This is a genomic window from Streptomyces sp. NRRL F-5122 (assembly GCF_001507435.1).
Taxonomy (GTDB): domain Bacteria; phylum Actinomycetota; class Actinomycetes; order Streptomycetales; family Streptomycetaceae; genus Streptomyces; species Streptomyces lannensis.
Genome location: NZ_LMWH01000015.1, coordinates 1 through 205,734 on the forward strand (window position 1 = coordinate 1; position 205,734 = coordinate 205,734).

Consider the following 205,734-nt stretch of genomic DNA (forward strand, 5'->3'; position numbering starts at 1 on the left):
TGACCAAGCTGATCGAGCGCAACACCACGATCCCGACCAAGCGGTCCGAGATCTTCACCACGGCCGAGGACAACCAGCCGTCCGTGCAGATCCAGGTCTTCCAGGGCGAGCGCGAGATCGCTGCGTACAACAAGAAGCTCGGCATGTTCGAGCTGACCGGTCTGCCGCCGGCGCCGCGGGGCGTCCCGCAGATCGAGGTGTCCTTCGACATCGACGCCAACGGCATCATGCACGTCACGGCGAAGGACCTCGGCACCGGCAAGGAGCAGAAGATGACCGTCACCGGCGGTTCGGCCCTGCCGAGGAACGACATCGACCGCATGGTCCGCGAGGCCGAGCAGCACGCCGAGGAGGACCGCAAGCGGCGGGAGGCCGCCGAGACCCGCAACCAGGCCGAGCAACTCGTCTACCAGACGGAGAAGCTCATCGCCGAGAACGGGGACAGGATCCCCGCCGACGCGAGGAGCGAGACGGAGGGCGCCATCGGCGAACTCAAGGAGGCGCTCAAGAGCGAGGACACCGCGGAGATCCGGCGGACCATGGACAAGGCCGCCGCCGCGGCGCAGAAGATCGGCAGTGCCCTGTACGAGCAGGCGCGCCCCGAGGGCGGCACCGGGCCGGAGCAAGGCAAGGCGAGCGGCGGCGCCCGGGCCGAGGACGACGTCGTGGACGCCGAGATCGTGGACGACGACAACACCTCGCAGGCGGGCTGACCATGGACCAGAGCCCGCCGCAGAGCCCGGAGTTGCTCCGTCTGGTGGACGAGCGCACCGCCGATCTGCAGCGGGTGAAGGCCGAGTACGACAACTACCGCAAGCAGGTGCGCCGCGACCGTCTGGCGGTGCGCGAGATCGCCACGGAGAACGTGCTGAGAGCGCTGCTGCCCGTTCTTGACGCGGTCGAAGGGGCCCGTCGTCAGGAGGCCGTGACGCCGGGTCTCAAAGCCGTCGCCGACGTCCTGGAGACGCAACTGGCGTCCCTGGGGCTGAAGGTGTTCGGTGAGGCGAACGAACCGTTCGACCCTACGCGCCACGAGGCGGTGACGCATGTGGTCGCGCCGGACGCCGAGCGGCTGACCTGTACCGAGATCCTGAGCCGCGGGTACCGGGTCGGTGACCGGCTACTGCGTGCCGCGCGCGTCACGGTCACCGGCCCGCCCGCCTGCGGCAGGGGCGGGGGAGTGGAACGGACCGTCGGAGGCGGCGGCACCGGCGAGCACCGGGACCCGTAGGGGTGATCCGGCGTATGTGCTGCCGGACCCCCCCGGTCATTCCTCCTCGGTCGGCGCGTCGGCCGGTCCGTCCCGGAACTCCGTGTCGGGGCCCTGGGCCCGCACCCGCTGCACATGCTCCAGCGACTCGCGCAACTCCGAGAGCCAGTCGTCGGTGTGCCGCTGCACCAGGCGTACACACCAGGCGAGCGCGTCACTGCGGCTGCGTGCGACCCCGCCGGCGATGAGCGTGTCGAGCACCTGACGCTCGGGCTGGCGCAGCCGGGTCATCACGGGGGCCGCGATATGCGTGAACAGCGCACGCTCACCGCCGCACTGCACACCCCAGGAGACCTTCTTGCGGAACCGGTGCTCCGCCTCGCGCGCCACCGCGATCCGGTCCTCGCGCGTGCGTTCACGGAACTCCTGGACACGGGCCCCGATCGCCGCCTCCCTCTCGGCGGGCGAGGCGCCCTCGGCGAGCCGGGGCTCGGGGATACGGCCGACCACGGTGATCTCCTCGCGGTCGACGACGACCTCCACCAGGTTCTCGAAGAGGTCGTCGGGCAGGCGGCCGGCGAACCAGCCGCGCAGCTGCTCTTGCTGTTCGCTCGTAATCATGTAATGACGATTACTCCGCTTCGATGTGAAGGCAAGGGCGCGGAGGGTGTGTTTGCCAGGAGCTGAAGACAGCGCTTGCATTCACGGCCAAGCGGAATGTTTCAGGCCGATTGCCGAGCCGCGGGATTCCGGCCAGAAGGCTGCTTTGCGACCCCGACGTCCATGCGGCGCCCGGCCTCACACGTTCGAATTCTGTGACTTCACGCCACTGATTCAATACTCAAAGTTACCGAAACGAGGGGGGTCGATGTGAGTTTCCCGCTCGGACTCGGCAGACTCCGGCTCGCCGAACCGGCACCTCGAACGGTCCGGGATCTGCACAGGCACCACCGACCCGGACCGCGACCCCGTTACGAGCGGAAGGATGCACACAATGCCGAACACCGCGCGCTGGGCAGCGGCCCTCACCCTCACGGCCACCGCCGTCTGCGGCCCCCTCACCGGGTCCGCCCTCGCCGCCCCGAACGCCGCCCCCGCCTCTCTCTACGCCCCCTCGGCGCTCGTCCTGACCATGGGCCACGGCGAGAGCGCAGCTCTCGTCACGCCCCAGCGTGCGGTCACCCTGACCTGCGCTCCGGTCGCCTCAGGCAGTCATCCGGACGCCGTCGACGCCTGCGCCGAACTACGCGCGGCCGGCGGCGACTTCGATGCGCTGGCGATCAGAGACGGCGTCTTCTGCACCAAGCAGTACGACCCCGTGGTCGTCACCGTCCAGGGCGTCTGGCAGGGCAAACGCGTCGACTACGAACGGACTTTCGCCAACGAGTGCGTGAAGAACACCTACGGGACAACCGTCTTCACGTTCTGAGAGACGCGGATCGCGTGGTGCCCGCATATGTCGATCCAGGGCTTGTGACTGGGGAGTGCAAGCCCTGAGCGGTGCTCCACGCGATCTCGCAGCGGAGCCGGCCGGACGGAGTGGGGCCGTCCGGCCGGCCCCCGCAATCACTCGCCGCTGATGGACCAGCGCCCCACCTCGCGGTAGCCGGAGTCGTGGACGACCGACCCGTCGCCGGGCTCGAGCCCGAAGTGCCCTAGGTTCCCGCCCCAGTAGCGCAGGATTCGCCCCAGTCCCGAGGCGGCGTTCCCGTCCCAGCCCGTGTCTCCCATGCCGACCTCGAGAACTGACTTCACGTAACGCGTCCGCCCTTCCAGTGGTCGTCCGTAGGACATCGGCTCCATCGTTTCGTCGACGCCTCCGTCGAGGTCCGGCACATTCCGCCAGTGGCCACAGGCGGGTGAGCAGGCCCGCTGCGCGAAGCAGATGATGCATGCGGGGTGTCTCCGACACGAGACGATGGCGCCCGCCACGCTCCCCGGCCCTGGTCTCCTCCCGACACAGCACACGAAGGCCGGAGCAGCCGAAGGAGTCGACCGGCCGCAGAGCCACCAGGGCATCGGGCGTGGAACGGTCGGTGGCCGCCCCCAGGTCCGCCGAAGGCCCGGCCGCGGCGGACACCCGGCACCCCCGGACGGTCGGACGGCAGCCCGTACGATGGGTCCACGACGAGGCGACGGCGCCGACGACACAGGGACCGTACGACAAGGGATGCGATGGAGATCCGCCGAGCGCCCGCCAGGGCCGGGCTGCCGGACGTGACTCCGGTCCGTGAGCCGGCCTTCCGGATCCTACCGGACCCCGGCTCCCGGCAGACGCCCGTGATCCCTGCACGCCCGACCGGCATCGCCACGGTTCGGACCACGGCGCATGCCAGACACCCCCGCGCCGTACGCGAACCGGCGGCCCAGTCGGCTCTCCTGCCGATCCGCGCCTCAAGAGCGCTGGCCGATTCCCCCTATCCGGCAGGGCTGGTACGGCCGCCCGTGACCGCCGCGAGTCGGCGCGCGCCCACAGCCGTCGTCCCATGCCGTGTCGGACCGCACATCCGCGCCCGGAACGACTGACCCCGCACCCCAACCGCGCTCGCCCGGATGCGGACAGCTCCCCGATCGCCGCCCCGCACAAGAAAGCAGGCCATGTCCTCCACCACGCCCACGTGTCTTCCGACCTCACCCGAACTGCCGGGCGAGCCCGTGGACATCCGACTCGTCGTCACCGACATGGACGGCACGCTCCTCGACGACGCCGGGCGGATACCCGAGGACCTCTGGCCGCTCCTCGCCGAACTGCGCCGTCGCGGCGTGCTGTTCAGCCCGGCCAGCGGACGCCAGTACGCGACCCTGGCACGGCAGTTCGCCGACGCGGGGGACGGCATGGTCTTCGTCGCCGAGAACGGCACCTACGTCGTACGCGACGGTGTGGAACTCGGCTCCGATCCGCTGGACGCAGCGGTGGCCGCCCGCGTGATCGGGACGACACGGCGGCTCGCCGCCGAGGGAGTGGACGTGGGCGCGGTCCTGTGCGGGAAGGAGTCCGCCTACGTCGAGCGCGCGGACGAGGCCTTTGTGGCCGAGGCGAAGCGGTACTACGCCCTGCTGCGCATCGTCGACGACCTCACCGCCGTCGAGGACGAGTTCCTCAAGGTGGCGCTCTACGACTTCGGGCCCGTGGAGCGGACCACCGCCCCCGCCCTCGCGCCGTTCGCGAAGAGCCATCAGGTCGTCGTCTCGGGCGAGCACTGGGTGGACATCATGAACGCCACCGCCAACAAGGGCGCCGCTCTGCGCAGGCTCCAGCGCGAGTTGGGCATCACGCCCGCGCAGACGCTGGTGTTCGGCGACTATCTCAACGACCTCGAGATGCTCGATGCGGCCGAATGGTCCTTCGCCATGGCCAACGCGCACCCGGACGTGCTGCGGCGCGCCCGCTATGTGGCACCGCCGAACACGGAGTACGGCGTACTGAGCACGATCACCCGGCTGATGGGGCTGCCCACGCGCTGAGAACGGCCCTGCCCCCGGCTCACACCGCCGCCGGGCGGCGGCGGATGCGGGCAGCCAGGACCGCGACGTCGTCCTCCGCATGGCGGGCGTCGAGCCGGGCCAGGACGTCGGCGAGCAGGTCCTCGACGCTCGCCCCGGGCCGCAGCCGCAGTCCGGCGAGCCGGGCCAGGGAGACGTCGATGTGCTCCTCCCGCCGCTCCACGAGCCCATCGGTGAACAGCAGCAGCGTCTCCTCGGGCGAGAGCGTCCGGGTGACGAGCTCGTAGCCCCCCACCCCCGTCCCGAGCGGCGGTCCGACCGGCACGTCCAGCAGTTCTCCGGTGCCCTCGGCGCCGAACAGCGCCGGTGGCAGATGCCCCGCGCTGGTCAGCGACGCCGTACCCCGCGCCGGGTCGACCTGGACGAGGACACAGGTCGCCGGACGGCGGCTTCCGTCCTCGGCGACGGCGGCGTCCAGTCGGCGCAGCACCCGATGCGGCGGCAGGTCCGTGGAGGCGATGTACCGCAGCATCGAGCGGTAGGCGTTCATGTCGACCGCCGCGTCAAGGCCGTGACCCATGACGTCGCCCAGGACCAGCAGGGTCCTGCCGAAGTGCAGCCGCACCGTCTCGAACCAGTCTCCGCCCACCAGGGTGCCGCCACCGGCCGGCAGATAGCGGGTGGCCAGGTCCAGGTTGGGATGCGGCCGCCCCGGCTCGGACAGCAGCGCCCGCTGGAGTCGGTACACCGTGCCGCGCATGTCCGTGTACCGGCGCGCGTGCCCGAGATGCACGGCCGCCAGTCGCGCCGCGAGATGGGTGACGGCGGTGTCCCGGTCCGCGAACACCGCACCCTCGCGCACCACCAGGAGCACCCCGTACAGCCGGCCGTGTCCGAGCAGCGGAACGGTCATGGCCTGGCGTTGCGCCTGCCCGGACGGGTCCGCCGAAGCGGTGATCGGATGGCCTTCCGCCAGCGCCCGCACGGGCAGCGAGCGGAGGCCGCCCTCGCCCCATGCCCCGAGGAGGTCCGCCCGGCCCGCCGTCGCCACCCGCTCCAGGTCCGGGTCGGACACCGGCGACATCGAGGGGATGTCCTTGGGCAACAGGTCCACGGCGGCCGCGTCGCACACCAGGTCGCAGATGTAGTCGACCAGTTCCTGGCAGGTGATGCGTTCGTCGAGGGTCGTACCGATCGACTCGAGCGCGTTGTCGAGGCCGTACAGCGTCGACGACACCTCGGAGCCCACGCCGTACGGCGGGTCCGCAGCGTGGCCACCGCCCACAGTGCACCTCCGCGACGACGCCTCTCGGAGTCCATCCACGCACGGGACCGCCCCGCACGCACCCGCGCCTGCGCCCTGGTCAGAGATCGTTCACCAGCACGGCCGCCCCGTCGAAGCGCCCGGCCTTCAGATCGGCGAGGGCCCGCTGCGCCTGTGACAGCGGATAGGGGTGCGTCGTGGCGCGTATGTCGTAGCGGGCCACGAGCTCCAGGAACTCCCGGCCGTCCTGACGCGTGTTGGAGGTGACACTGCGCAGTTCCTTCTCGTAGAACAACTCGCTTTCGTAGCGCAGGCCGGGCACATCGCTCAGATGGATGCCGGCGACCGCGAGGACGCCGCCCCGGTCCAGCGCCCGCAGCGCCACCGGGACGAGATCGCCGACCGGTGCGAACAGGATCGCCCCGTCGAGCGGCTCCGGCGGTGCGTCGTAGGCATCGCGCGCCGACGCGCACCCGAGGTCGAGCGCGAGACGCCTGGACGCCTCGTCCCGGGTCAGGACATGCACGGTGGCCCCCTGGGCCAGGGCGACCTGCGCGCACAGATGAGCGCTGCCCCCGAAGCCGTAGAGCCCGAGGCGCCCGCCCGACGGCAGCGACGTCCGCAGAAGTGCCCGGTATCCGATGATCCCCGCGCACAGCAGCGGGGCCAGCGCGACGTCGGGCACGTCTGCCGGGAGCCGGTAGGCGTACGCGGCCGGCACGGTCATGTACTCCGCGTAGCCGCCGTCGGAGGTCCAGCCGGTGTACTCGGAGTCGGGACACAGATTCTCGGCCCCGCGCAGGCAGTACCGGCAGGTGCCGTCCGTGCGGCGCAGCCATGCGGCCCCCACCCGCTCGCCGACGGCCCATCCGCTCACGTCCGCGCCCGTGCCGGCGACCTCGCCCACGACCTCGTGGCCGGGTGTCACCCCCGGTCGGCGCACCGGCAGATCACCCTCGGTGACATGCAGATCCGTACGGCACACACCGCAGGCCCGCATGTGCACCAGCAACTCGTCGGGCGCCGGCTCCGGGACCGGTCGCTCCGCGAACCGCAGCGGCTCCCGCTCGACGGGAGCCGGCCGGTCCACCACCCATGCGTGCATCGTCAGTGCCCCGTCCCGTGCCAAGACCGTCCCCGTTCCAGTGTGGATCAGGACCGCGGTTCGGCGCGCGGTGCGGCACGGGCCTGGCTAGCGTGAGGAACGCAGCCCGATCCGTCGTACGGGGAAGGTCGAACGCCATGGCGGTTCAACCCGAGGGAACGCCCTGCTGGGCCGACGCGATGTTCACCGATGTCGAAGCGGCCATGTCCTTCTACGGCGACGTCCTTGGATGGACGTTCGGGGAGGCGTCCTCCCGGTACGGCAACTACACGCAGGCGTACGCCGACGGCAGGGCGGTCGCCGCGGTCGTGCCGCCCATGAACGGTCAGGAGGGCCAGTCGGCCTGGTGCCTGTACCTCGCCGCGGCCGACGCCATTGCTACCGCCGGGAGGATCAAGGACCACGGCGGTGAGGTGCTGATGGAACCGGTGCAGGTCGGGGACTTCGGCACCATGGCCCTGGCCCGTGACCCGAGCGGCGCTGTCTTCGGCGTCTGGCAGGCCGGCGCCCACGAGGGTTTCGAGGCGCGGGGCGTGCCCGGCGCCTACTGCTGGGCCGAGGTGTTCACCCGGGAACCGGAACGGTCCGACGCGTTCTTCCCTGCCGTCTACCCCTACCGAGCCAAGCAGATCCAGGACGAGACGATCGACTTCCGCGTCTTCGAACTCGACGGGAACCCCGTGCTCGGCCGGATGAAGATGACGAACGACTTCCCGCCGGAGCTTCCGCCGTACGTCAATGTGTACTTCACCGTCGAGGACTGCGACGTGGCCGTCCGGCGGGCCGTCGAGCACAGAGGCATCCTGCGGTTCGGCCCGATGGACAGCCCCATCGGTCGTTTCGCCGCGTTGAGCGACCCCCAGGGCGCCAACTTCTCGGTCATCGACATCACCACCACCCAGGGGCGGATGCCGGACACAACAGATGTCTCCTGACGGCTGACACCGGGGCAGCGGTGCGCACGTCACGGCGGCACGCGCGCTCGGTCCTCGGTCCGCGGTCCCGCTCGGCCCGCCCTTTTCAGGCAGCACGGGCCTGCACCCCGGAAGCCGGAGCGGGGTCCGGAGCGTGGCATGATCGGAGGCATGCGTGAACGTGTTGTGGCCGCCTGTGACGGGGCTTCGAAGGGGAACCCCGGACCTGCCGGATGGGCCTGGGTCGTCGCCGACGAGGACGAGATCCCGACCCGCTGGGAGGCGGGCCCGCTGGGCAAGGCGACCAACAACGTCGCCGAACTCACCGCACTGGAACGTCTGTTGACCGCCGTCGCGCCGGACGTCGCGCTGGAGATCCGGATGGACTCCCAGTACGCGATGAAGGCGGTCACGACCTGGCTGCCCAACTGGAAGCGCAACGGCTGGAAGACCGCGGCGGGCAAGCCCGTCGCGAACCAGGACCTTGTCGTGCGCATCGACGAGCTGCTCGACGGCCGTGAGGTCGCGTTCCGCTACGTCCCCGCGCACCAGGTCGGCGGCGACCGCCTCAACGACTTCGCAGACCGCGCCGCCAGTCAGGCGGCCGGCGTGCAGGAACCGGCCGGCAGCGCGTACGGCTCCCCGGAGCCGCCGCCGTCGGCGCAACCGGCTGCGGCCGGCGCGTCCCGCCGCCCGGCACCCGCGAAGAAGCGCGCCACCGGGCGCACCCTCAAGGCGAAGTTTCCCGGCCGCTGCGTCTGCGGCCGCTCCTACGCCGCGGGCGAGTCGATCGCCAAGAACGCCCAGGGCTGGGGTCACCCCGAGTGCCGCACGGCCGGCGACGCCTGACGACCGGGGAAGCCTGCACCGCGGTCGCGTGACGGCACGGGCCGCCTGCCGGACGGCTTGTTGTCCGGTCCCGGTCACATAACGTGCAGGGTCGCGTCGGTTCGCCGGATGCACAGGGGCGGAGTACACCGGAAGAGGGACACCCGAGCCGCTCGCGCGGTGCGCACCGCCGTCGTGCGGCACTGGAGGTGACTTCCATGGCAGAAGGCCGTGGGGGCAGCGACGCACGTGACGCCGGGATGGCGACGCTGGACGCCTTGTTCGCCCGGTCTCCGATCGGCCTGGCCGTGCTGGACACCGATCTGCGCGTGCTGCGGATCAGCACCGCGGGCCCGACCGTGCGGGACTTGCGGGAAGAGGACCTCGTCGGGCGGCCGATTCCCGACGCGCACCACGTGGTGGAGGAGAAGACGGCCAGGGACCTCCTGCGCGGTGTACTGAAGGACGGCGTTCCGGTGCAGGGACGGGTCATGCGGGCGCGGCCGCCCGCGGACAACGGTCAGGAACGCCTGTACGAGATCTCGGCCTTCCGGCTGGAGGAGCGTTCGGGCACGGTCCTCGGCGTGGCGATGACGGTGGTGGACGTCACCGACCGGGAAAGGGCCCGGATCCGGCTCGGCATCCTGGACGCCGTGCGCGAGTGCGTGGGACGCACCCTCGACGTGGTGGCCACATGCCAGGAGCTGGCCGAGGAGCTGGTCCCCGCGTTCGCCGACGTGGCGGTCGTGGAGGTGGTGGACGCCGTGATCCGGGGCGACGACCCTCCGCTGTCCCCGCTGCCCCGAGACGTGCGGCTACGGCGTGTCGCCTTTCGCAGCAACGCGGCGGGAGCGCAGCCGCAGGCGTACCCGGTGGGGGACGTCCGGGCCATTCCCGGACCGACCCCCTACAGCCAGGCCGTGGCCGACCTGCGACCGCGTGCCGTGGCGCTGCGCCCCGACCTGCCGTGGTTTACTGCCGACCCGGCGCGCGCACGCGCCATCAGCGAGACCGGGTCGCACAGTCTGCTCGCCGTTCCGCTGGACCTGCGCGGCGCGGTGATCGGTCTGGTGTGCCTGTACCGCGCCGGCACGCCCGGTGCGTACGACGAGGACGACCTCGAACTCGCCCGTGACGTGGCCCGGCACACCGCCCTGTGCATCGACAACGCCCGGCGTTACACCCGCGACCACACGGTGGCGGCGACGGTCCTGCGGCACATCCTCCCGCTGTTCCCCGCCTCGCTCACCGCACTGGAGTCCGCAGGCATCGCCCGCCCCGGTGAGGGCGGCAGCGGGTGGTTCGACACCATCGGTCTGTCCGGCGCACGGACCGCCCTGGTCGCCGGAACGGTCGCGGGGGGAGGCATCCAGGCGGCGGCGACCGTCGGGCAGTTGCGCACCGTGGTCCATTCCTTCGCCGCGCTCGACCTCGACCCCGAGGAACTCCTCGCCCGGCTGAACGACACCGCCGCGCTCCTCGCGGCCGAGCGCGCGGCGGTGCCGCCCGGTACCCCGCTGCACCGCGAGCCGCTGACCGCGAGCTGCGTGTACGGCGTGTACGACCCGCTGACCCGGATGTGCACCGTCGCCCGGGCGGGGCACCCCGCTCCGGTCGTGGTGCATCCCGACGGCACCGTCGACCGGCCGGACACCCCGGCCGGGCCGGGGCTGGGCAGTAGGGATCGGGCGCCGTTCGCCGCCGACCACATCCGGCTTCCGCACGGCAGCGTGATCGCCTTCGCCGGCAACGCGGTGCTGGCCTCGCACCTGACCTGTGAGAGAAGCCCTCTCCGCCTGGCCGTGGCGGACGGCGACCAACCCGTGCAGCAGCTCTGCGACGACATCCTGTACGGCCTGCCGGCCGACATGGAGGCCGACGACGCCGTTCTTCTGGTGGCCCGCACGCGTCCCTTCCCCTGCGACCGCATCGCCGCACGGCGACTCGACGACGAGCCCACGGCCGCCGCGACGGCCCGGCGGTACGCGCGCGACCGGCTCGCCGACTGGCGGGTGGGTCAGGAGACCGCGCTCAACGCCGAACTCATCGTCAGCGAACTGGTCACCAACGCCCTGCGCTACGGCGGCTCGCCCCTCGAGTTGCGCCTGATCCTGGACCGGGGCCTCACCTGCGAAGTCAGTGACTGCAGCGCCACGGCACCGCATCTGCGGCACGCCCGCACCACCGACGAGGGCGGCCGCGGACTGTTCATCGTCTCGCAGCTGTCCCAGGCATGGGGGACCCGATACTCATCCGACGGCAAGACCGTGTGGACCGAGCAGGCGCTCGAACCACCGTGATGGCACACGCCCAGGCGGAACCCCGTCGCGGTCGGACGGGTCCGAGGCGTGACCCGTCGTGAAGCCGCCGGAGCCGGGCGCCGGAGTCGGTCGTTCGGGGGAAGTCACCCCGCGCGCCGGCCCGTACGCGTGTCCGGCCGCGCGGGGGCGCGTTGAAGGGATGTGACGAACCAGAACATCCGACTGCCCCGGGAGCTGCGGGAGCTGATCGAGTCCGGCCCCATGGTCCACCTGAGCACCGTCAATCCCGACGGCAGCCCTCAGGTGACCGTCATCTGGATCGGGCTGGACGGAGACGACGTCGTCAGCGGCCACATGGCGCGGCATGTGAAGCTGCGCAACATGGAGCGGGACGCCAGGGTCGTGCTGTCCTTCGACGCCCCCAGGGTCCGGGGGGCCTTGCTGAACGAGTACGCCGTGCTGCGGGCCCGGGCCACCGTGCAGCCGAGCGACGGCACCTGGGACCTGCTCAACCGCCTGGCCAAGGTCTATGTCTCACCTGAGACCGAGTTCCCGGCGCCGAAGGGCCCCGGCTACATCGTGCGCTACTCGGTCGAGCGCATTGGCGGGGTCGGCCCGTGGGCGGCACCCTCGCATTGAGGCCGACGGGCGTTTGCTACCGCCCGAGCGGCGCCGAATCGGGGCGTGACGCGCCTCGTTCCGCAGTCGGGGGGCGCGCCAGGCGGTGTGTGCCGGTCCGTCAGCGATGAGGGGCGAAAGGGGATCTCCTGCCGGCGCCACGTGACCCGCGGTGAGTGCTCGGAGTTCAGCGCACCTCCTCCGTGGCCGGTTCGGCGGCCACGGAGGAGGTGGCCACGAGGTGCGAGGCGGTCGCCCGGGCGCGCAGGGTGCGCACCAGGACGGGGACGGTGATCAGGGCCAGGGCTGCGCCGAGCCAGATCACGATGTGCAGGGCGGTGGTGATCGCGTCGGCGGCGACCGGGACGGTGGTGTGCACCCCGCCGTTGAGGCGCTCGGTCATCGCGGCGGGGTCGGAGACCTTGCCGGCGAGCCGAGCGGAGGTGACGCTGATCAGCAGGGATCCGCCGACCGCCGCGGCAGCGGTGTCGGCCGTGAGGCGGAAGGCGTTGAACATGCCCGCGGCCATGCCTGCCTTGTCCAGCTCTACGCTGGAGACGGCGGCGCCGTCCAGGACGGCCAGGGTGATGCCGTAGCCGAATCCGGCGACGAGCAGAGGTCCGGCGAGGACACCCACGCCGACGCCGGGACCGATCACGGTCAGCCAGGCCATACCGCCGGCGACCAGCACCATCGCCCCGGCGAGCCGGCTGCGCAGCGACATCCGCCGGCTCATCCGGGTGGCGAACATCGGCATGACCAGCATGGGCGCGGTGAACAGCACGAGGATGCCGCCGGAGTGCAGGGCACTGTAGCCCTCGACGGCGCTGAAGTAGGTGGGCAGCAGCACCAGGAGGGGCAGCAGGCTGAAGGCCAGGGCCATCGCGGTGACGCTGATGCCCATGAACCGGGGGTGTCGCAGCAGGTGCAGGTCGAACATGGGGGAGCGGTGGTGCTTCTCGACGAGGTAGAAGACGGCCATCAGCACGGCGAACGCGGCCAGCGAACCCAGGACCACGGGGGAGGACCAGCCGAAGGCAGGGCCTTCGACCAGGGCGAAGATGAACAGGAACAGACCCGTGCTGAAGGAGAGCGTGCCGGGCCAGTCGAGTGGCTGCGCGTTGGGGTTGCGTGACTCGCTCAGCAGCGGAGAGAAGACCGCGACCAGCAAACCGATGATCGCCGGGATGGCGAAGACGCCGCGCCAGCCCAGAGCGGTGACCATCACCCCGGAGATGAGCGGGCCGAATGCGAGACCGGCGCCGAGTGCGGTGCCGAAGACGCCGAAGGCCCGGATCCGCTCGGCCCCCTCGAAACGTGAGGCGACCAGTGTGGAGCCGGCGGTCAGCGTGGCGCTGGCACCGATGCCGCCCACAGCGCGGGCGAGGTCGAGGACGAGGATCGATCCCGCGAAGGTGCACACCGCGGCGGCCACGCCGAACAGTGTGATGCCGAGGGTGAAGACACGGCGGCGCCCGACCCGGTCCGCGATGGTGCCGAAGGCCAGCATCAGCGACGCGAACATCACGTTGTAGCCGACGACCACCCACTGCAGGGCCTGCGAGGCCGGGTGGAACTGCTCGGCCACCCCCGGCAGGGCGACACCTGCCCCGGTCAGCGCGACGGGGACGTTGAAGACGGCCAGGGAGAGGAGCACCAGCGTCAGCCAGGCAGGGCGCTGATTGGATGAAGCATGCTTTGATGGAAAGGTTCGCTCATGAATACAGGACCCTACAACAATGGTGGAGCCTGGGTATGAGGGAAAGATGTGAGGTCGGCTACCTGCATCGACCGCCAGGCAGGCCGGACGGATACCGAAACGTGCAGGTGAGACGGGAGCGGACGGCGGAGTCCGGGTGCGGCGGGGTCCCGCCCGCGAGCGCCTGCCGGGAGTGGCTATGAACCCTGAGTCCTTCCAGGTTCCTACATTCGTGAAGCGTTATGCTTCCGGTACAGGATTCAGAGAGGTAGGGCGACGGCGATGGCATCGACCAGGAAGGCTCCCGCGACGGCCGGTTCCAAGGGCGCTCGTGTCGTTCCCGAGAGCATGCTCAGCTTCCACCTCAAGCGCGCGGAGCAGGCCATCGTGGCCCGCAAGGCGGACGGGGTGCGCGAGCTGGACCTGACCGAACCGCAGTGCAAGGTCCTCGGCTTTCTCGTCGGCGGGGCCGCCAAGTCCTGTACCCAGCTCTCCCGGGAAGCCCTGGTCACCTCGCAGACCATGACGGGCATCGTGAAGAACCTCGAGGCGAAGGGGCTGGTGGAACGCCACCCCTCGCCCGACCACGGCCGCGTCATGTTGGTGTCCCTCACCCCAGACGGAGTCGAACGAGCCGCTGCCGCCAAGCGCTTCTCCGAAGGCATCGAGCACGGTCTGCGCGAGGCCATGTCCGAGACGGACTACGCGCATCTGGTCAAGCTCCTCGACCGTGTCGCGGATCTGGCCCGGGACGCGGGCGGCCCCGAGGCCGGGTGAGGCACCCGCCCGCGGCGCATACTGGAGAAGGCGGGGCGGGACAGGACGACCGGTCACGAGCGTTTGTGGGAAGCGCGGTGACAGAACCGGGGATCGACTATCGAGCTGTCTTCGAGGCGTCGCCCAGTGCGATGCTGGTACTCGATGCCGCCTCTGTGATCCTGGACGCGAACACGGCCTATCAGCAGCTGGTGGGCCGCACCCGTGACCAACTCGTGGGCCAGTACCTCTTCCAGGCCTACCCGGACAACCCGTACGACCGCCACGGCACGGGGCGCGACGACATGGAGGCGTCACTGCGCCGGGTAATGGAGACCGGCGGCCCCGACGCGGTCGGCCCCATGCGCTTCGACGTGGAGGATCCTGGCCGGCCGGGGGCTTTCGCCGAGCGCTACTGGAGCCCCATCAACGCCCCGTCCTGGACGCCGACGGACGCGTCGCCCTGATCGTGCACCGTCTCGCCGAGGTCACCGACCTCGTCGTGTCCGGTCACCCCGGCATCGACGACCGGCGCCTGCAGATGGAATCGGAGTTGTATACGCGGTCCCGCGAGCTGCAACGCGTCAACGAGTGGCTGCGCGAGGCCAACGCCCGGGAACGGCAGGTGGCTCTCGCCCTCCAGGACGCGATGCTGCCCACTCCTCAGCCGCTGGCGCATCATCGGGCGGCGGTGCGCTATCGCCCGGCGCTCAACACTCTCAACGTCTGCGGTGACTGGTACGACGTCACCCAGCTGGCCACGGGCGACTACGCCGTGGCCGTCGGGGACGTCGTCGGTCACGGCCTGGCCGCGGCCGGTGTCATGGGTCAGCTGCGCAGCGCCCTCAGTGCCGTCATCCGGGTCGCGAACGGCCCCGCCGCGGCACTCGACGTGCTCGACACCTACGCCCGCTCCGTCGACGGAGCCCGTCCAGCACCGCCGTGCAGACGGTCATCGCCGCGGACGGCCACCGCATCGCCTACAGCAGCGCCGGTCATCCGCCCCCGCTCCTGGCCGACCCGGACGGCACCGTGCGCTTCCTGGACCGGTCGACGGATCCCCCACTCGGTGCAGCTCCCCGACCCACCCCACGCCCCCAGGCCACGGCCACGTGTGCCGACGGTGCCACCCTCGTCCTGTACACCGACGGCCTGATCGAACGCCGTGGAGAGGACATCGACGAAGGCCTGCGTCGTCTGGCCGCCCGCCTCGCCGAACACCACCGACATCGGACCGAGGACCTGGCGGACGCGCTGATCGAGCTGAGCGCCGGGACCGACGACACTGCTCTGGTCGTGCTCAGGCTGTGAAGTGGGCAGCCGGCTCCGGTGCCGACCTCCGGAAGAGGTAGTGCTGTGTCGAGGAAACAGCGGTCGTCCTGAGTGTTGTTCTCTTAATTGATTTAGGTTCCTTCATAAAGTGAGGGTGCTTGAACAAAGAGAAGGGTGGCGTCGCGGGCCTGGTTCCCGGTGTCTGACGAGCGCACCCCGCACAACAGATCACGAAGGAAAGTCATCATGGAAATGTCCGGACGCACGGCGCTCGTCACCGGTGCCACCGCAGGCATCGGTCGAGCGGTCGCCGTTCTACTGGCACGCGAGGGTGCGGACGTCGTGGTGCACGGCCGCGATGCCGAGCGTGGTGCCGCCGTCGTCGGGGAGATCCAGGACGCGGGCGGCAGAGCCCGCTTCGTGCAGGCCGACCTGGCCGACCCCGATGACGCCCAGCGCCTGGCCGACGCGGTGGGTGATGTGGATGTCCTGGTCAACAACGCAGGCATCTACGAGTTCCGGCCGACCGCGGGCATGAGCGTCGACCTGTTCGACCTGCACATGGACCTCAACACCAAGGCGCCCTACCTACTGGTGCGGGCGCTGGCTCCGGCCATGGCCGAACGCGGCCGCGGCTCCATCGTGAACGTCAGTACCCTCGCCGTCGCGGTCACCACCGTGGGCGCCGGCATGTATGCGGCATCCAAAGCGGCGCTCGAGCAGCTCACCCGGGTCTGGGCGGCCGAGTACGCCGAGGGCGGTGTGCGCGTCAACGCTGTCGCACCCGGCCCCATCCGCACCCCCGGAACCGATGCCATGGATCCGGCCACCGTCAAGGCCATCGCCGACACCACGGCCATGCGCCGCATCGCCGAGCCGGAGGAGGTCGCCGAAGCCGTGGTCTTCCTCGCCTCCGACCGGGCGAGCTATGTCACCGGGGCCGTCCTGGAGGTGGCCGGTGGCCGCCCCGCCATTGGTGGCTGACCTTTCGCCGTGGCTCCGGGCCACGTTCTTCAGGCCCTGTGAGTGCCGCTCGCGCGCTGCTGCCGATCAGGCCCGACCGCACATGGACCGCCTCCTGAACGCCGTCTTCGTTCTGCGGAACGAACGAGCCGGAGCGTAGGACGCCCGTGGAGGTGTGTCAACGGCCCACGTCCGGTGCGTAGTTGTGGGGCATCCGACCCGGATGTGCCCATCGCAAGCAGCCGACGGCCGTTCTTCGAACCGAACCTTCATGTCCCCATTGACACTCTGGAAACGGCCCACATACTGTCACTCAGCAACTCGAACAACGGTCGAAATATCGAACAATCGGTAGGGGTTGATCTCCCGCGGATCCCGACCGCGCGCCCGCGCCGTCCGGCCCCGCTCGTGCCCCGTCACGCACCCGCCCCGTACGCACTTGTCGGAACGTCACGGCTTCCCCGTCCCCAGCCGGAACACCCAGGCGGGCCGCCCGAGCCTGCCGTCGCACCGTCCCGGCCGCACAGGACCCCCGTGGCCTCCGCCGTCACCGAGGAGTTCACCATGCCCGAGTTCTCACGGCGCGACGCCCTACGGCTGACCGCGCTCGCCACCGCCATCCCCGCGTTCCAGGCGATGTTCCCGACGGCGGCCGGCGCGGCGACTCCCGCGACGGCCGCCGCGGTGGGGGAGGGCTCTGCGGCGGGGGCCGTTCGGGCCTCCGCCTCGCCCGTCCCCTCGTCCTGGGTCGTCAAGCCGTTCGACAACACGCGCGTGACGTTGGCGCCGAGCCTGTTCACGGACAACCGCGACCGGATGCTGAATTTCCTGCACGCCTACTCGGCCGACCGCATGCTCGCCGTCTTCCGCACCAACGCGGGGCTCGACACCCTCGGCGCCCAGCCGCCCGGCGGCTGGGAGACGGCGGACGGCAACCTCAGAGGCCACTACGCCGGACACTTCCTCAGCGCACTGTGCCTGGCGTACGCGGGCACCGGCGAGTCGGCCTACAAGGAGAAGGCCGACTACATGGTCACCGCGCTGGGCGAGTGCCAGGACGCCCTCGGCGCGCTGGTCGGCACCGACGACCCGGCCGCGCCCAGCCACGTCGGCTATCTGGCCGCCTACCCGGAAACGCAGTACATCCGGCTTGAGCAGTACGCGACGTACCCCACGATCTGGGCGCCCTGGTACACCTGCCACATGATCATGCGCGGGCTGCTCGACGCCTATCAGCACACGGGAAATCACAAGGCGCTGGGGATCGTTCTGGGCATGGGCGACTGGGCGTACAGCCGGCTCGGACACCTGCCGCGCACCCAACTCGACCGGATGTGGAAGATCTATATCGCGGGCGAGTACAACGCGATGCCCGTGGTCATGGCCGACCTGTACGCCCTGACCAAGGACGAGAAGTACCTGGCCACCGCCAAGTGCTTCGACAACACCTACCTGTTCGACGCCGCCGTCGCGAACGAGGACACCATCGACGGCGAGCACGCCAACCAGCACATCCCTCAGTACCAGGGATACCTCGAGATCTACGAACAGACCGGGGAGCGCGAGTACTTCGACGCGGCCAAGAACTTCTGGGACATGGTGGTACCGCACCGCACCTATGTCGACGGCGGTATGGCGGGCTCAGGCGAGATATTCGGCGCACGGGACGTCATCGCCTCCACGATCCAGAAGAGCAACGCCGAGACGTGCTGCGTCTACAACATGCTCAAGCTCAGCCGCAGCCTGTTCTTCCACACCGCAGACCCGAAGTACATGCAGTACTACGAGCGGGCCCTGTACGGGCAGATCCTCTCCTCGCGGCAGAACACCTCCAGCGACACCAACCCGCTGCTGACCTATTTCGTGCCGGTCAATCCGGGTGCCCGCCGCTCGTACGGAAACCTCGGCACCTGCTGCGGCGGCACCGGGCTCGAAACCCACGCCAAGTTCCAGGACTCCGTCTACTTCAGCTCCAGGGACGGCTCCACGCTCTACGTGAACCTCTACCTTCCGTCCACCCTTCACTGGCCGGAGCGCGGGCTGACCGTCACCCAGTCCACGCAGTACCCGACCGACCCGACCGGCACCAGCAGTCTGACGGTGACCGGCAGCGGCCACCTCGACCTCCGGCTGAGGGTCCCCTACTGGGCCGAGCAGGGCTTCACCGTCCGGCTCAACGGAGTCCGCCAGCGGATCGACGCCAAGCCCGGCAGGTACGTCTCGCTGAACCGACACTGGCGGACCGGGGACCGGGTGGAGATCGCCGCGCCGTTCACGCTGCGGATCGAACGCGCTCTGGACGACCCCGCCACCCAGGCCGTCGCCTACGGCCCCGTCCCCCTGGTGATCCGGAACTCGGCCACGGCGTACCAGAACCTCACCCTGTACCGCGACTACCCGCTCAGCCGCGATCTGAGCAGCGCCATCCGACCGACCGGGGAACCGATGACGTTCACCACCAACGGCCTGACGCTGGCGCCCTTCTACATCAACACCACGGACAACTACCACGTCTACTTCAAGCGCACCGAACCCGAGATCGTCTTCGGTGCCACGACCACCGGCATCGAGAACCGGCCCGACTCCGAAGGCCTGACCTTCCTCGACGAGGTCTGGGACCGTGGACCGTTCCGCAACAGGGGCGGCCTGGTGCAGGCGGTCACCGCGGTGAGCCGGGATCGTGTGGCAGCCGGGGAACTCACGGCCGACGAGCGCCACACGCTGATCAAAGCCGCGGCCCGGGCGGACATCGCCTCCTGACCGCATCCCCGTTCCGTTCCGGCTCCGCCCGGCGCCCCGACCCGTCCAGGGGGCACGCCGGGCGGGGTCGCGCCCCAGTACGTGACAACGGGGCGCTTGGTCGGCGCCGGTCCGGTTGCGCCGCCCACCACCGCCACGGCCTCCGGCCGCTGTTCCGGACAGGTGGGTGGGCCGCCGCCGTGACTGCCGCCGCTCCACCCAGCCGGCTGGACCGGCAGCGGTGACGCCTTCGACACGCATCCCGGATGCCCCGGCGGGCCCGGCACGGTCAGCTCTGAAGGCCGCTGGACAGGAACACCGGGGTGACGGTGAGATCCAAGTCACCGTGCCCGCCCCGTGTTGGACCGACTGCTGTTCACCGAAGACGTCGACCGCCTGGGCGGTGGGATGAGGCCAGGGCCAGTCGACGGGAGCCGGGGGCTGGTCCTCGCCCGAGAACACATCACCGTCGGCCCCGAGAACGTGCAGAGGACCGCGCCCGTGGCGTATCACCTCGAAGGCGAACACGGGTCGCCCGTCGTCGGCGCCGTTGAGGCGGCGCACGGCCGTGGCGCCGCGGAGGTACCCGGCCAGCAGTGCGAAGGTGTCTGCGGCGGGCCGTCGGCCGGTCATCCGCCGGTCCTCGTAGTCCATGAGTGCCAGCTTGCCGAAGAGGAACCCCATGAGGTTGAACCGATCGCTGTAGTCCGGGATCTCCGGCGCCAGGTTCCAGCAGGCGGTCCTGGTGATCCCCGAAGCGAGGGCGAGAACATTGCGCGTGACGATCTGCCGCTGATTGATACGGTCCCGCTTCGCCGCCAGTTCCGGGGAGCAGCCCTCGAGGAACATCTGGATCTGGGGCGGAAGGTCGGGCATCCGGGCGTAGAGGGCGCGCATCGTCCTGCGGTCCGCAGGCTCGGCGGCCCCCGGGCCGGCACTGTCGTCGGCGCGCTCACCGGTGTCCGCTCCCACGGCAGCGCCGGAGCCGGCGTCGGTGAAGGCCGCCATCATGGTCTGCTCGAACACCCCTTGTGCCTCGGGGAATTCGAAGAGGGTCGGCCCGTTGTACTCGCCGGCCACGACGGGTCGTTCGTAACCGTGGCGGCGCATCATCCGCCGTACGGTCTCCACCTGCTCCGGGATCGCCCGAGGAACGCCGTAGAGGTGGACCGAGAACAGGTCGAAGGCGTCCCGTCCGTGCTCGACGAGATGGTCGAAGAACCGGCGGGCGTCGCTGTCGGGTGGACTCGAGAGGACGTCGTACCCACAGCCGCCGAGCACCACTGCGGACTCCGGGTCGCAGGAGCGGACCGCACGGTGGAAGACGGTCAGGTGCTCGACGTATTCCGGGGCGGTGCCCGCCCAGAGCAGACCGGTGTTGCTCGGCTCGTTGTTGCACTGCCAGTAGTCGACGCGGCCACGGCAGTGGCTGACCAGCGCCCTCACGAACCGTTCGTACTGCTCGAGATCCTTGGCCGGTGACGACGGCAGGAAGTCCGATTGATGCCGGGTGGCCCACGGAGAACTGGAGCAGACGGTCACCCAGGTCTCGACGGCGGGATCGAGCTGGCAGAGGATCGCGTCGACGACCGTCCAGTCGAAGCGCCCCGGTTCCGGCTCGACCTGGCTCCAGTACACATGGACGCGTGCCAGCCCGGCACCGAGTCCGCGGGTCTCGGGCACAAAACTGTCCGGCGCCCCGAACATGCCGTAGCTGATGCCACGGACGACGCCCAGCCGGATGCCGGCCGGACCGACGGCGGGTTCGTCCAAGCCCTCACTCATGCCGTTGCTCATGGTCTCCCTCATGCGCTTGATCAAGTTCTCGCTTACGTATAGCTCGTATATCTAAGGTTGAGTCTATATACTCACACTGTGAAGGAAAAACCGGACAGCACGCCACCCCCCTTGATCTGGACCCAGCCCGCGCCCCGGCGCCGGCAGAGCCCTCTCGAACGGGACGAGATCGTGCGGGCAGGCGTCGCGGTCGCCGACGAGGGCGGGGTGGACGCGCTGACCATGGCGGCCGTCGCCCGGCGGCTCGGCCCGTACACGCCCATGGCGCTCTACCGTTATGTGCTGAACAAGGACGGCCTCGTCGACCTCATGCTCGACCACGTCACCGGTGAGATCCCGCTGCCGTCGGAACCCGGCGACGACTGGCGCGCCGACCTGCGCCAAGTGGCCCTCGACAGTTGGCACATGGTCAAGCGTCACCTCTGGTACGCGCAGCTCGTCCCGACCCGCCCGCCGCTGGGCCCGCGGATGATGCGCCGCACCGAGTTCCTGCTGCAGGTCCTGATCCGGCAGGGGGCCACGGTGGGCGACGCCATGACCTACACGGCACTCCTCGACCGGCACATCTTCGGCAGCGCGCAGCAGGAGGCGGAGGAACTGGCCATGCGGCGCCGCCATGGGCTGCACACCCCGGAGCAGCTGACGCAGGCGATCACAGCGGCGCGCGAACTGGCGTCGGGGAGACGGCATCCGGCACTGACCGAGTGGATGACGTCCCCAACAGGGGTGGACATGGACGAACAGTTCGCGCTGAGTCTCGCCTTCCTGATCGACGGCATCGCGACCCGACTGCCCGGCCGAGAGCGCGGAGCCGATACGGCACGGGAGGACCGGGGCCCCTCGGGGGCGGTGCGGTAGGCGGAGTGCGGGTTCAGGTCACCGGGGCAGGGCGCGGCCGTGGCGGTGCGGCGTGTCCGAAGGGCTACGGCGTCAGGTGCCGGCCCCTTGGCGCAGCCAGCCTCGTTCGGCTGCCAGGAGCGCGATCTGGAAGCGGGTCCGGGCCCCGAGGGCACTGCCCGCCTCGCTGACGTGTTTTTGGACCGTACGGCGGCTGACGTTGAGTACGCGGGCGATGGCGTCGTCCTTCATACCCGTGGCCATGAGGCTCAGGATCTCGCGGGTCCGTTCGTCGATCTGTGCCGTCTCCCCGTCCTGCCGCGGCACGGGTGAGTCCTGCCTGCTCTCCAGCGTCGCGGGCGTCGCGTGCTCCCAGATTGTTTCGAAGAGGGCGACGAGTGCGTGGACGAGGGCGGGGGAGCGTACGACGAGTGACCCCGTCGAGGGCCGGTCGCTGTGCAGAGGCAGAAGAGCAGTGGTCGCGTCGAACAGCACCAGTTTGATGGGCACGTGTGCGCTGAGCCGGAGCCGGCCTCCGCCGACCGTGCCCCGCAGAGCAGTCTCCAACGACACGGTGTCGGTGAGACCGTCGGTCTCGTAGACCGATCGCAACCGAACACCGTCCCGAACGGCTGCCCGAGCGGCATCCGCGTGGGCCGGCCCGTCCACGGGCCCGGTCACATAGGGCGGCTTGGCCAAGTGCAGCACTTCATGGCTGCTGCTCTTGAGGAGATGCACATAGCGCGCTGCGACCTCTCCGCCGTCCTCCACGGCTTCCACGAAATGCGTCTGCGAGCCTGACGCCGAGTCGTAGATCTCGTGGAGCCGCTCCATGTAGAGCTCGGTCCGGGCCAGTTCACCGCGTTTGCGGGCGAGCAGGGGTCCCAGCGAGGAGCGTGGCGGGACGGCCTTCCAGCGCGGGGGACGGGCGTCGACACGGATCACCAGGAGAGCATCCTCAAGGGCCTCAAGTGCTCGCTCGGTCTCTTCGGGGGAGGCGTGGACCGCGTCGGCCACGGCGAGGCGGTCGGCCGACGGACGGCCCACCAAGTACTCCAGGACCCGGCCGCTGAGCGGCTCGAGGCCGGTTCCCGTCCAAGGGCTGTCCGACGTGACGTCCATGGGGCCTGGCGCTCCTGTGGTGTGCATGATTGCTGCTGATCGTATGTCCTCGACGCCGGCCGTGCTCCGGTGCCGGGCGGCGCCGTTGCCTTTGGACGCCTCCCGTTGCTTCCAAGTGGCCTTCCATGGCATCCGCTTGAGGTTCAGGATCCCTGCGCCGAGGCTCCGACTTGCGTTGTCCGGTGACCATGTCGGTCACGGGCCTGGGTGTTGTGCCGGCGCACCGGAGTGGTGCAGCACTCGGGCTGCGCGGGCCACCTTCCCAGCCGGAGCCCGCCATCGCGACGATCTGTACCTCGCTGCCGCGAGCGACGCCTATGCCCGAGTGGCCACGGCCGTGATGCCGGACGCGCGTAGCCTGCGCGCCAAATGTTCCATCTCCGGGAGCGTCCCCGTACAGTCGGCGCTCAGCACGCTGCGCAGCACAGCCTTCGTGGCCGCCAGGTCGGTGCCGAACTCGGCGCGAAGCACACGCATGATCACGACTCTGTTCGGTGACGCGCCGAGCACCTGCAACGTCGCAGGTCCGTGCTCGGCGAGCAGTTGTTCCCGCCGTTCGCCCGGGAGGTCCCCGCCGCACAGGGCGAGGGCGAATCCGCAGGACGGGCACGCCGACTCGACATCCCATAGCAATCGCCCGCCGACAAGGGCCTGGACACCGCGGCACTCCAGCTCCGCGCCGCAGGCTTGGCACATCGCGGAGTACGTCACGGATTCAAAAACGGCTTGCTCCATCCCCACCCCCGTTGGGGTGAGGGTAGACCAAGGGCGAGGCTCGGTGAGAGGCCGTTTTCCATCGTCACGGCCGTCCTGGAAGGCCGTATGGACGAAGCCCGGCGGTCGTTCAACGCCGAGGTGCTCGCGGCATTCACCGACGAGGTGCGGGGGGACGGTCTCGCCACGGTCACCGGCCCGGTAGGCGCGTTCGAGGGCTTCGGGGAGGGCGAGCCCTTCGTCCGGCGCATCGGTGATCACACGGTCGTCGACGTCCCGCTCCGGTACGAGGCCGGCGACATGAAGGCGCGCGTCGCGTTCGACGTGGACGAGAAGGTCGCCGGCCTCTTCATCCTGGCCCCCGAGACACCGTGACCGGGCCGCATCCGTATCCGTTCTGCTTCTGACTCAGCCAGACAGACCTTCCCGTGTCGGCCGACTCCTTCAGCTCGTCACCGTCCACTCCGTGGGTCGCGCTTGTGCCGCTCATCGCGCTGGTCCCGGCGGTCCTCTGCATGATCGACATCGTTCGACACCCGGACACCCGGAGCCTGACACCTCAGGCATGGCTGGCCGTCTGCGCGTTCGGGAATGTCTTCGGGCTCGTCGCCTATCCGAAGTTCGGCCGGAACGAGAACCGGTAGCCCGGGGGAGGGGCCGGGCGCGGCACCGACGTGTGGGCGCCCGCCGCCGAGGCTCCGGCGCGCCCGCGTCGAGCGCCCGCCGCGCAGGACGGTGGCCGCATCGCGCGCCCGGCCATGAGTGACCCGCGCCCCACTCAGTCCGTGTCGAAGGTGTAGTAGGCCGTGTGGTCCAACAGGTCCGCCGGACGTACGTCGTTCCACGGCTTCATGGTCTCGTGGAGGTCGATCACGTCGCGCGTGCCGCTCAGTGGCAGATAGCCGGAGGCGGGGTGGCGACGCTGCCACTGGGCCCACAGTTTGTCCACGTAGGCGTGATGCAGCCAGAAGACAGGGTCGTTGGGGGAGACACCGGTGGCCATCTGTCCGCCCACCCACACATGGACGCGGTTGTGCAGATTGACGCCGCGCCATCCCTCGAGGTGGTTGCGGAAGCCGTCCGAGGCGCTGTTCCAGGGCGGCATGTCGTAGGTGTCCATGGCGAGCACCGAGTCGACCTCGGCCCTGGACGGGAGTTCGCCGGTGGCGCCGAGGGAGCGCCGCAGATACGTGCGGGCGTCCACGCGCACCGATATGGTCCAGTTTCCCGTGGCCGCGGCGAACGGCCCGTCCGTCACCCTTGCGTCGAGGCTGCGGCCGGTACCCCCGAGGAAGTCCGGTGCCCACAGCGATGAGCGTGCTGAACGGTCGCTGGTCCAGTCCCAGTACGGCAGCGCGACCGAGGGGTCGACGGACTGCAGTGCCTGCTCGAACTCGATCAGGAATCTTCGGTGCCAGGGCAGGAACGACGGTGAGCGGTGCCCCGTCCGCTCCCCGGTGTCGGTGTCGCCCATGATGAAGGCGTTGTGGGTTCTGACGAAGGCGTCGTAGCGGCCACTGCTTTTGAGCTCGACGAACGCGGCGACCAGCCGCCGCTTCTCGTCGGGGGTGAGGTTCGCCTGGTTCTTGCGTACGGTCATGTGCGGGAGACTCCGGACTTCCTGTGTGCGGATGGTCAGTCGAAGGGGACGAGCGAGGCGCCCTGCAACTCCTCGACGGCGGCGCGGGCGGCGTCGCGCGGGCTCGGGACGGGGGCGTAGTGGCCGACGACGCTGATCCAGCTGCCGTCCGCGTTGCGCATCACATGCAGCTCGGCCCCGTCGACGAACACGGCGTATCCGGTGCCGTGGTGGTGACCACCGGTCGGACGACCCTGTATCCGTCGGCCCCTGAACACCTCGTCGAAGGCTTCGGGAAGGTCGTGTCCGTGTGCGTGCTCCTGTTCGTGAGCGGAGGTGGACGCGGCGTGCGGGGCGGCGACGGCTCGCGTGTGGAGGCCGACGGTGGCGGCGACTGCGGCACCGGCCGTGAGAGCTCGGCGGCGGGTGAGCGCTGGCATGCGAAATCCTTCCGGACAACGGGGGTTCGACATGTGTCCTGCCTATCCGTCAGCCGGGCGGCCCGGGAAGTCGCGGCAATGAGGTTGGCCGCGATCAGGACAATTACCCACATCTCCTGCAAACTTGAACCAAGTTGATCTTGTCTCGCCGGGCGCCGTCCCGGCACCGGAGGGGAAGATTCCGCCCCGCGAAGGAGGGCGGAACGAGGTTTCTTCGCGAGAAACCGGCCCCCGGTGACCTCGATCACTCCCGGAACGTGACGTGAACTGGCTTATGAGCCCGCCGGTGTTGATGGTGTGTCGCCGTCGTCGGGCGGGAGCCGGCTGGGCGGTCGGCGATTCGGTGAATGGCCATTCACCAGCTAGGGTGAATAGGAATTCACCTCATCTCCACACCGACCGCCGGAGCACCCATGGCCCCGATACCCGCCCCGTCCGATCGTTCCGCACCCCCCTTGGAACCGGTCGGGCGCACGGGACTGCGGGACCGGATGACGGTCCCCGTGCTGGCCTTCGGCGGAATCCTCATGGCCGTCATGCAGACCGTCGTGGTTCCGTTGCTGCCCGATCTGCCCCGCCTCACCGGCTCGTCCGCCGGCACCGTGTCCTGGATGGTGACCGCCACCCTGCTGTCCGGTGCGGTGCTCACCCCGGTACTCGGGCGTGCGGGAGACATGTACGGCAAGCGGCGCGTGCTGGTGATCGCACTGGCACTGATGACCGCGGGCTCCCTGATGTGCGCGCTGTCGTCCGACATCGGGGTGCTCATCACGGCCCGGGCGCTCCAGGGCGCTGCGGCAGCGGTCGTCCCGCTGTCCATCAGCATCCTGCGCGACGAACTGCCGCCCGAGCGGACCGGATCCGCGGTCGCCTTCATGAGCTCCACCGTGGGCATCGGAGCGGCACTCGGGCTGCCGCTCGCGGCGCTCGTCATCCAGTACGTCGACTGGCACGCCATGTTCTGGCTGACCAGCGCCCTCGGTGCGCTCGGTCTCTTCCTCGCCTGGTGGGCCGTGCGCGAGTCGCCCGAGCGATCCCCCGGCCGGTTCGACGTCCTCGGCGCACTCGGTCTCGCCGCGGGTCTCGCCAGTCTTCTGCTGGCCGTCTCGGAAGGCGGTCAGTGGGGCTGGAGCAGCCCCCGGATCGTGGGTCTGTTCGGCGGTTCCGTCGTGATCCTGGCGCTGTGGTGCGTGCAGCAACTGCGCGCCGAGCACCCCCTCGTCGACCTGCGGCTCGCGGCCCGCCCGCGGGTCGCCCTGCCCCACCTCACCGCGCTTCTCGTCGGTTTCGGCTTCTACGCGAACTCCCTGGTGACGGCGCAGCTCGTCCAGGCTCCGAAGGCCACCGGCTACGGGCTCGGGCTGTCGATCGTGGGCAGCGGGCTGTGTCTGTTGCCCGGCGGAGTGATCATGCTGCTGTTCTCGCCGCTCTCGGCCCGGATCTCCACGGCCCGCGGTCCCCGGGTCACCCTGGCCCTCGGCGCGGCGGTGCTCGCCCTCGGATACGCGGTACGCATCGCGGACAGCCACCACCTGTGGATGATCATCGTGGGTGCCTCGATCGTGGCGACCGGTACCACCCTCGCGTACTCCGCGCTGCCCACACTGATCCTGCGTGCCGTACCGGCCGGGCAGACGGCCTCCGCGAACGGTGTGAACGTGCTGATGCGCACCATCGGCCAGGCCACCTGCAGCGCCGCCGTCGCGGCGGTCCTCGTCCGGCACACGAGCCTCGTCGACGGAGCCTCCGTCCCCACCCTGCACGGCTATCTGCTGGCGTTCGCCATGGCGGGTACGGTCGCACTCGTCGCTTGTGCCGCGGCCCTCACCATCCCCGGGGACAATGCTCCCGACGGCGATGCCCGCCGGCTCCGGCGGCGGACGGCACCGGCCCATGAAGAGGCACTGGAAGGAGCGTGATCACGGTGACCGACGGGCGCGCCGCCGCACCCACGGACCGGGTCACCGGGCAGGCGACGGCATCCGCGCACGAGGCGACGGCGACCAGCGGCGATGTCGAGGCCGCGCCCAGAACGCCCGGACCACGCGAGGGCGGCCAGAGCAGGTCACCGGGGCGCCGCGACGCCGGGTCCACCAAGGCCGCCATCCTCCGTGCCGCCCGGCACCTCCTCGCCCGGCACGCCCATGGGGACATCACGCTGAAGGCGGTCGCGGACCGGGCGGGGGTCAGCCCTCCCCTGATCCTGAAGTACTTCGGCAACAAGGACGCGCTCTTCTCGCAGGTCATGTCGTTCGAGGCGGACGTGGCCGCGCTGCTCGACGCACCGCTCCCCGACCTCGGGCGGCACATGGTGCGCCATGTCCTGACGAGCCAGACCGAACAGGGCGCGGACCCGATCCTGCGCATCGTGTTCGCGCCCCTGCACGGGGAACAGGGCCATATCCTGCGCGCCAACTTCCGCACCCAGGTGAGCGACCGTCTGGCCGCGCGTCTGACCGGACCCGACGCGGGCCTGCGCGCCGAACTCGCTCTGGGATCGCTGCTGGGCCTGGGAGTGATGTTCGGGATCGCGCGCGGCACATATCTGCGCGCCACGGACCTCGACGACATCGTCGACCGCTGCGCACCGGCCGTCCAGGCGCACCTGACTCCCTGACCGGTCTGAGCGCAGATCCTTGACCGGGCTCACTTCACGGCTCGACCGGCTGAGCCCGGGTTCTCTGCGGGGCTCGGTTCGCGGCTCCACCGGCTGAGCCGGTCAGGCCCACACCCGGTTCGGCTCACAACATGACCGCGCTCAGTTCACACCCTGCGGCCGGAACTGGATGCTGATCCGGGGTCCGGTCGCGCGCGTGGACTTGAGGATGGCGTGCTCCCAGGTCCGCTGGCAGGAGCCGCCCATCACGATGAGGTCGCCGTGCCCGAGCGGGCGCCGGATCGTCTCCCCGCCGCCGCGTGGGCGCAGAGCCAGGTCGCGTGGCGCACCCACGGAGAGGATGGCGACCATGGTGTCCTCCCGCGCACCGCGGCCGATCCTGTCCCCGTGCCAGGCCACGCTGTCCTTGCCGTCGCGGTAGTAGCAGAGACCCGCCGTGACGAAGGGTTCCCGCAGTTCGGCGGCGTAATGGGCGGACAGTGCGGTGCGTGCCTCCTCGAGCACGGCGTGCGGGAGTGTCTCGCCGGCGCGGTAGTACGAAAGCAGACGCGGCACGTCCACCATGTGCTCGTACATCTGCCGGCGCTCCGCATGCCATGGCACCTCGGCGGCCAGCTTTTCGAACAGGGTGTCGGCCCCGCTCAGCCACCCCGGCAGCAGGTCGATCCAGGCCCCTGCACCGAGCAGGGTCCTTTGCAGCCCCTTGAGTGAGCCGAGCCGGATGTCGTCGGTCTGGTCGAAGAGCGAGCCCTGGAGGTGCATGGCCATAGACGCAGAGTACCGCTTCATTCGAAAATGTGTTCTGTTGCCGATGGGGGCCGGCCCGAGGTGGAGACCCAGCGGCTTCGGCAATCGGGATGCGCCTGTGTGCCCGGATCCGTAGGCACGCCTTTCGCAACCGGACCCCGCCCTGCGAAGCCGAAGCCCCGGCCGGTCACGGTGTCCCGGACCGATCCTCCGGTCGACGTGCCTCACGGGGACCGGGCCCACCGCTCCGCTCCCCGAAGGTCACCCTGTGAGCAGTTGTGTGCCTACGATGTTCAGCAGCGCCAGGCGGTCGGCGTCCTCGGTGCCCGGCCGGGCCGTGTAGACCATGATGCGCAGGTCGCTGCCGGCGACGCCGAGGACATCGCAGTCCAGGGCGAGGGCGCCGACGTGGGGGTGGTCGACGGTCTTGCGGGCGGCCTGGTGTTCCGCGACGGTGCCTGATTCCCACAGATCGTTGAAGTGCGTGCTGCGGCGGCGCAGTTCGGTGATCAGGGACTGCAGGTTCGGGTCGTCGGGGTAGCGGCCGGCGGTGCGGCGCAGGTCGGCGACCTGTGCCGCTTGGAGAGCGCCCCTCGATTCGGGGGTGTGGCGTACGCGGCCGTGCGGATTGAGGAAGTTGCGCCAGACCGCGTTGAGATCGTTGCCGTGCCATTCCCCCATGAGCGCCGTGTAGAGGGGGTTGGCGAGCAGCTGGGTCCAGGCCGCGTCGAAGACGGCGACCGGTGTGCCGGTCAGCCGGTCGAGCATGCGGTGGACGCCGGGGGTGATGTGCCGTGGGATCGTGCCGGGACCCGGTGGGGCGAGGCGGGCCAGCCGGAAGAGGTGGTCCCGTTCGTCCTGGGTGAGCCGCAGGGCGCGGGCGAGGGCTTCGACGATCTGGGGTGAGGGGTTGGTGGCGCGTCCCTGTTCCAGTCGGATGATGTAGTCGGCGGAGACCCCGGCCAACTGGGACAACTCCTCACGGCGCAGTCCGGCGGCACGCCTGCGTCCGCCTGTGGGCAGACCGACGGTCTCGGGCGAGACCTGATCGCGCCAGTGGTGCAGGGCCGCGCCGAGTTCTGTGGTCGCCATGCCCTTGATTGTGGCAAGAGAGGCTCTTGTCTGTCCTGGTACTGCCGTTCCCATGAAGACGGGTCTACTACCTGATCAGGCGTTTCCCGCCGATCGTGGAGGCATGGACGAAGCACAAACGCCCGTAGGGCCCGTCGTGGGGTTCATCGGGCTGGGTGACCAGGGTCTGCCCATGGCCACCGCGATCGCCCAGGCGGGATACCCCCTGCATCTCTGGGTCCGGCGTCCTGCCTCGCTGGACGGCCTCGGCAAGGTCCCCCACCAGCGGCACAACACGGTCGGTGAGCTGGCCGCGGCCTGCGACATCGTCTGCCTGTGCGTGAGCACCGACGACGACGTTCTGCACCTGGTAGGGGAGATGCTCGAAGGCCTGCGTCCCGGCTCCGTCGTCGTCAACCACGGCACCGGCCTGCCGGGCAACGCCGTGCGGCTGGCCGAGCTGTGCGCGAGGGGCGACGTGGAGGTGTTGGACGCCCCGGTCAGCGGCGGCCGCTCGGCTGCGCAGGAGCGCCGGCTGACCACGATGGTCGGCGGTCCGCGATCCGCGGCCCGGCGTTGCAGACCCGTGTTCCGGTCCTTCTCCCGCCACGTGGTGCACCTCGGTGGGACCGGCGCGGGGCAGACCGCGAAGCTCTTCAACAACGCGCTGCTCATGATGAACCAGGCCGCGATCGGGGAGCTCGTCGAACTGGCCGTGGAGCTGGAACTGGACCCCGGCCGGCTGGTGGAGGTCCTCAAGCTGGGCAGTGCCGCCAGCACAGCGCTGTCCCTGCTGAACACGATGGTGCGGCTCGACAACGTCGAACATCTCGCCCGTGTGGAAGCACTGGACATGGAGTTGTTCGACCGGGCCTTGCGCGAGGCCGGAATCGACTCGGCCGCCGTCACCGAGCGCGGCCTGGGCGGGGCACACGGGCTTGTACGGCTGCTGCACCACCTCGATGCCGGAACAACGCCCCCGCTCACCTCCCCCGGAAACCCGGGCCGGCCGACGACGTGACGTGGCTGGTCCTGCGCGAACGCCGCAGCCGGGACCACGGACGGTGCGGGCGGATCGCCCGTACGACCTCCAGCTACGGGAAGGCCCGCCTGCTCCCGGTTCGCCCCGACAGCCTGTTCGCCGTCGACCTGGCCGTCCTGCCGATACCCGGCTCGGTGCCTGATCCGCCGAAGCCGCGGCGCCGGCGATCACCACCTCGGTGACGACCGGCCCGAGGCACGCGCCCAGCGGTCCCGCGCCGAGAACCCCCGCTCCACCGGAACCTCACCCAGGCCGATCCGGTCTGCATCCGAAAGGAAAAGCATCATGAGCAAGCTCGCCCTCGTCACCGGCGCCACCTCCGGCATCGGCAAGGCATTTGCCGAACGCCTCGCCGCGGACGGCTACGACCTGATCATCGTCGGCCGCAACAGAGAGCGCCTCGAGGAGTTCGCCGCCGACCACACCGGTACCAAGGTCCGCACCGTCGTCGCCGACCTGTCCACCGACGACGGAGTCGACACCGTCGCCGAGATCTGTGCCGACGAGCCGCTGACCATGCTCGTGAACAACGCGGGCGTCGCCCACTACATGCCACTGGCCGAGCTGCCGGCCCACAAGGCCCGCGAACTCGTCCACGTCAAGGTCGTCGCGCCCACCATGCTCACCCGTGCCGCGGTCGCCGGCATGCAGGAGCGGGGCGAGGGCGCAATCGTCAACGTGGCCGGGATGATCGCTTTCAGCGGTCCCGCCGAAAAGTCCGTCATGCCCCGCCGCGCCGTTTACGCCGGTTCCCTGGCCCACCTCGTCGCCATGTCCCAGACCCTCAGCGCGGAGCTGGAGGACACCGGCGTCCAGGTTCAGGTCCTGTGCCCCGGTGTCGTCGCCACCGAATTCCACGCGCGTCAGGGACTCGACATGAGCGTCATGCCCCGTATGAGCGCCGAGGACGTCGTCACCGCAGGGCTGCGCGGCCTCGAACTCGGCGAGGTCGTCTGCGCACCCGGCGTAGAGGACACTGCTCTCCTCGACGCCGTATTCCGGGCGGACCTCGACGCCTTCGGCGGACAGAGCCCCGAACTCGCCTCCCGTTACCGGTCCAACTGAACGGTCCTGGGACGACCCGGGCCCGGCCACACGGCCGGGCACCAACAGGCGGATTCCTCAAGGGATCCGCCGGCTGGGAGCCGAGAGCCGGCAGCGGAAGGGGCCCCGCCACCGCGGCGGGGCCCAGGCGGTCAGTGCTCCTTCTGCGGGGTCACCTCGCTGGGCCGTATGACCACGTATCCCTCGCCCTCCAGCTTCAGCTGGACCGCCTCGCCCGAACCGCCGCGCAGCATCGACCCGATGGACTGCGACCGGTGCAGCGATGTGTGCAGGTGTGCCGTCCAGCCCACCACAGCGTCGGTGTCGACGAAGACGGGATACTGCGACGTGACGGGTATGACGAGCGGATTGCCCTCGCAGATCAGGCCCAGCTTGCCGGACCCGGTGAACACGCTGTTGAACAGGCCGCCGCCGGCGATACCCGCGCCCTTCACGGTCTGGATCCGGTACGACAGGGTCGCGTCGAAGCAGAGCACGTTCCGGCCGTTGACGGTGAACTCGTCGCCCTGCTCGACGTCCACGACAAAGCAGTTCTGCGCCTCGTGCGCGAACCACGCCTCGCCCTGGCCGCGCACCGCCATCAGCGGCAGCCCCTCACCGGTGACGGCCCGCTTGAGCATCCCGCCCACGCCCTGGCCCTTGCGTTCGAACTGCAGATTCCCGCGGAAGGCAACCATCGCCCCCTGCCGGGCCATCATCTCGCCGTTCACGACGTACCGGATGGACTTGGCGTTCTGCACCGACATGCCGGGCGCAGAGGCCGGCTGGACCATGTGGTCATTGGAAAAGAGGTCACCCTTCATGCGGGCATCCTGGCCCGGAGGGACTTCCTCCGCCAAGATCGCCGATGTCCTGAAACGGCAACAACCCCGACCGGTGCCGGGAGTGCGCGGCGAGAACGGTCCTTCCGCGGCCCCGGCCTGACGAGTTCCTCACAAGTGTTCGTCAGGGTCGGAGCATGATCACAGCAATACGTGTGCCGGCGGGCGTCCTCGCCGTCTCGCTCCTGGTGACCGGGTGCGCACAGGGCGGCCGGGCGACGGCGCCGCGCGCGGCGGCCGCCGAGGCGGTCCGGCAGACCTCCGTGCCGACGCCCGCCCCTCCTGCCTCCACCGCTCCCGGCGAACTGCCCGGCCTCGGACCCGGGACACTGGCCGAGGTCCCCTCCACCGCCCGGCAGGTCGTCCTGGTGACCGGAGAGGGCCGGGACTCCTCCGACTCCACCGTGGTGCTCCACGAGCGCACCGCCTCCGGCTGGCAGGCCGGCCAGGAGTGGCCCGCGCACAACGCCCTCAAGGGCTGGACCAGCCACCACACGGCGGGTGACCTGCACTCGCCGATCGGCGTCTTCTCCCTCACCGACGCCGGTGGACTGCTGCCCGATCCGGGCACCCGGCTGCCGTACGACCACTCGGGCGGCTTCGCGATCGTCGGCACCGGCTTCGAGGGCGAGTCCCTCGCCGGCTCCTTCGACTACGTGGTCGCGATCGACTACAACCGCAAGGCGGGCACTTCGCCGCGTGACTGGACCCGGCCCCTCGGAGCGGGCCGCGGCGGAGGCATCTGGTTCCACGTCGACCACGGCGGTCCCACCCACGCCTGCATCAGTCTGAAGAAGGCCGACATGAGAGCGCTGCTGCGAGCGCTGGATCCGGCCCGGCACCCGGTGGTCGTGATGGGCGACGCGGCGTCACTCGCGCGCTGAAGCCTCCGCCGGGCGGCCCTGCACAAGGAGGTGAGGAGTACGTCAGCGTGTGGGAAGCCGCTCTCGCCGGCCCCTGTGCGGAACGCGGCACCCGGGGTCTGCCGTTCGGATCGTGCCGGCGTCGGTCGAAAGGCGCGGTCGCTCCCGGCCGACCTGATGCGAACAGCGGAGCCTAGCATCGGCTGCGTGCGCGCAGATGTACGGGTCGTGGACGACGACAGGCAGCAGGCCGAGCCCATACGCCGAACGCGGCAACGGGAGCGGCACACCGCGACCGTGGTCCACGGGGGTTCGGCGGCCCGCGACGAGGCGGAGGCCGGTCCCGTCCCCCCGGTGCCACCCGCGTTTCGTGGCGGCCGTTCCCGCGGTGGGGACCTCCGGTGAGCCGGGACCTTCCGCTGCGCAAGAGCCTGCTCGTCCGGCTGATGGTGACCTCGGTGCTGATCGCCGTCTGTTCGGTGGCGGCGACGGCCTGGCTGGCCGTGCAGACGACGACCCGCGCCATTCAGGAGGAGCAGGGCCAGGTACTTGCCGACGACACGGAGATCCTGCGGGAACTGAGCGGATACGCCGCCACCCACGCGGACTGGTCGGGCGTGGGCAGCACCCTCCACACGCTGTCGGTGCGCACGGGGCGGCGCATCGCCTTGACGACGCCCGAACGCGTACCGTTCGCCGACTCCGCGTCCCGCCCCACCCCCCTGCCGCCCCGGGCCTCGGCCGTCGTGGACCCCTTGCGCACCGACACCTACTCAGAGCCCGGGGCACAGCTCAGTGGGATCGACCCCCGGGCCGTCGGACCCTACCGGCTCACGTCGCAGGAGCGGGCCCGGGTGCACGCGCTCGCCCTGGTACGGCAGAAGTGCTTCCGCCGCGCGGGGTTCGAGACCACGGTGAAGACCTTGCCGAGCGGCCGGTCCGTGCTGATGGGTGAGGAGGCGGCGTCGGGCGACGGCTACGTCGCGTCCGAGTGCACCGACGGAAAGCTCAACACGCCCATGCCCGCCGAGCACAGGGCGCTGGCCGTCCTGACCGACCTGACGCAGGCATGCCTGGCGCGCACGGAGGCGCACCCGCCGCAGGTGTTCCTCTCGGTGGGCTTCTCCGTCAAGGGCGTCGAGCCCGACTACATCCAGGGCGGAAAGACCAGGACGGGACATCCCACGGCCGCCGACGCATCGACGAACAACTGCTTCATCGACTCCCGCAGGCAGCAGCTCGACCCCTATGTCGCCCCCGTGGCCGATCTCTTCCTGGGCAACGGCACCCTGCCGCGCTTCGACATGTCCTCCGGCAACAAGGCCAAGGTCGTCGGCGTCACCGGACTCGTGCTCGTGCTGACGGTGGCCGTGACCGCCGTGGTCGCCACCCGGCTCGTACGGCCGCTGCGGGCGCTCACCCATGCCGCACAGCAGCCGCCGGAGCAGCACGTCCGTGTGCCCGTCACCACCCGGGACGAGACCGGGATCCTCGCCGAGGCGTTCAACGCGCTGACCGAACGCAGGGAGCGTCTGGAGGCGCAGCGCAAGGCGCTCGTCAACGACGTCGCCCATGAACTGCGCACTCCGCTGACCAACATCCGGGGCTGGCTGGAGGTGACACGCGACGGGGTCGTCGAGCCGGACCCCGAACTGCTGGCTCTGGTCCTTCAGCGTGTCATCGACGATCTGCAGGACCTGGCGGCCGCCGATGCCGGAACCCTGCGGCTGCACCACGAACCCGTACGCGCGGACGACTTGCTCGCACAGGTCGCCGCCGCGCACCGGGTCGCCGCCGACTCCGGAGGTGCCCACCTGGTCACCACCGTGGACGGCTGCCCGTGGCTGGACGCCGATCCGGTCCGCATGCGGCAGGCGGTCGGGAATCTGGTGTCCAACGCGATCCGCCACACCCCCGCCGACGGCACGATCACGCTCTCCGCGCGGGCCGACGGTGACCGGGTGGTCATCGAGGTGGCCGACACCGGCACCGGCATCGCGGCGCAGGATCTGCCGTACGTCTTCGACCGGTTCTGGCGCGCGGAGAAGTCCCGCAGCAGACGAACCGGCGGAAGCGGCCTCGGCCTGCCCATCGTCCGTCAACTCGCCGCCGCTCACGGCGGCAGCGTCACCGCTGAGTCCGAGAAGGGCGTCGGTTCGGTCTTCACCCTGGTCCTGCCCGGGATGGCGGCGCCGGCGGACGGCTGAAACGTCAACAGCGCGGTACCCACTTCGCGTTGCGAAAGCTGATCGTCCCCCAAGAGGGGAACGATGTCCCGGGAGTCTCTATGCGGAGGACGGGAACGCATGACGGTGCTCGGTGTCGACATCGGTACGTCCAGCAGCAAAGGCGTGCTGGTCGGTGGGGACGGTACGGTTCTGGGCACCGCCGTGCGCCCGCATGCGGTAAGTCGGCCCCGGCCCGGCCACGTCGAGATGGACGCGCGTGTCTGGTGGGACGAATTCATTGCGATCGCCCGCGAGTTGGTGACGCCGGGCACCGTCGTCGACGCGGTCGGCGTCAGTGGCATGGGTCCCTGCGTCGCCCTGGCCGACGAGACGGACACTCCGCTGCACCCGGCCGTCCTGTACGGCGTCGACACCCGTGCCACCGCCCAGATCGCCCGGCTCGACGCCGAACTGGGCCGCGATGCCGTGCTCGGGCGCTGCGGTTCCCTGCTGTCCACCCAGGCGGTCGGCCCCAAGATCGTGTGGCTGGCCGAGCACCGCCCCGACGTCACCGCCCGGGCCCGGCGGCTGTACATGCCGAGCTCCTATCTCGTGCGGCAGCTCACCGGTGTCTACGTCCTCGACCACCACTCGGCCAGCCAGTCCGTGCCGCTGTACGACTCCCTGGGCCAGGAGTGGTACCGCCCCTGGGCGCGGCGCATCGCGCCGGACATCGAACTGCCGCCCCTACGCTGGCCGGGCGAGATCGCCGGCCGTGTCACCGCCGAGGCGTCCACCGCCACCGGGCTGCCCATCGGGGTTCCGGTCGTCACCGGAACCATCGACGCCTGGTCGGAGGCGCTGAGCGTGGGCGCCCAGGGCACCGGCGACCTGATGCTCATGTACGGCAGCACCATGTTCCTGATCAACACGGTGTCGGAGCGGCTGCTGGTGCCCCAGCTGTGGAGCACCGTGGGGGCCTTGCCCGGAACGCGCAGTCTGGCGGGCGGCATGGCGACATCGGGGGTGATCACCGACTGGCTGCGGGACCTGCTCGGCGTCCCCGACCATCACGCGCTGCTCGCCGAGGCCGAGGCGTCCGGCCCGGGCGCGAAGGGCCTGCTGATGCTGCCCTACTTCGCGGGCGAGCGCACCCCGGTCGCCGACCCCGACGCCCGCGGGGTGATCGCGGGTCTCACGGTGGAGCACACCCGAGGTGATCTGTACCGCGCCGCGCTGGAGGCCAGCGCCTACGGCGTGCGGCACAACGTGGAGGCGATGCGTGCGGCGGGCGCCGACATCCGCCGGGTCGTCGCCGTCGGCGGGGGCACCCGGGGCGGTCTGTGGACCCGGATCGTCTCCGACGTCACCGGCCTGGAACAGGAGATCAGGTCCGTCACGATCGGCGCGAGCTACGGAGCCGCGTTCCTCGCCGCCGCGGCGATCGTGGACGTCGACATCGACACCTGGAATCCGGTGCACGAGCGTGTTGTACCCGATGTGCGCCGGCGGTCCCGGTACGACGACCTGTACGGCCTCTATCTGCGGCTGTACCCGGCGACCCGCGACATCGGCCATGCGCTCGCCCGTCATCAGCGCGCCCTCGCCGAGGACCCACCGCGGTGAGAGCGATGGGAGGCACGGCCCCGCCGAGGTCCGCCGAGCGCGCGACGGACCTCGGCGGCGGACCGGCTCAGCCCTTGATCTCGGTCCAGGCCTGGACCCACTTGGCATACGGCACGCACTTGATGTCCTCACGGCCGTCGAGGCACTGCTCGATCGGCGTCGTCCAGAACGCGATGTCCTTCCAGTAGCCCTCGTCGGTGGCGTGGAAGGTGTCGCAGAACGCCGGGTCGCTGGTCTCGTCGCAGGACTTGATGTTGGCAGGCGCCTCGCCGTAGTACTCGGCGACCTGGGCGTTGACCTTGGGCGAGATGATCCAGTCCATCCACTTGTAGGCGCAGTTGGGGTGCTTGGCCTTGGCGGAGATCATCCAGGTGTCGGACCAGCCGGTGGCGCCCTCCTGCGGAAGCACGGCCTTGACCTTGGCGCCCTCGCTCTCGGCGAGGTTGGCGATGACCTGCCAGGTCGTGCCGATCACGGAGTCGCCGCTCTTGAAGGAGGAGATCTCCTTGAGGTAGTCGCTCCAGTACTCGCCGACGTCGGCGTGCTGCTTCTTCAGCAGATCGACGGCCGCGTCGAACTGCTCCTGGTCGAGTGCGTACGGACTCTCGATGTCCAGGCTCGGCCGGGTCTCGCGCAGATAGAGAGCGGCGTCCGCGATGTAGATCGGCGAGTCGTAGGCGGTGACGTGCCCCTTGTACTTCGACGCGTCGTCGAAGACCGCGGACCATGACATGGGCGAGGGCGACACCTCCTTCGTGTTGTACATCAGCAGGTTCGCGCCACGGCCGTGCGGAATGCCGTACGCCTTGCCGTCGACGGAGTTCCAGCTCTGTTTCTTGAGCCCGAAGAAGACGTCCTCGTAGTTGGGCACCAGATCCGTGTTCACCGGGGCCACCTCGCCGGAGGCGATGAGCCGGAGCGATGCGTCACCGGACGCGGAGAGCGCGTCGTAGGAGCCCGACTTCATCAGCTTCACCATCTCGTCCGAGCTGGCCGCCACCTTGTTGTGGACCTGGCACCCCGTCCGCTTCTCGAAGGGGGTGACCCAGTCGGCCTTCGGGTCGGAGGAACCGTCCTCCACGTATCCCGCCCAGGAGACCAGGTTGACCTGCCCCTCCGTCGGACCGAGCTTCGACTGTGCCTCGATGTCCGGTGGGTTGAAGCCGGACGAGGAGGACGACGTGCTCGACTCGGCGAACATGCCGCAGGCGCCCACGAGGAGCAGGGAGCAGAAGGCGGCCGTCGCTTTGAAGGATCTGTACAGACGCAAGGGAATCTCCACGAAGTGGGGAAGTGGGGGGAATCGGGGGGCAGAGTCGTGACGGCCGATGCCTGGGGGGCGTCGGACGTGCAGGATGCGACCCGGGTGAGGGCGCGGCGGTGCCGTGAACGGCACCCGGTATCGGACGGCGTGGTGACCGAGGTGGTCTTCGTGCGCCGCGGATCAAAGCGGCGTACGAGGGCGTGGCTCCTGGTCGACGGGTGGATCGGGCCGATTCACCCGGGGTCCGCTCGGGGACGGGTGGCGTCTCCGGGCGGTCGGCGTGGCCCACACCATACGGAGGGTTGCATGTCGGTTCAACTTCGGTCTGTGGAAAGGGAGTTGACGGAGCGTCAAGATGCGGTGAAGCGAGCGAGGCGTATACGGTCGCGGTCATGTCCGACTCCCTGCACCAGCCCGGATCCTCGCCCTGTCTGGTTCCGTACTCCGTACCGACGGGCACGAGCACGGCCGCGAGAGACGGCGGCCGTCGCACAGGGGCAGCCACGGCGACACTCGACCCGGCCACCGAGGCCGGCGTCGCGGCCCGGGTGCGCCGGGCCCTGGAGGCCGTCTTCGACACCGTCGCCCACACCCGGGCCGACACCGCGGCACTGCTGACCCGGATCGCCGCCCAGGGCCGTGGCCCCGTGAGCGCCGATCTCGCGGCGCTGCGACCGGGCCTTCATCTCCACCTGGCCCGGCAGGAGCTGGTCTCCGGTGTCGGATTCATCGCGGCACCGGGGCTGCTCGGTGATGTGCCGGCGTGGCTGGAGTGGTGGCAGACCGGCTCCGACGGTGCCGTACGACCGCTGATGCTCGATCTGGATCCACGGCAGTCCGCGTACTCCGACTACACGCACTGGGACTGGTTCGCCCTGCCGCGGGACACCGGACGCCGTGCGGTCGCAGGGCCGTACGTCGACTATCTCTGCTCCGACGAGTACAGCCTCACCCTGTCCGCGCCCGTCCATATACAGGGCCGTTTCGCGGGGGTCGCTGCGGCGGACGTGTATCTGCGGCACTTCGAGGCCGCCGTGATTCCCCTTCTTCAGGGGTTGCCCGGCCCGGCCTACCTGGTCAACGCCCGCGGTCGCGTCGCCGCCTCGGCCGACCCGGCCCATCTGGTCGGCTCGCTCACCAAGGGACCCGACTTCGGCGCGCTGCTGGCCGAGGGACGGCCCGGCCGCCACGACGGGCTGCGCCTGGTCCCCTGCGACGACATCCCGCTCGTGCTCGTCGTGGCGGGCGACTGAGCGGCGTCCTGATCTGCCCCACCCGGGGGCGCGCCGAGATCCGGCACGCCGATCACCGGCACCCGAGCCGTGCCCCGACTACCGGCATCACAGGTGGATCGGTGATAGTGAACCCGGAATAAATAGATGTACGAGGCAGTCAGGAAGCCCGTGGACACGAGTGAGAGCACAACCGACAACAAGACGGCCCCGGACGAGGGTGCGCCGGACGGGCAGGAGAGACAGAACAAGGGCTGGCGCCGCTGGGCGATGGACACCCGGCCGCTGCGTCGCCCGGCCTTTCGCCGTCTGTGGTCCTCGACGATCGTGACGTCCGTCGGCAGCCAACTCACCGCGGTCGCCGTCCCCAAGCAGATCTACGACATCACGCACTCCTCCGCATGGGTCGGCTATGCGAGCCTCGCCGGTCTGCTGCCCCTGACGGTCTTCGCTCTCTGGGGCGGCGCGATCGCCGACCGGATGGACCGCCGCAAGCTGCTGCTGCTCACCAACCTGGGCCTGGCCGTGACGTCGGTGCTCTTCTGGGTCCAGGCCGCCGTCGGCCTTGACTCGGTGCTCACCCTGGTGGTGCTGCTCGCGCTCCAACAGGCCTTCTTCGGCCTCAACTCGCCGGCTCGCAGTGCGTCAATCGCCCGGCTGGTGCCGTCGGAGGAACTCCCGGCGGCCAACGCGCTCGGTTCCACCGTCATGCAGACCGGTCTGGTGGCGGGCCCCCTCCTCGCCGGCGCCCTCATCCCGGTGATCGGGCTGTCCGAGCTCTACCTGATCGACGCCCTGGCCCTGTGCGTGACCTTGTGGGCGGTCGCCCGGCTGCCCGCCATGCCGCCGCTGACCGCGGCGGCGAAGGCCACCACGGGATGGCAGTCGATAGCAGAGGGATTCCGCTACATCTCGGTCCACAAGGTCCTGCTGCTCTCTTTCCTCGCCGACATCATCGCCATGGTGTTCGGCATGCCCCGCGCGCTGTTCCCGCAGCTCGCCGCCCAGACCTACGCGCCCTACGGCGAAGGCCTGGCGCTCGGTCTGCTCTTCGCGGCGATCCCGATCGGCGCCGTGCTCGGTGGCCTGATGTCCGGCACGTTCTCCCGGGCCCGTCGCCACGGCCTGATGGTCATCGCCGCCGTCATCGCCTGGGGAGCGGCCGTCACCGGCCTCGGGCTCAGCACGAACCTCTGGGTGGCCGTCGCCTTTCTGGCCGCCGCCGGAGTCGCCGACATGGTTTCCATGGTTTTCCGCGGCGCCATTCTGCTGTCCGCGGCGACCGACGAGATGCGCGGCCGAATGCAGGGCGTCTTCACGGTCGTCGTCGCCGGCGGACCGCGCCTGGCGGACGTGCTGCACGGCACGGTCGGCTCGGCCGCCGGCGTCCGTGCGGCCATCGCAGGCGGCGGTCTGATGGTCATCGCGGCCACCCTTGTCCTGGCCCTGGCCACCCCGGCCCTGCGCGAGTACCGCATCTGACCGGGCCCCAGCGGCCCGGCCCGTACAGGGGCGCCCACCTGCACCGGAATTCCCCGAGAAAATCGGAATGAAGATTCCCGGAGAAATTCTCCGGGAGCCTTTCCAATTCAACGGGGGTATGGTCATGGCATGAATACGGCGAGCCTTGTAGTACTGGCTGTATCGCAGGAACAACTCAACGTGTTCTTCGCCTTTATCGGCGGCATGGTGGTCGCCGGAGCGTTGATCTGGGCCGTCCGGCTCGGAATGGACGTAAGGGACCGCGAACCGGCACCACCGAGCCCCGAGGAGCAGCCCCATCTGCCCGAGGGCGGAGCGGTCCATGAGGAACGAGAGATGCGGGAACCCAGAGAGGTGCCGCACGCGTCGCAGGAGAGCGAACGGCTCATGCCGTACCAGCTCCACCACGCGGCCAGCCAACGCTGCGAGGACCAGAAGCGTAAGCGGTGGCTGCCGGGGTCCAGCGGCGCGTTCGGCAGCGGAGGCCCCGGTCACGTCTGAACCGCGGCCGGCCGTGGAGCCACGGGCGTACGGGCCCCACGGCGGTCACGGCAGATAGGCGGCCGAGTCCTCCGGTGCGAGATCCGGGCGCAGACGCAGCCAGGACGGTTGTCTCAGCAGACCGGACCGAGTGCGGGTGCTGTAGCGGACCTCGCCGACCAGCCTCGGCAGGACCCAGCGGGCATCCGGCACCCTCGGGTCGCGGTCGAAGGGGCAGACGTGCGTTTCGACCGTGCTGAGCAGCCTGGCGAGTTCGGTTCGCTCGGCTTCGGTCCAGCCCGTCCCCACCCGGCCGACATAGTGCAGGCGTCCGGCCTCCCGCTGACCCACCAGCAATGCTCCGGGCAGCCCGGACAGGCGCCCCCGGCCGGGCAGCCAGCCGCCGACGATCACATCCACGGCCCGGACGTTGCGGATCTTGATCCAGGAGCGCGAACGCACACCGGGTTCGTACACCGAGTCCAGCCTCTTGCAGACCAGCCCTTCCAGGCCGCTCTCCCTGGTCGCCTCGAGCGCACGCGCCCCGTGCCCCACGAGTGCACCCGGCGTCGACCAGTGCCGTCCGGTCAGCCCGAGCTCCTCCAGCTGGGCCCGGCGGCGCGCATAGGGAAGCGCGGTGAGGTCACGCCGAAGGAACATCAGGTCGAACAGCACGAGATGCACGGGAGTGTGTGCCGCGCGGCGCGCCGCCAGCGCGGGGGAGTGGGCCAGTCCCATACGGGACTGCAGCCGCTGGAAGTCGCCGTGCCCCCGCTCGTCCGGCGCCACCACCTCGCCGTCCAGTACGGCGGGTGCCGCACCCAGGGCCTCGCCCAGCGGGCCGAGTTCCGGATAGGCGCCGGTGATGATCTCGCCCGACCGGGCGCGCAGCTCGAGGGTGCCGTCGCCCGGGAGGTAGACCACCGCCCGCTGGCCGTCCTGCTTCGTCTCGTAGGCCCACTGGGTGTCCTGCCGCGCGGGCGGCAGGACACCGGGGGTGGCCAGCATGGGGGCGATCAGCGGCAGTCTCACGGGTCAGTTGTGGACGCCTCGGCCCGCCCTCACGCGTGCCGGCCGGGCGATTTCCCCTGAACGGCGCCCTTGTCCGGCACCGCCCGGTCCCTCACCCCCGAGCGGCATGCGCGATCAGCTCCTGCAACCGCAGTCCGCGCCGGGCGTCCAGCTCCCCGGACACCCCGGTGCGCACGGCCGTGGCGAACTCGCGGCGCAGCACCGGCCACGCATCCTCGTAGTCGAGCCCGGTCGTGTCGTACACCAGCGGGGGCTCGGAGCCGAAGAGCTCGATGTGGGTACCGCCCTCCGGGACGTTCACCGATCCCGACAGGGAGCACTGACTGACCGCCCCGCCCTCGTGCTCGCAGGTCAATTCGACCCAGCGGCGCGGATCCCCTGCGCTCCGCACCCGTTCGATGGGGCCGATCGCCGCGTCCAGCAGGTCGAGCAGATGAGGGCCGACGTCCAGCAGCGCGCCGTGCTCCAGGCGCCACGGGGTCGCGAAGTCCCCACCCAGGAAGGCACCGCTCAGTCCGCGGGACCGGGCGCCGGCCACCTCGAGTTTCCGTGCGGCGGCCAGGAAGCGGCGCGCGGCGGGGTGGTAGCGGTTGGACAGGACGAGCTGCGAGACGACGCCCGCCTCCTCGATGGCGTCGGCGAGCCGCCGCGCCGAGGACAGATCCCCTCCGAGGGGCTTCTCCAGCAGCAGGGCCTTGCCCGCCTTCACGGCCCGCAACGCCAGCTCCGCCTGGATCGCGGGAGGAACCGAGAAGGCCACCGCCTCACAGTTCTCGAGAAGTTCGTCGAAATCGGCGGCGACGTCCGCGCCGTAGGGGGCCGCGGTCTCCCGGGCCGCCTCCTCGCGGCGTGCCCACACCGACGTCAGCCGGGTCTCGGGCCCGGCCGCCAGCACACGCGCGTGCACCGCGCGCGCCCAGGGGCCCGCCCCGACCAGCCCGACCCTCACCGGTTCCCCGGTCCATGGCAGCGAGATGTCCGTCATGGACGGAACTCCATCATGATTCGACGGCCTTGAACAGATGCGCCCCGAGCGTCCGGTGAACCTCGCGAGGCGCAAGGGAACTTGACCGAACCGAGGCGGTCCGCGGGCGCTCCGGCCTCCTAAGCTGACCCGGCAGTGATCAACCCCCAGCCTCAGGAGCAGCCGTGACGCCATCCCGTCGGCACCCCGTCACACGCACCACCCTCCTGCCCGGACCCGCCGTCGCCACCGTGGTCCCCTTCGCCCTCGCCGCCCTGCTCGCCGGGGCGGGCCCGGCGGCCGCGGGCACCGTCGGGGCGGCGGGTGCGGGCGACCCGTACTTCCCGCTGGAGGGCAACGGCGGTTATGACGTGCGCCACTACGACCTGACCCTCGGCTACGACACCGGCAACGGCCGTCTCGACGCCACGGCGGTCCTGAGCGCGCGTGCCACACAACGTCTGAGCCGCTTCGACCTCGACTTCAAGGGCCTCAAGGTCACCGGCGTGACCGTCGACCACGTCAAGGCGTCCTTCCGTCGCGACGGTCAGGAACTCGTCGTCACGCCACGGCACGCGCTCGCCCGGGGCCAGGCCTTCCGTGTCGCCGTCGCCTACCAGGGCAAGCCCGGTCCCGTCACCGACCCCGACGGCTCGCCCGACGGCTGGATCCCCACCGACGACGGCGCGTTCGTGGCGAACGAGCCGCAGGGTGCCATGACCTGGTTCCCGTCCGACAGCCACCCCACGGACAAGGCGTCGTACGACATCACCATCACGGTCCCGCAAGGGCGGACGGCCGTCTCCAACGGTGTGCTCGTCGGCCGGAGGACGGTGCACGGGCGCACCACGTTCCACTGGCGCCAGTCCGAACCGATGGCGGCATACCTGGCCACGGCCACCGTGGGCACGTTCGAGGTGGAGAGCTACACCACCCGCGACGGCATCAAGGTCTACAACGCCGTCGATCCGCGTGAGGCGTCCGCGGCGGCCCCCGTGCTCAAGGAACTCCCGTCCGTCCTCGCCTGGGAGAGCAAGCTCTTCGGTCCGTACCCCTTCCGCGCGGCCGGTTCCATCGTGGACAGGGCACCGGACGTCGGCTACGCCCTCGAGACCCAGACCCGGCCCGTCTACGACCGCGCGCCCAGCCTGGGCACGCTCGTCCACGAGAACGCCCACCAGTGGTTCGGGGACTCCGTGAGCCTCACCCGCTGGCAGGACATCTGGCTCAACGAGGGCTTCGCGACCTACGCGGAGTGGCTCTACAGCGAGCAGCACGGCGGCAGGACGGCCCAGCAGACGTTCGACGCCCTGTACGCCCGCCCGGCGAGCGACGACGTGTGGTCCTTCCCTCCCGCCGACCCCGGCAGCGGGGCGCACATCTTCGACAGCCCCGTGTACGACCGCGGTGCCATGGCCCTGCACAAGCTCCGCACGGCCGTCGGCGACGCGACGTTCTTCCGGATCCTGCGTACCTGGGCGGCGCAGAACCGGGGCGGCCATGGAACCACGGCCCAGTTCACCGGGCTCGCCGAGCGACTGTCGGGCAAGCACCTGGACGCCCTGTTCCACACCTGGCTCGACACGGCGGGCAAGCCGTCGACGCCGTGAACCGGTGCCGCACCAGAGGCACCGTTCGCCCTGCGGCACGGGGACGGTGAGTCAGGCGCCGGCCGGCCTGTCCGCCATGGGCTGCGGCGCATGAGCCGGCGCGTCACCGGTGCGCCGGACGAAGTCGATGGCCTCGGCATTCCCGTCGAGGTCATCGACGCGGCGGCGCCGTACGGGGACGTCCGGGCGGACTCGTGCTGACTTCGGCGCCCCGGTACGACGGTGGTCCGTCCGCAAGCCCTCGACGCCGATACCCCCGAAGGCCCGTGTGAGCCCTAGGGCCGCCGGAAGATCGTGATCGAGTGCCCGACGTCGTCGATCGCCCTGCTGCCGCGGATCAGCTGTTCGAGGCGGCCGTCGGCCTTTGCGATCGACGTGTCGGACACGACGAGCAGCCCGTGCACCCGGTCCGGAGACACCTTGAGCGGGTTGTGCCCGTGGATGCCGTACCAGGAGGGCACACCGCTGCCCTTGTAGACGAGCCAGACGTCACGGGTGCCCGGGTAGCGCTCGCGCAGCCGGTCGGCCAGCCGGCCGAGATCCTGTCCCCAGTCGACGTTCGAGTCGTGCAGCCGCAGGTGCGTCTTCGCGGGACCGCCGAACGCCTCGTTCGAGTACGGCAGGTAGTACGGATACGTGCGCAGCGAACTGAGTGCGACGAACACGACCAGGACGGCCGTCACGGCGTACGCCCACCGCCGCCGCAGCGCCGGCAGACAGGCGGCCGCAACGGCGAGGAACACCGGTACGAAGAGCGCGTAACGCACCCCGAGGTCGCGTGAACCCTGCATGGCCGCGGCCAGCAGCAGCGCGGGGGGAATCAGCACGAAGGGGGCGGCGGCACGCAGCCGTGGCACCGCCGCCATGGCCGCGGCGCCGGCGAGCCACAGCACCAGCATGCCGAGCGGCGTCTTCACCAGCAGGGCGGCCGGCAGGTAGTACCAGAGGGAGCCCGTGTAGAGCCGGCCGAACAGATACCCGCGCCAGGTGTCGCTCTCGAAGCCGAACTGGATGCGCATCCCGTCGCGGTAGGGGGCGGGCAAGGGCAGTCGGTCGATCAGCAGGGCGCGCAGACCGTGCACCGTCGGCACGTCCGAAGGGGGCGTCCAGCGCAATCGTGGGTCGACGACCAGATACGTGGCCCATACGACGCCCACCAGAACCACCGCCACACCGAGCGCGGCCGCAAGCGCGCGGACCGTGCGCCGCGCCCTCGGGACTGCGCCCCCCATCGCATGCCAGTACGACCACCCGGCCAGAGCCAGCAGTACGGGCACCGCGGGCAGCGTGCTCATCTTCGTGGCGCCCGCCGCGCCCGACGCCACCCCGGCGAGCGCCAGACTGGGCAGCGGTCTGTACCGGGCCCGCCACACCATCCATGCTGCCGTCACCACGAAGCCTGCCGCGGGCACGTCGAGCGTGGCCAGCGAACCGTTGGTGATGAGGTCGGGTGAGAACGTGTAGAGCGCGAGTGCCGCCAGACCGCCCATGGAACCGACGAGATCACGGGCGAAGCCGAAGACGGCCAGCCCGAAGAGCAGGGTCACCACCATCACGGGCAGCCGCGCCCAGAACATCACCTGCCACGGGTCGTTGCCCGACTCGTACAGCAGCCGACGGCCCAACTGCCCTTGATCGCCACGGAACCCCGGCTCGAGACGCGGGTGCGCGAAGACCGTGCCGCCGGCGATGATGAGCTTGCCGAGCGGTGGATGTTCGGGGTTGAACCGCAGGCTGTGCTCCCGTACGTACACGACCGCCGTGCCCACGTACACGGGCTCGTCGATCGTCGGGGTCTGCTGCACGGCGGTGCTGACCATGGCGAACGCCATCTGCGCCAGCAGTGCGAAGACCGCGAGCACGAGCAGCGGCCGCCGGTGGCGCCGCAGCCGCGTCCAGCGGCCCGGGGCGCTCCGCTCCGGGGACGACGGACCGGGGCGGGGCGTCCCGGACGGCGCCGGAGGCTCACTGCGCTCGCGCGCACGGAGCGACTGCTGCTCGTACGTCATCGTCCGCGCCCTCCGGTGTACGTGCGGACCGGGCCGCCCGCGCACCCGGCGCCCATGAATGCTGCCATGTCCTGTGCTACGTCGGCACGGTGGGAGCTTGCTCAATCACGGGTGTGCCGGATCTGCGAAGGATCGGGCGGCCCGGTCGGCCGTCATTGCTCGCAGGGCTGCTCCACGGGCCGCGCGGGCCGGCTGCGTGAGACGACGCGTACACCTCGGGCGTCCAGCAGGCGGACCTGCAGCGAACCGCAGGCACAACGGGTCCACAGCGTCCGGCCGTCGGCAGTGCCGTGCCGGGAGAGCATCTGGAACGGCGCCGCATGGTCGGGCCATCCGCAGTACGGGCAGGCCGGGGCGGGGGTGCGAGTCATCACGGACTCCCTTCTGGCGCTTGGGCGCAACCATGTCGATGCCACCAGGGTGGGCGCACACCGCCGTTCACGTCCACGTTGACTTGCTGGACACGACCGTGAAGCGTGGACTTCATGATTGACCTACGCCGACTGCATGTCCTGCGGGCCGTCGCGCACTACGGCACCGTCACCGCCGCGGCGCGTGCCCTGCACTTCACGACGTCCGCCGCATCCCAGCAGATCCGGCAGCTCTCCCGCGAGCTCGGTGTCGAGTTGCTGGAACCGCAGGGTCGGGGCGTACGGCTCACACCCGCCGCCCGTGGACTGCTGGCACACGCCGACGCCATACGGACGCGATGGGAGCAGGCCGAACACGACCTGCGCGCCGACGACGGGGAACTGGCCGGAGTGCTGCGGGTGAGCGGATTCCCGGTGGCCGTCTCGGAGCTCCTCGCCCCGATGGCGGCCCGCACGCGCGCCCACCATCCCCGCCTGTCCGTGCAGATCCGGGAAGCGGGGCTCCCGGAGGCCTTCGATCTGCTCTTCGAGGGTGAGACGGACCTCGCCGTCGTGGAGGTGACACCGCACAATCCGCCGCGCGGTGACGTCCGCTTCGAGCAGGAGCCGCTGATGGACGACCCGTTCGACCTCGTCGTGCCGGACGGTCACGAGCTGGCGGGCCGCGAGTGCGTCGATCTCGCGGAGGCGGCTCTGGAGCCCTGGATCGCCCCGGTTGCGGACAGCCCGTGCCGGCCGCATGTGGTCTCCGCGTGCGCTGCGGCCGGATTCACGCCGGACATCGTCCATCAGGCGCTCGACTGGAACGTGGCCGCCCATCTCGTCGCCCATGGACTCGGGGTCGCCCTGATACCGCGCCTGGCCCGGCTGCCGCCGCACCTCGAGCTCACCCGCGTCCGCTGTGCCGGTGACCCGCACCGCAAGTTCCTCACCTGCGTACGGGCCGGAGGAACGGTCCGACCGGCCGTCGCCGCGGCTCTCGCCCAGGTGCGTGAACTCGCGGTCGCGTCGGTCGGCGGGTCCATGGCTTCGCCCGGCTCGCAGTAGTGAGGGGAGACGCGCGGCCGTCGCACAGGGAGGAGGCGATTCCGGAACCGTGGACTCAGGGCCGCACGGGGACGCGCGCCGGGGCCACGGACGGGCACAGCGGGGCCGCGGCGCCGTACCGGGCTGTCAGGGGCGGGCGTACTCCTGTCTGACGACCGCAGCGAGTTGGGCGAGGGCATCCTGGGCAGCGGTGCGATCGGCGGCGTCGAGCACGGCGAGGGCGTCCGCGGCGGCCTCCCGGACCCGCTGTGTCACCTCGTCCAGCGCCGCCATCCGATAGGCGACCGTGCGCCGCGCGGCACGCTCCTCGGGTGTGACCCCCGTGGGCCCGCTGCGCGGGAAGACGGCGGCCTCGTACGCGGCGATGTGCAGGAGCACCCCATGGGCGATCCCGTCGGCATAGCCGCGGATCCCGGCCTCACGCCGGGCCGCCTCGAAGTGCGTCCACGCACGTCGACGCAGGAAAAGGGCGCCGAGCGCGCCCGCCGCGCCCGCACCGGCCGCGGTGAGGAGAGCCAAGCCCACACCGCCGAAGAGCGCGCCGATCAGCGCCCCGCTCGCGGTGGTCAGGCACACTAGTCCGCTGACGAGCAGCAACAGAGCACGGGCGGGCGTGATCGTGGTCATGGACGTGCAGTGTGCCAGCCGTCACTGTGGCGCGTGGCCCGGGCACCGGCTCCGGACGTGTGATGGACGTGATGTGTGACACGTGCGGGATCGTGGTGCTGCGGCCAGACGGCGGATCCATGCTGCGCACGGCTTGATCGGTGATCAAGCGCGGCATATCCGCTGGCCACGTGGTGTTCCGTGCATTTGACACTTTGTTGCGTGCGCGGATAGGAAGCTAGGCGCGGAAGTGGAGAGGTGGACTGTGCGCGAGCCCAATGTGATCGGCGACTGGCAGGAATGCGCAGACGAGCATGCCGGTCTGCGTGTCCGCGTCTCCGGTCTGGAGAGGGCCGAGCCCCCGCGCGGGCGTGACGAGGCCGCCGAAGGCCTGACCTATTTCCGCTTTCGGGTGACCGTGGAGAACCGCATGGGGGAACCTGCCGGGATCCACCTCGAGGACGGCCAACTCGACATCCGGATCGGCCCCGACGGCGAGAGCGCGTTCCTCGACTGGCGCAACTCGCAATTCATCGAGGGCTTCGATCTGTATCCGCTGCGCCGGGCGACCGCCGTCCTGTACGCAGCCGCCCCGGAACCGCTATTGAATCTCGTCGACATCCAGGTGCAGTTGAAGGCGGACGACGACTGGGCCGACCGGTATCTGTGGTCCGGAGACATGACCGCGCCGGACGGCGAGCCCGGTGTCCCCGCACGGAACGACAGCGTGTCGGAGAGCCTGGCCGGCCAGATCACCGCGTTCCTGCGTGAGCAGGCCGAACGGGGCCAGGGCTGAGTCGTCCGCCGGTGCGCGGCTAGTCGCCACGATGCCGCCAGTACCACACCGCGCCTGCGGCGAGGGCGAACAGGAGGATCAGCGGCACGATCAGGCCGGGGATGCGGGCTGGGCTCATGAAGTCGCTCGAAAGGTGGGGCGGCTGTACGGATGTGCGAAGGGTGCCATGGCGTGATGGTGCCCTGCTCGATGGCTCGAAGTCATCCGTTCGACGTCTGGATCTGTGTACGAGTGTGTTCCCGGCGTCCGGTGTCGCCGTGGATGTCCTTCACTCGCGGTAGACGGTGAGCACGGCACCGTTGATCTCGATCCGCTGCGGGGTGGGACCCTCACCGCGCCGGAGCATGGCGAGGCACTGGTCGAAGAGTGCGAGTTCATCCTCGCTGAGCACTGCGGCCGCGAGGTCGAGCAGTTCTCCGATGGAGGCGTCGGTCAGATCGGCCGGAAGCTCACCGGAGAGCAGGACCACGGACTCTCCCGTCGGTCCCTTGACGATGGCGGTGGTGGGGCCGCCGTGTACGAAGAGCAAGGTGTCCCCCAGAGGACCTGGGGTGTGCGGCTCACGCGCCCAGGCAGGAGGAGAGACTAGCGCCGGATCATGCGTGTTTGGGCGGAAGTGACTTCTTCTAGTGCAAGTGGCCCGTGGGGCGGGGGTGCGCCCTTCGTACCGCCGCCGGGGGTCAGGAGTCGCCCGAAGGGCGGTTGAGCAGAGACTCGACCAGCGCCGCGACATGGCGACGGTCATCGGACGACAGTCGCTGGACGCTCGCGATGAGGACGTCCACCTCGGGGTCGCCCGGAGCCGCGGGCGTGGGCGCCGACTCGGCCGCGGGGGCGTAGAGATGAATGCCGCAGGCCTCCGCCGCGGCCTGGCGGATGGTCTGCAGTGGGAGTCCCAGACCCTGCGCGAGCCCTTCGAGCGTGGCCGGCTGAGGCATACGGGCCATGTGATCGGCGGTCGCCAGATGGTGGACCGTGGAGCGCGGGATGCCTCCGCGGCGGGCGACGTCGCCGTATGACCAGCGCTCGCTGTCCAGCCGGTCACGGATGATCTGCTGCAGTGCGTTGGCCACCGATGGTCACTTCCTGCTCGCCGCCGGGCGGAACTTTTCCGCGTCGGATCATTCTAGGGGCGAGTTGGGTGAGTTACGGAAGGTGTTCTCCTGAACCGCTTGCGTCACCCGCTTTCCAGCCCCTAGTGTCCAATCTCGTTGGACAGCCCGTCCGACGGAGTTGGACGCGATCCGGGGGGACCTGATCGTGTCCGACGTGAACACATCTCGAACCCTGAGGGGGAATCGATCATGATGGATCCTCGTGAGCTCGACGCCGAGTCCGCGGAGCTGCTGCCGGGCCGTGAGGCCCTCGGTCGCCTGAAGTTCAGCTTCGGCAAGACCGTGAACGTCAGCAAGCACGTCGCCAATGTCTCCGCCCACAACGAGTCGGCCGCCCTGAACGACCACTCCGCGTGGTCGGTGGCGGACTCGGGCGCCGCCCAGGCCATCAACATCCACCAGTGATCCGGTGCCGCACGGTCCGTCGCCCCGGAACCGTGCGGCACCCGGTACCGCCGCGGCGAAGCATCACCACACCTCCGCCCGCCGCGGCGGTACCACCACCGGGCACCGGTATCCGACGGGATATCACCAACCTTGCCGGGCGGCGGTCCGATTCCGCCCGGCTCCCACACGCTGCCTAACGAAGGTCTTGAGGAAAGGACACGCCATGAGCATGAACGCACACGAGCTGGACGCCGAGTCCGCGGAGCTGCTGCCGGGCCGCGAGGCCCTGGGCCGGCTGAAGTTCAGCTTCGGCAAGACGGTCAACGTCAGCAAGCACGTCGCCAATGTCTCCGCCCACAACGAGTCGGCCGCGCTCAACGACCACTCCTCGTGGTCGGTCGCCCAGTCCGCGGCCTCGCAGTCGATCAACATCAGCCAGTAACCCCGTACGACGAGGGCAAGTTGGGCGGACCGCACAGGGGGCTGGTGCGGTCCGCCCTACGGGGAGGAAAGCGCATATGACGCTGCTGGGGGAGAACACCGCGGCTCTCTACGACACCGGCCCGGTGCCGGGTCCCGGGGGGATGCCGGTGACGTACGAGCAGGTCGCCACGGGCGAACTGACCGTCATCGGTATGGAGAAGCCGATCGTGCCGCGGTTGAGCGCCGGGCTTCGACTGCACGGCGAATACCAGGGGTCCGGGTTCACCGAGCCCCGGTACATCGCCCGTCGGGGGGACGGGCAGGTTGTGCAGTTGTCCCGACTGCTGCACCTGGTGGCGTCGTCGATCGACGGAAGCCGCGACATCGAGACGATCGCCCACCGGGTCAGCGCCCGGTTCGGGCGCGAGGTGAGCGCGGAGAACATCCGCTATCTGATCGAGAACAAGCTGGACCCGCTCGGCGTGACGGTCCCCGAGGGACTGCGGGACGACCAGATCTCTGCACCCAGGTCGGACCTGCTCCTCGCGCTCAAGGGCCATCGAGTCATCTTCAACGAGCGCCGGGTGGCGAAGATCGCCCGCGCGCTTGCCTGGTTGCACCGCCCTCTCGTGGTGGTGGCCGTGCTCGCCGGTGTCGCCGTCCTGGACGTGTGGCTGTTCGCGTACTTCGGCGCGATCACACCCGTGCTCGAGGTACTCGATCAACCGGTGCTGCTCCTCGTGGTGTTCGTGCTGACGGTGGCCTCGCTCGTCTTCCACGAGTTCGGCCACGCCTCCGCGTGCCGCTATGGCGGTGCCCGGCCAGGCAGCATCGGATGCGGACTGTTCCTCATCTGGCCCTCGATGTACACGGACGTCACCGACGTCTACCGCATCGGCCGGGGCGGGCGACTGCGCACCGATCTCGGCGGCATCTACTTCAATGTCGTCTTCATGCTGGCGCTGGCGGGTGCCTACGCCCTCACCGGCCAGCCGTTCTTCCTGGCCGCCGTCTATCTGAACCACTTCGAGATCCTCGAACAGCTGATGCCGGCCGTGCGCCTCGACGGCTACTACATCCTCGGCGATCTCGCCGGTGTCCCCGATCTCTACGGCAAGATCAAGCCGATTCTGCTCAGCCTGATCCCGGGAGCCAGGGGCAGCAAGGCCCGGGCCGAGGTCGCCGCGCTCAAGAAGTCGTCCCGGGTCATCGTCGCCACCTGGGTCCTGACGATGGTGCCTCTCATCATCGGCGAACTGGGATACGCGCTCTGGAACCTGCCGCGAATCACCACCACGATGATCCGCTCGCTGACCGAGCAGATCGTCGGCACGGGCGGTGCCTTCGCCGAGGGGGAGATCGCGGCGGGCCTGATGGGCGTGGTCGGCTGCATCATGCTGCTGTGCCCGATGGCGGGCGTGGTCTATCTGTCGGTGAAGCTCGGCGGACGCCTGTGGCGGGGTGCCGTGAAGTCGACGGACGGCCGGCCCCGGTTGCGCGTGGCCCTGTGCGCCCTGCTCCTGGTCGGACTCGGCGGTCTCAGCTACGCCTGGGTGTCCGGCATGACCCCGGAGCCGCTGCCGAAGAAGCCGCCGATCGCTCCGATACTGCAGCCAGGTGTGTCGCCCTCGGCGCCGCCGGCCCGGCGGGCCACGACCCCGGATCCGGACGATGCCGCACCGTCGGCGGGCGTCCCGAGTGCTTCGGCCGGCACCGCCTCCCCGGACGCCTCGGACGGTCCTTCGGCCTCGGCGAGCCCGTCGGATTCCGCGAGTGCGCAGCCCGGCGCCTCGAAGTCGCCCTCCGAGGGCACGGTCGGGCAGCCCAGCGGCAGCCCCGAGACGAGCGGGCAGCCCCCGGTCTCCGGATCGGAAGGCCCCGGATCAGGCTCGCCCTCCGCTTCTGCGTCGTCCGAGAGCCCGACCGCACCGGAGAGTTCCAGCGAGCCGCCGGTCGACTCGCCCACCCCCAGTCCTTCCTGATCACCCCGGGCCCGTCCCGGGGCTGAGCGGACCGGCCCCGGGCCCAGCACCGGGGCCGAGCCGCTTCCGCCGGTCCGAGAGCGCAGTGCGTCCCCTGTCCTGCGGAACTCCGTCCTACGGCATCACTCAAACGGGAGTCCCACGTGAACCAGCACCGCAAACCCCGTCCACCTTCCGCCCTCTCCCAACGCGCAGTGCGTGTCGGATTGTTCGCCGCCGGCGCGGCCGGTCTCGCGACGGCCGTGCCCGCACAGGCCGCGACGGCGGCCCCGCGGCACGCCGCGGTCGCCATCGACCAGACCTTCACCCGCGCCGACTTCCGGCATCACACGCAGACCAAGGACTCCTTCACCGTGCGCCAGCTCGGTACGGTCAGCGCCGCGACCGTGCACAACCAGGCCAACGCCGTCGGGGTGGGCTGCTCGGTCGACGACCGCTGCCGCTCGGTCGCGCTGTCCTTCCAGATCGTCACGATGGCGGGGGAGCGCACCCATCTGACGGCCGTGAACCGCGGTGACGCGGTCAACAAGTACTGCGACGGCTGCCAGACCCTTGCGGGCGCCTACCAGTTCGTCGTCTCGACGCCGCGCCCCTTCGCCCTGGACGGCGAGGCACGGCGGCGCCTCAACGACATCCACCGGCGGCTGGACGCACTGACCCGCTCCACGCTTCCGGCCGCCGACATCAAGACGCGGGCGGACGGGCTGGCCGCCGAGGTCGACAAGGTGCTCAGCGAAGCGGCCGCGAAGGCGCCCAAGGGCCACGAGCGACCCAAGGTCACCCTCCACCGCCACCTCGACGGCTGGCCCGCCCACTGACCGGGCCCGCCAAGGCCCGCCGTCCCGTGAAGTCCGGGGCGGCGGGCCGCCTTGTGTGCGCCGGGCGGGGTCCGCACCGCGCCGATTGGCCGGAGATCGCCGTACCGGCAGGCGCCCGGAGTACATACGATGCGATGGCCCCGGCCTTCACGGCTCCTTCACAGGTGGGGGTATGCATGCCCGCGTGCATGACATGTACATGACACTGGTATCTGATCCAACGCACTGGTCCGCGACGGCCCCGTGCTCACGCGCGGGGCCGCACCCCCCAATGCCCGGCGGTGCACACCGCCGGGTCGCCGATGCAACGGATGGGAGAACCATGGCTGGTGGAATGCTCCTGAGCGGCGCGATTGCGGCGCTCTTCGCCACCGCACTGCCCGTGTACGACCCGTCGTCCGGGATCGTCGACCCGCCCCCCGACAAGATCGTCATCAAGATCGCCACGGTGAACGGCTCCGGCTGTCCCCAGGGGACGGCCGCGGTCGCCGTCTCGCCCGACAACACCGCCTTCACGGTGACCTACAGCGACTACCTCGCCCAGGTGGGGGGTAGTGCGGACCCCACGGCGTTCCGCAAGAACTGCCAGCTCAACCTCATCGTCCATGTGCCCCAGGGCTTCACGTACGCCATCGCCAGTGCGGACTACCGCGGATTCGCCTCGCTTCAGCGCGGTGCGTCCAGCACGGAGAAGGCCTCGTACTACTTCCAGGGGTCGCCGAACACGGCGGCCATCACCCACCCGTTCCGCGGTCCGTACGACGACAACTGGCAGGCGACGGACGTCACGGACTGGGCGCAGCTGGTCTGGGCGCCCTGCGGTGTGCAGCGGAACTTCAACATCAACACCGAACTGCGCGTCAGTGCCGGCACTTCGACGCCCGGCAGCACGAGCTTCATGACGATGGACTCCACGGACGGTGACATCAGCACCGTCTACCACCTGGCCTGGAAGGAGTGCCCCGAGTCCTGACCTTCTCCGGTAGGCCGTCACCGGCTCCTTCCCGCCGGAGCCGGTGACGGTACGGCGGGAGACGGCCGGGTGCCGAGGCGACCGGGACCGGCCTCGTCCATTTTTGGACCAAGTGGGTTGTTCAAATTTGGAGAAGAGGTTAGCGTGAGGGTCATCCAAAATTGGATGACTTGATCACCGCTCTGTCCCGCCCCTCTTCCGCTGGAGAACTCTCATGACCGTCGCCGTCGAAACCGGACTGTGGCAGCTCGACCACACCGCCTCCACCGTCGCCGTGCAGCACAAGACCATGTGGGGGCTGGTCACGGTCAAGGGTTCCTTCAACGCCCTGAGCGGTCAGGGAGAGGTCAAGCCGGACGGCACCGCCCAGGGCACCATCACCCTGGACGCCGCATCGCTCGACACAAAGCACACCAAGCGCGACAAGCACCTGCGCTCGGCGGACTTCTTCGATGTCGACCACCACCCCGAGATCACCTTCGCGGTGCAGCGTGCCGAGGCGCGGTCGGACGACACGGCTCAGATCACCGGAGAGCTGACCGTGCGCGGGATCAACCGGCCGCAGTCCTTCACGGCACGCGTCACGCAGGCGGATGCGGAAGCGGTCACGCTCGAGGCGGAGTTCACCGTGGACCGTGCGGAGTTCGGCATGGACTGGAACCAGTTGGGCATGCTGCGCGGCCTGACGACGGTCGTCGCCACCCTGCGTCTCACGCGCACGGCGTGACGACGGGGACGGAGCCCCCGTCGCCGTCGTCGTGACCCCGCAGCGGGGCTCCGGCCTCCGGCTCCCGCAAGACTGCCGCCCTCTGTTGCTTGCATGACCCGGGTGGTGTCACCGGGCGGCAGGCATCGGTAAGACCATGGTCTAGGTCTACCGAGCGATCGCCCGGGCCGGCTGCGGTCCGTAGAAGACGCCGTCTCGGCGCATCGCGAAGGGGACGCCGGCCCGGGGCCCCGGAAGGCGGCGAAGCGGACGTCCCGTACCGTCGCCCGTCAGCTCGTGCGGGTGCGCAGGGCCGCCAGGGCCCGGTCGGCGTGCGCGCTCATGCGCAGTTCGCTGCGCACCACCTCCAGCACCTTGCGGTCCTGGTCGATGACGAAGGTGACGCGCTTGGTGGGGGACACGGAGAAACCGCGCCGGACTCCGAACCGCTCCCGGACTGTCCCGTCCACGTCGGACAGCAGCGGGAACCCGAGCGTGTGGCGTCCGGCGAACTCCTGCTGACGTTCCATGGAATCGCCGCTGATACCGACCGGCCTGGCGCCGACCGCTGCGAACTCGGCCGCAAGGTCCCTGAAGTGGCACGCCTCCGCCGTGCAACCGCGGCTGAGGGCGGCGGGGTAGAAGAACAGCACGACCGGTCCGTCGACGAGGAGTTCGGACAGCCGCCGCTGCGCACCCGTCTCGTCCGGCAGGTCGAAGTCCTCGATCACGGTGCCCACTTCGACGTCCGCCATGCCGACCTCCGCGTTTCCCAGGATGTCACGCGCCCACAGAGGTGCGCCGACCTGATATTACTGGATGGTACGGCGCTGTTCCGCGGGTGTGGCGGCCCCGGACTCCACCCCGGCGTCCGATCGTGCGGGACGGTCACGTCATCCACGCCGTCGGCTGTCCCATGGTGATGACGACTTTTCCGAACGGCGCGGCCGACTCGTAGTAGCGGTAGGCCGCCACGGCTTCGTCGAACGGGAACACCCGGTCGACGACCGGCCGGAGCCGATGCGCGGAGATGGCTTCGTTCATGCGCGTGAACTGGGCGCGACTGCCGACGGCCACGGCCCGGACCGTCGCGGCGATGCCGAACAGCAGACGGGGCTCGATCGGTCGCAGGTCGCCGGACACGGACCCGACGAAGGCGACATGCCCGTCCATGGCGAGCGATTTCAGCGACTGCTCCAGCGTTCCCGCGGTGTCGACCACGCGGTCGACTCCCCGCCCGCCGGTGAGTTCACGTACGGCGGTGTGCCAGTTCGGTATGTCGCGGTAGTTGACGACCTCGCCGGCTCCCAGATCGCGAAGGCGCTGCTCCTTGTCCGCGCGGCCGGTGGTGGCGATGACCTTCGCACCGAGGAGTTCGGCGAACTGCACCGTGAACAGGGAGACGCCCCCGGATCCGGTGGTCAGCACGGTCTGTCCGCGCCGGACTCCGCGGCCGTCGCCGGTCAGGGCGTTCCACGCCGTGACGGCTGCACAGGGAAGCGTTGCCGCCTCGGCGTAGGAAAGGTGGTCGGGGACGGATACCAGGGCGTCCTCGGGAAGGACGGCCAGCTCGGTCAGCATTCCGTCCAGCGAGCCACCCAACTGCGGCAGACAGTGCGGTTGCAGTGGCCCGTCCAGCCACCGCGGGAACAGCGCCGCGGCGACGCGGTCGCCCGGGCGCACCCGTTCGACACCCGGTCCCACGGCGACGACCTCGCCGGCACCGTCCGAGACCGGGACGACGTCCGGTTTGACGGGCAGTACGTACTGCCCCCGCAGCACCAGCAGTTCGCGGAAGCCGAGGGAGGCGGCTCGGACGGCTACCGCCACCTCCCCCCTCCCCGGAGAGCGCGCTGCGTGCTCACGCAGCGAAAGGCCCTCGATGCCGCCGCCGCTGCGTGCGTGGTAGCTGCGTACCGACGTAGGAAGTACGGACATCGGCGCGTTCACCCTTCGACGAACTGGTAGTCGCTGACGATGCGCCCGTCGGGGCCGAGCACGAGGATCTCCAGTCCCGCGCTCGCCGTCGCTCCACCCTCGCGGGGCACCATCTCCCAGCCGAACTTGACCATGTCCCCGAGCCGGTCGGCGTTCCCGCGCGAGCGGAAGACGAAGATGCCCGGCGCGACGAACTCCTCGTAGGCGCGGGAGACCCGGAACTCCAGTGCCCGGTGCCCGCGCGCCTGTAGAACGAGACGATCGAAGCCCAGCCCCTCGGCGGTGCGCAGGATCTCCTCGGGGGGCCGGACCGCATGGACCGCATCGGCGGACCACAGCTCGTGGACCTCGGCGCGGCGGCGTTCCGCGTCGGGCTCGTTCCATACGGCGACGTAGCGGTCGGTGAGGTGGTGGATGTCGGTGGGGGTCATGATGTTCCCTTCGGCCGTTCACGGTCGGGTGTGCGGCAACGACCGTCCTGCGTCGGCCGCCGCACGGCAATTCCCCGCAGGGAATCGCGGACCGGAGGCCGGGAGAGTTACACAGGAGGGGTGATCAGCGAATCGACACAAGGTCCGCTCGCCGGCGCGCTGCGCGAGTGGCGCACCCGGCGGCGCGTCAGCCAGCTGGAACTGGCGGTGCGCGCGGGCACCACGCAGCGGCACGTCAGTTTCATCGAGAGCGGACGGTCGGCCCCTGGCCGATCAATGATCATCCGGCTGGCGGAATCCCTGGAGGTGCCGATCCGGGAGCGCAACGAACTGCTCCTCGCGGCGGGATTCGCGCCCGCCTACCCGCAGACGCGCCTGGACGACCCACGACTCGAGCCGATTCGCACCGCCCTCGAACGCATTCTGCAAGGGCACCTTCCGTACCCGGCGGTGGTCGTCGACCGGTTCGGCGACCTGGTGTCGGCCAACGCCGCCTTCCACAAGCTCATCGCGGGTGCGGCCCCGCATCTGCTCCTCGCGCCGATGAGCGTCCCCCGGGTGCTGCTGCATCCTCAGGGCTTGGCGCCACGTATCGCGAACCTCGGCGAGTGGGCGTGGCACATCATCGAACGTCTTCAGGCGGAGAGTGCGCGGAACCCGGACGTCCGGCTGCAGGACCTGGTCTCGGAACTCCTCGACCTGGCACCACCGCGTCCGCGCGAGTCGCCGGACCACCTCGGCCTCGCCGTACCGCTGCGTCTGCGAGCCCACGATCCTGCTGACACACGGGAGTTGACGCTGGTCACCACCCTCACTCACTTCGGCACCGCCGTCGACGTCACCATCGCCGAACTCCGCCTCGAGGCATTTCTGCCCGCCGACGAAGGGACCGGCGCCATGCTGGCCGAACTCGTCGAGCCATGACCGCTCCTGTCAGGCCCCCCGCAGGCACAGTCGGCGCCAGAATCGCCAACCATGCTTGATCAACCGGTAGTTGATCACTGATCAGGTGGACTTGATTCCGCATCCTTCGTTCGGGGACTGGCATCGGGAAACGCCGGGTCTCTAGGATGGAGTGCCCGCCGAGCCGGTTCCGACGGCGCGGCCCGTCTCTGGGGGAACGATGCAGCCTGGCAGGCAATTGTCCACGTCGATCGACGCCACGGTGCCGACAGCCGCCCGAATGTACGACCACTACCTGGGCGGAAAGGACAACTACGCGGCCGACCGGGCAGCCTGCGAGGAACTTGACAAGGTCGTCCCCAGCACCCGTGCCCTCGCGCTGAACAACCGCAGGTTCCTCCAGCGCATGGTGCGCACCCTGGCGGAGGACTACGGCATCCGGCAGTTCCTGGACCACGGATCCGGGCTGCCCACGCAGGACAACGTCCACCAGGTCGCCCAGCGTGTCGACCCCACGAGCCATGTGGTGTACGTGGACAACGACCCGATGGTTCTGGTGCACGGCCGGGCGCTGCTGGAGCAGGACGACCGCACCGCCGTCATCCAGGCGGACATCCGCGACACGGAGGCGATCTTCTCCCATGAGGAGACCCGCCGCCTGATCGACTTCTCGCGTCCCGTTGCCGTGCTCTTCAACTCGGTGATGCACTGCATCCCGGACAGCGACACCGAAGGGCCGCCCGCCCTGGTCAGCCGTGTCGTCGAACAGCTCGTGCCCGGCAGCTTCATGGTGATGTGTCAGCTCGTCAGCGAGGACCCGAAGGTCCGTGAGTTCGTCACCGACTTCATGGCTCAGGCCACCCAGGGACACTGGGGGCGTGTGCGCCAGGAGAAGGACGTCGCCTCCTGGTTCGAGGGGATGGACATCCTCGAGCCGGGACTGGTTGAGGTGTCCACCTGGCGGCCGGACACGGAGGTGGCACCTCGTCAACTCACCCAGGAATGGATCGAGTTCGGCGGCGTAGGCCGGATCCGCTGACGCAGGACCCGGCGATCGGCGGCCCCGCGGTCAGCTGGGGGAGTAGCGCTCCTCGAGTGTCCTCTGTAGCAGGGCGACCGATTCGCGGGGGTTGAGGGCTTCGTCGGCGAGCCGGTCGAGTGCCATCCGGTACTCCTCCGTCTCGTCGCGGTCCTCGAGGAAGTTGGCGCTTCGGATGTGCTCGAGATAGACGATGTCGGGCAGATCGAGACCGCCGAAGCGCAGATAGGTGACCGGTATCGCGGGCGCCGAGGCGTTCGTGACGTCCAACGGCACGAACTGCAGGGTCACATGCGGATACTGGGCCATCTCGACGAGATGCTCCAGCTGTTCACGCATCACCTCGCGGCTGCCCAGCACTCGCATCAGGACCGACTCGTCGATGATCGCCCACAGTTGCGGGGTGTCCGGGCGGCCCAGCAACTGCCGCCGCCGCATCCGCAACTCCACCCGTCGTTCCACCTCCGTCGCCGAAGCCGACGGCAGTCCCCGCTCCACCACGGCCCGGGTGTAGGCCGCGGTCTGCAGCAGACCGGGAACGTACTGGATCTCGAAGGTGCGGATGCTGGCGGCCGCCTCCTGCAGTCCGACCAGGCGATCGAACCACTCGGGCATCAGCCGTTTGTCGTAGCGCTGCCACCAGCCGGGCTCACCGGCACGCTGCAACAGCTTGACGAGGACCGCGGCCTCGTGGTCGTCGGCCTTGTACAGCTGCAGCAGCGAGCGGACGTCGTCCTCCGTCGGCGGCTTGCGGCCTTTGCCTGCCTCGATGCGCGACAGCTTGGCGGGGCTGAAACCGAGCGCTCGCGCGGCCTGCTCCTGGGAGAGGCCGAGACCCTCCCGCATACCGGCCAACTGTACCCCGACCAGCATCTTCAGGAGAGTCGGAGCGGGCTCCGTCCGGTTGAGATACGGTTCCAGTCGAGAGACGCGGCGGGACTCGACGGACATCCTGACTCCCAGTCGGTCGGCAGACAACAGGCCATCAGTATCGCACTCGACCGGTCCATGTCGCATGTGCCGACAGCATTGTGCCGCCGGGAACTTCACACCAGATGGTCGAACTCGCCCTCCTTCGCGCCGGCCAGGAAGGCCGCCACCTCGGCGGGCGTGTAGACGAGCGCAGGTCCGTCCGGGTCACGGGAGTTGCGCAGCGCGACCGCCCCGTCGGCCAGAGCCGCCACCTCGACGCAGTTGCCCTCGGCATTGCTGTGCCGGCTCTTGATCCAGCGGGCGCCCAAGGCGCTCGCCCGCACTCCGTTTGGCACTGAAGGCACCACTGTCTCCTTGCTCACGTTCCGACACGGGGCGCCGGCCCACGTGGGACGGAACGCACCCCACGGGGCCCCGTGGTTCTCCTACCCATCATGCAATTTCCCATGCAATTGCACGATGGTGCTGACTGCGTGGATAATAGCGGTGCGTCAATCGCTGGACTGGCGCTGCGCGCTGACGTCGCATCAGGGAGACCACCGTGTCCTTGCCTGCACACCGGGTTCCGAGCCGCCCTGGCGGGCGAGGCTGGGCCCCGGGCGGGGAGCGCGGCCTGCCGGGTCATGACGCCGAGCGCGCCGTTGCAACGCAGAGGACGACCCCCGGGGCCTGGCCCCACACTGTCTGCGGGGAGCGGAAATGACCACACCACTCAAGGACTTGGGGCACGTGCCGTGGGAGGCCATCAAGGACTCCAGCGGGTCGGCGGAAGCCATCCCCGTCCTGCTCCACAGTCTCGCCTCGGGTGACGAACCCACTGCCCGGGCGGCCCTCGGCGACCTGAGGGAACGAATCTGCCAATACGGGTTCGTCGTCGACCAGGCGACGGCCGCCACCGTCCCGTTCCTGTGGGAGCTCGCGCGGCTTCCCCAGGTGACGTGTCGGGTTCAGATCATCCACCTGCTCAAGAACATCGCGGATGCACGGCAGTGGGAGAGCACGGCGACCGCCTATCCCAAGTTGCGCAACTACCCCCATGATTACGTGAGTTGGGAGCAGCAGGCTCGTCGCGCCGTCCATGCCGACCTGGGCGGGCTGCGCCAGCTGCTCGCCGAGCCGGACGTCGAGCTCGTCGAGGCCGCGACCGAACTCGCCTCGACACTGGCGGCCTGACGATCGAAAACCTGCGTGCCGCGGGTCGCCGGACGCCCACCGGGAGGCCGTCGCACGCGGTGGGCGCCCCGGTCTCCCGTGAGGGAACGACGAAGGTGCCCGCCTGCCCGGAATGGCCCCCGGGGACACGGGTATCCGCTGCTCCACACCCACCGTGGAAGGGAGCATCGTGACCATCGAGAGACCGTGGACGTACGAACCGGGCAGCGGCCACGTCGAGGGACAGGACCTGGCCGGCTTCACCGTCGACGCCACGGACGGAACCGTGGGGCACGTCGACCGGCAGGCCGACGGGCCGGGCATGCGGCATCTGATCGTCGACACCGGGGTGTGGGTGTTCGGCAAGAGCGTGCTCATTCCCGCGGGCGTCGTCAGCGGCATCGACACCGACGCACAGCAGATCACGCTGGCGTGCTCGAAGGACGAGGTTAAGGACGCACCTCTGTTCCGCACGGATCGCGAGACCCTCGATCCCGAATATCTGGCCAAGGTCGACGACTACTACCGTGGTCTGCCACCGCGACGTGCGGAGTGACGGCGCGGGCGCGGCGTCACCCGGCACGACATCACTGGGCACGTCGCGGTGGGTCCGCTGTGACGCACCCATGGCTCGTGCGCGGCCGGGTAGACGGTGACCGATGAACGAACGAAACCATGCCACATCCACTCTCGTTCGCCGGGCGCCCGGCAACCGGCCGCCCGGCGGACGAGGTCCGCTGCCCGAGGGCGAGCGATGACACCGGCGGAACTGCCCTCGGGCGGTGCACCTCCGGCCGCCGTCGGTGCGGCAGGGAAATCCGGCGGGGCGAAAATGGACACTCGCCCGGATGGCGCGGGCATTCAGGTCTGCGGGCGGCTGCGTACACCGATCCTGGCCGCCTCGGGCGTCACCAGCGCGGCGACGGCCCGCGACTACGTGCTGACGGTCCTGCGAGGCCGCGAGGGAGCTTCCGCGGTGCAGCCGAACGATCAGGCCGTCACCGATCTGCTACTGGTCACCTCGGAGCTGGTGTCCAATGCCATCCGGCACGGCGGTGGTCTCGTGGCCTTCGTGGCGACGCCCACGCGCGAAGGGGTCCGGCTGCATGTGCACGACCGCAGCGCCGAGATCCCCTCGACGGCTTTGGGCCCGGGCGCCCTTCCGGCAGGGGACACGGTCGGGGGATACGGATGGCCGTTGATCATCACGCTGGCACGGGACATCGCCATCGAGCGGTGTCCGGACGGGGGCAAGATCGTGAGCGTGCTGGTGCCGCTCGGATGACGGTGTGTGTCCGGGGCTCCGTGAATCATGACGCCCCGGAGCGCCGACGGGTCGCCCGACGAGCGGCCGGCCGGACACCCGGGGCGGGTCGGCCCGCCGCTACCAGGGAAGGAAGACGTGCACGTCCTTGCCGTCCGGATGGACGACGACACTCACCTGGTCGCACAGCGTGTTCACCAGATGCCAGCCGATACCGCCGGCGCGGCCGGGGCGGAAGGGCCGTGGTGAAGGAGGGATCGTGCTGGTGTCGTGCAGCGTCACATGCACTCCGTCGAATGTCGGCCGCATCCACAGTCCGAAGGGGCCCGGAGCGTACTGGACGGCGTTGGCGGCGAGCTCGTCGACCACCAGGAGTATGTCGTTCCAGTGCTCGGGGCTCGTCGGAGTCGATGCCCGCGCCAATCGGCGCAGGAACTCCTCGGCCGCCAGTCGTGCGTCCGTCACATCGTGCAGCTCGCCCTTGAAGCCGGCCTTGAGGCTCTCCACCGACTCGAACGGCCAGGTCTTGTTGTCCCAACGCGGCTCGGTTGCCATGCCGTCCTTCCCCCGGCCGGCGCACCGGCCGGTTGTCCTCGTACGTCGCGTCGACGCCCGGCCCCCCCTATCACGGTTGCCAGAATGACGATGACTACGCCTCCTGGATCACAGAAAAAAGGGCGTATATGTCCCTATGTGCCGGGGATAAGCGCGTCCTGCATCGATCCCGTGAAGGGGCCGTATCCGGTCGCGTACTCGCAGGAGTCGGGGGTAGGGGCGCCGAACGGATCGACCGTGTCGGTTCGAGGCGGAGGGCGCGGCAGGCGTGGGAAGCGCGGTGGGAGTTGACCGTGAGGTGACCGAGGCAGAGGAGGCGGGCAGCTGTCCCAAGGCGCTGGCCCGCCAGGTCGGGGACGCGGTGGAAAGCCTGGTGTCGCTTTGGATCTCCGCATCGGACGCGGTCACACCGCGTCTTTCCAGACATCAGTTGAAGGCGCTCACGGCGGTCCGGTACCGCTCGGAACTCAATCTCACGGCGCTCGCGGAGACGCTCGGCATCGCACTGCCCGCGGCCAGCAGACTGTGCGACCGGCTGGAGGTGGCGGGACTGCTGGAGCGGGTGGCCCATCCCCACAACCGGCGGGAGCTGCAGCTCAGGGTCACCACTCAGGGACGCAAGCTGCTCACCGAGGTGGCCGAGCGCAGGTCGGCGAGCCTGGCGGCGGTGTTCGCCGCCATGACACCCGCCCAGCGCGCCTCGCTGGAACAAGGACTGCAGGCCTTCCGCGAAGCCCATGAACCAGGGCCGAACCGACCGGACCGTGGGACGTAGCAGGACCTCCGGCGAGCTGGTCACAAGGCCTCGGCCGTCCCCCGCCAGTGCGTCTTCACGCCGGTGATGTCTCCTGGCCGCTGTCGACGTGGCACAGCAGCAGGCATACGTCGTCGTCACGCTCCGAGTCCCGCAGCATGGGATCGAGCACCCGGTCGGCCGCTCCTTCCAGATCGCCGTCCAGATCGGACTCCGCGAGGTCGGCCATCGCGACGGTGAGCCGCTCGATGCCCGGGTCGATGCCCTGCGTCCGCCGCTCGACCAGGCCGTCCGTGTAGAGGGCGAGGGTCGAGCCGGGAGGCACCGCGGCGGTGTGGTCCGCGATGTCCTGCCGCAGCGGAATGCCCAGCATGGCGCCCGGCTTTGCGTCGAGCGTGTGCACCCTGCCGTCGTGCGTGCGCAGCACCGGCGGTGGATGCCCCGCGGCGGCCCAGGTCAGCACAGGTTCGCCCGGTCGGAAGCGGGCGATGACCGCGGTGGCGTACAGATCCGGCTGCAGATGGTGCAGAAAGAGGTGCAGCCGGGTGAGGAGGCGGCCCGGGCTGCCTCCGTCGACGGCGTACGCGCGCAGGGCCGTACGCAGCTGGCTCATCATCACCGCCGCGCGCAGTCCGTGCCCGGTGACGTCGCCCACGACGGTGATCAGGCTTCCGTCGGGCTGGCGGAAGGCGTCGTACCAGTCACCGCCGATATTGAGACCGTGGGTCGCCGGGAGGTACCGGGCGGCGAGCCGCAGCCCGGGGCCGCTGGGCAGATCGGTGAGCAGGGCCCGTTGGAGCGTCTCGGCGATGTCGCGGTTGTGTTCGAAGCGCTGCGCGTTGTCGATCGCGATTCCCGCCCTGCGGGCGAGCTCGATCAGCATCACGGCGTCGTCCGGGTCCCACCGGTCGCCCGGAGGGGTGAGGATCAGCACGCCCAGAGTCGTCCGGCGCGCCGACAGGGGCACGCACAGGAGGGGCACGGTGGGGTGGAGGGCCGAGGGGGGCCGGTCGTCCACGCCGGGCAGCCCCCCGGGATGGGCGGCCGCGTACTGCGGTCTGCCGGTCCGCGCAGCCACCACGGCGGCTGCCGGACGGGGGGCATGCCCCCGCTCCGCCTCCTCGTCCGCCAGCAGCCACACATCGACGCCGCGCGCATAGGCAGGCGTCAGCAGCTCCGGGAGCAGGCGCACGATCTCCCCGTGGTTGAGGGACGCCGTCAGCGCCGCGCTGGCATCGGCGAGGAACGTGAGCCGGCGGCGTGCCTCCTCCGCCTCGGTGCGGGCGGCCCGCTCGGCGGCGAACAGCTCACGCTGCGCCTCGCCGACCGCGTCCAGCTCGGCGTGCAGGGCCAGGACCCCCTGGTTGGTCTGATGCAGCTCCTCACGGTGGAAGGCGACCACCGCCTCCTGCTCCGACAGGGCGTCAAGGACCCGGGCGGCGTCGTCGTCCGCGCTGAAGAGCGCCTCGGCCAGGGCCGCCGGGTCCGTGTGCGCCGGCTCGGCACCGGGACCGCCGGCATCGCCGTCAGCCGGGACGGAGGCACGCCAGGTGGGTGCCCCGGTCTCGTCCGGGCCGGGACGGAGGCTGAGCCGGAGCTGCCGCTGCTCGTCGCCGCCGGAAAGCGGTGCGGCGCGCAGGGTCAGCCGCCAGGTGCCGCCCTTGGTCAGGCACTGGCGCAGTTGCGCGGTGAGCGAGGTGACCAGACGGGAGCGGTCGACGACGGAGACGCCGTGCTCCGCCGTGAGCCTGGCGATGGCGACCCGGGCCCGGGCCGCGTCGACGACGGTGGTGATCTGCCAGGTGTGGGTCATGGTTCACGATCCGACGGTGCGGGCGACAGCACGGCCACCGTGGTGTCGTCGCGGACGGGCCGGGCGGAACTGCTGGCGTCGCGCACGATCAGGGCCGCCGTCACCGCCGGGTCCAGGGCCGAGGACGGCACGCCCGCCTTCAGGGACCAACGGCTGGGCAGACCGTCGCTGTGCAGTACGAGGAGGCAGTCGGTGGACCAGGGCAGCCGCTGGTGGGGGAGGTGCGCCGGACGGTGGGCCCCGACGATGCCGGGATGGGACAGCAGGTGCTGCCAGTTGCCGCCGGAGCGGAACCGGGCCCCCACGTTGCCTACGCCGGAGAACGCCAGACGTCCCGCGGCGAGGTCGAGTTGGGCGACGGCCACGGCGGCGCCCCGGGTGTTGCGCAGGGCGCCGTGCAGCACCCCGAGCAGTTCCGGGGGCGTCAGATCGGCGGCTTGACGCAGTTGCCGGACGGCGGCGTCGGAGGCGTCTGCCGCGGCGGGGCCGTGTCCCAGTCCGTCGGCCAGGAGCACCGTGATGCGCTCGCCCGAGCGCACGCAGGCCCAGCCGTCGCCCGAATCACCGGCCACGAAGGGGATGTTGACTCCGCCGGCCCGTACCGGGACGGCGTCGCGCCGGTACGGCTGCTCTGTACGGGAGGAACGGGCCCTGGCCGAGGCGAGTATGCGCGCGAGGGCGACGGTGCCGTGACCGGGCGTGCTGTGGACGTCGAAGACGTCCGCCAGACGCCGGCACGTGCCGAGGCCCGCGCCCAGGGATGCCGTGGTCGAGAAGCCGTCGCCGAGCGCGGCCGGGAGGTCCGGGATTCCCGGTCCGTGGTCGATGGCGACGATCTGGAGCGCCGGCTGCGGGACGGACGCGTCCGATGCCGGTTCCGCGTCCACCGTCTCGATGAGGATCTGGCCGCCGCCCGCGTGCTTGAGCAGGTTGGTGGCGAGTTCGGTGGCGACGAGCTCCGCCGCGGCCGCGCGGTCCGCCGGGAACCCGGCCTGGCCGCAGGCGTCGTTCGCAGCCACCCTGACGTCCCGGACCCGGGTCGGGTCGTGCACGGGTACGTCCCGGACGCGGGTCATCGTGCCTCCTCGCGAGGGCGCGGCGGTACACCGACCCAGCAGACCACGGTGACCGAAGTGCCATGGCCCGGACTCGTGTCGATCGAGAACTCGTGGACCAGCCGCCGTGCTCCGCCCAGCCCCAGTCCCAGTCCGCCGCCCGAGGTGTAGCCGTCGGTGAGGGCCCGCTCGACATCGGGAATGCCCGGACCCTCGTCGGTGAAGGTCAGCCGCAGACCGCGGGCGCGGCCGTGGTCGAGGAAGACGGACTCCACCTGCCCGCCGCCTCCGTGGACGAGCGTGTTGCGCGCGAGCTCGCTGGCCGCGGTGATCAGTTTGGTCTGCTCCACCAGACCGAACCCGACCTCGGCGGCCGCCTGCCGCACATGCTGCCGCACCCATGCCAGATCCGTGTCCGAGCGGATGGGCAGGCATGCGGCGACGCGGCCCGATGTCTCCGTCACGCGTTCTCCTGGCGACCTTGACCGGGGGACAGGGGAGTGGATGGCTGCGCCAGCATTCGCAGCGCCTCTTGGACGTCGAGCGCGGTTCGCAGACCGGGCAGGGTGAGTCCGAGTTCGACGAGGGTGATGGCGACCGCGGGGCGCATGCCGGCCACGACGGTCTCGGCGGCGAGCAGCTTGGCGTTCGCGGCGATCTCGGCGAAGACGCGGCCGAGGAAGGAGTCGACTATCTCGACGCCGGAGACGTCGATGACGACGGCGCCGGCCGAACTGCCCGCGACGGCCTCGCCGATGTCTTGCTGGAGCTGTTCCGCGGCCTTGTCGTGCAGTTCGCCCTGGAGGGTGACCAGCAGGACGTCACCGATCCTCAGGACGGGGACGTGGGTGCTGACGGGGCCCTCCAGACCCCAGCTCATCGTGGGCCCCCCGCACCCGTCGCGCGGTCGACGATCACGGCGCCCTCCTGGTGCAGGGCATAGGCGAGAGCATCGGCAAGGCTCGCACGGGTGATGACCGAGCCGAGGTCGATCCCCAGGTGCACGATGGTCTGCGCGATCGCCGGCCGGATGCCGGAGACGATGCACTCCGCCCCCATCAGGCGTGCCGCCGCCACCGTCTTCATCAGATGCTGAGCCACCAGGGAGTCGACGGTCGGCACGCCGGTGATGTCCAGGATCGCGAACTTTGCCTGCTGGTCGACGATGGCCTCCAGCAGGCTCTCCATGACGACCTGGCTGCGGGCGCTGTCCAGGGTGCCGATCAGCGGGACTGCGACGATGCCGCTCCACAGCTTGATGACGGGCGTGGCGACCTCGAGCAGTTGGAGTCGCTGCCGATCGATGATCTCCTCACCGGCGCTGAGGGCCGTCTCCATGACGAACAGCCGCAGCGTGCCCATCAGGACGGTGAGCGTGACCACATGCGGACCCGACGCCTCCCCGTCCGAGCCGGCCAGATCGGTGATCAGCAGATCCGTGATCGAGGGGCGCAGCGCCGCGACCTCGTCGGCGATCTGGGAGGGGGCGGCGCCCCCTCGGGCCCGTGAGGCCGCCATGCGCGTGAGCTGTTCACGCACGCCGGTGAAGCCCGGAGCCCGCAGGTCCTCGATCCGGCCGGACGCGGCGACCGAGGCGAGCGCCTCCACCAGGGATCCGGCGGCTTCCGCCGCCTCGTCGCGGGAGACCGTGAACACCGTCCGGAACAGCGCCTCGTCCGCCCAGCGCTGAACGATCTGTTCGCGACGGCGTTGCAGGAAGTCGCTGATGATCCGTGTCGACGTTCCCCGGTTCGCTGTCGACTGGTCCGTCACGTCCTTGGTCTCCTTCGTACGTCTGCTCCCCGGCTGCGAGGGAGCCTCTTCGGAGAGCGCGGTTCATTGTCGCGCGACAACTGTAATCATGCGGGATCGCACATGACACCCGTGGCTGTCCAGAAGATCGTCCAACGAAAGAGGGACCTCGCCGACTGCCATGCGGACACATGGCTTCCGGTCGGCGCGGCGCGGGCGCCGACGTCCATGAAGACCCTACGCGGCGCTCTGCCGGCCGAACCAGTCGAGACACACCACGAGTGCGTCGTCCTCCGGGTCGGGCCCACCGCGGTGGTCGGAGAGCTCTCTGAGGATGGCGCGCGGTACGGCCGCGGCGGGCAGAAGCCTCGTCGACGCGATGGCCTTGGCCAGTGCCCGCTCGCCGTACTCCTCGCCCCCGGGAGCGATGGTCCGGTAGACGCCGTCACTGACGAAGACGAGCCGGTCGCCCGGTTCGACCTGGAACTCCTGGGCGACGTAGTCGGTCTCCTCGAACATGCCGAGGGGCAGCTGGGCCTCGAAGTCGACACGTTCGACGTTCCTGCCGCGCATGCGCAGCATCTGCGGGGAACCGGCGTCGACCACCTTCACCCGCCCGGTGGACAGTTCCACGTCCAGCAGGAGCACCGACAGGTAGCAGGCGCCCCGGTAGTGGGCGTAGACGGCCTGGTCGGCGAGGGCCGCCTGGTCCTCGATGGGGATGCCGGCGCGCCGCGCGTTGCGCAGTGCGTTGATGCCCAGGTTGGTCAGCAGCGAGGCCTCTATGCCCTCACCCATGCCGTTGGTGATGTACACCATCAGACCGTCGGACCCCGCGGACCAGTCGAAGTTGTCTCCGAAGATCGCGTATGCGGGCTCCAGTTGCGCGCCGAGCGCATACTCGGGCCGGGAGCACGACCGGCCCGGGAGCAGTTGCCACTGCATCTCGGCCGCGAGCGTCAGGCGGTCGCGTCGGCTGGCCCGGAGATAGACGTCCGTGTCGCGCGCGGCGACGATCACCTCGTGCCCCAGGACCTCGGCGATGTCGATGAGCTCGGGCAGGGCCTCGGCGGCACCGTCCGACGGGAGTACGACCACCAGCACACCGAGCCGGTCTCCGCGCACGGTCACCGGCAGATGGATCCTGACCCGGTCGCCGATCTCCTCCGTGACCGGGTCCTGGGCGCCGAAGGCCCGCCCCGCCGTGCTTCCGTGCACGGGGACGGGATCCGAGGTGCAGGGCTGCGCCGCGACGGCCTGGAGTACGGAGAGTCCGTAGTCGGCCATCAGAAGTTCGACCGACTCGGCCGCGTACGCGCTGCGCAGCACTTCCCGGAGCGCGTCCACCAGACGGTGTGGCGACGCGTTCCGTAGCGCTCTCTCAGCTGCGACGAATCTGTTCACGATGTCGGATACGCCATTCTTCCTCTAGTACGACCCCGGGTCCGCGTCCCGCTGGGGGGTGCGCGCCCGGGCGCCGGTGTCCGTATCTATCGTTGTGCCTGAGCTGTGGCCTCGGCAGGCCGACACCATCCGAGAAGTCTGGGAGAGTGAGTAGGTGACTTCCTCCAGCCCACGTCCGGAGCCCAGTGAGGTGGCCCGTGTGACCTCGGAGGCGGCGGAGCTGCTGGAAGTCCTATGGGGACGCGCTTCGACGGCCCCGGTCTCCGCCTCCCAGCTGCGGGTGCTCTTCATCCTCGAGCACAACGAGGGCATCAACCTGCGTACGCTCGCCGACGCCCTCGGCTCGACCCCTCCGTCGACGAGCAGGCTGTGCGACCGGCTGCAGGCCGTCGGGTACATCGAGCGCGTGGCCAGTTCGACTAGCCGGCGCGAGCTGCGCCTGTACCTCAGCCGTCGGGGCGGATCGTTTCTCGCCGAGCTGCGGTCGCGTCGTGAGCACGCGCTGGAGTCCGTGCTGGCCCAGATGCCGGCGGCCAAGCGTACGGCGCTCCTGCAGGGCCTCGAGGCCTTCGTCGCCACCGCGGCGGCCCAGCTGCACGAGGTCGACGGAGCCGACGCCCGCACGGCGTGAGCCGGGGGAGGGCAGCTCCTCCCCGCGGGGACGCCGAGAGCGCGCCGCGGTCTGTCGGCGCAGGCAGAAGGCTCCGCCCACCACAACATCCCAGTTCCCTTCATACGTTCGATGACCCACACTTTGTTGCCTGGTGACTACAGTTGTCAAACGGCAAGTGTTGCCTCTGCGTAAGCCGCCCGCGTGCACGAGCCCACGCGGGCGGCGACGGGGCTGTGGGGATGGTGTCCTGTGTAAGAGACCCCTGGGCTACGGCCGGCTCACCGTGTCGCTCGTCCCCGCGAGGGCCTCGTCGGCGGTCCCGAAGGAGGGCACCGTGAGGCTGACGCCTGTGAGATCGAGGATGCGCCGCACCGCCGGGGCCGGGGCTATCAGTCCCACGGAGCCTTCGACCTGCCTGGTCTCCTTGTAGGCGCGGAGAATGATGTTGATGCCGGACGAGTCCATGAACGGCACCGCCGAGAGATCGAGCAGCAGATGCCGTCGACCGTGGTGCATCTGGTTGGCGAGGTGATGGTGCAACTCCGTCGCCGTGTCCACATCCAGGAAACCCTTCACGACGACCAGCGCGACATCCTCGCGGGGCATCGTCACATCGATGGACAGGGGGGTCTGCTCAGCCGACACAATGTCCTCCCATGGTTACGACGAGCGTGCGGGGCTCCGCCTACCCCGGGGCGAGCACCGGATGCAGCGCCGGCCACGCTCCGGAAGTGATCAACATCTCGCCGCCGGGGCGGTGCCCGGCGGCGATTCCGGCACCAGGTACCCCTCGGGCCGCCCACCACACCTGCCCGTTGCGGACCTGCGGCAGATGTGGCGCACGGTGCCGCGCGTACTGATCCCGGCGGATGAAAATCGGGCACGCGGCGAACGCATACTTCGTCCGTGGGCGGGCACCAGATCGCAGACCGCTCGTGGGCGCCCACCCCCCTTGGTGCCCCCGAGCCGTCCGGCCCCGCCCTTGCCATCCCCCCCGGCATGCGGCGGGGCCGGCTCTTTTCCGTCCGGCCGGACACGGGGATGTGCCCTCCGGCGGTTGCCGGAGGGCGGGCACGTTCGCTCCGGCTACCGCCGGTCGCGGGCCTGCGAGGGATCCGGCGAAGACGGCGGAAGCGCGGGGGTCTCCCCACCCGGCCCGGCCGACGTGGACTCGCCGTCCGAAGTGCCGGTGCCCGGCGCGCGGTCCTCGGCGACGGACGGACGGAGCAGTCTGGCGCCCTCGCGCACTCGGTCCAGGGGTTTTGCCAGGGAACGCAAGGAGAAACCTTCCCGCTTGCGCGGCTCCTGCCGTGGCGCCGGAAGGGAGCCGAAGGACTCCTGGTAGGCCGCCAATGCCTCATGGGCGAGGTCGGCCGCCTCCCGGTACAGATCCCGCGACTTCGTCATGGCGTCGAGGGCCTCGGCGTAGGCGGCGGCCTGTTGGCGCGCCAACGTCAGTTCCTCCTCCAGGGTCGTCAGGTGCCATTGCTCGCGCAGTCGCGTCAGCGCCTCCTGCGCCCCGTCGGGCAGCGGCGCCGGCGACTGGGCGGCACGTCGTACCGTCTCGATGAGTTCCATGGGCAGCGAGCCGTCGAGGAACACCGAACGGACGCTGAAGTTCCGGTCGTCCGCGCCGGCCGTCGCCGGACCCCGTGGGAGCACCACGGCGCCCCCGCGCGGCACCCGCACCCCCAGGTCGTAGAGCGCCCAGTTCACCACCTGGAACTGCTCGGGTGCGGCCCGGTGCTCAACGACGCGATGGCGCAAGGCCGGCGGCAGCAGGGACGCCAGCGGGTGCAGCCCCCGCTCATCCGGGGTCATCGCCTCGTGGACCACGACATGGATGCTCCACGAGCGGCGTGCGCAGTCCTTGAGCAGACGCCGAAGCGCACGGTCGTCCGCCGGGAGGCGGTTGATCCCTCGGAAGCGAAGACCCGGGACGAGGTCGTGGTCCCAGGGGGCGTCGGCGTCCTCCGGCCAGAAGACCGTGGCGGGCGAGGGCCAACCCGGGTCCCAGGGCCGGTCCGCCTCAGCCACGAGCACCCAGCTCCGCTCGTCGTCCCCGGGGTCGGGCACCGGCTCGATGTTCAGCCGGGCCCGCACCACGATGTCGTCGTCGACCAGCCAGCGGGCCTCGAAGGAACGATGGGCCGCGTCGTCGTCCGAGCCGTCGAACTCGAGATGGTCCTGGACGGCCTCGCTGCTCCGGAGCTCCCGCAGCCGACGGCGGACGGTCTCCTCGGCGCCCGGGCCGGGATACCGCCCGCGTGCCAGCCACACGGTGTCGGGGGCCGTGGCGGAGACGGTGGGGGACTTTGCCATGGATCACTCTGCGGGGGTGAGGACGGGGGACGCCTCCCAGTATGGTCCGCGCACACCGCGGGCCCGGAGGCAAGGTCGGTCATGATCGCTTGTTCCACCGTAGTGCCCGGCCATGCATTGATGTACGCCACATCGACGAGACACGCCTTCCGTCGCCAGGAATCGACCCCAACGGACAGTGTCCGGGCAGGTGGACTCCCTGACTGCCGAGGTGGCCCTCCTCAATTGCTCACTGCCCGTCTCGCGCGATTCCATTGTTCGATCAACCGATTCTGTTGCGAAGGTCTTGTACCGGTGAAGAATTCCGCCGTACGGTCCACGTCATCACGTGTCGCCGGAAGTCTGGGGTACACCATGGACCGCGCCCGACTGCGCCGGCTCCTCGCCCGCGAGAGCGCCGAAGCCCAACAACTGAACCCGCGTTCGAAGGCCGCCTACGAACGTGCCGACCATCTCTTCGGCCGGGTGCCGATGACGTGGATGAACAAGACCGCGGGAGCGTTTCCGCGCTATCTGGCCGCAGCCCGGGGTGCTCGCGTCACGGACATCGACGGTCACGAGTACATCGACTTCTGCCTCGGTGACACCGGCGCGATGGCCGGTCACTCGCCCGACGCGGTCGCCGCGTCGGTGCAGCGGCGCTTCACCGAGCTGGGTGGGGCGACCGCGATGCTGCCGACGGAGGACGCCGAGTGGGTCGGCGCGGAACTGACCCGGCGTTTCGGGTTGACGCGCTGGAGTTTCTCCCTGACGGCGACCGACGCCAACCGGTGGGCGATACGGCTCGCCCGGGCGGTCACCGGCCGCCCGAAGATCCTCGTGAACAGCTACAGCTACCACGGCAGCGTCGACGAGTCGCTGATCGTGGTGGGCCCCGACGGGCGCGGAGTTGCTCGGCCCGGCAATGTGGGCGCGCCCTGTGATGTCACCCTGACCAGCCGGGTGGCCGAGTTCAACGATCTCGCGGGGCTGGAACGGGAGCTCGCCCACGGTGATGTGGCGGCCGTCCTCATGGAACCCGCGCTCACCAACATCGGGATCGTCCTGCCGGAGCCTGGATACCTCGAAGGTGTCCGCGAGTTGACCCGGCGGTACGGCACCCTGCTGATCAACGACGAGACGCACACGTTCTCCGCCGGTCCGGGAGGCTGCACCGCGGCCTGGGGTCTGGAGCCGGACATGCTCACCATCGGCAAGGCGATCGGCGGCGGCGTTCCGGCGGGTGCGTACGGGCTGTCCGCGGAGTTGGCGGAGCAACTGCTCGGCCGCGCGGACCTGGACCTCGTCGACATGGGCGGTGTCGGGGGCACCCTGGCCGGCAACGCGCTGTCGGTCGCCGCGACCCGGGCGACCCTCGAACACGTCCTCACCGACCAGGCGTTCGCTGCTATGGGCGAGCTCTCGAGGCGGTTCGAGGCCGGTGTGCGGGCCGGGATCGAACGATGGAACCTGCCCTGGTCGGTGTCGCGGCTCGGCGCCCGCAGCGAATACCGCTTCGTGAACCCGGCCCCGCGCACCGGTACGGAGTCCGCGGCCGCCTCCGACACCGACCTGGAGGACTACCTCCATCTGTATCTGGCCAACCGGGGGCTGCTGCTCACGCCGTTCCACAACATGGCGTTGATGTGCCCGGCGACCACCGACAAGGACGTCGGCACCCACACTGAGGTGTTCGGCGCAGCCCTGTCCGAGCTGTTCGGCTGACGCGGCTCGCCCGGCGGGGCAGCCACCACAGGAAAGGAAGAGCGTGGACGAGATCGACCGGGCCATTCTTCGTGAGCTGCAGACCGACGGCCGCATCGCCTACTCCGACCTCGGTCCCCGGGTCGGCCTCTCCGCCTCCGCGGCCCGTCAGCGTCTGCAGCGGCTCCTCGACTCCAAGGCCGTCCAGGTGGTCGGGGTCACCGATCCCATGCGGATGGGCGGCCAGGCGATGGCCCTGCTCGGAGTCGGGGTCGACGCGGACCCCCGTGCCGTTGCGGAGGAGTTGGCCGCCCACCAGGAGGTCGTCTACTCGGTGCTGACGTCGGGAGGGTTCGACCTGTTCGTGGAAGTCGTCTGCGCGGGGCCCCGTGAACTGCTCGATTTCGTCAACGACGTGGTGCGGGAGACCGAAGGCGTCGCACGGATCCAGTCCTTCCCGTACTTCGGCATTCATACCCACCGGTTCCTGTGGAATGTGGGTTAGGGGGAGTTGTGCGACGTTCCCAGCTGCGAGCGGCGATAGCATGTCAAAGTGCCCGTCCGGGAACGTAGTTGCGCATGAACCGTCCGTGACGGGGCACTCGGCTCGACAATCGAGAGAGAGGGCCTGGTCGTGCTCGTTCCGGATTCGAAGGTCGTCAGAGGGCTGCTGACCCGGTACGCCTCCCTGCAGATCGCTCTCGCCGAACGGGAGACGCCCGAAAGGGTGCGGGAGCTCGAGGATGTCAGCTACACGCTGTGCATCATGATGGGGACCCGGAGTGTGTTCGACGCGATCTCGGCGGCGGACGCGCTGCTCGGCGCGGAGGCCCGGGTCGTCGGCGCCCAGGAGTCGGACGGTGAGAGCGGGCTGCCGGTGCCGGCGTGACCGGGTGACGACCGCGACCGATCCGGGATCACCGCGCCACGGCGGGGGTCGCGGGCGGTGAGTCCGGAGCGGAGGCGTCAGGGCAGCAGCTTGTCGAGCGCGGCGTGCCCTTCGGAGGCGAGTTTGCGTTCGGCCCATGCCAGAGCGCTGGGGGTGATGTCCCTGCCCGAGGCGAGGACCAGGTCGTCCGGTGAAGTCTCCGTGGGGGCAACGTGCAGCAGATAGTCCGGAGTGGCGTGATCATCGGACGGACGACGAGACGCATCAGGCTGTGACGTCGACATCTTGTCTCCTATGCGAGTCGATCCGCAGTGGTGGCACCCGCCGACCGTCGTGGGGGGACACCACCTTTCCCTCACTTTTCATCGAGATGACGCCGCGCGCATCCTGAGAGGCCAGGCCTCGCCGGACATGAAGCCGACCGTGATCGGGCCTTCACACAACGTGAGTTGACGCTCGGTGTGCGTGATGGGGCATGTCGACGGATACCTGCCCGGCCGAGACGTAGTGCACCTCCCGGACGGGGGTGGCGAGCCATGTACAAGGTGCGGAGCGACGGGCGGTACACCGCACTTCATGCGGCGTACGGTGGACGCATGGACATGGACGCACTGGACCGCGCCCTGCTGCGCGAGCTGCAGGACGACGCACGGCAGACGAACCGGGACCTCGCCGCCAAGACCGGTGTGTCACCGTCCACCTCGCTCGAGCGGGTGCGGCTGCTGCGTGAGCGGGGGGTCATCACGGGTTACCACGCGGCCGTGGAGCTGGAGGCGCTGGGCCGTCCCGTACAGGCCCTCATCGCGGTCCGGATCCGGCCGCCGGCCCGCCCGGTCATCGAGGGCTTCCGCGAGTGGGCCGCCCGACTGCCGGAAACCATCGGGCTGTTCGTCACGTCCGGTTCCCACGATTTCCTCATCCACATCGCCGTCCCGGACGTCAACGGCGTCTACGCCTTTGTCATCGACCGGCTGACCGAGCGCCGCGAGGTCGCCGACGTGCAGACCACCCTGGCGTACGAGCATGTCCGCTCGCGCCGCATCGAACCCGCCGCGGAACGGCCGCGCGACCGGCGCAAGGGCCGCTGACGCACAAAGACGCGACGACCGCACATGTGGTGCTGCGGACGCGGGATCGCCGCACGACGTACGGAGCCGCGCCGCCTCGCATCCGTCTTCCGAGCGAAGTTCGGCCAGGATGTCTCACACCCGCATAGACGCCTACGCTCTTCGTGCCAGATCGCAGAAATGCGCAGGAGAGCAGGCAATGGCCGACGAAATGACATCCACCGCCCCCATCGGCTTCGCGTCCGAGGAGATCGACCCGACCGTTTCGACCCGCGCGGCGCGCCTGAAGTGGGTCGTGGTCGTCGACCGCGACCTTCCGCCGGGACGCGCCGTGAACGCCGCCGTCTGCGCTGCGGCTGCCACGCAGTCGTCGGTGGCGGGACTGCTCGGCGAGGACGCGGCCGACGCCGAAGGCACCGTTCACCCGGGATTGCCCTGGAGCGGCTGCTCGATCCTGGCCGCGGACGCGGCAGCCCTCCGCGCCATCCGTGCCAAGGCGGCGTCCTACGCGGACACGTTCGTCGCCGACATGCCCGCCCTTGCCCAGGAGACGCTGGTCTACGCGGACTACCGCGCCGCCCTGGGCAAGACCTCGGCCGAGGACGTCGCCTACTGCGCGGTGAGCATCGTGGGTCCACGCAACCGGGTCGGCAAGCTCGTCGGGAAGCTCCCCCTTCTGCCATGAGCGTCGGGTGCACGGTGTCCGCGCCGTGAGCTCCCGAACCGGCCGCCCCTGCCTCAGGACACGGCGCCGACCACGGCCGCCAGCGCCGAGGCGAGTCGGGTGACCCCGGGCCCGGCGGCCCCGCCGGGCTCCGTCATGTAGGTGTCGCGCCGGATCTCCACCATCAGTGCGGCGACCCGTGGGTCCGCCCCGTAGTGGTGAAGGGGAACGTAGGTCCCGGAGAAGGGGCTGTCGACCTCCGTCCCGCCGAACTCCGCGAACGCCTCACGCGCCCGGTCGAGCAGCTCCCGCGGTGTGTGGAAGGCGTCGGTGCCCAGACACACCGGCGGGCGAGGGCCCTCGCCGTGCATCTCGTAGGGCAGCCGCTCGGTGGGGTAGGAGTGGACGTCGAGCACGACGGCCCGCCCGGTGGCCGCCAGCCGGCCGGCGACGGCCTCGGTCATCGACCGTGCGTACGGACGGAAGTAACGGTCGATCAGCGGTTGCGGGTCGAAGTCGGCGGGGCGCAGCGCCCGGCGGTGCGTCGTGCGGGTGTACACCGCCCCCATCCCCACGGCGAGCATCTCCTCACGCTCGTCCGGGAACCGCTCGGGGTCGACCACCAGCCGTGACAGCCGGTTGACGAATCGCCACGGAGCGACCGTCGCGGTCTGTGCGGCAAGACCGGCCACGACGTCGGTGTGAGCGTCGGTGATGTGGTCCAGCTCGCGGGAGAGTTCCGTGTCGTCGAGGAGGATGCCGGCCCGCACGTCCGCCGGTATCTCGCGGGCGGAGTGCGGCACATGAAGAATCACGGGGGACTGCTCGGCACCGGGCAGCAGGGCGAACGGCGCGGCGGCTCGGGACACGCAGGCTCCTTACGGTCGACGACCCGGTGACGGTACCTCCCGGCCCGTCCGCGGCCCGCACCGCGGCCTTCCGCGACCGTGCTCCGCGGTCACCCGGTCAGGGCCGCACGTGCCGCGGCCAGCGCCTGCTCGGCGTAGCCGCGGCCGAACAGCACCGTGTGCACCAGGAGCGGGAAGAGCTGGTGCAGCCCGATGCGATCCCGCCAGCCCTCGGCGAGCGGCGCCGTCTCCTGGTAGCCGTCCAGCACGCGGTCCAGATGCGGGCAGCCGAACAGCTGGAGCATGGCCAGATCGGTCTCCCGGTGCCCGCCGTGCGCGGCCGGGTCGATGACCCAGACATGTCCGTCGACGCCCCACAGGACGTTGCCGTTCCACAGGTCGCCGTGCAGCCGGGCGGGCGGCTCCACGGGGCCGGCCAGTTGCGGCAGCCGCTCGCAGACCTGCTCCACCACGGCGGCCTCGGCGCGGCGCAGCGTGCCCTCGTCCACCGCACTGCGCAGATAGGGGAGCACCCGGTGCTCGGCGTACCAGACCGGCCAGTCGTCGCCCGGGACGTTGCGCATCGGGGCGAGACCGATGTACGCGTCCTCGGGGCCGTCCGGCGGCGGGGCGCCGAAGGCCGGTGCACCGGCCGCGTGCAGGGCGGCCAGGTCACGGCCGAAGCGGGCCGCCGCCCCGGCGCTCGGCCGGCCGGCCGGGACGCGGTCGGTGACCAACCATCCCGCGTCGTGGCCGTGCACGGGCGGGACCCGCACCGTGCCGGCGTCCGCCAGCCAGCGCAGACCCGCCGACTCGGCCCGCATCGCGCCGGGATCCGAGCCGCGCTTGACCATCACCACATGACCGTCGAGGAGGGTCACTTCGGTGAGCGCCCCGGACAGCGGGCGCTCATCCGTCACCGGGCGTCCGGTGAGCCGGGCCGCCGCGGCCCACGGGCCTTCGGACATGGTCGGCACCTCGTCGCATCGCTCAGGACCTCCGGGAGGAGGCCGGACCACACCGTACGACGGGGGCGGTCCCGGCCGCTCGGCCGATCCACAGGAGGCCCCACCGGGTTCAGCGCCCGAGGAAAGTGCGGAACCACTCGATCGTGCGGCGCAATCCGTCCTCGGTATCCACCTCGGGCTCCCAGCCGAGTTTGCCGCGGGCCTGCGTGATGTCCGGGCACCGCGCGGCCGGGTCGCCCGTCGGCCGCGCGACGAAGCGGATCTCCGAGGTGGAGCCGGTGAGTTCGCTGACGAGACGTGCCAGGCGAAGCACGGTGACCTCGGCGGGATTGCCGATGTCGACCGGGCCCCGCATACCGTGTGCGGCCGCCGCGAGGATGCCGCGCACGGTGTCGTCGACGTAGCACAGCGACCGGGTCTGCCGACCGTCACCGGTCACCGTGAGCGGCTGGCCGCTCAGCGCCTGCCGGATGAAGGTGGGCACGGCCCGTCCGTCCTGGCCGCGCATCCGCGGACCGTAGGTGTTGAAGAGCCGCACTATGCCGGTGTCGGTGCCCTTCGCCTCCGCGTGCGCGGTGGTGAGGGCCTCTCCGAAACGCTTGGCCTCGTCGTACACGCCTCGGGGTCCGACGGGGTTCACATGGCCCCAGTACCGCTCGTCCTGGGGGTTCCCCTGCGGGTCCCCGTAGACCTCGCAGGTCGAGGCGAGGACGAAGCGGGCGCCCGAGCGATGGGCGAGGTCCAGGGCGTTGCGGGTACCGACGCTGCCGGTGTCCATCGTGTGCAGGGGGAGCCGCAGATAGTCGGCGGGGGAGGCCGGCGAGGCGAGATGCAGCAGGAGATCGGGAGGCCGACCGACGGTGAACCCCTCGGCGACGTCGGCCTGTACCAGCGTGAATCCGGGCCGGTCCAGCAGTGCGGCGACGCTCTCGCGCCGGCCGGTGCTGAAGTCGTCCACGCAGGTGACCGCGGTGCCCGCATCCAGCAGGGTGGCGCACAGGTGCGAGCCGATGAATCCGGCGCCGCCGGTGACGACGGCGTGTTCCCACTGCCGTGACAAGGCGTTGGCCATTCACATCCTCTTCCTGTGTCGGCGACTGCGTATCGAGCGCGCTCGGCACCGGACGGCTGACGACGCGAGGGCGCCGAGTACCCCGATCAGCGTCCGTCCGCCGGACGCCGGAGGCTCGGTGGTCTACGGCAGACGGGTGACTCACGGAGAGCGAGTGCCCAGGTCGGGGCCGTCCCGCCGGACGGCCGCTGCCTCGTCGGGCCACGAGGGCCGACGCCGGCCTTCCGGACACGGTCCGTCGACGGGAGGTCCCGTGACCGTGACCACGGGGGCGGGCCGTGCTTCCGGCGGTTTTCGCTGGCTTGCCTCGCGCCGGGGACACTATGGAGTGAGGCACAGCGCCCACCACGTGGCAGGAGCAGAGGCGTGGTATCGGCTGTGAGAGGAAGATCGGGCATGGGCAGGGCGGAGTTCTTGGGGGCAGACCAGGGCCCGGCTGCGGCCGGCCCGGCGGTGCCGCCCAGCGGTCTGCTCGATCTGCTGAACGTCGCGGCGGTGGTGCTGGACGCGGAGGGCCGGGTGGTCTTCTGGAGCCCGCAGGCCGAGGAACTGTTCGGGTACACGCCGGCCGAGGCACTCGGCGAGTTCGCGGCCCGGTTGATGGTGCACGAGGAGCACTGGGACGAGGTCATCCGGCTCTTCGGCGCGGTCATGGAGTCCGGCATCGGCTGGGCCGGAGCCTTCCCGATCCGGCACAAGGACGGCAGCACCCGCCTGGTGGAGTTCCGCAACATGCGGTTGCTGAACGACGTCGGCGAGTCCTATGCCCTCGGCCTTGCCACCGACCACGCCACCGTCATCCAGGTCGAGCGGGACGTCGCCCTGTCCGCGCGTCTGGTGTCGCAGTCGCCGATCGGGCTCGCGATCCTGGACCCCGACCTGCGCTACCTCAGCGTGAACCCGGCACTTGAACGCATCCACGGTCTGACGGCCGCCGAACACCTCGGGCGGCGGGTCAGGGACGTCCTCACCTTCCTCGACGGCGTCGCCATCGAGCGCGTGATGCGGCAGGTCATGGAGACCGGCGAGCCGGTCGTGGACCGCTATGTCGTCGGCCGGACCCACGCCGACCCGGATCACGATCACGCCTGGTCCGTCTCGTATCACCGGCTGGAGGACTCCGGCGGGCGCATGCTGGGCATGGCCGACTCCGTCATCGACATCACCGAGCGACATCGGGCCGCCGCCGAGGTCGCGGCGGCCCGCCAGCGCCTGGCACTGATCGCCAAGGCGTCCGCCTCGGTCGGTACCACCCTGGGCCTGGAACAGACGGCGCGCGAGCTCGCCGACGTCGTCGTACCGGACCTGGCCGACGTGGCTGCGGTGGTCGTGCTCGACCGGGTTCTGGACGGCCGGAGTGCGCCGGGCGCGGCCTCGGGCCGGTTCCGCTCACTGGCGGTCAGCGCGGCCCACCCGGCGGGGACCGAGCATGCGGCCGGCCCGCTCGAGGAAGCCGCCGCGCACGACGCCGACCGACTGATCACCCGGAGCATCCAGACCCGCAGGCCGGTGGTGGTCGCCGACACCAGCCACCGGGATCCGCCGGGCGTCGTGCATCCCGAGGAGGCCACCCCCTTCCTCGCGGCCGCCGGGGTGCACTCCTACCTCGCCGTACCGCTGGTGGCCCGCGGCGAGGTCCTCGGCGCCCTCGACCTCAAACGCACCGACGCCGGCGGGCCCTTCACCGAGGACGACGTGTTCCTCGCCGGAGAACTGGCCGCCCGCGCCGCGGTGTCCATCGACAACGCCCGCTGGTACCAGGCCCAGCGTCAGACGGCCCTCACCCTGCAGCGAAGCCTGCTCCCCGTGCTTCCGTCCTACCTGCCCGGCCTGGTGGTCGCCTGCCGCTACCAGCCCGCCGGAGCCGTCGGTGAGATCGGCGGCGACTGGTTCGACGCGATACCCCTCCAGGGGGAGAAGTCGGCCCTGGTGGTCGGCGACGTCATGGGCAGCGGGATCAAGGCCGCGGCCACCATGGGCCAGCTGCGCAGTGCCAGCCGGGCCTTCGCCGAGCTCGACCTGGCGCCCGCCGAGGTGCTCCGGCACCTCGACCATCTGACCGAGGGCGTCGAGCAGACCATCGCCACATGCATCTACTGCGTCTATGACCCCCACCGGGGAGAGTGCCAGATCTGCCTCGCCGGCCATCTGCCGCCGGCCCTTATGCGGCCCGGCCGGGCGGCGGAGCTGCTGGACCTGCCCACCGGCGCCCCGCTGGGGGTCGGCGGGGTCCCCTTCGAGACCGTCACCGTCCCCTTCCGCCCCGGCGACCAGCTCGCCCTCTACACGGACGGTCTGGTCGAGACCCGGCGCGACCCCATCGACGCCCGCCTGGACACCCTCCTCGACGCCCTTACGGCCACCCACGGCCGCAGTCCGGAGGAGGCGTGCGACTACGTCCTGGACGCGCTCCGCCCGCCGGGCGGCGAGGACGACGTCGCACTGCTGATCACCCGAGGCAGATCCTGACGGACACACCGGACCGGCCGCGCCGGTTGCTCTGTCCGCTCCGAGGCACAGCAGGTGCGGGATGTCATAGGGGAAGCTCCTTGCGGGGCACCCGCTTGCCGGGCCGTGCGTCGGCGGTCGCCGTAAGCGGATTGCCGCAGGGTCGGGAGCGCAGGGGCGTCATCGACCGCTGCTGTCCGCGGCCGCGTGCACGGTGGGCACCACCCGGCTCAACAGGAGCACCCCCCACAGGATGCAGCCGATGCCGATCGCCTCCGGGAGCACCCACCAGCCCGTCCGGATCCGCTCCCCGAAGAGGGTGATACCGAGCAGCAGGCTCACCGTGGCGTCACCGATGGTGAGCGCCGGCTGCGAAGCGGCGAGCCAGCCCGCCTGAAGGGCGTTCTCCAGCAGCAGGACGGCGCAGACGCCGGTCAGGGCGAACCCGTACGTCTGCCAGGAGGTCAGGAAGGCGCCGAGGCCCCGGTCGGAGAACGTGCCGGTGGCGGACTTCAGCAACGCCGCGGTGAGTGCGTTGCCGATGGCCGAGGCCGTGGCCAGTACGGCGGCCCGGAACAGCGGCGGGCGTCCCGGGCGGGCGAGGGCGACCGCCGCGGCCATGAGCCCCACGCAGAGCGCCACCGCCGGGATCCAGCGGACCATGGGAGCCTGGTCCTCCACACCGGAAGGGGCGGCGGCACCCAGGACGAGCGCGAGGCCGGTGACCACCCCGGTGATGGCCCACCAGACCGGGGGCGGCAGTCGGCGGCGCATGAGCGAGGCGCCGACGAGCAGGGCGAACGGCAGCTCGAGGACGAAGAGCGGCTGGACCAGGGCCATCGGGCCGTTCACCAGGGCGAGCGCCTGGAACAGTGCCGCACCGGCGACCCCGGCGACTCCGATCATCCAGGCCGGACGGTGGGCGAGGGCGATCAGGAGCCGCAGACCGCCGCCGCGGGAGACCGTGGACGCCGCCTTGCGCTGGAACGCGGTCCCCACCGCGTTGCTGGCGGCCCCCAGCACGGCGAACAACGCGGCGAGCACGATCATCTGTCCAGCATGCCCTGTGCCGGGCACCGGTGCGCCGCAGGCCGGGCCGCGCGGCGCCGGGTCGCGGGCACGCGGGCCGCGGGACGGTACGCATCCGGAGCCGCGGCAGCGCGCGCCGCACTCCCTCCCAAGGTGGGCGTCGAGTCCGGCAACGAGGCCCTGGCCCTGGCGCTCCGACGCATCGTCACGACCCCGAATTCACCGTGAGCAAAAGGGAATTCCCATAGCGGCCGACTCCTGCGGCGGCGAGGTCCGCCGTGACGACGACGATCGACCCAGGATCGCCGGGGCCGTTCCCATGGCCTCGGAACCCGCCGCCCGCGGGCTGCCCGGTGTGGGCGCGACTGCTTTGCCATACCGTTCGCACACGACACACGAGTACATCGTCGGCCGCGACGGAGCCATGTGAGGGGACTCCTAGGCACAGTCCCGTCGACCGGCGGGGAGATCTCGAAGCCCAACTCGTGGGGGTGGCGGTCATGTTCGGCGTGCGGCCCGGCTTCCTCAGGTGACCGTCCGTATCGGCGTGCGGGAGCGGGAGGGTGGCCCGGCGCCGGCTCCGCCGTCAGTCCGCAGGGGACGGTGCGGGGCCCGTCGCGCCCTGCAGTCCGCTCGGCCGCGCCGCGGCCGCCAGGCTCGGCTGGAGGCGGCGGGCGGCATCAAGATGGTCGGCGGTCCAGATGATGCGGACCGCGGTGGCGGTGGCCTGCCCGCGGTCGTCGGTGAGGTCCTGACGCAGCAAGTCGACCAGGCGCGCCTCGGCCGCCGGACTGTGCGGCAGCGGATCGGGCACGGGGGTGTGCCGCGTGAGGCCCGTGGCGAGGGCCCTGTACCAGCCGGACACACGGCCCGCGATGGCCGTCAGGACCAGGCGGGCGTCGGCCCGGTCCGTCTCGCTGTCCGGTTCGCCGTCGCGCCGCCACAGGCCCAGTACGGCGTCCGCGGCCAGCCGCAGGCCGACGATGCCGGTGACCAGGGTGGTCATCTCGGCCAGGGGCACCGGTTTGGCGCCGCGTTCGGCGAGGTAGCTGCGGAAGGCGTCGTCGAGTCTGCGGGCGGCCGCGGCCGCCTGACGGCCCTCGTCCAGGGGCGCGCCGGCCGGAACCGGACCAGGGCCGCATCGGCCGACGGCGTATTTGACCGCTCCGGCGAGATAGCGGGCACTGTCCGTGTACGCCCTGGCGAGGGCACGGTCGACCGCGGCTGCGGCACCACGCGGCCAGAAGAGCAGGCCCACCACCACGCTCACGGCGCATCCGATGGCGATGTCCTGAAGCCTTAGCAGGGCGATGTGCCAGTTGGGGTCGTGGCCGACGTTGAACAGGATGACGAGGGTGATGGTGAAGGCCGCCTGACCGGCGGCGAACGAGATGACGGAGGGCGCGATGCCCGCGACCAGGACGGCCAGGGGCAACAGGAACCACAGAGACGTGCCGTGATGGCCGAAGACGTGGAGCAGCCCGGCTCCGATCACCGAACCCGCGATCGTTCCGCCCAGGGCGCGCAGCGCCTTCTGCCCCGTGTTGAGCGCGTTGGAGCGCAGTACCGACAGGGTCCCGAGAAGCACCCAGAACGAGTGCTCGACACCCGCCAGGTCCGCGAGGGCGACCGCCGCGCCCAGGCCGAGCGCGCCCCGGAGACTGTTGTGCAGCCAGACCGAGTGCCGCTGCAGATGCGCCGCGGCCCGTTCGCTCGCCGCTGCCAGCGGTGCGCTCAGGCTGCCGGGTTCGTGCCCGAGCAGGCGCTCCGGCCAACTGCGCCGTTCGGCGGCCGCGGACAGTGCGACGTTCTCGGCGATCTGGAGCGTCGCGAACCCCAGTTCCTGGGCGCGGAACGACAGATCCAGGGTGCCGAGGAAGGCGCTGACCGCCGACTCGGTACCGGGCCGCGGTTGGTGTGTGGGCAGCCGGGTGGTCGCGCTGCGCTCCATGTCGTTCATGGCCGAGCGCAGATCCTCCAGGGCGGCGCGCAGGGCGTCCGGCGGGTCGCCCGGTGCGTCGAGCAGGTCGGCCGCCCGGTCCAGGGTCCCGGCGGCGGCCCGGCGTACCGAGTGGGCCGCGCGGTCGCAGGGCGGCGGGTCCTCACGCGGGGTCACGCTGTCGGCCACGATGCTGCACAACCAGGTGAGTTCGTCGACCAGGCGGACCAGGGCGCGCGAGCCGACGGACAGCCCGGTGGGCCGGTAGAGGGTGCCGTCGAAGGCGCGCCGCAGGTCGTCGGCCGCGGCGGCGGCCTCGTCGGCGGCGGCATGGCAGTCACCGCCGCTCGGCGCATGCGGGCCACGGGCCAGCCGGGCGGCGTCGGCGTGCAGTTGGGCCGCCACCGCGCGGCACACACGCGAGGCGGGTGCGCTGAGTGGATCGGCAGCCGGACGCGGCCACAGCAGGGAGATCGCGAACAGCGCGGCGACGGCCGCGCATCCCGCTCCGGCGAGTCGCTCGGGCAGCTGCGACAGCGACGTGGGCGTGGTGACCGGGAGGACGAAGGCCAGCAGCAGCGCTGTCGACGCGCCCGCGAGGACGGAGCTGACCACACCCGAGAAGAGGATCAAGAACGCCACCACGACTGTGGCTGTCACCGCGAGCCAGGTCTCGCGGGCCACGAGCGTGCCGACGCAGATCAGCACCCCCCAAACCACCGCGAGGCCCAGATGGGCCCGCAGCCGCTGCACCATCGGTCCCGTGAACTCCACCAGGAGCAGCATCGCGAACGAGGCGAACGCCGCGAAGGTCGCCATCGTCGGTGAGCCGAACACCTCGCCGCACAACGCGAACAGGGCGGGCATCACCAGCGCGGTCCGCGCGGCCCTTCGGGTCGCCGCCAGCTCCGGATCGTGCGCACGCAGCCATGCCGGGGCCCGTCGGATCATCCGGAGGCGGCCAGGTCTGCGCACGCGCCCTCGCCGCTCTCAGAAGCTCCTGGGCCACACCTCGGGCCCACCGCCATGCCACTCGATCACTGGGGACTCGGCGACATCGACCTCGTCCCAGCCCTCGAGCCCGGCACGCTGAAGGAGCACCGCCAGCTCGTGCAGGCTGTACGCCATCCCGAGGATCTCGCCGTCGGCCCGGATGCGCCGGCCGCCTGTCTCGGAGGGCGGGGAAACGATCACGCGACGCTCGGCCATACCCCCAGATTCACTCGTCGGAGGCGGGCCCGCATCCGCGGCCACCAGGCTGTGCCTTCGAGCCGCTCAGCGATGCCGGGGGTCCGCACACACAGTGATATCGAAATGTCGCCTGGTAATTGTGAAGGAGTGGTTGACGCGGCGCGCCTGGAATGCAAAAGTCCGGCAGCCCCACCACGCGTGACCAAGAGGTCACTCAGGCATATGCCCAGGACTCCGAAGGGCGTCGTGCCGCGTGAGTTCCACCTGCCCGAAACCTGAGGAAGAACATGCGCTACACCGCCGCCGCGTTGGCCGTCGCCGCGCTCGTGTTGACGGGTTGCTCCCAAGCGAGCTCCGGCAGTGACGGGTCCGCCGATCCGTCCTCCACCGCCGACCGAGCCGCCAGCGCGGAGCAGATAGCCGCCTGCACGAACGCCCTCGTCGCCAAGAAGAACGACACCGCTGACAGTGGCACGCCGGAGTGCAAGGCGCTCTCCCCCGAGGACTACCTGAAGGCGCTCCAGGCGGCGAAGGACAAGGCACAGGGCGCGTCGCAGGACGGTGGTGCCGACGCGTCGGCGTCCGCCCAGGGGTAACCGCCCGCGGACACCCACCCCCACCGCCGAACTCACCACGAAGCGGGGGAAGCCGGCCGAGGAAACGGCGCTGCGGGTTCGCGGCGCCGTTCAGCCGGCCGGGGCGAGCCAGCTGTGGCCGACCGGGAGGAGGGCGTCGGTCTCCGGGGGGCCCCAAGTGTTCCGGGGATAGGGGTGCACCGGCACGACGTCGCCGAGGACGGGGTCGACGAGGCGCCATGCGGCCTCCACGGTGTCCTGCCGGGCGAACAGCCAGCGGTCGCCGGACAGCGCGGCGCCGATGAGCCGGTCGTACGGCCGCATGTCCGAGCCGGGGAGCCGGCTGAACGCCAGCTCCTCCTGCTGGGCCTCAAAGCCCTCGCCCGGCTTCTTCCCGGCGAGGGAGAGGGACACCTGGGTCTCGGGCCAGACGCGGAAGCGGAGCATGTTGGTGGCGGGCGCGGGACGCAGCCCGAAGACGTCGTGCGGAGGGCGGCGGAAACGGATGCAGACGTCGGTCGCGGTCACAGGCAGGCACTTCCCCGCGCGGATGAGGATCGGGACGTCCGCCCAGCGCCAGGAGTCGGCGGCGAGCCGGACCGCGGCGAAGGTCTCGACGGTCGAGTCCGGGTCCACGCCGTCCACGTCCAGATACCCCTCGTACTGCCCGCGAATGACGCTCTCCGGGGTGAGCGGCCGCAGTGAGGAGACGACCTGGGCCTTCGCGTCCTGCCAGGACTGCAGCCCCGGCCCGGAGGGCGGGTCGGCCATGACGGTGGCCAGCACCTGCACCATGTGGTTCTGCATCACGTCCCGGATGGCGCCGGTGCGGTCGTAGAAGCGGCCCCGGTCGGAGACGTCGAAGGCCTCGGCCATGGTGATCTGGATGCTCTCCACGTGCGTACGGTTGAGCAGGGGTTCCCACACCGAGTTGGCGAAGCGCGCGAAGAGGACGTTCTCCACCGGGTCGAGGCCGAGCCAGTGGTCGACACGGTAGATCGCGTCCTCGGGGAAGTACTCCTGCAGGGTCGTGTTGAGTGTGCGCGCGCTGCCCAGGTCGTGGCCGAAGGGCTTCTCGACCATGATGCGGGCGCCCTTCGCACGTCCCGCCGTCGCGATGCCCCGGGCGATCCGGCCGAAGAGGGAGGGCGGCACCTCCAGATAGAACAGGGCGCGCTCGCCACTGCCCATGGCCTCGGACACCGCCGCGTACGTGGCGTCGTCGTCGAGGTCGCCGTCGACATAGCGAAGCAGCCCGAGCAGCTGGACGGCCGCCGGCGACCCGGGATCGATGTGGTTGAGGGCGAGTGAGGCCTCGGCGTAGGAGCGGAATTGGTCGACGCTCCAGCCGGCCTTCGCCACGCCCACCACGGGGACGTCGAGGACGCCGCGTTCGACGAGGCCCACGAGCGCCGGGAACGTCTCGAGTTTGGCCAGGTCACCTGTGGCGCCGAAGATCACCAGCGCGTCCGTCTGCCGTGCTGTCATCGCTGACCCTCCTGTGACGAAGCCATGCGGACGTACCTTCGTGGCCCCTGCGGTCGAAGCCGGATGGGGACGGAGCGGGGCCCGGCCGCGGCGGGGTGCCGGAGGCTCGGGACGACGGTCATTCAGCCGCTCCGCTTCGCGTCGAGGGCGTTGTCGAGTGTGCAGGCGGCCATGATGAGCGACAGATGGGTGAAGGCCTGTGGGAAGTTGCCCAGTTGCTCGCCGGAGGGACCGATCTCCTCGGCGAACAGGCCGACATGGTTGGCGTACGTGAGCATCTTGTCGAAGGCGTAGCGGGCCTGCCGCAGGCGCCCCGCGCGGGCGAGCGCGTCCACGTAGAGAAAGGTGCAGAGGCTGAACGTCCCATCGGAGCCGCGCAGGCCGTCGGGTGAGGCGGCCGGGTCGTAGCGGTAGACGAGGCTGTCCGAGACGAGCCTGCGGTCGATCGCGTCCAGGGTGGACAGCCATGCCGGGTCCTTCGCGGCCAGCAGGCCGACGCGGGGGACGAGCAGCAGCGAGGCGTCCAGTACGTCGCTGTCGTAGTGCTGCACCAGGGCCCGCTGGGAGCTGTTCCAGCCCCGGACCATGATCTGCTTCAGGATCGCGTCGCGGGTGTAGCGCCAGCGCTCGATGTCGGCGGGCCGGCTGAAGTGCTCGGCGAGTTTGATACCGCGGTCGAAGGCCACCCAGCTCATCACTCTGCTGAAGGTGAAGTCCTTGCGGCCGCCGCGGGTCTCCCAGATGCCCTCGTCGGGCCGGTCCCACTGGTCCGCGAGCCAGTCGAGCACATCGGCCGTTCCCTGCCAGGCGTGGTAGCCGGCCTGGACGAGGCCGAGCTCGCGCGCTTCGGACAGGGCGTAGAGGGCCTCGCCGTAGATGTCGAGCTGGAGCTGGTCCATGGCGGCGTTGCCGGCACGGACCGGATACGAGCCGCGGTAACCCTCGAGGTGACGGAGAACCTCCTCGCCCAACTGCGGATCGCCGTCCACCCGGTACATGATCTGCAGCCGTTCGCCCGGCAGGTCGATGCGCTCGCGCAGCCGGTCGCTGAGCCAGTCGGTGAAGGCCACCGCCTCCTCGGCGAAACCGAGGTCGAGGAGGGCGCGTACGGACAGGGACGCGTCGCGGACCCAGGTGAAACGGTAGTCCCAGTTGCGCTCCCCGCCCTCCTGCTCGGGCAGGCCCATGGTGGCGGCGGCGATCGGTGCACCGGTGGGGGCGTAGGTGAGCAGCTTGAGCGTGATCGCCGAGCGTCGCACCATATTGGGCCACCGGCCGGTGTAGTTCGCGGTGCTCACCCAGTCCTGCCAGAAGTTGACGGCGGACCACAGCTCGTCGGTGAGCTCCCCTTCGGTCGGTACCGGCGGTGCGTCGCCGTCCGCCGCACACACGGTCAGGACCGCTCCGGCGGCCTGCCCGGCGTCGAGCGTCACCGTGCCGCGCACGTCGTCGCCCGTGCGCTCGAGCGGGAAGGTCGCCTGCAGGTGCAGCGCGATCCCGGGGGTGCGGAACGCCGCGCCCGCCGTGTCGAGCCGCAGGTCGTGCGTGGCGCGACCGTAGTCGAAGCGCGGCCGGCAGTCGAGGGTGAAGCGGACCGTGCCCCGCACGGCGCGGATCACGCGCAGCAGAGTGTGGCGGTCGGTGGGACTGCGTGAGGGGTTCGGGGGCATCCAGTCCATCAACTCGCCGACGCCGTCGGGGGACATGAACCGGGTGACGAGAACGGCCGTGTCCGGATAGTAGAGCTGGCGGTAGGTCACGCCCTCGGTCTGCGGTGCCAGCCGGAAGTGACCGCCGCGGTCGTGATCCAGCAGCGCGGCGAAGATGCTGGGTGAGTCGAAGCGGGGAGCGGCGAACCAGTCGAGCACGCCTTTGGCGGACACCAGCGCGACCGTCTGCAGGTCGCCCACCAGTCCATGGTCGGCGATCGGCGGATAGCGGTCCATCACCACACTCCGAGCTGTCCGGTCGGCTCCCCGGAAAACTAGTCGAGGCGGGTGAGCCCGGACGCGTACGCCTCGGCTGTCGGGCGACGGATCCCCCGTACGGCCGAGGCGCGTATGGAGGCCGGGACACGGTAGGCGACACATCGACGCGCGGGGGACGGCGTTGTACGACCTCTGCGCGCGGGGCCCGCCGGCGTCACTCGATCGTAGGTCGAGGGACGGCAGCTGAACCTCGACCGCAGGGTGAGACCGGCGGGCACATGGGACCGTTTCCGGATTTCGGGCCTTCGCCTCGGCCCCCCTGCGGCCCGTTCCTCTTCAGGCGGCCGCGGACCCGCCGCGCTCCTCCGCGTCGCGGTGAATCGGTGCCGTCGAGTCCGTCAGCGGCACGCCCGTTCCTCCCCGCAGGGCCGCGACGATCTCCGCCGCGATCGACACGGCTGTCTCCTCGGGCGTACGGGCGCCCAGGTCGAGGCCGATGGGCGATCTGAGCCGGGCCAACTCCCGCTCGCCGACACCCGCTTCCCGAAGCCGCCGGTTGCGTTCCTCGTGGGTGCGGCGGGAGCCCATCGCGCCGACGAAGGCGACCGGCAGACCCAGCGCCGCCTTCAGCAACGGGATGTCGAACTTCGCGTCGTGGGTGAGTACGCACAGGACCGTGCGTGCGTCGGTCGCGGTCCGCCGCAGATAGCGATGCGGCCAGTCGACCACAATCTCGTCGGCCTCGGGAAAACGGACGCGTGTGGCGAAGACGGGGCGGGCGTCGCACACCGTCACGTGGTAGCCCAGGAACTTGCCCGCCCGCACCAGCGCCGCGGCGAAGTCGACCGCCCCGAACACGATCATGCGAGGCGCCGGGACATTGGACTCCACGAGCAGCGTGACGCCCCCGGGGCAGTGCGATCCGTCCTGCGAGACCTGGACCAGGCCGGTGCGGCCGGCGTCCAGCATGGCCCGGGCCTCGGCGGCCGCCGTGCGGTCGAGGTCCGCGTGGCCACCGAGACCCCCCTCGTACGCACCGTGGGACAGGACCAGCAGGGCCCTGCCCAGCAGTTCGGCCGGGCCTCGGACGACCCGTGCGAGAGCGGCCGGTTCGTCGCGTGCGGCCGCCGAGAGCGCCGAGCGGAACACCGCCCGGACCGGAGCCCCGGCGCCGACCGGCGTGACCACGACATCGATGACCCCGCCGCAGGTCAGACCCACCGCGAAGGCATCTTCGTCGCTGTAGCCGAATCGCTCCAGGACGGTCTCGCCGTCCCGCAGCGCCTGGACGCACAGCTCGTACACCGCGCCTTCCACGCAACCGCCGGAGACCGAGCCGATCGCCGTTCCCTCGCTGTCGACGGCGAGGGCGGCCCCGGGGCCCCGCGGTGCGCTGCCGCCCACGGACACGACGGTGGCGACGGCGAAGTCCCGGCCCTCCTCGATCCAGTCGTGCAACGCCTCGGCGATGTCAAGCACGCAGTGCTCCCGTTCCGGCCGGCAGGACGCGGTCGGGCCGGATGGGCAGACTGCGGTGCCGGACGCCGGTGGCGTGCCACACCGCGTTCGCGATCGCGGCCGCCGCGCCCACGATGCCGATCTCACCGATGCCCTTGATCCCGACCGGATCGTCCGGGTCCGGGTCGTCGATCCAGTCCGCCTCGATCCGCTGGACGTCGGCGTGCGTGGCGACGTGGTAGCCCGCGAGGTCGGCGCCGACGTGGCCGCCCGACGCCAGGTCCCTGACCGCCTCCTCGTGCAGGGCCATGGAGACGCCCCAGATCATTCCGCCGACGAACTGGCTCCGTGCCGTGAGGGGGTTGACGATGCGGCCCGCCGCGAAGACGCCGAGCATGCGGCGTACGCGCACCTCGCCGGTGGCGACGTCCACGGCGACCTCCGCGAACTGGGCTCCGAAGGAGTGCCGTTCCTTCTGGGCGAGGGCGCCGATGGCGGCGGTGGTGTCCGAGCGCACGGTGATCCCCTCCGGGGGGACCGCGGCGCCCAGGGCCAGCCTTTCCCGCAGTTCGCCGGCCGCGGCCGTGATGGCCCAGGCCCAGGAGCGGGTGCCCATCGAGCCTCCGGCGATCATCGCCGGTCCGAAGTCGCTGTCCCCGATCCGCACCCGGACGCGGTCCGTCGTCACCTCCAGTGCGTCGGCGGCCACGAGGGTGAGCGCCGTCCGTGCCCCGGTGCCGAGGTCCGCCGCGGCGATCCGCACCGTGAAGGTCCCGTCCGCCTCGGCCGTCACGACCGCCGTGGACGGTCCGGCCCCCGCCGGGAACGAGGCGGCCGCGGTGCCGGTGCCCAGCAGCCAGCGCCCCTCGCGGCGCAGACCTGGACGCGGATCCCGGTCCGCCCAGCCGAACCTGCGGGCACCCTCACGGAAGCAGGCGAGGAGATTGCGGCTGCTGAACGGCCGGCCCGACACGGGACCCCGTTCGGGCTCGTTGCGGGCCCGCAGCTCGATCGGGTCGATCCCGCACTTCTCGGCGAGTTCGTCGAGCGCCGCCTCCAGCGCGAAGGACCCCGGTGCCTCGCCCGGCGCGCGCATCCACGTCGGGGTCGGCACATCGAGCCGGACCACCCGGTTGGCCGTGTGGTGGGCGTCGGCGTCATACATCACCCGGGCGACGCCGGCGCTCGGCTCGACGAACTCGTGGACCGTGGAGGTGAGGTTCACCGAACGGTGGTCCAGGGCGCGCAGCCGCCCGTCGGCGTCCGCACCGAGCCTGATCCGCTGTGCCGTGGGGCTCCGGTAGCCCGCGAGTGCGAACATCTGGCGGCGGGTCAGTACGACGCGCACCGGGCGCTGGAGCACGGTCGCGGCCATGACGGCGGCCACCTGGTGGGCGCGGACGCCCTTGCTCCCGAAGCCGCCACCGACATGCTCGGACCGCACCCGCACCGACTCCGGGTCGAGCGAGAAGAGCTTGGCGAGTCCGTCCGCGACCCATGTGCTGCCCTGATTGGAGTCGACGACCTCGAGCCGGCCGCCGTCCCAGCGGGCCGCCGCCGCATGGGGCTCCATAGGGCTGTGGTGTTCCTCAGGGGTGGTGTACTCCTCGTCCACGACGACGGCGGACGCGGCGAGTTCGGCCTCGAGATCACCCTTCTCCGTCACTGCAGGCATATGGCCGTCCAGGGCGTAGACGTCCGGGTGGCCACCGGAGAACGCCACGTCGTGCGGCTCCGACTCGTAGTGCACGACAAGCGCCTCGGCGGCCTCCCTGGCCTGTTCGGAGGTCTCGGCGACGACCAGCGCCACGGGCCAGCCCATGTGCGGCACCCGGTCGTGCTGGAAGACGACGGAGGTCGGCTCCGGGGGGACACCGAGCAGACCGATGTGGTCGCTGTCGACGCGGGGCGCGTTCTCGTGGTGCAGGACCGCGAGAACGCCCGGCATCCCGAGCACGGGCGCGGTCTCCAGGGAGCGGATACGGCCTCGGGCGACCGAGGAGAGCACCAGCCAGCCGTGGGCGAGTTCGGCGAAGGGGATGTCACCCGCGTAGCGGGCCGCTCCGGTGACCTTGTCGCGGCCCTCCACGCGCGTGTGGGCGGTGCCGACGGCCCGTTGCGCCGTCGGGGTCCTGGTCGTGGCGGTGGTCATCGGGCCACCCCTTCGGCGAGTGCGGTCAGCTCGGACACCACGAGGTTGTGCATCAGGGTCACCTTGTATCCGTTGCGGGGCAGCGGCTTCGCCGCCGCCAGTTCGGCGTCCGCCGCCGCGGCGAAGGTCGTGGCGTCGGCGGGGGCCCCGACCAGCACCTCTTCGGCCGCCCGGGCCCGCCACGGCCGGGACGCGACCGCCCCGAAGGCCAGGCGCGCATCCCGTACGACGCCGTCCCGGACGTCGAGCGCGGCGGCGATCGAGCCGATGGCGAAGGCGTACGAGGCGCGTTCGCGTACCTTGCGGTAGCGCGAGCGGGCGGCGACAGGGGCGGCCGGCAGGGTGACGCCGGTGATCAGTGCTCCGGGCGGCAGGGCCGTCTCCAGGTGCGGAGTGTCGCCCACGGGCAGATAGAACTCCGCCAGCGGCAACTCGCCGGGCCCGTCGGCGCTTTCGTAGCTGACGGCGGCGTCGAAGGCCGTCAGTGCCACACCCATGTCCGAGGGGTGGACGGCCACACAGTGGCCGGAGGCGCCCAGGATCGCGTGGTTGTGGTGCTCACCCTCGACGGCGGGACAACCGCTGCCCGGGACACGCTTGTTGCAGGGCTTGTTCACATCGGCGAAGTAGCCGCAGCGGGTGCGCTGGAGGAGGTTGCCGCCGACTGTGGCCATGTTGCGCAGCTGCCCCGAGGCGCCGGCCAGCACCGCCTGCGTCAACGCCGGGTAGCGTCGGCGGACTTCGGGATGGGCGGCCAGGTCGCTGTTGGTGACGGTCGCACCGATGCGCAGCCCGCCGCCCTCCGTCGATTCGATGCGGTCGAGGGGGAGTTCGCGGACGTCGATGAGCAGGGCTGGCCGCTCGACCCCGGTCTTCATCAGATCGACGAGGTTGGTGCCGCCGCCGAGGAACCGTGCGTGGGGCTCGGCGTCGAGCACAGCCACCGCCGTGGCCACGTCGGACACCCTCCGGTAACCGAACTCCCTCATGCCGCCGCCCCCTTGTCCTGCTCTTCGGAAGCCGCCGCCCGGGCGACCGCCTGGACGATCGACACATAGGCGCCGCAGCGGCACAGATTGCCGCTCATCCGTTCCCGGATCTCGTCGTCGGTCAACGGTGGTGGTCCCGCTTCGGGCCGGACGTCGTCCGTGACGGCGCTCGGCCAGCCCGCCGCGTGCTCCTGGATCACCGCGACGGCCGAACAGATCTGTCCCGGTGTGCAGTAGCCGCATTGGAAGCCGTCGAGATCGAGGAACGCCTGCTGCACCGGGTGCAGCCGCTCGCCCTCGGCCACGCCTTCGATGGTGGTGATCTCCCGTCCTTCCGCCGCCACCGCGAGTTGCAGGCAGGACACGGCCCGCCGCCCGTCCAGCAGGACGGTGCAGGCACCGCACTGCCCCTGGTCGCAGCCCTTCTTGGTGCCGGTCAGATCGAGGCGCTCACGCAGGGCGTCGAGCAGCGTGGTGCGGTGGTCGACGGTCAGCGTGAACTTCTCGCCGTTGATGTTCAGGGTGATGGCGCTGGACGTCGATGGGGCCATGATCAGCCTTCTTTCGCGGATCCGGAAGAACGCCCGAGGGGAACGGTTCGGTATGCAAACGAGTCGGAGACAAAGAGATGGCGCTGTACTGAGCGGGTTGACGGCAAGCACACGCGGCATCCGCGCAGGCGACGGCGGCGGGGGCCACCGGGAAACCGCCTCGGCCGCTATGGTGGTCGTAAGCGGACAGCTGTCCGATACGGGAAACGTACCGGACAGCTGTCCGGTTAGCAAGGTGGGGTTCCGGCCACGGCCCCGCGAGGAGGACGAGTGGAGCGGAAGAAGGGCACGTCCCCTCTGCGCTCGGATGCGGAACGCAACCGGCGGCGGATCCTCGAAGTGGCGCTGGCCGAACTGACACGGTCCGCGGACGTCCCGCTGAGTGTGATCGCCAAGAAGGCGGGGGTCGGGCAGGGCACCTTTTACCGCAACTTCCCCAGTCGTGAGGCACTCGTGCTCGAGATCTACCGCTTCGAGATGCAGCAGCTCGTCGACAGCGCCGCCGAGCTGCTGGAGACCCGGGAACCGGACCGGGCCCTGCGGGAGTGGATGGACCGCTTCGCCCGGTTCGCCATGGCCAAGGCCGGTCTGGCGGATGCGATCCGGCAGGCCACCAGCGGCCCCGATCAGCCGGCGAAGCCGGGCTACGCCCCGGTGACGGATGCGGCCGAACTCCTCCTTCGTGCCAACGAGGAGGCTGGCACCATCCGCCCGGGAGCGACCTCGGACGACCTCCTGCTCGCCATCGCCGGTCTCTGGCAGATCGATCCCCGGGGGGACTGGCAGCCGCGTGTCGCCCGGCTGCTGGACTTCGTCATGGACGGCCTGCGGGTGGGGGCACCCGGACGGTGAGCTCCGTCTCCGCGTGGCGGCACGACCACCGCAGGGTCAGGCACTTGCGGGCGGGCCCCTCGCCGCTATCGCCTGTGGGCCCTGTAGTGCTTCATCAACGCGGTGATCCGTGACCGGTCCGCCCGCCCGTTGAGCTCGGTGAGGAGATCGTCGGGGCACAGCTCGTACAGGTCGCCCCACCATCGACGCCCCCTGTTGTCCCAGATCCGGTAACCACCGGGCACGCCCCTGGCGACGTAGCGTCTCCTGCTCACGGTCCCCCTCTCCCGGCACCCGTGTCCTGCCGTGGTCCGACCGGGTGATGGGCGGCGGCCCACCGGGTGAATATGGCGCTTCGGCCGGGCCCAGCGCCATACGGATTCGGCGTCCAGGGGCCCGAGGGTGTCGAGCCGCCGCCGGCATCGGCCGAGAGCGTACCGACGCCGTCCGGCGCAGTGCTGGAACGACAAGGGGGAGGGTCGTTGCTCCGCTCGACGCGGGCGTCCATGAGCGGGCCCGCACCCGGCCTCGATGCCCTCGGCCCCGCGCGGCGGGTCCCGACGCGCCGTCAGGCGCCCATGCCGTGCTCGGCGAGCGGGCCCACCGACAGGCCTGCTCCCCGGCAGGCGGCGACGATTCCGGGGAGCGCTCCGAGCGCGGCGTGCCAGCACCCGGCCGCCGAGGTGCGGTCGGAGTCGTGCAGCAGGAGCGTGCCCCCTCCACGCAGTTCGGACTCGATCGTCGTGCGTACGGACGTGGCCGTCGCGTCGGTGGTCCAGTCCCTGCCCCAGGCGGACCACAGCACCGTCGTCAGTCCGGACCTGCGGGCGGCGGCCCAACGGCCGGAGGTGAGGATCCCGTACGGCGGCCGGTACCACCGGGGGCGGCTGCCCGCGATGTCGGTCACCGCCCGCACCGTGCGGGTCAGTTCCGCGGCGTCACGTACGGGGGAGGGCAGCCAGGGCCGATCGTGGGCCCAACCGTGAACGGCGAGTTCGTGCCCCCGTCCGACGATTTCGCGGGTCAGCGCCGGGTGACGGACGACGCTCTCGCCCAGTACGAAGAACGTGGCCCGCACGCCGAGTCCGTCCAGTGCGTCGAGGAAGTGCGGAGTGGACGCCGGATCGGGGCCGTCGTCGAAGGTGAGGGCGACATGGTCGGCTCGGCCCGTGCCGGCGAGCCGGGGGAGGAGGCGGCGCCGCAGACCTGGCAGCCAGGTGACGGCCGGGCCGATGTGCGCGGCCGTCATCGCGGCGAGCGGCACCAGAGCGATCGCGGCTCTCCCCGGGGTGACGTGGCCTGGCTGAACGGGCATCTGCCGCATCCTCCTCCTGGGCGTCGTGGGCCTCGGACCGTCGCGTCACGACCTCTGCGGGGCCGGCTTCTGGGTACCGGGATCGGTTCCGTTGTGTCCCCCGGGAGCGGTGTCCCACGCGCCGCTGACCGACGGAGCGCTCGCCAGCCCGATGCTTCCGGCCCCGATGAGCGCGATGCCGATCACCTCGGGAAGGACGCGTACCCCGAGGGCGATCTGCTCGTCGAACAGCGCCCACCCCAGTGCCACGCTGGTCAGCGCGTCGCCCAGCGTGAGAGCGGGCTGGGACGCCGTCAGGGTGCCGGCGCGCAGCGCGCTCTGCAGCAGGAGGAAGGCCACCGTCCCGGTGCCGGCGGTGGCATACGGCGGCCACTGGGCCAGAACGGAGCCCGGATCCTGGGCGAGCCGTCCCATGACCTCCTTGAGGAGGGCCGCGGTGGCGGCGAAGGACACGGCGGACGACAGCCCGAGCAGCGCCGCGCGGGGCGCGCCCTTGACGGGCCGGGCCGCGACGACGAGCAGTGCGGCGAGGCCCAGGACCGCCCCTCCCGCCATCAGCCAGCGCTCCGCTGGGGCCGTGGACCGGCCGGCCGAGGGCTGTGCGGCGCCCAGGAAGACGGCCAGACCGATCGCGAGGGCCGCGAACGCCAGCCATGTGCGGCCGTTCGGGCGGCGCCGGAAGACCAGGCTGCCGACGGCCAGTGTGAACAGCAGTTCGGTGGCCAGCAGTGGCTGGACGACGGACAGGCTGCCGACGGCCAGCGCGAACGCCTGCAGGACGGTGGAGAGGGCGAGCAGACCGGCACCCGCCAGCCAGTGCGGTCGGCGCAGCACCCGCGCCAGCCACCGCACCGCCTGGCGCACCCCTGAGCCGCCCTCGGGCTCCTCCGTCGCCGCCCTGCGCTGCAGGACGGAGGCCGACGCGTTGGAGAGAGCCGCCAGCAGGGCGAGCAGCACGGTCAGATAGCTCACCCGGACTCATCCGAACCGTGAGGCCAGCCGTCGGTAGACCGAGGGAGCGACACCGCGGACCCGGGCGGGAAGGCCCAGCCAGCCGGGTACGAAGATCTCGTCCCGGCCCCGGGAGACGGCGCGCCAGACGGCGTCCGCCACGCGCTCGGGCGGTACCGGCTTGGGCCGGGACCGCAGGTAGGGCACACCGCGGCGTTCGAAGAACGGGGTGTCCACCACACCGGGCACCACATGGCTCACCCCCACACCCGTGCCCCGCAGTTCGTACCGCAGGGCGTCGGCGAACGTGCCGAGCGCCGCCTTGGCCGCGGAGTAGACGGCCTCTCTGCGCACCCCGACGGTTCCGGCGAAGGAACCGATGATGACCACGCGCCCGGAGCCCGCCTCGACCATATGGGGGACCAGATGCCGTATCAGATGCATCGTGGCGAGCAGGTCGACGTCGATCAGCTCGTCGATGGCGGAGGTCGGCATGGTGCGGAAGTCGCCCGCCCAGCCGATGCCGGCGCAGGCCACCAGCACATCGACCCGGCCGAGGCGGTCGAGGGCGAATTCGGCCAGTTTCCGATGTGCGCCCGGCTGGGTGTGATCGGTGGGAAAAGCAGTGGCGGACGCCTCTGCGGCCACACGGGTGAGCCGGGCCGGGTCGCGCCCGTTCAGCACCAGACGCCAGCCGCCCTCGGCGGCCAGCCGATGGACGACGGCGGCACCGATGCCGGAGGAGGCGCCGGTCACGAGCGCGGTGCCCTGCTGAAGCGCCGGAACGCCTCGGGGCTTGCAGGCGGGCGTATTTCCCGCGGGCAGTGCGGGGCCGGATCGGACACGGGACGGAGCATGTGACATGGCGGCTGACCTCAGCTGCGACGACGAACACCGAAGTGACGGGCGGAAGGTGGCTGCTCCCGGGTTCGAGGGAAGAAGCGGACGTACTGCGGTGATCACGCCTGGAATGCTCCGGAACGCTGGAGCGGGTGGATGGTTTGCGACAGCGTGGCAGGGGACATTGGCTACCAATGTGTGCATTTTCCCCTGCGTCGCGACGACAGGCGACGCGAGCGGCCGCCGGTCATGACTGAAGCCGTGCACCCCGGCGCGCGAGCGGGACACCAGTCGCGGCGCGTCCTGATCGTCAGCGCGAGCATGGGAGCGGGGCACGACACGGTCGCTCGGGAACTGGCCCGCCGTGCGCGGGACCGTGGTCACGAGGCGCACATCGTGGATGTCCTCGGCCTGCTGCCGTACGGCCTGGGCTCCGGTCTACGGGTGGGCTACCGGTCGTCCGTACGGCACTTCCCCTGGGCGTACGGGGCCGTGTACCGGGTGCTGCTGCGCCGCGGGGCCGGGTGCCGCCCCAGCGGCGTCCCGTTGGCCCGCCTCGCCGGAGCCCGGCTGGCGGAACTCGCGGCACGCACCCGGGCGGACGTGGTGGTGCCCGTCTTCCATCTCGGCGCCCAGTTGACCGGCCACCTCCGGTCCCGGGGACGGCTTCGGGTACCGAGCGTGGTCTTCCTGATCGACTTCGCCGTGCACCGGCAGTGGCTCCATCCCGGCAACGACCGGTACCTCTGCCTCACGGACCAGGCCGCCGCCGAGGTGCGCCAGGACATCCACAAGCCCGCCGAGGCCATCGGACCGATGGTGGCGCCGGAATTCTTCATGCCGGGGCGCACGACGGCGCTCTGGACCCAGCGCTTCGACCGGTACGCGCCCGGACGCCCGCCGGTACTGCTCTCAGCAGGCGCCTGGGGGACCGGCACGCGCCTTTCCGCGACCGCCCGGCTGCTGGCCGGAAACGGCTTTCTCCCGGTCGTCCTGTGTGGCCGGAACGAACGGCTCCGGGCCGGCCTGGCGGCGGTTCCGGGCGTTCTGGCGCTGGGCTGGGTCGCCGACATGACCGGACTGATGCACGCGTCCGACGCACTGGTCGACAACGCGGCCGGCCAGACAGCCGTACAGGCCCTCGCCGCGGGACTTCCCGTAGTGGGCTACCGGCCGTTGCCCGGCCATGGCGCGGAAGGGGTGCACCGGATGGCCGCGCTCGGTGTCTCGGACCTCGCCGCCGACGAGACCGGTCTGCTCGCCTCGCTCGGCCGGCTCGTGCCCGGAGGCCCCGTGCGGGAGCGCCACGTGGCACAAGCCCGTTCGCTCTTCCGGGGCGACGTTCTGGCGCGGCTGGAGGAGTTCCTGGGTGTGGCCGTGGGGTGAGCTTCCGGCGCCGGTGTGGCGCCGTTCGTCACCTGCCCGGTGACCGGCGAATGCGTGCCGTACCCGTGGACCCACGTGGGTCACCCGGGTGCGGCACGCTGTTCGCCGCTACGTGGTGTTGGGTGTGTGATGACGGCGACGGTTCATACCGACGGTCAGACCCATTGCGGCGAGACCCAGCAGGGCCGTGACCGCACCCACTACGCAGTTGTTCCAGATGATGCCGGTCCCCGCGCCGTGTGCCGCAGTGACCACCCAGGGGGAGATCAGAAGCCACACGCCGAGAGGTACGACCACCCACGCCAGCCGGAACATCCGTTCGGGTGCCAGCGTGAGCCCCAGCCCGATCATGGCGATCGCTATGCCGATGATCAGGTTGTTGATGGTGAGATTGCGCTCCGAATTCGAGAAGTGCACGACCCAGGGTGAGATCGCGGCATAGGCACCGGCCATGAGGATGAGTCCTTCGATGGCGATCGCCGAGCCGCTCGAGGCTGTGCGTTCGAGCCGTTCCCGCATCTCCGCGAGTTCGGGATGCGTGCCCATTCCACTGGGCTGCCGCGCGTACGACATCGCAGTCGGCTCCTCTCCATGAGGAGAATATTTCCCTTAGGCAACGAATTCCCCTATTTGGGTGATTTATTCATCGAGTCGGCCGTTGTTGCCTGAGGTCGCCGGTCTGCCGCGCCGGAGCTATTCTTCGGCGGTTCCGGTGCAGGGCGCGGGGTTTGCGCACCGGACGTGACGCTGCCGGTGGGTCCGGAGACGGAGGCACGGACGTCCGAGCCGGAGCGGGGTGACGCCGACGTCGACCCCGGTCCCGCCGTGAGGGGGGATCAGCTCGCCTACGACGCGGAGCGGTTGGCCGGAGCGGGCGAGCGGGTCGGGTTCCGGTGCGCGGGCGGCGGGCGCCGGAGCGCGAAAGGCCCCTCCGAGGAGGGGCCTTGGTGTGATGAACCGCACCGTGCCGCCGCTGGTCCCGGGCTTGCCGAGCGGGTCGGAAGGCCGTGACCGGCTGCGCCGGCAGGGTGTCGGCCGTCTGGGGCGCGGAGGTGATCCGGCGCGATCGGTGGGGGAATCGGCCTTCCGGAACGACGGGCCGAGCCCCCGGTGCCCGACCCGCCTCCGGAACCCGCCGTCTCAGCCCGGTCGGCCTCCGTGGCCGCGCGCCTTCTCCAGGTGCTCCAGGAACCACTGGCCGGCGACCTCGGCGACTTCTTCCAGGGCGCCGGGTTCCGGGAAGAGGTGGGTGGCGCCCGGTACGACATGGATCTCGTGCGGGGCCGACAGCCTCTCGGCGGCCTCCCGGTTGAGGCCGAGGACCGCCTCGTCGGCGCCGCCGACGACCAGAAGGACCGGTGCGGTCACGCGTTCAAGGGCGTCACCCGCCAGGTCGGGCCGCCCACCCCGCGACACGACCGCGTAGACGCGCTCGGGCTGCTCGGCCGCGGCCATGAGCGCCGCGGCGGCTCCGGTGCTGGCTCCGAACAGGCCGGCCGGAAGATTCCTGGTGTTGGGCTCCTGTGCCAGCCATTCGAGAGCGGCGACCAGGCGCCGGCTGAGCATGGGAATGTCGAAACGGTGCCGTGCGGTGGCGGCGTCCTCGCGTTCCTCCCGCTCGCTCAGCAGGTCCAGCAGCAGTGTGCCGAGACCTGCCTTGTGCAGTTCGGCCGCGGCCGCGCGGTTGCGCACGCTCAACCGGGAACTGCCGCTGCCGTGTGCGAACAGGATCACCGCGGGCACGTTGCCGGGTACGACGAGATCACCCGTGAGCACCGCTTCCTCGGTCGGGACCATCACCAACTCGGAGATCATCATGTTCTTACCTCCCCGCGGCTGACTTATATCCCACTATGTCGCATACCCCCCGCGGACCGGCGCACGCGCGTGGCGTCGCGTCAGGCCGGATGAGGCTGCCGCAGGGCCTCCTGTATCTCTTGATCGGTTATTTGTTCGAATTCGGCGTAATGCTCGCCCATCGGCATGCGGTGGGCCGGCTGGTCGAGACAGACCAGGGCGTCGACGTCGCCACGCAGGGCGCGGGCGGTGTCGCGGCTGCAGACGGGCACGGCAAGGACGAGGTACGCCGGTCCCTGACGGCGCAGATGGCGCAGAGCGGCGCGGGCGGTGATCCCGACGGAGCTTCCGTCGTCCACGAGCACGACGGTGCGCCCGGCGACATGGGGAGCGGGGCGCCCCGCCCGGTAGAAGCCTTCGCTCCGGTACAGCGCGGCCCGTTCCCCGGCGATCTCCGAGCCGAGCTTGTGCTCGTCCAGATGCATGGCCGCCAGTCCCACCGAGTCGAACAACGGGGGCTCGTCGTCGGCGATCGCCCCGATACCGACTTCCGGTGCACCGGGTACGCCGATGGTGCGGACGACCAGTACGTCCAGGGAAACCCTCAGGGCCCGGGCCACCTCCGCTGCGATCGGGACGCCGCCGCGTGGGAGGGCGAGCACGACGGCCTGGGCGAGGTCGTCTCCGCCCATCCGTTCAAGAAGCCGTTCGGCCAGCTCCCGGCCGGCCTGTCGGCGGTTGTGGAAACGCACGACGCTGCCCCCTTCCTCGGAGCCCGGTGCGGGCCGGAGGGCCGAGGTGCGCGGAGGAAGGGATGCGTCATCGCATCGCGGTGACGCGGCGGCGCGCGCCTCGAGGCTCCATCCGAACCGGAATGCGTGAAAGTCGTGCCGGAAGTACGTGCTGCGCCCGGGTACCCAGGGCGGCCCGTTGGACGCCCGATCCACCGGGTCGGTTCCCGGGCGGGGGGTGCCAGGCGGGCACCACAAACGGTCCCGGCACCGGCCGGATCACCGGCGTTCGCTTCGCCGCCGCATGCGCTCGTCCTGATCCTCGTCCTCGTCCTGGTCCGGAAGCGGGTCGGGGAGGCGGTAGGCGGCCAGGGCGGCGGTGTCGTCCTGGAGCTCTGCGCCGCTGAAGGCCAGAAGGTCCTGGTGGAGGTGGTGGAGGAGATCGCGGGGCGGAAGGTTCCCCCAGGCGCGGATGCGCTCGATCAGGGGGTAGAAGTTCCCGTCGCAGTCGCGTGTCTCGGTCACTCCGTCGGTGTACAGCAACAGCTGTTCCCCGGGGCGGAAGGGCTGCACCTCCGCGTGGTAGTGGTCGCCGATCAGCACTCCGAGATTGATGGGCGGTGACGGATCGGTGGGTTCCAGCTCGGTGACCCCGTCCGGGCCGATGAGCAGGGGTGGCGGGTGACCGCAGTTGACGATGCGGACGATCTTCTCGTCCTCGGCGATCTCGGCGAACACGGCGGTGACGAAGCGCTCGGCCATCTCGGTGCCCGACAGCTCCGTGGCCCTGCGGCTCATGCTGGTCTCGACCCGGTGCGCCACCCCGGCCAGATCGGGCTCGTCGTGGGCGGCCTCGCGGAAGGCGCCGAGCATGGTCGCGGCCGTTTCCACCGCGATCAGGCCCTTGCCGCGGACATCCCCGATGAGCAGGCGGACTCCGTGCGCGGTGGGTACCGCCTCATAGAGGTCGCCGCCGATGCGGGCCTCGGCCGCGGCGGACAGATAGAGGGTCTCCACGCAGACCCGGCCGAGGCGGTGGGGCACCGGGCGCAGCAGCACGCGCTGCGCGGTCTCCGCCACGGACCGCACGGTGGCGAGCGTGCGCTCGCGGTGCGTCCGGTGGGCGGCCAGGATCGTGCCGAGGAGCCCGACGAGCGCGGTGGAGATGTAGGTGGCGACATAGTGGCGGTCCCACAGATAGCCGACCGAGCGCCCGGCGCAGCACGGAGTCCCGGCCAGTACGCCCTCGAGCAGCACTGCGAAGACCGTGACGACGGCGACGGTGACGGGGCCGTAGGCGAAGGCGGCGACCACGGGGAGGGCGATGAGGAGGAAGCTCACCGGCCACTGCACGGGAGTGATCGGTTCGAGTGCCAGGACGGCGACGACATAGATGGCCGGCAGCCAGCGCATCCATAACGGCGGCGCGGGCACCGACAGGTCTGTGTCGCTCCACTGCTCCGTGCCGCGGCCTCCGGCAGCCCTCCGGGCGCGCCGCCTCACGACCGGCTCCGCCGAGGGTGCGCCGACGCCGTCCGAGGTCTCGGCGGAGCCGGTGGGCCCACGGCAGGGTGGCCCGGCGCCGGACCGAGGTCCTGACGGATCCGTTCACTCGGCCTGTGCACAAGAACTCCTGGCAGGGCTTGATCAGGACAACCGGACGTCCACGGGTCGACAGTCACCTGATCATTGCTCCGACAAGGGCATTTCAGGATCTTTTCGGTGATACTACGGCATAAGGATCACTCTGAGGGGTGCTCGGCTGTATGTCCTGACACACGCGCGTGGACATCCTCACGGGGAGCCCGATGAACGTGCTGGCTGAACAGACGCCGGCCACGGTCCAGCAACACCCGCACCTCGGGGTCTCCGCGGCGGCTCCACCGACAGGCGCCGGCGCCGCACGCACTGCGCGGCCCAGGTGCGCAGCTTCGTGTCCCCGTCGGCCAGCAGCTCGGCCGCCGCACGCAGCGCCGCTTCCCCGCCGCGCGCATCGAGCAGCCGGAACGCCGCCAGCCGCACGTGCCGCGGTCTGCCCCGGCCGATGCGTTCCAGCAGCCACTCCAAGGGCACTTCTCTCGACGACGGCTGAAGAGCCAGGGTCGTCTCGCGTACGACACGGGGCGCCGGGTCGTCCAGCAGCGGGCGCATTCGTTCGGCGTCCACGAGGTCCAGGATCCGCAGGCCGGCCACCGCGCGCGATCGCACCCCGGCCGCAGGGTGGGCCAGCAGCGGCCACAGCAGACCCGAGTCCGGACGACCTCCGCTTTCGGCCAGCCCGATGACCGCACCGGGCGGTAGTCCGGGGTCGTCCGGTGCCGCGCACCGGTCGCGGTACCAGAGCGTCGGATCGCCGCCGTGCTGTCGTATCACGTACCGGGCGCAGGCACGTACGAGTGCGGAGCGGTCCGCGAGGAAGGGGACCGCGAGTTCAGGACGCCCGGCGCGCCGCAGCGCGGTGACCCCGGCCGAACGGGCGCGCGGGCTGCGAGCGTTGAGCAGGAGCCCGAGCACGTCGTCGTACGTCTCAGCGTCCTTGAGGGCGGTGAGCGCCGCGTCGGAGCACAGATCCTGGACGACGGTGTCCTTGTCACGGGCGGCGGTACGAGCCAACTCGGCCGGGCACAGCCGCTGTAGTTCGATGGCCAGCCGGTGGGCGAACCGGCGTACGGAACGGTCGGGCGAGGTGAGAAGAGCGGCGAGCCCGGTGTCCGGTGCCCGGCGCAGGACCTCTTCGAGCAGCCCGACCCCGAACGCACCTCTGCCGCGGCCGCCGATGCGCAGGATCAGGGGTGCGAGGTCGGGGGCGGTGTCCGTGTCCAGTGCCTCGTGCAGCAGATCCCGGGCGCGCTCGCGGACCGGTTCGACCCAGTCGGCGCAGCGGATCACGATCAGCGGCAGCAGGCCGGGGTACGACCATGCCTGACCCACCGCTCTCTCACGGACCCGCCCGTTGTGGTGGCAGAGGGCAAAGGCCGGCTCGGCGAGGCCGAGTCGTGTCAGGTCGGGGAGCAGGGGTGCGGCAGCCCTCTCCTGGGCCTGGGTGACCGAGCTGTGCCACAACTCCTCACGCACCCGGACGTCCAGCGCAAGCCAGTCGTCGGCGTCGGTCCCGCGCAGCGCGCTCCGCAGGGGCGGTGTCCGGGTGGGCCGGAGCGCGGCCGCTGCCTGGTCCTCGATGTCCTCGCGCACGTCCGCCCCCGCCGTTCCGTCCGGTCGTATCGGGCGATCGTAGAGGGCGGACCGCACTCGGGTCGCGGGAAATACGGCTGGTCACGGAGCCGGGACGGACGCCCAGGGTCCTGTGCCCCGCGACGCGGACTCGCTGATCCGAACGGCAGTGGCTAACCGTGCCGGACCGGCGGCCGTCCGAGCGGGGCGATGTCGGAGTCCGCCCTGTAGACCGTTGTGAACGCGGGGACCAGCGCCGCCGACGCGAACAGCAACACCCGCCCGGCGGCCGTCGGCCTGCCCTGCAGCCGGAGCGCCCTGGCGACGAGGTTGCGGATCTCCGCCGCGCCGACCGCCGGCGCGGCGGCGACGATCCCCTCGGCGTCGATCAGGACCGCGGCCGGGGTGGCCGTGACCCCGTAGACGGTGTGCACCCGGCGGTCGGGGTCCACCAGCAACCGTCGTGGTCCGTCGCCGCCGGCCGTGGCGAGGGGCACGGGTTCCGGGCCGCCGCTCACGACGGCGATCGTCACATCGTCCTCGTGCATCCGCTGCCATCGGGCCACCTGGGGAAGCAGCGCGGCGTGAGGGCCTGAGGGGAGATCGCTGAAGACGAGGAGGAGCGGGCGGCCCGGCGCCAGCAGGTCGTCCAGGCTCCGGGTCCGCCCCGACTCGTCCCGCAGCGAGAACGCGGGCGCGAACAGGCCCGCACGCACCTCACCGGCCTCCTTGGCCCACAGCCCGGCCCACAGTGCCGACATCACGATCGCCAGCCCCGCGAAGAGCCAGTGCGGATGTCCGTCGGCGGCGACGAACGCCGCGAGAACGGCGATGAGCGCGTTTCGGGCGACGGTCGACCAGCCGACGGGAATGGCCTTGAGCCCTCCGAAACAGTCGCAGACGGGGGACCGTCCGAGCATCAGGTTCAGCGCGATCACACCACTGAACAGGGTCAGCAGAAGCAGCGCCCCCAGCCCGCCGACGCGCGCCCATGGGGGCACGACGAGCGCCAGGGCGACGGCGAACTCGCACGTCACGAGGGACCGACCGAGCGGGGCCGCCGTCCGGGGCGGCACACCGAAGCCGACCAGGGCGCGGCGCAGCCCCTCCAGGTCGGTCGACTTGACGGCCGCCGCGACGCCGAAGACCATGGCCGGCACGATCGCCACCGGCAGGATCATCTCGCCCATCCCACAACACCTCGCATTAGGCTTCATGGCGCGGGGACGGAGGGAGCGGGCGACTGCCCGACGCGCAGCGCCCGCGACTGACTCCTACCGGGTTCCGGCCGGGGGCAGCCCTGGGGGACCGCAACAACACCCGGACGCGCGCGGGTATCCGCAAAATGGTTGCCCCGGGCCATTGCCGGCGGGCGACGCGCTCCCATCGGGTCTCCGGAGCGAGCGGGACGCCCCTGACGTTTCTCCCGAGCCCGCCGCCGGATCCGCTGGGTCACCGGACACGACTGTGAGTCCCGCGGGACACGTCCTGGGCTGGGCAGGGTACTCGGCCGGAGGCAGCACGGAAGTACCCGCAGCCAGGCCCGGCATGGAGCTGTGCGGAAAAGGGCAGCAGGTCGCGCCGCGGCACGTGGAGGAGACCTGGGATGACAGACGAATCCTTCCAGGGCGACGCAGACCGGACGGGCCCGGGCACGCCCCGCCAGAGCGGGCTGCTCGACATGCTCAGTGTCGGCGCGGTGGTGCTGGACTCCAGTGGGCGCATCGTCTTCTGGAGTCCGCAGGCCGAGGAACTCTTCGGCTACACCGCGGAAGAGGCGCTCGGCACCTACGCGGCGCGCCTGCTGATCCAGCCCGAGCATCTGCAGTCGGTCCTCAGTCTCTTCATCGAGGTGCTGGAGACCGGCCGCAGCTGGGCCGGCGCCTACCCCATCCGGCACAAGGACGGCCATACGCGCCTGATGGAGTTCCGCAACATGCGGTTGCTCGACGGCGATGGAGAGGTCTACGCCCTGGGGATCGCGGCCGACCACACCACGGTTCAGCGCGTCGAGACCGACCTGGCCCTGTGCGAGCGGCTGATCAACCAGTCACCGATCGGCCTGGCGCTCATGGACCCCGACCTGTGCTTCCTCCTGGTCAACCCCGCCCTGGAGCGCATCGACGGCATCCCCGCCCAGGAACACATCGGCCGTCATCTGAGGGAGATGCTGACCCTCCCCGACATGGACACGATCGAGTCGGCCCTGCGCCAGGTGCTGGCCACCGGCAGCCCCGTGCTCGACCAGTACGCCGTGGGCCGCACGTCCGCCGACCCCGACCAGGACCATGCGTGGTCCCTGTCCTTCTATCGCCTGGAGGATCCCGGCGGGCGGGTCCTCGGTGCCGCCGCCTCGGTCGTGGACGTCACCGAACGGCACCGTGCGGCCGCCGAGGCCGACCGGGCACGCCGCCGGCTGGCGCTCATCGCCGAAGCCTCCGTACGGGTCGGAACCACCCTCGAGGTGGAGCACACAGCCCGGGAACTGGCCGACATCGCGACGCCGGAACTCGCCGACGTGGTGGCCGTGGACGTTCTCGACTCCGTGCTCGCCTGCCGCCGGACCAGCGCACCCGACAACGGTCCTGAGCTGTTCCGGGCCCTGGCGCTCAAGGCGGCCCAGCCCACCGTGGCGCTGCGGGCCGCCGACCCTCCGGGCGACCTCGCCACCTACGAGGGCGATCGCCTGGTCACGCTGTGCGTCCACACCGGCAGACCGGTGCTGGTGCGCCACGTGGCCCCCGACGACCTCAAGCGCATCGGCCGCGACCCGGAGGCCACCTCACTGCTGGCCCGCGCCGGTGTCCACTCCTATCTCGCCGTACCCCTGATCGCCCACGGCGAGGTGCTCGGAGCCCTGGACCTCAAACGCACCGACAACCCGGCCCCGTTCGACCAGGACGACGTCGTCCTGGCGGGCGAGCTCGCCGGCCGCGCCGCCGTGGCCATCGACAACGCCCGCTGGTACCAGAGCGTGCGCAACACCGCGCTCACGCTCCAGCGCAGCCTGCTGCCCGACCACCCGCCGCACCGGACGGGGCTGCAGCTCGCCACCCGGTACCAGCCGGCCCAGGCCACCAGCGAAGTCGGCGGAGACTGGTACGACGTCATCAGCCTGAACGGGGACAAGACCGCGCTGGTCGTCGGCGACGTCATGGGCAACGGCATCGACGCCGCGGCCACCATGGGGCGCCTGCGCACCGCCACCTGCGCCTACGCGGATCTCGACCTCGTACCTGACGCGGTGCTCCAGCACCTCGACAAGATCACGTGCGGTCTCGAGCACTACATCGTCACGTGCATCTACGCCGTGTACGACCCGCACGAGAGGCGGTGCCGTATCGCCAACGCGGGACACATGCCGCCCGCGCTGGCCCGCCCCGGCCGCGCTCCCGTGCTGCTCGACCTGCCCACCGGAGCCCCACTCGGCGTCGGGGGCGTCGCCTTCGAGACCACGACCGTCGACCTGAACCCCGGCGATCTGCTCGTCCTGTACACGGACGGGCTCGTCGAGACCCGCCACCACCCCATCGACGACCGTCTCGACCTCCTCCTGGGGCTTCTCGGGGAAACCGGCCGTCCTCTCGAGGAGACCTGCGACCTCCTGCTGTACGGTTTGCGGCATCCCGACGACCACGACGACGTGGCCCTCCTCGTGGCACGTGCGCAGTGAGCCGGGGCGAGAGAGCGCGAGAGGCGGGGGACGTGGCCGCGGACTGGGAGTGGGACGAGACGCTGTTCGCCGGCACGGCGGCCTACTACCGGCGCGGCCGACTTCCGTACGCGCCCGGCCTCGCGGACATGCTGGCGGACGTCCTGGAACCGGACGGGCAGGGGCGCCTGGTCGATGTGGGGTGCGGGCCGGGCACGATAGCGCTGGCCCTCGCGCATCTGTTCGCCGAGGTCGTCGGTGTGGACCCGGACCGCGGGATGATCGAGGAAGCCCGTCGCGGGGCGGCCGATTCGGGCATGACCGGGAAGACACGATGGGTCCGGTGCCGGGCCGAGGAAATGTCGTCGGACCTGGGCACGTTCACCGTCGCGACCTTCGGTCAGTCGTTCCACTGGATGGACCGCGGGCTGGTGGCGGGCACCGTCCGAGGCCTCCTCCGGCCCGGTGGTGCGCTGGTCCATGTCTCGGACGAGAAGACGGAGTCCCGCGACGTCGACGGTCTTCCGCATCCCGCGGTGCCCTACACCGCGATCGAGGAGCTGATCAAGCACTACCTCGGTCCGGTGCGGCGTGCCGGCCAGGGGCGGCTGCCCAAGGGGACGCCGGGGAACGAGGCGGCGGTGCTCACCCGGGCGGGTTTCGCCGGTCCCCGGCGCCATGTCGTGCCCGGGGGACAGCCGCTGGAACGTACGCACGACGATGTCGTCGCCTGGGCCCACTCGATGTCGTTCTCCGCTCCGCACCTGTTCGGCGCGCGTCGCGGCGACTTCGAGGGAGACCTGCGGCGGCTGCTGGAACGGGCGTCGCCGTCGGGGGTGTTCTCCGAACGTGTCCCGAGCACCGAGGTCTTCGTCTGGTGGCGGGATCCCCCCGGCGCGTCGGGGAGCGGCCGTTAAGCCCGGCCGGTTTCCGCGACGGGAGGCGTGGACCGGGGGAGAAGGCCCAACTGCTGGGCGCGGAGCACCGTACCGAGCCGGTCCCGGGTGCCCAGTTTGCGATAGATCTTCTCGATGTGCTTGTGGACCGTGCGATCCGATATGCCGAGCCGGCGGCCCATGGCCGCGGCGGTCAGGGCATCGCCGAGCAGAAGCAGGACGGTCGTCTCGCGCGGCGTCAGGTCGCAGTCGTCGGCCAGTTCGCGGGGGGAGGCCGGGGCATCACCCGCCGCGACGACGTGCCCCCAGCGTGCGAGGAGTTGCCGGTGCTGCTCGACCGCGGCCAGAAGAGGCTGCAGGCGCTGTCCGAAGCGGATGCCGTCATCGTCGAAGTCCGTGCCGGAACGGTAGATGAGACAGCCCGTGATCGGGGCCGTCGTGCCGGGCAGCGGAACGGCGAGTACATGATCCACGTTGATCGTCTCGTGGATCAGGCGTGCCGTGGGACTCGTGGACCACTCGGGACCCGCCGCCTGCCGTGCCGTGACCGGTGCATGGCCGTGTCCGCGCGTGTAGTGGTGTGCGAAGGGGTAGCCGGCCCGCAGCAGCCCCAGGGATTCCTCGTCGAGCAGATCGAACGCCGGGGCGACGCCAGGGGACAGGCCCAGCGTGCCGCTGCTCTCGTTCCACTCGTCCAGTTTGTAGATCAGGGCCTCGCCGCCGCACACACCCGGCAGGACGTCTGCCATCAGGGGCCACAGACGCTCAGGTTCCCGTTCCTGGAGCGCCGCCACGGCCACCGACAACATACGTTCGTAGGCACGCTCCTGACCGGTTCTCACGTGTCCCTCTCCGCCTGTCCGTGTACGCAGTTCTACCCATACCAGCCGAGCACGATGTCGGCGCAGACTTCAACCGGGCAACAGCGACGTCGACGGACGTACGTCGCTCCACCGACCTGCGGGGTTCACCGTCCGCGGTGCGTAGGCGTGCGAGCAGACCACGATCGACGGGCGGTGTCTCCGGCCCGGCAGGTTCCGTGCGGGCCGCCGGCACAGGGGAGCGGCGGCCCGCACGGTTTCGTCGCCCCGGACCTCGGTGCTCTCAGACCCTGCGCCAGCGTGCCAGGGTGAAGGAGAACAGGCCGAAGAGCACGACGCCGCACGCGACCAGGACGAGCAGCCACGGTCCGAACGGGGTCCCGGCGAACCAACGGAGTGTGTCGTCCAGCCCCTTGGCCCGATCGGGCCGGTAGTCGACGGCCGCGCGCAGAGCGAAGGCTCCTACAGCGGCGAACACCACTCCGCGCGCGGTGCCGCCTCCCACACCGGTCACGTCCACCAGACGACGGACCTTCGGGCTCATCGCGCCGAGCCGGAGATGGTCGTGGTAGTCGCGCCGTACGGCCCGAACACCGATCCAGACACCGGCCACGACGATCCCGGCCGCCGCGACGCCCACGATCCACTGGCCGGCGGGCATTCCCAGAACACGTGCGGTGACGTCCCGGGACTGCTCGTCACTCGATCCGCCTCCGTCACCGGAGCCCGCCGCGAAGGACATCACGGAGGCGGCCACAAACGCGTAGAACACGCAACGGGCGAGTGCCGTCAGCCGTTTCCTCGCCTTGCGGCCGTCCGGATCGACCGATCCGAACGCGGCTTCGGACAACCGCCACACCGCCATGCCGACGAGTCCGATGCCCAGAGCCCACAGCAGCACGGAACCGAACGGCTCGCCCGAGATCTCGGCCAGGGCACCCTGGCGGTCGGCCTGGTGACCGCCGTCCCCGAACCCGATCCGCAGAGCCAGCACTCCGATCAGCAGATAGATGACCCCGCGAGCGGAGAGCCCCGCCCGCGCGGCGCCCCGTGTCACCGAACCCCTCGCCGCGCGCCGGCCCTCGAGCCGTCCGGTATGGGCCATGGCCTTCAAGTCCATCTCGACCTCCCCGGATCCGTGTGCCCCGGCAGCCCAGGGGCACACCCGGCGGGGCGGTCAGGTCACGGCGGGGGCGACCGGCTCGTGTCCGTTCCTTCGGCGCCGGCCGACCGACGGGCACGGCTCGCGCGCCTCGTTGTGGTCGTCGTCTCGCCCCGCCCGGACCCGCGATGCGCGATGATCTCGGCATGGAGCGACGACAGACGGTGACATTGGGCATCGACCTCGCCGCGAGCGCCCGGCGTACCGCGGTGTGCCGGATGGTCTGGGGCCCGGGACGTGCCGTCACCGCCGAGTTCGAGGTACCGGACGGAGAAGGGGAGTTGTCGGCGCTCGTCCGGACGGCCGACAAGACCGGGCTCGACTGCCCGCTGGGCTGGCCGTCCGACTTCGTGGCGACGGTCCTCGCACACCATCGGGGCGCACGACTGCCGCCTCCCGTGAGGTTCGCTCAACGGGCGGACGGGCGACCAGGGTTGGACGCACTGCGCTTCCGGCTCACCGACGACCTCACCTGGAAGGCGACCTCGATGCGGCCTCCACTGTCGGTGTCCACCGACCTTCTGGGGGTCGTTGCCCTGCGGGCCGCGTATCTCCTGGACGAAATGGCCGCGGCGGGTGTCGCCGTGCCCCGAGACGGCTCGGGGCCGGTCGCCGAGGTCTATCCGGCGGCCGCGTTGCGGCGATGGGGGATCCGCCTCACCCGTAGCTACAAGAGCGCCACGCCCGAGGCGCGTGCCCTGCGCGAGAACGTCGTCGGCGCGATCGAGGCGGGTTTGCAGACGTCCCTGTCCGAGCCGGTGCGTGAGAGGTGCGTCGACAGCCACGACCATCTCGACGCCGTGGTCTGCGCGTTGGTCGCCCGTGCGGTCCACATCGGGGACACCGTGTGGCCGGGCTCCGCCGAGGAGCGGGAGGCCGCCCGGCAGGAAGGCTGGATCCATCTACCGGGCACGGATCTCCGTGCCCTCGCAGGCGCGCCGGACTGACGGACCCCCGTGGACCGGCCGCGCCCATACGGCGGCTACGGGCGGGTGGGGGCCGCCGTCCCGTGACGAGGTGCTCTACGGCTTCGGCCGCCGACCCGACGTCCGGCGTCTGGGCTCGACCCTCCGGGTACCGGCGCTCACCTCGTCGAAGTCGAGTATGTCGTCGCCGTACAGGTCCTGAAGCCAGTTGACCTGGTAGATCGTGTCGAGGTACCGCTCGCCGAGGTCCGGGGCGATGGCGACCGCAATGAGGTCGCGCGGCTCGTTCTGGGCCAGCCACTGCATCGCGCCGCTGACCACGGTTCCGGTGGAACCGCCGAACAGGAACCCGTGCCTGGCGAGGCGGTGGCAGGCACGGATGGTGTCCGCCTCCTCGACCTTGACGACCTCGTCCACATAGGACTCGTCGAGCAGCGGTGGGCGCATGCTCATGCCCAGGCCGGGGATCATCCGGCGGCCCGGCTCGCCGCCGAAGCTCACCGAGCCGACGCTGTCCACCGCGACGATGCGCACCGGGTGGTGCCAGTCACGGAAGTAGCGAGCGCAGCCCATCAGGGTGCCGGTGGTGCCGGCGCCGATGAACAGCACTTCCAGCCCGGGGAACTCATGGGCGATCTCCGGCGCCGTCTTGCGGTAGTGAGCCCGCCAGTTGCCCGGGTTCGTGTACTGGCTGAGCCACACGTACCGGTCGTCGGAGGCGCATAGCGCCCGGACGTACTCGATGCGCGCCCCGAGGAAGCCGCCGTTGGCGTCCAGATCCGCGATGATGTGCACCTCGCTGCCCAGGGCCTCCATCAGGAGTCTGGTCGAGAGGTTGCAGCGCGAGTCCGTCACGCACAGGAACCGGTAGCCCTTGCTCGCGGCGATCATGCTCAGCGCCACGCCCAGGTTTCCGGACGAGGACTCCACCAGCACCGAATCCGGCTTCAGGAGCCCGTCCCGTTCGGCGCTCTCCACCATCTCGATCGCGGCCTTCAGCTTGATCGAGCCGGCGAAGTTGAAGCCCTCGCACTTCAGATAGAGAGAGCGCCCGAAGATCGACTTGAGGTCGACATACAGCTGGCTTTCGTTGAAGGCGTAGGGAGTGGAGATGACGGGCACGGTGGCCTCCTGGTGCCAGAGCCGATGTTCAGCCGTATCGGCGCAGCTCGTGGAAGAAGTGGTCGATGAGATGGAGGTGTCCGGCCAGGGCGACTTCGTCGTAGACGTAGTTGCCGACTGCGAGGTCGAGGACGCCCAGTCCGAAAGGGGAGAAGATCACTGGCCGGTCTGCCGGCGGGGTCACTCGTCCGGTCATGACGTCGTCGAGGGTCCCGTCCAGGAAGTCGCGGCTGCCTGTGAGCTGCTCCGCCAGGTGCGGGGAGGTGTCGGCCTTGAGGCAGTGCTCGACGTCGTCGACGAAGTTGGCGGAGTCGAGCAGGATCTCGGGAGCGAGGTCGCGCAGTGAGACGTGCAGGACCAGAGGGTTGTGTGCGAACCAGGAAGGGTCCGTGACATGGGGTTTTCCGGCGATGGTGGCGAAGACGACCAGATCGCTGGAACGGATCAGGTCCTCGGCGTTGTCGTGCACCGTCACCTGTGCGGCCTGTCCCGCGGCGCCGGCCTCCTGCAGATAGCCGCAGAAGCCGTCGGCGCTGTCGGCCGACACGTCGTGCACGCCGACGCTGTCGAAGCTCCAGCCGGTGCCGGCCAGGAAGGTGTGGATGTAGCGGGCGATGAGCCCCGTGCCGAAGAAACCGACACGTGTGGGGCGGATCCTGCCACGGCTGAGCCAGTCGGCGGCCAGGGCGGCGGATGCCGCGGTCCTGGTGGCGCTGATGATCGAGCTCTCCAGGCAGGCGAACGGGTAGCCGGTGTCGTGGTCGTTGAGGATGAGGACCGCGGAGGCCCGGGGGAGTCCGGCTTCCACGTTGGTCGGGAAACTGGAGATCCACTTGAGGCCGTCCACGTTCACCGACCCGCCGATGGAGGCGGGCAGGGCGATGATTCTGGCCGTGGGACGGTCCGCGAAGCGCAGGAAGTACGACGGCGGGTTGACCGAGTCCCCCGCCCCGTGCAGCCGGTAGGTGGCCTCGACCAGTTCCACGATCTGCTTCTCGCGCCCGCGGAGCGCCTGCTGCACCTGGTCGCCCGGGATTACGGCGAACGTCGGTGCCGTTGCCCGGTCGCGAGCGGTGGGCCGGGTGGCGGAGGAGGTTGTGGGGGTCATCGCTGACTTGCCTCCGGGGTCGGGAAGCCGTCCGCCAGACGCTGGGGCTCTGCCATGGCGACCAGCACCTGGCGTTCTCCGGTGAAGGCTTCTCTGCTGTGCGCGGTACGTACGTTGTCGACGAGCATCAGGTCTCCGGCCTGCCAGGGTTCGCGGCGGGTGTGGTCCTCGTAGGTGGCGTTGAGCAGTTGGACGACGTCCTCGCCGATGGGGCTGCCGTCTCCGAAGCGGGTGTTGAAGGGCAGCCCGTCCTCGCCGTAGATGTCCACCAGGTACTCGCGCACCTCCGGGGCGAGCGTCCACTGGTTGAGGAAGGCGATCTGGTTGAACCAGCAGCGCCGGCCGGTGACCGGGTGCCGCACCACTGCGCTGCGGCGCTGGCGGGTGCGCAGTGATCCGTCGGGCTGCCAGTCGAACTCGATGGCGTGGTCGCGGCAGTACTGCTCGATGGCTGCGGGGTTCTCGGTGCCGAACGACTCCTCCAGGGAGGCCCCGATCTCGTCGTTGTAGGAGCGGGTGAGCAGCCAGCCCTCACGCTCGAACCGATCGGTCAGCGCGCCGGGCAGGGCTTGGAGGACGCGTTCGGCGTCGGCCACCGCGGTCGCCCCGCCCTCGCCGGGCGCGGACAGGCAGGCGAACAGCATCAGGCCCGGAATCTCCAGGGTGTAACTCAGTTCATGGTGCATACACATCGGCTGGTTGGCTGGCCAGGTGGCGGAGGAGTAGAGCCCCTGGCTGTACCTCTCGCGCGGGGCGAAAGCTTCCTTCTCCGTCATCAGCTCACCGGCCAGCGCCGTGAAGACGGCACCGACCTGCTCCTTGTCCCGCAGTCCCAGGCCGCGCACGAGCACCACACCGTGCTCGTTGACGCATGCGCGCAGGGAGTCGCGGTGCTCGGCCGCCCAGGCGGTCGGGTCTCCGGGCGCCTGAACACGCAGGATCGGAGGTCTGTCCGGATCCATCTCCACCTCGAGCAGCGAGGCCAGGGAAGAGGAGGACGACATTTGCTTTTTCCTTTCGATCGTCTCTGTGATGGCTCGAGGAAGGATCAGGGGGAGGCGAGCAGTTCGGCCGCGCCCAGGACGGCCCGTGCCGCCTGGACCGGCCGGGTACGCAGGAAGTAGTGGCCGCCGTCGGCGAGCTCGTGCAGGTCCACGTGCTCGGCAAGCAGTTGCCAGTCGCGGTATCGGTCTCGGAAGCCGGTCGTGTTGGGGTCGTCCGCGGCGATGACCACGGTGATCGGCGCGGACAGCTTCCACGTCGGCGGTGCCTCGAGGGCGTCGGCGAAGTAGTGGTGTGCGGCGGCACAGTCGTGGCGGTAGGCGGCACCGACATGCTCGGCGTGCGACGCGCTCAGTTCACCGAGTTCGGTGTAGCCGCTGTCCGCGGTGAGTTTCGCGGCGATCTCGGCGTTGGTCAGTCCGGTCAGCTTGTCGACGGCCGCGCGCCGGTCACCGGCGGTGCCCGGCAGCTGAGCCGCGAGGAACACTCGCTGGACCGCGACTCCTTGCCGTTCCAGCCGCCTCGCCGTCTCAACGGCTACCGCGGCTCCCGAGGAGTGGCCCCACAGCATGACCCTGGTCAGCCCGCGCCCGGTGATCTCGGCGACGGTCTGCTCCGCCACCTGTGCCAACGGCGCGAACGGCTCGCCCCGGGCGGCCAGATCGTGACCGGGTAGGTCGATGGCGTACACCGCGGGTCCGCCGGCGGCGAGCGCGCCGGCCATCGGCCGGTAGTTGACCGCGTTGCCGCCCGCGTAGGGGAAGCACACCAGAGCGCAGTCGGGGACACCCTCGGACTGCGACAGCGGCTGAAGCAGCCCCGTGTGCTGCTGGGGTGCGCCGTCGAGGAGTGCGGCGAGGTCGGCCAGCACCGGGTGCCGGGTGATGTCCTTGAGGGACACCGCACGGTTCAGGGCGATGGTGAGCTTCACCGCGGTCAATGAGGTGCCGCCGGAGTCGAAGAAGTGGTCCTGCCGGCCGATGTGGTGTTCGGGAACGCTCAGCAGCTCCGCCCAGGCGGTCGCGAGCCGGCGCTCGCCGGGTGTGCGCGGAAGGCGGTCCGCGTCACCGGCGGTGTCGCCGTCGGGGGCCGGAGCGTCCTGTTCGGCCAGTGCGGTCAGGGCCTTGCGGTCGATCTTGCCGTTGGCGGTGAGCGGCAGGGTGTCCTGCCGGTGGAAGGCGAAGGGGACCATATAGGCGGGCAGCGCGGCGCCGAGGGCCTGGCGGAGCACCTCCACTTGCTGGTCCCGGCCGGTGTAGTAGGCGATGAGGTGCTTGCTGCCGTCGGCCCGTTCGGCGACGACCACCGCGCCGTCACGCACCCCGGGAACTCGCAACAGGGTGTTCTCGATCTCGCCGATCTCGATACGGAAGCCGCGGATCTTGACCTGGTTGTCGCGACGGCCGAGGAACTCCAGCTTGCCTTCGGGGTGCCAGCGCCCCCAGTCGCCGCCCAGATAGAGCCGCTCACCCGGCCGGTACGGATCCTCCAGATAAGCGGCGCGGGTCCGCTCGGGATCGTTGACGTATCCCCGGCCCACGCACACACCGGAGAACGCGATCACTCCGGGGGCGCCCAGCGGAACCAGTGACAGGTGTTCGTCGACGACGTGGACGCGCACGTTGTTGACGGCGCGCCCCAGCAGCACCCGGTCGCCCTCGGGCATCCGGTCCATGATCTCGTGGTTGGTGTCGTCCGAGGTCTCCGTCAGGCCGTAGGCATTGACCAGCTTGATCCTGGGCTTGACCGTGAACCAGCGCTGGACCAGTTCCGGTTTCAGCGCCTCACCCGTCACCGACACATACCTCAGGTCCGGCAGGTCGCGGGGGTGCTGCTCCAGGTACGACGCCACCACCTCGAGATAGGAGGGCACGACCTGTGCCACGGCGACCCGGCCGCGGACGAGGGTGTCGACGAACCGCTCCACGTCCAGGATCGCCTCCTGCTCGACCAGCAGTGTGCGACCGCCGACCAACAGCCCGGCGAGCAGTTGCCACAGTGAGATGTCGAAACACTGCGGTGCTGTCTGGGCGACCGACTGACCCTCGTCGATACGCAGATCGTCGATCTTGGCGAAGAGATGGTTGAGCATGCCTGCGTGCTCGCACATCGCCCCCTTCGGCTCGCCCGTGGAACCGGAGGTGAAGTAGATGTACGCGAGCTGATCGGCGTCGACCTCGACCTCGACGTCGCTGTCGGCGTGCTGCTGCGCGCAGGCGTCTTCGATCAACAACTTCTCGACACCCGGCACGGTGGTCAGGGCCTGGTCCAGGGTGTCCGTGCTGCCGGGCTCGGTGAGCACCAGCCGGCACCCGGCCCGTGACAGCGTCGCCGCGATCCGTCCGGCGGGGAAGTGGGGCTCGATCGGCAGGTAGACGCCGCCGGCCTTGAGCACCGCCAGCACGGAGGCCAGCCAGTCGAGGTTGCGCTCGGTGACCACTGCCACCACGTCTTCGCGGTCAAGTCCGCGGGCCAGTAGGGCCCGCGCAAGGCGGTTGGCCCGGCAGTTGAGCTCCATGTAGGTCCAGGTGCGATCGCCGTGCACGGCCGCGACGACGTCCGGATGCTTGCGCACCCGCTGCTCGAAGAGCTCGTGTGCACGCGCTTCCGGCAGTTCCCGGCGCGGTCCCGCGAGTCCTTCGAGCTGGTACTGCAACTCCTCGGGAGACAGCAGACTCTGCCGGGCGTGCTCGGCGTCCGCGTCCGCCGTCATCAGGCTCAGTGCGGTCACGTGGTAGCCGCAGATCCGGGCCGCGGACTCGGTGTCCAGCACCTGGGTGCGATACCGCAGCCGCACCACGAGTCGCCCGTTCTCCTCGCGCCAGCCCACGCTCAGTGCCGCGTCGTCGACCAGTCCGCCCTCGGTCCCCGCGGGGTCGAAGACGACCTCGTACGACGGCCCGGTCACCCGCAGCTCGCGCCGCAGACCGTCCACCGGGAACTCCCGGTGCGCCAGCAACTCGGACTCCGCACGATGAGCCCTCGACACCAGCAGGCGCCATGATCCGGGCGCCGTCGTCAGCCGGCACGGCAGCGGTCCGCGCTGCGTTCCGGTGACGTAGCCGGTCACCACCTCCGACTCGCCCGACAGCACCGCGAGGACCTTGGCATGGGCGGCCAGCAGTACCGCGCCGGCCGGCACGTCCAGTGCCTTCGCCAGCCCGCGCACCTTCTCCGAGAGGTCGTCCGGCACGGTCGTCTCGTACTCGGCCACACCGGCCACCGGCTCCCGCACCCATCGGGGAACGGCGGTGGAACCGCCTGCGGTCAGGACACCGCTCCAGAACTCCCGGTCCGTCTGCACGTGCGCTCCCATCGGATGACCTTCCTCAGCTCGCCGTCGACGTCTGGCCGTCGGTCGAGGCCGTCACTGCTGCTGCCGCTGTCGTGGATGTCGAGGTCCCCGATTCGACGCCCAGGAGTGGCTCCTCGTGGGCCCCGGTCATCTCGACTGCGGGGTTACCGCCCCACAGTGCGCTCGCGGGTACCTCCTCGCCCTTCATGAGGAAGGAGTCGGTTGTCAGCACGGCTCCGTCACCCACCGTGACGCCGTAGTGCACATGAGCGCCGACGCCGAGGGTGCAGTGATCACCGAGCGTGCTGTAGTCGGACTTGAAGGTGCCGTCCTCCTGCGAGTGGCACTGGATCTTGCTGCCGGCGTTGAGCGTGCAGTCGTCTCCGATGGCGGCGAGCGACCGCTCCGTCAGATAGCAGCCGTCGTCGAAGACCCTGCTGCCGATGCGGACACCGAGCAGGCGCCAGATGACGTTCTTGAAGGGGGTGCCGTTGAACAGGTTGAGGAATTCGGACGGCACCTTCCACAGCCGCTCGTGCCACCAGAAGTAGGGGTCGTAGATCGAGCACAGCTGAGGGCGCAGTCTGCGGAACAACAGCAACCAGCGCTCCACCAGAACGTAGTAGAGGGTGGAGAAGCCGAGGGTGAGTGCCAGATAGCAGGCGATCACCACCTGCCCCACGGCTCCGTACAGGACGACGGAGACGAGTCCCAGGGCCGTGAGTACGAAGGTGTGCAGCCAGCGCAGGATCAGATGGAGGGCGATGGTGCACAGGTTGTAACGGTTCTTCATGCCGAGGTGCCGGCGCAGCTCGTTTCCGCTCCTCAGATGGTCGAAGCGGGTGTCGCGCTCCACGGAGCGCGGAATCTCGAAGCACGGCGAACCGAGCAGCCCGACCCCTTCGCGGACGGGACCGTCGAGGGGAATCATCACCTTCGTGGCCAGCAGGCAGTTCTCGCCCGTCCTGCCGCCCGCCGGATACACGATGTTGTTGCCGAGGAAGTTGTGCGCTCCGATCGACGCCCTGGACACCTGGAAGGACGTGCTCGAGTATTCGGCGTTGACGATGGACAGCCCGTCTGCCACCATCGTCCCCCGGCCCACGGAGACCAGGTACGGGGACTCGTGCTTCACTTCCGTCCCGAAGTTCGACCCGGTCTGCTCGACGCGCGAGAGGTTGTATCCGAGGCCGCGCAGATAGTGGACGATGAACGAACTGTCACCGAAGAGCCAGGCGTAGAACCGGATGTTCGTCATCTGGGAGATCATCCGGTGCGCCGCGTACTGGAAGCCGTAGAGCGGATAGGGCTTGTCCGGCTTGATGGCCAGATTCAGCAGGCGCGGAACGGTGTAGAGAGCGGCGAGACCCACGACGACGAAGCCGAAGAACAGCACGGCGGACAGCGCCAGCGCGTCGATCAGGAAGTGCGACACCGAGACGTGGGATGTGTCGGGGTCGAGCCGGTCACCCAGTGCCGGGACCTCGATGAACAGCATGTACACACCGCCGACGGCCAGCGGGATGTAGATGAGGAACAACTGCAGCAGCGTGCTCAGGCCGAAGCATGCCCGGCGCAGGGTCCCGCATCGGGCCGGCGCGACCCGCACATGGTCGACGTCCGTGCGTTGTGCCGGAGAGCCGTGGTGACGCTCGCCCTGCGGGATCGTCTGACCGCGGTAGAGGGCGGAGGTGTGTCCGAGCTGGGTGCCGTCGCCCATCGACGTGTCGATGTCCAGCACGGTCTTCTCGCCGATGAACGCGTCGCGGCCGATGGTGACCTTGCCGGTCTGGATGCGTCCGGCGTGTGCCCGGTAGCAGAGGAAGTAGGAGTCCTTGCGGACGATCGTTCCGGCGCCGATGGTGAGCAGGTCGGTGCAGACCGGCACCTGACGGGAGAGGATCGTTACTCCTTTGCCGATCCGCGCGCCGAGTGCGCGCAGATACAGCACGTAGAGCGGATTGCCGACGAACAAGATCATCGGGTTGGCGTGGAGCAGTACCTTGACGATCCAGAAGCGGAGGTAGGCCGGGCTCCAGACCGGGAACTCACGGGGCGTCCAGCGGCCGACGAGGGTCCACTTGGCCACGATCGGGAACGCGCACATGATGACGAAGCCGAGGCTGCCGAACGCCATGGACCGCAGATAGACGTCGAGGAGGTCCGACCCGGTGGAGACCCACTCGTAGCCCGTCGTCGCGACGACTCCGGTGACGAACGAATATGCCAGGAACACCAGCAACTGGAATGTCCCGCACATCACGTAGTCCAGCCTGCTCGCCCGGGTCGCCTGCGGTGCGGTGACGTGTTCCGGTGGCGATGCAGGCCGTGTGCCGTTGACGTGGGTGGGCGTGCTCGTGGCCTGGTTCTGGGTGAGGGCAGCCGCCAGGCTTCGGATCGTCGGATGTCGATAGATGTCCTTGATGGTGGCGGACGGCAGGTCCGGGCGCTTCCTGACCCGCGCGCAGAACTGCGCCATCACCAAGGAGTTGGCACCGAGGTCGTCGAAGAAGTTGCTGTCGGCCGACACCTCTTCGACACACGCGACATCAGCCAGTACTTCGGCGAGTTTTGTCTCGGTGTCCGTCGTCGCCGGGCCGCCACTCCCGGACCTGGCGATCACGGAATCACCGGACCCGGTTGTCAAGACCTCGGCAGACTTCTCCACCATTCGAGCTCCTCGAAGTATTTTCGACAACCAATGGCCAGTGGCTGGTCGGGCGCCCTCCCGTTCGGAAATGACCTGAACGAGCCGGGAAATGGGTAAGCCGTAAGGGTGCGCTCTCGTCTGATCCCGAAACCACGGGCTTCAGTGTTAGTCGGCCACTGTCAGATTGCCACTTGGACTCGCTTGGGATGGCATGACGACGCCGCTCAAGAACCTGGAATTTCTCGGCTCTTTACTTCACTGGGAAGGGCGCGGTTCACTCGAGTGGAGCAACGCTCCACGCGGTCAGCTTTGAGGCTGAGCGTCAAGTCCCCGGCACGATGCCCGATCGTTTCTTGAAGCGGGACTCGGCCCGACTCGCATCGATGGACGCGACCTGGTCGATGTTCAGCCGACTCGACAAGGAGTCACTTTTCGTGGCTGGAACGCCAGGCACGCGGTTCGGGGTATCTGACGAAGGCGCGTCCGTCGACCTGTGCGCTCACCAGTGCTGTCCGGTGAGCCGGTCACGCACGCCCCGTCGGTGGGGATGGATCGCCGCATGAAAATCGGCGACTCCGTGCGGACTGCGACCGTCCCTCTCGACGGGCGCCTCGACGAACCGATGCGAATGTCAGCCGACTGCGATCTGGAGTTGGTTGTCGGCACTGAAAGCGGTTGGGGAGACTCTGTCCTGGCGGCTCACCTGCCCACGGAATCGGTGCTCCGGGACTCAGTTGTTTGTCGTTTGCTGTCCGGCGGTGCACTCGGAGGTCGCTGTCCCGTTGGCGACGCTGTCCGGTCCGAGGGCTTGACGGCTCGCCGGAGACGACCCGGCGGTCATCTCCCGCCCTCGAAAGCTTCACCGGTCCATACCCGGATCCACTTACCGCGCGGTCCACGGACCATTTTACCCACCACTTCGTGACGCAGCACGGCATGCCGTTACCCGCGCTGTTACCGGGCATGCGGGCTCGGTAAGTGCCCCCATTTCTCGGGCTTGCCGGGCGGTGAGGGTGCGTATGCCCGCGGGCGGGAGCGGCGCCGCAGAGCCGGCCGTCCGCTGCCGGGCCGAAAGCCGGACGTCCCGGGCGGGCCACGGGCATGTGCGGCCGGCGCGAGCCGCCCGCCGAAGTGCGGCCTGCCAGGCGCATTGACCGGGGTCAACGCCTGGAGCTTCGAACGCGGCCGGGTGCCGGGCCGGAGAGCCGCCGACGCGCCCGGCGGTCTCGCCCAGACCACCGTGCGACGGCGCGGAGTGCTCCTCGAGCCCGGCGCACCGGGTTCGGCGGGGCGTCGTCGGTCGTCGCGGCCGTGCAGGCGGCGGAGGGCCGGAGGCCCCTCGTCGGGGCGCCACCGGCGCGCGGTCGGTCAGGTGCCGGGCAACGGACGGACCGTGAGGATCTGCTGGGCATGCCCGACCGGCCCGCTGATGTCGTGCAGAACCGTGCTGGTGAGACCCTGTCCGGTCGGGCCGAAGGTGACGGTGGTGTCCAGACCCGTCCAGTCGCCCTCGGGTTGGCGGTGCAGGTGGACGGTCAGATCGACGTTCGGGAACATCCACTCCGTCGGCGGTTGTCGTGCGGCGATGCCGTTGGCGGTGTCGACCAGGGCGAGGTAGGACGCGAGCGGGCTGCTGGATTCGTCGGCGACGAGGTCCAGGCGCGTGGAGACCCAGGCGGTCGTCCGGCCCGGCTGCGGTGGCGAGACCGGGCGGACGTCCAGGGAGGCGATGTAGCCCCCGGGCCACACCGAGGTCATCGGCCAGGTGGCGAGGGCATCGGGCGGAGCGAGCCTGCCCTCGAAGCCGCCGCTGACGGCCCTGGTGTCCACGGTGGCCAGAAGCCACGCGCGGGCCCGGACCACCGGGCGGCCCGCGATGAGCACCACGGCCTCGAGGAGTTCGATGGTGCGGCCGGGCCGGACGGTCTCGACGCGGATCTCGCATTCGTCCAGGGCGAGCCGTCCGAGGATGTCGTAACTGATCCGGGCCGGTGACAGACCGGGCCGCGGGCGGCCGGCCAGGTGGTGGTCGATGGCGTGGGCGATCACGCCGCCCAGCGGGCTGAAGTGCTGCTCGTCGGCGTCCCATGCGCCTCCGGCGTGCGGGGTGGGCTTGTAGCGATGCTCGTCGGTGCGCACGTAGTAGCTGTCGGGTCGGTGTGTGCCGGTGGTCAATGGACGCATCTCCTCGAGGTGATCAGGGGGTGTCGCGCAGGACGACGTGGACGGCGGTCCCGGCCGTCGGCGCGACCGGGGCGATCCGCGTGACGGCGGCCGTCACGGCCACCGGCAGCGGTTCCGGCCGGCCGGCGACCGTTGACGCGGACGAGGAACGAGGTGGGAGTGGGCCACCGAGGGGAGAGAGGATTCCAGGGCCTGCCGAAGAGGAGCCGCGCGCCCGCTGCGTCCGCCGGTACCCGGTGGCCGGAGCCTCGGGCCCGGGCACCGCCGCCGGGGTCGGAAGGTCGGCTCGCACTCAGTCATCGTCTCGTGGAAAGCACGCCATTTGGTGGCGAATATTGCCCCTCCGGTCCTCCTTCGTGCAATCTTCTTGCCATGGATGCCATTGACAGGGCAATCATCGCCGAGCTGGAGCGGGACGGACGTCTGACCAACGTCGAGTTGGCGCAGCGGGTGGGGCTCACCACCGGTCCCTGCCTGCGGCGCGTCCAGCGGCTGGAGGCGGACGGGGTCATCCGCGGCTACCGAGCCGTCATCGACCCGTCCGCCGTGAGCCGCGCCTTCGAGGTTCTCGTCGACCTCACTCTCGAAGCACAGGACGTGGAGACCGTGGAGCGGTTCGAGCAGACCCTGGCGGGCGCCGAGGAGGTGCTCGAGCTGCGCAGACTGTTCGGCAGTCCCGACTATTTCGTTCGCGTGGGCGTCGCGGACCTGCTCGCCTACGAGGCGTTCCTCACCGGGCGTGTCATGACGATCCCGCGTGTCAAGAACGTCACCTCGCACTTCACGATGAAGATCGTGAAGGCTGCCCACTGATCCGCCAGGCGCCGAGTCCACGGTCGCGGCCGGCGCCGCGGCAGGCGCGACCGACGCGAGGCAGGCCGCAGCGGCCCGCGCAGCCGGTTGCACCCTGAGCCGTACGGGCGTTACCTGGAGGTATTCGGCGGTGAAGCGAGAGCACGCGGGGCCACGGTCGTAGGCCTGGCCCTTTTCGCGCATGTGCTCCGGGGTCAGTGGCCCGCCGTCGCCGCCGTCATCCAGCGTTCGACGCGGAGGTGACCCAGGTGAAAGCCGTCGTCTATGAGAAGCCCTTCAGTGTGGCTGTGAGGGACGTAGACGATCCACAGATGCAGCACCCGAACGACGTCCTCGTACGGGTCACGTCGACCGCCATCTGCGGGTCTGATCTGCACATGTACGAGGGCCGCACGGCAGCCGAGCCGGGCATCGTCTTCGGACACGAGAACCTCGGCATCGTCGAGGAGATCGGTTCGGGTGTCACGTCCCTCGCCAAGGGGGACCGTGTGGTGATGCCCTTCAATGTGGCCTGTGGATTCTGCAAGAACTGCCTGGCGGGCGAGACGGGCTTCTGCCTGACGGTCAATCCCGGCTTCGCGGGCGGAGCGTACGGGTATGTGGCGATGGGACCGTACGAGGGCGGCCAGGCCGAGCTGCTGAGGGTGCCGTTCGCCGACTTCAACTGCCTCAAGCTGCCGCCGGGGGAGCAGTTCGAGACCGATTTCGTACTGCTCGCCGACATCTTCCCGACCGGCTACCACGGCTGTGAACTCGCCCAGGTGTCCCCGGGCGAGAGTGTGGCCGTCTATGGTGCCGGCCCGGTGGGCCTGATGGCCGCGTACTCGGCGCTTCTGCGCGGCGCGTCCAAGGTGTTCTGCGTGGACCGGGTACCCGAGCGGCTTGCCAAGGCGAAGGAGATCGGAGCCATCCCCATCGACTTCACCAAGGGCGATGCGGCCGAGCAGATCAAGGAGCAGACACACGGTGAGGGTACCGACAAGGGCGTGGACGCGGTCGGGTACCAGGCCCAGGCGCACGACGCGAGCCACGAGGAACCCGCCGTAGTCCTCAACGCGCTAGTCGAGACGGTACGGCCGACCGGCAGGCTCGGGGTACCGGGTCTGTATGTGCCCTCCGATCCCGGCGCCCCCGACGAACACGCCAAGCACGGCCAGCTGCTGGTCTCCATCGGCAAGATGTTCGAGAAGGGCCAGAAGATGGGCACGGGTCAGTGCAACGTCAAGCGGTACAACCGGCAGCTCCGTGATCTGATCATCGCCGGCCGGGCCAAGCCCAGCTTTGTGGTCTCCCACGAACTGCCGCTGGACCAGGCGCCATTGGCGTACGAGAAGTTCGACAAGCGGGTCGAGGGCTACACCAAGGTGGTCCTGCACCCCGGTCACGCGCTGGCGGCATAGGAAAGGCGCCCCGGGCGGACGAGGCCCGGGGCCGCTGCTGCGCGCAGCCGTGTCCACGCGACTTCACGGCCGGTCTCCGGCCGGGTTCGGCGTCGGCTCCCGTACCGGCGCCGGACGTGCCCGGCTGCGGTTCGACGGCTGGATCACCGGGATCGGTACGTCCTCAGGCGTACGCGTGGTGGTCGGGCACTGGGCTCGTTCGCCGTTCGGGCCGTTCAGCGACGTGATGGTCGAGCGGCCCGACGGGCACCGCATTCTGCTCGCCCCCACCCGGGAGACGGCCGACTTCATCGCCGGCACCTACGCCTTCGACGAGGTGCGGGTGGTACCGGTCGGGGTGGAGGTCGTGGGGAGGGCCTGGACGGTCCGTGCGTCCGCGCTCCGGCTGCACTTCGTCTCCGGTCGCAGGGGCCTCGTCGGACTCCTGCTGAGGGCCGTTCCGGGCTCCCTCGCCGCGCGCCCCGCCTGGGCCGCGGCGGTTGCTCCTCCCGCCCGCGCCCTGTTGAAGGTGAGCACCCGCGGCGCAGCGGGCCGACGACGGTACGAGTGGTACGGGGCACGGGACTTGCGGCCCGTGCTGAGTGCCTCGGCCGTGTACGAGGGTCGCGACCTCGGTGTCCTCGCATCGGTCCTGCCCCCGGTGCGCTTCGGGTTCAGCTCCACCCCCTGGAAGCCGTGCGTCGTGCGCGTCACGGTCACGGTGTCCCTGGAGAGCGGGAGCGGCACGGAGGTCCGAACCGACGGCGGGTGATCGAGCCGGACGAGCTGAGGCGGCCCGTCGATCACCACAGGATCCGCGCGGGTACAAGGCCTCTGGAGCCCTGGTCCGCGGACAGGCCCCGCCGCCGGTGCTGCCGGGGACGGGCGCCTGGTCCGCGTCTCGTGCGACACCGCGCGCCGAGCCGCTCCCGGCCGGACGAGAGCCGGGAGACCGGCGGCCGGGGCAGGGGGATCGCGTCGCCGCAGGCGGACTGTCCTCCACGAAAGGACGACGCCGGTACACCCCGCGGTTGACCCCGAAACGGGTGTCTCTGCCCACCGTGCGAGGGCGCAGTCCAGTGAACCCGGCAGAGCCGGGGAGCGGGGAGGAGGGGTCGGGAACACGACCCGTACCGCTCCGTCGCGGGGCAGGCCGCGGCGCAGACCGCGCACAACTCCAGCACAGACGCTGTTTCCCGCCGTGCGCTCGTCTCTGCCTCCTTGTAGGAACTCGCCGACCACGGCTCGGGACATGGGGGTCGACGGAGGCGTCGGCGCGGAAACCTTCGACACACCGTCGGGCGGCGCGTTGTCGCGCCTGACGTGCGATTCCGCGGTCCGGGCCGAACATTAGGAGTTACGGGTCTCCGCCCCGAGACCCCGAGCCGGGGCGGAGGCTCGCCATGTCGTGGCGGCCGCCGGACGGGGGGAAAGACGGCCTGCGAGTACCGCGGGGCGGCCACCGGTCGGCGGGTGCCGCCCGTGCCGTTAGCAGAAGTCGGCACGGGCGAAACCGGACCGGTGCGCAGACCACCCGGGCGGGCGAAGGGCGCCACTCCTTCGGCTCAGCCCGGCAGGCCCGTCGGGGGGAGCGCAGGAACGCTTCTGGAGGAAGTTCCCCTCAGAAGGAGGACGTTCATGAGCGCCACCCGACGCTCCCGTTCGCTGCGCAAGCCCCTGGCCGGATTCACGGCGCTGATCGCGACCGCCGCTCTGACCGCCACCGCCCCGGCCCTCGCCACTCCGGCTGCCGCCGCCTCCAAGTCGACCTGCGGCGATCCCCGGGTGACCCTCGAACCCACAGCTCAGGCGTTCCTCGACAAACTCGCCGCGGCGGACGGGCCGCCGATCCAGGAACTCACCCCCGCCGCCGCCCGTCAGTCGCTCCTGGACCTCCAGGCCGCGTACCCGGTGTCCAAGTTGCCCGCCGACATCACCACACGCACGATTCCCGGCGGCCCCACCGGCTCGGTGTCCATCCGCATCGTCCGGCCGCACGGTGTGACCGGCAAGCTGCCCGTGGTGATGTACTTCCACGGCGGCGGCTGGGTCCTCGGGGACGCCTCCACCCACGACCGGCTCGTACGCCAGATTGCCAACGGCGCCCGGGCCGCGGTGGTGTTCGTCAACTACACACGGTCGCCCGAGGCCAAGTACCCCGTCGCCAACGAGCAGGCCTACGCCGCCACCCAGTGGGTCGCCGAGCACGGCGCCGAGATCAACGTCGACGGCTCGCGGCTGGCCGTGGCGGGCGACAGCGTCGGCGGCAACATGACGGCCGCCGTGACCCTGATGGCCAAGGAACGCGGCGGTCCCAAGATCGCCCAGCAGGTGATGTTCTACCCGGTCACCGACGCGTCGTTCACCACCGAGTCCTACAGGCGCTTCGCCACCGGCTGCTGGCTCACGGCCGCGGGCATGAAGTGGTTCTGGGACCAGTACGCCCCCGACACGTCGGTCCGCTCCCGGATCACCGCTTCCCCGCTGCGCGCCGGCGAGGCCGAGCTGCGCGGCCTGCCGAAGGCACTGGTCGTCACGGACAGCGACGTCCTGAGCGACGAGGGCCGCGCATACGCCGAGAAGCTGCGTGCCGCCGGAGTGCCCCTGACCTACCTCCACTACCCGCGGATGATCCACGACTTCGTGATGCTCAACGGCCTCGCCGACAGTGAGGCCGCCAAGTCCGCGGTCGCGCACGCCAACGCGGCTCTGCGCCGGGCACTGCACAGCTGAGGTGCCGGGCGGCCCCGGTCCTGTCCGGCACCGGGCCGGGCCATGCGCCACCGAGTGCAGTCCCCTGACCGCCCGGGTGCGGGCTCGTGGGTGAGAGCCGGACCCGCATCCGGGCCACGACGTGTGTCAGCGACCGGCCGCCGAGGCGACGGCGGTCCGCGCGGTGCGCTCCACCAGCGAGATGCCGTCGTTCATCGAGGCATTGCCGGCCGAGAGGACCGCGACCAGGTAGCGGTGCCCGTTCACGGTCACCTGCCCGATGCTGTTGATGTCCCACAGGCCGGTCGCGCTGCGCTGCAGCCAGCCGTTCTTCAGCGCCCAACCGGAACCCGCCGCCGACGAGACGCCCCACGACTGGTCGCTCTCGATGTGGGCCATGAGCGACGTGATGTACGCGCGGGACGCCTCGTTCAGCGGGCCGGTACCGGTGTTCGACGCCGAGCCGGTGCCGAACACCGCGCCCAGCAGACGTATCTGGTCACTCGCCGTCGTCTGCGTGAGCCCCCACAGGAATCCGGCACCGCCCTTGGTCGAGGTCAGTCCCAGTCGCTTGTTGGCCGCCTCCAGACCGGGGGCCAGGCCGATCTCCCGCCACAGGGCGTTGGCCGAGTTGTTGTCGCTGTGCTTGATCATCGCCTCGGCGAGAGCGCGCTCGCGGGCGTCGAGCATCCTTCCGGCGTCCTGCGCCTGGAGCAGCAGCGTCGCCAGGATGTCGACCTTGATGATGCTCGCGGTGTCGTACGGGGTGTCATCGCCGTAGACGGCCGTCCTGTGGTCCGGACCGTCCATGCTCAGCACCGCGGCCGTGACGTGCGGCCTGCTGTTGGGCTGAACCGACGCGGGGACCTCGGAGGGGCCGTCCGGTCGTGTCGCCGGAGCCGCCGCGGTTGCCGGTGACGGGTCGAACGTGCCGGCGGAGACGAGCGCCGTCACCGACGCCAGAAGCACACCGGCGCAGGCGACGGCACGCTTGCCCCGGCGCTTCGCCGCGGTCTCCGGGTGCCGCTGGGGGAGCAGTCGGTAGCGCATGGTGGAAGTGGCCTCTGCAGTTCGTGGGGGAGGGACACTGAACTGCGAACGTAGACAAAACCCCCGTGCTGTGAGGTGACCGCCGTCACTACCGCCGCCGATTCGGCGGCAATGTGGGCAGAACCACAGACCGTGGCCGTGGGCCGCGTCACAGCCGCACCGCTCCCACCCCGCCGGACGCGCCCGCGGAGGCCACGCGTGACCGGATCGTTCCACCGCTGGCCCGGATCGGGCCTGCGCCCGGGGCGTTCCGCCCGGTCACAATCGATGCCATGAATCGCGCACTGATCGTCATCGATGTCCAGGAGTCGTTCCGTGCCCATCCGCTGTGGGGCCGGATCTCGGATCCGAAGATCGCCGAGCAGGTCGGCCGGCTGGTCGCGCTGGCCCGCGCGGCCGGTGACCTGATCGTCTGGGTGCTGCACACCGAACCGGGCTCCGCAGGGGCCTTCGACCCGGAGTCGGGCCATGTCCGCCTGCTGGAGGAGCTGGAACGGCCGCTGCCGGGCGAGCCGGTCCTCCACAAGACGTCCCACAACGCGTTCACCACCACCAACCTTCAGCAGCTCCTCACCGAGGCGGGTGTCCGGGAGCTGCGGGTGTGCGGTATCCGCACCGAGCAGTGCGTGGAGACCACCACCCGGGTCGGCAGCGACCTCGGCTACCGCATGGTGTTCGTCACCGACGCCACCGCCACCCACCCGATCGGCGACCTGGGTCCCGCCGCGATCATCGAGCGCACCGAGGCCGTGCTGCGCGACCGATTCGCCCGCATCGCCACAGTGGCCGAGCTGGAGGCGGAGGCGGCCGGCGCGTGACCCGGGTCGTCTTCGTCCTGGTGCCCGGCGTGCACCTGCTCGACCTGGCCGGACCCGCCCAGGTGTTCAGCACGGTCGGGCAGTTCGGGCGGCCGTACGAGCTGACGTACCTGGCGGAGGACGCGCGTGTCCCCAGTGCTCAGGGGCTGCCGCTGCTCGCGGAGACCGAGTGGCCCGAACTTCGGGCCGACGACCTTCTCGTGGTGCCGGGCTGGAGCGGGCCCGCACTGCGCGACAGCCCGCCGATCGGGGACGAGGTGCTGCGGCGGCTGCGTGCCCACCATGCGGCCGGCGGCACGGTGGCCAGCGTGTGCGCCGGTGCCGAGGCGCTCGGCCGGGCGGGACTGCTGGACGGACGCCGCTGCACCACCCATCACGACGTGCAGGACGAACTGGCGTCACGCCATCCCGGGGCGATCGTGATCCGGGACGTCCTGTTCACCACGGACGACCGGGTGGTCACCTCGGCGGGCATCGCGAGCGGCATCGACCTCGCCCTGCACCTGGTCGCCGCGCGGCACGGTCCGGCTCTCGCCGCCCGCGTGGCCCGGGAGATGGTCGTGCACACCCGGCGCAACGGCCATGAACCCCAGTCGAGCGCCATGCTGCGGCACCGCGCCCATCTGGACGACGCCGTGCACCGCGTGCAGGACCTGATCGACGAGCGCTTCACCGTACCGCTGCCGTTGGCGGCTCTCGCGTCCTTCGCGGGTGTCAGCGCTCGCACCCTCACCCGGCGCTTCGGCAGTGCCACTCAGGGGCTCACACCGCTGCGGTACCAGCAGACCCTGAGACTGGAACGGGCCGAGCATCTCCTGGGCCACGGCGCCACCATGGAGAGCGCGGCCCGCGAAGTGGGATTCGAGGACGCCCGTATGCTGCGCAGACTGCGCGGCCGCCCGGCAGCTGGAGACGACTCCCGGCCGACCTGATCCGAACGGCAGGCCCTGGCGCCTGCCGTCCCGCTCGATGCCGTCCGTGCGGGTGGGTTCCCGTCCCGGGACCGGCGCCCGGGCACAGCGGGTCAGGAGTCGTCGGCGCCCGTGGCCGCGGCAGGCGGTCTGAAGCACGCGTGGACGATCTTGCCGTCGGGGCAGGATCGGGCGTACCACTCGTCGGCCAGCGCCTCCACGAGCAGCATCCCGCGCCCGCCGAGGCGCTCGGTGCTCGGAGCCCGCCGCGCCGGCAGGTCGGTGGAGGCGTCGTGGACCACCACGTGCAGACAGCGCGTGTCCCAGGTCAGCACCAGTTGCGCGGAACTGTGGGCGTGGACATGGGCATTGGTCACCAGTTCCGAGACGGTCAGCAGAACGGCGTCCACCGTCTGCGCCGCAGACTCGGTCCAGCCCAGTGCCTCGAGATGTTCGCGGGCCCAGTCACGGGCCACCTTCACCTCGCTGTTCAGGGGCAGGGAGCGTGCCCATCCCACTGCCCTCATCGACGATGCGCTCACCGTGTCCCTCCCTGCCGGAGCCATCCACCCCGCGGGTACCCGCGCAGCGCGTGTTGACGCGGCCCGGACGCCCGTCGGTGACGCTCCCCGTCCGAACGGTGTTGCGGCGGACTCATGGCCGGTTCCTCCGGCGCGGTTCGCCGGAAGCCCCGAGGCCGGTCGTTACTGTTGGTGACCGCCGTCGGGAGGAGCCGGGATGGAAACCCACGCGGTACCGACTGGCAGCACGGACCGGGTGATGCGGATCGCCGTGGTCATGCTCGTGGCCGCGTCCGGGGCCGTGGAGACGATCTCGTTCACCGCGCTGGACCACGTCTTCGCCGGTGTGATGACCAGCAATCTCGCGCTGCTCGGGATGGCGATCGGCCAGGGCCGCGCCACAGGGGTGAACGCCGCGCTGCTGGCACTGGCGGGGTTCGGTGTGGGTGCCGCGGCGGTCGCATGGGTCACCCGCGGCCGCGAGGGCGTGGCCACGCACTGGCCGTCGCGTGTGCTGTCCTGCCTGGTCGCGGAGGCGGCTCTGCTCGGGGTCGGCGCAGGCGCCTGGGCGGCCGTCGACGGTGCCCCGGACGCGATGCTCCGCGACGTGCTGCAGTTCGGCGCCGCGCTGGCGATGGGGGCGCAGGCCGCCGCCATGGTGGCGGCCGGACGCGCGGCGGCCCCGACCACCTATCTGACCGGAACACTGGCCACGTACATCGTGCGGGGTGTGGGTCGATCGCGGCGGGCGGACGGGTGGGTGCCCGCCCGGCTCGGGGGTCTGATCGTGGGGGCGGCAGGCGCCATGGTGTTGCGACGGGTGGCCCCCGCGTGGACGGGAGCGCTGCCCGCCGTACTGGTCACGGTGGCCGTCGTCCTTGCGTGCGGGCCCCTCGTCAAGGTCCGCCGCGGCCTGGTCGCCCCGGAGTGAGGGGTGACCCCGGGAGATGTGCGCCAGGGCGACTCAGGCGCCGCCGACGGCCATGGCCCGCCGCGAGGCATCACGCAGCACCTCGGCGCTCTGCGCCAGGGCCTGATGCTCTTCGGGAGTCATGGAGGGCTCGTGCATCTGCTGGACACCGCCCGCGCCCAGCACACTGGACAGGGACAGGGTGACCCCGTAGCGGGGACAGTGGGCGGCGACCGGCAGCACCGCCCGTTCGTCGCGCAGAACCGACTCGACGAGCCGGGCGGACACGGCCCCGATGCCGTACTGGCTGGCGCCCGTGCCCTCGATGATGGCGATGTTGGCGTACCGGATGTCGTTCTCGACCTCTCCGCGCACATGCTCGACGGATGCGTCGTCCTCAGTGAGCAGCCGGGTCACGGGGATGCCGCCGACCGTGGCGGAGGACCACAGGAGCACCTCCGAGGTGCCGTGTTCACCCACGACCAGAGCCTGCACATCACGCGGCCGGACGTGGAGCCGGTCGGCGAGCTGGACACGGAAGCGCAGGCTGTCGATCAACGTGCCGGTCGAGAACACCCGGTCGTGACCGGCGAGTTCACGGGTGAGGTCGGCCAGTGGGTCCGGTGGGTCGGTGACCACCATGAGCACCGCCTGCGGTACGACCGCGACCACCCGCGGGACGATGTCGGCGTACACCCTCGCATTGGTCTCCAGCAGCCGCAGCCGTCCCTCGGGGTCGGACCGGTCGGTGGCACCGCCGGCCTTCTCGTTCGTCCCCGCCGTGATCACGACGACCGCGGCATGGGCCAGGTCCTCGTAGCGTCCGGAGCGTATGTCGACCGTGGGGGACAGCGGCGTCGCGTAGCGCATGTCGGCCGCCACGCCGTCGGCCCGGGCCGTGTTGCGGTCGATCAGCACGATCTCCCGGCAGGTTCCACCCCGTTCGACCAGGGACAGTGCCGTGGCCGCTCCTACCGCGCCCACCCCGACGACTCCGACTTTCATGCCGGCACCTGCCCTCCGCCGGCGTCGGGCCCCGGTGCGGGTGCCTCGAGAGCCACCACCGCCTCGCTGGTGTACACCATGAAGGTGAGCGTCTCCTGGAAGTACAGCCGTACGCTGTCGTCGTCGTGCGACAGATAGCCGATGGACACGTCCTGGCCGATGTGGAGTTCGAAGTCGCCACCCCGCGTGGACAGCAGAAAGGCGCCGTCGATGGCGGGTGCCCAGACGATGTCGCCGTCCAGGAGCCGGGCCATGTGCCTGATGACGGGGTAGCCGTAGTCGGAGGTCTCGCTGACCGCGGTGTACGCCTCCGCGCTGAGCGCCAGCGTGTACGGTCCGCCCACGCCCGCCAGACGCAGAGCGGTGACGGCCTGGCTGACCGCGTTCGGGTACTCGCGCACCTCGTAGGGAAGTGTCAGCGGCTGGTTCGACGAACTCTCCCGCAGACCGGTGACGCCGGCCGCGGAATAGCCCTCGAACACCGCTCGGTCCTCGGCGTAGGCGAGTTGCCTGGCGGCGTCCTTGACCGGCTGCCAGTCGGCGTCCTTGGCCCCCCGCGCGACGTCGTCGACCTGCCTGCGGTTGACGACGAAGGGGACACGCAGCTCCACCAGGGGCTGGACGAGACGGGTGCGGGCGGTGATCCCCGTGGCCGGTGGGTCGATGGTCTGCAGATGACCCGTGCCGACGCCGGACAGGTCGAGTCCGCCGGGCTCGGGCACATCGACGATCCGGCGGGCCGCGACATGCCGCTCGAACGTACGCTGGGCCTCGTCCTCCAGGTCCGCCCAGGCGACGGCGGAGATGGGCGCCAGTTCGCGGTGAAGATTGTTCATCGGCGTCACCTGCCCTTCAGGTCGCCGATCCCCAGGGAGCCGTCCGGTGCTCGTGTCTGCCCGAGGAGCACGGTGTCGGTGTGGACGCAGGGGGAGTCGGCGCCGGTGTCGGATTCGGTCTCGCTCTCGGACCCGGACTCGTCCGCGTCGGGCGGGTCGGGAAGGTCGTCGAGGAAGTCACTGGTGGGCACGTGGAAGAGGGAGCCGGTGACCGCGGTGGAGAAGTCCAGGATGCGGTCGTGCGTCGCCGGCGGTGCGCCCAGGAACATGCGCTCCAGCATCGTCTCGGTGACGTCGGGGGTACGGGCGTAGCCGATGAAGTACGTGCCGAACTCGGCCTCGCCGACGGTGCCGAACGGCATGTTGTCGCGCAGGATCTTGCGTTCGGTGCCGTCGGGATCGACGACCGTGGTGAGCGCGACATGGGAGTCGGCCGGCTTGGTCTCGTCGTCCAGTTCGACGTCGGACAGCTTCCGGCGCCCGATCACCATCTCCTGCGCCTCCACGGGAAGGGCGTTCCACGCCTGGAGATCGTGAAGGTACTTCTGCACGATGACGTAGCTGCCGCCGGTGAAGGGCGGATCCTCGTCGCCGATCAGCACGGCCGCGCTCGCCACCGGCCCCACCGGGTTCTCCGTGCCGTCGACGAAACCGAGCAGGTCCCGCACGTCGAAGTACTTGAACCCATGAACCTCGTCCAGGACCGTCACGGCACCGCGCAGTCGCTCCATGATCTCGGCGGCCAGCGCGAAGCACAGGTCCAGCCGGGCGGCCCGGATGTGGAACAAGAGGTCACCGGGTGTCGACACGGCGCGGTGCACCGGTCCGGCCAACTCGCGAAAGGGGTGCAACTCCGCGGGCCGCGGCCCGGCGAAAAGGCGGTCCCAGGCTTCGGAGCCGATGCCCGTGACACAGCTCAGCATTCCGCTGGAGGAGGCGCGGAAGCCTACGGCCCGCTGCAGTCCGTTGAGATCGGAAAGCAGCGCGCGGGTGGGCTCCTCGCCATCTCGATCGATGGTCATCACCAGGAAGATCGCGGCAGTCGTCAACGGCGACAGCACCGACTGGGGCACAGGCGCGGGGGAGCTTTCGGCCACGGGCCACACCCCTTCCCAGGTCACGAGCGGGGCATCCGGACACGTCCACGAGCCGCCGCCTCGCCCCTGCGGGCCGCACATCGGCCGTTCACGATGCCGACCGGTGCGGCGGTGACGGGAAACGTCTCTTCACTCTAGGGCCGCCCCAACGGGTCTGCCACCGGTCATCGATGCGACCGGGTCGAGGGGGCGTCGTCGCTGCAGGCACCGGGGCCGCCCGCCCGAGACCCGCAACCCCGTGTCTCGCTCGTGGCGCCGTCCGCCGTCGCGAGCCCGTTCGCCGCGCGGGCCCGGACTGCGGCGGGGGCTCTGCGGGCGGACCGGCCGGGGCGAGCACGGTGTCAGGCTGCCGCCGGTGCCGTGCGCCCTGCGGCATTGGTGGTCAGTGGACTTGACGTGGCGTCAGCAATGTCCTTCGCATGCGCAGTTGGCTTTGCCCAGGCATGTGCGTAGGGGTACGGGGCGGCGGCCTTGGCCCTCGCCGGAAGGGCGACGGTCAGCACGCCGGCCGCACCGACAACGGTCACGGCCATGAGAAGACGTCTCATCGGAGATCTCCCGCAAGGTCGGAGGAGGGGCTGTCCGGTCAAGAGATACGCGCACCTCGAGCGTGATCCCCGAGGGCCATGCCGTGTTGTGGCGGCAATACCACCAGACGGACCATCAGATGTTCGTACTGCGCCGAAATGTGTGCCGGACCTGTCAATCCCGTCGACCGGGAAGCCCGCGGCACACCGAGCCACCCGGCACGCGACTTCCGTGCGAGGGGCGCACTCTTTCCCCGTCCCGGGCCGCACCGCGCGTTTTGTGCAGCGACAACGGTCGGATCGTGCAGGCGTTCACATGAGCGTAACTCGCAGACTCGATGGCCAAGCACACGGTGCGTGAACACCGACATGCGGAGGCGGAACTCAATGCGGACGTTCGTCTATACATCCCGTCCCTCACGGGTGGTCTTCGGTACCGGTACCGTCGGCCGGCTTCGGGAGGAAGTGGAGCGGCTCGGCGGGAGCCGGGTGCTGCTGCTGTCCGGCTCGTCCCCGGCGGGGGCCTCCGCCCGGGTCCGTGAAGCACTCGGTGATCTGGTCGTGGCGGACTTCGACGGCCCGGTGATGCACACACCCGTGGAAGTGACCGAGCAGGCGCTCGCCGTGCTGCGGGAGGCGTCCGCCGACTGTCTGGTGGCCGTCGGCGGCGGCTCGACGACGGGCCTGTCGAAGGCGCTTGCCCTGCGCACGGATCTGCCGCAGGTGATCCTGCCGACCACGTACGCCGGCTCCGAGGTGACCCCCGTGCTCGGCGAGACCCGCGACGGGCGCAAGGTCACACAGTCCTCCGCGGCGATCCTGCCCGAGACCGTCGTCTACGACATCGCCTTCACCTCCACCCTCCCGGTCGCCATGTCCGTGACCAGCGGCGTGAACGCCATGGCGCACGCCGTGGAGGCGCTGTACTCGGCCGACGCCAACCCGGTCACCGACCGGCAGGCCATCGAGGCGATCTCCCGTATCGCCCGGGCGTTGCCCCGGCTGGCCGACGACTCCACCGACCCCGGGGCACGCGCCGATCTGCTGCACGCGGCCTGGCTTGCCGGCACCTGTCTCGCCACCGTCGGAATGGGCCTGCACCACAAGCTGTGCCACACCCTCGGTGGCAGCTTCGACCTCCCGCACGCAGAGACACACACCGTCGTCCTCCCGCACGCCATGGCCTACAACGCGGCCGCCGCACCCGACGCCATGCGCCGTATCGCCGAGGCCCTCGGCACGGCGGACGCGCCCTCCGGAGTCCACGACCTGATCGCGTCCCTGGGCGGTCCCACCTCGCTGCGTGATCTCGGCATGCCGGAATCGGGCTTGGCGAAGGCAGCCGAGCTGGCCGCCGCGACCCCATACCCGAACCCGCGCGAGGTGACCGCCGAGGGCGTGGCCGCGCTGCTGTCCGACGCCTGGTCCGGGCGCCGACCGAGCACGGCGACCGACACCGTCACGGCCCAGGTGGCCCGCCTCACCGAGCAAGTCGTGGGCTCCTTCGCACAGGCCCCGGATCCACGCGTCCGCTGCCTCCTCACCGACCTCGTCCGGCGTCTGCACGCCTTCGTGACGGACAACGACCTCACCGACGCCGAATGGCAGTACGCGATCGACTTCCTCACCCGCACCGGGCAGATCTCCGGCCCGACCCGCCAGGAGTTCGTGCTGCTGTCGGACACGCTCGGGATCTCCAGCGCCGTGGATCTGCTCACCAACTCCCGTACGCCCACCACCACCCCCTCCGCGGTGCTCGGGCCCTTCTACGTCGAAGGCCCGCCCGGGACCGAGCACGGCAGCGACATATCCGGTGGCCTGCCCGGTACGCCGTTGTGGGTGGACGTACGGGTGCTGGACACGGCCGGCGAGCCGCTCAAGGACGCCGTCGTGGACGTCTGGCAGTCCAATGAGGACGGCTTCTACGACGTCCAGCTCCCCGATCTGGACGGGCCGGTGCTGCGCGCCCGGCTACGCACCGACGCGGAGGGCCGGATGACCTTCTGGTCGCTTCTGCCTGCCGCCTATCCGATCCCCGACGACGGACCGGTCGGGCAGATGCTTGCCGCGGTCGGCCGCCACCCCTTCAGGGCGCCCCACCTCCATTTCATGATCGATGCCCCGGGTCACCGGCGGCTCGTCACCCAGCTGTTCGTGGCCGGCGGCGCCTACCTCGACAGCGACACCGTGTTCGGCGTCAAGGACGCGCTCGTCGTCGACTTCACGCCGCACACCGGCCCCACCCCTGACGGCCGCCCCGTCGACGGGGAATGGCGCCGCCTCGAGTACACCTTCCGCATCGCCCCGTCGGCCGGCTGACCAAGGAGCGCCCACACATGACCCGCACGGACACCTACGACACCGACGTCCTGGTCGTCGGCAGCGGCCCGGCCGGAGGTTCGGCCGCTCTGCTTCTCGCCACGTACGGGATACGCACCCTGCTGGTGACGAAGTACGGCTGGCTGGCCAACACCCCGCGAGCACACATCACGAACCAGCGCACCATGGAGGTGCTGCGCGATCTCGGCGTCGAGGCCGAGGCGCGGGCGGTCGGCAGTCCGTCCCACCTCATGGGCGACACCGTCCTGTGCACCGCCCTCGCCGGTGAGGAGATCGGCCGGATCCGCAGCTGGGGCACGGGCCCGGCCACACTGACCGAGTACGCGTCCAAGAGCCCCTGCGAGATGATCGACCTGCCGCAGACCTACCTGGAGCCGATCCTGGTGAGCACGGCGGCCGAGCGCGGAGCGAAGATCCGCTTCGACACCGAGTTCCTCAGTTTCACCCAGGACGAGGACGGCGTCACGGCGCTGCTGCGCGACCGGATCCGCGGCGACGAGTTCACCGTGCGCGCCCGTTATCTCATCGGCGCGGACGGCGGACGCAGCTCGGTGGCGGAGCAGCTCGGCCTGCCCTTCGACGGGCGGATGGGCAAGGCCGGCAGCATGAACATCGTCTTCAAGGCCGATCTCACGCGGTACTGCGCGCACCGTCCGAGCGTCCTGTACTGGGTGCTGCGCCCGGGAGCGGAGACGGGCGGCATCGGCATGGGCCTGGTCCGTATGGTCCGTCCGTGGAACGAGTGGCTGCTGGTCTGGGGCTACGACATCGAGCAGCCGCCGCCCGCGGTGGACGAGGAAGAGGCACGGCGCATCGTGCGCGACCTCATCGGTGACCCCGAGCTGCCGGTGGAGATCACCTCGACCTCGTTGTGGACCGTCAACCACAGCTACGCCGCCTCCTACGGAGCGGGACGGGTGTTCTGCGCGGGTGACGCCGTGCACCGGCACCCGCCGTCCAACGGTCTCGGCTCCAACACCTCGATCCAGGACTCCTACAACCTCGCGTGGAAGCTGGCCATGGTGATCCGCGGTGAGGCGGGGCCCGCGCTGCTCGACAGCTACACCGCCGAACGCGCCCCCGTCGGACGGCAGATCGTGGAGCGGGCCAACCTCAGCCGCGACCAGTTCGGACCCGTCTTCGACGTGCTCGGCGTCGGAGCGGGAAGCGACGAGGAGAGCATCGCCGAGGGCCTTGCGGCGCTGCGGGCCTCGACCGCCGAGGGTGCGAAGAAGCGACGCCTCCTCGAGGACGCGGTCCAGCTGAAGAACTACGAATTCAACGCGCACGGCGTCGAGATGAACCAGCGCTATGTCTCCGGTGCGGTCGTCCCGAGCGACGGTCCGGACGAAGACCGCTCGGTGGACCCGGAGTTGGTCGCGCGCCCGACGACCAGGCCCGGCGCCAAGGTCCCGCATGCCTGGCTGGTCGACGCCGGAGGCGGACGGATCTCCACGCTCGACGTCGTCGGCAAGGGCGTCTTCACCGTCCTCACGGGGCTCGCGGGCGGGGTGTGGGAGTCGGCTGCGGACGCCTGCCGGGACGAACTCGGCGTACCGGTGCGGTCCGTGCGCATCGGGGACCCCGACTCCCGTGACGCGTACGGCGAATGGAGCCGTGTCTCGGAGATCGCCGAGGACGGTGCGCTGCTGGTACGACCGGACGGCCATGTCGCATGGCGGCGCACGGGTGCCCCCGGGAACGCGGCATCGGCCCGGGCGGAACTGCTGGGCGCCCTCCGTCAGGTGCTCGGGCGGTAAGGAGCAGTCATGGACAAGCAAGTGGCAACGGCCGAGGAGGCCTTGGCGGACGTGGCGGACGGCCGGTCGTTCGCCGTCGGAGGCTTCGGGCTGAGCGGCGTGCCGGAGGTCCTCATCGGCGCCCTGTACACGAGCGGGGTGAGCGATCTGCGAGTGGTGTCGAACAACTGCGGTGTGGACGGCCGCGGCCTCGGCGTCCTGCTGGCCGCGGGCCGGATCGCCCGGGTCACCGGCTCGTACGTGGGTGACAACAAGGAATTCGCGCGCCAGTACCTCGGAGGCGAACTGGAGGTGGAGCTGATTCCGCAGGGCACCCTCGCGGAACGGCTGCGCGCCGGAGGCTGCGGCATTCCGGCCTTCTTCACCCCGGCAGGCGTCGGCACACAGGTCCAGGAGGGCGGTCTGCCGTGGCGCTACGCCCCCGACGGATCGGTCGCCCTCGCCTCACCGCCCAAGGAAGTGCGGGTCTTCGACGACACCGAGTACGTCCTGGAACGCGCCATCACCACGGACTACGCCCTGGTCAGGGCCGCCCGTGGGGACCGGCACGGCAACCTCGTCTTCCATCGCGCGGCCCGGAACTTCAACCCGCTCGCGGCGATGGCCGGCCGCATCACGGTGGCCGAGGTGGAGGAGCTGGTCGAGCCCGGTGTGCTCGACCCCGACGAGGTGCACGTGCCGGGCGTGTTCGTGCAGCGCGTCGTGGCGCTCACCCCCGAACAGGCCGCCGACAAGGGGATCGAGAAGAGGACGGTGCGGGAGTGATGAACCGGCTTCTCTCCCGGCGCTCGTACGAGGCGGTGTGCACACGGTGAGCTGGAACAGGCACGAGATGGCGGCGCGGGCCGCGCGCGAGCTGCGCGACGGAGACTACGTCAACCTCGGCATCGGGCTGCCCACGCTGGTGGCCGACCATCTGCCACCTGACGTCGACGTCGTCCTGCACTCCGAGAACGGACTGCTCGGCGTCGGGCCCTACCCGGCGCCCGACGAGGTCGACGCCGACCTCATCAACGCGGGCAAGGAGACCGTCACCGTACGGCCGGGGGCGTCCTTCTTCGACTCCTCGCTCTCCTTCGGCATGATCCGCGGCGGGCACATCGACACCGCCGTCCTGGGTGCGCTGCAGGTGTCGGCGCGCGGGGATCTGGCCAACTGGGCGGTTCCCGGAAAGATGATCAAAGGCATGGGCGGTGCCATGGACCTCGTCCACGGGGCCCGCCGGGTGGTGGTGCTGATGGAGCACACCGCCAAGGACGGCACCCCCAAGATCGTCGAAGAATGCACGCTGCCGCTGACGGGACGTGCGTGCGTGGACCGGATCATCACCGACCTGTGCGTTCTGGACGTCACCCCGTGGGGCCTGGAACTGGTCGAGACGGCGCCCGGCGTGACGGTCTCCCAGGTGGTCGCCCTCACCCCCGTCGTCCTCAACTGCTGACCCGCAAGGAGCCCTTGATGATCGAGCGACCGCGAGATGTGTACATCGTCGACGCCGTCCGGACCCCGTTCGGCCGCTACGGCGGCGCCCTGTCCGGCGTCCGCCCGGACGACCTGGCGGCAGGCGTGCTGCGGGCCCTTCTGGACCGCAGCCCGTCTCTGGACCCGGCCCGCATCGACGACGTTCTGTTCGGAAACGCCAACGGAGCCGGAGAGGAGAACCGCGATGTGGCCCGGATGGCCGTCCTGCTCGCGGGACTCCCCGTCACCGTGCCCGGGGCAGCGGTCAACCGGCTCTGCGGTTCGGGGATGGAGGCCGTCATCCAGGCGGCCCGCGCCGTCGCTCTAGGTGACGCCTCCGTCGCCGTCGCGGGTGGCGTCGAGTCCATGAGCCGCGCCCCCTGGGTGCTGCCCAAGCCGGAGCGGGCCTTTCCCGCGAAGGACCAGCAGCTGCACTCCACGACCCTCGGCTGGCGGCTGGTCAACCCGGAGATGCCCCAGGAGTGGACGATCCCGCTCGGCGAGAGCGCGGAACTCGTCGGTGCCAAGCACGGCATCACCCGTGAGGCCCAGGACGCGTTCGCGCTCGCCAGCCATCGCAACGCCGCACGTGCCTGGAGCGAGGGGCTGTACGACGGCGAGGTGGTTCCTCCCCGGGGCGTCACGCTGCCGCGCGACGAGAACATCCGCGACACCACCTCGCTGGAGGCCCTCGCCGCACTGAAGCCGGCGTTCCTCGCGGACGGGACCGTCACCGCAGGCAACGCCTCCCCGCTGAACGACGGGGCGGCGGCCCTCCTGCTCGCCGACGAGGACGGACTCGCCGCGATCGGCAGGGAGCCCCTCGCACGGGTACGGGCGGCCGCGGTCACGGGCATCGACCCGCGGTACTTCGGACTCGGGCCGGTGGACGCCATCCGCAAGGTGCTGACCAAGGCGGAGGTGGCACCCGACGACCTCCGTACGATCGAGCTCAACGAGGCTTACGCCGCCCAGGTGCTGGGCTGCCTGGCCGCGCTGCCGGAAATCGACCCCTCGGTCGTCAATCCGCGCGGCGGGGCCATCGCCATCGGTCATCCGCTGGGCGCCTCGGGTGCCCGGATCACCGGGGCGGTCGCCCACCAGCTCGCCGCGGCGGGCAGCGGCAGGGGGCTGGCCGCGCTGTGCATCGGAGTGGGACAGGCGCTGGCACTGGTGCTGGAACGCTGAGGCTCGGGTGCGTGACCGGGCGCCGCGGCCTCAGCCCGCGCGGCGCAGGGCCGCCGGAGTGGTGCCGAGCCGTGCGCGCATCACCCGTGTCAGATGCTCCTGGTGGGAGAAACCGGACTCGACGGCCACCTCACCGATGGCCATGGTTCCGGCGCGCAGCAGCCGGCACGCCTGCTCCAGCCGCAGTGACAGCAGGTACTGGTGCGGTGAGGTCCCCGTGCTCGCCCGGAACTGCCGGGTGAACTGGCTGCCGCTCAAGGAGACCGCGGCGGCGAGGTCGGCGATCGGCAGCGGTTCGGCGAGGCGCTCCTCCATGAGCTCGCGCACGGTCGCGAGCTGCTTTCCGGACAGCCCGGACCGGAGCGGCCGCGGTTCGACGGGGCGGGTGCCGTGCCGTCGTACGAGCTGGGCGGCGAGCATCTCCGTCAGCTGGTCGGTGTAGGTCCGCGCCGACGGCTCCCAGCGTCGCGCAGTGCCCTCCAGCGCGAGGACGAGCTGCTCGGCGAGCGGATCCGAGGTCCCTAGCTCCTCCGACAGCTCGACGGCCCGTCCCTCATTGGCTTCGCGCAGCGCCTCGTCCGTGAGGTAGGCGTGGACCGTGTCGAGCCGTCCGCCGAGCTCGACGGACAGGGTCCGGCCGGCCGGCTGCAGGAACAGCCCTCCGGCGGGGATCTTCCGGGTACGTGTTCCCGAGCCGTGCCCCCGCCGCACGGTGACCGGTCCGCTGAGATGAAGGATCAGCAGATGCGTGGGTGCCGGATCGAATTCGGCGTGGTAGGGCTGCTCCTCCTGTGTCGAGAGATACAGCCGCTCCCATCCGAGCCCGGCACTGCTGCGTCGTGTGCGCACGCCGGGCTGCCCCAGAATCCCCACCGTGTCGCTCAGTCCTAGCTCTGTCATGGTGCGACCTCCTACTGCCCCCCACTGATTGAACAATAAACGACGTGCTTTGTGAACGCGCGAGGAAACGGAAGGGCGGGGTGCAGGAGCGCTCCGGTGCGGGAATGTGGTCCGGGCCATCCGCGAGGGCGGTAAACGGGTCCCGCTCCCGGGGCCGGAACGGCGGCACGCCCTGGACGGACGCTGTGGCCGGCACCTACGGCCCGGTGCCTGGCGGCACGACCGCACGGCGCGGGGACACGGTGCGTGACGGCACCCGCTCCCGCCTGGCCGGGGAGTTGACGATTTGTTCCCCGAAGATCGGTTGTCCCGGACCGTTGCCTGCACCGACGATGACCGCCATGAGTGAAGCTGATGCCCACGAGGAAGCCCACGACGGGGTCCGCGGTCTTGTCGAGCGGATGAGTGAACACCACCGCGACGCCGTCCGGCGTCGGGAGGACGAAGAGCTGGCGCACGCGGTGGACGACGCCGCCTTCGATCTCGGCACCGACATAGCCCACCCCACGGTCGGGCACGCCGCGGTCGGATTCGACGCCGACACCGATCTCGCCCTGGACAACGAGCCGCCGGAGCTGCGCGGACCCGCGACCGGATGAGAGGGGGCGGTCCCCGGCGACATCGCGCCGGGGGCCGCGCGGTCTTTGCATCTGCCGGGGGCCGGACGCCGGGCAGCACGGCACCCGAGCGGACCGTACGTGGCCCGGTCCGTGCGCGGGCCGATCATCCGGCGAGGGAGGGTCCGGTGGTCACCCACCGGCCGCGGTACGGAGAGAAAATGACTACATGGCCCACAACGACACGCTGAGCCACTTCATCGGGGCCCGTGGCCCGGTTGTCCTCGTAACGCCGTGTGTCCGCGGCCGCCTCCGGCCCGCCGCTTCCCCGCTTCGGGCGCCGGCGGGGCGACGGTCCTGCCCGTCACCGGGGGAAGGCCATGGGCAGCGCTGACGAAGCCGCTGCCGACCGCGATCCCCTTGCGAGCGGCGAGGGCGCGGATTCGGACGGCGCGGTGACGGCGGTCATCGATGCGGACGGCACGGTCGCCGGCTGGACGCAGGCCGCCCACACCCTGCTGGGCTACACCGCCCGCGAGGTGCTGGGACGGCCCCTGGCCGACCTGCTCGCCGCAGCCGACCCCGGCCCGTTCGTCGCGGCCGTCCTACGGGGAGCCGCCGCACCGGGAGGCTGGTCGGGCACCGTGCGGCTGCGCCACAGGGGCGGTCATCACCTGGATGTGCAGTTGCAGATCTCCAGGCTCTCCACGAGGGACGGCGCGACCAGATGGCTGGCCGCGGCCAGCGACGGCCGTGCCGCCGCCTACCGGCGGCTCGTGAGCGAGCGGCTCATGCTGCTCAATGAGGCCAGCACCCGGATCGGCACCACGCTGGACGTCATGCGCACAGGGCAGGAACTGGCCGACTTCGTCGTCCCGCGCCTGGCCGACTACACCACCGTGGACCTCGCGGAGGCCGTACCACTGGGTGAGGAGCCCCTGGCGCGGCTCGGGATGGACGCGGGACGCATCCCCGTCTTCCGCCGGGCGGGGGTGGCCTCGATCCACGAAGGGATCCCGGAGTCGTTGTGGGAGCCCGGGCAGCCGGTCTACGTCCCGTCGGCCTCACCGTTCACGCAGGTCCTCACCAGCGGCGAGTCCTATCTGGAGCCGGTGCTGAACCCGTCCCTCCACTCCTGGCTGGTGAGCGATCCGCAGCGCTCACGCATCATCCATGAGACCGGTATGCACTCCGTGATGATGGTGGCGATCCAGGCGCGGGGCCGTGTGCTCGGTATCGCGGTCTTCGTACGGACCGACAACCCGGACCCGTTCGAGAGGGACGACCTGCTCCTCGCCGAGGAGCTCGTGGACCGCGCCGCCCTGAGCCTCGACAACGCCAATCGCTACACCCGCGAGCGCGCGGCCGCCCTGGCGCTGCAGCGCGATCTACTGCCTTCTCATGTGTCCGGCGGGCCGGCCCTCGATGTGGACTACTGCTATCTGCCCGCCGACATGGAACACGGGGTGGGAGGCGACTGGTACGACGTGATTCCGCTGCCCCGGGACCGGGTGGCACTCGTCGTGGGCGATGTCGTCGGGCACGGCATCGCGGCGGCGGCCGCGATGGGCAGGCTCAGAATCGCACTGCACACACTGGCCGACATGGATCTGCCCCCTGCGGTGCTGCTGAGTCGGCTCGACCGCACGGTGGCCCGTCTGGCACAGGAGAAGGCGGACCAAGCGGATCTCGCCGTTCCCAGTCTGGCCGCGACGTGTCTGTACGTCGTCTACGACCCGATCGAACGGCTCCTCGACGTGACGCGCGCGGGCCACCCCCCACCCGTCGTCGTCGACCCCGCCGGACAGGCTACGGTCCCCGAGGTCCCCGCAGGCGTCCCCATCGGGCTGGGGGTGGGGCTGTACGAGTCTGCCCGCATGAAGATCCCGGACGGCACCCTGATCGCCCTCTACACCGATGGACTGGTGGAGTCCCGGTCCGAGGACATCGAGTCCGGCATACACCGTCTCGCCGCCGCCCTGGCTCATCCGACGCCGGTGCTCCACGAACTGTCGGCGAAAGCCGTCGCCGCCGTGCGCAGCGACCCACCGTCCGACGACGCCACCCTGCTGCTGGCCCGCACCCGGCCTCTTCCCCGCTTTGCGGACACGGGGGAGCGGCGGCGCCGGGACACCCCCGCGCATCCCTGACGCCTACCGCCGCAAGCGGTGTGTCGTCACTGCCGGGACGCACACGCAACGGACCACTTCGTAAGGGTCTTGAGCAGCGCTGCTCTGGCTCTTGCCGCAGGCTGCCGAGGCTGATTGGGTGGCGCAGCTACGTGCACGACGAGCGCGGCCGGTACGACGAGGGAGTGCAACGCCATGGATGCGGGGACGCGAGTGGACACCGAGGGCAGTCTGCCCGCGGGCTTGGGGCGGGCGATACGCGAAACCGCCGCAGACATCGCGGCCCTGCTGACCGAGGTGGCCGACACGAACGGACCCGTGCCGAACTCGGAGTGGACCGTGGGAGAGGCCGCCGCCCATCTGGCGCAGGCCAACGAGCTGATGGCCGACCTCGCCGCAGGACGCGAACGCCCCTATGGGGACGGCACGCCCCAGAGCCTGGCCGAGGCCAATGCGCGAGCGCTCGCGGCGTTCGGGGAGCGCGGCGCGAGGCCCCTGGCGGCGATGATCGTGCAGCAGGCGGAGGCGTTCCTCGACGCGGCGGCGCAGGCGGGCCCGGACGGGTCCGCGGACGGGGCACTCGTCACGCCGCTCGGCCCCATGGACCGGTCCGTACTGGCCTCCTACCTGCTGACGCACATGCTCGGCCACGGTTACGACCTCGCCCGGGCGGTGGGCCGGCCGCACATGATCGATCAGGCCCGGGTCGAGCTGTGCCTGCCGTTCCTGCTGGCGGCCATGCCACGTGTCGCCGACGCCTCGGCCGTCGCCGACCTGACCGCCCGGTACACACTCCGTCTGTGGGGCGGGACCGAATTCGGCGTCACCTTCAGCGGTGGCACCGTCGACGTGACACCGCAGCGGCCGACCCGCTCGGACTGCACGCTGCTCACCGAGCCCGTCACGTTCCTGCTCATCGCGCTGGGGCGGTGCAACCCCTGGCTGGCCATGAGCCGCGGCCGGGTACTGGCCTGGGGGCGCAAGCCATGGCTGGCACCCCGCTTCCCGACCCTGTTCGTCGCGCCCTGACCCGCATCCGACGCCCGGACCCCGGCACGCCCCGCCCCCGGCCCCGCGGGTGAGCGCGGGGGTGCCCGTCCGGACCGACGATCAGGAGAGGCTGCCGAGGCGGGCGCTCTGCCACAGGTCGACGCCCGCGTCCGTGGCGTACTTGTCGATCTCGGCCAGTTCCTCGGCGCCGAAGTGGAGGTTCTCCAGCGCGGCGACGTTCTGCTCCAGCTGCTCGACACGGGAGGCGCCGATGACGAGGGACGTGACGCGTTCGTCCCGCAGGGCCCACGCGAGAGCCATCTGGGCCAGCGACTGGCCGCGGCGGGCGGCGATGTCGTTGAGGGCCCGCAGCCGGTGCAGTACGTCCTCGGACAGCCAGGAGGTGTCGAAGGACTTGTCCTGCGCGGCCCGCGAGTCGGTCGGGATCCCCTCGAGGTAGCGGCCGGTCAGCAGCCCCTGCGCGAGCGCGGTGAAACCGATGACACCGAAGCCCTCCTGCTCCGCCGTGTCCAGCAGGCCCTCGGTCTCGATCCAGCGGTTGAACATGTTGTACGACGGCTGGTGGATCAGCAGCGGGGTGCCGAGGTCGCGCAGAATGGCGACCGCCTCACGGGTGCGCTCGGCGTCGTAGGAGGAGATACCGACATAGAGGGCCTTGCCCTGGCGGACGGCGGTGTCCAGCGCGCCCATCGTTTCCTCGAGCGGCGTGGTGGCGTCGAGTCGGTGGGAGTAGAAGATGTCCACGTAGTCCAGGCCCATGCGGCTCAGGGACTGGTCGAGCGAGGCGAGGACGTACTTGCGGGAGCCACCGCCCTGACCGTAGGGGCCCGGCCACATGTCCCAGCCGGCCTTGGTGGAGATCACCATCTCGTCCCGGTACGGCGCGAGGTCCTGCTTCATCAGGCGCCCGAAGTTGATCTCGGCGGAGCCGTACGGCGGACCGTAGTTGTTGGCGAGGTCGTGGTGGGTGATACCGAGGTCGAAGGCCCGCAGAGCGATCTCTCGCTGGGACTCGAACGGCCGGTCGTCTCCGAAGTTGTGCCAGTAACCCAGGGACAGGAGAGGAAGGTCGAGTCCTGAGCGCCCGGTGCGCCGGTAGCGCATGGTGCCGTTGTAGCGCTCGGGGTCCGCGACGTGGTTCATCGGGTGATCTCCGGGTGGTGCAGGGACAGGGTGCCCCGGAAAAGGGGGAGGGTCCCACACTGCCCGGGCGCGATCCTGAAGTCCAATAGCGCCTTTTCATCGGATTCAGCGGTGTCGCTTCTGAATGATCGGCATGGTGGAAGCCGACCCTGCCCGGTCAACCGTACGGGGGCCGTCCCCGAGGGGACGTCCGGACTCCTGGGCAGAGAGCTGGTCGATCAGAGACTGGTGAGCAGGCCGTCGAGCGGGGCCGGTATGCGGTCGGAGTCGAGCGCCGTGACGAGCACATGGCCGTAGCGGATCTTGCGTCCCTTCTTCGTGCCGAGGAAGCGCCGCAACTGCTGTTGTGAGCTGCGGTCCTGCTGCGCGGGCTGGTGCAGGAAGGTCTGCAGGGCACGCAAGTCGCCCTCCTCCTGGACGAGTTCCTTCACCCGGGCCACGCCCAGCGCGCGGATGAGCTCGTCCTCCAGATCCGCCGCACAGACGAAGAACTCCTCTGCCGCGTCGGCCCGCTGCAAGCCGCGGGCGTAGTAGGACCGCTCCGCCGCGTCGCACAGTCCTGCGAGGCGGAGGCCGAGACCAGGTGGCCCGAGCAGGCGGGCATAGCGCCCGACGTTCATCGCACCGCCCATCGAAACGACGCAGACTCCTTCGGCGGCGAGGTTCCGGCCGCGGCTCGCGGCCAGCGCATCGACCGCCGCGACATCGCTCGGCCCTTCGAGCAGCACGGCCGTCCGGACGGGCAGCCGGGCGGCCAGCTCGCGTGCGGGGTCGCCGGGACCACCGGCCGCCCACGCCGTGACCGCTTCCCGGAACGCCCCCATGTCAGCCATGAGAGGAGTCTCCGCCATGTCCGGCCTCTACGGCCGGGAATTTCCGCACGCGCATCGATCGCCGGTGAGAGAGCGGACCGACCGGCCCGCTGCCGCCGCGGCCCTCGATCACTCCGGCCCACCGAACGCACCCGGCGAGGCCGGGGCTACGATCGTGCCCGACACGAGCGCAGTTGGGGGCGGAACCAGGTGAAGCGGCGACGGCTGATGTGGATGGCAGGCGCCGGAATGACGGCTGTGGCGCTGCTGACGGGTTGCAGCGACGCCCCTGCCGGGACCGGTGCTCACCGGGTGGCGTCACCCGTCGCGTCCGCGGGCCGGGCGGCGGCCACCGAGTCGACCCGGGCGGCTGTCGCGGAACACGTCAGGACGGTCGTCGAGGACCGTCTCTCCGCCGATGAGACACGGTTCGGCTCGGGCACGGGATCGCCCTGCTCAACCTCGTCACCGGCGATGTTCACGGCCCGCTGCGGCGCCGCGGCACAAGCCACCGGGGCGGATGCGTCGTTTGCCCTGGAGCAGATCGACCGGCGCGAGGGCTTCGCGACTCTGCGTTCCGTCGCGAAGAAGCTTCGCACCGCCGTGGCCGGATACGAGCGGCTCGGCTGCGCCGACGCCCCGACCGATACGGCTGCTCGGCATGCGTGCCTCGAGCCGGCGGCCCTGATCGCCCAGGGATTCCCTGACCTCCGCAGCGGTACCGATCTCGGGCTTCGGGGCGCCTAAGAGCGCCCGGCAGTAGGCGTGCGCCGTTGATGAGGGCGACCCCGGAAGTCGAGCAGGCACGAGCCATGGTGACCATGGAGTTCTCTACGCTCAGTGATCACCGGAGGGCTCGTGCCTGTCCTGCCATCATGCCTGCTCGAACCCCTGTGGGACCAGTTCGCGGCGCTGCTACCGGAGCACGTGGACAGCCATCCGTTGGGCTGCCACAACCCGCGCATCGCGGACCGCGTTGTGTTCGACCACGTAATCGCCGCCTTGATGCACGGCTCCGGCTACGAGCGGGTCGCGACTCCTGGATGCTCGGACCGCACCATCCGACGACGAGTCGCCTACTGGGCCCAACTCGGGATAACCGGGCAGCTGCACGCCCTGGTGCTTGAGGCATACACCGGATGGTCGGCCTTGAGCTGGGCGAGTTGGCCGTTGACGGCTGCATTACCAAGGCTCCCTGCGGTGGCGAAGTCGCCGGGCGCTCCCCGGTGGACCGGGGCAAGCAGGGACTGAAGCGCTCGGTGGCCAGCGAGGCCCGAGGCATCCCGCTGGGCATCGTCTCACCCGGCGTCGAGCTTCAGGTTGTGTAGTGCTGCGACGCCGGCGACGGCGTGGTTGATGCCGTCGCCGCGGCGACGGCATTGGCGGAGGATCTGGTGGTCTTTGAGCCGGGCAAGGGTGTGTTCGGCGAGGGCGCGCCGTTTGCGGAACCGTCGATAGTTGCGGTCTTTGATGCGGCGTCCGTCCGCTCCGCGGTGTGGTGTGCGGATCCGGTCGCTTCCGCGGTAGCCGCCGTCACCGGACAGCGTGTGATGGTCGGGCAGGGTTCGTCCGACCGTTTCGCGGAAGACGACAATGTCGTTGCGGTTGCCGGGCCAGGCGTCGCCGACGGCGACGATCCTGCGGTCGCGGGCCCGGCATACGACCTGGATGTTTACACTATGCCGATAATTTTTCGATTTCGCCGTCTTCCGGTTGTCGTGGACGGGAATCAGCGTTCCGTCGACGATCCACAGTTCGCTGCGGTCGGTGGGTGGTGGGCCGAGGAGTTCGGCGAGCGGCCCGGCGAGTCGGTCGACTACGCGGTGCACAGCCGAATCGGAAATGCCGAATAGTGAGCCGAGTTGCTGCATGGTGAGGTTCGTCCGGTAGGCGAGGACGATCAGCAGGGATCCGGTCGGCGAACGGCAGTGCCCAGGGCCGGCCGCGGCCCGGATCCGGCTTCTTCTCCCACAGTTGTTCCACACGCCGCTGCATCTGCGGCCCGGACAACCCAGTCCAGGCCCGCAGCTCGGCAGTGGTGCAGCGTGCGAGACGTAGACGCAGATGCATGACCAAGATCGTAGACAGTCAACCTGACTGGCTGCACAAGCCGTTGTCGGTGGCGGCGGATAGCTTGTGTGTGATTGCCGAGACGTCGCATGGCCGGACAGGTCCTCGTACGTTGCGAGTTCCAAAGGAGGTGGGAAAGTCCGTGAGCACGATTCGGCTCGATGTGATGCCCACCTCCGATGCCGCTCCTGCGCGCCGGTTCCGCGGCAAGAACAAACGCGAACGCTGGAAGCGCGGCGAGGACACCGAGCTGGCGGTGATCCGCCTGCCGTTGGACGTCCACCGACTGGAGGACCTGCATCGTGCGGAGAACCTGTACTCGGCGATGTGGTCCATCAAGCGTGTCCTGCAGCGGGATGCCCGCGACGCGGTAGATGCCTATTGGGCCGGCGACGTGCGCCGCGAGACGGACGCGAAAGCGTGGCGGCAGGCGTTGGGCTTGTCCCGCGAAGGGATGGAGCGGCGCGGCTACCGGCACATGGAGAGGTCCAAGCACCTCGGCCATCATGTGACGAAGGCGCTGGTGATGCATCAGGCCGACTCGGTGTGGGAAGGCGTAGTCCGTCACCTGTTCCCGGATGCGACCGGTCGCAAGTTCGGCCGGCCGAAGACCGGCACGTGGTGGGACTACACCCGGATCCCCGGCCGGGCCCGGTCGCATACGACCGCTCGGAAGTGGGAGACGTTCCGCCTGCACGGCACCCTGGCCGGGCACCTCGCCGTCTACCGGCATCGCAGTCTCGGCGTGGAGGGGATGACCCCGGAGCAGGCGATCATGCTGCCGCCGGGAACGAGTGTCCTCGAGCAGCCCCGACGATTGCCAGTACCGGCCCGGCCCGCGGGCCGTGTGCCGACCGGCGAAGTGACCGCGAAAGGCACGGCGGAGACGCGGGCTGCGACCTGGTGGGACCACACTGGACCTCTGGCTGTCGTCTTCACCGGCGGCGCCGACTCCCAGCGCGGAGACCTCATACTCCCGGTCCGGCTGCCCTCAGGCGCGGGCCGCTGGCCCCGCCTTGTGCACTTCCTGAACAACCCCGATACCTGGCACAAGGTCGACCTGGTCCGCCACCGCGACACCGCCGCACCTGGAGGTTGGGCGTACGAGGCCCATCTGATGGTGCTCACCGGCGGCTACGCATCACCCGGTACCCGTGCCCGCCGCAAGGCAGCGGCCGAGCTCGGCCGGGTCGGTGGGATCGACGGCAACGTGTCCAACCTGTCTGTCGTCTCCTTCCCTGACACGCTCGACCCCGCCGACGGAGAGATACAGGCAACCCGAGCCGAACTCACCGACACGGAACGCGCCGCGCTAGAGAAAGCCCGCCGAAAGGAACGCGGCCGTAAACGCGCTCTCGACCGCTCCCGCCGGGCAACGAACCAGAGCCAGTACGGGCCGTCGAAGCGGCAGCAGGCCCGCGCTGAACGCCGCCAACAAGCCGGACTACCCGCGCGTCACGTCCAGGTCCCTGGTGGTGCCCGGGCGGCAAACACGGCTGGTGTGCCGAAGCAGGCGTACCGCAGGGATGACCTGTCGGCCGGTTACCGCCTCAACCGCGCCCGTCTCGCCGAAGCCGCCGCGACCGAGGCCGCAGCGAGAGACCACCGCGCCCGGCGCATCGCCGAGCGCATCATCACCGACCACGGCGCAAACCTCGTCGTCGAAGACTGCGACATACGCACCTGGTACCGCTTGTGGGGCAAAGCCCTGCAAGCCACCACACCCGGCCGGCTCACCGCCGCCGTCGGCCGCGAATGCGAGAAGGCCGGCGGCCGAATGCTGCGCGCATCAACGTTCACGACGAAGCTGTCACAGACCTGCCTGTGCGGCGCAGAAGTGAAGAAGACGCTCGCCGACCGGGTCCACCGCTGCACCTCCTGTGGCCTCGTCGCCGACCGGGACATGGTCTCCGGAGCCCTGGCCGCACACGTCCGGTTCAGCAACCCAGACGACCCCAGCACAGCGGGCCTGGACACAGTCCAGGCCCGCATGACACAGATCTTGTTCGCAGAAGGGCTGCAAGAAGCCCTGTCGAGTCAACCGCAGCGCGGTGCCCGCCCCCGCAGGGGCCGCACCCACGCGGCAGCCCAACGTCCTGGAATTCCCAGGCCGCGGGCCTCTGCTCGGCCAAACACCACCGACCGGAACCGGCCCACCCCGAATGAGACCCGACCCGCGCGCGAGCGGCACAAGGGCCACGTCGGAACAGCCGCCCCAGTAGGGAACGCCCCGCCCAGAGGCGACACCCCCGAACAGGAACTGGTCGGACGGCATCCCATTACGGGATGACTCTTAGGCCAATGACCTCTGCTCGGGCTCAGGGATAGAGGCCGGCCCGGAAGGTGAACGAGACGAGTTGCGCTCGATCACGTGCACCGACCTTCGTCATGGCCCGCACGGCATGCGTCTTCACGGTGAACGGCGACACGGACAGCCGGGCCGCGATCTCGTCGTTGCCGAGACCGCTGGCGACAAGAACGACCACGTCCCGCTCCCTGGGGGTGAGAGCGTCGAAGCGTCGCAGCAGTTCCCGGTCGATCACCGGGGGCGGACTGTGGGTCATGTGGCCGATCAGCGCGGCCGTCGCGGCGGCCGACAGCGCACCGCCACCGCCGACGACCTCGGCGATTCCGGCGACGAGTTCAGCGGGGCTCACGGTCTTGCTCAGGAAACCGTTGGCGCCCACGCGCAGTGCTGCGAGGACGATGTCGTCCTGGTCGAACGTGGTCAGCACGATCACCCGCGTCTTTTCGGGCGGATGCTCTTCGCGGATCCGGCGGGTGGCTTCGACACCGTCGATGCCGGGCATCCGGATGTCCATCAGCACCAGGTCGACGGGGTGGTCCCGGAGGAACGGGACGACCTGGAGTCCATCGGAGAGATCACCCGCGACAACAAGACCCGGGTCGAGCCGAAGCATCGCCCGGATCCCGGCCCTGATGTCGTCCTGGTCGTCGACGATCAGAATGCGCGTCATCGGACGACGGCTCCCAGGGGGCTGAACTCCGCGTGGACCCGGAATCGCCCGTCGTGATTGTCGATCGTCAGCCGCCCGCTGGAGGACTCGACGCGTTCGCGCATCCCCACGAGTCCGAGTCCGCTGCCCGACCCGGAGCCGCCGGGGGTGTGACCGACGCGGTTCTCCACCGTGACGCAGATCCTGCCGTCGCGCTCGCCCACATCCACCGTCGCCGTCCCCTCTCCATGCCGGTAGGCATTGGTGAGTGCCTCCTGAACGACCCGGTAGACCGTCACGCCGACGCTGGGTTCCACGAAACCGTCGGGGATGTCGATGGAGGGCCGGATGTCGAGGCCGATGCTCTCGAAAGAGGCGATGAGTCCTTCCAGGCCGCTGAGCGCCGGGGTCGGCCGCAGTGCCTCGTCTTCGTACGCGTCGTCCTCGAGGCGCAGGAGCGCGAGAATGCGTTGCGTCTCCACGACGACGGTGCGGGCGCTGGACCTGGCCGAGACGAGGGCCTGCCGGGAGGACTCGGCGTCTTCGGGCAGCCCTATCTCCGCGGCACCGAGGTGCAGGCTCAACATCGCGACCTGGTGGCCGATGACGTCGTGGAGGTCTCGGGCGATGCGGAGTCTTTCTTCGGTCACTCGTCGGGTGGCTTCGATCTCGCGGGTGGCGATGGCGCTCTCGGCTCGTTCCTCGAGGGTCCACCAGTGCTCTCGATGGATGCGGAGCGCGGCCCCTGTCGCACCTCCCGCCACGGCTGAGAAGATGGCGGCGGCTCCCACGACCGCGCCGCCGCGGAATCCTCCGAGCGTCATGAACGCCCCCAGGAAGAACGCCGCCACGATGCCGGTTCCGGCCAGGGGCTGCTTTCCCCTGAGGGTGACCGAGAACAGCACGAGTACCGCCATCATCCACACCGACAGGGGGTCGTGGCCCACCGCTGTGACGGCGAAGGACGCCGCGCTCGTCACGACCAGTCCTGCCCACGGCTTCCACCACGAGAGGGTGACACCGCCGCCGGCGAGGAGCACGGAGAGGGCCGTCGGCCAGTCCGAGCCCCTCAGTACGGCTGCCACGATCTGACCGGTGAACACCAGCGCGGCGACCGCGTAGGCGACCCGGTGCAGCACCTCGGGTCGGCGGACCCACAGTGGTGCCGCGAGCCCGTCCTGACTGTTATGCGCCTCGACCATGAACCGATTCTCGTTCACGTGTGCGGTGGCCGTGTACTTCGAACGATGTAGACGGCGGAGCCGCCTCGGTCGGCGGAGACGGCGGAGCATCGGTCGACGGGGGGCGGCAGAAGATTCCGTCGAGGTGGACGGCAGAACTACTTCGTTCGAAGTACGCGGCTCCTCCCGAGGCCGCTGAGACTCGTCATCGAGGCGACCGTCTCACACCGTCACGATCACAACGGGACACCCGATGACTCAGACCACCATGACTTCGACAACGCCGACCGCGGCCACGACGACGCCCTCCGGGCTCCGATCGCTCTATCTGATCCGGGTCGTCTTCTCCCTGATCTGGGTGGCACTCGTCCTCACGACCTCCGCCTCGCTCGTATCGACGGACAGGCCCTCGGTGATCGCGGCCGTGCTGCTCATCGTCTACCCCCTGTGGGACGCCGTCGCCACGCTCCTCGAGCGTCGCCTGGCCGGCGCCGGCTCCACGAACCGCGTCAGTACCGTCAACATGGGTCTCGGCGTCGCCGCCACCGCCGGAATGGTCATCGCCGTCTTCTCCACCATCGGGACGGCCCTGCTCGTGTTCGGCCTCTGGGCCCTGCTCTCCGGAGCCATCCAGCTCGTCGTGGCGATTCGACGCCGGCGCACCGTCGGCGCCCAGTGGCCCATGGTCATCAGCGGTGGACAGTCCGTCCTCGCCGGTGCGACCGTCGCCGCCACGTCCGCCTCGGCGACGAGCAGTCTGTCCACGGTCGCCGGATACTCCGCCTTCGGTGCCTTCTGGTTCCTTGTCTCCGTCATCGCCCTGAGCGTCCGCACCCGACGCGAAAAGCGTTGACCACCGCCGTCGGTCCATGACGAACAGTTGCACGGCGTTGGGCTCCTTCCACGGGCACTCGGCGACACATTGCCGCGATCCCGCCGCGGTCGTCCCCCGCTCCGGCGGAGGGCGGCCGCCCGGACGTCAGTCCGGCTTGTCCACCGGGACCTTGAGCGGACGCGCCAGACCTGCCACCGCCTCGTCCAGGCGCTGCAGGTGCCGCAGCACCCGGTCGGTGACGCGGTCGTAGCGCGGGGCGCCCAGGGTCCCCGGTTTCAGCATGGACGTGATGCTGGGGCCGGTCTCGATGCGTACGGTGCCGTGCTCGTCCTCGACGTGTGCGGCGATCGCCGCGATGTTGGCCACGATGCGTCGACCTGCGACGCGCAGCCGGGGATCCGCCGCGATCGAGGGGTGCTCGGGCAGCAGCTCGGCGGTCGCTGCCAGGGAGCGGGCGTGGTAGGCGCAGGTCTCCAGCATCGCGACGATGTAGCGGGCGGTGTCCCGGCGCGCCCGCAGAGGTGTGATCGGATGGGTCAGCGGCTGTGTCGAGGCACGCAGGTCCGCCAGTGCCTGGTCCAGGTCGCGTGCTTTGTCGAGGAGGTCGACCGCCGGGCCGCCGCTCAGCTGGTCGACCGCGGCGTCCGTGACGTCGCCGAGTCGTGTCAGGACGGTGGCGAGGAGTTCGTCCGTACGGCGGTCGGTGTGCACCGGCAGGACCAGCGCCGCCGCGACGATTCCGCAGGCCGCGCCCAGAGCCGTCTCCTCGATGCGCATGACGAGCACGGTGGTGCTGTACGTGTGCAGCAGGGTGTAGAGCAGTCCCAGCATCGCGGTGACGAAGAAGGACATCAGCGTGAACGAGAGCGGGGCCGTGTAGAACATCGCGAAGATGAACACGAGCACCAGCGCGAATGCCGTCCATGTGTGATGCCCGACCAGCCCCGCGAGGACGATACCGGCCACCACGCCGAAGACGGTCCCCAGGAGCCGGCGGTACCCCTTGACGAGGATCTCGCCGGTGGACGCGGTGTTGATGAACACGATCCAGCAGGTCAGCACCGCCCAGTACCAGCGCTGGCTGGAGATGAACTCACCGCCGACGATCGCGAGCGACGATCCGACGGCGACCTGCACGGCCGCGCGCGTGGTGGGGCGCTTCAGGCCGGTGCGTTCCTCCTCCTGGGCCTCCTCGCTGCCGCTGATGGCGGCGTCCTCCGCGTGCAGTTCCTCCCGCGAGCGGGTGGTCGCGGGGGTGTCGTCCGTCTCGTCCTGAGGACCCTCGAGGGCCATCCGCAGTCCGAGCACCGCACGCGAGGCCTCGCCGATCCCACGGAAGACGTCCTGGACCGCAGTGGGCCCGGGCGGCAGGTTGTCCTCCTCCCGGTAGCCGAGGAGCCGGTTGCGCACCTGCGCCAGCCCGGTACCTCGGGCCTCGGAGATCGGCTGCAGGAGCAGCAGGCGCAGTGCCTCGAGGTCGCGGCGCAGCGTGGCGGTCGTCCCGTCGTGCTCGGCGAGCGGGCCGCCCGAGGGCAGGGGCGCCCCGGGCAGGTGCAGGGTCAGCGTGTCGGCGCGCTCGGTACTGCGCGCGGTGAGCAGCAGAAGCCCCAGCCGTTCGGCGGTGATCTCGGCGTCGGCGATACGTCGCTGCACCAGCCGGGCCACCGCTTCGTCGGAGGTCCCCTGCTCCAGCCACCCCTGGATCATCATCGCGGTCTCGTGCAGGGCCGCGGTCCTGGCGCGAGCCTCCTCCAGGGCCTTCTCCCGGTCGTCGGGGCCGGCGTCGAGCAATGCCACCTGGGCCGAGAGCAGTTGGGCGAAGCGGGCCCGGAAGGCACGGCGCAGCCGGTCCAGGATGCCCGCCGGTGTCTCCGGTACGAGTGCGAACCGCACCAAGGCGCTGCTGCCGAAGGCGAGGACGATCGTGCCGCACAGCCCCGGGAGTGCGGAGACCGTCGCACCCACGAACAGGGAGAGGAAGTAGACCTGGAAGCCGATCAGGCCCAGCGCCGTACCGCGATCGCCGAAGCGCCGTCCATAGACGGCACTGAAGATGAGGGCGACGAAGAAGATGTCGCCCGCCACCACGTGCGACCTCAGGAGCGCACCGAGCGAGACGGAGGCCAGCGCGACCGGCAGGCCCAGGGCGAGGGTGACGGCTTGCTCCGGCCGTTCCTTCTCGCGGATGGCGAAGGTCGCGACCATCGCCGCGATCGCGCCTGCCACGAGATGGGACACGTCGGTAGCCAGCACCGCGAGGACGGCCAGCGTGAGCGCGATCGCGCACACTGTTCTGAGTCCGGCCGTCAGGCGCAGCAGACCTGGGTCCGATGCCGCGATGCGATCCCACAACTCCGCCCGCGCCGACCGACCTGACACCCTCACTCCGCTGTGCTCTCTCCCGCGTCCCGTCGTGATCTCCCGTCCAGCATCGCACGAGGTGGCGATCGGTCCGGCTTCGGACGTCCTTTGGGTTCGTGCAACGACGGCGGTTGCGGCTTCCCCGTTGCGTGGTCGAGCGTGGCGTGTCCACGGGTGGTCCGGGGCGCCCTGGCAGCCGACTTCCGCGAACCACCACCGGCTGGAGGATCCGGTCGGAGGGCCCGCCGCCTTTGCGTTGCTGCGCGGGGACAAAGCGATGCCTCGGCCCTGCGGTGTGGTGGACCCGGCTTGGTGTGTGCGCTTCCGTCACATCGTTTGAGCTGCACTTTTGATGCCTTGATCCGTTCAGAGGCAACTGAGAAGTGCCTGTGCCAGGCTCGGGCCCTGCACCCCGACAGGAGTTCTTGGATGTCTCTGATCAACGGTCTGCCCGCTCACGTCCTGCTCGTCCACGTGGTCGTCGTGCTGATCCCTCTCACCGCACTGGCCTTGGTGACGGCAGCGCTGTGGCCACGTGCCGCCCGGCGGCTGGGTTCGCTGCTGCCGCTGCTGTCCCTGGCCGCGTTGATCAGCGTGCCGCTGACCACGCAAGCAGGCGAGTGGCTGGAACGGCACGTCGACAACAATGCCCTGGTGCGCCGGCACACGGAGTTGGGTGACGGGCTGCTGCCGTGGGCCTTGGGCGTGTTCGTGCTGGCCGTGGTGGTGTGGTGGACGGCCGGACGCGCTGTGGCGGAGCCTCGGCAGGGCGGCGCCGCAGGGTGGGCACCGCTGCCTGTGCGGATCGTCGTGGGGGTGCTTTCACTGGCCGTTGCGCTGGGGGCGGTTGTGGACGTCTACCGGATCGGCGATTCCGGAGCGAAGGCCGCCTGGCATGACGCCTACTCGCAGGCGGCGACGGGGCCGAAGGGCGCTTCCTGAGTCGGGCCCTGACCGGGTTCCCGTTGTGGCCGCGGAGCCGGGACACCGCGGTCCGCAGGTGTACACGCCTACGGCGGTACCTCTTCCTTATGACCGTCTGCACCGTCGGAAGCGACGTTGAGCAGCCGTCCGTCGAGGCTGGAGGCGCCGACAGACGGGGCGGGCCGCCTGTTCCGGGCCCCGTCCGGGCAGACGGGATCGCGGCGCGGCAGGCATGCGATCCTGGGAGGGAGAAGGTCTTCCCTCATGTCACACCACGCCGCGACCGTGCCGGGATCCACTTGGGTGGCCAGGTGGGCGGGAGTTCTGCTGTGCCTCGCGGTTGCCGCCATACATGTGGTCGACCAAGGCGGCATCACGGCGACCAGGGACCCCCACTACATCGGCGTCGCCTATCACGTCCTGGAGATCGCGGCCGTGGTTGCCGCCGTGCTGCTCATCATCGGCCTCGTCAGACCGGGATGGCTGCTGGCCGTCATGGTCGCCGTCGGTCCGCTGCTGGGCTACGTCCTCTCCAGAGGCCCGGGACTGCCCGACTACAGCGATGACGTCGGCAACTGGACGGAGCCGCTCGGGCTGGTCAGCCTCGCCGTTGAAGGAGCCCTGCTCCTGTTGTCGATTCCGCTCTTCATGCGGAGCCTGCGCCGCAGAACCTGACGCTGGGCCGCTCGTACATCGGACACCCCTTGCGAATGCCTGCTTCAGGTCCTCCTTCGTCGTACGTGTCCCCTTACCCGTCGTGCCGTCTCTCCGGTGGCCGGGACCACCGGAGAGACGGGTCGCGAGGATCGGACGGAATCGCTCGCTTTCACGCCGGTGCATCACCGGCACATGCTGCAGCGACCCGTGCGATGCGGTCGCCGTTCGGCGGACTGCCTCCGGAACGGAAGCCGGTCAGCAGCCTCCGCAGTTGTAGTACAGGACGTCCCAGTGGTTGCCCTCGTCGGCGTAGATGTTGCCGGAGCCGGACTGGTACTGGGGTGCCCCGTCGCCGCGCAGGCCGATGTAGGCGAAGTTGCCCTTGATGTAGTTGGTGACACAGGTGTTCTTGCCGTAGTCGAGCTTGTAGCCGTTCCAGTGCGAGTAGGTGCCGCTGGCGTGACCGGTCTCGGTGCCGCCGGTGATGTTGAGTGCGCATCCGGAGGCACGCTTGAGGGTCTGGGCACCCTGAGCGGTGGCGAGGTTGAGCTGGGTGAAGGAGGTACAGGTCGCGTTGTTGCGGTCGGAGCAGTTGCCGGAGGACGACCAGGTGATGCCGACCTCGCGGAACATCGAGGTGGCGGTGGCGTGGGAGATCTTGGTGACGGCGGCGGCCTGGGCGCTGTCCTGGGCGGCGAGTGCGTCCCCGGCGCCGCCGAGGACGGCGAGCCCGGGGGCGACGGCGAGCGCGAGGGCCGTGAGGGCGGAGCGGAACTTCATATGAGGACCTTCCTGCGAGTGGGCCGTGTCTCCTGTGGGGCGGCTGTGCAGGTGGTGCACGCAGATGGTGCCCGAGTTCTACGCGCGTCCGCCAGAGGGCAGAATCAGGCAAGACTTCGGGCGAATCGGTCTACTACGGGCCCGTCGGTGCGCGATTTCATGGCAGTGATCGCTTCTGGGACTCCGGGAGGGATCGTTCAGGGGCCCGCTTCGTGGGCCGTAACCATGCGCGCACGCACGGGAGTTGTTCATGCCGCTCGATCACTACGTCACGTTCGGCCGGTCGGGGCTGCGGGTCAGTCCGTTCGCCCTCGGTGCGATGACCTTCGGGGAGGACCCCGGCGGCGCCGGGTGCAGCGTCGAGGAGTCGGAGAAGATCCTCGCCACGTACCTGGACCTCGGCGGGAACTTCGTCGACACCGCCAACCTGTACACCAACGGCCACTCCGAGAAGATCCTCGGTGACTTCTTCGCCGCGCGCCCCGGGCGCCGTGAGCATGTGGTGCTGGCGTCGAAGTTCTTCGCGAATCTCTTCCCCGGAGATCCCAACGGGGGCGGCGCGGGCCGTTCGTCGATCATCGCGCAGCTCGACGAGACCCTGTGCCGGCTGCGGACGGACTACCTCGACCTGTACTGGTTGCACCAGTGGGACCGGCACACCCCGATCGAGGAGACCATGCGGGCCCTCGACGATCTGGTGCGGGCGGGCAAGATCCGTTACGTCGGCTTCTCCAATACGCCTGCGTGGGTGACGGCTCAGGCCCACACCACCGCGCTGCTGAAGGGCTGGACCCCCCTGGTCGCCCTGCAGGTCGAGTATTCGCTGCTCGCCCGCACCGTCGAGGGCGAGCTGGAACCGTTCGCGTTCGACCAGGGGATGGCGCTGGTGCCGTGGAGCCCGCTGAAGAACGGGTTCCTGTCCGGCAAGTACCGGCGCGGCGCGGAGGTCACCGATTCCGCGCGCACTCCCTTCGTCGGCGGTCCCGCAGAGGAGGAGTTCGTGGTCATCGACGCCGTCGCGGAGGTCGCCGACGCCCTCGGAACCACGTCGGCGGCCGTGTCACTGGCCTGGCTTCGCGCCCGTCGGGGCACCGTCGTGCCGATCGTCGGCGCCAGGCGTCTTGAGCACCTCGAGGGCAATCTCGCCGGCCTGGAGGTGGTGCTCGCCCCCGAGCATCTCCGACGGCTGGACGAGGTGTCGGCGCCCGCACTGGACTACCCCGCCCCCATGCACGGCGCCCTGCGGTCGATGCTGCAGTTCGCGGGCGCCACGGTGGATGGCGAGACGTCCGCGGTGTATCCGCCGCTGGTGCAGAGCGACGTGCGGTACTGAACGGTCGCCGGGTCCGCGCCGACGCGACCGGTGGTGCGGGCACGCGTACGGCGACGGCGGGCGGGTCCCCGAGGGCCGGGGCGCCCGCCGGCTGTCACGAGGGCGTCGCTCGTTCGAGGAGGGCGTGCGGGCGGGTCAGCGGACACCGTCCATCGCCTCGCCGAGCAGCGCGTGAGCCGTTGCCAGCGCGACGGCACGGTCGGCGGGGATCAGCCCGATGCGGGTACGCCTGTCCAGCAGGTCGGCGGCGTCGAGCGCCCCCTCGTGGCGCACGGCCCACAACAGTTCGGCGCGGGTGGTCGGGTGGCACGGGAGGACGGAGCCGGCGAGGTCCGGTTCGCCCGTGGCCAGGGCATGGACGGCCTCCGCCTCGGTGCCGTAACGGCTGATCAGGCGTTGCGGCGCGCGCAGGGCGGCCAGCACCCGCGGCGCTGCCGCGCCGACCAGCGGCACCGTCGCGGTGGGGGAGGGGCCCGCGGAAAGCCGGTGGGCGGCGACCGCGGCGTCGACCGCATCCTCGGCCATGCGCCGGTAGGTGGTCAGCTTGCCGCCGACCACGGTGATCACGCCCTCCGGCGAGGTGAGGACGGCGTGTTTGCGGGAGATGTCGGCGGTGCCGGTCGCCGTGCCGGAGCCTGTGGTCGTCGTGGTGTCCAGCAGAGGGCGCAGTCCGGCGAAGGCACCCACCACGTCGTCGCGGTGGACCGGCACGTCCAGGGCGGAGCCGAGGACGTCGAGCAGGAAGCCGATATCGGTTTCCGGGACCTCGGGGACGTCCGGGATGTCGCCGTCGACGGGCTCGTCGGTGAGTCCCACGTAGACCCGGCCGTCCCCCTGCGGCAGGACGAGGACGAAGCGGTTGGTCTCGCCCGGGATCGGGATGTGCAGGCCGGCCGGCAGGGAGCCGAAGCGGTCCGCGCGCAGCACGAGGTGGGTGCCGCGCGAGGGCCGTATGCGCACGCCGTCCACGAGGCCGCCTGCCCAGACGCCGGTGGCGTTGATCACCGCCCGGGCCCGGATCTCGCCCTCCTCACCGGTGAGTTCGTCGCGAACGCGGGCGCCGGAGCGGGTGAGTTCGAGCGCGCGCATCCGGGTCAGGATGCGGGCGCCGTGCGCCGCCGCCGTGCGGGCGATCGCGGTGACCAGCCGGGCGTCGTCGGTCACGCGTCCGTCCCAGGACAGCAGGCCGCCGCGGAGTCCGGCGCCGCGCAGTGACGGGGCGAGATGGCGGGTTTCGGCCGCGGAGAGCCGGCGCGGCGCGGGTAGTGTCGTCCGGGCCGTGCGCGCCGCGAGGCGCAGTGTGTCCCCGGCGCGGAACCCGGCCCACGCCAGGGCGGCCTGCGGTCGGGAGACCAGGGGGGTGAGGGGCAGTACGAACGGCTGGGCGCGTACCAGATGGGGCGCGGTGCGCTCCATCAGGACCCCCCGCTCGCGTGCGCTTTCGTGGGCGACGTCGAACTGGGCGGAGGCGAGGTAGCGCAGTCCCCCGTGGATGAGCTTGGAACTCCAGCGGGAGGTTCCGAAGGCGAGGTCGTGGGTGTCCACCGCGGCGACCGTCAGTCCCCGGGCGGCGGCGTCCAGTGCCGCTCCGGCGCCGGTCGCGCCGAGTCCCACAACCAGGACGTCCACGGCCGAACCGTCGGTGGACAGGGCCAGTTCGCGTCGGCGGCGGGCGGCGTTGAGGGATGTGCCCGGAGGCGGGGCCGCGGGCATGGACGGAGTGCTGCTGGTGCTCATGGCGTCAGGGTCCTCTCGAGGATGGTCCGCAGTTCTCCGTAGAAGGCCTCGGGGCTCAGCTCGTCGTCGCCCTCGTCGGTCATGGTGCGCAGGGACAGCGTGAAGGACTGGGCGACCAGGAGCAGCGCCCTGGCCTGGCGTTGGGGGTGTCCGGGGCGTACCGAGCCGTCGGTGTGGCCCTTTTCGACGGAGTCGGCGAGAAGTTCGAGGAGGGCTTCCTGGCTCGCCCCGCGCCGGTCGAGCACATAGGGGAGCAGCAGTTCGGGGTCGACGTCGACGATCTTGCGAAAGAGCGGATGGCGGCGAAAGGCGTCGACCCCCCGGACGAGCCCTTCCACGATCAGGGTGCGTGCGCTCGTTCCCGGTTCGGGCTCGGGCATCGCGCGGGTGGCCGCCTCGATCCACTCCCGGGTCATCAAGTCCCCGACCAGGGTCCGCACATCGGGCCAGCGGCGGTACAGGGTCATCCGGGAGACACCCGCGCGGCGGGCCACGTCCGTGAGGGTGGTACGCCGGACGCCGACGGCCAGGACGCAGTCGCGTACCGCGTCGAGTACCGGATCGCTGTCCGAGGCGTTGTGACGAATAGGCGTCATGTGTCACAGTGTAACGCGCCCTGTGGCCGTGCAGGGCGGCACTTCGTCGAGACGACCGGTGAGGACAAGCACCATGGACATGCTGTGGAGCGGCTGGGGAGACCCGGCCAGGGCGACGCCGCTGCCCGACACGGTGATCGGGCTGCTGCGCGACATGCTCGGAGTCAAGCCCCGCAGCGCCGAACCCGTCGCACTGGACGAGATCTCCGTACCCGAGTCACCCCTGGATGCCGCCGTGCGCCAGGCTCTGCTCGCCGCCGTCGGCGGCGAGCACCTGCGGACCGACGCGGAGTCGCGCATCCGGCACATGCGAGGCAAGTCCACCCCCGATCTGCTGCGCATCCGCGAGGGCGACACCACCGACATCCCCGCGGCCGTGGTGCTCCCGGCGAGCCACGACGAGGTCCTCGCGGTGCTCAAGGCCTGTGTCGTGCACGACGTGGCCGTCGTGCCGTTCGGCGGCGGAACCTCGGTCGTCGGCGGCCTCGCCCCCGAGGGGCGGCGACTCTTCGTCGCGCTCGACCTGCGCCGTATGGACGCACTGCTCGCCCTCGACCCGGTCTCCCGCACCGCCACCCTGCAACCCGGTCTGAGGGCTCCGCACGCCGAAGCGCTCCTGGCCGAGCACGGCTTCACCCTCGGTCACTTCCCCCAGTCCTACGAGTGGGCGACGATCGGCGGTTTCGCCGCCGCGCGCTCCAGCGGACAGGCGTCCGCCGGCTACGGCCGGTTCGACGAGATGGTGCTCGGCCTCACCGTCGCCACCCCGGCCGGCACCCTCGAGGCCGGACGCGCTCCGCGGTCGGCCGCCGGTCCCGATCTGCGGCAGCTCGTCCTCGGATCCGAAGGCGCGTTCGGGGTCATCACCTCCGTGACCGTGCGGATCCGCCCCGTCCCGCGGATCCGCCGCTACGAAGGCTGGCGCTTCGACTCCTTCGAGGCCGGTGCCGCCGCCCTGCGGCGTCTGGCCCAGGACGGGCCCCGGCCGACCGTACTGCGTCTGTCGGACGAGACCGAGACGCTGGTCGGTCTCGCCCAGCCCGACGCCATCGGTTCCGCCGGGGCGGAGCAGGCCGCCGGATGCCTCGCGATCGCGGGCTACGAGGGTACCGAGGAGGACACCTCGTACCGACGGGAGCGGGCGGCGGTGGTCCTGAGCGAGTGCGGTGGTACCTGTGTGGGGCCGGAGCCCGGGGAGCGCTGGGCCCATGGCCGCTACTCGGCGCCCTATCTGCGGGACGCGCTGCTCGACGCGGGTGCGTTCGCCGAGACGTTGGAGACCGCGGCCTTCTGGTCACGCCTCCCCGAGCTGTACGCCTCAGTCCGCGAGGCCCTCATCGGCACGCTCAGCGCCTCGGGCACCCCGCCGCTGGTGATGTGCCACATCTCGCACGTCTACGAAAACGGCGCCTCGCTCTACTTCACCGTGGTCTCCGCCCAGGGTGACGATCCCGTGGCACACTGGGCGCCCGCCAAACAGGCCGCCAACGAGGCGATCATGGCGGCGGGCGGCACGATCAGCCACCACCACGGTGTGGGCACCGACCACCGCGACTGGTACGTCCAGGAGGCCGGACTGCTCGCAGTCGACGCCCTCCAGGCGGTCAAGCGGCGTCTCGACCCCACCGGGCTGCTCAACCCCGGCGTCCTGCTGCCGGCCGACTGATCCCGTTCCGTCCACCCGACCACCGTCCGTCCACGATCCGTCAGGCGCCTTCGGAGGCACACCGATGCGACAATTCACCGCCATCGTCAACCCCACCGCCGGCGGATCCAACGGGGTCGCGACGCTGCTGAGCGTGGCCCGGCTGCTGCGGGAGGCCGGGGCCGAGCTGGAGACGGAGTACAGCAGCAGTCTGGCCCACGCCCAGGACCTGGCACGGCAGGCCGGAGAACGGCAGCGGGTGGTCCTGGCCGTGGGTGGTGACGGCATCGTGGGCGGTATCGGTGGGGCCCTCAGCGGCACCGACACCGTCTTCGGCATCGTTCCGGCGGGCCGCGGCAACGACTTCGCCCGCGCGCTCGGCCTTTCCGCCGACCCGGCCGAGCTGGCCGAGGCGCTGCTCCACCACGAGCCGCGGCGTGTGGACACCATCGAGGTGGAGTCAGCACGGGGCCGCACCGTCGCGCTCGGCAGCGTGTACGCGGGTGTCGACGCGCTCGCCAACCGCCATGCCAATCACGCGAAACTCCTGAGCGGAGCCGCCTCCTACTACGCGGGCGGACTGCGGGCGGTCGCGACCTGGCGCCCGGCCACCTACCGGATCACCGTCGACGGCGAAGAACTCACGCACCACGGCTACACCGTGGTGGCTGCCAACTCCGCCTTCTACGGCTCCGGCCGCATCATCGCCCCCGGGGCACGCGTCGACGACGGCCTGCTGGAGGTCGTGATGATCCGCCATGCGCCTCGCCGGCTCTTCTTCGCCCTGATGAACGAGCTCAAGACCGGCGCGCACGTCCACCGGCGCGAAGTACGGATCGTACGGGGCGCGGAGATCCGCATGGAGGCCGACCGCGACGTGCCCTACGGGACCGACGGGGAGGTGGACGCCGTCCTCCCCGTGACGGCCAGAGTCCTGCCCGGGGCGCTCGCGGTGCTGTGCTGAACGCCCCGGCCGGTCGTCGCCGCCGAACATGGTCGAGCTCCTCGGGAGATCACGCCGCCGGGCCCGATGTGCCGCCCCCGCGGCCCGAGCGGTAGAGGCTCCAGCGCGCCAACGGCTGCAGTGCGTCCACCAGAGCCCGGCCGTCCTGGGACAGCCGGTAGCGGATCTGCACGGGGGTCGTGGGCGTGACGGTGCGCTGGATGAGACCCGCCGCTTCGAGTTCCTTCAGGCGCTGTGAGAGCAACCGGTCGGAGATACCGTCGATCACGGCCCGGAAGTCGCCGAACCGGGAGGCCCCCTGGCGGGCCGCGCTCAGGATCGAACCCGTCCAGCGGCGCCCGATCAGCTCGAGGGCGTCCTGGAAGCTCGGGCAGCTGTCGTCGTGGATGGAACGACGCTCGAGGGACGGGGGTGCGGCGGGAGACGACTCGATGGGGTTCACTTACAAAAGGTTAGCACCTTACTTGAAGTTTGGTCTGTGAGGCGTTCCCCCGCACCGTGGACGCATGACCGACTACGGACGCCCTCTCTCCTTCGGGGTGAGCCTCGACCCCGCGGCCGACGCCGTGCACCGGACCCGGCGCCTCGCCCGTGCGGCGGAGGACCACGGCCTGGAGTACCTCGCCGTCCAGGACCACCCCTACCAGCCCGGCCATCTGGACACCTGGACCCTGATCACGCACCTGGCCGCGGCAACGGACCACATCACGTTCCTCACCGACGTGGCCGATCTGCAGCTTCGCCCGCCGGCCATGCTGGCCAAGGCGGCCGCGTCGCTCGCCGTCCTCACCGATGGCCGGCTCCAGCTCGGTGTCGGCGGAGGCGGCATCCCCGACGCCATCGCGTCGATGGGCGGCCCGGCACGGCGCGGCGAGCCGATGGTCGCCTTCACCGAGGAGTCGCTGACCGTAATGCGCCAGGCGCTGGCGGGAGGGGTGGTCCGGCTGCGGAGCCCGCACCATTCCGTCGGCGGATACCAGGCCGGTCCGGTGCCCCCGAAACCCGTCGAACTGTGGCTCGGCGCGCAGAAGTCCAAGATGCTCGCCGTGACCGGCCGGTCGGCGGACGGCTGGATCTCCCCGCTGAACATCTACGTCCCGCCGCAGCAGGTGCCCTCCCGCCAGCAGATCATCGACGAGGCGGCCTCGGCCTCGGGACGCGATCCGCGGACGATCCGCCGCGTCTACAACGTGATCGGCGCGATCGGGGACCACCGGGGAGCCCCGGGCCTCGTCGGCGACGTGCGGCGGTGGGTGGACACCCTCACCGAGTGGGCCGGCGACCTCGGTTTCGACACCTTCGTCCTCTGGCCTGCCACGGACCCCGACCGGCAGGTCGCCCTCTTCGCCGGCGAGGTGGTCCCCGCCGTACGCGAGCGTGTGGCGGCTCTGCGGAGCGGGCGATGAGCGCCGACCCGGGACCGGCACCCGCCGAACTCGCCGGGAAGCTGATCACCCCTGACGACAGCCGCTACGGCCTGCTCCGCTCCACCTACACCACCGTGGGCCGCCCGGCCGTGGTCGTCCTGCCGCAGTCCGCGGCCGACGTCGCCGCGGCACTGCGGATGGCCCGCGAGCGTCGACTCCCACTCGCGGTGCGCAGCGGTGGGCACGGGCTGAGCGGCAGGTCCACCAACAACGGCGGCCTCGTCGTCGACCTCAGCGCGCTGAGACGGGTCGAGGTGGTCGACCGGGCCGCGCGTCTCGTACGGGTGGAGGCGGGTGCCCGGTGGGCGCGGGTCGCCCGTGCCCTGGCCCCGCACGGGCTCGCCATCAGCTCCGGCGACCACGGCAACGTCGGAGTCGGCGGCCTGGCCACGGGCGGCGGCGTCGGATGGCTCGTACGGCACTACGGGCTGACCGTCGACCGCATCCGCGCCGTCGAGGTGGTCCTGGCCGACGGGACGATCACACGAGCCGATCCCGGAACCGATCCGGATCTGCTCTGGGTGATGCGCGGCGCGGGCGGCGGCGCGGGCGTCGCGGTGGCCTTCGAGATCGAGGCCGTCGAGTTGCGTGACGTGGGATTCGCGCAGCTGGCCGTGCCGGTGGATCCGGCCGGTGAGACGCTTCGCCGCTGGGAGTCGGCCATGACACAGGCACCGCGGGAGCTGTCGACGGCGGTGACACTGGCGGCCCAGGGATCCTCGGCGACCGCGTTCATCACCGCGGTCGTGGCCTCCGACAGCCCCGCCGCGATCCGCCGGGCCCTGGAGCCGCTCCTCGGGATCGGCCGCGTCATGGTCCAGCAGGCCCACCTCGTCCCGTACACCGAGCTGGTCTCGACCGCCCATCTGCACCCCAACACCGGGCAGATGCAGTCCACCACGACCAACGGGCTGTTCACCGAGACGGGTCCCGCGACGGCCCGCGCACTGGTGGAGGCGGCGACAGGGCCGCATCCGGTGCTCGTCCAGTTGCGTTCGCTCGGCGGCGCGTCCCACGACCCGGCCCCGTCCGCCACCGCCTTCGCGCACCGCCATCAGCGGACGCTGGCCGTCGTGTCGGCGTTCCCACCGGACGACCGACCGACGGCGGCCGCCGCCTGGGCACGGCTCGCGGCACACGCCGAGGGCGCCTATGTGAACTTCGAGAGCAATCCTGACGAGACGACGTTCGCGCGCGCCTACCCGGGGCAGACCGGTGCCCGGGTGGCAGAGCTGTGGAAGCGCTACGACCCCGACGGGCTCCTGCGCGGGCGGGCCGACTGACGGCCGCCACGGCACACGAGCGGGAGAGCAGGCGTACGGCGCGGGGTGTGTCCGGGCACGGCGACACCGACGCGGGCTTTCGTTCCGCCCGGCGGCGGGTTCACTTCCGGGCCGACTCCACGCACGTTTCGGTGGCTCCCATGCAGGGCTCGGCATCCGGCAGATGCGTCTGCGCCCACTGCCCGAGCGCCTTGAGCGCGGGCTCGAGTGCGGCCCCGGACTCCGTCAGCCGATAGGAGACCCGCAGCGGCGGGCCCTCGTCGACCTCGCGCACCACCAGTCCGGCGGCGCCGAGTTCGGCGAGCCGGTCGGAGAGCATGCGCTCGCTGAGGCCCGGAATCGCCCGCCGCAGGTCGGCGAAGTGCGCCGGCTGGTCCACGAGCACCGCCACGATCGGGCCGCTCCAACGCTTTCCGAGCAACTGGAAGACGCGGGTGATGCCGCCGTCCACCTGTTTGCATGCCGCCACGTCGTGACCCTGAGCCGCCATGGATACAGCTTACTACCCCGACAGGGGGTGAAAAAAAGTAAGCTCCTGTGTTAGATATAGCTCTGTACGAATTCTTAGCCCGGCTCGTCCGGGCTCGGGCACGTTCTTTGGAGACCCCCATGGCCACCCTGCTGCACATCGACTCGTCCGTCTTCTCGGGCGAGGCGTCCGCCTCGCGCGCCGTCACGGACGCCTTCCGCAAGGCCTGGCAGGAACAGCACCCCGACGGCACGGTCGTCTACCGGGACCTGGCCGCCGAGCCCGTGCCGCACATCACCGCCGATGCGCACACCGCGGGCTTCGCCGACCCCGCCACCCACTCCTCGGAACAGGCGGCCGCCTTCGAGGAGCGCATCGCGCTGATCGAGGAGCTGGAGCAGGCGGACGCGGTGCTGATCGGCGCCCCGATGTACAACTACTCGATCCCCTCGACCCTCAAGGCCTGGCTGGACAACGTGATCCTGTTCGGCCGGACCGCGGGCGAGACGTCCTCCATCAAGGGCCTGCCGGTCACCGTCGTCGCCAGCCGCGGCGGCTCCTACGCGCCGGGCACGCCGAAGCAGGATTTCGAGTACGTGCAGAACTACCTGCAGGCCGTCCTCGCCGACACGCTCGGGCTGGAACTCGACTTCATCGTCCCGGAGCTCACCATGGCCCCGCACAACCCGGCCATGGCCGAGCTGGTCCCGCTCTACGAGGCCTCCCGCGAGCGTGCCTTCGGTGAGGCGGCCTCCAAGGCCAAGGAGCTCGCCGAGCGACTCGCCGCATAACCGGCGAGGAGCGGAACGCCGTCCACCGCCCGCATCGCCGGGCGCCGGGCGGCGTTCCCCCATGTCTGCCCCGTATACCCCGGGAAGCAGGCGAGAACGCTCCGCAGACCGTAGCCTGACGGAAGGCCCGCAGCGGCTCGTGCCGGTAGCCGGCGCTTCGGCGATCCATTTCGGCCGGCCCGTGGCATTCCCCTCTCACTCACCGCACTCCAGGCACCGCCGATGCGGCGGAAGGACGATCGCGGAGGTTCTGATGACTGCGACGGTGGACCCGGATCGCTCCGAATGGGACGTCATCGTCCTCGGCGCCGCTGCCGCCGGAGAGAACGCCGCCCAGTACGCCGCCCAGTTCTCGGGTCTGTCGTCGGTGCTCGTGGAGAACCTGCTCGTCGGCGGTGAATGCTCCTACTGGGCGTGCATGCCCAGCAAGGCTCTCCTGCGGCCGGTCGAGGTGGTCGACGCGGCCGCGCACTCGCCCGGAGTCACGGCTCGGCTCGAGCCCTCGGCCGTGCTCGCGCGACGCGACGTCGTGATCAACGGCCTGGACGACACCTCCCAGGTGAAATGGGCCCTGGACACCGGCATCGACGTGGTGCGGGGCTACGGGCGGCTCACCGGTGAACGGAGGATCGCGGTGAGCCGGGACGACGGGCCGGTCCGGGAACTGACGGCCCGACATGCCGTGGTCATCGACACGGGTTCCTGCCCCGCCGTACCGGATGTCCCCGGACTGCGGGCCGCGCTGCCCTGGAACTCCCGCGATGTCACCACGATGAAGGAAGTACCCCGCCGGGTCGTCATCCTCGGCGGCGGGGTGGTCGCGTGCGAGGCGTCCACCTGGCTGCACGGCCTCGGAGCCGCCGAGGTGACCGTCGTCCAGCGCGGACCACGGCTGCTGGCCCGCTCCGAGCCGTTCGCGGGCGAGTTGGTCGCCGAGGAGCTGCGGGACTGCGGTGTGCGGCTCTGCCTGGGGCGCGGAATGTCACGGGTGGAGCGCTCCGACCCGTGGGACACCGGCCAGGGGCGTGTGCACGGCGGTGAGGTGAGGGTGACCCTCGACGACGGCACGGTGCTCGTGGCGGACGAGATCGTGGTGGCCGTCGGCCGTACCCCGAACACCGGCGACATCGGCCTGGAGACCGTCGGACTGTCGCCCGGCGGCTACCTCGACGTCGACGACCACCAGGCTGTGCGCGGCGTGCCCGGCGACTGGCTGTACGCCATCGGCGACGTGTGCGGGCGTGCCCTGCTCACCCACATGGGCAAGTACCAGGCCCGTATCGCCGGAGAGGTCATCGCGGCACGCGCCGGCGGTTCCCCGGACCTGCCCTCATCGGCCGAGGGACACCGAGGGCTGCCCCAGGTCGTCTTCACCACCCCGGAGGTCGGCAGCGCCGGTGTCACCGAAGAACAGGCACGGGAGGCGGGCATCGACATCGAGGTCGTGGAATACGACCTCGGTGCGCTCGCGGGCACCTGGGTCATGCGCCCGGACTACCGGGGCCGGGCCAAACTCGTCGTCGACCGCGCCGAGGACATCGTGATCGGGGCGACGTTCGTGGGGGCGGGCATCGCCGAACTCGTGCATTCGGCGACCACGGCGATCGTCGGACGTATCCCTTTGTCCACCCTGTGGCACGTGGTGCCCAGCTATCCCACGGCGAGCGAGATCTGGCTCCGGCTCCTGGAGACACTGCGATCGCAGCGCCATGCGGCACGCGCCGGGGGAGGCGCGGCAGGGGAGCGCGGCTGAGGCACCGGGGGCCGGGGAAGAAGTCGTCCTCGCCCGCAGGGGAGGGAGTCCGCGTCGCCTTGCGGTGCGGGAGACGTCGCGGCAGGGTTCGACGGTATGGCCACCTTGCTGATCGTGCATCACACACCCTCGCCGAACTGCCAGGCGCTGTTCGAAGCCGTCGTCTCCGGTGCGACGGCGCCTGAGATCGAGGGTGTGCGGGTGGTGCGGCGTGCGGCACTGTCGGCGACCGCATCGGACGTACTGGAGGCCGACGGCTGCCTGTTGGGCACCCCGGCGAATCTCGGTTACATGTCCGGGGCCCTCAAGCACTTCTTCGACCAGATCTACTACCCGTGCCTGGACGAGACGCGCGGCCGGCCGTTCGGCTACTGGGTGCACGGCGGCAACGATGTGACCGGGGCGGTACGGGGGATCGAGTCCATCACCACGGGGCTCGGCTGGCGACGCGTGGCCGAGGCGGTGACCGTGACGGGCGAGCCGGGCAAGCCCGACATCGAGGCGTGCTGGGAGCTGGGAGCGACGGTCGCCGCCGGACTGATGGGCTGACCTCGCCCGGCTTGCCCCGCGCCGCACATGCACGACCGGAACCCGCTGCTCAGCCGACCGGTCGGCCGTTCGGTGCGCCGTCGACCGCGGCCGTACCTCGCCAATGGCGCCCGACCGGAGCGCGTGTTCCGGGTGGCACCCACACGTCTGCCGCACATCCGGCGTTCTTGCTTCCGCAGCGGAGGCGTGCGCCGCGGTTCATGCCCACTGCCCACTCTCGGCCCGTTCGAACGTTCAAACCGGTGTCGCAGCAGGAGCTGACAATGGGTCACGACGGTCACATGCACGGGCATGGGCACCACCATCACCACGATCACGGGCACGGCGACGCCTCATCGTTGCCGCCCGCGCTCGACATGTCGGTTCCCGACCGGGAACTGACGCCGAGTCAACTCTCGCGGCGCTCCATGTTGCGCCGCACCGGACTGCTCGGCGCGGGCCTGGCCGCGGGGAGCGTCCTCACGGGCGCGGGCCAGGCCGCCGCGACGTCCGGATCGCAGGCTTCGCGCAGTGAACGGTCCCACGGATACCTGTGGCTGGCGGGCGACCACCACATCCACACCCAGTACAGCTCCGACGCCAAGTACCGGGTCGTCGACCACGTCCGGCAGGCGAATGCGCACGGCCTGGACTGGATGGTCATCACCGACCATGGCAGTGAGGCGCATGCCAAGATCGGTGTGGAGAAGGTCAACCCGGACATCGTCGAAGCGCGTGAGCGGATCGACGACACGCTCGTCTTCCAGGGACTGGAGTGGAACATCCCGGCCGCCGAGCACGGCACGGTGTTCGTCCACCCCGGCCGTAACGAGGTCGCGGTCCTCAAGCAGTTCGAGAACTCCTTCGACGGCTCGGTGAAGAATGCCGGCGCCAGTACTCCGGCGAACGAGGCGCTCGCCATCGCGGGCATCAACTTCCTCGCCGACCAGGTCCGTCGCCGCAAGGTGGCGGACGCCCTCTTCGTCGCCAACCATCCGGCCCGCAAGGGCATCGACTCCCCGCACGAGATCCGCGCCTGGCGCGACGCCCAGCCCTCCATCGCGGTCGGCATGGAGGGTGCCCCGGGCCACCAGGCCGGCGGTCTGCCCGCTCCGATGGGCCCCGGCTCCGCGCGTGGCATATACGACAACAGCCCCAGCGCCGACTCCTTCGCCGGCTATCCGCTGGAGAGCTACCGCACATGGGGCGGTTTCGACTGGATGACCGCCACGGTCGGCGGACTGTGGGACAGCCTGCTCGCCGAGGGCAAGCCCTGGTGGATCACGGCCAACTCCGACTCGCACAACGTGTACGCTGACAGCGCAGTGCGCGGCCCGAACAGCGACTTCAACGCCAACGGCCGTTACGACGACCCGGTGTACGGCGGCGGCCTCAGCCTCACCGACACCGACTTCTGGCCCGGCCAGTACTCCCGCACCCATGTCGGCGCCGCCTCCTTCTCCTACAAGGCGGTCATGGACGGCATCCGCGCCGGCCGCGTCTGGGTCGATCACGGCGGACTCATCAGCGGCCTGAACGCCCAACTGCGCGCGGACGGCCGGGCGGTGACGCTGGGCGACGTGCTCCACGTCCGCCGCGGCAGCCACGTCGACCTCGTCGTCGAGATCGGCCTCGCCAGCGGCCCGAACTGGGCGCAGTTCGTGCCGACGCTGGCCCGCGTCGACGTGATCCAGGGCGCCGTCACCGGTCGGGTCGCCGACAAGGACACCCTGGCCACGCCGAACACCAAGGTGGTCAAGTCCTTCGAGGTGAACAGGTCCACCGGGTCGGTGCGCCTCACGTACTCCCTCGGCCGTGTGGACAAGCCGGCGTACGTCCGGCTCAGGGGCACCGACGGCAACCGCACGGCGGTCGGCCTGCGCGGCGCCTCCGTCGACCCGGCGGGACCTGCGATCGACGTCGTGGGTGACGCCGACCCGTGGAAGGACCTGTGGTTCTACTCCAACCCGATGTGGGTCCTGCCCGCATGAGCACACCGCACGACGCGTCCGGCGTCCACTCCGTTCTCGGGGTGGACGCCGGTACGGCGACACTCCGCGAGGCGGACCATCTGATCCACGATCTGGTGGAGCGTCTGGACCTTCCCGGCGACACGATCGCCTGCACCCACCTGATCCGCACCGCCGAACGGCGTGGCACGGCGGTCTCGTTCGCGCTGCCCGACCCCGAGGCGGCCGAGGCGGCATTCGCGCTCCTGCCGGGTGCGGCGGAAGGGATGGACCTGGGCGCCGCACTGGGGGAGCGGGCACACGGTCCGGCGGTGGCCGTGCGCGCGGCGGTCCTGGCCGCAGCCGAACACACAGCCAGGCAGGGCGGCAGGGCCGTGGTGTTCCCCGGAGCGGATCGCCTCACCGGCACGGTCACGGTGGCCGACGTGCTCGCCCTCACCTCGGTCGAGCGGGTCACCGTGCTCGGCACGCCGTCCGGTGGGCAGGGGCCCGATCCGGCCCTCCCGCTGCAGACCCGCGACCACGTGCGGCCGGAGTGGCGGGAGGGCGCGCTGACGCTCGTGCTGGTTCCGGCCGCGGGCGGAACCCTCGCGCCGTTCGAGGTGCCCAATCCCACTCCTTGCTGCGCGATGCACAGCTGAGGAAAGGCGACGGCCGCAGTTCCGCGGCGCTGTGGCGGCGATGAGTTCCGGTGCCGCGGCCGGTCCTCACCCGGGACGTACATCCGCCGGGACGACAGGAACCAGGGAGCCGCCCTCATGGCCGACGACACAGAGCAGATCCGGGCCTTGGTCGAGAAGTGGGCGGCGGCGGTGCACCGGGGCGAGATGGAGGGGGTCCTCGCGGACCACGCTGACGACATCGTGATGTTCGATGTGCCGCCGCCCTACCAGGGGGTGCGCGGCATCCGGGCCTACCGAGACGTCTGGCCGCCGTTCTTCGCCTGGCAGGCGGTGGGTGCCGTCTTCGAGATCGAGTCGCTCGATGTCACCGCCGGGAGCGACGTGGCGTTCGCCCACGCCCTGATCCGCTGCGGAACGCCGCAGGACCTGGCCGAGCGACCGGACAACCGCCTGAGACTCACCCTGGGGTTGCGCAAGGAACGGGACCGCTGGGTGGTGGCCCATGAGCACCACTCGTTCCCCTACGCGGAGACCGGACCCTAGGACTTGCCTGCTCCGGTCCCCTCCAGGGGACGGACGCGTGACCGGGAGGTCGTCGCAGACCGCGTCCGCGGCTGTGACCTGGGCCGTGTACGCCGCCAGGGCCTTCTTCATGTAGGCGGACGGGGGCGCCGTGGAGGCGTTACGGAGACTCTTCCGGTTCGACGACGGTGGTGCGACGGCCTCCCGCGCGGTCCGCGGTGTCGGCGGGCGGCAGTGGTGTCCACTGAAGGCGGAGCAGGTTGTACATACGGTGGAAGAGGAAGACCGCCATCGGGAGTTCGACGAAGACGGCCAGAGCGGCGGAGGCCCAGACGGCCGGTGTGCCCAAGGCGAGCGAGACGTCGAACCAGGCGTCGCACACCAGCAGCACGGCGCTCGACAGTGCGGGGATCACCACGGCCCGGTGACGTCGTCTGCCGAGGACGGCCGTGGCCCCCAGGGCTATGAGCAGCAGTATGTCGAAGCCGACCCAGGTCGTGCGCCAGGCGTGGACCCGGTAGTCGGTAGGCAGCGTCAGGCCCAGAACGACCGTCCAGGGGACGAGGGCCAGCGCGCACACGGCGAGCAGTTCGACCATATGCCGCCGACGCCGCTCGCGCGGGTCGTCCCGCGCCGGTCGACCCGTCGAAACGCCGGGCAGTGGCTTTCGGGTCGTCAGGAAGGAGTCGGTCGCCATGGTGCCTTCGGTCGCCTGACTCATCGGTGCGCCGAATCGTCCGGGGTGCTGCGTGACGACCCGGGATACCAGGCGGCGATGCGTCCGGTGGTGAACCAGCCGATTCCGGCCAGGAGCACACCGGCCACGGCATTGGGAAGGTGCCGACTCAGCACCATCACGGCGGCTGCCACATCCAGAACTACCGCGAGCAGGACGAACGCGGCACGCTGCCATGGTTCACGAGGCGCGGTCGCGGCCACCGGGCGATGGGGCCTGCTGCGCAGGAATCCCGGAGTGAGGTGGCTCATCGCGGTCCCCTCGCCTGCCTCATGTGCCTGTTGTCCATGCCCGCCTCCAGTGCGCCCGCCCAATGCAATCACCAACCTGAGGGGGGTCTCCATATATTTCCCAGGAGGAGACCCAAGACGTGACATTCCCACGTGATCTGAGGCACACGGGGGTGAAAAGCCCTATTAATTGCTGATTATCACCTTTGTTCATGGAGTCTCGGGGATACGCCACGATGTTGTGCGGGGGTGTCGCCTCGGAGATCCGCCGACCCTCCGGTGGGGCTCTTTTCGGCCGGCGTGTGGTGCCGGGGCGCCGGCGGGTTCGCCGGCGCCGACAGGAGGAGGCGTTCTTCCGTAGACTGACGCCCGCCGTCCGCCGGTGTCACCGGCACGCATCGCGCACCACCTCTGCTTCTGTCCGGGCAAGCCGTCCGCCGCCCGCGTCACCCCGTCCGTGCACCGCCGTTCTTTCGCCGAGGGACGCATGCAGACCAAAGTTGTCCAGTACCTGACAGGATTGACAGCAGCCCTACTGCTGCTGGCCACGGCACCGGGAGCGGTCGCCGCCGCTCCGCAGCCGCCGACCCGCACCGCGCACGCCACGGACCAGGAGGCCGACGCGTGGCAACCGCCGCTGTCCACCCGCGGGCGCTACATCGTCGACGCCACGGGCCGTCGCTTCCGGCTGATATCCGCCAACTGGGACGGGGCACAGGGATCGTGGACGGGCAGCGGCAGCACCGCCGACCCCGCCAACCACCACGCCGGACAGAACTCCTACGGCATACCCCTCGGCCTGGACCGCGTCCCCCTGCCCGAGCTCCTCGCCGACTTCCACGACCTCGGCATCAACAGCATCCGGCTCCCGTTCTCCAACGAGATGATCCACGCGACGGCCGCCGTGCCCGACGCCGCCGTCACCGCCAACCCGCAGCTGCGCGGCAGGACACCGCTGCAGATCTACGACGCGGTGGTGACAGCCCTCACCCAGGACGGATTCGCCGTCGTCCTCAACAACCACACCAACACCTCCCGTTGGTGCTGCGGCGTCGACGGCAACGAGCGGTGGAACAGCAGCCAGTCCACCGGGCAATGGGCGGACGACTGGGTCTTCATGGCGCGCCGGTACGCCTCCGACCCCCGAGTGGTCGGCGCCGACCTCTACAACGAAGTACGCCGCGACATCCTGGACGACCCCAACTGGGGGTCGGGCGACGAGCACGACTGGTTTGCCGCCGCCCAACTCGCCGCGGACCGCATCCTCACGGAGGCGAACCCCGACCTCCTCATCGTCATCGAGGGGATCAACTGGACGGGTCTGCCCGTCGACGGACTGCCGCACGGCCGTCCCACCCTCACTCCGGCACGTACGCTCTCCCACACGCTCGTGGCCACCCACAAGTTGGTGTACTCCGCCCACTTCTACGGATACACGGGCCCCCACCACAGCGGCGCAACCGGCATCGGTGAGACCCACGACCCCCGCTACCAGGACCTGACCCGTGAGGAGCTGTACCGAGAACTCACCGACGAAGCCTTCTTCGTCACCGAGGAGGGGCGCCACTACACCGCTCCCGTGTGGATCAGCGAGTTCGGCGTCGGAGCCGGTGAGACGGGGGCCGCCGCCCGCACATGGTTCGGCAACATCACCGACTACTTCGCCGACCACGACGCGGACTTCGCGTACTGGCCACTGGTCGGTTGGGAAGGCCACGACGACTGGGCCCTGCTGAGCTACGACACCGAGGGCCATCGGCACGGCATCCTGGACCCGGCCGACTGGCGCGGCACCGCCTGGAGCCATCTCATGACCGCGCCGGCACACACCGGACCGGTCGCCCCGGTTCCCACGTGGCGCATGCTCACCACCGACCACGGGGACCAGGTCCAGTCGCTTCGGGTGCGGGCGGGCGGGGACTGGGATCCCGGCGCCTACAAGGCGGCCTGCCCCGACGGACTGCGGCTGATCGGCCTCAGCCACACGGCCGGACACGGTCTGTGCACCGACACCGGCGGGGGCGATCTGCGCGCCGAGGGCAACGCCCAGACGGTGGTCACCGACGAGCGCCATGTTCCGCAAGGCGGCGACTGGGCCTCGGGCTACACGAAGTTCCAGTGCCCCTCCGGTCAGTTCCTCATCGGCTACAGCCGCCGCGGCGGCCGAGTGTCGGCGGCGCTGTGCGCCCCCGCCCGCACCGCGCTGGGCGGCACGGGGCGGACGGTCTGGTTCGACCGCTCCGACAACCGCCCGGCCGACGCCGACGGCGGTGACTACGCCTACGGCGACTACAAGGGTCAGTGCGCCGACAATGAGTACGCCGCCGGGATCGCCTTCACCACACGTCTGGGCAGCACGGCGGGCCCCGCGGCCGTACTGTGCCGCGCGCTGTCCTGAGAAGGGGGCGGGGCGCCGGACGCCTGCGGCGGGGAGTGCCGGACACCACGGAGTGCCGGACCGCGGCCCCGACCGGCGCCCGTACCGCACGCCGTAAGCGCCGAGCGGCGCCGTCCCCGGGGCGCACCTGCCCGCGGACCGCGGCCGGCCGCGTGACCTGCGGCGGAACCACGGACGATCAGAGCCAGGAAGCGCCCGCCCGGCCCCGGGGACGCCGTCCCGCCGACCGCCTCGGTGGCCGGGCCTCTCCCGCGCCCGCCCTGCCCGGGCGGGAACCGCAGACCGCCCGCGCGCCGCGGCAGCCGTCCGGTCCGGCCGGGGCGGGAGGAGAAGGCCCGGCTGGAAACCGCCGACGCGAGGTGCCATCGTGGAACAGGCCCAGGCAGACCCGCCATGAGCAGCAACAAGAACGGAAACGCCGTACCCGCGCACCCGGCGCGGGACGTGGAAGTGGTGCGTGCGGGATGATTCTGGCAGTCGTATTCGCCGTCCTGGCTGCTGGCAGCAACGCGGTGGGAACCGTGTTGCAGCGGCGTGCCGCAGTCGAGGTGCCCGACTCCTCGGCCCGGCTCGCCCTCGTCCGGCACCTGCTGCGCAGTCCCATCTGGTTCGGCGGCATTCTGGGGGTCGTCTTCGCCGCGCTTTTCCAGGCGCTGGCACTGAGCGCGGGCCGGCTGGCCATGGTCCAGCCGCTCTTCATCCTCGAGCTCCCGCTGGCGCTCCTGGTCGGCAGTCTGGTCTTCCGCGTGCGGGTGTCGGCCAAGGCATGGTTCTGCGTGGCCTGCATCTTCGTCGGCCTGGCTCTGGGGCTGTTCTCCGTGGCCCCCTCCGGTGGACGCGATCAGATTCCGGGGGTCTGGTGGGTGCCGACGCTCGCAGCCGTCGGCGGGGCCGGTGCCGTACTCGTGCTGACCGGACTACGCCGCCCACAGGGCCTCGCCCGAGCGGCCTGCCTGGCGGCCGCCGCCGCCATCGGCAACGCGCTCACCGCGGCGCTGGTCAAGTCGTCCATGGCCATCCTCGCCGACGAAGGCGCGACGGGATTTTTTCTCGCCTGGCAGACCTATGGTTTCGCGGCCGTCGGATCGCTCTCGATCTTCCTGCTGGGATACGCCATGCAGGGGGGCCCGCTGATCGCGTCGCAGCCGGCTCTCACGCTCGGTGACGCCTCGGTGAGTTTCATCCTGGGTGTGACCCTCTTCGCGGAGTCCCCGCGCCTCGGAATGTGGCTTCTTCCTGCCTTCCTGGGCCTCGCCCTGCTCTCCTACGGCGTGTTCGCCCTGTCCCGCACCCGGTGCCTGGCGAAGTGCATCGACCGGGACGACGAGGAAGCGCAGCAGGAGGAGCAGCATGCCGCAGCGGCCATGTAGGGCGAACCGCGAGGCGGAAGGCGAACCCCGGGCTCTCAAGGTGAACGTGGCCTTGGCCGTGGCGCCTCGACGTGCGCGTTAGCCCATTCGGCCCCATCCTGAAGTCCGGTCCACTGCACCGGGCCCCACAGGCCGACCACCCACGGGGAGGTCCTGTGATCCTTTTCGCCCTTCTGGCGCCCGCTCTGATGATGGCCTTCCTTTTCGGCATGGCCGCCTTCGAAGACCTCCTCTTCTTGCGTCCGGCAGCCACGGACGACGTCAGCCCTTCCGACGACACCGCGCGATCCGCCGACCCCGAGGAGAGTGCCTCTCCCACGGGGGCGGCCGTGGACGCGGGTGATCACTGGGTCGAGCCGCCCGCGCTCGGATGAGCCGTTGTTGTGCGGCGGGGCGTATCGCCGCTGCACCCTCATGGGCACCTCGCACCCCCGCGGCCGAGTGCGTGGGCACCGCGACGGCCACGATGTGTGACCGTACGAAGCACGCTGTGAGCCGGCGCCTCACGGGGGAGCGACGCGAGGTGCGAGCCGCGTGGCCTGGACGCCGGAGAGCTCGTCGAGGGAACAGCCGCGCGGCTCGACGCGGAAGACGAGGGTGATCAGGAAACCGAGCGCACAGGCAGCGGCCACCGCGTAGAGCAGGGCGGCCTGGCCGATGCCCACCAGCAGTACGGGGAAGAGGAAGGTGCCAAGGGCCGCTCCCAACTTGCCGCATCCGGCGGCGAAGCCGTGTCCGGCCGAGCGGATCTCCGAGGGGAACACCTCGGCAGGCAGAGCGAACGTCGTGGCGTTCGGGCCGAGATTCATGAACATGTTGAAGAGCCCGAACCCGATCAGCACCATCGGTAGATGGTCGCCGGCCCCGCCGGGCAGCTGGCTGCCGATCGCCAGGACACAGAGTGCGACGGCCATCACCGCGAAACCGACCAGTTGCAGCGGGACGCGGCCGATACGGTCGATCAGGAAGATGGCCAGGAGGAATCCGACGACGAGGAAGACGTCCAGTAGTGCGGTCCCCTTCGTGGAGACGATGTCGTCGGCGATGAACGTGGTGTTCGCGCCGTGCACCGTCAGGGAGGCGAGGAGGGTGGGGGTGAAGATGCCCACCCCGTAGGTGGCGATGTCCATCAGGAACCACGGCGCCGCGGTGAAGACGGTCCGTCTGTGCCACTGCCGTGAGAACAACCGGGGCTGAAGGAACGCACCGACACCTTCCGCCGGGGGCTCGTGCCGTTCCTTGTCCGCATCGGTCACCTGGACGGGCACACCCACCAGCGCCCGGCCGACGTCGCGCGCCTCCTGTTCGTGCCCGTTCTGGGCGAGCCATCGGGGACTCTCGGGCACCCGACGGCGCAGCCAGATGATGATCAGGGCCGGGATCAGCCCGAATCCCAGCATGATCCGCCACGAGGTCACATGGGGATACGCCTCGAGGAGCACCACCCCGGCCGCCGCGCCCAGCAGGATGCCCGCCGCCTGCAGACTGAAGGCGGCGACCAGCCACCGCCCACGGGCCCTGGAGGGCAGGATCTCCGCCAGATAGCTGGCGGCGATCGGGTAGTCCAGGCCCACCGCGACGCCCAGCGCGAACCTGAAGACCATGAGGGACCAGACATCCCACGCGACCGCACACAGCACCGAGAAGACGACGAACAGCCACAGGTCGACCCGGAAGATACGGCTTCGGCCGACCCGGTCGCCCAGCGGTCCCAGCAGCGCCGCACCGAACACCGAGCCCACCACCGCCGCAGCGGACAGCAGGCCCTTCTCGACGGCACTCACCGAGAAGTCCGCGGCGATGAGCGGATTCGCCACACCGATGATGAAGAAGTCGAAACCGTCGAGCAGAACGCCGAGCCCGGCCAGCAGCCAGAACCGGAGGTGCAGTCGGGAAACGGCGGCGCCGTCCAGCGCTTCGCCCAGGGGTTTCGATCCGTCGAACACATGCTGGGCAGGCGGAGTCTTGGTGGCCACGTCGTCCTCACCGGTCGCTGTGCAACAGTGCTTCGCCGCACGCCATCTTGCGGACAGATCACTGGCACACGGGGATTGGGGCGACGTGGCTCCGCCAGGGCACTCGAACGGCCGAGATCACGGGCGGGGGCACCTGCAGGTGGTGACGGGAGCACCCCCGGCCGGCCGGGGGTGCCGGAAGAAGAATGTACCGGTGAGAGTGTGTCGGGGGCGGTTCCCGGAGGTTGCTCAGGGATGCCTGACCGAGTCGAGGTGGGCGAACACCACCACGTTGGATTCGTAGTCGTGGGACTTGTGGTTGTAGGTGCCACCACAGGTGATCAACCGCAGCTGAGGGGTGGTGTTGCCGGCGTAGACCCGCTTGTCGGGGAACTTCGCCTTGCTGAAGGTCTCGACGGTGTCCACCTTGAAGCTGGTGACGACGCCGTCCGCGCGGGTGATGTCGAGCTTGCTTCCCGGCTTCAGGGTGCGCAGCAGCACGAACACCGCCGGTCCCGTCTTGGTGTCGACGTGACCCACCACAACCGACGTTCCCCGCTCACCGGGTGAGACCCCGCCCTTGTACCAGCCCACCAGGTTCTTGTTCGTCACGGGAGGTGGAGCGAGGTGCCCCGAGGCGTCCAGCGAGATCTCCGAGAACGGCGCGTTGACTCCGATCTGCGGAATCACGATGCGCTTGGGGGCGGACCGAGGCAGCTCCTGCGCCGCCGGAAGGCCCTTACGAGGCCCCGGGCCTGACGGAGCGACGAGTGCAGGCGGGGTCACGACCACGGACGGGGGGACGACGGCCGCGGGCAGAGTCGGCGGCTTGGGATCCGACGGGCTCGACAGCGAGTGGTGGATGAGTACGGCGCCCAGCCCCACAGCCGCCGCCGGCAGCAACAACAGGGCACGGTTGACGGTACGGGACGTGGGCCTGTTTCGCGGCTGCTCCGGCGGGGCCGGTTGAGAGAGGGTCATCAGTCAACGCCTGTTCATGAACGAGGGCGGCGATAGGACATCAGGGGGCCGGACAACCGGCCCCAACGCCGCAGTCGCGGGCGCCGTCACCCTTCGCGAGTGACGGCGGCCGCGACCGCACAGTCGGCCGACCGGTGCCGATCAGGCCTCCGCCGCTCGACGCCGCAGCATGTACGCACCCGCGCCGAGTCCGCCGAGCAGCAGCACCGAACCAGCGGCCAGGCCGTTGCTGGACTGCGCCAGCCCGCCGCCACCGGCTTTTACGGCACCGCTGGGCGCCCTCTCCGCGCCAGGCCTGCCCTCGTTGCTCTGGTCCTCGTCCGAGGCAGCGGGGTCGCTGCTCTCGTCGTCGGCTCCACCGGCGTTCTCGTCGGCGCCCTCGGCGCCCTCGGCGGCCTCGCCGCCCTCGCCGCGCTCGTGGTGCGGTCGGCCGTGGTGAGACCGGCCGCCGTCGTCGTCGCCGGGCTGGGTCTGCGCCATGGTCAGAGCACCGTCACCGGCCTTCACGCCGCTGGCCAGCGACACGGCATGCGCGGCGGGAGCGGAGAGCGCGACGGCCGCGGCGACCGCAGCGGAGGCGAACATTGTCCGGGTCACTCGCATCAGAGGTATTCCTTTCGCCGCCGCCACGAAGGCCGGCACTATGCCGGCACAGCGGAATCGCAGCAGCAACGTGTTCACCCTCAACCCGAAGACCACCTCCGACCGCTGCATGACACGGGAAGTGAGCAAGCCCGTACTCCCTCCGGGTGTCTCCAGACCGAAAAGTAACCCGTTCGGCAGCACCCCCATCAGTACCAACATCATCACTAATGCATGGAGAGCGAACGCGTGTACCGAAGCCGATGTCCCGCATTCACACGATCGATGACGTTGCATCAAATACCCGTGCGAACAACCGCGAGGTGGTGATGCGCGATTTCCGGTCGCGGCCTTGGGTGTGGTCGGCCCGCGAGGGCGGCGACCCGACCAGGTGTGCGAGATCGCCTCCAGTGGCTCGGTTTCGTGCCCGATTATCGTTTTGACGGCCGGTCACAGACGTGCGCCGCCAGGCCTCCCGGTCGTGGGCTCGGCGCCTGCGTACACGGTGCGGACCGGGACCGGGGTCGCCGTGGCCGACGGCGATGGGCAGTCCACCAGCCGGCACCAGGTCCCCGTACGAGCCCTCTCTCGTGTCGGCTCCCACGACCGTCCCGGCTTGCCGGCCTGCCCGGCGGCTGGAGGCGTACGCAGACCATGTACGCGCCCCACCGAGGCGCTGCCGAACAGTCGGCGGCCCGACGACCTCGAGGCGGTCGTCGGCGGGCGGCGGCGACCGCGTGCGAGGCGGGAGGTGAACTCGCGGACTTCCCACATCTCGAGCCGACGAACTCCGCCCAGGGCGTGCGCTCACTGAGGGTCATGACGGCCAAAGTCGTGTACGCGGCTTCTAGTGGGTCGGCCGTGGCCATGGCCCTCGGTCGTGACAGATGCTTCGCGACACGTGCGCGGAGAGCAACACCGGTCGGCCCTTTTGCCGGAAGGGCACTTCGCCTCAAAGCCCCGTGCGGAGGGACGAGTTGATGCTTGACGGGTCGGTGTCAGGTGAGGCTTGAAGCGTGTCCTGGACATTGTGCGTTACCGTCCTGCCATGCCGGACCGTTTCCCCGAGATCACCTCAGTCACGGAGTTCATCCGACTGCGCACGAGCGAGGATCCGGCGGAGAGGGATCGCGCGGCGTGGGCGGCTATGCCGCTGCCGGTCTGGGACGAGTTGGTGCGTGAGCACCCGGACATGCGGTTCTGGGCTGCCCACAACCGTAGTTGTCCGCCGGAGATCCTTACCGAGCTGATCAAGGACAACGACTGGCGTGTTCGCAGCAGGGTGGCGAGCCGTCGCAACTGTCCGGCCGAACTGCTGGAGGCATTGGCCGACGACCCGCACGATGCTGTCCGCAGCACCGTCGCGACCCATCAGCACTCCCCACGCAGTGCGGTGCTGCGCCTGACGGACGACCCATGGGCCGTGATCGCCGAAGCAGCCCGAACCCGCATCGCCAACTTGCCCCAGTCGGCTCCGAACGAGACGTAGCACCCTCACACGAGCTTCCACCGTCGGTTCTCGCCGGACTTCCGCACGACCAGGTCCTTGGCGCTGGCACGGGGGACCGTGCTGACCTGGTCGTTGCCGTGGAAGACCTGCATGACGGTGGCGTCGAGGTGGGCGGTGACGACTTGATGGGCCCAGGTGCGGCCGACTTGGACGGGCTGGGGTCACTTCAGCCGTCCGATGGCTCGCCCTGTCATGGGGTGAAGGCAGACTGCGCGCCATGGAAGGCCTGCGGAGTCTGGGAGACCGACGGCCCGGCGGTTCTTATGGACTCAGCCGAGGCCGGCGAAGACCTCGGCGTGCCCTACCCGGATGGCAAGGGCCGACCGGACGAAGCCCCGGTGCCCGTGGCCGCAGGACGATGGAGAGTCCGTGTGTTCTACAAGACCGACGGATGCTGTTCGGTGGGCGTGGTCCAACTCCTCCCAGCAACCGGTCCTTGATTCACAGGTGGCGTGCGGGCGGCGCATGCGCGACCTGCGTATGGGACCTTCCAAACAGGACAGCAGCCGGTCTGGTCGCTTCGCGACGACGAGCTGGCCGTGCCGGGCCGGCAGGAGGCTCCCGCCGACGGCGCCGACTGACACCACCACGGATCACACTGTCGTGAACCCGGACCAGGCGGAGATGTCCAGCTGAAGGCTGTGGGTCTCGCCGTGGCGAATCGACACGACCTGGTCGGGCTCACCCTGCTGGTGCAGGATCGACGGCAGGTCGCACTCGGCGAAACGGCTCGACGAGCCAGGCCGCCCCCGGGCTGATGGCCAGGAACTGGGTTTCGGGCGGGTTCGTCGCCTGGGGTGTGCGCTCGCCGCGCGGGCGTCGGGTGATGCTCGTCGGCAATCCGCGGCGGCACGAGCGGGGGAGGCGCGGAACGGCGGGGCCTGGGCGGCGGCTGTCGGGGCCCCGCGACAGCGTACGAGAGAAGCGCATGGGTACGAGGAGAGCGCCTCTGGTGCCGCTGATCGCCTCAGGCATTGGGTGGGGAGGCGGGAAACCGCCTGCTCAGGGTTTTCCCCCACGCTCAGGGGCACTCGGACAGTGAGCGTGGAGGTACTGAGATGAGTACCGGAGAGAAAGCCAAGGCAAGAGCCGAACAGGTTGTAGGCAAGACCGTGCGGAAGGTGGCCCACGCGGTACACAAAGACACCCTCGCAGCAAAGGGTGCCGCCCTCGAGGCGCGGGGCAGGATGCGGGGCGCGAAAGAGAGCACCAAGGACTCCTTCAAGCGCTGACAACGTCATGGCCGTCCGGCCGTGCAGTGCGTGCGGCGGGAGCGGTTCGCGTCCCCGTGCGGTGGGCGTGCGACACAGGTCCGAGGCAGTCTGTGCCGCTGACGGCCTGTGCCGTAGACGTCCTCTGGCGATCCAGGTCGCGGGTCATGAAGCCACGTGAGGTGATCGACGCTCCATTCGACGCAGCGGACGGAGGGCAGCTGAGGGGTTGCGGATCACGACGACCCCGGCAGGGGCTCCTCGCCGTCGTAGGCCGCCAGCGCGGCCTGACGGCATTCCAGCAGGTCGCCGAGGAGCTCGGGGGTCACGTGCTCCTGGGCCAGCGCTACCGTCGCCCTGGCTTCGACGGAGGCCCATGCGTGCCGGGCGCGCTTGTTGGCGCGGCGCCTGGTGTCGCTGCGAAGGAAGCCCGCACCCGCCGCGAACCCGGCGGAGGCCAGAGCGGCGAGGGCGGCGGGAACACGCGCGCCGGCCGAGGCCAATCCTGCCGTTCCCGCCGTGCCCGCGAGCAAGGCCGCGGGGAAACCGAGGGCGATGTCCGCCTTGGTCCAGAACTCGGCCCGACGGTGGGCGAGTCTCCTCTGTTGCGTCGCCTCGGCTTTCAGTCGCTCGATCTCGGCACGCAGGCGGTGCGCGGACCCGTCCGGGCTCAGGCTGGTGGTTCCGTCAGCTGGAGTGGCCATGAGGAAATTCCAACATGTCTGTGCCAGAAGGTACTTGGTGATTCCGCACAGCCTTCGGGCGCGGTGGACGTGAGCTTCCCACGATGCGTTCCGTCACATTGTGTAGTCGACCCTGCCGATGATCTCCGTTTAGGGTGTGGCGTATGAGCGACGACGCCCCGGCCTGTCCCGAGTGCGGCCGGCCGATGAGGTCCGGTGGTCTCGTGCTCGCTCAGCGGCCGGATGACGGTCGACGGACGTGTCGGTCACTGTGGAGATGTGCCGGTCGGCACGTCTGGTGGCGCTGGGCCGACCGGCCGGAGGAGCCGTTGGTGACCTGTCCGTTTCCGGGGCTGTTTCGCTGACATCCGGCGTTGACGGAGTCCTGTCGGGGCGTCAAGCGAGGCCAGCCAAAACGCCCAAGAAGGATCTTCCTTTCCCGGGTGTTCGACGTGGTTGACGGCAGCGGCCCCGTCACTCATCGGGCAGAAGCGACCCCAGCCTGTCCAGAGCGGCCCGCTTCTCTGTGAGGTCCGCGTGCGCGTAAATGGTATGTCGGAGATCATGGAATCTGAAGTCCGGGCCGAGCCGCTCGCGGATGGGGTAGAGGCGCCGGTTCAGGTGCATGTCGATCACTCGTTGATGCTGTCGGCACCTTGTGCTCGTTGCGCGCCAGTTCCGGCGGGACATGACGTGGACTCACAGCGAACAGCGGCACAGACCATGCTTTCGGCCCAAGCCGGGTACTTCGCAGGTCAGCTGTGATCCGCATACGCACCTTCCGGCTCCTGAAGGGACAGGGGTTGTTTCCGGTGGAAGCGGTCCGCCCGTCCTCAGGCGGGCACCACGGGGGCGTCCCAGTCGATCCGGTACCGGTGCGTCCAGCCGAACATGTTCTCCGGCTTCAGGAACGTGCGCGTCGCCAATGGCATCAGCAGAGCCGTGATCTTCGTCGCGACCGGGCCCATCGACTTCTGGCTGTTGGTCTTCGCGGCCTGCGCTGCGACCTTCTCCACCCTGCCCCGCCTCAGCTGCTCGTATGTCGCGAACGCCGAGCCCACATCAGGGACGTCCCGCAGGCACCGCGCCAACTGCACGGCGCTCTGGACCGCGAGGGACGCGCCCTGCCCGGAGCTGGACGACGGAGCGTGGGCCGCGTCGCCGACCAGGACCATCCGTCCCCGGTGCCACGTAGGCACCGAAGGCAGGATCTCCAGCCCTCCGAAAGTGAGGAGTTCGTGGTCGCCGGTGCCCCGGAGCAGATCGCGGCCGGGGACGTCCCCGGCCGCCCTCTCCCGCAGGATCCGCATCCATGCGGCCGACGGCGTCGCACGGGCCTGCTCCGCGCTGAGCGGCTCTTCGTGCGGCAGGTTGCCGAACCAGGCGGTGCCTCCGCCGGGCACCGGCCAGTAGCCGAGAAACGCGTGCTCGCCGAAGGCGAAGTACATGGTGTCCGGCCGCGCCTGAGGGACCTCCGTCTTCGAGTGGGCGCCGAAGCCGAGCAGGCCGGTGTACCGGGGGCCGGGCGCCGCCGGGTCGATCAGCTGCCGGACCGTCGACCGGATACCGTCGGCCCCGACCAGCACGTCTGCGGTCACCCGGGTCCCGTCGGCGAACTCGGCGGTGACGCCGGCCGGGGTTTCCTCGGCCCCGGTCAACCGCTTTCCGTACACGGTCTGTACGCCTGCCGCGGCGGCTCGCTCGCGCACAGCCCGGTAAAGGTCGGCACGCCACATCACCTGGCTTGGCGGCAGGCCCGTCAGGCCTGCGAACTCGCCCATCCGCCGGCCCCGCCCATCGGTCATGACCATGCGGTGGATCGGCTGACCGGCCAAGCCATGGTCCACACCGACGACTTCGAGGGCGCTGAGCCCGTTGGGCGCGACCATCAGCATGCCACCGAGGTCGTCCGCCGTGTTCTCGTAGGCCTCGTGGACGGTCGCCTCGATGCCCGCCCTGCGCAGTGCGAGGGCCGTTGCCGGTCCGGCTATGCCGCCTCCGATGACAGCCGCCGTCTTGATCGCACTCATGCGTGTGTCCCTTTCCCGCGCCGGGGTCGGATGTTCAGTGGCCGTGCGAGCGTGCCGGGTCGTCGACGGTCGGGTGACCGCCGGTCCTGTGGGCGAGCCGCAGGTCCTGGAGGTAGGCGCGGGAGCACATGGCGCTGAGGACCGCGATGCCGCCTCGGTGTACGCGGACCTCGCTGTCGGCTGCGACACCGGTCAGACGGATCCGGCGGGCGCCGGCGAGGGCCGAGTCCTGGGCGGTCCGGCCCTGCGCGTCCTTGACCTTGCCGCGGGCGGTCCAACGCAGGGCCCAGTGGTCGACGAAGGCGTCGTCCGGCACGAGCAGTTTGACCGTGGCGCGCTGGAGTTCCAGGTGCAGGTCGATGTCGTCGGGCATGTCCGGGGAGCGCAGATCGAGCACGGCCAGGCCCCGACGGGCGCGCACCTGGATGTGTCCGGTGCGGGTCCAGTTGCCCAGCCGCTTGGTCACGGCGTGGTCGGCGTGGATGCGCTCGGTGGCGTCGAGCGTCTCAGTGCTGGTGGTGGTCATCTCCATGGTCTCCGTTCACTCGTGGTCCTTGCTTCTGGTCGATAGTTGCAGTGCAACTAGTATTAAGTCAACTAGTTTCAGTGTGGGTAATATGTCGGCATGAGCACTCCGACCCGCAGCTCCCCGCTGGCCCTGACCGTGCTGGCCCTGCTGCACTTCCAGCCCCTGCACCCGTACGGGATCCAGAGACTGATCAAGCAGTGGGGAAAGGACCAGGTCGTCAATGTCGGCCAGCGCGCGAGCCTCTACCGGACGATCGACCGGCTCCTCGCAACGGGCCTGGTCACGGTCCGGGAGACCGGCCGCGACCAGCAGTACCCCGAGCGGACGGTGTATGAGCTGACCGATGCGGGGCGCTCGACCATGAGTGTCTGGCTGAAGGAGATGCTGGCCGCGCCGAAGCAGGAGTTCCCGCAGTTCCCCGCCGCGCTGTCCTTCGTCCTCATGCTCGCCCCGGAGGAGGCCCTCGAGGTGCTGGAACAGCGCGCCGCGACCGTCGCGGAGACCCTCGAAGCGCACGACAAGTCCTTGGCGGAGCAGACGGAGGTCCACGGCCTGCCGCGGGTGACCACGCTCGAAGAGGAGTATCTGCGCGCGATGGCCGCCGCAGAACTGGACTGGATCCGCGCCGTCACGGACGATCTGTCCAGCGGTCGGCTCAGCTGGAGTTTCGAAGAGCTGACCGGTTTCGCCCAGAGCACGGGGCAGCAGGCCCTGACCGACCAGACGTCCTCGGAGCCGCATCACGATCCACAGTGACCGCGCGCCGTATTGGACGCCCTCGGTGTGGCCCAACCCGTCGTCGAGGCGTTGCTCCGTGCGCCGGCGGCGGACGTGGCACGCATGTGCCAAGTGCTGCCGCGCATCCTGGCGTACGGGCGCCCGGACGCCCGCGCAAGACTCGTCGAGCTGTAGCGCGTAGAGCAGCGGAGTACAGCAACTACAGTGTTCCCGCACTGCCGGTAGCGCCCTCGAAGAGCCGAGTCACGCCGGCGACCGCCTGCGGCCGTTGTCCGCAGAGCTACACACCAGAAGGCCGTTGCTGCGGATGCGAGTGGTAACGGCGGGCCGGACTACGGGTGGTGAGCCAGTAGACGAGGGCCGCTGGTGGGCAGAAGCACAGCAGCAGGATCAGCACCTGTCGGTCCGTCCCGGCCGAAGCCCGACCTGATGTCCTTCCCTCCGCCGGTAGATCCGCTGTGATGGTGCCGAGTTGAGCGGCGGTGGCTGCTTGGTAAACGATGGTCACGCGGTCTTCGAGTTCGGACAGGGTCAGTCGGCCGGCCACGTAGTCGTCTTTGAGTCGCTCCACGGCGTCATCGCGTTCCGCTTCCGAGACTTTGATCGCGAGCTTGTCGCGGGGTTCTTCAGCATGGTTCATCCGGGCCTCCGGGCGACGGCGCGTTGGCGGACGGGCGATCGTGCAGGTCGATCACTGCGATGACGACCCGGGTCCAAACCCCTGAGGCGTCGTGGTTCCCGAACCGAGAGGCAAGTTCCGCGATGTGCCCGCGCAGCTCGGCAAGGGCCTCGTCGGTCAGCCGAAGGGCACCGCGATGCAGGTCGACTTCTCGCCGCTGGCCAATCTCTCTGGCTTGGTAGGCGGCGTTGATGTCAGCCCGGGTCGCGTCGAGCATGGACCCGAGGAACGCCGCCTGCTCCTCTGGAGTCGCACCATCCGCCGGTGGCTCGGTGACCGCGGGGGCGTAGACCCGTTCGACCTTGCCGCGAGCCAGCGGCCGGTATTCGGCGATCTCGATGAGCCCTGCTCGCTCCAGCCGGCCCAGGTGGTAGTAGAGCCGATCAACCGGCAGCCCTATGAGGTCGGCAAGTTCGCGGGCAGAGCGCGGCGTCTCCCACATCGCCTCCAACAGCCGGATGCGCAGGGGGTCGGCCAGTGCCTTGTGCACTCCATGCCATTGCCGGGGCGTAGGGGGAGAGGCTTCCGCACTCATTGACGATCAATCCGCATATTGAAGATGCCTCCAGTCACTGGAATTTTCTACAACGATGCGCCGTACAGCGGTAGTTCGCAAGACACGCGACGCCAGAACCGCGGCGGGCAGAAGGAGGACGTGCCCCGTACCCCAAGGTCGCCATGTCATCAACGCCCGCTCACAGGAGCCGACTTGGGAAGTCCGCCCCACACACGCCGGCCTGTGACAGCCGTTGCTCCCGCTCTTCCCCGTCGCCGTTCCATGCGCATAGCCTTCGTTGTCATGCGCAACTCATCGTGACGGCGGAGGTCTGACGCAGGCCGCGCGGTTCCCAGAAGAGGAGTGGCTTCCATGGATTGGGCACGACACTCCGGTCGAAGCATCGACCGTCGTACTGTGCTGAGAGGCGCGGCAGCAATGACGGCCGCGCTCGGTATGGCCGCAGTCGTCGAGGTCGGCTCCGCCGGCACGGCCGCGGCCTACGGCTGGACCCGAACCCTGCAGCAGGGCGTGTCCGGCTCCGACGTGGTGGAATTGCAGATCCGTGTCGGTGGCTGGGCCGCGTCGGGCGCTCAGCAGACCTATGTGGCCTGGGACGGAGAATTCGGTCCGGCCACGGCCGCCGCCGTCCAGCGCTTCCAGTCCGCCTACGGGTTGTCGGCGGACGGTGTTGTGGGTCCCCAGACCCAGGGTGTGCTCAACAGCCTCGAAAAGAGCGACGGATCGACCGCTCACTTCGCCTGGAGTGAGTTCACCTCCCATGACGGCTCGGGCTTCGGTGGCGGCAAGGTCGGTTCGACACAGGTCAAAGAGAATGTGCGCCGGCTGATGTACAAGCTGGAGGCGGTGCGCAGGAAGGCCGGAAACAGTTCGATCACCATCAACTCCGGCTTCCGCAGCACGTCCTACAACGCTTCGGTGGGCGGCGCGTCCAACAGCATGCACGTCTACGGAGACGCCGCCGACATCGTGGTCTCCGGTCACACCACCCTCCAGGTGTACCGAATCGCCGAAACGTGCGGCTTCTCGGGCCTCGAGGCGTACACACATTCCTGGCAGCACGTGGACAGCCGTGTGCAGTACCCCTCCTACCGCTCCGGCTCATGGTGGTGGGAGAGCGGCGTCGTGTGAGTCACCGCATTCGGCACATGACGAGGGCGGGGTGTTCGGCGCGTCAGCCGGCCGTGTTCTCGACCCGCAGCCGTACTTGTTCCTGAAGGTTCCGCAGGCTGGCGTCGAGGGCCTCCTGTACCGACCGCTCGCCGGGATCGTGGTGTTCGTCGAAGAACGACAGATGGACAGTCACCTCGCTGGCGCCGCTGCCGATGCCGGCGACCTGGAGCCACCCCGCGTAGTAGCCCTCGTTGCGGGTGCCCCACTCGAGCCGCATCTGCTCCGGGCGGGCGCTGAGCAGCGCGGATGTGTCCTGCTCGTCGTGATCGTCGTGCACGGTGACGGCGGGCGGGTCCTCCACGTGCACGTGCAGGGCGTTCGGCAGCCAGCTGTCCAACCGGTCGAGGTCGGCGGCCTGCTCGAAGACCTGCTCGGGCAGCGCGGCCATGGTGCGTGAACGTTCGTACTCGGCCATCGGTACCGCTCCTCGTGTCGAGGTCGTACAGCCGGACGAGTGCCCGTTCCGCCGTAATCGAAGCGGTCCTGGGACCGGCCGCCGGAGCCCATGACGCTCGCATGTGCGGTGATCCCCGCGCGCGGCCTGTGCTGTGGCACCCGTGCACCCGCGCCGTTACATTACTTTCAGAAGCTGTAATGAATCGATGACGTGGTGCTGCGCTGCGCCGGGAGGCCGACAGCGGATGAACAGGGGTGATCGCGACGTCGATGCCGGAGGCGGCGAGGCGTCGCGTCCCGGCACGAGCGACGGGACTCCCGCACGAGCCGGCGGCCGGCCGCGCGATCCGGCGATCGAGGACGCGATCATCCAGGCGACACGCAGACGTCTGATCACCGACGGCTACACCCGGATGACCATCGGGGACATCGTCGCCGACGCCGGTGTCACCCGGCCCACTCTCTACCGTCGGTGGGCCAACAAGTACGACCTGGTCGTCGATGCTCTCGCGTTCGGCTTCCGGGTGCAGCGCGAGGCATATCCCGATATCGACTTCGATGAACTGGCGCCGCTCGAGGCGTTCCGTGAGGCCGTGCGTCGACTCGATCCTCGGTACCACAACAAGGCCGCCATGGAGCTGCACGGCAACTTCATGGCGGAGGCCGAGCGCGTCCCGGGTCTCCTCGAGCAGCTGCGTGAGCATGCGGTACAGCCTCGCTGCGAGGAGCTGACGGAGGTTCTTCGGGGGCTCCAGGAGCGTGGTGCCATCCGGAAGGACGTCGACCTCGACGTCGTCGTCTCGCTGTGTTTCGGAAGCTACTTCGCGGACTACCTGCGCACCGGTGAGGCCGTCACCGACTTGCCCGACCGGGTCGTCCGGACGCTCTGGCCCGCTCTTGCGGAGCAGTCCGCGCCCACCGACTGACCGGCGCTCTCAGGCGGTCGGTGCGTACTGGACGGCAACGAGCGCCACGTCGTCGTCGAGCCGGCCGCCCGTGTGCCGGACGAGGTCGTCGAGCACATGCCGGAGAAGGGCCTCCGGGTCGCCCTGCTCCGTGTGCCAGCGGGTGCCACGGTCCGCGAGCGGATAGAACCTGCCGGAATCGTCTCTCGCCTCGGCGAGACCGTCGGTGTACAGCAGGAACACGTCGTGCGCGGCACAAGCGACGGTGTCCTGCCGGTAGGCGGCCGGGTCGAGGCTCGCCAGGCCCAGGGGCGGTGCGGGGGCGCGGCCGGACAGGGTGGTGATCCGGTGGTCGCGCAGCAGGAGGGGCGGGGGGTGTCCGCAGCTGACCATTCTCATGACGGCCCCGTCGCCGGGAAACTCCACCAGCAACGCGGTGACGAAGCGCTCCGCCGCATCGGCGTCGGTGTGGGATGCCTCTGTGACATGGCGGCGCACGCTGCGCTCGAGTGCCGCGGCCAGGTCCGGAAGCGCGGCGTGCTGATGGGCCGCCTCACGGAAGGCTCCGAGCAGCGCCGCCGCATCGTCGAGTGCCCGCAGACCCTTGCCCTTGACGTCCCCGATGATGAGCCGAGTGCCGTACGGGGTCCGCGCCGCGGCGTAGAGGTCGCCTCCGACCCGGGCCAGGCTCTCGGCTGCACGGTACGCCGTGGCCACCCGCAGATTCGCGATACGGCGGGGGAGCGGCCTGAGAACGACGTGCTGGGTCGCCTCGGAGATCGCCCGCAGCCGGCCTGCTTCGTTGCGGACGCGCTCCCGGGCACGGCAGGTGGCGACGAGGAACACGGACACGGCGAGCAGGGCGGCGGCGTGGACGGGCATGACGGCGGAGTGGAGCAGGCCGTCACGGATGTCGCAGATCATCGCGGCCAAGAGCGAGAGGGCGGCCGCACCGCCCGTCCATCGCGCGGTCGAGAGCGCGGCCACCAGGACGGGCGCGGCGATGAGCAGGGAGCCCAGATGAACGCTGGCGGGCACCACGAGGGCGATCACGCTGATACCCACGACCGGTGCGACCGATGCGGCTGTGGCCGGGCCATGTCGTACGGGACTGCTCAAGGCCTTGTCTCCTTGCCCATCTTCTTTGCGAGGCCCCCGTCCGGTGCCCGCCGGGTGAGGCGTGCGTCGCGGGGAATTGATCTACGGGAAATCCCAGGTCAAGCCCGTGATTCTTGGGCGGTGAGTTTCTTTACAGTCGCTACCTCTAACGAAATGGATGCCACGGTGATTCCCGGGAGCGGAATGCGCGGCTGCCCGGAGCTCGGGCTCAGGACGGGGTTGACATGAGGATGTCCGTATCTGTGGGGAGCTCGTCCGTTCGGCCATGGCGGACGCTGAGGGGAGGCGGGAGGCTGGAAACACGACGGATCGGCGGGCGATCGGGTGTCGCCTCAGCCGCCGGACCTCAAAATTGATGCGAAAGGCCAGGTGACGACCATGACCGCCGCTTTGACCGCCGTTGCCGGGGTGAACGTGCCGGACACGAAGCTCGCCCGCGAGGCGACGGAACTGGTGCGTGACACCACCAGTGAGCTGATCTACCACCACTCGCGCCGCGTCTACTTCTGGGGAAGCCTTCAGGGCCGCAACCGCGATCTGAGCTTCGACCCGGAGCTGCTCTACATCGGCGCCATGTTCCACGACCTCGGACTGTCCGAGCGCTTCCACGGCAGCGGGCGCCGCTTCGAGGTCGACAGCGCGGACGAGGCGCGGCGTTTCCTCGCGGCGCACGGGGCGCCGGAGGACAGCGTCCGGCGTGTGTGGACGGCCATCGCGCTGCACACGACGCCCGGCATCCCCGAGTTCATGGAGCCCGAAGTCGCGCTGGTCACGGCGGGTGTGGAGTACGACGTCCTCGGCATCGGCTATGGGGACGTCGGCGACGCAGATCGTGAGGCCGTTGTCGCGCTGCACCCGCGTCCGGACTTCAAGACGCGCATTCTGCAGGCCTTCACCGAGGGTATCCGCAGCAAGCCCGAGACGACGTTCGGAAACGTCAAGGCGGATGTGCTGGCCCACTACGTGCCCGGATTCGAGCGTGGCGACTTCGTACGCACCATCCAGGACTCGCCGTGGGCGGAGTAGCCCGGAGCCCCTCTGCGCCCCATGTGGTCGCCGTGATGGCGTTCGACCAAGTGCAGTTGCTGGACGTGACGGGGCCCGCCGAGGTGTTCACCACGGCCAACAATTACGGCGCCCACTACGACGTGCGGATCGTCTCCGTTACGGGGGAGGACGTGCGCACCTCCTCAGGGGTGAGGGTCGGTGTGGACGGGGATGTCGAAAGCCTGCCGGAGCGTGTCGGCACCCTGGTGGTGCCCGGCTGTGTGCCCTGGCAACGGGCCACCGCGGACAGGGAGTTGATCGACCTCACCACCGCCCTGACCGAAAGGTCCCGGCGCATCGCATCCGTGTGCGCCGGCGCCTTCGTCCTCGCCGAGACCGGTGTGCTGGACGGACGCCGCGCGGCGACTCACTGGGAACTCACGGGCGAACTGGCCACCGCCTACCCGAAGGTGGAGGTGCAGGCCGATCCGGTGTTCGTCCGGGACGGTGACATCGCCACGTCGGCGGGCGTCACAGCGGGCATCGACCTGTCGCTCGCACTCGTTGAGGAGGACCACGGATCCGATCTCGCCCGCAACGTGGCCCGGCACCTGGTCGTCTTCATGGCCCGACCCGGAGGCCAGTCGCAGTTCAGCGTCCGGATGGCGCCGCGAGAGGCCCAGCATCCGGCAGTGCGGCAGGCCATGAACGCCATCGCGGCCGACCCTCGAGCGGACTGCAGCCCGGACGGCATCGCCCGCCACGTCGGCTTGAGCAGCCGGCATCTCACCCGTCTGTTCCGCAACGAGGTCGGTATGACGCCGGGCCAGTATCTCGAATCGGTTCGCCTCGAGGCTGCCCAGGCGTTGCTCGAGGCGGGAAACGACTCGGTCGACGTCGTCGCGCGGGAGGCGGGATTCGGCTCGGCGGAGACCATGCGCCGGGCTTTCCAGATCACCCTGGGCGTCACCCCGACGGCCTACCGCGCCCGCTTCCGCACCACCGCGCCACAGGGCCGCTTCCAGCTCAGTCCCTGATGCGCCGGACCGGCGACGAGGGAAGACCGCGGTCGTACGCCCATGGCCCGTACAGCGGCTCGAAGCACCCGGTCTCCGGGCCGGGAGCGCAGGGTCCGGACGTTGTGGTCGGCCTCCGCACGAAGGCCGTGACGCGGGCGCCGGCTACGCTCGGTCGCTCCGACCTCTGCTTCCCTTCGGCGGCGTTCGCCGAAGGGAAGCAGGCGCCCGAGGCCGGAACGGTCATGTCGGCGGGGCTCAGAGGCGAGGGCCCCGAGCCGTCATTCCGTGACGGAGTAGGAGTGGGCGCCGGTGCCGGCGAGCGCACCCCCGTCCACGATCAGGTACTCGTCCCGGATCGGCCGTCCCGCGAACCACGACTCCAGGATCTCCCGGGTACCCGCCGCGTAACGGGCCTGGGCGGACAGTGACGAGCCGGAGATGTGCGGGGTCATCCCGTGGTGCGGCATGCTGCGCCAGGTGTGGTCGGCAGGTGCCGGCTGCGGGAACCAGACGTCACCGGCATAACCGGCCAACTGCCCGCTGCGAAGGGCTCGTTCGACGGCGTCCCGGTCGACGATACGGGCCCGTGCCGTGTTGATGAGATAGGCCCCGCGCTTCATCGTGCCGAGCAACTTGTCGTCGAAGAGGCGTTCCGTCTCAGGGTGCAGCGGAGCGTTGATGGTGACCACGTCGCAGTGCGGGACCATGTCGGCCGCGCTCTCGTGGAAGGTGAGGCCCAGTTCCTGCTCCACCTCGCGGGGCAGCCGGTGCCGGTCGGTGTAGTGCAGCTTCACGTCGAAGGGGGCGAGACGGCGCAGCACCGCGAGCCCGATGCGCCCGGCGGCCACCGTGCCGACGTGCATGCCTTCCACGTCGTAGGAGCGGGCCACACAGTCGGCGATGTTCCAGCCACCGTCGAGGACCACCTGGTGAGAGGGCAGGTAGTTGCGGACGAGGGACAGCGTCATCATCACCACGTGCTCGGCGACACTGATGCTGTTGCAGTACGTGACCTCGGCGACCGTCACACCGTGGGAGATGGCGGCGTCGAGGTGGACATGGTCCGATCCGATGCCGGCGGTGACGGCGAGCTTGAGGTTCTTGGCCGCGGCGATGCGCTCGGGGGTCAGATAGGCCGGCCAGAAGGGCTGGGAGATGACGATGTCGGCGTCGGGTAGTTCCCGGTCGAAGACCGAGCCGTCGCCGTCCTTGTCGGAGGTGACGACCAGGGTGTGCCCGGCCTCCTCCAGGAAACGGCGCAGACCGAGTTCGCCCGAGACGCTGCCGAGAAGGTGGCCGGGGGTGAAGTCGGTCGACTCGGGGGTGGGGGTGGTCTGTCCACCGGGGTAGTGGCTGATCACGGGGAGATCGTCACGGGCGTACGAGGTCGGGTAACCGTCGGTGGGGTCTTCGTACAGAACGCAGAGCACCTTGGCCATGTCGCGGCTCCTCAACTCCGATGTGCGGGAGCTCTGCTGAACTCCCGTGCGGGAAGGTGCACTTCACGATCCTCGTGGTCAAATGCGCAGGTCAAAGCGAATGTTGCTATGCCCGTATAGCCGGTGGCTATCAACTCCCGCTGCCCCGACCGATGTCGAGGTGCGTCCTGAGCAGTTGGTCGAGCGCCTCCCGTACGCCGGCCTGCCGTGCCACCCTCAGCAGGGCCCCGGCCAGTACGGACGGAGGGTTGTCCGGGCCCGTCACCAGACCCACGCGCGGTCCACGTGCAGGCCCCTCCAGTGGAACCACCCGCATTCCGGCCGGCACGCCGAACAAGTGCAGCCACGCATGTGAGATCACGCTCGACCAGCGGCCGCCGGGCAGGTGCGCGTACAGTCCGGCGACGCTGTCCGACTCGATCGCCGGTGCGGCGACGGCGCCGTCGGCCGCGAAGCACTCGTCCATGATCCGGCGGTTGCGCATGCGTGCGCCGAGCAGGCACAGCGGTAGCGACGCGGCCTGCGACCAGCGGGCTGTGGACGCCGTGGCCATCGGGCCGTCGGCCGGAGTGAGGAGCACATAACGCTCCTCGTACAGCGGGAACCTGCGTGCGCCGCGCAGGCTTTCGTCGTCGAGGTACGTCATCGCGGCATCGAGCTCGAACTCGCCCAAACGCTGCGTGATCTCGGCGGACGACAGCGAATCGACGCTCACCCGGGCCCGTGGGTGGCTCTCGCAGAACGGAGTGGTCAACAGTGACGCGGCAGGCAGCGCCGTCGGGACCACGCCCAGGCGCAGCGTGCCGGTGAGGCCGCCGCGAAGTTCGGACAGCTCCTGGTGCAGGGCGTCGCGCTCGGCGAGGATCCGGTGCGCCCAGGCCAGCACAAGCTCGCCCTCCGGGGTCAGTCCCTCGTACCGTCTGCCCCGACGCACGATCGAGACGTTCAGTTCGTGCTCGAGCCGGCGTATCCCGGCGGACAGCGAGGGCTGCGAGACATAGCAGGCGGCCGCCGCCCGGGCGAAGTGCCGTTCGCGCGCGAGGGCGACGAGGTACTCCAGCTGACGCAGCAGCATTGCGCGGCCTCCGGACGCGGTTCGGCCGAGGGCGAGCGGTTCCCCGCGGAATCCGGCGAACTCCCCCTGCCCGTCGGCGAGATGAAACTCGAGGGCCCGGTGGCAGCGGTTCCCGATCCGTTCGGTGCGGTGGGGCGCTGTGTCATGGGCGGACGTAATCTACGGCCCCCTTCCGGCACTGTCGATCCGGGCGCCGGGGGATCTCCCCATCAGGTGCCCGCGGTGTCGGCCCGCCGGTCCCTCGGTCAGGTCATCGACGGACGGCGGCGGAGGGTGCCTCCGGCGACCGCGATCGCCGGAGGAGGGGGAGGGCGGCGCTCCTGCCGGCGACGCCGTTGCAGGCCTGTTCGCCCGTGTTCACACCCCTCCGACGTGCTGTGATGAGCCTCACCGCAAACATGAGGCACCCCTCGAGTACGCTGGCACATGTGAAGATGAGGGGACCCTCCGGATGAGGCCCCCGTCACTCGGAACCCGACCGGTCCGGAAACCCCGGATCACGGCACCACGGCGGTCACCCGGCCACCGGACCTTCGCAAAGACAGGGAAAGACCATGAACAAGATGATCAGGCGCGCATCGATCGCTCTCGCTTCCACCG

Annotated in this window: 193 protein-coding genes and 2 pseudogenes; 98 read left to right on the forward strand and 97 right to left on the reverse strand. The window is 70.4% G+C overall.

Annotation, left to right across the window (positions count from 1 at the left end; genetic code table 11):
• Both ADL25_RS03735 and grpE read left to right on the forward strand, forming a co-directional pair.
• Nucleotides 1-713 (forward strand): Hsp70 family protein (locus ADL25_RS03735; RefSeq protein WP_159044872.1); only part of this gene is annotated, 713 nt, incomplete at its 5' end.
• Nucleotides 714-715: 2 nt separating this feature from the next.
• On the forward strand, nt 716-1,231 hold the full coding sequence (gene grpE / locus ADL25_RS03740; RefSeq protein WP_063805541.1) for a nucleotide exchange factor GrpE: 516 nt from the start codon (nt 716-718) through the stop codon (nt 1,229-1,231).
• Between the two features lie 36 nt (nt 1,232-1,267).
• Here the strand turns inward: grpE and ADL25_RS03745 are convergent, their stop codons facing one another.
• Entirely contained in the window at nt 1,268-1,831 is a 564-nt protein-coding gene (locus ADL25_RS03745) for a hypothetical protein (RefSeq protein ID WP_059126165.1), read from the reverse strand.
• 373 nt (nt 1,832-2,204) lie between these two features.
• On the opposite strand from ADL25_RS03745, the gene ADL25_RS03750 reads away from it, so the two are divergent.
• The gene (locus tag ADL25_RS03750; RefSeq protein WP_059126166.1) at nt 2,205-2,639 is read left to right on the forward strand and encodes a protease inhibitor; all 435 of its coding nucleotides are present in this window, start codon (nt 2,205-2,207) and stop codon (nt 2,637-2,639) included.
• 137 nt (nt 2,640-2,776) lie between these two features.
• Here the strand turns inward: ADL25_RS03750 and ADL25_RS03755 are convergent, their stop codons facing one another.
• The gene (locus ADL25_RS03755) at nt 2,777-2,965 is read right to left on the reverse strand and encodes a hypothetical protein (protein WP_059126310.1); all 189 of its coding nucleotides are present in this window, start codon (nt 2,963-2,965) and stop codon (nt 2,777-2,779) included.
• Between the two features lie 843 nt (nt 2,966-3,808).
• Between ADL25_RS03755 and ADL25_RS03760 the strand changes: the two genes are divergently transcribed.
• Nucleotides 3,809-4,675, forward strand: a complete 867-nt coding sequence (locus ADL25_RS03760; RefSeq protein ID WP_059126167.1) for a Cof-type HAD-IIB family hydrolase — start codon at nt 3,809-3,811, stop codon at nt 4,673-4,675.
• A gap of 19 nt (nt 4,676-4,694) precedes the next feature.
• On the opposite strand, the gene ADL25_RS03765 is transcribed toward ADL25_RS03760, so the two are convergent.
• Both ADL25_RS03765 and ADL25_RS03770 read right to left on the reverse strand, forming a co-directional pair.
• Nucleotides 4,695-5,939 (reverse strand): PP2C family protein-serine/threonine phosphatase, encoded by a 1,245-nt coding sequence (locus ADL25_RS03765; RefSeq protein WP_059126168.1) that lies wholly within the window; start codon nt 5,937-5,939, stop codon nt 4,695-4,697.
• A gap of 79 nt (nt 5,940-6,018) precedes the next feature.
• A complete protein-coding gene (locus ADL25_RS03770; protein ID WP_059126311.1) occupies nt 6,019-7,023 on the reverse strand; it encodes a zinc-binding alcohol dehydrogenase family protein in 1,005 nt (334 codons plus the stop codon).
• 137 nt (nt 7,024-7,160) lie between these two features.
• On the opposite strand from ADL25_RS03770, the gene ADL25_RS03775 reads away from it, so the two are divergent.
• The 4 genes from ADL25_RS03775 to ADL25_RS03790 all read left to right on the forward strand — a co-directional run bounded on the left by ADL25_RS03775 (nt 7,161) and on the right by ADL25_RS03790 (nt 11,665).
• The gene (locus ADL25_RS03775) at nt 7,161-7,958 is read left to right on the forward strand and encodes a VOC family protein (protein WP_059126169.1); all 798 of its coding nucleotides are present in this window, start codon (nt 7,161-7,163) and stop codon (nt 7,956-7,958) included.
• A 138-nt stretch (nt 7,959-8,096) separates the two neighbouring features.
• Nucleotides 8,097-8,786 carry a ribonuclease H family protein gene (locus tag ADL25_RS03780; protein WP_059126170.1) on the forward strand — a complete coding sequence of 230 codons (690 nt, stop codon included), beginning with the start codon at nt 8,097-8,099 and terminating at the stop codon, nt 8,784-8,786.
• A gap of 197 nt (nt 8,787-8,983) precedes the next feature.
• Nucleotides 8,984-11,065 carry a SpoIIE family protein phosphatase gene (locus tag ADL25_RS03785; RefSeq protein ID WP_059126171.1) on the forward strand — a complete coding sequence of 694 codons (2,082 nt, stop codon included), beginning with the start codon at nt 8,984-8,986 and terminating at the stop codon, nt 11,063-11,065.
• 162 nt (nt 11,066-11,227) lie between these two features.
• Nucleotides 11,228-11,665, forward strand: coding sequence for a PPOX class F420-dependent oxidoreductase (locus tag ADL25_RS03790; RefSeq protein WP_234380439.1), 438 nt, complete (start codon nt 11,228-11,230; stop codon nt 11,663-11,665).
• A gap of 166 nt (nt 11,666-11,831) precedes the next feature.
• On the opposite strand, the gene ADL25_RS03795 is transcribed toward ADL25_RS03790, so the two are convergent.
• Nucleotides 11,832-13,301, reverse strand: coding sequence for an MFS transporter (locus ADL25_RS03795; protein WP_059126172.1), 1,470 nt, complete (start codon nt 13,299-13,301; stop codon nt 11,832-11,834).
• Between the two features lie 324 nt (nt 13,302-13,625).
• Here ADL25_RS03795 and ADL25_RS03800 point away from each other — a divergent pair, with 324 nt between their 5' ends.
• From ADL25_RS03800 to ADL25_RS03830, 7 genes and pseudogenes are all read left to right on the forward strand, one after another.
• On the forward strand, nt 13,626-14,120 hold the full coding sequence (locus tag ADL25_RS03800) for a MarR family winged helix-turn-helix transcriptional regulator (protein ID WP_059126173.1): 495 nt from the start codon (nt 13,626-13,628) through the stop codon (nt 14,118-14,120).
• Between the two features lie 77 nt (nt 14,121-14,197).
• Nucleotides 14,198-15,410, forward strand: a pseudogene (locus tag ADL25_RS03805) (PP2C family protein-serine/threonine phosphatase).
• Between the two features lie 207 nt (nt 15,411-15,617).
• Nucleotides 15,618-16,355 carry an SDR family NAD(P)-dependent oxidoreductase gene (locus tag ADL25_RS03810; RefSeq protein ID WP_059126174.1) on the forward strand — a complete coding sequence of 246 codons (738 nt, stop codon included), beginning with the start codon at nt 15,618-15,620 and terminating at the stop codon, nt 16,353-16,355.
• A 513-nt stretch (nt 16,356-16,868) separates the two neighbouring features.
• Nucleotides 16,869-19,094, forward strand: coding sequence for a glycoside hydrolase family 127 protein (locus ADL25_RS03815; protein ID WP_234380446.1), 2,226 nt, complete (start codon nt 16,869-16,871; stop codon nt 19,092-19,094).
• Nucleotides 19,095-19,433: 339 nt separating this feature from the next.
• Nucleotides 19,434-20,555 carry a hypothetical protein gene (locus ADL25_RS03820; RefSeq protein WP_234380448.1) on the forward strand — a complete coding sequence of 374 codons (1,122 nt, stop codon included), beginning with the start codon at nt 19,434-19,436 and terminating at the stop codon, nt 20,553-20,555.
• Between the two features lie 28 nt (nt 20,556-20,583).
• Nucleotides 20,584-20,787, forward strand: a complete 204-nt coding sequence (locus tag ADL25_RS50240) for a hypothetical protein (protein ID WP_059126176.1) — start codon at nt 20,584-20,586, stop codon at nt 20,785-20,787.
• A 161-nt stretch (nt 20,788-20,948) separates the two neighbouring features.
• Nucleotides 20,949-21,728 carry a TetR/AcrR family transcriptional regulator gene (locus ADL25_RS03830; RefSeq protein WP_107116503.1) on the forward strand — a complete coding sequence of 260 codons (780 nt, stop codon included), beginning with the start codon at nt 20,949-20,951 and terminating at the stop codon, nt 21,726-21,728.
• Between the two features lie 72 nt (nt 21,729-21,800).
• On the opposite strand, the gene ADL25_RS03835 is transcribed toward ADL25_RS03830, so the two are convergent.
• Both ADL25_RS03835 and ADL25_RS03840 read right to left on the reverse strand, forming a co-directional pair.
• The gene (locus tag ADL25_RS03835) at nt 21,801-22,829 is read right to left on the reverse strand and encodes a helix-turn-helix transcriptional regulator (protein WP_059126177.1); all 1,029 of its coding nucleotides are present in this window, start codon (nt 22,827-22,829) and stop codon (nt 21,801-21,803) included.
• Between the two features lie 315 nt (nt 22,830-23,144).
• Nucleotides 23,145-23,564 (reverse strand): hypothetical protein, encoded by a 420-nt coding sequence (locus ADL25_RS03840; RefSeq protein ID WP_059126314.1) that lies wholly within the window; start codon nt 23,562-23,564, stop codon nt 23,145-23,147.
• Between ADL25_RS03840 and ADL25_RS03845 the strand changes: the two genes are divergently transcribed.
• Nucleotides 23,556-23,918: a DUF3887 domain-containing protein gene (locus ADL25_RS03845; RefSeq protein WP_267889224.1), complete on the forward strand. Its 363-nt coding sequence runs from the start codon at nt 23,556-23,558 to the stop codon at nt 23,916-23,918. The two genes, ADL25_RS03840 and ADL25_RS03845, sit on opposite strands and share 9 nt — an antisense overlap.
• A 53-nt stretch (nt 23,919-23,971) precedes the next feature.
• The gene (locus tag ADL25_RS03850) at nt 23,972-24,187 is read left to right on the forward strand and encodes a PLDc N-terminal domain-containing protein (protein ID WP_059126179.1); all 216 of its coding nucleotides are present in this window, start codon (nt 23,972-23,974) and stop codon (nt 24,185-24,187) included.
• Between the two features lie 134 nt (nt 24,188-24,321).
• Here ADL25_RS03850 and melC2 read toward each other — a convergent pair whose 3' ends face one another.
• Complete coding sequence (gene melC2 / locus ADL25_RS03855) at nt 24,322-25,143, reverse strand: tyrosinase MelC2 (RefSeq protein ID WP_059126180.1); 822 nt, start codon at nt 25,141-25,143, stop codon at nt 24,322-24,324.
• A 35-nt stretch (nt 25,144-25,178) separates the two neighbouring features.
• Entirely contained in the window at nt 25,179-25,562 is a 384-nt protein-coding gene (gene melC1, locus ADL25_RS03860) for an apotyrosinase chaperone MelC1 (protein WP_059126181.1), read from the reverse strand.
• 413 nt (nt 25,563-25,975) lie between these two features.
• Here melC1 and ADL25_RS03865 point away from each other — a divergent pair, with 413 nt between their 5' ends.
• Together ADL25_RS03865 and ADL25_RS03870 are read left to right on the forward strand one after the other, a co-directional pair.
• Entirely contained in the window at nt 25,976-27,481 is a 1,506-nt protein-coding gene (locus ADL25_RS03865; RefSeq protein ID WP_059126182.1) for an MFS transporter, read from the forward strand.
• A 185-nt stretch (nt 27,482-27,666) separates the two neighbouring features.
• On the forward strand, nt 27,667-28,179 hold the full coding sequence (locus tag ADL25_RS03870; RefSeq protein ID WP_059126315.1) for a TetR/AcrR family transcriptional regulator: 513 nt from the start codon (nt 27,667-27,669) through the stop codon (nt 28,177-28,179).
• A 141-nt stretch (nt 28,180-28,320) separates the two neighbouring features.
• Here ADL25_RS03870 and ADL25_RS03875 read toward each other — a convergent pair whose 3' ends face one another.
• A complete protein-coding gene (locus ADL25_RS03875) occupies nt 28,321-28,947 on the reverse strand; it encodes an alpha-ketoglutarate-dependent dioxygenase AlkB (protein ID WP_059126183.1) in 627 nt (208 codons plus the stop codon).
• Between the two features lie 240 nt (nt 28,948-29,187).
• The gene (locus ADL25_RS03880; RefSeq protein WP_059126184.1) at nt 29,188-30,018 is read right to left on the reverse strand and encodes a helix-turn-helix transcriptional regulator; all 831 of its coding nucleotides are present in this window, start codon (nt 30,016-30,018) and stop codon (nt 29,188-29,190) included.
• 103 nt (nt 30,019-30,121) lie between these two features.
• Here ADL25_RS03880 and ADL25_RS03885 point away from each other — a divergent pair, with 103 nt between their 5' ends.
• On the forward strand, nt 30,122-31,018 hold the full coding sequence (locus ADL25_RS03885) for an NAD(P)-dependent oxidoreductase (protein WP_059126185.1): 897 nt from the start codon (nt 30,122-30,124) through the stop codon (nt 31,016-31,018).
• A 306-nt stretch (nt 31,019-31,324) separates the two neighbouring features.
• Nucleotides 31,325-32,104: an SDR family NAD(P)-dependent oxidoreductase gene (locus ADL25_RS03890; protein ID WP_059126186.1), complete on the forward strand. Its 780-nt coding sequence runs from the start codon at nt 31,325-31,327 to the stop codon at nt 32,102-32,104.
• Between the two features lie 131 nt (nt 32,105-32,235).
• Here ADL25_RS03890 and ADL25_RS03895 read toward each other — a convergent pair whose 3' ends face one another.
• Complete coding sequence (locus ADL25_RS03895) at nt 32,236-32,907, reverse strand: AIM24 family protein (RefSeq protein ID WP_059126187.1); 672 nt, start codon at nt 32,905-32,907, stop codon at nt 32,236-32,238.
• Nucleotides 32,908-33,062: 155 nt separating this feature from the next.
• On the opposite strand from ADL25_RS03895, the gene ADL25_RS03900 reads away from it, so the two are divergent.
• The 3 genes from ADL25_RS03900 (at nt 33,063) to ADL25_RS03910 (ending at nt 37,582) form a co-directional block, all read left to right on the forward strand.
• Nucleotides 33,063-33,809, forward strand: a complete 747-nt coding sequence (locus tag ADL25_RS03900) for a L,D-transpeptidase family protein (RefSeq protein WP_059126188.1) — start codon at nt 33,063-33,065, stop codon at nt 33,807-33,809.
• 380 nt (nt 33,810-34,189) lie between these two features.
• Complete coding sequence (locus ADL25_RS03905) at nt 34,190-35,995, forward strand: sensor histidine kinase (RefSeq protein ID WP_059126189.1); 1,806 nt, start codon at nt 34,190-34,192, stop codon at nt 35,993-35,995.
• A 99-nt stretch (nt 35,996-36,094) separates the two neighbouring features.
• Nucleotides 36,095-37,582 carry an FGGY-family carbohydrate kinase gene (locus tag ADL25_RS03910; protein ID WP_059126190.1) on the forward strand — a complete coding sequence of 496 codons (1,488 nt, stop codon included), beginning with the start codon at nt 36,095-36,097 and terminating at the stop codon, nt 37,580-37,582.
• A 67-nt stretch (nt 37,583-37,649) separates the two neighbouring features.
• Here ADL25_RS03910 and ADL25_RS03915 read toward each other — a convergent pair whose 3' ends face one another.
• Entirely contained in the window at nt 37,650-38,852 is a 1,203-nt protein-coding gene (locus ADL25_RS03915) for an ABC transporter substrate-binding protein (RefSeq protein ID WP_059126191.1), read from the reverse strand.
• A gap of 386 nt (nt 38,853-39,238) precedes the next feature.
• Here ADL25_RS03915 and ADL25_RS03920 point away from each other — a divergent pair, with 386 nt between their 5' ends.
• The 3 genes from ADL25_RS03920 to ADL25_RS03930 all read left to right on the forward strand — a co-directional run bounded on the left by ADL25_RS03920 (nt 39,239) and on the right by ADL25_RS03930 (nt 42,061).
• Nucleotides 39,239-40,099 (forward strand): cache domain-containing protein, encoded by an 861-nt coding sequence (locus ADL25_RS03920; RefSeq protein WP_220295732.1) that lies wholly within the window; start codon nt 39,239-39,241, stop codon nt 40,097-40,099.
• Nucleotides 40,100-40,249: 150 nt separating this feature from the next.
• Nucleotides 40,250-41,560: an MFS transporter gene (locus ADL25_RS03925; RefSeq protein WP_059126317.1), complete on the forward strand. Its 1,311-nt coding sequence runs from the start codon at nt 40,250-40,252 to the stop codon at nt 41,558-41,560.
• Between the two features lie 129 nt (nt 41,561-41,689).
• Nucleotides 41,690-42,061, forward strand: a complete 372-nt coding sequence (locus tag ADL25_RS03930) for a DUF6479 family protein (RefSeq protein ID WP_059126192.1) — start codon at nt 41,690-41,692, stop codon at nt 42,059-42,061.
• A gap of 45 nt (nt 42,062-42,106) precedes the next feature.
• On the opposite strand, the gene ADL25_RS03935 is transcribed toward ADL25_RS03930, so the two are convergent.
• Nucleotides 42,107-43,072 (reverse strand): ATP-dependent DNA ligase, encoded by a 966-nt coding sequence (locus ADL25_RS03935; protein ID WP_059126193.1) that lies wholly within the window; start codon nt 43,070-43,072, stop codon nt 42,107-42,109.
• Between the two features lie 91 nt (nt 43,073-43,163).
• The gene (locus ADL25_RS03940) at nt 43,164-44,057 is read right to left on the reverse strand and encodes a Gfo/Idh/MocA family protein (protein WP_059126194.1); all 894 of its coding nucleotides are present in this window, start codon (nt 44,055-44,057) and stop codon (nt 43,164-43,166) included.
• Between the two features lie 164 nt (nt 44,058-44,221).
• On the opposite strand from ADL25_RS03940, the gene ADL25_RS03945 reads away from it, so the two are divergent.
• Nucleotides 44,222-45,646, forward strand: a complete 1,425-nt coding sequence (locus ADL25_RS03945) for a M1 family metallopeptidase (RefSeq protein ID WP_059126195.1) — start codon at nt 44,222-44,224, stop codon at nt 45,644-45,646.
• Between the two features lie 275 nt (nt 45,647-45,921).
• On the opposite strand, the gene ADL25_RS03950 is transcribed toward ADL25_RS03945, so the two are convergent.
• Together ADL25_RS03950 and ADL25_RS45630 are read right to left on the reverse strand one after the other, a co-directional pair.
• Nucleotides 45,922-47,655: a phospholipid carrier-dependent glycosyltransferase gene (locus tag ADL25_RS03950; protein WP_059126196.1), complete on the reverse strand. Its 1,734-nt coding sequence runs from the start codon at nt 47,653-47,655 to the stop codon at nt 45,922-45,924.
• A 152-nt stretch (nt 47,656-47,807) separates the two neighbouring features.
• Entirely contained in the window at nt 47,808-48,026 is a 219-nt protein-coding gene (locus ADL25_RS45630; protein WP_079050156.1) for a hypothetical protein, read from the reverse strand.
• A gap of 114 nt (nt 48,027-48,140) precedes the next feature.
• Between ADL25_RS45630 and ADL25_RS03955 the strand changes: the two genes are divergently transcribed.
• Entirely contained in the window at nt 48,141-49,073 is a 933-nt protein-coding gene (locus ADL25_RS03955; RefSeq protein WP_059126318.1) for a LysR family transcriptional regulator, read from the forward strand.
• Nucleotides 49,074-49,199: 126 nt separating this feature from the next.
• Here the strand turns inward: ADL25_RS03955 and ADL25_RS03960 are convergent, their stop codons facing one another.
• Nucleotides 49,200-49,700: a hypothetical protein gene (locus ADL25_RS03960; RefSeq protein WP_059126197.1), complete on the reverse strand. Its 501-nt coding sequence runs from the start codon at nt 49,698-49,700 to the stop codon at nt 49,200-49,202.
• A gap of 244 nt (nt 49,701-49,944) precedes the next feature.
• Between ADL25_RS03960 and ADL25_RS03965 the strand changes: the two genes are divergently transcribed.
• On the forward strand, nt 49,945-50,475 hold the full coding sequence (locus ADL25_RS03965) for a hypothetical protein (protein WP_059126198.1): 531 nt from the start codon (nt 49,945-49,947) through the stop codon (nt 50,473-50,475).
• A 268-nt stretch (nt 50,476-50,743) separates the two neighbouring features.
• On the opposite strand, the gene ADL25_RS03970 is transcribed toward ADL25_RS03965, so the two are convergent.
• Nucleotides 50,744-51,004: a hypothetical protein gene (locus ADL25_RS03970; protein ID WP_059126199.1), complete on the reverse strand. Its 261-nt coding sequence runs from the start codon at nt 51,002-51,004 to the stop codon at nt 50,744-50,746.
• 151 nt (nt 51,005-51,155) lie between these two features.
• A complete protein-coding gene (locus tag ADL25_RS03975) occupies nt 51,156-51,548 on the reverse strand; it encodes a helix-turn-helix domain-containing protein (protein WP_059126200.1) in 393 nt (130 codons plus the stop codon).
• Nucleotides 51,549-51,782: 234 nt separating this feature from the next.
• Here ADL25_RS03975 and ADL25_RS03980 point away from each other — a divergent pair, with 234 nt between their 5' ends.
• The 6 genes from ADL25_RS03980 (at nt 51,783) to ADL25_RS04005 (ending at nt 56,900) form a co-directional block, all read left to right on the forward strand.
• The gene (locus ADL25_RS03980) at nt 51,783-51,995 is read left to right on the forward strand and encodes a hypothetical protein (protein ID WP_181923315.1); all 213 of its coding nucleotides are present in this window, start codon (nt 51,783-51,785) and stop codon (nt 51,993-51,995) included.
• Between the two features lie 205 nt (nt 51,996-52,200).
• Nucleotides 52,201-52,419 (forward strand): hypothetical protein, encoded by a 219-nt coding sequence (locus tag ADL25_RS03985; RefSeq protein WP_059126201.1) that lies wholly within the window; start codon nt 52,201-52,203, stop codon nt 52,417-52,419.
• Between the two features lie 76 nt (nt 52,420-52,495).
• Nucleotides 52,496-54,382 carry a hypothetical protein gene (locus ADL25_RS03990; RefSeq protein ID WP_059126202.1) on the forward strand — a complete coding sequence of 629 codons (1,887 nt, stop codon included), beginning with the start codon at nt 52,496-52,498 and terminating at the stop codon, nt 54,380-54,382.
• A gap of 194 nt (nt 54,383-54,576) precedes the next feature.
• The gene (locus tag ADL25_RS03995) at nt 54,577-55,200 is read left to right on the forward strand and encodes a hypothetical protein (RefSeq protein ID WP_234380450.1); all 624 of its coding nucleotides are present in this window, start codon (nt 54,577-54,579) and stop codon (nt 55,198-55,200) included.
• A gap of 322 nt (nt 55,201-55,522) precedes the next feature.
• Nucleotides 55,523-56,173, forward strand: coding sequence for a DUF4360 domain-containing protein (locus ADL25_RS04000; protein ID WP_059126204.1), 651 nt, complete (start codon nt 55,523-55,525; stop codon nt 56,171-56,173).
• Between the two features lie 214 nt (nt 56,174-56,387).
• Entirely contained in the window at nt 56,388-56,900 is a 513-nt protein-coding gene (locus ADL25_RS04005; protein ID WP_059126205.1) for a YceI family protein, read from the forward strand.
• Between the two features lie 269 nt (nt 56,901-57,169).
• Here ADL25_RS04005 and ADL25_RS04010 read toward each other — a convergent pair whose 3' ends face one another.
• From ADL25_RS04010 to ADL25_RS04020, 3 genes are all read right to left on the reverse strand, one after another.
• Nucleotides 57,170-57,634 (reverse strand): peroxiredoxin, encoded by a 465-nt coding sequence (locus tag ADL25_RS04010; protein WP_059126206.1) that lies wholly within the window; start codon nt 57,632-57,634, stop codon nt 57,170-57,172.
• 133 nt (nt 57,635-57,767) lie between these two features.
• A complete protein-coding gene (locus ADL25_RS04015) occupies nt 57,768-58,817 on the reverse strand; it encodes a zinc-dependent alcohol dehydrogenase family protein (RefSeq protein ID WP_059126320.1) in 1,050 nt (349 codons plus the stop codon).
• 8 nt (nt 58,818-58,825) lie between these two features.
• Complete coding sequence (locus ADL25_RS04020; RefSeq protein WP_059126207.1) at nt 58,826-59,248, reverse strand: hypothetical protein; 423 nt, start codon at nt 59,246-59,248, stop codon at nt 58,826-58,828.
• A 120-nt stretch (nt 59,249-59,368) separates the two neighbouring features.
• Between ADL25_RS04020 and ADL25_RS04025 the strand changes: the two genes are divergently transcribed.
• Both ADL25_RS04025 and ADL25_RS04030 read left to right on the forward strand, forming a co-directional pair.
• The gene (locus ADL25_RS04025) at nt 59,369-60,172 is read left to right on the forward strand and encodes a helix-turn-helix domain-containing protein (RefSeq protein ID WP_059126208.1); all 804 of its coding nucleotides are present in this window, start codon (nt 59,369-59,371) and stop codon (nt 60,170-60,172) included.
• Nucleotides 60,173-60,371: 199 nt separating this feature from the next.
• Complete coding sequence (locus tag ADL25_RS04030; RefSeq protein ID WP_059126209.1) at nt 60,372-61,190, forward strand: SAM-dependent methyltransferase; 819 nt, start codon at nt 60,372-60,374, stop codon at nt 61,188-61,190.
• Nucleotides 61,191-61,220: 30 nt separating this feature from the next.
• On the opposite strand, the gene ADL25_RS04035 is transcribed toward ADL25_RS04030, so the two are convergent.
• Nucleotides 61,221-62,141, reverse strand: a complete 921-nt coding sequence (locus tag ADL25_RS04035; RefSeq protein WP_059126210.1) for a helix-turn-helix domain-containing protein — start codon at nt 62,139-62,141, stop codon at nt 61,221-61,223.
• A gap of 95 nt (nt 62,142-62,236) precedes the next feature.
• A complete protein-coding gene (locus ADL25_RS04040) occupies nt 62,237-62,467 on the reverse strand; it encodes a DUF397 domain-containing protein (RefSeq protein WP_079050168.1) in 231 nt (76 codons plus the stop codon).
• Between the two features lie 355 nt (nt 62,468-62,822).
• On the opposite strand from ADL25_RS04040, the gene ADL25_RS04045 reads away from it, so the two are divergent.
• From ADL25_RS04045 to ADL25_RS04055, 3 genes are all read left to right on the forward strand, one after another.
• Nucleotides 62,823-63,296 carry a hypothetical protein gene (locus ADL25_RS04045; RefSeq protein WP_234380452.1) on the forward strand — a complete coding sequence of 158 codons (474 nt, stop codon included), beginning with the start codon at nt 62,823-62,825 and terminating at the stop codon, nt 63,294-63,296.
• A gap of 169 nt (nt 63,297-63,465) precedes the next feature.
• Nucleotides 63,466-63,831, forward strand: a complete 366-nt coding sequence (locus tag ADL25_RS04050; protein WP_059126322.1) for a hypothetical protein — start codon at nt 63,466-63,468, stop codon at nt 63,829-63,831.
• Between the two features lie 276 nt (nt 63,832-64,107).
• A complete protein-coding gene (locus ADL25_RS04055; RefSeq protein WP_107116506.1) occupies nt 64,108-64,560 on the forward strand; it encodes an ATP-binding protein in 453 nt (150 codons plus the stop codon).
• A gap of 99 nt (nt 64,561-64,659) precedes the next feature.
• On the opposite strand, the gene ADL25_RS04060 is transcribed toward ADL25_RS04055, so the two are convergent.
• Nucleotides 64,660-65,094, reverse strand: coding sequence for an ATP-binding protein (locus tag ADL25_RS04060; RefSeq protein WP_059126212.1), 435 nt, complete (start codon nt 65,092-65,094; stop codon nt 64,660-64,662).
• A gap of 298 nt (nt 65,095-65,392) precedes the next feature.
• On the opposite strand from ADL25_RS04060, the gene ADL25_RS04065 reads away from it, so the two are divergent.
• A complete protein-coding gene (locus ADL25_RS04065) occupies nt 65,393-65,869 on the forward strand; it encodes a MarR family winged helix-turn-helix transcriptional regulator (RefSeq protein WP_234380466.1) in 477 nt (158 codons plus the stop codon).
• A gap of 55 nt (nt 65,870-65,924) precedes the next feature.
• Here ADL25_RS04065 and ADL25_RS04070 read toward each other — a convergent pair whose 3' ends face one another.
• From ADL25_RS04070 to ADL25_RS04095, 6 genes are all read right to left on the reverse strand, one after another.
• Nucleotides 65,925-67,661: a PP2C family protein-serine/threonine phosphatase gene (locus ADL25_RS04070; RefSeq protein WP_059126213.1), complete on the reverse strand. Its 1,737-nt coding sequence runs from the start codon at nt 67,659-67,661 to the stop codon at nt 65,925-65,927.
• Complete coding sequence (locus ADL25_RS04075; protein ID WP_059126214.1) at nt 67,658-68,737, reverse strand: ATP-binding SpoIIE family protein phosphatase; 1,080 nt, start codon at nt 68,735-68,737, stop codon at nt 67,658-67,660. Before ADL25_RS04075 ends, ADL25_RS04070 begins: the two co-directional genes overlap by 4 nt.
• Nucleotides 68,734-69,180: an anti-sigma regulatory factor gene (locus tag ADL25_RS04080; RefSeq protein ID WP_059126215.1), complete on the reverse strand. Its 447-nt coding sequence runs from the start codon at nt 69,178-69,180 to the stop codon at nt 68,734-68,736. Before ADL25_RS04080 ends, ADL25_RS04075 begins: the two co-directional genes overlap by 4 nt.
• The gene (locus tag ADL25_RS04085) at nt 69,177-69,596 is read right to left on the reverse strand and encodes an STAS domain-containing protein (protein ID WP_059126216.1); all 420 of its coding nucleotides are present in this window, start codon (nt 69,594-69,596) and stop codon (nt 69,177-69,179) included. Before ADL25_RS04085 ends, ADL25_RS04080 begins: the two co-directional genes overlap by 4 nt.
• A complete protein-coding gene (locus tag ADL25_RS04090; RefSeq protein ID WP_059126217.1) occupies nt 69,593-70,489 on the reverse strand; it encodes an STAS domain-containing protein in 897 nt (298 codons plus the stop codon). The genes ADL25_RS04085 and ADL25_RS04090 overlap by 4 nt, the downstream gene beginning before the upstream one ends.
• A gap of 216 nt (nt 70,490-70,705) precedes the next feature.
• On the reverse strand, nt 70,706-71,872 hold the full coding sequence (locus ADL25_RS04095; protein ID WP_059126218.1) for a PP2C family protein-serine/threonine phosphatase: 1,167 nt from the start codon (nt 71,870-71,872) through the stop codon (nt 70,706-70,708).
• A gap of 199 nt (nt 71,873-72,071) precedes the next feature.
• Here ADL25_RS04095 and ADL25_RS04100 point away from each other — a divergent pair, with 199 nt between their 5' ends.
• On the forward strand, nt 72,072-72,503 hold the full coding sequence (locus ADL25_RS04100; protein WP_059126325.1) for a MarR family transcriptional regulator: 432 nt from the start codon (nt 72,072-72,074) through the stop codon (nt 72,501-72,503).
• A gap of 249 nt (nt 72,504-72,752) precedes the next feature.
• Here ADL25_RS04100 and ADL25_RS04105 read toward each other — a convergent pair whose 3' ends face one another.
• Entirely contained in the window at nt 72,753-73,091 is a 339-nt protein-coding gene (locus ADL25_RS04105; protein WP_059126326.1) for an STAS domain-containing protein, read from the reverse strand.
• 480 nt (nt 73,092-73,571) lie between these two features.
• Complete coding sequence (locus tag ADL25_RS04110) at nt 73,572-74,807, reverse strand: hypothetical protein (RefSeq protein WP_199839094.1); 1,236 nt, start codon at nt 74,805-74,807, stop codon at nt 73,572-73,574.
• Between the two features lie 354 nt (nt 74,808-75,161).
• Between ADL25_RS04110 and ADL25_RS04115 the strand changes: the two genes are divergently transcribed.
• The 3 genes from ADL25_RS04115 to ADL25_RS04125 all read left to right on the forward strand — a co-directional run bounded on the left by ADL25_RS04115 (nt 75,162) and on the right by ADL25_RS04125 (nt 77,379).
• Entirely contained in the window at nt 75,162-76,511 is a 1,350-nt protein-coding gene (locus tag ADL25_RS04115) for a transaminase (RefSeq protein WP_059126219.1), read from the forward strand.
• Nucleotides 76,512-76,554: 43 nt separating this feature from the next.
• Nucleotides 76,555-76,995 carry an Lrp/AsnC family transcriptional regulator gene (locus tag ADL25_RS04120; RefSeq protein WP_059126220.1) on the forward strand — a complete coding sequence of 147 codons (441 nt, stop codon included), beginning with the start codon at nt 76,555-76,557 and terminating at the stop codon, nt 76,993-76,995.
• 129 nt (nt 76,996-77,124) lie between these two features.
• Nucleotides 77,125-77,379 (forward strand): DUF5133 domain-containing protein, encoded by a 255-nt coding sequence (locus ADL25_RS04125; protein ID WP_059126221.1) that lies wholly within the window; start codon nt 77,125-77,127, stop codon nt 77,377-77,379.
• A gap of 77 nt (nt 77,380-77,456) precedes the next feature.
• Here the strand turns inward: ADL25_RS04125 and ADL25_RS04130 are convergent, their stop codons facing one another.
• A complete protein-coding gene (locus ADL25_RS04130; protein ID WP_059126222.1) occupies nt 77,457-77,663 on the reverse strand; it encodes a hypothetical protein in 207 nt (68 codons plus the stop codon).
• 318 nt (nt 77,664-77,981) lie between these two features.
• Here ADL25_RS04130 and ADL25_RS04135 point away from each other — a divergent pair, with 318 nt between their 5' ends.
• Together ADL25_RS04135 and ADL25_RS04140 are read left to right on the forward strand one after the other, a co-directional pair.
• Nucleotides 77,982-78,467 carry an Lrp/AsnC family transcriptional regulator gene (locus ADL25_RS04135; protein WP_059126328.1) on the forward strand — a complete coding sequence of 162 codons (486 nt, stop codon included), beginning with the start codon at nt 77,982-77,984 and terminating at the stop codon, nt 78,465-78,467.
• Nucleotides 78,468-78,645: 178 nt separating this feature from the next.
• On the forward strand, nt 78,646-79,131 hold the full coding sequence (locus ADL25_RS04140) for a DUF2000 domain-containing protein (RefSeq protein ID WP_059126223.1): 486 nt from the start codon (nt 78,646-78,648) through the stop codon (nt 79,129-79,131).
• Nucleotides 79,132-79,184: 53 nt separating this feature from the next.
• Here ADL25_RS04140 and ADL25_RS04145 read toward each other — a convergent pair whose 3' ends face one another.
• The 3 genes from ADL25_RS04145 to ADL25_RS04155 all read right to left on the reverse strand — a co-directional run bounded on the left by ADL25_RS04145 (nt 79,185) and on the right by ADL25_RS04155 (nt 81,998).
• Nucleotides 79,185-79,979 carry an N-formylglutamate amidohydrolase gene (locus ADL25_RS04145; RefSeq protein WP_059126224.1) on the reverse strand — a complete coding sequence of 265 codons (795 nt, stop codon included), beginning with the start codon at nt 79,977-79,979 and terminating at the stop codon, nt 79,185-79,187.
• Between the two features lie 89 nt (nt 79,980-80,068).
• Complete coding sequence (locus tag ADL25_RS04150) at nt 80,069-80,926, reverse strand: fructosamine kinase family protein (RefSeq protein WP_059126225.1); 858 nt, start codon at nt 80,924-80,926, stop codon at nt 80,069-80,071.
• 109 nt (nt 80,927-81,035) lie between these two features.
• Entirely contained in the window at nt 81,036-81,998 is a 963-nt protein-coding gene (locus tag ADL25_RS04155; protein WP_059126226.1) for an NAD-dependent epimerase/dehydratase family protein, read from the reverse strand.
• A 396-nt stretch (nt 81,999-82,394) separates the two neighbouring features.
• Between ADL25_RS04155 and ADL25_RS04160 the strand changes: the two genes are divergently transcribed.
• Nucleotides 82,395-84,467, forward strand: coding sequence for a SpoIIE family protein phosphatase (locus ADL25_RS04160; protein ID WP_059126227.1), 2,073 nt, complete (start codon nt 82,395-82,397; stop codon nt 84,465-84,467).
• A 159-nt stretch (nt 84,468-84,626) separates the two neighbouring features.
• Here the strand turns inward: ADL25_RS04160 and ADL25_RS04165 are convergent, their stop codons facing one another.
• The 3 genes from ADL25_RS04165 to ADL25_RS04175 form a co-directional block, all read right to left on the reverse strand.
• The gene (locus ADL25_RS04165; RefSeq protein ID WP_059126228.1) at nt 84,627-85,496 is read right to left on the reverse strand and encodes a DMT family transporter; all 870 of its coding nucleotides are present in this window, start codon (nt 85,494-85,496) and stop codon (nt 84,627-84,629) included.
• A 565-nt stretch (nt 85,497-86,061) separates the two neighbouring features.
• Nucleotides 86,062-88,365: an FUSC family protein gene (locus ADL25_RS04170; RefSeq protein ID WP_059126229.1), complete on the reverse strand. Its 2,304-nt coding sequence runs from the start codon at nt 88,363-88,365 to the stop codon at nt 86,062-86,064.
• Between the two features lie 39 nt (nt 88,366-88,404).
• The gene (locus ADL25_RS04175) at nt 88,405-88,623 is read right to left on the reverse strand and encodes a hypothetical protein (RefSeq protein ID WP_059126230.1); all 219 of its coding nucleotides are present in this window, start codon (nt 88,621-88,623) and stop codon (nt 88,405-88,407) included.
• Between the two features lie 269 nt (nt 88,624-88,892).
• Here ADL25_RS04175 and ADL25_RS47875 point away from each other — a divergent pair, with 269 nt between their 5' ends.
• A complete protein-coding gene (locus ADL25_RS47875) occupies nt 88,893-89,201 on the forward strand; it encodes a hypothetical protein (RefSeq protein WP_059126231.1) in 309 nt (102 codons plus the stop codon).
• A gap of 90 nt (nt 89,202-89,291) precedes the next feature.
• On the opposite strand, the gene zwf is transcribed toward ADL25_RS47875, so the two are convergent.
• From zwf to ADL25_RS04210, 6 genes are all read right to left on the reverse strand, one after another.
• Nucleotides 89,292-90,668 carry a glucose-6-phosphate dehydrogenase gene (gene zwf, locus ADL25_RS04185; protein WP_059126232.1) on the reverse strand — a complete coding sequence of 459 codons (1,377 nt, stop codon included), beginning with the start codon at nt 90,666-90,668 and terminating at the stop codon, nt 89,292-89,294.
• A 122-nt stretch (nt 90,669-90,790) separates the two neighbouring features.
• Nucleotides 90,791-92,614, reverse strand: coding sequence for a glycoside hydrolase family 15 protein (locus tag ADL25_RS04190; protein WP_059126233.1), 1,824 nt, complete (start codon nt 92,612-92,614; stop codon nt 90,791-90,793).
• 318 nt (nt 92,615-92,932) lie between these two features.
• A complete protein-coding gene (locus ADL25_RS04195) occupies nt 92,933-94,075 on the reverse strand; it encodes an XdhC family protein (protein WP_059126234.1) in 1,143 nt (380 codons plus the stop codon).
• Entirely contained in the window at nt 94,068-96,206 is a 2,139-nt protein-coding gene (locus ADL25_RS04200) for a xanthine dehydrogenase family protein molybdopterin-binding subunit (RefSeq protein WP_059126235.1), read from the reverse strand. Before ADL25_RS04200 ends, ADL25_RS04195 begins: the two co-directional genes overlap by 8 nt.
• A complete protein-coding gene (locus ADL25_RS04205; RefSeq protein WP_059126236.1) occupies nt 96,203-97,195 on the reverse strand; it encodes an FAD binding domain-containing protein in 993 nt (330 codons plus the stop codon). The genes ADL25_RS04200 and ADL25_RS04205 overlap by 4 nt, the downstream gene beginning before the upstream one ends.
• On the reverse strand, nt 97,192-97,746 hold the full coding sequence (locus tag ADL25_RS04210) for a (2Fe-2S)-binding protein (RefSeq protein ID WP_059126237.1): 555 nt from the start codon (nt 97,744-97,746) through the stop codon (nt 97,192-97,194). The genes ADL25_RS04205 and ADL25_RS04210 overlap by 4 nt, the downstream gene beginning before the upstream one ends.
• Before the next feature lie 270 nt (nt 97,747-98,016).
• Between ADL25_RS04210 and ADL25_RS04215 the strand changes: the two genes are divergently transcribed.
• Nucleotides 98,017-98,598, forward strand: coding sequence for a TetR/AcrR family transcriptional regulator (locus tag ADL25_RS04215; protein WP_059126238.1), 582 nt, complete (start codon nt 98,017-98,019; stop codon nt 98,596-98,598).
• Between the two features lie 65 nt (nt 98,599-98,663).
• On the opposite strand, the gene ADL25_RS04220 is transcribed toward ADL25_RS04215, so the two are convergent.
• The 4 genes from ADL25_RS04220 to ADL25_RS04235 all read right to left on the reverse strand — a co-directional run bounded on the left by ADL25_RS04220 (nt 98,664) and on the right by ADL25_RS04235 (nt 101,707).
• Complete coding sequence (locus tag ADL25_RS04220; RefSeq protein WP_059126239.1) at nt 98,664-98,852, reverse strand: hypothetical protein; 189 nt, start codon at nt 98,850-98,852, stop codon at nt 98,664-98,666.
• A 293-nt stretch (nt 98,853-99,145) separates the two neighbouring features.
• The gene (locus tag ADL25_RS04225) at nt 99,146-99,892 is read right to left on the reverse strand and encodes a polysaccharide deacetylase family protein (RefSeq protein WP_059126329.1); all 747 of its coding nucleotides are present in this window, start codon (nt 99,890-99,892) and stop codon (nt 99,146-99,148) included.
• A 45-nt stretch (nt 99,893-99,937) separates the two neighbouring features.
• Nucleotides 99,938-100,864: a DMT family transporter gene (locus tag ADL25_RS04230; protein WP_059126240.1), complete on the reverse strand. Its 927-nt coding sequence runs from the start codon at nt 100,862-100,864 to the stop codon at nt 99,938-99,940.
• Between the two features lie 6 nt (nt 100,865-100,870).
• Nucleotides 100,871-101,707: an SDR family NAD(P)-dependent oxidoreductase gene (locus ADL25_RS04235; RefSeq protein WP_059126241.1), complete on the reverse strand. Its 837-nt coding sequence runs from the start codon at nt 101,705-101,707 to the stop codon at nt 100,871-100,873.
• A gap of 225 nt (nt 101,708-101,932) precedes the next feature.
• Between ADL25_RS04235 and ADL25_RS04240 the strand changes: the two genes are divergently transcribed.
• Nucleotides 101,933-103,069: an MGDG synthase family glycosyltransferase gene (locus ADL25_RS04240; protein WP_059126242.1), complete on the forward strand. Its 1,137-nt coding sequence runs from the start codon at nt 101,933-101,935 to the stop codon at nt 103,067-103,069.
• 108 nt (nt 103,070-103,177) lie between these two features.
• Here ADL25_RS04240 and ADL25_RS04245 read toward each other — a convergent pair whose 3' ends face one another.
• From ADL25_RS04245 to ADL25_RS04270, 6 genes are all read right to left on the reverse strand, one after another.
• Nucleotides 103,178-103,642, reverse strand: a complete 465-nt coding sequence (locus ADL25_RS04245) for an SPW repeat protein (RefSeq protein ID WP_059126243.1) — start codon at nt 103,640-103,642, stop codon at nt 103,178-103,180.
• A gap of 567 nt (nt 103,643-104,209) precedes the next feature.
• On the reverse strand, nt 104,210-104,884 hold the full coding sequence (locus ADL25_RS04250) for a dienelactone hydrolase family protein (RefSeq protein WP_059126330.1): 675 nt from the start codon (nt 104,882-104,884) through the stop codon (nt 104,210-104,212).
• Between the two features lie 83 nt (nt 104,885-104,967).
• Nucleotides 104,968-105,618, reverse strand: a complete 651-nt coding sequence (locus tag ADL25_RS04255; protein WP_059126244.1) for a phosphoribosyltransferase — start codon at nt 105,616-105,618, stop codon at nt 104,968-104,970.
• 258 nt (nt 105,619-105,876) lie between these two features.
• Nucleotides 105,877-107,010 carry a PP2C family protein-serine/threonine phosphatase gene (locus ADL25_RS04260; protein ID WP_079050158.1) on the reverse strand — a complete coding sequence of 378 codons (1,134 nt, stop codon included), beginning with the start codon at nt 107,008-107,010 and terminating at the stop codon, nt 105,877-105,879.
• Nucleotides 107,011-107,391: 381 nt separating this feature from the next.
• Entirely contained in the window at nt 107,392-108,789 is a 1,398-nt protein-coding gene (locus tag ADL25_RS04265) for a hypothetical protein (RefSeq protein WP_063805545.1), read from the reverse strand.
• 152 nt (nt 108,790-108,941) lie between these two features.
• The gene (locus tag ADL25_RS04270; protein ID WP_059126245.1) at nt 108,942-109,958 is read right to left on the reverse strand and encodes a MauE/DoxX family redox-associated membrane protein; all 1,017 of its coding nucleotides are present in this window, start codon (nt 109,956-109,958) and stop codon (nt 108,942-108,944) included.
• Between the two features lie 416 nt (nt 109,959-110,374).
• On the opposite strand from ADL25_RS04270, the gene ADL25_RS04275 reads away from it, so the two are divergent.
• Nucleotides 110,375-112,441, forward strand: a complete 2,067-nt coding sequence (locus ADL25_RS04275; RefSeq protein WP_059126246.1) for a SpoIIE family protein phosphatase — start codon at nt 110,375-110,377, stop codon at nt 112,439-112,441.
• A 32-nt stretch (nt 112,442-112,473) separates the two neighbouring features.
• Complete coding sequence (locus ADL25_RS04280; protein WP_059126247.1) at nt 112,474-113,337, forward strand: class I SAM-dependent methyltransferase; 864 nt, start codon at nt 112,474-112,476, stop codon at nt 113,335-113,337.
• Here the strand turns inward: ADL25_RS04280 and ADL25_RS04285 are convergent.
• A complete protein-coding gene (locus tag ADL25_RS04285) occupies nt 113,334-114,158 on the reverse strand; it encodes a helix-turn-helix transcriptional regulator (RefSeq protein WP_416070630.1) in 825 nt (274 codons plus the stop codon). The genes ADL25_RS04280 and ADL25_RS04285 overlap by 4 nt on opposite strands.
• A gap of 262 nt (nt 114,159-114,420) precedes the next feature.
• Nucleotides 114,421-115,257, reverse strand: coding sequence for a DUF1206 domain-containing protein (locus ADL25_RS04290; protein ID WP_059126249.1), 837 nt, complete (start codon nt 115,255-115,257; stop codon nt 114,421-114,423).
• Nucleotides 115,258-115,445: 188 nt separating this feature from the next.
• Between ADL25_RS04290 and ADL25_RS04295 the strand changes: the two genes are divergently transcribed.
• Nucleotides 115,446-116,246, forward strand: coding sequence for a DUF429 domain-containing protein (locus ADL25_RS04295; RefSeq protein ID WP_234380475.1), 801 nt, complete (start codon nt 115,446-115,448; stop codon nt 116,244-116,246).
• 75 nt (nt 116,247-116,321) lie between these two features.
• Here the strand turns inward: ADL25_RS04295 and sbnA are convergent, their stop codons facing one another.
• The 6 genes from sbnA to ADL25_RS04325 form a co-directional block, all read right to left on the reverse strand.
• A complete protein-coding gene (gene sbnA, locus ADL25_RS04300) occupies nt 116,322-117,347 on the reverse strand; it encodes a 2,3-diaminopropionate biosynthesis protein SbnA (protein WP_059126250.1) in 1,026 nt (341 codons plus the stop codon).
• Nucleotides 117,348-117,375: 28 nt separating this feature from the next.
• Nucleotides 117,376-118,455: a 2,3-diaminopropionate biosynthesis protein SbnB gene (sbnB, locus tag ADL25_RS04305; RefSeq protein ID WP_059126251.1), complete on the reverse strand. Its 1,080-nt coding sequence runs from the start codon at nt 118,453-118,455 to the stop codon at nt 117,376-117,378.
• Nucleotides 118,452-119,459 carry a TauD/TfdA family dioxygenase gene (locus ADL25_RS04310; RefSeq protein ID WP_059126252.1) on the reverse strand — a complete coding sequence of 336 codons (1,008 nt, stop codon included), beginning with the start codon at nt 119,457-119,459 and terminating at the stop codon, nt 118,452-118,454. The genes sbnB and ADL25_RS04310 overlap by 4 nt, the downstream gene beginning before the upstream one ends.
• Nucleotides 119,460-119,503: 44 nt before the next feature.
• A complete protein-coding gene (locus ADL25_RS04315) occupies nt 119,504-122,773 on the reverse strand; it encodes a non-ribosomal peptide synthetase (RefSeq protein ID WP_059126253.1) in 3,270 nt (1,089 codons plus the stop codon).
• A 13-nt stretch (nt 122,774-122,786) separates the two neighbouring features.
• Entirely contained in the window at nt 122,787-125,423 is a 2,637-nt protein-coding gene (locus ADL25_RS04320; RefSeq protein WP_079050159.1) for a Pls/PosA family non-ribosomal peptide synthetase, read from the reverse strand.
• A gap of 1,347 nt (nt 125,424-126,770) precedes the next feature.
• Complete coding sequence (locus ADL25_RS04325; RefSeq protein WP_059126254.1) at nt 126,771-127,586, reverse strand: thioesterase family protein; 816 nt, start codon at nt 127,584-127,586, stop codon at nt 126,771-126,773.
• A 372-nt stretch (nt 127,587-127,958) separates the two neighbouring features.
• On the opposite strand from ADL25_RS04325, the gene ADL25_RS04330 reads away from it, so the two are divergent.
• The 4 genes from ADL25_RS04330 to ADL25_RS04345 all read left to right on the forward strand — a co-directional run bounded on the left by ADL25_RS04330 (nt 127,959) and on the right by ADL25_RS04345 (nt 132,511).
• Entirely contained in the window at nt 127,959-128,399 is a 441-nt protein-coding gene (locus ADL25_RS04330) for an Lrp/AsnC family transcriptional regulator (protein WP_059126255.1), read from the forward strand.
• Between the two features lie 248 nt (nt 128,400-128,647).
• Entirely contained in the window at nt 128,648-129,799 is a 1,152-nt protein-coding gene (locus ADL25_RS04335; protein ID WP_059126332.1) for a glutathione-independent formaldehyde dehydrogenase, read from the forward strand.
• Between the two features lie 49 nt (nt 129,800-129,848).
• On the forward strand, nt 129,849-130,550 hold the full coding sequence (locus ADL25_RS04340; RefSeq protein WP_402523983.1) for a hypothetical protein: 702 nt from the start codon (nt 129,849-129,851) through the stop codon (nt 130,548-130,550).
• 866 nt (nt 130,551-131,416) lie between these two features.
• Nucleotides 131,417-132,511 (forward strand): alpha/beta hydrolase, encoded by a 1,095-nt coding sequence (locus tag ADL25_RS04345; RefSeq protein ID WP_107116507.1) that lies wholly within the window; start codon nt 131,417-131,419, stop codon nt 132,509-132,511.
• 126 nt (nt 132,512-132,637) lie between these two features.
• Here the strand turns inward: ADL25_RS04345 and ADL25_RS04350 are convergent, their stop codons facing one another.
• The gene (locus ADL25_RS04350) at nt 132,638-133,540 is read right to left on the reverse strand and encodes a serine hydrolase (RefSeq protein WP_059126256.1); all 903 of its coding nucleotides are present in this window, start codon (nt 133,538-133,540) and stop codon (nt 132,638-132,640) included.
• A gap of 272 nt (nt 133,541-133,812) precedes the next feature.
• Here ADL25_RS04350 and ADL25_RS04355 point away from each other — a divergent pair, with 272 nt between their 5' ends.
• Together ADL25_RS04355 and ADL25_RS04360 are read left to right on the forward strand one after the other, a co-directional pair.
• The gene (locus ADL25_RS04355) at nt 133,813-134,358 is read left to right on the forward strand and encodes a cysteine hydrolase family protein (RefSeq protein ID WP_059126257.1); all 546 of its coding nucleotides are present in this window, start codon (nt 133,813-133,815) and stop codon (nt 134,356-134,358) included.
• A complete protein-coding gene (locus tag ADL25_RS04360; RefSeq protein ID WP_059126258.1) occupies nt 134,355-135,290 on the forward strand; it encodes a GlxA family transcriptional regulator in 936 nt (311 codons plus the stop codon). Before ADL25_RS04355 ends, ADL25_RS04360 begins: the two co-directional genes overlap by 4 nt.
• Nucleotides 135,291-135,382: 92 nt before the next feature.
• Here ADL25_RS04360 and ADL25_RS04365 read toward each other — a convergent pair whose 3' ends face one another.
• On the reverse strand, nt 135,383-135,796 hold the full coding sequence (locus ADL25_RS04365) for an ATP-binding protein (RefSeq protein ID WP_402524229.1): 414 nt from the start codon (nt 135,794-135,796) through the stop codon (nt 135,383-135,385).
• A gap of 211 nt (nt 135,797-136,007) precedes the next feature.
• On the opposite strand from ADL25_RS04365, the gene ADL25_RS04370 reads away from it, so the two are divergent.
• Nucleotides 136,008-136,721 carry a DUF1275 family protein gene (locus ADL25_RS04370; protein WP_059126260.1) on the forward strand — a complete coding sequence of 238 codons (714 nt, stop codon included), beginning with the start codon at nt 136,008-136,010 and terminating at the stop codon, nt 136,719-136,721.
• A 33-nt stretch (nt 136,722-136,754) separates the two neighbouring features.
• On the opposite strand, the gene ADL25_RS04375 is transcribed toward ADL25_RS04370, so the two are convergent.
• From ADL25_RS04375 to ADL25_RS48845, 4 genes are all read right to left on the reverse strand, one after another.
• Entirely contained in the window at nt 136,755-137,705 is a 951-nt protein-coding gene (locus ADL25_RS04375) for a lactate/malate family dehydrogenase (protein ID WP_059126261.1), read from the reverse strand.
• Nucleotides 137,702-138,541, reverse strand: coding sequence for a family 1 encapsulin nanocompartment shell protein (locus tag ADL25_RS04380; RefSeq protein WP_059126262.1), 840 nt, complete (start codon nt 138,539-138,541; stop codon nt 137,702-137,704). The genes ADL25_RS04375 and ADL25_RS04380 overlap by 4 nt, the downstream gene beginning before the upstream one ends.
• A gap of 5 nt (nt 138,542-138,546) precedes the next feature.
• The gene (locus tag ADL25_RS04385) at nt 138,547-139,638 is read right to left on the reverse strand and encodes a Dyp-type peroxidase (RefSeq protein WP_059126335.1); all 1,092 of its coding nucleotides are present in this window, start codon (nt 139,636-139,638) and stop codon (nt 138,547-138,549) included.
• A 341-nt stretch (nt 139,639-139,979) separates the two neighbouring features.
• Nucleotides 139,980-140,186 carry a hypothetical protein gene (locus ADL25_RS48845; protein WP_159044873.1) on the reverse strand — a complete coding sequence of 69 codons (207 nt, stop codon included), beginning with the start codon at nt 140,184-140,186 and terminating at the stop codon, nt 139,980-139,982.
• Between the two features lie 366 nt (nt 140,187-140,552).
• Between ADL25_RS48845 and ADL25_RS04390 the strand changes: the two genes are divergently transcribed.
• Genes ADL25_RS04390 through ADL25_RS04410 form a run of 5 tightly spaced genes read left to right on the forward strand, consistent with a single transcriptional unit; the run spans nt 140,553 to nt 146,914 of the window.
• On the forward strand, nt 140,553-142,484 hold the full coding sequence (locus tag ADL25_RS04390; protein WP_059126263.1) for a maleylacetate reductase and hydroxyquinol 1,2-dioxygenase domain-containing protein: 1,932 nt from the start codon (nt 140,553-140,555) through the stop codon (nt 142,482-142,484).
• A 17-nt stretch (nt 142,485-142,501) separates the two neighbouring features.
• Nucleotides 142,502-144,265: an FAD-dependent oxidoreductase gene (locus ADL25_RS04395; protein ID WP_059126264.1), complete on the forward strand. Its 1,764-nt coding sequence runs from the start codon at nt 142,502-142,504 to the stop codon at nt 144,263-144,265.
• A 9-nt stretch (nt 144,266-144,274) separates the two neighbouring features.
• Nucleotides 144,275-145,030 (forward strand): CoA transferase subunit A, encoded by a 756-nt coding sequence (locus ADL25_RS04400; RefSeq protein WP_059126265.1) that lies wholly within the window; start codon nt 144,275-144,277, stop codon nt 145,028-145,030.
• Between the two features lie 46 nt (nt 145,031-145,076).
• Nucleotides 145,077-145,706 (forward strand): CoA transferase subunit B, encoded by a 630-nt coding sequence (locus ADL25_RS04405; protein ID WP_059126336.1) that lies wholly within the window; start codon nt 145,077-145,079, stop codon nt 145,704-145,706.
• A 17-nt stretch (nt 145,707-145,723) separates the two neighbouring features.
• Nucleotides 145,724-146,914 carry a thiolase family protein gene (locus tag ADL25_RS04410; RefSeq protein WP_059126266.1) on the forward strand — a complete coding sequence of 397 codons (1,191 nt, stop codon included), beginning with the start codon at nt 145,724-145,726 and terminating at the stop codon, nt 146,912-146,914.
• Nucleotides 146,915-146,944: 30 nt separating this feature from the next.
• On the opposite strand, the gene ADL25_RS04415 is transcribed toward ADL25_RS04410, so the two are convergent.
• On the reverse strand, nt 146,945-147,814 hold the full coding sequence (locus ADL25_RS04415) for a helix-turn-helix domain-containing protein (protein ID WP_059126267.1): 870 nt from the start codon (nt 147,812-147,814) through the stop codon (nt 146,945-146,947).
• A 341-nt stretch (nt 147,815-148,155) separates the two neighbouring features.
• Between ADL25_RS04415 and ADL25_RS04420 the strand changes: the two genes are divergently transcribed.
• From ADL25_RS04420 to ADL25_RS04430, 3 genes are all read left to right on the forward strand, one after another.
• Nucleotides 148,156-148,413 carry a hypothetical protein gene (locus tag ADL25_RS04420; protein WP_107116509.1) on the forward strand — a complete coding sequence of 86 codons (258 nt, stop codon included), beginning with the start codon at nt 148,156-148,158 and terminating at the stop codon, nt 148,411-148,413.
• Between the two features lie 338 nt (nt 148,414-148,751).
• The gene (locus ADL25_RS04425) at nt 148,752-150,521 is read left to right on the forward strand and encodes a SpoIIE family protein phosphatase (protein WP_059126268.1); all 1,770 of its coding nucleotides are present in this window, start codon (nt 148,752-148,754) and stop codon (nt 150,519-150,521) included.
• 174 nt (nt 150,522-150,695) lie between these two features.
• A complete protein-coding gene (locus tag ADL25_RS04430) occupies nt 150,696-151,529 on the forward strand; it encodes a maleylpyruvate isomerase family mycothiol-dependent enzyme (protein ID WP_059126269.1) in 834 nt (277 codons plus the stop codon).
• Nucleotides 151,530-151,610: 81 nt separating this feature from the next.
• Here the strand turns inward: ADL25_RS04430 and mgrA are convergent, their stop codons facing one another.
• Nucleotides 151,611-152,654, reverse strand: coding sequence for an L-glyceraldehyde 3-phosphate reductase (gene mgrA / locus ADL25_RS04435; RefSeq protein WP_059126270.1), 1,044 nt, complete (start codon nt 152,652-152,654; stop codon nt 151,611-151,613).
• A 218-nt stretch (nt 152,655-152,872) separates the two neighbouring features.
• The gene (locus ADL25_RS04440) at nt 152,873-153,487 is read right to left on the reverse strand and encodes a TOPRIM nucleotidyl transferase/hydrolase domain-containing protein (RefSeq protein WP_059126271.1); all 615 of its coding nucleotides are present in this window, start codon (nt 153,485-153,487) and stop codon (nt 152,873-152,875) included.
• A 228-nt stretch (nt 153,488-153,715) separates the two neighbouring features.
• Between ADL25_RS04440 and ADL25_RS04445 the strand changes: the two genes are divergently transcribed.
• Complete coding sequence (locus tag ADL25_RS04445) at nt 153,716-154,213, forward strand: hypothetical protein (protein ID WP_059126272.1); 498 nt, start codon at nt 153,716-153,718, stop codon at nt 154,211-154,213.
• Between the two features lie 111 nt (nt 154,214-154,324).
• A pseudogene (locus tag ADL25_RS04450) lies at nt 154,325-154,773 on the forward strand (transposase); the annotation flags it as partial.
• Here the strand turns inward: ADL25_RS04450 and ADL25_RS04455 are convergent.
• Nucleotides 154,765-155,337, reverse strand: a complete 573-nt coding sequence (locus ADL25_RS04455) for a transposase (protein WP_234380484.1) — start codon at nt 155,335-155,337, stop codon at nt 154,765-154,767. The pseudogene ADL25_RS04450 and the gene ADL25_RS04455 sit on opposite strands and share 9 nt — an antisense overlap.
• A 341-nt stretch (nt 155,338-155,678) precedes the next feature.
• Between ADL25_RS04455 and ADL25_RS04460 the strand changes: the two genes are divergently transcribed.
• Complete coding sequence (locus ADL25_RS04460) at nt 155,679-157,826, forward strand: transposase (RefSeq protein ID WP_234380490.1); 2,148 nt, start codon at nt 155,679-155,681, stop codon at nt 157,824-157,826.
• 28 nt (nt 157,827-157,854) lie between these two features.
• Here the strand turns inward: ADL25_RS04460 and ADL25_RS04465 are convergent, their stop codons facing one another.
• Nucleotides 157,855-158,514, reverse strand: a complete 660-nt coding sequence (locus tag ADL25_RS04465) for a response regulator transcription factor (protein WP_059126273.1) — start codon at nt 158,512-158,514, stop codon at nt 157,855-157,857.
• Nucleotides 158,511-159,695 (reverse strand): sensor histidine kinase, encoded by a 1,185-nt coding sequence (locus ADL25_RS04470; RefSeq protein WP_059126274.1) that lies wholly within the window; start codon nt 159,693-159,695, stop codon nt 158,511-158,513. Before ADL25_RS04470 ends, ADL25_RS04465 begins: the two co-directional genes overlap by 4 nt.
• A 247-nt stretch (nt 159,696-159,942) precedes the next feature.
• Here ADL25_RS04470 and ADL25_RS04475 point away from each other — a divergent pair, with 247 nt between their 5' ends.
• Nucleotides 159,943-160,527, forward strand: coding sequence for a hypothetical protein (locus tag ADL25_RS04475; RefSeq protein WP_234380495.1), 585 nt, complete (start codon nt 159,943-159,945; stop codon nt 160,525-160,527).
• A gap of 126 nt (nt 160,528-160,653) precedes the next feature.
• Here the strand turns inward: ADL25_RS04475 and ADL25_RS04480 are convergent, their stop codons facing one another.
• A complete protein-coding gene (locus ADL25_RS04480) occupies nt 160,654-162,894 on the reverse strand; it encodes an FUSC family protein (RefSeq protein ID WP_234380502.1) in 2,241 nt (746 codons plus the stop codon).
• Nucleotides 162,895-163,299: 405 nt separating this feature from the next.
• On the opposite strand from ADL25_RS04480, the gene ADL25_RS04485 reads away from it, so the two are divergent.
• Both ADL25_RS04485 and ADL25_RS04490 read left to right on the forward strand, forming a co-directional pair.
• Entirely contained in the window at nt 163,300-163,812 is a 513-nt protein-coding gene (locus ADL25_RS04485; RefSeq protein WP_059126277.1) for a DUF2231 domain-containing protein, read from the forward strand.
• Nucleotides 163,813-164,058: 246 nt separating this feature from the next.
• Complete coding sequence (locus ADL25_RS04490) at nt 164,059-164,469, forward strand: hypothetical protein (RefSeq protein ID WP_059126278.1); 411 nt, start codon at nt 164,059-164,061, stop codon at nt 164,467-164,469.
• Between the two features lie 237 nt (nt 164,470-164,706).
• On the opposite strand, the gene ADL25_RS04495 is transcribed toward ADL25_RS04490, so the two are convergent.
• Nucleotides 164,707-165,231, reverse strand: coding sequence for a hypothetical protein (locus ADL25_RS04495; RefSeq protein ID WP_059126279.1), 525 nt, complete (start codon nt 165,229-165,231; stop codon nt 164,707-164,709).
• A 250-nt stretch (nt 165,232-165,481) separates the two neighbouring features.
• On the opposite strand from ADL25_RS04495, the gene ADL25_RS04500 reads away from it, so the two are divergent.
• Nucleotides 165,482-166,564: an aldo/keto reductase gene (locus ADL25_RS04500; RefSeq protein WP_059126280.1), complete on the forward strand. Its 1,083-nt coding sequence runs from the start codon at nt 165,482-165,484 to the stop codon at nt 166,562-166,564.
• Nucleotides 166,565-166,699: 135 nt separating this feature from the next.
• Here ADL25_RS04500 and ADL25_RS04505 read toward each other — a convergent pair whose 3' ends face one another.
• Nucleotides 166,700-168,301, reverse strand: coding sequence for a glycerol-3-phosphate dehydrogenase/oxidase (locus ADL25_RS04505; RefSeq protein WP_199839095.1), 1,602 nt, complete (start codon nt 168,299-168,301; stop codon nt 166,700-166,702).
• The gene (locus tag ADL25_RS04510; RefSeq protein WP_059126281.1) at nt 168,298-168,897 is read right to left on the reverse strand and encodes a TetR/AcrR family transcriptional regulator; all 600 of its coding nucleotides are present in this window, start codon (nt 168,895-168,897) and stop codon (nt 168,298-168,300) included. The genes ADL25_RS04505 and ADL25_RS04510 overlap by 4 nt, the downstream gene beginning before the upstream one ends.
• A gap of 73 nt (nt 168,898-168,970) precedes the next feature.
• Here ADL25_RS04510 and ADL25_RS04515 point away from each other — a divergent pair, with 73 nt between their 5' ends.
• Complete coding sequence (locus ADL25_RS04515) at nt 168,971-170,563, forward strand: FAD-binding oxidoreductase (protein WP_059126282.1); 1,593 nt, start codon at nt 168,971-168,973, stop codon at nt 170,561-170,563.
• A gap of 64 nt (nt 170,564-170,627) precedes the next feature.
• Nucleotides 170,628-171,506 carry a YegS/Rv2252/BmrU family lipid kinase gene (locus tag ADL25_RS04520; RefSeq protein WP_059126283.1) on the forward strand — a complete coding sequence of 293 codons (879 nt, stop codon included), beginning with the start codon at nt 170,628-170,630 and terminating at the stop codon, nt 171,504-171,506.
• A gap of 49 nt (nt 171,507-171,555) precedes the next feature.
• On the opposite strand, the gene ADL25_RS04525 is transcribed toward ADL25_RS04520, so the two are convergent.
• Nucleotides 171,556-171,948 carry a winged helix-turn-helix transcriptional regulator gene (locus ADL25_RS04525; protein WP_234380514.1) on the reverse strand — a complete coding sequence of 131 codons (393 nt, stop codon included), beginning with the start codon at nt 171,946-171,948 and terminating at the stop codon, nt 171,556-171,558.
• A gap of 64 nt (nt 171,949-172,012) precedes the next feature.
• On the opposite strand from ADL25_RS04525, the gene ADL25_RS04530 reads away from it, so the two are divergent.
• Nucleotides 172,013-172,912 carry an LLM class flavin-dependent oxidoreductase gene (locus ADL25_RS04530; protein WP_059126284.1) on the forward strand — a complete coding sequence of 300 codons (900 nt, stop codon included), beginning with the start codon at nt 172,013-172,015 and terminating at the stop codon, nt 172,910-172,912.
• Nucleotides 172,909-174,216, forward strand: a complete 1,308-nt coding sequence (locus ADL25_RS04535) for an FAD-binding oxidoreductase (RefSeq protein ID WP_059126285.1) — start codon at nt 172,909-172,911, stop codon at nt 174,214-174,216. Before ADL25_RS04530 ends, ADL25_RS04535 begins: the two co-directional genes overlap by 4 nt.
• Nucleotides 174,217-174,316: 100 nt before the next feature.
• Here ADL25_RS04535 and ADL25_RS04540 read toward each other — a convergent pair whose 3' ends face one another.
• Complete coding sequence (locus ADL25_RS04540) at nt 174,317-174,706, reverse strand: winged helix-turn-helix transcriptional regulator (protein ID WP_059126286.1); 390 nt, start codon at nt 174,704-174,706, stop codon at nt 174,317-174,319.
• A 119-nt stretch (nt 174,707-174,825) separates the two neighbouring features.
• Here ADL25_RS04540 and ADL25_RS04545 point away from each other — a divergent pair, with 119 nt between their 5' ends.
• The 6 genes from ADL25_RS04545 (at nt 174,826) to ADL25_RS04570 (ending at nt 180,893) form a co-directional block, all read left to right on the forward strand.
• Nucleotides 174,826-175,476 carry an FMN-dependent NADH-azoreductase gene (locus ADL25_RS04545; RefSeq protein WP_059126287.1) on the forward strand — a complete coding sequence of 217 codons (651 nt, stop codon included), beginning with the start codon at nt 174,826-174,828 and terminating at the stop codon, nt 175,474-175,476.
• A 253-nt stretch (nt 175,477-175,729) separates the two neighbouring features.
• A complete protein-coding gene (locus tag ADL25_RS04550; RefSeq protein WP_059126288.1) occupies nt 175,730-177,229 on the forward strand; it encodes a dihydrolipoyl dehydrogenase family protein in 1,500 nt (499 codons plus the stop codon).
• A gap of 96 nt (nt 177,230-177,325) precedes the next feature.
• Nucleotides 177,326-177,778 (forward strand): flavodoxin family protein, encoded by a 453-nt coding sequence (locus ADL25_RS04555; RefSeq protein WP_059126289.1) that lies wholly within the window; start codon nt 177,326-177,328, stop codon nt 177,776-177,778.
• 263 nt (nt 177,779-178,041) lie between these two features.
• On the forward strand, nt 178,042-179,748 hold the full coding sequence (locus tag ADL25_RS04560; protein ID WP_059126290.1) for a PHP domain-containing protein: 1,707 nt from the start codon (nt 178,042-178,044) through the stop codon (nt 179,746-179,748).
• Nucleotides 179,745-180,368, forward strand: a complete 624-nt coding sequence (locus ADL25_RS04565; RefSeq protein WP_059126341.1) for a hypothetical protein — start codon at nt 179,745-179,747, stop codon at nt 180,366-180,368. The genes ADL25_RS04560 and ADL25_RS04565 overlap by 4 nt, the downstream gene beginning before the upstream one ends.
• Nucleotides 180,369-180,485: 117 nt before the next feature.
• Entirely contained in the window at nt 180,486-180,893 is a 408-nt protein-coding gene (locus ADL25_RS04570; RefSeq protein ID WP_059126291.1) for a YybH family protein, read from the forward strand.
• Nucleotides 180,894-181,032: 139 nt separating this feature from the next.
• On the opposite strand, the gene ADL25_RS04575 is transcribed toward ADL25_RS04570, so the two are convergent.
• Nucleotides 181,033-181,593: a hypothetical protein gene (locus ADL25_RS04575; protein ID WP_234380522.1), complete on the reverse strand. Its 561-nt coding sequence runs from the start codon at nt 181,591-181,593 to the stop codon at nt 181,033-181,035.
• A complete protein-coding gene (locus tag ADL25_RS04580; RefSeq protein WP_059126292.1) occupies nt 181,590-181,859 on the reverse strand; it encodes a hypothetical protein in 270 nt (89 codons plus the stop codon). The genes ADL25_RS04575 and ADL25_RS04580 overlap by 4 nt, the downstream gene beginning before the upstream one ends.
• A 466-nt stretch (nt 181,860-182,325) precedes the next feature.
• On the opposite strand from ADL25_RS04580, the gene ADL25_RS04585 reads away from it, so the two are divergent.
• From ADL25_RS04585 to ADL25_RS04595, 3 genes are all read left to right on the forward strand, one after another.
• The gene (locus tag ADL25_RS04585; RefSeq protein ID WP_059126342.1) at nt 182,326-184,236 is read left to right on the forward strand and encodes a glycoside hydrolase family 5 protein; all 1,911 of its coding nucleotides are present in this window, start codon (nt 182,326-182,328) and stop codon (nt 184,234-184,236) included.
• Nucleotides 184,237-184,700: 464 nt separating this feature from the next.
• A complete protein-coding gene (locus tag ADL25_RS04590; RefSeq protein ID WP_059126293.1) occupies nt 184,701-185,606 on the forward strand; it encodes a DMT family transporter in 906 nt (301 codons plus the stop codon).
• 155 nt (nt 185,607-185,761) lie between these two features.
• Complete coding sequence (locus ADL25_RS04595) at nt 185,762-185,980, forward strand: hypothetical protein (protein ID WP_059126294.1); 219 nt, start codon at nt 185,762-185,764, stop codon at nt 185,978-185,980.
• A gap of 129 nt (nt 185,981-186,109) precedes the next feature.
• On the opposite strand, the gene ADL25_RS04600 is transcribed toward ADL25_RS04595, so the two are convergent.
• The 3 genes from ADL25_RS04600 to ADL25_RS04610 all read right to left on the reverse strand — a co-directional run bounded on the left by ADL25_RS04600 (nt 186,110) and on the right by ADL25_RS04610 (nt 189,145).
• Complete coding sequence (locus tag ADL25_RS04600) at nt 186,110-187,582, reverse strand: MFS transporter (protein WP_159044874.1); 1,473 nt, start codon at nt 187,580-187,582, stop codon at nt 186,110-186,112.
• A 228-nt stretch (nt 187,583-187,810) separates the two neighbouring features.
• Nucleotides 187,811-188,542, reverse strand: a complete 732-nt coding sequence (locus tag ADL25_RS04605; protein WP_059126296.1) for a class F sortase — start codon at nt 188,540-188,542, stop codon at nt 187,811-187,813.
• 141 nt (nt 188,543-188,683) lie between these two features.
• Entirely contained in the window at nt 188,684-189,145 is a 462-nt protein-coding gene (locus tag ADL25_RS04610; protein ID WP_159044875.1) for a hypothetical protein, read from the reverse strand.
• A gap of 1,027 nt (nt 189,146-190,172) precedes the next feature.
• On the opposite strand from ADL25_RS04610, the gene ADL25_RS04615 reads away from it, so the two are divergent.
• Together ADL25_RS04615 and ADL25_RS51490 are read left to right on the forward strand one after the other, a co-directional pair.
• Nucleotides 190,173-190,613 (forward strand): hypothetical protein, encoded by a 441-nt coding sequence (locus ADL25_RS04615; protein WP_059126298.1) that lies wholly within the window; start codon nt 190,173-190,175, stop codon nt 190,611-190,613.
• A 146-nt stretch (nt 190,614-190,759) separates the two neighbouring features.
• Nucleotides 190,760-191,074: an Imm21 family immunity protein gene (locus ADL25_RS51490; RefSeq protein ID WP_267889226.1), complete on the forward strand. Its 315-nt coding sequence runs from the start codon at nt 190,760-190,762 to the stop codon at nt 191,072-191,074.
• Nucleotides 191,075-192,081: 1,007 nt separating this feature from the next.
• Here ADL25_RS51490 and ADL25_RS04620 read toward each other — a convergent pair.
• The 3 genes from ADL25_RS04620 to ADL25_RS04630 form a co-directional block, all read right to left on the reverse strand.
• Complete coding sequence (locus tag ADL25_RS04620; protein WP_059126299.1) at nt 192,082-192,549, reverse strand: hypothetical protein; 468 nt, start codon at nt 192,547-192,549, stop codon at nt 192,082-192,084.
• Nucleotides 192,550-193,361: 812 nt separating this feature from the next.
• Nucleotides 193,362-194,558 carry an FAD-dependent oxidoreductase gene (locus ADL25_RS04625; RefSeq protein ID WP_059126300.1) on the reverse strand — a complete coding sequence of 399 codons (1,197 nt, stop codon included), beginning with the start codon at nt 194,556-194,558 and terminating at the stop codon, nt 193,362-193,364.
• Nucleotides 194,559-194,592: 34 nt separating this feature from the next.
• Nucleotides 194,593-195,084 (reverse strand): hypothetical protein, encoded by a 492-nt coding sequence (locus ADL25_RS04630; RefSeq protein ID WP_059126343.1) that lies wholly within the window; start codon nt 195,082-195,084, stop codon nt 194,593-194,595.
• Nucleotides 195,085-195,183: 99 nt separating this feature from the next.
• Between ADL25_RS04630 and ADL25_RS04635 the strand changes: the two genes are divergently transcribed.
• Entirely contained in the window at nt 195,184-195,843 is a 660-nt protein-coding gene (locus ADL25_RS04635) for a PadR family transcriptional regulator (RefSeq protein WP_059126301.1), read from the forward strand.
• A gap of 27 nt (nt 195,844-195,870) precedes the next feature.
• Nucleotides 195,871-195,999: a hypothetical protein gene (locus ADL25_RS51495; protein WP_267889225.1), complete on the forward strand. Its 129-nt coding sequence runs from the start codon at nt 195,871-195,873 to the stop codon at nt 195,997-195,999.
• 106 nt (nt 196,000-196,105) lie between these two features.
• On the opposite strand, the gene ADL25_RS04640 is transcribed toward ADL25_RS51495, so the two are convergent.
• Both ADL25_RS04640 and ADL25_RS04645 read right to left on the reverse strand, forming a co-directional pair.
• On the reverse strand, nt 196,106-196,465 hold the full coding sequence (locus ADL25_RS04640) for a DUF1707 SHOCT-like domain-containing protein (RefSeq protein WP_059126302.1): 360 nt from the start codon (nt 196,463-196,465) through the stop codon (nt 196,106-196,108).
• The gene (locus ADL25_RS04645) at nt 196,452-196,994 is read right to left on the reverse strand and encodes a winged helix-turn-helix domain-containing protein (protein ID WP_059126303.1); all 543 of its coding nucleotides are present in this window, start codon (nt 196,992-196,994) and stop codon (nt 196,452-196,454) included. Before ADL25_RS04645 ends, ADL25_RS04640 begins: the two co-directional genes overlap by 14 nt.
• 444 nt (nt 196,995-197,438) lie before the next feature.
• On the opposite strand from ADL25_RS04645, the gene ADL25_RS04650 reads away from it, so the two are divergent.
• Nucleotides 197,439-198,152, forward strand: coding sequence for a D-Ala-D-Ala carboxypeptidase family metallohydrolase (locus tag ADL25_RS04650; RefSeq protein ID WP_234380531.1), 714 nt, complete (start codon nt 197,439-197,441; stop codon nt 198,150-198,152).
• A 43-nt stretch (nt 198,153-198,195) separates the two neighbouring features.
• Here the strand turns inward: ADL25_RS04650 and ADL25_RS04655 are convergent, their stop codons facing one another.
• Nucleotides 198,196-198,609: an SRPBCC family protein gene (locus tag ADL25_RS04655; protein WP_059126305.1), complete on the reverse strand. Its 414-nt coding sequence runs from the start codon at nt 198,607-198,609 to the stop codon at nt 198,196-198,198.
• A gap of 226 nt (nt 198,610-198,835) precedes the next feature.
• On the opposite strand from ADL25_RS04655, the gene ADL25_RS04660 reads away from it, so the two are divergent.
• On the forward strand, nt 198,836-199,516 hold the full coding sequence (locus ADL25_RS04660) for a TetR/AcrR family transcriptional regulator (RefSeq protein WP_059126306.1): 681 nt from the start codon (nt 198,836-198,838) through the stop codon (nt 199,514-199,516).
• Between the two features lie 9 nt (nt 199,517-199,525).
• Here ADL25_RS04660 and ADL25_RS04665 read toward each other — a convergent pair whose 3' ends face one another.
• On the reverse strand, nt 199,526-200,614 hold the full coding sequence (locus ADL25_RS04665) for a PP2C family protein-serine/threonine phosphatase (RefSeq protein WP_059126307.1): 1,089 nt from the start codon (nt 200,612-200,614) through the stop codon (nt 199,526-199,528).
• Nucleotides 200,615-200,992: 378 nt separating this feature from the next.
• Between ADL25_RS04665 and ADL25_RS04670 the strand changes: the two genes are divergently transcribed.
• Both ADL25_RS04670 and ADL25_RS04675 read left to right on the forward strand, forming a co-directional pair.
• Nucleotides 200,993-201,640: an HD domain-containing protein gene (locus tag ADL25_RS04670; protein WP_059126344.1), complete on the forward strand. Its 648-nt coding sequence runs from the start codon at nt 200,993-200,995 to the stop codon at nt 201,638-201,640.
• Between the two features lie 35 nt (nt 201,641-201,675).
• On the forward strand, nt 201,676-202,638 hold the full coding sequence (locus tag ADL25_RS04675; RefSeq protein ID WP_059126345.1) for a GlxA family transcriptional regulator: 963 nt from the start codon (nt 201,676-201,678) through the stop codon (nt 202,636-202,638).
• 260 nt (nt 202,639-202,898) lie between these two features.
• Here the strand turns inward: ADL25_RS04675 and ADL25_RS04680 are convergent, their stop codons facing one another.
• The gene (locus ADL25_RS04680) at nt 202,899-204,059 is read right to left on the reverse strand and encodes an NAD-dependent formate dehydrogenase (protein WP_059126308.1); all 1,161 of its coding nucleotides are present in this window, start codon (nt 204,057-204,059) and stop codon (nt 202,899-202,901) included.
• 130 nt (nt 204,060-204,189) lie between these two features.
• Nucleotides 204,190-205,134: a LysR family transcriptional regulator gene (locus ADL25_RS04685; protein WP_059126309.1), complete on the reverse strand. Its 945-nt coding sequence runs from the start codon at nt 205,132-205,134 to the stop codon at nt 204,190-204,192.
• Nucleotides 205,135-205,734: the final 600 nt, after the last annotated feature.

Excerpts from the sequence above, each read along its gene's own strand:
- grpE (WP_063805541.1), top strand. The coding sequence starts at position 716 with ATGGACCAGAGCCCGCCGCAGAGCCCGGAGTTGCTCCGTCTGGTGGAC.
- ADL25_RS03745 (WP_059126165.1), bottom strand. The coding sequence starts at position 1,831 with ATGATTACGAGCGAACAGCAAGAGCAGCTGCGCGGCTGGTTCGCCGGC.
- ADL25_RS03750 (WP_059126166.1), top strand. The coding sequence starts at position 2,205 with ATGCCGAACACCGCGCGCTGGGCAGCGGCCCTCACCCTCACGGCCACC.
- ADL25_RS03760 (WP_059126167.1), top strand. The coding sequence starts at position 3,809 with ATGTCCTCCACCACGCCCACGTGTCTTCCGACCTCACCCGAACTGCCG.
- ADL25_RS03770 (WP_059126311.1), bottom strand. The coding sequence starts at position 7,023 with ATGCACGCATGGGTGGTGGACCGGCCGGCTCCCGTCGAGCGGGAGCCG.
- ADL25_RS03775 (WP_059126169.1), top strand. The coding sequence starts at position 7,161 with ATGGCGGTTCAACCCGAGGGAACGCCCTGCTGGGCCGACGCGATGTTC.
- ADL25_RS03780 (WP_059126170.1), top strand. The coding sequence starts at position 8,097 with ATGATCGGAGGCATGCGTGAACGTGTTGTGGCCGCCTGTGACGGGGCT.
- ADL25_RS03785 (WP_059126171.1), top strand. The coding sequence starts at position 8,984 with ATGGCAGAAGGCCGTGGGGGCAGCGACGCACGTGACGCCGGGATGGCG.
- ADL25_RS03800 (WP_059126173.1), top strand. The coding sequence starts at position 13,626 with ATGGCATCGACCAGGAAGGCTCCCGCGACGGCCGGTTCCAAGGGCGCT.
- ADL25_RS03810 (WP_059126174.1), top strand. The coding sequence starts at position 15,618 with ATGGAAATGTCCGGACGCACGGCGCTCGTCACCGGTGCCACCGCAGGC.
- ADL25_RS03835 (WP_059126177.1), bottom strand. The coding sequence starts at position 22,829 with ATGGACGTCACGTCGGACAGCCCTTGGACGGGAACCGGCCTCGAGCCG.
- ADL25_RS03840 (WP_059126314.1), bottom strand. The coding sequence starts at position 23,564 with ATGGAGCAAGCCGTTTTTGAATCCGTGACGTACTCCGCGATGTGCCAA.
- melC2 (WP_059126180.1), bottom strand. The coding sequence starts at position 25,143 with ATGACCGTACGCAAGAACCAGGCGAACCTCACCCCCGACGAGAAGCGG.
- melC1 (WP_059126181.1), bottom strand. The coding sequence starts at position 25,562 with ATGCCAGCGCTCACCCGCCGCCGAGCTCTCACGGCCGGTGCCGCAGTC.
- ADL25_RS03865 (WP_059126182.1), top strand. The coding sequence starts at position 25,976 with ATGGCCCCGATACCCGCCCCGTCCGATCGTTCCGCACCCCCCTTGGAA.
- ADL25_RS03875 (WP_059126183.1), bottom strand. The coding sequence starts at position 28,947 with ATGGCCATGCACCTCCAGGGCTCGCTCTTCGACCAGACCGACGACATC.
- ADL25_RS03880 (WP_059126184.1), bottom strand. The coding sequence starts at position 30,018 with ATGGCGACCACAGAACTCGGCGCGGCCCTGCACCACTGGCGCGATCAG.
- ADL25_RS03885 (WP_059126185.1), top strand. The coding sequence starts at position 30,122 with ATGGACGAAGCACAAACGCCCGTAGGGCCCGTCGTGGGGTTCATCGGG.
- ADL25_RS03890 (WP_059126186.1), top strand. The coding sequence starts at position 31,325 with ATGAGCAAGCTCGCCCTCGTCACCGGCGCCACCTCCGGCATCGGCAAG.
- ADL25_RS03895 (WP_059126187.1), bottom strand. The coding sequence starts at position 32,907 with ATGAAGGGTGACCTCTTTTCCAATGACCACATGGTCCAGCCGGCCTCT.
- ADL25_RS03900 (WP_059126188.1), top strand. The coding sequence starts at position 33,063 with ATGATCACAGCAATACGTGTGCCGGCGGGCGTCCTCGCCGTCTCGCTC.
- ADL25_RS03910 (WP_059126190.1), top strand. The coding sequence starts at position 36,095 with ATGACGGTGCTCGGTGTCGACATCGGTACGTCCAGCAGCAAAGGCGTG.
- ADL25_RS03920 (WP_220295732.1), top strand. The coding sequence starts at position 39,239 with ATGTCCGACTCCCTGCACCAGCCCGGATCCTCGCCCTGTCTGGTTCCG.
- ADL25_RS03930 (WP_059126192.1), top strand. The coding sequence starts at position 41,690 with ATGAATACGGCGAGCCTTGTAGTACTGGCTGTATCGCAGGAACAACTC.
- ADL25_RS03940 (WP_059126194.1), bottom strand. The coding sequence starts at position 44,057 with ATGACGGACATCTCGCTGCCATGGACCGGGGAACCGGTGAGGGTCGGG.
- ADL25_RS03950 (WP_059126196.1), bottom strand. The coding sequence starts at position 47,655 with ATGACGTACGAGCAGCAGTCGCTCCGTGCGCGCGAGCGCAGTGAGCCT.
- ADL25_RS45630 (WP_079050156.1), bottom strand. The coding sequence starts at position 48,026 with ATGACTCGCACCCCCGCCCCGGCCTGCCCGTACTGCGGATGGCCCGAC.
- ADL25_RS03955 (WP_059126318.1), top strand. The coding sequence starts at position 48,141 with ATGATTGACCTACGCCGACTGCATGTCCTGCGGGCCGTCGCGCACTAC.
- ADL25_RS03960 (WP_059126197.1), bottom strand. The coding sequence starts at position 49,700 with ATGACCACGATCACGCCCGCCCGTGCTCTGTTGCTGCTCGTCAGCGGA.
- ADL25_RS03980 (WP_181923315.1), top strand. The coding sequence starts at position 51,783 with ATGGATCCTCGTGAGCTCGACGCCGAGTCCGCGGAGCTGCTGCCGGGC.
- ADL25_RS03985 (WP_059126201.1), top strand. The coding sequence starts at position 52,201 with ATGAGCATGAACGCACACGAGCTGGACGCCGAGTCCGCGGAGCTGCTG.
- ADL25_RS03990 (WP_059126202.1), top strand. The coding sequence starts at position 52,496 with ATGACGCTGCTGGGGGAGAACACCGCGGCTCTCTACGACACCGGCCCG.
- ADL25_RS04000 (WP_059126204.1), top strand. The coding sequence starts at position 55,523 with ATGGCTGGTGGAATGCTCCTGAGCGGCGCGATTGCGGCGCTCTTCGCC.
- ADL25_RS04005 (WP_059126205.1), top strand. The coding sequence starts at position 56,388 with ATGACCGTCGCCGTCGAAACCGGACTGTGGCAGCTCGACCACACCGCC.
- ADL25_RS04010 (WP_059126206.1), bottom strand. The coding sequence starts at position 57,634 with ATGGCGGACGTCGAAGTGGGCACCGTGATCGAGGACTTCGACCTGCCG.
- ADL25_RS04015 (WP_059126320.1), bottom strand. The coding sequence starts at position 58,817 with ATGTCCGTACTTCCTACGTCGGTACGCAGCTACCACGCACGCAGCGGC.
- ADL25_RS04020 (WP_059126207.1), bottom strand. The coding sequence starts at position 59,248 with ATGACCCCCACCGACATCCACCACCTCACCGACCGCTACGTCGCCGTA.
- ADL25_RS04030 (WP_059126209.1), top strand. The coding sequence starts at position 60,372 with ATGCAGCCTGGCAGGCAATTGTCCACGTCGATCGACGCCACGGTGCCG.
- ADL25_RS04035 (WP_059126210.1), bottom strand. The coding sequence starts at position 62,141 with ATGTCCGTCGAGTCCCGCCGCGTCTCTCGACTGGAACCGTATCTCAAC.
- ADL25_RS04045 (WP_234380452.1), top strand. The coding sequence starts at position 62,823 with ATGACCACACCACTCAAGGACTTGGGGCACGTGCCGTGGGAGGCCATC.
- ADL25_RS04055 (WP_107116506.1), top strand. The coding sequence starts at position 64,108 with ATGGACACTCGCCCGGATGGCGCGGGCATTCAGGTCTGCGGGCGGCTG.
- ADL25_RS04060 (WP_059126212.1), bottom strand. The coding sequence starts at position 65,094 with ATGGCAACCGAGCCGCGTTGGGACAACAAGACCTGGCCGTTCGAGTCG.
- ADL25_RS04070 (WP_059126213.1), bottom strand. The coding sequence starts at position 67,661 with ATGACCCACACCTGGCAGATCACCACCGTCGTCGACGCGGCCCGGGCC.
- ADL25_RS04075 (WP_059126214.1), bottom strand. The coding sequence starts at position 68,737 with ATGACCCGCGTCCGGGACGTACCCGTGCACGACCCGACCCGGGTCCGG.
- ADL25_RS04085 (WP_059126216.1), bottom strand. The coding sequence starts at position 69,596 with ATGAGCTGGGGTCTGGAGGGCCCCGTCAGCACCCACGTCCCCGTCCTG.
- ADL25_RS04105 (WP_059126326.1), bottom strand. The coding sequence starts at position 73,091 with ATGCCCCGCGAGGATGTCGCGCTGGTCGTCGTGAAGGGTTTCCTGGAT.
- ADL25_RS04110 (WP_199839094.1), bottom strand. The coding sequence starts at position 74,807 with ATGGCAAAGTCCCCCACCGTCTCCGCCACGGCCCCCGACACCGTGTGG.
- ADL25_RS04115 (WP_059126219.1), top strand. The coding sequence starts at position 75,162 with ATGGACCGCGCCCGACTGCGCCGGCTCCTCGCCCGCGAGAGCGCCGAA.
- ADL25_RS04130 (WP_059126222.1), bottom strand. The coding sequence starts at position 77,663 with ATGTCGACGTCACAGCCTGATGCGTCTCGTCGTCCGTCCGATGATCAC.
- ADL25_RS04135 (WP_059126328.1), top strand. The coding sequence starts at position 77,982 with ATGGACGCACTGGACCGCGCCCTGCTGCGCGAGCTGCAGGACGACGCA.
- ADL25_RS04140 (WP_059126223.1), top strand. The coding sequence starts at position 78,646 with ATGGCCGACGAAATGACATCCACCGCCCCCATCGGCTTCGCGTCCGAG.
- ADL25_RS04150 (WP_059126225.1), bottom strand. The coding sequence starts at position 80,926 with ATGTCCGAAGGCCCGTGGGCCGCGGCGGCCCGGCTCACCGGACGCCCG.
- ADL25_RS04155 (WP_059126226.1), bottom strand. The coding sequence starts at position 81,998 with ATGGCCAACGCCTTGTCACGGCAGTGGGAACACGCCGTCGTCACCGGC.
- ADL25_RS04160 (WP_059126227.1), top strand. The coding sequence starts at position 82,395 with ATGGGCAGGGCGGAGTTCTTGGGGGCAGACCAGGGCCCGGCTGCGGCC.
- ADL25_RS04165 (WP_059126228.1), bottom strand. The coding sequence starts at position 85,496 with ATGATCGTGCTCGCCGCGTTGTTCGCCGTGCTGGGGGCCGCCAGCAAC.
- ADL25_RS04170 (WP_059126229.1), bottom strand. The coding sequence starts at position 88,365 with ATGATCCGACGGGCCCCGGCATGGCTGCGTGCGCACGATCCGGAGCTG.
- ADL25_RS04175 (WP_059126230.1), bottom strand. The coding sequence starts at position 88,623 with ATGGCCGAGCGTCGCGTGATCGTTTCCCCGCCCTCCGAGACAGGCGGC.
- ADL25_RS47875 (WP_059126231.1), top strand. The coding sequence starts at position 88,893 with ATGCGCTACACCGCCGCCGCGTTGGCCGTCGCCGCGCTCGTGTTGACG.
- zwf (WP_059126232.1), bottom strand. The coding sequence starts at position 90,668 with ATGACAGCACGGCAGACGGACGCGCTGGTGATCTTCGGCGCCACAGGT.
- ADL25_RS04190 (WP_059126233.1), bottom strand. The coding sequence starts at position 92,614 with ATGGACCGCTATCCGCCGATCGCCGACCATGGACTGGTGGGCGACCTG.
- ADL25_RS04200 (WP_059126235.1), bottom strand. The coding sequence starts at position 96,206 with ATGACCACCGCCACGACCAGGACCCCGACGGCGCAACGGGCCGTCGGC.
- ADL25_RS04205 (WP_059126236.1), bottom strand. The coding sequence starts at position 97,195 with ATGAGGGAGTTCGGTTACCGGAGGGTGTCCGACGTGGCCACGGCGGTG.
- ADL25_RS04210 (WP_059126237.1), bottom strand. The coding sequence starts at position 97,746 with ATGGCCCCATCGACGTCCAGCGCCATCACCCTGAACATCAACGGCGAG.
- ADL25_RS04225 (WP_059126329.1), bottom strand. The coding sequence starts at position 99,892 with ATGCCCGTTCAGCCAGGCCACGTCACCCCGGGGAGAGCCGCGATCGCT.
- ADL25_RS04235 (WP_059126241.1), bottom strand. The coding sequence starts at position 101,707 with ATGTCACATGCTCCGTCCCGTGTCCGATCCGGCCCCGCACTGCCCGCG.
- ADL25_RS04240 (WP_059126242.1), top strand. The coding sequence starts at position 101,933 with ATGACTGAAGCCGTGCACCCCGGCGCGCGAGCGGGACACCAGTCGCGG.
- ADL25_RS04245 (WP_059126243.1), bottom strand. The coding sequence starts at position 103,642 with ATGTCGTACGCGCGGCAGCCCAGTGGAATGGGCACGCATCCCGAACTC.
- ADL25_RS04250 (WP_059126330.1), bottom strand. The coding sequence starts at position 104,884 with ATGATCTCCGAGTTGGTGATGGTCCCGACCGAGGAAGCGGTGCTCACG.
- ADL25_RS04260 (WP_079050158.1), bottom strand. The coding sequence starts at position 107,010 with ATGCGCTGGCTGCCGGCCATCTATGTCGTCGCCGTCCTGGCACTCGAA.
- ADL25_RS04270 (WP_059126245.1), bottom strand. The coding sequence starts at position 109,958 with ATGGGCGAGATGATCCTGCCGGTGGCGATCGTGCCGGCCATGGTCTTC.
- ADL25_RS04275 (WP_059126246.1), top strand. The coding sequence starts at position 110,375 with ATGACAGACGAATCCTTCCAGGGCGACGCAGACCGGACGGGCCCGGGC.
- ADL25_RS04290 (WP_059126249.1), bottom strand. The coding sequence starts at position 115,257 with ATGGACTTGAAGGCCATGGCCCATACCGGACGGCTCGAGGGCCGGCGC.
- ADL25_RS04295 (WP_234380475.1), top strand. The coding sequence starts at position 115,446 with ATGGAGCGACGACAGACGGTGACATTGGGCATCGACCTCGCCGCGAGC.
- sbnB (WP_059126251.1), bottom strand. The coding sequence starts at position 118,455 with ATGACCCCCACAACCTCCTCCGCCACCCGGCCCACCGCTCGCGACCGG.
- ADL25_RS04310 (WP_059126252.1), bottom strand. The coding sequence starts at position 119,459 with ATGTCGTCCTCCTCTTCCCTGGCCTCGCTGCTCGAGGTGGAGATGGAT.
- ADL25_RS04315 (WP_059126253.1), bottom strand. The coding sequence starts at position 122,773 with ATGGGAGCGCACGTGCAGACGGACCGGGAGTTCTGGAGCGGTGTCCTG.
- ADL25_RS04320 (WP_079050159.1), bottom strand. The coding sequence starts at position 125,423 with ATGGTGGAGAAGTCTGCCGAGGTCTTGACAACCGGGTCCGGTGATTCC.
- ADL25_RS04325 (WP_059126254.1), bottom strand. The coding sequence starts at position 127,586 with ATGCGTCCATTGACCACCGGCACACACCGACCCGACAGCTACTACGTG.
- ADL25_RS04330 (WP_059126255.1), top strand. The coding sequence starts at position 127,959 with ATGGATGCCATTGACAGGGCAATCATCGCCGAGCTGGAGCGGGACGGA.
- ADL25_RS04345 (WP_107116507.1), top strand. The coding sequence starts at position 131,417 with ATGAGCGCCACCCGACGCTCCCGTTCGCTGCGCAAGCCCCTGGCCGGA.
- ADL25_RS04350 (WP_059126256.1), bottom strand. The coding sequence starts at position 133,540 with ATGCGCTACCGACTGCTCCCCCAGCGGCACCCGGAGACCGCGGCGAAG.
- ADL25_RS04355 (WP_059126257.1), top strand. The coding sequence starts at position 133,813 with ATGAATCGCGCACTGATCGTCATCGATGTCCAGGAGTCGTTCCGTGCC.
- ADL25_RS04365 (WP_402524229.1), bottom strand. The coding sequence starts at position 135,796 with ATGAGGGCAGTGGGATGGGCACGCTCCCTGCCCCTGAACAGCGAGGTG.
- ADL25_RS04370 (WP_059126260.1), top strand. The coding sequence starts at position 136,008 with ATGGAAACCCACGCGGTACCGACTGGCAGCACGGACCGGGTGATGCGG.
- ADL25_RS04375 (WP_059126261.1), bottom strand. The coding sequence starts at position 137,705 with ATGAAAGTCGGAGTCGTCGGGGTGGGCGCGGTAGGAGCGGCCACGGCA.
- ADL25_RS04380 (WP_059126262.1), bottom strand. The coding sequence starts at position 138,541 with ATGAACAATCTTCACCGCGAACTGGCGCCCATCTCCGCCGTCGCCTGG.
- ADL25_RS48845 (WP_159044873.1), bottom strand. The coding sequence starts at position 140,186 with ATGAGACGTCTTCTCATGGCCGTGACCGTTGTCGGTGCGGCCGGCGTG.
- ADL25_RS04390 (WP_059126263.1), top strand. The coding sequence starts at position 140,553 with ATGCGGACGTTCGTCTATACATCCCGTCCCTCACGGGTGGTCTTCGGT.
- ADL25_RS04395 (WP_059126264.1), top strand. The coding sequence starts at position 142,502 with ATGACCCGCACGGACACCTACGACACCGACGTCCTGGTCGTCGGCAGC.
- ADL25_RS04400 (WP_059126265.1), top strand. The coding sequence starts at position 144,275 with ATGGACAAGCAAGTGGCAACGGCCGAGGAGGCCTTGGCGGACGTGGCG.
- ADL25_RS04410 (WP_059126266.1), top strand. The coding sequence starts at position 145,724 with ATGATCGAGCGACCGCGAGATGTGTACATCGTCGACGCCGTCCGGACC.
- ADL25_RS04415 (WP_059126267.1), bottom strand. The coding sequence starts at position 147,814 with ATGACAGAGCTAGGACTGAGCGACACGGTGGGGATTCTGGGGCAGCCC.
- ADL25_RS04420 (WP_107116509.1), top strand. The coding sequence starts at position 148,156 with ATGAGTGAAGCTGATGCCCACGAGGAAGCCCACGACGGGGTCCGCGGT.
- ADL25_RS04425 (WP_059126268.1), top strand. The coding sequence starts at position 148,752 with ATGGGCAGCGCTGACGAAGCCGCTGCCGACCGCGATCCCCTTGCGAGC.
- ADL25_RS04430 (WP_059126269.1), top strand. The coding sequence starts at position 150,696 with ATGGATGCGGGGACGCGAGTGGACACCGAGGGCAGTCTGCCCGCGGGC.
- mgrA (WP_059126270.1), bottom strand. The coding sequence starts at position 152,654 with ATGAACCACGTCGCGGACCCCGAGCGCTACAACGGCACCATGCGCTAC.
- ADL25_RS04440 (WP_059126271.1), bottom strand. The coding sequence starts at position 153,487 with ATGGCTGACATGGGGGCGTTCCGGGAAGCGGTCACGGCGTGGGCGGCC.
- ADL25_RS04445 (WP_059126272.1), top strand. The coding sequence starts at position 153,716 with ATGACGGCTGTGGCGCTGCTGACGGGTTGCAGCGACGCCCCTGCCGGG.
- ADL25_RS04455 (WP_234380484.1), bottom strand. The coding sequence starts at position 155,337 with ATGCAGCAACTCGGCTCACTATTCGGCATTTCCGATTCGGCTGTGCAC.
- ADL25_RS04465 (WP_059126273.1), bottom strand. The coding sequence starts at position 158,514 with ATGACGCGCATTCTGATCGTCGACGACCAGGACGACATCAGGGCCGGG.
- ADL25_RS04470 (WP_059126274.1), bottom strand. The coding sequence starts at position 159,695 with ATGGTCGAGGCGCATAACAGTCAGGACGGGCTCGCGGCACCACTGTGG.
- ADL25_RS04475 (WP_234380495.1), top strand. The coding sequence starts at position 159,943 with ATGACTTCGACAACGCCGACCGCGGCCACGACGACGCCCTCCGGGCTC.
- ADL25_RS04485 (WP_059126277.1), top strand. The coding sequence starts at position 163,300 with ATGTCTCTGATCAACGGTCTGCCCGCTCACGTCCTGCTCGTCCACGTG.
- ADL25_RS04490 (WP_059126278.1), top strand. The coding sequence starts at position 164,059 with ATGTCACACCACGCCGCGACCGTGCCGGGATCCACTTGGGTGGCCAGG.
- ADL25_RS04495 (WP_059126279.1), bottom strand. The coding sequence starts at position 165,231 with ATGAAGTTCCGCTCCGCCCTCACGGCCCTCGCGCTCGCCGTCGCCCCC.
- ADL25_RS04500 (WP_059126280.1), top strand. The coding sequence starts at position 165,482 with ATGCCGCTCGATCACTACGTCACGTTCGGCCGGTCGGGGCTGCGGGTC.
- ADL25_RS04505 (WP_199839095.1), bottom strand. The coding sequence starts at position 168,301 with ATGAGCACCAGCAGCACTCCGTCCATGCCCGCGGCCCCGCCTCCGGGC.
- ADL25_RS04510 (WP_059126281.1), bottom strand. The coding sequence starts at position 168,897 with ATGACGCCTATTCGTCACAACGCCTCGGACAGCGATCCGGTACTCGAC.
- ADL25_RS04515 (WP_059126282.1), top strand. The coding sequence starts at position 168,971 with ATGGACATGCTGTGGAGCGGCTGGGGAGACCCGGCCAGGGCGACGCCG.
- ADL25_RS04520 (WP_059126283.1), top strand. The coding sequence starts at position 170,628 with ATGCGACAATTCACCGCCATCGTCAACCCCACCGCCGGCGGATCCAAC.
- ADL25_RS04530 (WP_059126284.1), top strand. The coding sequence starts at position 172,013 with ATGACCGACTACGGACGCCCTCTCTCCTTCGGGGTGAGCCTCGACCCC.
- ADL25_RS04535 (WP_059126285.1), top strand. The coding sequence starts at position 172,909 with ATGAGCGCCGACCCGGGACCGGCACCCGCCGAACTCGCCGGGAAGCTG.
- ADL25_RS04540 (WP_059126286.1), bottom strand. The coding sequence starts at position 174,706 with ATGGCGGCTCAGGGTCACGACGTGGCGGCATGCAAACAGGTGGACGGC.
- ADL25_RS04545 (WP_059126287.1), top strand. The coding sequence starts at position 174,826 with ATGGCCACCCTGCTGCACATCGACTCGTCCGTCTTCTCGGGCGAGGCG.
- ADL25_RS04550 (WP_059126288.1), top strand. The coding sequence starts at position 175,730 with ATGACTGCGACGGTGGACCCGGATCGCTCCGAATGGGACGTCATCGTC.
- ADL25_RS04555 (WP_059126289.1), top strand. The coding sequence starts at position 177,326 with ATGGCCACCTTGCTGATCGTGCATCACACACCCTCGCCGAACTGCCAG.
- ADL25_RS04560 (WP_059126290.1), top strand. The coding sequence starts at position 178,042 with ATGGGTCACGACGGTCACATGCACGGGCATGGGCACCACCATCACCAC.
- ADL25_RS04565 (WP_059126341.1), top strand. The coding sequence starts at position 179,745 with ATGAGCACACCGCACGACGCGTCCGGCGTCCACTCCGTTCTCGGGGTG.
- ADL25_RS04570 (WP_059126291.1), top strand. The coding sequence starts at position 180,486 with ATGGCCGACGACACAGAGCAGATCCGGGCCTTGGTCGAGAAGTGGGCG.
- ADL25_RS04575 (WP_234380522.1), bottom strand. The coding sequence starts at position 181,593 with ATGAGTCAGGCGACCGAAGGCACCATGGCGACCGACTCCTTCCTGACG.
- ADL25_RS04580 (WP_059126292.1), bottom strand. The coding sequence starts at position 181,859 with ATGAGCCACCTCACTCCGGGATTCCTGCGCAGCAGGCCCCATCGCCCG.
- ADL25_RS04585 (WP_059126342.1), top strand. The coding sequence starts at position 182,326 with ATGCAGACCAAAGTTGTCCAGTACCTGACAGGATTGACAGCAGCCCTA.
- ADL25_RS04590 (WP_059126293.1), top strand. The coding sequence starts at position 184,701 with ATGATTCTGGCAGTCGTATTCGCCGTCCTGGCTGCTGGCAGCAACGCG.
- ADL25_RS04605 (WP_059126296.1), bottom strand. The coding sequence starts at position 188,542 with ATGACCCTCTCTCAACCGGCCCCGCCGGAGCAGCCGCGAAACAGGCCC.
- ADL25_RS04610 (WP_159044875.1), bottom strand. The coding sequence starts at position 189,145 with ATGCGAGTGACCCGGACAATGTTCGCCTCCGCTGCGGTCGCCGCGGCC.
- ADL25_RS04615 (WP_059126298.1), top strand. The coding sequence starts at position 190,173 with ATGCCGGACCGTTTCCCCGAGATCACCTCAGTCACGGAGTTCATCCGA.
- ADL25_RS51490 (WP_267889226.1), top strand. The coding sequence starts at position 190,760 with ATGGGCCCAGGTGCGGCCGACTTGGACGGGCTGGGGTCACTTCAGCCG.
- ADL25_RS04620 (WP_059126299.1), bottom strand. The coding sequence starts at position 192,549 with ATGGCCACTCCAGCTGACGGAACCACCAGCCTGAGCCCGGACGGGTCC.
- ADL25_RS04625 (WP_059126300.1), bottom strand. The coding sequence starts at position 194,558 with ATGAGTGCGATCAAGACGGCGGCTGTCATCGGAGGCGGCATAGCCGGA.
- ADL25_RS04630 (WP_059126343.1), bottom strand. The coding sequence starts at position 195,084 with ATGACCACCACCAGCACTGAGACGCTCGACGCCACCGAGCGCATCCAC.
- ADL25_RS04635 (WP_059126301.1), top strand. The coding sequence starts at position 195,184 with ATGAGCACTCCGACCCGCAGCTCCCCGCTGGCCCTGACCGTGCTGGCC.
- ADL25_RS04640 (WP_059126302.1), bottom strand. The coding sequence starts at position 196,465 with ATGAACCATGCTGAAGAACCCCGCGACAAGCTCGCGATCAAAGTCTCG.
- ADL25_RS04650 (WP_234380531.1), top strand. The coding sequence starts at position 197,439 with ATGACGGCCGCGCTCGGTATGGCCGCAGTCGTCGAGGTCGGCTCCGCC.
- ADL25_RS04655 (WP_059126305.1), bottom strand. The coding sequence starts at position 198,609 with ATGGCCGAGTACGAACGTTCACGCACCATGGCCGCGCTGCCCGAGCAG.
- ADL25_RS04660 (WP_059126306.1), top strand. The coding sequence starts at position 198,836 with ATGAACAGGGGTGATCGCGACGTCGATGCCGGAGGCGGCGAGGCGTCG.
- ADL25_RS04670 (WP_059126344.1), top strand. The coding sequence starts at position 200,993 with ATGACCGCCGCTTTGACCGCCGTTGCCGGGGTGAACGTGCCGGACACG.
- ADL25_RS04675 (WP_059126345.1), top strand. The coding sequence starts at position 201,676 with ATGGCGTTCGACCAAGTGCAGTTGCTGGACGTGACGGGGCCCGCCGAG.
- ADL25_RS04680 (WP_059126308.1), bottom strand. The coding sequence starts at position 204,059 with ATGGCCAAGGTGCTCTGCGTTCTGTACGAAGACCCCACCGACGGTTAC.
- ADL25_RS04685 (WP_059126309.1), bottom strand. The coding sequence starts at position 205,134 with ATGCTGCTGCGTCAGCTGGAGTACCTCGTCGCCCTCGCGCGCGAACGG.